The sequence below is a fragment of the Cysteiniphilum sp. QT6929 genome (assembly GCF_030035755.1).
GTDB lineage: Bacteria > Pseudomonadota > Gammaproteobacteria > Francisellales > Francisellaceae > Caedibacter > Caedibacter litoralis.
On the sequence record NZ_CP103983.1, the window covers coordinates 1,095,759 to 1,326,444 of the forward strand.

Annotated in this window: 182 protein-coding genes, 10 tRNA genes, 1 rRNA gene and 3 pseudogenes (2 of these 196 only partly in view); 64 read left to right on the top strand and 132 right to left on the bottom strand. The window is 38.4% G+C overall.

Features of this window, described 5'->3' with window-relative positions; all coding sequences use genetic code 11:
* The 14 genes from NYP54_RS04600 to NYP54_RS04665 form a co-directional block, all read right to left on the bottom strand.
* A protein-coding gene (locus NYP54_RS04600; RefSeq protein ID WP_283155944.1) for a transposase crosses the window boundary here: on the bottom strand, window positions 1–1,030 show its 5' portion. Its footprint begins 254 nt before the window's first position; 1,030 of the gene's 1,284 nt are visible here — the first part of the coding sequence; it begins with the start codon at window positions 1,028–1,030; its stop codon lies off the left edge, out of view.
* Window positions 1,031–1,157: 127 nt separating this feature from the next.
* On the bottom strand, window positions 1,158–2,324 hold the full coding sequence (locus NYP54_RS04605) for an aminotransferase class III-fold pyridoxal phosphate-dependent enzyme (protein WP_283157363.1): 1,167 nt from the start codon (window positions 2,322–2,324) through the stop codon (window positions 1,158–1,160).
* Between the two features lie 9 nt (window positions 2,325–2,333).
* The gene (gene argC, locus NYP54_RS04610) at window positions 2,334–3,305 is read right to left on the bottom strand and encodes an N-acetyl-gamma-glutamyl-phosphate reductase (RefSeq protein WP_283157364.1); all 972 of its coding nucleotides are present in this window, start codon (window positions 3,303–3,305) and stop codon (window positions 2,334–2,336) included.
* A gap of 6 nt (window positions 3,306–3,311) precedes the next feature.
* Window positions 3,312–5,204 (bottom strand): argininosuccinate synthase, encoded by a 1,893-nt coding sequence (argG, locus tag NYP54_RS04615; protein ID WP_283157365.1) that lies wholly within the window; start codon window positions 5,202–5,204, stop codon window positions 3,312–3,314.
* 308 nt (window positions 5,205–5,512) lie between these two features.
* On the bottom strand, window positions 5,513–7,201 hold the full coding sequence (locus tag NYP54_RS04620) for an SGNH/GDSL hydrolase family protein (protein ID WP_283157366.1): 1,689 nt from the start codon (window positions 7,199–7,201) through the stop codon (window positions 5,513–5,515).
* 13 nt (window positions 7,202–7,214) lie between these two features.
* The gene (locus tag NYP54_RS04625; RefSeq protein ID WP_283157367.1) at window positions 7,215–8,552 is read right to left on the bottom strand and encodes an OmpP1/FadL family transporter; all 1,338 of its coding nucleotides are present in this window, start codon (window positions 8,550–8,552) and stop codon (window positions 7,215–7,217) included.
* Between the two features lie 213 nt (window positions 8,553–8,765).
* Window positions 8,766–10,694, bottom strand: coding sequence for an ATP-binding cassette domain-containing protein (locus tag NYP54_RS04630; RefSeq protein WP_283157368.1), 1,929 nt, complete (start codon window positions 10,692–10,694; stop codon window positions 8,766–8,768).
* Window positions 10,691–13,909 (bottom strand): carbamoyl-phosphate synthase (glutamine-hydrolyzing) large subunit, encoded by a 3,219-nt coding sequence (gene carB / locus NYP54_RS04635; protein ID WP_283157369.1) that lies wholly within the window; start codon window positions 13,907–13,909, stop codon window positions 10,691–10,693. Before carB ends, NYP54_RS04630 begins: the two co-directional genes overlap by 4 nt.
* A gap of 212 nt (window positions 13,910–14,121) precedes the next feature.
* On the bottom strand, window positions 14,122–14,568 hold the full coding sequence (gene rplI, locus NYP54_RS04640) for a 50S ribosomal protein L9 (RefSeq protein WP_117002185.1): 447 nt from the start codon (window positions 14,566–14,568) through the stop codon (window positions 14,122–14,124).
* Window positions 14,569–14,593: 25 nt separating this feature from the next.
* Window positions 14,594–14,821 carry a 30S ribosomal protein S18 gene (rpsR, locus tag NYP54_RS04645; protein ID WP_117002186.1) on the bottom strand — a complete coding sequence of 76 codons (228 nt, stop codon included), beginning with the start codon at window positions 14,819–14,821 and terminating at the stop codon, window positions 14,594–14,596.
* Window positions 14,822–14,832: 11 nt separating this feature from the next.
* Window positions 14,833–15,192 carry a 30S ribosomal protein S6 gene (rpsF, locus tag NYP54_RS04650; protein ID WP_117002187.1) on the bottom strand — a complete coding sequence of 120 codons (360 nt, stop codon included), beginning with the start codon at window positions 15,190–15,192 and terminating at the stop codon, window positions 14,833–14,835.
* A 171-nt stretch (window positions 15,193–15,363) separates the two neighbouring features.
* Window positions 15,364–15,439 (bottom strand) — tRNA-Val (locus NYP54_RS04655).
* 79 nt (window positions 15,440–15,518) lie between these two features.
* Complete coding sequence (gene rpoZ, locus NYP54_RS04660; RefSeq protein WP_117002188.1) at window positions 15,519–15,731, bottom strand: DNA-directed RNA polymerase subunit omega; 213 nt, start codon at window positions 15,729–15,731, stop codon at window positions 15,519–15,521.
* Between the two features lie 114 nt (window positions 15,732–15,845).
* Window positions 15,846–16,433, bottom strand: coding sequence for a Fe-Mn family superoxide dismutase (locus NYP54_RS04665; RefSeq protein WP_283157370.1), 588 nt, complete (start codon window positions 16,431–16,433; stop codon window positions 15,846–15,848).
* A gap of 110 nt (window positions 16,434–16,543) precedes the next feature.
* Between NYP54_RS04665 and grxD the strand changes: the two genes are divergently transcribed.
* From grxD to mnmA, 3 genes are all read left to right on the top strand, one after another.
* On the top strand, window positions 16,544–16,882 hold the full coding sequence (grxD, locus tag NYP54_RS04670) for a Grx4 family monothiol glutaredoxin (RefSeq protein WP_117002190.1): 339 nt from the start codon (window positions 16,544–16,546) through the stop codon (window positions 16,880–16,882).
* Between the two features lie 344 nt (window positions 16,883–17,226).
* Complete coding sequence (gene metK, locus NYP54_RS04675) at window positions 17,227–18,384, top strand: methionine adenosyltransferase (RefSeq protein ID WP_283157371.1); 1,158 nt, start codon at window positions 17,227–17,229, stop codon at window positions 18,382–18,384.
* A gap of 287 nt (window positions 18,385–18,671) precedes the next feature.
* Entirely contained in the window at window positions 18,672–19,745 is a 1,074-nt protein-coding gene (gene mnmA / locus NYP54_RS04680; RefSeq protein WP_283157372.1) for a tRNA 2-thiouridine(34) synthase MnmA, read from the top strand.
* Between the two features lie 32 nt (window positions 19,746–19,777).
* Here the strand turns inward: mnmA and ybgF are convergent, their stop codons facing one another.
* The 7 genes from ybgF to NYP54_RS04715 form a co-directional block, all read right to left on the bottom strand.
* Window positions 19,778–20,497, bottom strand: a complete 720-nt coding sequence (gene ybgF / locus NYP54_RS04685) for a tol-pal system protein YbgF (protein WP_283157373.1) — start codon at window positions 20,495–20,497, stop codon at window positions 19,778–19,780.
* A 5-nt stretch (window positions 20,498–20,502) separates the two neighbouring features.
* A complete protein-coding gene (locus NYP54_RS04690) occupies window positions 20,503–21,159 on the bottom strand; it encodes an OmpA family protein (protein ID WP_283157374.1) in 657 nt (218 codons plus the stop codon).
* A 60-nt stretch (window positions 21,160–21,219) separates the two neighbouring features.
* A complete protein-coding gene (gene tolB / locus NYP54_RS04695) occupies window positions 21,220–22,542 on the bottom strand; it encodes a Tol-Pal system beta propeller repeat protein TolB (RefSeq protein WP_283157375.1) in 1,323 nt (440 codons plus the stop codon).
* 5 nt (window positions 22,543–22,547) lie between these two features.
* On the bottom strand, window positions 22,548–23,546 hold the full coding sequence (tolA, locus tag NYP54_RS04700) for a cell envelope integrity protein TolA (RefSeq protein WP_283157376.1): 999 nt from the start codon (window positions 23,544–23,546) through the stop codon (window positions 22,548–22,550).
* A 77-nt stretch (window positions 23,547–23,623) separates the two neighbouring features.
* On the bottom strand, window positions 23,624–24,055 hold the full coding sequence (tolR, locus tag NYP54_RS04705; RefSeq protein WP_170137195.1) for a protein TolR: 432 nt from the start codon (window positions 24,053–24,055) through the stop codon (window positions 23,624–23,626).
* The gene (gene tolQ / locus NYP54_RS04710; protein ID WP_283157377.1) at window positions 24,055–24,750 is read right to left on the bottom strand and encodes a protein TolQ; all 696 of its coding nucleotides are present in this window, start codon (window positions 24,748–24,750) and stop codon (window positions 24,055–24,057) included. The genes tolR and tolQ overlap by 1 nt, the downstream gene beginning before the upstream one ends.
* A 95-nt stretch (window positions 24,751–24,845) precedes the next feature.
* On the bottom strand, window positions 24,846–26,510 hold the full coding sequence (locus tag NYP54_RS04715) for an RHS repeat-associated core domain-containing protein (RefSeq protein ID WP_283157378.1): 1,665 nt from the start codon (window positions 26,508–26,510) through the stop codon (window positions 24,846–24,848).
* A gap of 293 nt (window positions 26,511–26,803) precedes the next feature.
* Between NYP54_RS04715 and NYP54_RS04720 the strand changes: the two genes are divergently transcribed.
* On the top strand, window positions 26,804–29,353 hold the full coding sequence (locus NYP54_RS04720) for a hypothetical protein (RefSeq protein WP_283157379.1): 2,550 nt from the start codon (window positions 26,804–26,806) through the stop codon (window positions 29,351–29,353).
* Between the two features lie 104 nt (window positions 29,354–29,457).
* Window positions 29,458–30,768, top strand: coding sequence for a linear amide C-N hydrolase (locus tag NYP54_RS04725; RefSeq protein WP_283157380.1), 1,311 nt, complete (start codon window positions 29,458–29,460; stop codon window positions 30,766–30,768).
* A gap of 31 nt (window positions 30,769–30,799) precedes the next feature.
* Here the strand turns inward: NYP54_RS04725 and NYP54_RS04730 are convergent, their stop codons facing one another.
* From NYP54_RS04730 to NYP54_RS04745, 4 genes are all read right to left on the bottom strand, one after another.
* On the bottom strand, window positions 30,800–32,503 hold the full coding sequence (locus NYP54_RS04730; protein ID WP_283157381.1) for an RHS repeat-associated core domain-containing protein: 1,704 nt from the start codon (window positions 32,501–32,503) through the stop codon (window positions 30,800–30,802).
* 89 nt (window positions 32,504–32,592) lie between these two features.
* Window positions 32,593–34,284, bottom strand: coding sequence for an RHS repeat-associated core domain-containing protein (locus NYP54_RS04735; protein WP_283157382.1), 1,692 nt, complete (start codon window positions 34,282–34,284; stop codon window positions 32,593–32,595).
* 27 nt (window positions 34,285–34,311) lie between these two features.
* Window positions 34,312–36,837, bottom strand: a complete 2,526-nt coding sequence (locus NYP54_RS04740) for a hypothetical protein (RefSeq protein WP_283157383.1) — start codon at window positions 36,835–36,837, stop codon at window positions 34,312–34,314.
* Between the two features lie 92 nt (window positions 36,838–36,929).
* Window positions 36,930–40,901, bottom strand: a complete 3,972-nt coding sequence (locus NYP54_RS04745; protein WP_283157384.1) for an RHS repeat domain-containing protein — start codon at window positions 40,899–40,901, stop codon at window positions 36,930–36,932.
* 141 nt (window positions 40,902–41,042) lie between these two features.
* Here NYP54_RS04745 and NYP54_RS04750 point away from each other — a divergent pair, with 141 nt between their 5' ends.
* Window positions 41,043–42,023, top strand: a complete 981-nt coding sequence (locus NYP54_RS04750) for a LysR family transcriptional regulator (RefSeq protein WP_283157385.1) — start codon at window positions 41,043–41,045, stop codon at window positions 42,021–42,023.
* Between the two features lie 34 nt (window positions 42,024–42,057).
* On the opposite strand, the gene mazG is transcribed toward NYP54_RS04750, so the two are convergent.
* The 10 genes from mazG to NYP54_RS04800 all read right to left on the bottom strand — a co-directional run bounded on the left by mazG (window position 42,058) and on the right by NYP54_RS04800 (window position 52,577).
* The gene (mazG, locus tag NYP54_RS04755; RefSeq protein ID WP_283157386.1) at window positions 42,058–42,855 is read right to left on the bottom strand and encodes a nucleoside triphosphate pyrophosphohydrolase; all 798 of its coding nucleotides are present in this window, start codon (window positions 42,853–42,855) and stop codon (window positions 42,058–42,060) included.
* Window positions 42,845–43,621, bottom strand: coding sequence for a hydroxyacylglutathione hydrolase (gene gloB / locus NYP54_RS04760; RefSeq protein WP_283157387.1), 777 nt, complete (start codon window positions 43,619–43,621; stop codon window positions 42,845–42,847). Before gloB ends, mazG begins: the two co-directional genes overlap by 11 nt.
* Window positions 43,618–44,790, bottom strand: a complete 1,173-nt coding sequence (locus NYP54_RS04765; RefSeq protein WP_283157388.1) for a hypothetical protein — start codon at window positions 44,788–44,790, stop codon at window positions 43,618–43,620. The genes gloB and NYP54_RS04765 overlap by 4 nt, the downstream gene beginning before the upstream one ends.
* Window positions 44,787–46,046 (bottom strand): hypothetical protein, encoded by a 1,260-nt coding sequence (locus tag NYP54_RS04770; RefSeq protein ID WP_283157389.1) that lies wholly within the window; start codon window positions 46,044–46,046, stop codon window positions 44,787–44,789. Before NYP54_RS04770 ends, NYP54_RS04765 begins: the two co-directional genes overlap by 4 nt.
* Window positions 46,047–46,060: 14 nt before the next feature.
* Window positions 46,061–46,801 carry a uroporphyrinogen-III synthase gene (locus tag NYP54_RS04775; RefSeq protein WP_283157390.1) on the bottom strand — a complete coding sequence of 247 codons (741 nt, stop codon included), beginning with the start codon at window positions 46,799–46,801 and terminating at the stop codon, window positions 46,061–46,063.
* Window positions 46,782–47,207 (bottom strand): SufE family protein, encoded by a 426-nt coding sequence (locus NYP54_RS04780; RefSeq protein WP_283157391.1) that lies wholly within the window; start codon window positions 47,205–47,207, stop codon window positions 46,782–46,784. Before NYP54_RS04780 ends, NYP54_RS04775 begins: the two co-directional genes overlap by 20 nt.
* A gap of 56 nt (window positions 47,208–47,263) precedes the next feature.
* Entirely contained in the window at window positions 47,264–47,797 is a 534-nt protein-coding gene (locus NYP54_RS04785) for a TIGR00645 family protein (protein ID WP_117002203.1), read from the bottom strand.
* Between the two features lie 23 nt (window positions 47,798–47,820).
* Window positions 47,821–49,242, bottom strand: a complete 1,422-nt coding sequence (locus NYP54_RS04790; protein ID WP_283157392.1) for a TolC family outer membrane protein — start codon at window positions 49,240–49,242, stop codon at window positions 47,821–47,823.
* Between the two features lie 29 nt (window positions 49,243–49,271).
* Window positions 49,272–49,940, bottom strand: a complete 669-nt coding sequence (locus NYP54_RS04795; RefSeq protein WP_151193088.1) for a methyltransferase domain-containing protein — start codon at window positions 49,938–49,940, stop codon at window positions 49,272–49,274.
* A 336-nt stretch (window positions 49,941–50,276) separates the two neighbouring features.
* A complete protein-coding gene (locus NYP54_RS04800; RefSeq protein WP_283157393.1) occupies window positions 50,277–52,577 on the bottom strand; it encodes an AarF/UbiB family protein in 2,301 nt (766 codons plus the stop codon).
* A 269-nt stretch (window positions 52,578–52,846) separates the two neighbouring features.
* On the opposite strand from NYP54_RS04800, the gene trpR reads away from it, so the two are divergent.
* Window positions 52,847–53,122 (top strand): trp operon repressor, encoded by a 276-nt coding sequence (gene trpR, locus NYP54_RS04805; protein WP_151193089.1) that lies wholly within the window; start codon window positions 52,847–52,849, stop codon window positions 53,120–53,122.
* A gap of 25 nt (window positions 53,123–53,147) precedes the next feature.
* The gene (locus NYP54_RS04810) at window positions 53,148–53,648 is read left to right on the top strand and encodes a GNAT family N-acetyltransferase (protein ID WP_283157394.1); all 501 of its coding nucleotides are present in this window, start codon (window positions 53,148–53,150) and stop codon (window positions 53,646–53,648) included.
* A 158-nt stretch (window positions 53,649–53,806) separates the two neighbouring features.
* Here NYP54_RS04810 and murG read toward each other — a convergent pair whose 3' ends face one another.
* Entirely contained in the window at window positions 53,807–54,910 is a 1,104-nt protein-coding gene (gene murG, locus NYP54_RS04815) for an undecaprenyldiphospho-muramoylpentapeptide beta-N-acetylglucosaminyltransferase (protein WP_283157395.1), read from the bottom strand.
* A 183-nt stretch (window positions 54,911–55,093) separates the two neighbouring features.
* Between murG and purD the strand changes: the two genes are divergently transcribed.
* Complete coding sequence (gene purD, locus NYP54_RS04820) at window positions 55,094–56,383, top strand: phosphoribosylamine--glycine ligase (RefSeq protein WP_283157396.1); 1,290 nt, start codon at window positions 55,094–55,096, stop codon at window positions 56,381–56,383.
* Here purD and NYP54_RS04825 read toward each other — a convergent pair.
* Together NYP54_RS04825 and NYP54_RS04830 are read right to left on the bottom strand one after the other, a co-directional pair.
* The gene (locus NYP54_RS04825) at window positions 56,380–56,862 is read right to left on the bottom strand and encodes a WbuC family cupin fold metalloprotein (RefSeq protein WP_283157397.1); all 483 of its coding nucleotides are present in this window, start codon (window positions 56,860–56,862) and stop codon (window positions 56,380–56,382) included. The genes purD and NYP54_RS04825 overlap by 4 nt on opposite strands.
* 30 nt (window positions 56,863–56,892) lie before the next feature.
* On the bottom strand, window positions 56,893–57,360 hold the full coding sequence (locus NYP54_RS04830; protein WP_283157398.1) for a peroxiredoxin: 468 nt from the start codon (window positions 57,358–57,360) through the stop codon (window positions 56,893–56,895).
* Between the two features lie 71 nt (window positions 57,361–57,431).
* Between NYP54_RS04830 and NYP54_RS04835 the strand changes: the two genes are divergently transcribed.
* From NYP54_RS04835 to NYP54_RS04860, 6 genes are all read left to right on the top strand, one after another.
* Window positions 57,432–57,965: a YceD family protein gene (locus NYP54_RS04835; RefSeq protein ID WP_283157399.1), complete on the top strand. Its 534-nt coding sequence runs from the start codon at window positions 57,432–57,434 to the stop codon at window positions 57,963–57,965.
* 30 nt (window positions 57,966–57,995) lie between these two features.
* Window positions 57,996–58,181: a 50S ribosomal protein L32 gene (rpmF, locus tag NYP54_RS04840; RefSeq protein ID WP_117002212.1), complete on the top strand. Its 186-nt coding sequence runs from the start codon at window positions 57,996–57,998 to the stop codon at window positions 58,179–58,181.
* Window positions 58,182–58,229: 48 nt separating this feature from the next.
* Window positions 58,230–59,264, top strand: coding sequence for a phosphate acyltransferase PlsX (gene plsX, locus NYP54_RS04845; RefSeq protein WP_283157518.1), 1,035 nt, complete (start codon window positions 58,230–58,232; stop codon window positions 59,262–59,264).
* A gap of 10 nt (window positions 59,265–59,274) precedes the next feature.
* Window positions 59,275–60,240, top strand: a complete 966-nt coding sequence (locus tag NYP54_RS04850) for a beta-ketoacyl-ACP synthase III (protein ID WP_283157400.1) — start codon at window positions 59,275–59,277, stop codon at window positions 60,238–60,240.
* 103 nt (window positions 60,241–60,343) lie between these two features.
* Window positions 60,344–61,567 (top strand): signal recognition particle-docking protein FtsY, encoded by a 1,224-nt coding sequence (gene ftsY, locus NYP54_RS04855; protein ID WP_283157401.1) that lies wholly within the window; start codon window positions 60,344–60,346, stop codon window positions 61,565–61,567.
* A gap of 56 nt (window positions 61,568–61,623) precedes the next feature.
* Complete coding sequence (locus NYP54_RS04860; RefSeq protein WP_283157402.1) at window positions 61,624–62,367, top strand: tRNA threonylcarbamoyladenosine dehydratase; 744 nt, start codon at window positions 61,624–61,626, stop codon at window positions 62,365–62,367.
* A 5-nt stretch (window positions 62,368–62,372) separates the two neighbouring features.
* Here the strand turns inward: NYP54_RS04860 and pssA are convergent, their stop codons facing one another.
* From pssA to fkpB, 3 genes are read right to left on the bottom strand one after another with little or no spacing between them, the layout of a single operon-like run.
* Entirely contained in the window at window positions 62,373–63,137 is a 765-nt protein-coding gene (gene pssA / locus NYP54_RS04865; RefSeq protein WP_283157403.1) for a CDP-diacylglycerol--serine O-phosphatidyltransferase, read from the bottom strand.
* A gap of 10 nt (window positions 63,138–63,147) precedes the next feature.
* The gene (gene ispH, locus NYP54_RS04870; RefSeq protein ID WP_283157404.1) at window positions 63,148–64,122 is read right to left on the bottom strand and encodes a 4-hydroxy-3-methylbut-2-enyl diphosphate reductase; all 975 of its coding nucleotides are present in this window, start codon (window positions 64,120–64,122) and stop codon (window positions 63,148–63,150) included.
* Window positions 64,122–64,565 (bottom strand): FKBP-type peptidyl-prolyl cis-trans isomerase, encoded by a 444-nt coding sequence (fkpB, locus tag NYP54_RS04875; RefSeq protein ID WP_151193101.1) that lies wholly within the window; start codon window positions 64,563–64,565, stop codon window positions 64,122–64,124. Before fkpB ends, ispH begins: the two co-directional genes overlap by 1 nt.
* A gap of 102 nt (window positions 64,566–64,667) precedes the next feature.
* Here fkpB and NYP54_RS04880 point away from each other — a divergent pair, with 102 nt between their 5' ends.
* The 4 genes from NYP54_RS04880 (at window position 64,668) to NYP54_RS04895 (ending at window position 68,845) form a co-directional block, all read left to right on the top strand.
* Window positions 64,668–65,462, top strand: coding sequence for a hypothetical protein (locus NYP54_RS04880; RefSeq protein WP_283157405.1), 795 nt, complete (start codon window positions 64,668–64,670; stop codon window positions 65,460–65,462).
* Complete coding sequence (gene dprA, locus NYP54_RS04885) at window positions 65,443–66,525, top strand: DNA-processing protein DprA (RefSeq protein ID WP_283157406.1); 1,083 nt, start codon at window positions 65,443–65,445, stop codon at window positions 66,523–66,525. The genes NYP54_RS04880 and dprA overlap by 20 nt, the downstream gene beginning before the upstream one ends.
* Window positions 66,526–66,567: 42 nt before the next feature.
* Window positions 66,568–67,017, top strand: a complete 450-nt coding sequence (locus NYP54_RS04890; protein ID WP_283157407.1) for a DUF494 family protein — start codon at window positions 66,568–66,570, stop codon at window positions 67,015–67,017.
* A gap of 115 nt (window positions 67,018–67,132) precedes the next feature.
* Window positions 67,133–68,845: an NAD-dependent malic enzyme gene (locus NYP54_RS04895; protein WP_283157408.1), complete on the top strand. Its 1,713-nt coding sequence runs from the start codon at window positions 67,133–67,135 to the stop codon at window positions 68,843–68,845.
* Between the two features lie 7 nt (window positions 68,846–68,852).
* Here NYP54_RS04895 and NYP54_RS04900 read toward each other — a convergent pair whose 3' ends face one another.
* From NYP54_RS04900 to NYP54_RS04980, 17 genes are all read right to left on the bottom strand, one after another.
* Window positions 68,853–70,766 (bottom strand): hypothetical protein, encoded by a 1,914-nt coding sequence (locus tag NYP54_RS04900; RefSeq protein WP_283157409.1) that lies wholly within the window; start codon window positions 70,764–70,766, stop codon window positions 68,853–68,855.
* 73 nt (window positions 70,767–70,839) lie between these two features.
* Window positions 70,840–71,280 carry a hypothetical protein gene (locus NYP54_RS04905; RefSeq protein ID WP_283157410.1) on the bottom strand — a complete coding sequence of 147 codons (441 nt, stop codon included), beginning with the start codon at window positions 71,278–71,280 and terminating at the stop codon, window positions 70,840–70,842.
* Between the two features lie 9 nt (window positions 71,281–71,289).
* Complete coding sequence (locus NYP54_RS04910; RefSeq protein ID WP_283157411.1) at window positions 71,290–74,253, bottom strand: PAAR-like protein; 2,964 nt, start codon at window positions 74,251–74,253, stop codon at window positions 71,290–71,292.
* A gap of 11 nt (window positions 74,254–74,264) precedes the next feature.
* Window positions 74,265–75,344 (bottom strand): type VI secretion system protein IglI family protein, encoded by a 1,080-nt coding sequence (locus tag NYP54_RS04915; RefSeq protein WP_283157412.1) that lies wholly within the window; start codon window positions 75,342–75,344, stop codon window positions 74,265–74,267.
* The gene (tssK, locus tag NYP54_RS04920) at window positions 75,341–76,603 is read right to left on the bottom strand and encodes a type VI secretion system baseplate subunit TssK (RefSeq protein WP_283157413.1); all 1,263 of its coding nucleotides are present in this window, start codon (window positions 76,601–76,603) and stop codon (window positions 75,341–75,343) included. Before tssK (NYP54_RS04920) ends, NYP54_RS04915 begins: the two co-directional genes overlap by 4 nt.
* Window positions 76,604–77,206 carry a hypothetical protein gene (locus NYP54_RS04925; protein ID WP_117002228.1) on the bottom strand — a complete coding sequence of 201 codons (603 nt, stop codon included), beginning with the start codon at window positions 77,204–77,206 and terminating at the stop codon, window positions 76,604–76,606.
* A gap of 47 nt (window positions 77,207–77,253) precedes the next feature.
* Window positions 77,254–78,753 carry a type VI secretion system contractile sheath large subunit gene (tssC, locus tag NYP54_RS04930; protein ID WP_117002229.1) on the bottom strand — a complete coding sequence of 500 codons (1,500 nt, stop codon included), beginning with the start codon at window positions 78,751–78,753 and terminating at the stop codon, window positions 77,254–77,256.
* A 3-nt stretch (window positions 78,754–78,756) separates the two neighbouring features.
* Entirely contained in the window at window positions 78,757–79,317 is a 561-nt protein-coding gene (tssB, locus tag NYP54_RS04935; protein ID WP_283157414.1) for a type VI secretion system contractile sheath small subunit, read from the bottom strand.
* A 247-nt stretch (window positions 79,318–79,564) separates the two neighbouring features.
* Window positions 79,565–80,740, bottom strand: coding sequence for a hypothetical protein (locus tag NYP54_RS04940; RefSeq protein ID WP_283157415.1), 1,176 nt, complete (start codon window positions 80,738–80,740; stop codon window positions 79,565–79,567).
* Window positions 80,741–81,241: 501 nt separating this feature from the next.
* Window positions 81,242–82,501 carry a hypothetical protein gene (locus NYP54_RS04945; RefSeq protein ID WP_283157416.1) on the bottom strand — a complete coding sequence of 420 codons (1,260 nt, stop codon included), beginning with the start codon at window positions 82,499–82,501 and terminating at the stop codon, window positions 81,242–81,244.
* 153 nt (window positions 82,502–82,654) lie between these two features.
* Window positions 82,655–84,049 carry a type VI secretion system baseplate subunit TssF/IglH gene (iglH, locus tag NYP54_RS04950; protein WP_283157417.1) on the bottom strand — a complete coding sequence of 465 codons (1,395 nt, stop codon included), beginning with the start codon at window positions 84,047–84,049 and terminating at the stop codon, window positions 82,655–82,657.
* Between the two features lie 14 nt (window positions 84,050–84,063).
* A complete protein-coding gene (locus NYP54_RS04955) occupies window positions 84,064–84,723 on the bottom strand; it encodes a DotU family type IV/VI secretion system protein (RefSeq protein WP_283157418.1) in 660 nt (219 codons plus the stop codon).
* Between the two features lie 12 nt (window positions 84,724–84,735).
* Window positions 84,736–85,173, bottom strand: coding sequence for a hypothetical protein (locus tag NYP54_RS04960; protein ID WP_117002236.1), 438 nt, complete (start codon window positions 85,171–85,173; stop codon window positions 84,736–84,738).
* Between the two features lie 18 nt (window positions 85,174–85,191).
* On the bottom strand, window positions 85,192–85,998 hold the full coding sequence (locus NYP54_RS04965; RefSeq protein WP_283157419.1) for a hypothetical protein: 807 nt from the start codon (window positions 85,996–85,998) through the stop codon (window positions 85,192–85,194).
* 13 nt (window positions 85,999–86,011) lie between these two features.
* Window positions 86,012–89,413: a hypothetical protein gene (locus tag NYP54_RS04970; protein WP_283157420.1), complete on the bottom strand. Its 3,402-nt coding sequence runs from the start codon at window positions 89,411–89,413 to the stop codon at window positions 86,012–86,014.
* Window positions 89,414–89,435: 22 nt separating this feature from the next.
* Window positions 89,436–90,224 carry a LuxR C-terminal-related transcriptional regulator gene (locus NYP54_RS04975; RefSeq protein WP_117002239.1) on the bottom strand — a complete coding sequence of 263 codons (789 nt, stop codon included), beginning with the start codon at window positions 90,222–90,224 and terminating at the stop codon, window positions 89,436–89,438.
* Window positions 90,225–90,550: 326 nt separating this feature from the next.
* A complete protein-coding gene (locus NYP54_RS04980; RefSeq protein WP_283157421.1) occupies window positions 90,551–91,141 on the bottom strand; it encodes an isochorismatase family protein in 591 nt (196 codons plus the stop codon).
* A gap of 197 nt (window positions 91,142–91,338) precedes the next feature.
* Between NYP54_RS04980 and NYP54_RS04985 the strand changes: the two genes are divergently transcribed.
* From NYP54_RS04985 to NYP54_RS04995, 3 genes are all read left to right on the top strand, one after another.
* A tRNA-Asn gene (locus tag NYP54_RS04985) sits at window positions 91,339–91,414 on the top strand.
* A gap of 486 nt (window positions 91,415–91,900) precedes the next feature.
* Window positions 91,901–92,245: a hypothetical protein gene (locus NYP54_RS04990; protein ID WP_283157422.1), complete on the top strand. Its 345-nt coding sequence runs from the start codon at window positions 91,901–91,903 to the stop codon at window positions 92,243–92,245.
* Between the two features lie 145 nt (window positions 92,246–92,390).
* Entirely contained in the window at window positions 92,391–92,723 is a 333-nt protein-coding gene (locus NYP54_RS04995) for a transposase (protein WP_283157423.1), read from the top strand.
* Between the two features lie 20 nt (window positions 92,724–92,743).
* Here NYP54_RS04995 and NYP54_RS05000 read toward each other — a convergent pair.
* From NYP54_RS05000 to NYP54_RS05020, 5 genes are all read right to left on the bottom strand, one after another.
* Window positions 92,744–92,826 (bottom strand) — tRNA-Leu (locus NYP54_RS05000).
* Window positions 92,827–92,832: 6 nt separating this feature from the next.
* Window positions 92,833–92,908, bottom strand: a tRNA-His gene (locus NYP54_RS05005).
* 15 nt (window positions 92,909–92,923) lie between these two features.
* Window positions 92,924–93,000: transfer RNA gene (locus tag NYP54_RS05010), tRNA-Arg, on the bottom strand.
* A gap of 30 nt (window positions 93,001–93,030) precedes the next feature.
* Window positions 93,031–93,107, bottom strand: a tRNA-Pro gene (locus NYP54_RS05015).
* Window positions 93,108–93,119: 12 nt separating this feature from the next.
* Window positions 93,120–93,195: transfer RNA gene (locus tag NYP54_RS05020), tRNA-Phe, on the bottom strand.
* 200 nt (window positions 93,196–93,395) lie between these two features.
* Here NYP54_RS05020 and NYP54_RS05025 point away from each other — a divergent pair.
* Window positions 93,396–93,884: a dihydrofolate reductase gene (locus tag NYP54_RS05025; RefSeq protein ID WP_283157424.1), complete on the top strand. Its 489-nt coding sequence runs from the start codon at window positions 93,396–93,398 to the stop codon at window positions 93,882–93,884.
* Window positions 93,885–93,909: 25 nt separating this feature from the next.
* Here the strand turns inward: NYP54_RS05025 and lolD are convergent, their stop codons facing one another.
* Window positions 93,910–94,587 carry a lipoprotein-releasing ABC transporter ATP-binding protein LolD gene (gene lolD, locus NYP54_RS05030; RefSeq protein ID WP_283157519.1) on the bottom strand — a complete coding sequence of 226 codons (678 nt, stop codon included), beginning with the start codon at window positions 94,585–94,587 and terminating at the stop codon, window positions 93,910–93,912.
* 7 nt (window positions 94,588–94,594) lie between these two features.
* The gene (locus NYP54_RS05035; RefSeq protein ID WP_283157425.1) at window positions 94,595–95,845 is read right to left on the bottom strand and encodes a lipoprotein-releasing ABC transporter permease subunit; all 1,251 of its coding nucleotides are present in this window, start codon (window positions 95,843–95,845) and stop codon (window positions 94,595–94,597) included.
* Between the two features lie 137 nt (window positions 95,846–95,982).
* Here NYP54_RS05035 and aphA point away from each other — a divergent pair, with 137 nt between their 5' ends.
* The 6 genes from aphA (at window position 95,983) to dsbD (ending at window position 101,386) form a co-directional block, all read left to right on the top strand.
* Window positions 95,983–96,684, top strand: a complete 702-nt coding sequence (gene aphA, locus NYP54_RS05040) for an acid phosphatase AphA (RefSeq protein WP_283157426.1) — start codon at window positions 95,983–95,985, stop codon at window positions 96,682–96,684.
* A 90-nt stretch (window positions 96,685–96,774) separates the two neighbouring features.
* Window positions 96,775–97,392 carry a transcriptional repressor LexA gene (lexA, locus tag NYP54_RS05045; protein ID WP_117003577.1) on the top strand — a complete coding sequence of 206 codons (618 nt, stop codon included), beginning with the start codon at window positions 96,775–96,777 and terminating at the stop codon, window positions 97,390–97,392.
* Between the two features lie 349 nt (window positions 97,393–97,741).
* On the top strand, window positions 97,742–97,888 hold the full coding sequence (locus NYP54_RS05050) for a hypothetical protein (RefSeq protein WP_283157427.1): 147 nt from the start codon (window positions 97,742–97,744) through the stop codon (window positions 97,886–97,888).
* A 13-nt stretch (window positions 97,889–97,901) separates the two neighbouring features.
* Window positions 97,902–99,380: an exodeoxyribonuclease VII large subunit gene (gene xseA / locus NYP54_RS05055; RefSeq protein ID WP_283157428.1), complete on the top strand. Its 1,479-nt coding sequence runs from the start codon at window positions 97,902–97,904 to the stop codon at window positions 99,378–99,380.
* Window positions 99,370–99,579: an exodeoxyribonuclease VII small subunit gene (gene xseB, locus NYP54_RS05060; protein WP_117003579.1), complete on the top strand. Its 210-nt coding sequence runs from the start codon at window positions 99,370–99,372 to the stop codon at window positions 99,577–99,579. Before xseA ends, xseB begins: the two co-directional genes overlap by 11 nt.
* Window positions 99,580–99,664: 85 nt before the next feature.
* Window positions 99,665–101,386: a protein-disulfide reductase DsbD gene (gene dsbD, locus NYP54_RS05065; RefSeq protein WP_283157429.1), complete on the top strand. Its 1,722-nt coding sequence runs from the start codon at window positions 99,665–99,667 to the stop codon at window positions 101,384–101,386.
* On the opposite strand, the gene NYP54_RS05070 is transcribed toward dsbD, so the two are convergent.
* The 10 genes from NYP54_RS05070 to NYP54_RS05115 all read right to left on the bottom strand — a co-directional run bounded on the left by NYP54_RS05070 (window position 101,376) and on the right by NYP54_RS05115 (window position 123,343).
* Window positions 101,376–101,636 (bottom strand): hypothetical protein, encoded by a 261-nt coding sequence (locus NYP54_RS05070; protein WP_117003581.1) that lies wholly within the window; start codon window positions 101,634–101,636, stop codon window positions 101,376–101,378. The two genes, dsbD and NYP54_RS05070, sit on opposite strands and share 11 nt — an antisense overlap.
* Window positions 101,633–101,917, bottom strand: coding sequence for a hypothetical protein (locus NYP54_RS05075; RefSeq protein ID WP_283157430.1), 285 nt, complete (start codon window positions 101,915–101,917; stop codon window positions 101,633–101,635). Before NYP54_RS05075 ends, NYP54_RS05070 begins: the two co-directional genes overlap by 4 nt.
* 75 nt (window positions 101,918–101,992) lie before the next feature.
* On the bottom strand, window positions 101,993–103,465 hold the full coding sequence (gene iglH, locus NYP54_RS05080; RefSeq protein ID WP_283157431.1) for a type VI secretion system baseplate subunit TssF/IglH: 1,473 nt from the start codon (window positions 103,463–103,465) through the stop codon (window positions 101,993–101,995).
* Between the two features lie 5 nt (window positions 103,466–103,470).
* Complete coding sequence (locus NYP54_RS05085) at window positions 103,471–106,659, bottom strand: DUF4280 domain-containing protein (protein ID WP_283157432.1); 3,189 nt, start codon at window positions 106,657–106,659, stop codon at window positions 103,471–103,473.
* A 9-nt stretch (window positions 106,660–106,668) separates the two neighbouring features.
* On the bottom strand, window positions 106,669–107,160 hold the full coding sequence (gene tssI / locus NYP54_RS05090; protein WP_283157433.1) for a type VI secretion system tip protein TssI/VgrG: 492 nt from the start codon (window positions 107,158–107,160) through the stop codon (window positions 106,669–106,671).
* Entirely contained in the window at window positions 107,160–107,579 is a 420-nt protein-coding gene (gene iglE / locus NYP54_RS05095; RefSeq protein WP_283157434.1) for a type VI secretion system lipoprotein IglE, read from the bottom strand. Before iglE ends, tssI begins: the two co-directional genes overlap by 1 nt.
* Before the next feature lie 181 nt (window positions 107,580–107,760).
* Window positions 107,761–111,141 (bottom strand): hypothetical protein, encoded by a 3,381-nt coding sequence (locus NYP54_RS05100; RefSeq protein ID WP_283157435.1) that lies wholly within the window; start codon window positions 111,139–111,141, stop codon window positions 107,761–107,763.
* A complete protein-coding gene (locus NYP54_RS05105) occupies window positions 111,138–113,777 on the bottom strand; it encodes a hypothetical protein (protein WP_283157436.1) in 2,640 nt (879 codons plus the stop codon). The genes NYP54_RS05100 and NYP54_RS05105 overlap by 4 nt, the downstream gene beginning before the upstream one ends.
* Window positions 113,778–113,792: 15 nt before the next feature.
* Entirely contained in the window at window positions 113,793–118,337 is a 4,545-nt protein-coding gene (locus tag NYP54_RS05110; RefSeq protein ID WP_283157437.1) for a hypothetical protein, read from the bottom strand.
* Window positions 118,338–118,375: 38 nt separating this feature from the next.
* A complete protein-coding gene (locus NYP54_RS05115; protein WP_283157438.1) occupies window positions 118,376–123,343 on the bottom strand; it encodes a hypothetical protein in 4,968 nt (1,655 codons plus the stop codon).
* A 626-nt stretch (window positions 123,344–123,969) separates the two neighbouring features.
* On the opposite strand from NYP54_RS05115, the gene tssB (NYP54_RS05120) reads away from it, so the two are divergent.
* The 5 genes from tssB (NYP54_RS05120) to iglJ all read left to right on the top strand — a co-directional run bounded on the left by tssB (NYP54_RS05120) (window position 123,970) and on the right by iglJ (window position 128,844).
* Window positions 123,970–124,539: a type VI secretion system contractile sheath small subunit gene (gene tssB, locus NYP54_RS05120; protein WP_283157439.1), complete on the top strand. Its 570-nt coding sequence runs from the start codon at window positions 123,970–123,972 to the stop codon at window positions 124,537–124,539.
* Window positions 124,540–124,551: 12 nt separating this feature from the next.
* Window positions 124,552–126,102 carry a type VI secretion system contractile sheath large subunit gene (tssC, locus tag NYP54_RS05125; protein WP_283157440.1) on the top strand — a complete coding sequence of 517 codons (1,551 nt, stop codon included), beginning with the start codon at window positions 124,552–124,554 and terminating at the stop codon, window positions 126,100–126,102.
* A gap of 66 nt (window positions 126,103–126,168) precedes the next feature.
* Entirely contained in the window at window positions 126,169–126,837 is a 669-nt protein-coding gene (gene iglC / locus NYP54_RS05130; RefSeq protein ID WP_283157441.1) for a type VI secretion system tube protein IglC, read from the top strand.
* Window positions 126,838–126,870: 33 nt separating this feature from the next.
* The gene (gene tssK, locus NYP54_RS05135) at window positions 126,871–128,046 is read left to right on the top strand and encodes a type VI secretion system baseplate subunit TssK (protein ID WP_283157442.1); all 1,176 of its coding nucleotides are present in this window, start codon (window positions 126,871–126,873) and stop codon (window positions 128,044–128,046) included.
* 9 nt (window positions 128,047–128,055) lie between these two features.
* Entirely contained in the window at window positions 128,056–128,844 is a 789-nt protein-coding gene (iglJ, locus tag NYP54_RS05140) for a type VI secretion system baseplate protein IglJ (RefSeq protein WP_283157443.1), read from the top strand.
* A gap of 45 nt (window positions 128,845–128,889) precedes the next feature.
* Here the strand turns inward: iglJ and NYP54_RS05145 are convergent.
* Window positions 128,890–128,965: transfer RNA gene (locus NYP54_RS05145), tRNA-Glu, on the bottom strand.
* Window positions 128,966–129,137: 172 nt separating this feature from the next.
* Between NYP54_RS05145 and vapB the strand changes: the two genes are divergently transcribed.
* The 8 genes from vapB (at window position 129,138) to NYP54_RS05185 (ending at window position 137,205) form a co-directional block, all read left to right on the top strand.
* On the top strand, window positions 129,138–129,365 hold the full coding sequence (gene vapB / locus NYP54_RS05150) for a type II toxin-antitoxin system VapB family antitoxin (RefSeq protein WP_283157444.1): 228 nt from the start codon (window positions 129,138–129,140) through the stop codon (window positions 129,363–129,365).
* Window positions 129,362–129,772 carry a type II toxin-antitoxin system VapC family toxin gene (locus tag NYP54_RS05155; protein WP_117003881.1) on the top strand — a complete coding sequence of 137 codons (411 nt, stop codon included), beginning with the start codon at window positions 129,362–129,364 and terminating at the stop codon, window positions 129,770–129,772. Before vapB ends, NYP54_RS05155 begins: the two co-directional genes overlap by 4 nt.
* A 186-nt stretch (window positions 129,773–129,958) precedes the next feature.
* Window positions 129,959–130,792 (top strand): signal peptidase I, encoded by an 834-nt coding sequence (lepB, locus tag NYP54_RS05160; RefSeq protein WP_283157445.1) that lies wholly within the window; start codon window positions 129,959–129,961, stop codon window positions 130,790–130,792.
* Between the two features lie 3 nt (window positions 130,793–130,795).
* A complete protein-coding gene (gene rnc, locus NYP54_RS05165) occupies window positions 130,796–131,479 on the top strand; it encodes a ribonuclease III (protein WP_283157446.1) in 684 nt (227 codons plus the stop codon).
* Window positions 131,480–131,481: 2 nt separating this feature from the next.
* Entirely contained in the window at window positions 131,482–132,399 is a 918-nt protein-coding gene (gene truB, locus NYP54_RS05170; RefSeq protein WP_283157447.1) for a tRNA pseudouridine(55) synthase TruB, read from the top strand.
* Window positions 132,392–134,818: a ribonuclease R gene (gene rnr / locus NYP54_RS05175; RefSeq protein WP_283157448.1), complete on the top strand. Its 2,427-nt coding sequence runs from the start codon at window positions 132,392–132,394 to the stop codon at window positions 134,816–134,818. Before truB ends, rnr begins: the two co-directional genes overlap by 8 nt.
* 116 nt (window positions 134,819–134,934) lie before the next feature.
* On the top strand, window positions 134,935–135,951 hold the full coding sequence (locus tag NYP54_RS05180) for an RING finger protein (RefSeq protein WP_283157449.1): 1,017 nt from the start codon (window positions 134,935–134,937) through the stop codon (window positions 135,949–135,951).
* Window positions 135,952–136,086: 135 nt separating this feature from the next.
* Entirely contained in the window at window positions 136,087–137,205 is a 1,119-nt protein-coding gene (locus NYP54_RS05185; RefSeq protein WP_283157450.1) for a hypothetical protein, read from the top strand.
* Window positions 137,206–137,265: 60 nt separating this feature from the next.
* Here the strand turns inward: NYP54_RS05185 and NYP54_RS05190 are convergent.
* A pseudogene (locus tag NYP54_RS05190) lies at window positions 137,266–137,688 on the bottom strand (integrase core domain-containing protein); the annotation flags it as partial.
* Window positions 137,689–137,701: 13 nt separating this feature from the next.
* On the opposite strand from NYP54_RS05190, the pseudogene NYP54_RS05195 reads away from it, so the two are divergent.
* Window positions 137,702–137,815, top strand: a pseudogene (locus tag NYP54_RS05195) (IS481 family transposase); the annotation flags it as partial.
* A gap of 390 nt (window positions 137,816–138,205) precedes the next feature.
* Window positions 138,206–138,412, top strand: a complete 207-nt coding sequence (locus NYP54_RS05200) for a hypothetical protein (RefSeq protein ID WP_283157451.1) — start codon at window positions 138,206–138,208, stop codon at window positions 138,410–138,412.
* Window positions 138,413–138,521: 109 nt separating this feature from the next.
* On the opposite strand, the gene NYP54_RS05205 is transcribed toward NYP54_RS05200, so the two are convergent.
* Complete coding sequence (locus NYP54_RS05205; RefSeq protein ID WP_349293369.1) at window positions 138,522–140,642, bottom strand: TcdA/TcdB pore-forming domain-containing protein; 2,121 nt, start codon at window positions 140,640–140,642, stop codon at window positions 138,522–138,524.
* A gap of 65 nt (window positions 140,643–140,707) precedes the next feature.
* Entirely contained in the window at window positions 140,708–141,886 is a 1,179-nt protein-coding gene (locus NYP54_RS05210; protein WP_283157452.1) for an IS3 family transposase, read from the bottom strand.
* 43 nt (window positions 141,887–141,929) lie between these two features.
* Here NYP54_RS05210 and NYP54_RS05215 point away from each other — a divergent pair, with 43 nt between their 5' ends.
* Window positions 141,930–142,733: a hypothetical protein gene (locus NYP54_RS05215; RefSeq protein ID WP_283157453.1), complete on the top strand. Its 804-nt coding sequence runs from the start codon at window positions 141,930–141,932 to the stop codon at window positions 142,731–142,733.
* A gap of 176 nt (window positions 142,734–142,909) precedes the next feature.
* Here NYP54_RS05215 and NYP54_RS05220 read toward each other — a convergent pair whose 3' ends face one another.
* The 7 genes from NYP54_RS05220 to acnA all read right to left on the bottom strand — a co-directional run bounded on the left by NYP54_RS05220 (window position 142,910) and on the right by acnA (window position 156,571).
* Window positions 142,910–144,274: a transposase gene (locus tag NYP54_RS05220; RefSeq protein ID WP_283156153.1), complete on the bottom strand. Its 1,365-nt coding sequence runs from the start codon at window positions 144,272–144,274 to the stop codon at window positions 142,910–142,912.
* Window positions 144,235–149,070 carry a Ulp1 family isopeptidase gene (locus tag NYP54_RS05225; RefSeq protein ID WP_283157454.1) on the bottom strand — a complete coding sequence of 1,612 codons (4,836 nt, stop codon included), beginning with the start codon at window positions 149,068–149,070 and terminating at the stop codon, window positions 144,235–144,237. Before NYP54_RS05225 ends, NYP54_RS05220 begins: the two co-directional genes overlap by 40 nt.
* Before the next feature lie 228 nt (window positions 149,071–149,298).
* Complete coding sequence (gene secF / locus NYP54_RS05230; protein ID WP_283157455.1) at window positions 149,299–150,252, bottom strand: protein translocase subunit SecF; 954 nt, start codon at window positions 150,250–150,252, stop codon at window positions 149,299–149,301.
* Between the two features lie 9 nt (window positions 150,253–150,261).
* Window positions 150,262–152,208: a protein translocase subunit SecD gene (gene secD, locus NYP54_RS05235; RefSeq protein ID WP_283157456.1), complete on the bottom strand. Its 1,947-nt coding sequence runs from the start codon at window positions 152,206–152,208 to the stop codon at window positions 150,262–150,264.
* Between the two features lie 48 nt (window positions 152,209–152,256).
* Entirely contained in the window at window positions 152,257–152,613 is a 357-nt protein-coding gene (yajC, locus tag NYP54_RS05240; RefSeq protein WP_283157457.1) for a preprotein translocase subunit YajC, read from the bottom strand.
* A gap of 317 nt (window positions 152,614–152,930) precedes the next feature.
* Window positions 152,931–153,473: a transposase gene (locus NYP54_RS05245; RefSeq protein ID WP_283157458.1), complete on the bottom strand. Its 543-nt coding sequence runs from the start codon at window positions 153,471–153,473 to the stop codon at window positions 152,931–152,933.
* 407 nt (window positions 153,474–153,880) lie between these two features.
* Window positions 153,881–156,571, bottom strand: a complete 2,691-nt coding sequence (gene acnA, locus NYP54_RS05250; RefSeq protein WP_283157459.1) for an aconitate hydratase AcnA — start codon at window positions 156,569–156,571, stop codon at window positions 153,881–153,883.
* A gap of 237 nt (window positions 156,572–156,808) precedes the next feature.
* On the opposite strand from acnA, the gene NYP54_RS05255 reads away from it, so the two are divergent.
* The 3 genes from NYP54_RS05255 to NYP54_RS05265 are packed head-to-tail and all read left to right on the top strand — an operon-like array spanning window position 156,809 to window position 159,494.
* Window positions 156,809–157,801 (top strand): HAMP domain-containing sensor histidine kinase, encoded by a 993-nt coding sequence (locus tag NYP54_RS05255; RefSeq protein WP_283157460.1) that lies wholly within the window; start codon window positions 156,809–156,811, stop codon window positions 157,799–157,801.
* Window positions 157,802–157,859: 58 nt separating this feature from the next.
* Window positions 157,860–158,540, top strand: a complete 681-nt coding sequence (locus NYP54_RS05260; protein ID WP_283157461.1) for a response regulator transcription factor — start codon at window positions 157,860–157,862, stop codon at window positions 158,538–158,540.
* Window positions 158,541–158,549: 9 nt separating this feature from the next.
* Window positions 158,550–159,494: a hypothetical protein gene (locus NYP54_RS05265; protein WP_283157462.1), complete on the top strand. Its 945-nt coding sequence runs from the start codon at window positions 158,550–158,552 to the stop codon at window positions 159,492–159,494.
* On the opposite strand, the gene NYP54_RS05270 is transcribed toward NYP54_RS05265, so the two are convergent.
* The 5 genes from NYP54_RS05270 to NYP54_RS05290 form a co-directional block, all read right to left on the bottom strand.
* Window positions 159,495–159,971, bottom strand: coding sequence for a hypothetical protein (locus NYP54_RS05270; protein ID WP_283157463.1), 477 nt, complete (start codon window positions 159,969–159,971; stop codon window positions 159,495–159,497). It abuts the gene before it with no gap.
* Between the two features lie 27 nt (window positions 159,972–159,998).
* Window positions 159,999–160,511: a hypothetical protein gene (locus NYP54_RS05275; protein ID WP_283157464.1), complete on the bottom strand. Its 513-nt coding sequence runs from the start codon at window positions 160,509–160,511 to the stop codon at window positions 159,999–160,001.
* 199 nt (window positions 160,512–160,710) lie between these two features.
* A complete protein-coding gene (locus NYP54_RS05280) occupies window positions 160,711–161,346 on the bottom strand; it encodes a hypothetical protein (RefSeq protein WP_283157465.1) in 636 nt (211 codons plus the stop codon).
* A gap of 18 nt (window positions 161,347–161,364) precedes the next feature.
* Window positions 161,365–163,644 carry a glycosyl hydrolase family 18 protein gene (locus tag NYP54_RS05285; RefSeq protein ID WP_283157466.1) on the bottom strand — a complete coding sequence of 760 codons (2,280 nt, stop codon included), beginning with the start codon at window positions 163,642–163,644 and terminating at the stop codon, window positions 161,365–161,367.
* 316 nt (window positions 163,645–163,960) lie between these two features.
* Window positions 163,961–164,989 (bottom strand): hypothetical protein, encoded by a 1,029-nt coding sequence (locus tag NYP54_RS05290; protein ID WP_283157467.1) that lies wholly within the window; start codon window positions 164,987–164,989, stop codon window positions 163,961–163,963.
* Window positions 164,990–165,085: 96 nt separating this feature from the next.
* Here NYP54_RS05290 and NYP54_RS05295 point away from each other — a divergent pair, with 96 nt between their 5' ends.
* From NYP54_RS05295 to NYP54_RS05315, 5 genes are all read left to right on the top strand, one after another.
* Window positions 165,086–166,450: a transposase gene (locus NYP54_RS05295; RefSeq protein ID WP_283156153.1), complete on the top strand. Its 1,365-nt coding sequence runs from the start codon at window positions 165,086–165,088 to the stop codon at window positions 166,448–166,450.
* 146 nt (window positions 166,451–166,596) lie between these two features.
* Entirely contained in the window at window positions 166,597–167,751 is a 1,155-nt protein-coding gene (locus NYP54_RS05300; RefSeq protein ID WP_283157468.1) for a lactonase family protein, read from the top strand.
* Window positions 167,752–167,961: 210 nt separating this feature from the next.
* Window positions 167,962–170,097, top strand: a complete 2,136-nt coding sequence (locus tag NYP54_RS05305; protein ID WP_283157469.1) for a hypothetical protein — start codon at window positions 167,962–167,964, stop codon at window positions 170,095–170,097.
* A 30-nt stretch (window positions 170,098–170,127) separates the two neighbouring features.
* The gene (locus tag NYP54_RS05310) at window positions 170,128–171,015 is read left to right on the top strand and encodes a hypothetical protein (protein WP_283157470.1); all 888 of its coding nucleotides are present in this window, start codon (window positions 170,128–170,130) and stop codon (window positions 171,013–171,015) included.
* Window positions 171,016–171,101: 86 nt separating this feature from the next.
* Window positions 171,102–176,588: an RHS repeat-associated core domain-containing protein gene (locus tag NYP54_RS05315; RefSeq protein ID WP_283157471.1), complete on the top strand. Its 5,487-nt coding sequence runs from the start codon at window positions 171,102–171,104 to the stop codon at window positions 176,586–176,588.
* Between the two features lie 55 nt (window positions 176,589–176,643).
* Here NYP54_RS05315 and NYP54_RS05320 read toward each other — a convergent pair whose 3' ends face one another.
* Window positions 176,644–177,138 carry a hypothetical protein gene (locus NYP54_RS05320; protein ID WP_283157472.1) on the bottom strand — a complete coding sequence of 165 codons (495 nt, stop codon included), beginning with the start codon at window positions 177,136–177,138 and terminating at the stop codon, window positions 176,644–176,646.
* Between the two features lie 223 nt (window positions 177,139–177,361).
* On the opposite strand from NYP54_RS05320, the gene NYP54_RS05325 reads away from it, so the two are divergent.
* The 3 genes from NYP54_RS05325 to NYP54_RS05335 all read left to right on the top strand — a co-directional run bounded on the left by NYP54_RS05325 (window position 177,362) and on the right by NYP54_RS05335 (window position 187,364).
* On the top strand, window positions 177,362–181,765 hold the full coding sequence (locus NYP54_RS05325; protein ID WP_283157473.1) for a hypothetical protein: 4,404 nt from the start codon (window positions 177,362–177,364) through the stop codon (window positions 181,763–181,765).
* Window positions 181,766–182,198: 433 nt separating this feature from the next.
* Window positions 182,199–186,221 carry a glycoside hydrolase family 18 protein gene (locus NYP54_RS05330; protein WP_283157474.1) on the top strand — a complete coding sequence of 1,341 codons (4,023 nt, stop codon included), beginning with the start codon at window positions 182,199–182,201 and terminating at the stop codon, window positions 186,219–186,221.
* A 168-nt stretch (window positions 186,222–186,389) separates the two neighbouring features.
* A complete protein-coding gene (locus NYP54_RS05335; protein ID WP_283157475.1) occupies window positions 186,390–187,364 on the top strand; it encodes a LysR family transcriptional regulator in 975 nt (324 codons plus the stop codon).
* Between the two features lie 182 nt (window positions 187,365–187,546).
* Here NYP54_RS05335 and NYP54_RS05340 read toward each other — a convergent pair whose 3' ends face one another.
* The 4 genes from NYP54_RS05340 to NYP54_RS05355 all read right to left on the bottom strand — a co-directional run bounded on the left by NYP54_RS05340 (window position 187,547) and on the right by NYP54_RS05355 (window position 190,119).
* On the bottom strand, window positions 187,547–188,221 hold the full coding sequence (locus NYP54_RS05340; RefSeq protein ID WP_283157476.1) for a pyrimidine 5'-nucleotidase: 675 nt from the start codon (window positions 188,219–188,221) through the stop codon (window positions 187,547–187,549).
* 144 nt (window positions 188,222–188,365) lie between these two features.
* Window positions 188,366–188,869: a GNAT family N-acetyltransferase gene (locus tag NYP54_RS05345; RefSeq protein WP_283157477.1), complete on the bottom strand. Its 504-nt coding sequence runs from the start codon at window positions 188,867–188,869 to the stop codon at window positions 188,366–188,368.
* 11 nt (window positions 188,870–188,880) lie between these two features.
* Window positions 188,881–189,147 carry a DUF1778 domain-containing protein gene (locus NYP54_RS05350; protein ID WP_283157478.1) on the bottom strand — a complete coding sequence of 89 codons (267 nt, stop codon included), beginning with the start codon at window positions 189,145–189,147 and terminating at the stop codon, window positions 188,881–188,883.
* 51 nt (window positions 189,148–189,198) lie between these two features.
* Window positions 189,199–190,119, bottom strand: coding sequence for a 2-dehydropantoate 2-reductase (locus NYP54_RS05355; protein ID WP_283157479.1), 921 nt, complete (start codon window positions 190,117–190,119; stop codon window positions 189,199–189,201).
* Window positions 190,120–190,236: 117 nt separating this feature from the next.
* On the opposite strand from NYP54_RS05355, the gene NYP54_RS05360 reads away from it, so the two are divergent.
* The 4 genes from NYP54_RS05360 (at window position 190,237) to NYP54_RS05375 (ending at window position 192,379) form a co-directional block, all read left to right on the top strand.
* Complete coding sequence (locus NYP54_RS05360) at window positions 190,237–190,800, top strand: gamma carbonic anhydrase family protein (RefSeq protein WP_283157480.1); 564 nt, start codon at window positions 190,237–190,239, stop codon at window positions 190,798–190,800.
* 5 nt (window positions 190,801–190,805) lie between these two features.
* Entirely contained in the window at window positions 190,806–191,450 is a 645-nt protein-coding gene (gene lolB, locus NYP54_RS05365; RefSeq protein WP_283157481.1) for a lipoprotein insertase outer membrane protein LolB, read from the top strand.
* Window positions 191,432–192,268 (top strand): 4-(cytidine 5'-diphospho)-2-C-methyl-D-erythritol kinase, encoded by an 837-nt coding sequence (gene ispE / locus NYP54_RS05370; RefSeq protein WP_283157482.1) that lies wholly within the window; start codon window positions 191,432–191,434, stop codon window positions 192,266–192,268. The genes lolB and ispE overlap by 19 nt, the downstream gene beginning before the upstream one ends.
* Before the next feature lie 36 nt (window positions 192,269–192,304).
* Window positions 192,305–192,379, top strand: a tRNA-Gln gene (locus tag NYP54_RS05375).
* A gap of 81 nt (window positions 192,380–192,460) precedes the next feature.
* On the opposite strand, the gene NYP54_RS05380 is transcribed toward NYP54_RS05375, so the two are convergent.
* From NYP54_RS05380 to NYP54_RS05420, 9 genes are all read right to left on the bottom strand, one after another.
* On the bottom strand, window positions 192,461–194,032 hold the full coding sequence (locus NYP54_RS05380) for an ATP-binding protein (RefSeq protein WP_283157483.1): 1,572 nt from the start codon (window positions 194,030–194,032) through the stop codon (window positions 192,461–192,463).
* Window positions 194,033–194,099: 67 nt separating this feature from the next.
* Entirely contained in the window at window positions 194,100–194,936 is an 837-nt protein-coding gene (gene murB, locus NYP54_RS05385; RefSeq protein WP_283157484.1) for a UDP-N-acetylmuramate dehydrogenase, read from the bottom strand.
* 2 nt (window positions 194,937–194,938) lie between these two features.
* Window positions 194,939–196,222 (bottom strand): UDP-N-acetylglucosamine 1-carboxyvinyltransferase, encoded by a 1,284-nt coding sequence (locus NYP54_RS05390; protein WP_283157485.1) that lies wholly within the window; start codon window positions 196,220–196,222, stop codon window positions 194,939–194,941.
* Between the two features lie 7 nt (window positions 196,223–196,229).
* The gene (gene der, locus NYP54_RS05395) at window positions 196,230–197,669 is read right to left on the bottom strand and encodes a ribosome biogenesis GTPase Der (protein WP_283157486.1); all 1,440 of its coding nucleotides are present in this window, start codon (window positions 197,667–197,669) and stop codon (window positions 196,230–196,232) included.
* Between the two features lie 82 nt (window positions 197,670–197,751).
* A complete protein-coding gene (rbfA, locus tag NYP54_RS05400) occupies window positions 197,752–198,189 on the bottom strand; it encodes a 30S ribosome-binding factor RbfA (RefSeq protein ID WP_117002788.1) in 438 nt (145 codons plus the stop codon).
* A 2-nt stretch (window positions 198,190–198,191) separates the two neighbouring features.
* Window positions 198,192–200,948 (bottom strand): translation initiation factor IF-2, encoded by a 2,757-nt coding sequence (gene infB / locus NYP54_RS05405; RefSeq protein WP_283157487.1) that lies wholly within the window; start codon window positions 200,946–200,948, stop codon window positions 198,192–198,194.
* A gap of 10 nt (window positions 200,949–200,958) precedes the next feature.
* Window positions 200,959–202,440: a transcription termination factor NusA gene (gene nusA / locus NYP54_RS05410; protein WP_283157488.1), complete on the bottom strand. Its 1,482-nt coding sequence runs from the start codon at window positions 202,438–202,440 to the stop codon at window positions 200,959–200,961.
* A gap of 30 nt (window positions 202,441–202,470) precedes the next feature.
* Window positions 202,471–202,935, bottom strand: coding sequence for a ribosome maturation factor RimP (rimP, locus tag NYP54_RS05415; RefSeq protein ID WP_283157489.1), 465 nt, complete (start codon window positions 202,933–202,935; stop codon window positions 202,471–202,473).
* 106 nt (window positions 202,936–203,041) lie between these two features.
* A tRNA-Met gene (locus NYP54_RS05420) sits at window positions 203,042–203,118 on the bottom strand.
* Window positions 203,119–203,451: 333 nt separating this feature from the next.
* On the opposite strand from NYP54_RS05420, the gene NYP54_RS05425 reads away from it, so the two are divergent.
* A complete protein-coding gene (locus NYP54_RS05425) occupies window positions 203,452–204,852 on the top strand; it encodes a peptide MFS transporter (protein ID WP_283157490.1) in 1,401 nt (466 codons plus the stop codon).
* Window positions 204,853–205,203: 351 nt separating this feature from the next.
* Here NYP54_RS05425 and rrf read toward each other — a convergent pair.
* The 23 genes and pseudogenes from rrf to cmk form a co-directional block, all read right to left on the bottom strand.
* Window positions 205,204–205,318 (bottom strand): 5S ribosomal RNA (gene rrf / locus NYP54_RS05430).
* 49 nt (window positions 205,319–205,367) lie between these two features.
* Entirely contained in the window at window positions 205,368–207,053 is a 1,686-nt protein-coding gene (gene yidC / locus NYP54_RS05435) for a membrane protein insertase YidC (RefSeq protein ID WP_283157491.1), read from the bottom strand.
* Window positions 207,054–207,067: 14 nt separating this feature from the next.
* On the bottom strand, window positions 207,068–207,343 hold the full coding sequence (gene yidD / locus NYP54_RS05440; RefSeq protein ID WP_283157492.1) for a membrane protein insertion efficiency factor YidD: 276 nt from the start codon (window positions 207,341–207,343) through the stop codon (window positions 207,068–207,070).
* Window positions 207,304–207,645, bottom strand: coding sequence for a ribonuclease P protein component (gene rnpA, locus NYP54_RS05445; RefSeq protein WP_151192564.1), 342 nt, complete (start codon window positions 207,643–207,645; stop codon window positions 207,304–207,306). Before rnpA ends, yidD begins: the two co-directional genes overlap by 40 nt.
* Window positions 207,635–207,769, bottom strand: a complete 135-nt coding sequence (gene rpmH, locus NYP54_RS05450) for a 50S ribosomal protein L34 (RefSeq protein ID WP_100550565.1) — start codon at window positions 207,767–207,769, stop codon at window positions 207,635–207,637. Before rpmH ends, rnpA begins: the two co-directional genes overlap by 11 nt.
* 176 nt (window positions 207,770–207,945) lie before the next feature.
* Window positions 207,946–208,512 carry a dCTP deaminase gene (gene dcd / locus NYP54_RS05455; RefSeq protein ID WP_117002762.1) on the bottom strand — a complete coding sequence of 189 codons (567 nt, stop codon included), beginning with the start codon at window positions 208,510–208,512 and terminating at the stop codon, window positions 207,946–207,948.
* A 10-nt stretch (window positions 208,513–208,522) separates the two neighbouring features.
* On the bottom strand, window positions 208,523–209,617 hold the full coding sequence (gene apbC / locus NYP54_RS05460) for an iron-sulfur cluster carrier protein ApbC (RefSeq protein WP_283157493.1): 1,095 nt from the start codon (window positions 209,615–209,617) through the stop codon (window positions 208,523–208,525).
* A gap of 222 nt (window positions 209,618–209,839) precedes the next feature.
* The gene (gene argS, locus NYP54_RS05465; protein WP_283157494.1) at window positions 209,840–211,612 is read right to left on the bottom strand and encodes an arginine--tRNA ligase; all 1,773 of its coding nucleotides are present in this window, start codon (window positions 211,610–211,612) and stop codon (window positions 209,840–209,842) included.
* A gap of 104 nt (window positions 211,613–211,716) precedes the next feature.
* Window positions 211,717–212,157 (bottom strand): hypothetical protein, encoded by a 441-nt coding sequence (locus tag NYP54_RS05470; protein ID WP_283155686.1) that lies wholly within the window; start codon window positions 212,155–212,157, stop codon window positions 211,717–211,719.
* Window positions 212,154–213,011, bottom strand: a complete 858-nt coding sequence (locus NYP54_RS05475; RefSeq protein ID WP_283155687.1) for a hypothetical protein — start codon at window positions 213,009–213,011, stop codon at window positions 212,154–212,156. The genes NYP54_RS05470 and NYP54_RS05475 overlap by 4 nt, the downstream gene beginning before the upstream one ends.
* Window positions 213,004–215,433 (bottom strand): ATP-binding protein, encoded by a 2,430-nt coding sequence (locus NYP54_RS05480; protein ID WP_283155688.1) that lies wholly within the window; start codon window positions 215,431–215,433, stop codon window positions 213,004–213,006. The genes NYP54_RS05475 and NYP54_RS05480 overlap by 8 nt, the downstream gene beginning before the upstream one ends.
* Window positions 215,434–215,437: 4 nt before the next feature.
* Window positions 215,438–216,643 (bottom strand): DNA cytosine methyltransferase, encoded by a 1,206-nt coding sequence (locus NYP54_RS05485; RefSeq protein WP_283155689.1) that lies wholly within the window; start codon window positions 216,641–216,643, stop codon window positions 215,438–215,440.
* Window positions 216,644–216,810: 167 nt separating this feature from the next.
* Window positions 216,811–217,317 (bottom strand): GNAT family N-acetyltransferase, encoded by a 507-nt coding sequence (locus NYP54_RS05490; protein WP_283155690.1) that lies wholly within the window; start codon window positions 217,315–217,317, stop codon window positions 216,811–216,813.
* Complete coding sequence (locus tag NYP54_RS05495) at window positions 217,314–217,559, bottom strand: DUF1778 domain-containing protein (RefSeq protein WP_117002752.1); 246 nt, start codon at window positions 217,557–217,559, stop codon at window positions 217,314–217,316. Before NYP54_RS05495 ends, NYP54_RS05490 begins: the two co-directional genes overlap by 4 nt.
* 94 nt (window positions 217,560–217,653) lie before the next feature.
* A complete protein-coding gene (locus NYP54_RS05500; protein ID WP_283155691.1) occupies window positions 217,654–218,769 on the bottom strand; it encodes a succinylglutamate desuccinylase/aspartoacylase family protein in 1,116 nt (371 codons plus the stop codon).
* Window positions 218,766–219,551, bottom strand: coding sequence for a diaminopimelate epimerase (gene dapF, locus NYP54_RS05505; protein WP_283155692.1), 786 nt, complete (start codon window positions 219,549–219,551; stop codon window positions 218,766–218,768). The genes NYP54_RS05500 and dapF overlap by 4 nt, the downstream gene beginning before the upstream one ends.
* Window positions 219,544–220,782, bottom strand: a complete 1,239-nt coding sequence (locus NYP54_RS05510; protein ID WP_283155693.1) for a beta-ketoacyl-ACP synthase — start codon at window positions 220,780–220,782, stop codon at window positions 219,544–219,546. The genes dapF and NYP54_RS05510 overlap by 8 nt, the downstream gene beginning before the upstream one ends.
* A complete protein-coding gene (gene fabG, locus NYP54_RS05515; protein ID WP_283155694.1) occupies window positions 220,779–221,507 on the bottom strand; it encodes a 3-oxoacyl-ACP reductase FabG in 729 nt (242 codons plus the stop codon). Before fabG ends, NYP54_RS05510 begins: the two co-directional genes overlap by 4 nt.
* A complete protein-coding gene (locus tag NYP54_RS05520) occupies window positions 221,504–221,962 on the bottom strand; it encodes a hypothetical protein (RefSeq protein WP_283155695.1) in 459 nt (152 codons plus the stop codon). Before NYP54_RS05520 ends, fabG begins: the two co-directional genes overlap by 4 nt.
* A 4-nt stretch (window positions 221,963–221,966) precedes the next feature.
* Window positions 221,967–223,160, bottom strand: a complete 1,194-nt coding sequence (locus NYP54_RS05525; RefSeq protein WP_283155696.1) for a beta-ketoacyl-[acyl-carrier-protein] synthase family protein — start codon at window positions 223,158–223,160, stop codon at window positions 221,967–221,969.
* A gap of 1 nt (window position 223,161) precedes the next feature.
* Window positions 223,162–223,734 carry a YqiA/YcfP family alpha/beta fold hydrolase gene (locus NYP54_RS05530; protein WP_283155697.1) on the bottom strand — a complete coding sequence of 191 codons (573 nt, stop codon included), beginning with the start codon at window positions 223,732–223,734 and terminating at the stop codon, window positions 223,162–223,164.
* A 15-nt stretch (window positions 223,735–223,749) separates the two neighbouring features.
* On the bottom strand, window positions 223,750–224,760 hold the full coding sequence (locus tag NYP54_RS11820) for an AGE family epimerase/isomerase (RefSeq protein WP_349293370.1): 1,011 nt from the start codon (window positions 224,758–224,760) through the stop codon (window positions 223,750–223,752).
* Window positions 224,761–224,784: 24 nt separating this feature from the next.
* A pseudogene (gene cmk / locus NYP54_RS11825) lies at window positions 224,785–225,447 on the bottom strand ((d)CMP kinase); the annotation flags it as partial.
* A 117-nt stretch (window positions 225,448–225,564) separates the two neighbouring features.
* On the opposite strand from cmk, the gene NYP54_RS05540 reads away from it, so the two are divergent.
* Together NYP54_RS05540 and NYP54_RS05545 are read left to right on the top strand one after the other, a co-directional pair.
* Window positions 225,565–225,981: a nucleotidyltransferase substrate binding protein gene (locus tag NYP54_RS05540; RefSeq protein ID WP_283155699.1), complete on the top strand. Its 417-nt coding sequence runs from the start codon at window positions 225,565–225,567 to the stop codon at window positions 225,979–225,981.
* A 4-nt stretch (window positions 225,982–225,985) separates the two neighbouring features.
* Window positions 225,986–226,288, top strand: a complete 303-nt coding sequence (locus NYP54_RS05545) for a nucleotidyltransferase domain-containing protein (RefSeq protein WP_283155700.1) — start codon at window positions 225,986–225,988, stop codon at window positions 226,286–226,288.
* On the opposite strand, the gene serC is transcribed toward NYP54_RS05545, so the two are convergent.
* The gene (gene serC, locus NYP54_RS05550; protein WP_283155701.1) at window positions 226,274–227,326 is read right to left on the bottom strand and encodes a 3-phosphoserine/phosphohydroxythreonine transaminase; all 1,053 of its coding nucleotides are present in this window, start codon (window positions 227,324–227,326) and stop codon (window positions 226,274–226,276) included. The two genes, NYP54_RS05545 and serC, sit on opposite strands and share 15 nt — an antisense overlap.
* 147 nt (window positions 227,327–227,473) lie before the next feature.
* Here serC and NYP54_RS05555 point away from each other — a divergent pair, with 147 nt between their 5' ends.
* On the top strand, window positions 227,474–228,112 hold the full coding sequence (locus NYP54_RS05555; RefSeq protein WP_283155702.1) for an outer membrane beta-barrel protein: 639 nt from the start codon (window positions 227,474–227,476) through the stop codon (window positions 228,110–228,112).
* Window positions 228,113–228,195: 83 nt separating this feature from the next.
* Here NYP54_RS05555 and rpsJ read toward each other — a convergent pair whose 3' ends face one another.
* The 3 genes in view from rpsJ to rpsG are tightly spaced (at most 30 nt apart) and all read right to left on the bottom strand, a layout consistent with a single transcriptional unit that may run on beyond the window.
* Complete coding sequence (gene rpsJ, locus NYP54_RS05560) at window positions 228,196–228,507, bottom strand: 30S ribosomal protein S10 (RefSeq protein ID WP_117002805.1); 312 nt, start codon at window positions 228,505–228,507, stop codon at window positions 228,196–228,198.
* 30 nt (window positions 228,508–228,537) lie between these two features.
* The gene (fusA, locus tag NYP54_RS05565) at window positions 228,538–230,634 is read right to left on the bottom strand and encodes an elongation factor G (RefSeq protein ID WP_117002727.1); all 2,097 of its coding nucleotides are present in this window, start codon (window positions 230,632–230,634) and stop codon (window positions 228,538–228,540) included.
* A 15-nt stretch (window positions 230,635–230,649) separates the two neighbouring features.
* Window positions 230,650–230,686 carry the final stretch of a 30S ribosomal protein S7 gene (gene rpsG, locus NYP54_RS05570; RefSeq protein WP_117002725.1) on the bottom strand. Its footprint extends 437 nt past the window's final position, so 37 of the gene's 474 nt are visible here — the last part of the coding sequence; its start codon lies beyond the right edge, outside the window; its stop codon occupies window positions 230,650–230,652.

A 230,686-nucleotide genomic window follows, 5' to 3' on the forward strand; every position in this document is an offset into this window, starting at 1 on the left:
CTTTAATCCCTTCAAAGTCTTTTATCCTAAACTCTTCCCAGCCTAACTCACCTTTGATAAATTTAAACACACCCTCAATACGAGAGCGCTTTAAATAGCAATCATAAACGTTGTAAACGTCATATTGATTCATAAGCTCCTTATTTGTGATTAAAAGCATCGGTTCGTCAAAAGCTTCTTTGCCCTTGCGATCAAGCAGCGTCATTAAAACAACATGATACTGCCCAATCTTCTGCCATTTAGCCTTGATCACGCAATCCTGAAAACAGCGTCCACTGATGTATAGCTTTTGAATACAGAAAGTATATGAATGTTCAAAGGCGTGATCTATCAATTTCCCTTTTTGCTCCTTATCACCGCTTAAGCCTGAAACTGTCCTGTTTTTCTTCAATCGTATGACAAACTCATCTTTCAGTTCCTGTATAAAATCAAAGTACTCACTATCATCAAACTCACGATCTAATACATGCGTAATATTTAATGCTGAATTCTTTTCTTTCAAGGCGTTAGAGCAGGATTTAATATGCTTTAATGCTATGCGCTTTGAGGTCAAATAACTATCGTCATCATAGGCTTCTTTAGACGCCTGTGAAATCACGATATCCTCACCGGCACTTAACTGTTCAATCGTTTCTTTTGATAAAAACTCTGGCTGCTTGTTGCTGTATAGCTCATGACCCAATAAATCAATCTGTTTATTATCTAAATTAACGGCAATTGTATTGAAGCTACTATAGCCATTGATGGTTTTCTTACTCAGATCTTTTACTTTTCCTATATGCTCTGCTTGCTTGGTATATTTTTTGCGTATCTCGCTGGGATCATGAATCAAAATAACATTATCCGAAGACTCGTATTTCTTGGCTGTTTCAGCGCATAGTACTTCACTAATTTGCTCGGGATCAAAGTCATTTAGCTTATTGTCACCTGTAATTGTCCGTCTCAATTTTTCGTACTCCTTTTGGCTGCTACTGATTGAGTAAAGGTTTAAACTGCCATGCTCTAAAACCTTTTCCAGTATCGTCTTCACATTTTTTAAAAGACACCTTTGATGTCATTTTGTTTAATAATTTGCTCATGTGGTCACCAAAAGTAGTGTGCGCCATCCTTGTGATTCCTCTTCTCATATCATTGCTTCGGGCGTATTGTACACGCTTTTAAATTTTTGGGGAGTTTTCAGTACTTATGGATGAGTGTTCAACTGCAATCACCTCTTTCAATGCCAAAATAAATACATCAATATGTGATTGCTGAATGGTTAGTGCAGGCAGTAACCGCAACACTTGTCCGGCTTGAGCAACACCTGTAAATATATGCTTTTGCTTTAAAAGCGCATCACGAATGGCTTTGCAATCTAAGCTAAATTCAACACCTAGCATAAGCCCACGCCCTCGTACAACGGTTACTTCAGGGATTTGTAGTAATTGTTCTTTTAAATATGCCCCTTGGTGCTTGGCATTATTAACAAGTGCTTCATCGTCAATGACTTCAAGCACAGCCAACATCGCAGCACAGGCAAGATAACTACCACCAAAGGTTGTACCTAACATGTTTTTCAATACCGGAATATCATCTTTGATCAACACACCACCAACAGGAAAGCCATTACCCGCTCCCTTAGCAAAGGTAATTAAATCCGGTTCAATACCTGATTGCTGGAAACTAAAAAACGCTCCTGTGCGTCCAAAGCCAGATTGAATCTCATCAACAATTAACTTTGCACCGTGCGCTTGACATAACTCACTTGCCGTCTGTAGAAAATGTATATCTGGTTCATAGATACCGGCAATGCCTTGAACCCCTTCGACAATCACCGCAGCCACATCATTATCCATCGCTTCTTTCAACGCATCTATATCATTTAACGGCACACTAATTGTTTGAAAACCATTTGAAAATGGTGATTGGATGGCAGGATTATCAGTAACTACTAAGGCAAGATTTGTGCGCCCATGAAAGCTATTATTAATGCTAATTATCTTGTTGCGCTTGGTGACAACTCCGGCAAGTTTAAGCGCATTTTCTACCGCTTCCGCCCCTGAGTTGACTAAAAACAACTGGTAATTATGACAACCACTTAATTGTGCCAGTTTATCTGCCAGATGTTGCTGCATCGGCATTTCAACACTATTGGAATAAAAGCCGATCTGTTGCAACTGATAAGTGATTCTTTCAATATAATGCGGATGACTATGCCCAATCGAGATCACCGCATGGCCACCATATAGATCAAGATATTGTTGATCATTGCTATCCCAAACACATACATCTTGAGCTTTATTTAATGCAATGGGATAACGCTCGTATACTTCATATAAATTCATAAAACCACCTTAAAAAACACTGGCTTTGAGTGACAAACCTAACTCACAAGGCAAGCCAAACATCAGATTCATATTTTGTAGAGCTTGCCCTGAAGCCCCTTTAATCAAATTATCAATGACACTAACAACATGCAGATACTCACCGTGTTTTTTCACGGATAATAAACAAGCATTGGTGTTAACGACCATTTTTAAACCTGGCTCATGATCAAGCACTTTGACAAAGGCACTTTGCTCGTAAAATGCTTGCAAGATTTGTTGCGCTCTTACTTCAGTGAGATCTGATTTAAAATAAATCGAGGCAAAAATACCACGACTAAAATTCCCTCGCATTGGCACAAATAATATTTGATTGTTTGAAGATAATTTCAACGCTTGTTTAATTTCAGCTAGATGCTGATGCGAGAATGCTTTATAGACAGACATATTATTAGTACGCCAACTAAAATGTGAAGTCTCACAAGGCATTACACCGGCACCTGTTGAGCCGGTAATGGCATTGATATGAACATCTCCATTAACATAAGTGCCAAAAGGCATTAGCGCCAGAATAATAGCAGTTGCAAAGCAACCCGGATTAGCAATATTAGATGCAACTGCAATCTCACTTTGCTTAATATCCGCCAAACCATAGAGAAACGCTGGATTTATCTGAGTATCTCGATGATCCTGACTTAAATCAATTATCTTGGTATCTGCTTTGAATTGATGCTGTTTAAGTGCCTCCTTAGCTTGCCCATGTCCTACACATAAAAACACGACATCAACATTATAATTTATCTCTTTATCGAATACGCGTTTATTATCGATCAAATAGAAATCATGATGTGTTTTGGCGATTAACTCACCGCCTTGTGAGGCACTATGTATGGATTGAATATCCACCTGCGGGTGATGAGTCAGTAGTCGTAATAACTCACCAGCGGTATAACCCGCACCGCCTAAAATACCGACCTTTATTTTGTTATTATACTCAACCATAAAACCTCACCCTGTCACCGCTGCTTTGATTGAGCTTAATGGCGTTGTCTTGACTGATTTATCTTTATTTTGCAATTGATAATAAGCAGCCAGTTGTGTGCTCATCACCTTAGTAAACCCTTTAACATCATCACCAGTGAAACTTGCATTCTCCTCGCCATATTTGGCATGTTGCGCCTGCATTAAATCATGCTCAGACTGTATACCCAACAGTACGAAATGAAGTGGATAAAGCTTCACAAATACCTCCCCTGTGACCTTTGCCTGAGTCGATAATAGCAAAGCTTCAATATCACGCGCTGCCGGATCAAGAAATTGTCCTTCATGCACCATCTCCGCATAGGTGTCACTTAGGCTTGTTTTAATCTTAAGTTGTGCTTTAGTCAGCACATGCTTTTCTAATAAGTGATGTGCCTTGATCAGTATTAAAGGCGCAGGTGCTTCAAAGCCAACACGCCCTTTGATGTTGATAATGGTGTCACCAACATGAATGTCGCGCCCAATACCATATTGACTGGCAATATCGTTAAGCTTTTGAATCACTTGAATTGAATTTGATAACTCGTCATTTAAGGCAATTGGCTCACCATTGATAAAGGTAATCTTTAGCGTTTCTTCTGGATTGTGCGCTTTAGCTATCTTAGTTGGCCATGCCTCATCTTTTAAATATAAATGTGAACTTAAGGTCTCAACACCACCAACAGAGGTGCCCCATAAGCCTTTATTGATCGAATAATTTTTGCTACTTTCGCTGCAACTTGCACCATGCTTGATCAGATACTCCTGAGTAGCAGCACGCGATAATTTCAAATCGCGAATGGGCGTGATAATTTGAGCTTCTGGAGATAATATATGAAACATCAGATCAAAGCGCACTTGATCATTGCCCGCTCCCGTGCAGCCATGTGCAATCTTAGTGATACCCATGCTATTTGCTACCTTAGCAATCGTCATTGCCTGAAAAGCACGCTCAGCACTGACAGATAAAGGATAACAATTGTTTTTTAGTGCATTAGCAAAGATCAAAAACTTAACACACTCCTGATAAAAATCTTTTGTGACCTCAATACTCTGATGCGATTTCGCACCCAATTGATAAGCCCTGCGTTCAATCTGTGCTAGCTCAATCGGGGTAAAACCACCCGTATTAACCGTCACGGTATGCACTTCTAGATCATGCTCCTGCTGCAAATATTTAACACAAAAACTCGTATCTAAACCTCCACTAAATGCGACAATAACCTTCATTGATTGCTCCCTTTCATTATTTTTATTATTTTTATTACCTTTATTATTTTGTAATACACCTTGCTCTTGCTGCTCTGTTTGCTCTTTCTGCACTTTTTGCTTTTGTTTTCTTTGCGGATCGTACAGCATTCCTGTGCATAAACAATTTTGATATTCTTTGGCTTGTAAAATAGCGAAGTTCACGCAACTCATACATCCTTGCCAAAACGTTTTATCCGTTGTTAAGCCAGTAAAAGCAGCCGGCTCATAACCCAACTCATAATTAATACGCATCACCTGCGGGTTGGTTGTTAACCCAAAGATCTTAGCATTAGGATAATATTCACGCGCTAACATAAACGCTTTTGATTTTAGGGCTTTGGACAAACCTAAGTTGCGATATTCTGGGAAAACAATTAAGCCTGAATTAGACACATAAGCTTTATCTTGCCATGACTCGATATAGCAAAAGCCTACGATTTGATTCAGCAGGCGATCAATCGCAATAACTGCATGTTTTGAGCGTATTTTTTCCTGCAAATAGTTCACACTACGCTTGGCAATACCGGTCTTTCTTTGCTTAGCACTTTCCTCAATCTGTACGGCAATGGCACTGGCAAAATGGCAATGCGTACTATTAGCAATAACAATGTCGACATGACTTAGCTTCATCTAGGTGATTTTTTGTTAATCCAAACGAAGCTCAACGATAGCAAAGCCTTAATGATAGATAAAATTCATTTTTTATATTTTTTGATGAATTTAATTCATCAAAAAATGGTTTTCCATTAGTGAATTAGGCTATGACCATATTACTGCCCACTTTGATTTTGTAAGCGTTGGCTGAGCGTAAGTCGAAGCCTCTATTAAGTGTGATTTTCCCAAGCTTATACACTTCGACTAATGCTCAGTGCATCGCCTCGACTTACGCTTAGGGTACGGTGAGCACTTATGGGTTAATATTTAGTCTTAGCCGTGAATTAATTAAACGCTTCCATTGCTTTAGCGATTTTTGCAGCAATCACTTGATGCGTTTCTGCCGTTGGGTGTACTGTGTCTTCAAATAGATGTTTTTTATTATCAGCTTGCGGTGTACACAATAGTGCAGAATTAGTCAAAGCTGCTAATGGGTTACCTGTTTCTGACGCCTGTATACAAGCAGGTGTTGTCACATCATCAAACTGATAGGTTTTACCCAATGCAGACATCTCATAATTTGCCACCATATCATTCATTAAATTGAAAACATCTACCGGCACAATTTTAATGCTTGAATCCTGCTTTTGTAATGCCCCTAACATATTACTCAATGCGGTGTTATAAGCAACAGATGCTTTTTCAAGTGCGGATTGCTGGTTAGCCGCAATCGCCAATGGTGTTAAACCAATATTTGGTAAAAATAGCACAACAAACTTCTTAGCGCCATGCGCTGCAAGATACTGAACATCATAGGCAATATCGCCTGCAGCTTGCGTCATGACCTGAGCAACCTCTGCCGCGGATGGTGTTGGCTGTTTTGCAACCTCAAGGAATAAATTATTAGCACCACCCCATAAAATATAAATTTTATCTGGATCTGCTTGATATTGTCCAGTTGGACCATTAAATGGCATCGTTTGCAGATAACTGTCTATCTGATTATAATTTTCAAGCTGATCATAGACTGGCTGCAAATCAGCATCAGACGCTTTAGGACAACTATAAGCTGGTTGTCCATTCACTTGTGGAATAGGTCCAATCGGTGAAGGGATATATAATGGTACATTTCCAGGCGGATAATATGGGGTTTCCTTCAACGAGCTAAAAGTTGACTGAGGCAATACCAAACCAATCCCTGCACACGTTGTCGTTGCGCCACCTTGGGCATAATTATTCCCTGTCAATTTTTTACTTTCTGTATCTAGCGAGATCTTAAAAAACTGCAACAGCGGGTTAACTTGGTCATACCATTTGGCATATGCCACTTTTATCGGTTGCATATAGTGATTATTGTTAGGTAAAGCCACCGAGTCTGATGCCCCAACCAACTTAGCCAAATCAGTAACCCAGACATTACCTCCTGGCGTGGTGTAGGTTGCTGACTTCTCATTTGATGTACCAGACACTGTTGGCCATGCAGGGAATGCGCCCTGAGATAAAGTACTGAGCCCATTAACCAAAGCAGCTAGCTGATCCTGCACACCTGCATCCGACAAACTATCGCCAAATACAATAAAGTCTTGCCCTTGATCACCTTTAACCGTAATCGTTTGTATTGTGCCACCAACACTGATGGTTAAAGTGTCCTGTTGATTATATTGCGCATCTGAAGTTGGCGCATAGCTCAAACTAAACTGACAACTTTGACCATTACTAATAGTTTGCGCACACGTCCCTAAATCAACAGTGAATCCGGCATTTGGATTGGATTGTGTGACGCTCACCTGATATGCATTTGATTGACCGACGGCACCAATGCTTTGATCACCAACGCTTACAGTGAACTCTTTTTGATTATTTTGATTAATATCCGCATGGATTACATTATCCGTCGGTGAGCTGACATTAACAGCGACACCAGCGCTGTCACCCCCACCTCCGCCATCACAGGCAGATAAAAGCATTGCAGCTGTCAATAGACTGATTTTTTTCCATTCTTTTTTATATTGTGAAAAATTCATCTTCATCATCTTTACCCCATAATTAGAATTTATATCTCAATGCCAAACCAAATATATCGGCAAATCCGCGATAATCAGCAGATACTTTATTTTGCTCAATATTTGGAATATTTGCATTTGAACCGGTATACTCCGTGACATTGATACTTTGATTGAGCATGAAAATATGCTCATAAACCGCATCAATTGAAAAATGATCATTAACATGGTACGTGCCACCCAATGTTACCCAAATGCGGTTAGTATCCGGCATTCTTGCATCTCTTGTTTCTGAGACAGTTGGTGTTTGGTCATATGCCACACCGGTTCTTACCGACCAATGTGGAGTAATTTTATAATCCGTACCTAATGAGAATAACCAGCTGTTTTTCCAACCTAACTGCATCGTTGAAGAAGTTGAATAACCTCCTGGGGTATCAATGGTAAGCTTATCTAATGTGCTCCACATTGTATACTGCACGGTGCCTCTGACTTGCCATTTTGAGGTGACGTCCTGAGTAATACCAAAGTTAATCACACCAGGGGTTCTAAATGAAGTCGATGCATCAGAAATATAGCTATTATACGGTGCTCCTGGTGTTATTGGTGTACTACCTGTTGGCAATAACCATTGATTGCCTGTGCCTTCAATGTTCATCTTAACTGGTGTGCGATAACTCAAACCAAAATAAGTCGCTTTCACTGGGTGAAACATCACCCCAAAAATTCCACCAATACCCCAGCCATTACCATTAATATTAGTCGCTTGATTTGTAGGCGTTGCCAACTCACCATCATAGTTTGAAAACTCGGCACTGGCATATTGGATTTGTAAACCTGCGGCAATTGAGATCTCTGGAATAATATTAAAGGCAATCTCAGGCGTTAGATTAATCACTTCAATCGATGTTTTCTGTGCGGCATAGCGCACAACTGAATTATCATCATAATTTGTTGTCATTCCCCAAGGTGCGGTTAACGCCACACCCGCAGCCAATCGGTCATTAATACGCCACGCACCATATAAGTTAGGTACTAGCGCGCCCTCAACCACACTATTTTGTGATGATGCGCCCGATACTGGATCATCGGCAAAAGGAATCGTACTGTAATGCACACCATGACTGGCTTGTGCATTGGTCATTTTCACACTAGGTAAGATATAGCTGCCGCCAAGGTAAACGCTGCTATCTTTAATAAAGCCCAAGTTAGCCGGGTTGTTAAAGATACTACTAACATCATCTGGACTTGCAGCACTTCCTGCCATTGCCATCCCTTGTAAATAAACACTATTTTCATTGACTTGAAAGCCCGCTGCTTCGGCATGACAAGTCACGGCAAAAGCCACTGCCACAAATGACAACTTATGTAATTTTTTCATGTTTTCCCCTCTTTCAACAAAATACGCTCACACATGTATTTAATCTACACGTAAAACAGAGCGATTGTACTGAATCTAGCTGATCAGTCAAATTGACACAGGCATAATCAGAATGAAAAGGTCTCAGGAATACAATGCGCCCTCATTGTTGGGTAACTTATCTACACAATAGATTAGGGATAATACAACACATGCTGCACATGCACATACACATCAACCTTCACCTTCAAACTGCGCATTTAACTCAAGCCAAGTTAATTCTTTTTCTTCAAGCTCCATTTGTACTTGCTGATGTGCTTTGAGCAATTCATTGAGTTTCGCCTTATCCTGATAAATCGCTTCATCCTGAAGCTGAATATCCAACGCTTCTTTTTGCGCTTGCAGCTTAGCCATTTCCTTTTCAACTTTTTTAATTTTACCCATAAGTGGCTTTAATTTTGCTTGTAATTGCGCGCGCAGTTGGCGTGATTCTTTCTTATTTTTTGGTGTTTCTTGCGTCTCTAATATCTCTGTTTTTTCTAAATCTTTATTATCGACAGCATTAGAAGCCACTTTTTGCTTATCTTTCTTCTTTTGCTCAAGCACATATTGATAATAATCGGTTAAATCACCATCAAAAGTAGACACCTGACCTTGATCAACTAACCAATACTCGTCAACCGTGCTTTCTAGTAAGTAACGATCATGCGATATCAATACCAAAGCACCATCAAAAGATTGCAAAGCAAATGCCAAGGCTTCGCGCACTTCAATATCTAAATGGTTGGTCGGCTCATCTAGAAGTAAAAATTTAGGCTTTTGATAAACGATTAATGCCAATGCTAAGCGCGCCTTCTCACCACCTGAGAAACCTCCAACTGCCGATAGCGCCATGTCATTGCTAAAGTTGAATCGACCTAAAAACTTGCGTGCCTGCTCATCGGTAATTTTTGTATCCAAGCGCTTCATGTGTGTCAGAGCAGAGGCATTAAAATCAAGTGCGTCCAATGAATGCTGGGCAAAATAGCCAATCTTGAGATCAGGGTGTTTTTTAGCTTCGCCTTGTGACAACGGCAAATCGCCAACTAAGCCCTTAACAAAGGTTGATTTTCCAGCTCCATTTTTACCCAAAAGACCAATACGCATCTCTGGCAAAATCATGGTATTAAGATCACTTAAAATAACCTTATCGCCATAGCCCAACACACCGTTTTCAAGTGTCAACAAACTACCTGTTGGCATTTTGACATTCTCAGCAAAACTAAAGCTAAAAATTTGTTTATCATGTACCGCTTCAATGCGCTGCATTTTTTCGAGCATTTTAACGCGCGATTGCGCTTGTTTCGCTTTGGATGCCTTAGCTTTAAAGCGATTAACAAAACTCTCTAAATGGGTGATTTTTTGCTGTTGTTTGACATGCGCTTTTTGTTGTAACAAGCGTTTTTCATGATATTGCTTTTCAAAAGATGAATAATTACCGGTGTAACTATCAATGCCTTTATTTTCAATATATAGCACACGCTCAACGACATTATCGAGAAAAATTCGATCGTGTGAAATAAGGACAATCGCACCTTGGTAATTCTGTAAATAACGCTCAAGCCACATCACCGCATCTAAATCCAAATGGTTTGTTGGCTCATCCAGTAGCAGAATTTCGGCTTGTTGTAATAAAGCTTGCGCTAGATTCAAGCGAATACGCCAACCGCCTGATAAGGATTTAACAGGTTCATGTAACTGCTTTGGTTCAAAGCCTAAACCATCTAACAATTGCGCGGCTTGCGACTCCAGTTGATAGCCACCTAATGCTTCAAAATCAGCATGAAGTTGCGCATGCTCTTCATAAGCCTCCTCAGCGAGCGCTTTCTCCATTGCCACCGTTAATCGATGTAATTCGGCATTGCCTTGCATAACATAGTGTACAACTGAAGCCTCTAAATCATCGACTTCTTGTTTAACCGTCACAATACGCGTGCCCTTGGCAATCTCAAGTTCACCTTGATCAGCCTGTAAGCCTTGAGCTAAGAGCATAAATAACGAGGTCTTGCCAGCACCATTCGCACCAACAAGACCGATTTTTTGCTTATCATAAATTGCGAAGCTCACATCATCAAATAATGTCTTTAAGCCGCGCTGTAATGAGATATTTTGTAATGTAATCAAGCACGAGTCTCCATAAACTCTCGCCACGATTTCACGTGAATGGGCGCATCATGCAGCTCAGCCAATGACCGCAACGTTAACTCAGCAATCTGCAAATTAGTAATCAGTGGAATATGGTGATCAACCGCAAGACGACGAATCTTAAAGCCATCAGATACATTATCATCACTAACATGTTGCTGGCGGCGTGGAATATTGATAATCAAATCAACACAATGATCCGCAATTACTGTTTCAACATTTGGCGCTTCTGACTCACTGATTTTATGCGTCAATTTCGTTTCAATACCTAAATCACTTAAATATTGATGTGTACCGGTTGTGGTATAAATCTCCCAGCCTTGCTCATGCAATCGTTTGATCTCAGGCATGAGTTTAACTTTCTTATCACCACCAATGGATAAGAGAATCTTCTTGCGTTTAACAAACATCTCGGTCGCCTGCCATGACTTATAAAATGCATCTAATAAATCATAACCAATGCATCCCACTTCACCAGTGGATGACATCTCGACGTGAGCAACAGGGTTCGCACCCTTTAAGCGGTTATACGAAAACTGTGATGTTTTAACACCGACATAGTCAAGATCGAGCGTGTTATAACGCTTTTTCTTATATTTACCGATAATCACTTCCGTCGCGATTTCAATAAAATTGTGTCCTGTAACTTTTGAGACAAACGGGAAAGATCTTGAAGCGCGTAGATTACACTCAATCACCTTAAGGTTATTATCTTTAGCGATAAATTGAATATTAAAAGGTCCTGAGATATTTAATGCTTTGACAATTTTCTTGGTAATACGCTTAGCACGACGAATCGTCTCTAAATAGAGATTTTGCGGAGGCAATACAATCGTGGCATCACCTGAGTGAACACCTGCGTTCTCAACATGCTCAGAAATCGCATAAATGACAATTTCACCATTCTCAGCCACGCCATCCATTTCAAGCTCTTTAGCATTATTGATAAAATCTGAAATAACCACAGGGTGCTCAGGTGACACAGAGGTTGCTTCTGCCAAGTATTGCTCAAGCGCATCTTCTGAGTAGATTACATTCATCGCCGCCCCTGATAATACATATGATGGACGCACCAAAATTGGATAACCAACCTTATCTGAGAACTCTTTGGCTTTTTCCAGCGTTGTCACCGATTGCCATTCTGGTTGGTCAATGCCTAAATCATTTAACATCGTTGAGAAAATCGCACGATTCTCTGCTTTGTTAATATTCTGCGGTGAAGTGCCCAAAATTGGATAACCTGCTCTTGCCAATGGGACAACCAAGTTATTGGCAATTTGCCCACCTACAGAAACAACGATGCCCTTTAGGTTTTCAAAATCAGCAATATCCTGCACACGTTCAAAGGTTAGTTGCTCAAAGTACAAACGATCAGACTCATCATAATCGGTTGATACCGTTTCAGGGTTTGAGTTAATAATAATTGGCGACTCACCGAGTCTCTTTAAAGTGTGAGCAGTCGTCACGCCACACCAGTCAAACTCAACTGATGAACCGATACTATAAGGACCTGAGCCAATAATTAAGCTTGCCTCAATCTCAGACGGTTTCACATCATGCTCAATCCCGTGATATGTCATGTATAAGTAATTGGTTTCTGCTTCAAACTCACCTGCTAAGGTGTCGATTTGTTTAACATAAGGCACAATACCTTGTGAGATACGCCAAGCGCGTAAAGCCTGTACATCCATCTCACGAAAACGCGCAATCGATTTATCAGAAAAGCCAAGCTTTTTAGCTTCTTTTAACAACTCTTTCGTCAGTGGATTTTTTAAATTCTTTAAGCGGTTTTCCATCTCAGCAATGGTATGCATATGATTTAAGAACCACTTATCAATCTTTGATAACTGATAGGCTTTCTCAATATCGCCACCTTGCACAAAAAAGCGATGTAACGCAAAGATCCTGCGATCAGTCGCGCGCTCAATTTCAAGCTCAAGATCAGGAATATCAAAAGGATAGTCCGATAAATCTGCCGCACCAATATTGAGCATACCAACGGCTTTTTGTAAGCCTTCAGGGAATGATCGACCAATCGCCATCACTTCCCCTACCGATTTCATCTCAGTACCGATAAAGCGCTCTGCTTTTTTGAGTTTATGCGTATCCCAACGTGGAATCTTAACAACGATATAATCAAGGGCTGGCTCAAAATAAGCGCACGTTTTCTTGGTTACCGCATTTTGTAATTCATGCAGGTTATAGCCTAAAATCAATTTCGCTGCGATAAAAGCTAGTGGATAGCCTGTCGCTTTTGATGCCAAAGCCGATGAACGTGACAGACGTGGATTGATTTCAATCACACGATAATCTGAAGTCTCAAGATTAAACGCATATTGAATATTACACTCACCGATAATCTCAAAGTGATTAGCCACATCAATCGCGATCTTACGTAAGCGATGATACTCTTCATTGTTAAGGGACTGCGATGGTGAAACAACGATACTTTCACCAGTATGGATCCCCATCGGATCAAAGTTCTCCATATTGCACACGGTGAGCACATTGCCTGCCATATCACGCACAATTTCATATTCAAACTCATTCCATCCTAGCAAACACTCTTCAATCAATACTTGTGAGGTAGCATTTAATACTTCAGTAACTCGATGCTTAAGCTCGCTTTCCGTTCTAACAATCCCTGAGCCCAAGCCACCTAATGAGAAACCTGAGCGCATCATCAATGGAAAACCTATTTCCTTAGCCGCAATAATGGCGTCTTTTAATGTTGTCGCGACAAAGCTTTTAGCAGTTTTAACATTAATCTCATCTAACTTGTCTTTGAAAAGTCCGCGATCTTCAGCTTCTTTGATCGTTTGCACTGAACTGCCTAGCACTTTGACATTATGCAGTGCTAAAATACCCTTTTCTTCGAGTTTAAGACCCAAGTTTAACGCCGTTTGCCCACCAAAGCTTAGCATGATCGCATCGGGCTTTTCTTTCTCAATAATTTTCGTCACGTGCGCCAAATCTAATGGTTCAAAATAAACCTCATCCGCCATCCCAGGATCAGTTTGAATGGTCGCAATATTGGGGTTAACCAAAATGACTTTGATGCCTTCTTCTTTTAATGCCTTGATGGCTTGCGATCCGGAATAATCAAACTCACCTGCTTGTGAGATGCGGATTCCGCCAGAACCTAATAGTAAAACTTTTTGAATATGCTTGAATTGCTCGCGATGATTAATCATTGAAATTTCACGTTGTCCGAGGTTACCTTATTCTAAAGAAATTTTTGTGAAAGGCAATTGGCGATTTTTATTTTATAATTTTCTTCACCGCTGTTTCACAGCTTTTGCTATGGCAATCTATCCGTGACATTTTAGTTACTTAAAAAACAAAAAAGCCGCAAAATATGCGGCTTAAGTGTAATAGCAGTTGTAGTTAGTGAATAATTACGTAATTATTCAGCAATAACAACCAATTTGATATCGGCATCAACATCTGAGTGCAAGTGAACTGATAGCTCGTACTCACCCAATGAACGGATGATACCTTCTGGCATGCGTACGTGACGTTTTTCAACTTCAACACCAGCAGCAGCAATAACATCAGCAACTTCTTTAGTCCCAACAGAACCAAATAGTTTACCACCATCACCAGCAGCTGCTTTGATTGTGAATACTTGACCTGAGATTTTCTCAGCTTTCGCTTTAGCCGTTGTTAAACGCTCAGCTTCTAATTTTTGTAATTCTGCTTTTTGCTTTTCAAAAGCAGCAATGTTTGCTTCAGTTGCTTGAACTGCTTTGCCATAAGGCACTAAGTAGTTACGCGCATAACCTGGCTTCACATTTACAACACTACCTAGCGTGCCTAGGTTTTCTACTTTTTCTTTTAAAATAACTTGCATTGTCAAAGACCTCTAAACTTAAAGATTAGTTAAAGTGACGATCACAGTAAGGGATCAACGCTAAAAATCTTGCTCTTTTGATGGCATTAGCAAGTTGACGTTGATACTTAGTCGATGTACCTGTGATTCGACTTGGAACGATTTTGCCAGTTTCAGTGACATAGCCTTTCAATGTATTTAAATCTTTGTAGTCGATCTCTTTAACGCCTTCAACGGTAAAACGACATACTTTACGACGACGATTTGGACGCATCTTTTATCTCCTTACTCAGCAGCTTCGCTTGTTTCTTTAACTTCTTTTTTCTCATCTTTTGCCATCATGATTGACGGCTCAGTGATCGCTTCGTTTTGGTTAAGCACTAAACGACGTAGAATCGCATCATTGTATCTGAATGATTCATTTAACTCGTTCAACGCTTCGGTATCACACTCGATATTCATCAAAATGTAATGCGCCTTATGAAGCTTAGCGATTGGATAAGCAAGTTGACGACGTCCCCAGTCTTCTAAACGGTGAATTTTACCGCCTCTAGACTCAACGATTTCACGGTATTTTTGCAACATGTTTGGTAACTGATCGCTTTGATCAGGGTGAACCATGAACACGATTTCATAATGTTTCATAATTTTACTCCTTTCGGTTTATCGTATCTACTCTCGATAAGCTATTGCGCACCTTGAATATAAGGGCAACAGCAAAGAGCCGCGCTATTGTCACAGATAGCAGCTTAAAACTCAAGCACTATTATGTGACACAAACAAAAAAGGCTCCCAACTGGAAGCCTTTTAAATCTCTGGTGGGTGCTGAGGGGTTCGAACCCCCGACCCTCGCCTTGTAAGGGCGATGCTCTCCCAGCTGAGCTAAGCACCCGAGAACGAGATGAGATTATAGGGTTAAAAAAATCAAAGTCAACGCCTAAAATCAATATTTTTTATTTTTATTAATCTTTTTAATATTCCTGTTCAGCTCGGATTTCTACTTTGTTTATTTTGCCATCAGCAATCTCACGCAAAGCAACAACCGTTGTCTTATCATTGTCCCAGTCGACACGTGGCTCTTGACCACTTAGACTTAGGAAGCGTGCTCTTTTTGATGCTAAAACTATTAACTCAAAACGACTATCGATTTTCTCTAAACAATCTTCAACTGTTACACGTGCCATACATATTCTCCAAAGTTCAAAAGCCGATCAATTCTATAGAAGTTTTATGATTTTGCCAAGTATTACAAAATTGAATAACGCTATCGAATTGACTTAGGGTAAAGTTACTGCTGCCTACTTTGTAAACTGCTTAGCAACATAGTCCCAATTAATAATGCTCCAGAACTCTTCAACATATTTTGGACGCGCATTACGATAATCAATATAGTAAGCGTGCTCCCATACATCACAGGTTAAAAGTGGTGTGTGACCTTCGGTTAATGGACACGCTGCATTACTGGTACTTACTAACTCAAGCTCACCTTGTTTCGTTTTTACAAGCCATGCCCAGCCAGAACCAAAAGTAGTGACCGCTGTTTTGCTAAATGCTTCTTTGAAGGCATCAAAGCTGCCAAATTTTTTCTCAATCGCTTGCAATAAAGCGCCCTCTGGTTTTGCTTTAGCATTTGGTGTTAAGCAATTCCAGTAAAACGTGTGATTCCAAATTTGTGCGGCATTATTAAAGACACCACCTTTTGAGGTTAAAATGACGTCTTCTAATGATTTACCGGCAAAAGACTTAAACTCATCTGTTTTTAATAAGTTATTTAGGTTAGTTACATACGCCTGATGATGCTTGCCATAATGATACTCGATTGTCTCCTCAGAGATCACGGGTGCCAATGCATTTTTAGGGTATGGTAACGATGGTAATTCAAACATTTCTTGCTCCTTGTCGGTTGACCAAAATTTAGAAACTGATATATGATGTACGCGCAATATAATACTAATCCTGTATCTTTTCAAGTTTAGACAATAATAAGGAAACAATAATGCATACAAATCACAACTTTGATGAAGAAAAAGTAATCGAAACAATAAAATCACAAATTGCAGAAAACAGCATTCTGCTTTACATGAAAGGCACACCTAAAATGCCACAATGCGGTTTCTCAGCTCACACTGTTGCCGCCCTTCAAGCCTGTGGCAAGCCATTTGCCTTTGTTAACATCCTAGAGAACCCTGAAATTCGGGCAACATTACCAAAATATGCTAACTGGCCAACATTCCCACAGCTTTATGTTAATGGTGAACTCATTGGCGGATGCGATATTGTTCTTGAGTTACATGAAAACGGTGAGCTTCAAGAAATTATTGATCAAGCTAAATAAATTCTTCCAATACCCTTCGACTTGCGCTCAGGGCACAATTGACACCGTTGGCTGAGCGTTAGTCGAAGCCTAAACTAGATATTATTGTAGGCACAGACCCGCTTCGACTTATGCTCAGGGTGCGCTCAGTCGTTTTGAGCAAATACAAAACCACAACCAAAAAAACTCCTAAATATTTTGACAGCACATTTTGTTAGCGTTAGCATAACTAACTGTCATTACACTGTCGCTGATTTAAAAACAACTTGCGGGCGACATAAAACAACACCGCTAAAGCGTTTCTATAGATTTTTCCTCTAGAAGCCTTTTAGCTTGTACAAAACAAACATAAAAGGAAACCTCTCATGGCAAATAATTTTTTATTTACCTCTGAATCCGTATCTGAAGGGCATCCGGATAAAATTGCCGATCAAATCTCTGATGCAGTTTTAGATGCTATTTTAATTCAAGATAAAAACGCACGTGTTGCTTGCGAGACACTGGTTAAAACGGGCATGGCACTTGTTGCTGGTGAGATTACCACCTCAGCATGGGTTGATATCGAAGAAATCGTCAGAAACGTTGTTATTGATATTGGTTATGATAAAGATGATTTGGGTTTTGATGGTAACTGCTGCGCGGTTATTAATGCCATTGGTAAACAATCACCTGAGATTGCGCAAGGCGTTGATCGCTCTAATCCATTAGATCAAGGCGCTGGAGATCAAGGTTTAATGTTTGGCTTTGCCACCAATGAAACCCCAACACTGATGCCCGCTGCCATTTATTACTCACATAAACTCATGCAGCGCCAAGCATTCTTGCGCAAGAATAAAACGCTTTCATGGTTACGCCCTGACGCCAAATCGCAAGTAACATTGCGTTATGTCAATGGCAAGCCTGTTGCCGTTGATACCGTTGTTATCTCAACACAGCATGCTCCTGAGATTCGACAAAATGTAATCAAAGAGGCAGTCATTGAAGAAATTATTTTACCGGTATTGCCTAAAGAATGGATAACAGACAAAACCAAATATTTTGTTAACCCGACAGGTAAATTCGTTATTGGTGGTCCTGTTGGTGATTGCGGTTTAACGGGACGCAAGATTATCGTTGATACCTATGGCGGAGCAGCACATCACGGCGGTGGCGCATTCTCCGGCAAAGATCCATCCAAGGTTGATCGCTCAGCTGCCTATATGGGTCGCTATATTGCTAAAAATATCGTCGCTAGTGGCTTAGCGGACAAATGCGAAATTCAAGTGTCTTACGCCATTGGTGTTGCTAATCCAACATCGATTATGGTTAATACCTTTGGTACAGGCAAATTAGATGATCATATTATTGAGAAGCTTGTTCTTGAGCATTTTGATTTACGCCCTTATGCCATCACGCATCAGCTTGATTTACTACGCCCTATTTATCAAAAAACGGCTGCCTATGGTCATTTTGGTCGCGAAGATGCTGATTTTACTTGGGAGAAAACCGATAAAGCTGCCGTTTTAGCACAAGCATTGAGTTAAGTTCAGAGTACGATTGACGCCGTTGGCTGAGCGTTAGTCGAAGCCATTGTTATCTTATCACTCCCTTCGACTTTGCTCAGGGAACGATAGGTAGAAAGCATTTGGGTATTCTTTTAACTAATACCCTTATTTTGCTTTTTATCATTCACTTCAAACACCTTATGTTTTAATTTCCATCAGGTTTGCGTGGGAGCGCAATGTATGAGTGCAAGAGAAAAGTTATTTTTTGCAAATTTTTATAAATCACGGCACAATAGCCGCATTATTTTTTGATCATTTTAGAGCTTATGTCACAGAAAATTATTGTCGGTGTCTCCGGTGGCGTTGATTCATCCGTTGCCGCCTTATTACTCAAAGAACAAGGCTTTGATGTCGCAGGCGTTTTTATGAAAAACTGGGAGGAGGATGACAATGACGAGTTTTGCTCAGCCGAAGAAGATATCAAAGATGCCCAAAGCATTTGTCAAAGTATTGGTATTGAATTTAACAAAATCAACTTTGCAGCAGAATACTGGGATCACGTCTTTGAATATTTCTTAGAGGAATACAAAGCCGGGCGCACGCCAAACCCTGATATTCTATGCAACAAAGAAATTAAATTTAAAGCCTTCTTAGACTATGCCAAACATCTAGGTGGCACACACATCGCCACAGGACACTACGCCAGAAAAAGAGCCTTGCCAAATGGCGAACATCAATTATTAAAAGGCTTAGACCACAACAAGGATCAATCCTATTTTCTCTATACTTTGGGACAGCAACAATTACACTACGCCTTATTTCCAATTGGTGAGCTTGAAAAACCAAAGGTTCGCGCACTAGCTGAAGCACATAACCTTGTCACACATAATAAAAAAGACAGCACAGGCATTTGCTTTATTGGCGAGCGTAAATTCAAAGCTTTTTTAAATCAATATTTACCTGCACAACCCGGTGAAATTCATGATGAAAACGGTATTGTTATCGGCAGACATGATGGCTTGATGTATTACACCATTGGACAGCGTCAAGGCTTGGGTATTGGCGGGGTTAAAAACCGCCCTGAAATTCCATGGTTTGCCGCACAGAAAGATCTTGAAAACAATGTATTAATTGCCGTTCAAGGTCATCATCACCCACTACTATTAAGACAAAGCTTAACGGCTATTAAGTTGCATTGGGTCAAAGGACAAGCGCCAGCTGATAGCTTTAGGTGTACTGCCAAGGCACGCTATCGTCAAGCGGATCAAGCTTGTCAAGTCACGCTAACAAAAGACAAGGTTGAAGTCATATTTGATCAGCCACAACGTGCGATCACACCAGGGCAATCAGTCGTGTTTTATGATGGTGAAGTTTGCTTAGGTGGCGGCATTATTGAGTAACGACAAACAATCTTTTTTCTGATGTCTTACGCTTATTTCAATTTCGTAAGCTGTGCTTTTGCTTTATCTGCCACATCCGCATGTGGATATTTGTCAACAACGCGTTGTAAATAGGTTTTAGCAGTCTTCATATTACCTTTGCTTAATTCCAATAATGCCAAGGCATAAGTGGCATCAGCGATTTTGATGCTTTTTGGATAACGCGTTACAATCGTTTTGAATTGCGTGTAAGCATCATTAATATCACCATTAATAAGATATATTTGACCAAGTAGATACAATGACTCTGAGTAGTGCTCACCATTATAATAGTCTTTGAGATACTGTTTAAACAAACCTTCTGCATCTTTATAGTTCTTGGCTAATAGCGCCTTGTTTGCCTTATCGAAAGCGGCATTATCTTGTTGCAACTTAAGCTCTTTGGGCGATGGTTTATTCACTTCAGCCTTTAAGCTTTCAAGCTCTTTTTCAAACGCTGCAAGCTTCGTTGATACCACATCATTTAGTTGGCTTACCTTATAACTATTGACTTCAATCTTGCCGCGCAAATCATCTAACGTCTGACTGAAGTTTTGATTCGTTGCATTGGCTTGTTGATTAATCAAATATTGCACTTGATTATTCAATTTAGTTGTTTGCAATTGCAGTGCTTGCACGTCTGACTCAACACTCGCAAAATTGACACTAGGCAAGAGAATAATTGCCAATATGCTCATACCAATAGTTTTGGTTTTCTTAAACGAAAGAGACATATGCATTAACCACACGTTTGTCCAAAGTCAAGCTCCGCACGTCGATCCAAATAATAGGCATGCTGCTGTGCTTTGGCTTTTGTCATCTCACCATAGAACTGTGAAGGCGCTGCCACAGGTTGCGATTTGCCATAGCTTACCGTACATAGCTGATTGCTATTAACTCCTTGTTGCAATAAATATTGACGCACGCTATCAGCACGACGCTGACCAAGGTTTAGGTTATATTTCTCGCTCCCTCTTGGGTCAGTATGTCCTGCCAAACGCAGTGGTTGATTATATTTCAACAAATAACTCGCTACTTGATTTAGACATGTTTTAGCATCATTGGTCAAGGTCGTGCTATCAAAGGCAAAGTAAACTGTTTTGCATGAGCTCATACTATTTAACGCAGCAATCATTGCTTGTTGTTGTGCTGGCGTATATTGTCCGATATTGGCAATTTGGCTTTGTAAATCAGCAATACTCTGGCTATCTAAACTACCTGATTGCCCTAAAGCATTCGTTTCCACACCACTACCATGCGCTGACATGCCCGCATTTCCCTCAGGACCAATACCTTCAATCGGTGCTTGACGCTGTGAAGCACATCCGGCGATCAATAATACTGACAAAATGCCTGCTGCTGCCAGAGAAGTGGACTTTTTAATTTTTAATTTCATTGTATTTCCTTAAGCTTTTCGTTATTTCTTTATTTGATTGGTCTTGTATAAATCACACCTTTAAATAGCCGGTGACCATGCAGGTGACTGAATGGCGCCTTGTGTGTTAGATGGTAAGCTAATTTGAACCTTGCCGTCAATCGACACCATCGCCAGATTCGCACCTCCTGAAGGCTGACCTTGTGCATAGATAACCATATTGCCATCTGGTGATACACTCGGAGATGAATCCATTGAACCATGCGTTAACACCGTAATCTTCTTGTCTCTTAAATCGACTTTAGCAATCTGTGTACCTGAGCCACTGTCTTTTTGATACATAAACACAATACTTTGGCCATTTGGCGTATATTGCGGATCAAATGCCTGTTTTGTACCATATGTTAAGCGCTCTGACGATGGATATTTGCTATCAATAGCCGTTGTATAAATCTGTGGATTACCGCCACGATTTGAGACAAAAGCAACCTCTTTGCCTGTTGGCGAGAAAGTTGGCGCGGTATTAATACCGTTTAACGTCAATTTCTTATATAACTTATCATTATTTAAGTTCATCAAGTAAATATTGGTATTCTCAGAATAACCTTGAGATAGCGCCATTGCCAAAGTTGTGCCATTTGGTGAGAATGCGGGCGAGCTATTGATCCCTTCATAATTAGCAACCTTCTTACGCTCACCGCTATACACACCAATCGTATAAATTGCCATGCCCCCCTTGTGATAGCTCACATAGGCAAGATATTTACCATCTTTCGACCATGTCGGTGACATAATCGGTTCTTTGGTTTGACGCAACAACACATGTGGATTAAAGCCATCATAATCAGACACTACGAGCTGATAAACTGCCTTTTTCACATTATAAGGATTCTCAACGTCAACATAAGCTAATTTTGAGGTAAAGTACCCTTTGCTGCCGGTAATCGCCTCATAAATATAATTACTGATGGTATGAGCTAATAGTCGCAATTGACTTTCTTGAAGGTTAGTAAATTTACGTGCACTTAATACCTTGCCACTAAGCTTACTGGCTAACTCATAGGTGATATTATAATGCCCATTGTTTTTATCAATCTGCCCTATAAGCACATAATCTGCCGACCATTTCGACCAGTTGATCTGCTGTACATTATCAATCTGTTGTGGGAAGCCCGATGTTTGTGATTCAATACGCCCAGAATTGCGAAGATCATCAGCAATAACCGCTGCAATGCCATCTGGCAGCTGACTATTTTTAATTATTTGACCATTAAATGGCATCACTGCCACAGGAATTTGCGAAGACACTCCCTGAGTAATATTAATGGTCAAACGCGCTTGCGCTGAGCAGGTTACTATCAATGTTAAAAAAAGCAGCCAATATATTCGTATTATGTTGCGCATATTTATCACCCTTGTTGTCCAAATTTAAAATCAATACCTTGTGCAATAAGCTCTCTTGCACGCGCATCTTGCGGCAAGCTTGGCGCTTGTGCATTCTTAAATGCCAGTAGTAATGAGCGATCACACTGCGCACTACCGCTAGAAACTGAAATCGTGGGGTTACTCCCTGGAGTAACCATCACCGTTGGCAAATGATCTGCACTTATTTTGCGACAATCATCCATTATCCACACCGCTTCAATTCTCGCCTTATAGGCGCTAGCATAGGCTTGCAATGCTTTCTCTGTTGCACTTTGCGCGTGAGCCTCCGCACTTTGCGCATTTAAATCATTTAAAGCAGATTGCCTTAAGGCATCTAACGCGGCTTTACGCGCTGCAGCTGCCTTTGCTTCTCTTGCTGCTTTTGCTTCTTTTGCCTCTTTCGCCTCTTTTTCTGCTTGAGCTTTCTTGGCTTCGGCTAATTTTTGAGCCTCTTGTTGCGCTTTTAACGCCTTTTCCTGTTTTTCTTTTTCCGCTTTCTCTGCTTTTGCTACTTTTTCTTTTTCTGCTTGTGCTAAAGCTTTTTGCTTTTGCATTTCTTTAGCACGCGCTTCTGCCTCTGCTTTTAACTTAGCTTCTGCTAATGCTTTTTGTTTGGCAATTTCCGCCGCTTTCAATTCCTCTTGACGCTTTACCTCCGCAGCATGCGCTGTTGCAATCTTCTCTTCAATCGCTTCGATCTTTTGCTGACGCAGTTGTTCTTTAGCAAGCTTTTCTTGTTTTAGTTGCTGTTGCTTTTGATCAAATTGAGCCACTTGCTGATCGACACTTTCACTAGAAATTGCCGTTGCCTGAACAATCTCTTTGCTATTTAAGGTGACAACAGTACGCCCTCCTGCAAGATTAAGCGTGTTCTTTTTTGTCTGCAAAACACTGGCAATAATAATTAAACCAATCACTAATGCCACATGCAGCAAAATAGAATAGCAAAAGCTTAAACGCTCAGGCGTTGCTGTTGCAGCCACATAAAGCCTCTTAATAAATCCTCGCAGTTGACTAAACTTGCTCGATTGCTTCGACTTATTGACCATAAATACGTCGCTTACTCTTTGGGGTCATCAGTAACCAACCCAACACTTGCTACACCTGCTTTTTGTAGCAATACCATCGCTTCAACCACTTGACCATAGCTTGCATTTTTATCACCACGCACATAGATCTGTTTATCTTTATCTTGCGCTAAAGTCGTAGCAACTAGCTCACTTAACTGACTTGCCGTTAATGCATTTTGCTCATCATTGCGATTTATAAAATATTGCCCCTGTTGATTGACTGTTACAATCAATGGTTTTTGATCAGAAGGCGGGATTTTCTTGGCTTGTGCTTGTGGTAAATCAACTTTAACACCTTGAGTTAACATCGGTGCCGTAATCATAAAGATGATTAACAACACCAACATGACATCGATATACGGAACGACGTTAATCTCAACCATGGCCTTACGTTTAGTGCGACGCGAGTTTCTTCGACGCATTATGCTTCCTCGCTTATCTCAGATTTATACGCTTCGCGATAAAGCAAAGTACATAATTCATCTTGAAAGTTTTCATACTCAAGCAACACACCATCGACCAAGCGTGAATAACGGTTATAACCAACCACTGCAGGAATTGCCACAAATAACCCCAAAGCCGTAGCAATAAGCGCTTCAGCAATGTGCGGTGCAACCATTGATAAAGTCGCTTGTTCAACACCACCTAAGGCGGTAAACGATGCCATAATACCCCATACGGTTCCTAACAAACCTACATAAGGCGCAATCGAACCAATCGTGCCTAACAATGAAATCTGATGCTCAAGCTTCTCACTTTCTTGCATCATTGCCACACGCATCGAGCGCTCAACACCTTCTAAAACAACATCACCATGCAACTCTCCTTGTTTACGTAAACGCATAAATTCACGAAAACCACAGCTAAAAAGATATGATAATCCTTGGTTTTTGTGTTTATTATGTTGTAACTCTTGATAGACTTTATTGATATTGCCACTTGACCAAAAGCGCTTAGCAAAGGCTCTTGCTTCAGTTTTGGCAGACCTCAATACCTGATAACGCTGAATCATAATCGCCCACGACCAGATAGAGCCTACGATTAAAATCAAAATAATTAACTGCACAACGATGTCAGCATTTAACACCAAATGCCAGAAAGACAAATTATTGGACACACAAGATCCTTTCAAACTTAAGTAAAACAGGTACTTTATTGTATTATGATTACATAAATTACCAAAGGAAATTACGGCGGATTTATTTTAAACTACTAATACGGCTTCGGTAAGAACTCTGCAATTTCCTCATATATTTCACGTCTTAATACGCCCTTATTTTTTTGCCACATGATTAGACGAGCTCGGGCAAAAGCACTATTGTAAATACTGTGGATCCGCTCTCTAGGAATAGAAATTTTATTATCTTCCGACACAAACTCATCACCAATGTAGGTATAAGCATCTCTATCTAACAAAGAAATAAGATGGTTATATCTTCGTTCGTCTGGTTCCTCTAATATCGTAAAAAGGTTCCAGACTCTTGACTGTTTAAAAATTTGTTCAGTTCTTGAAACATTCTCAGGCTTATATATTGTATTTACAAACTCGGTGAGTTTTGTTGGGGTCAACTGTCCCCCCAAGAAATCTTTATTATATTGGTTAATGTAATCATAAACATGAGTAAAAAAAGCATCCTTAACCGCTCGATGAATTGAAATTCTTATCTGATTGTTATATCCAAGATCAACATAAGGTAAAAATGAAAGACTCATTGTATTTATTGACTCATCAATTAAGTTTCTAAATTTCTCGATTTGGCTATTAGATATACCCATAGGCTCTATCATCGCTTCCTCAGCATAACTCATCCGATTTAAGTTAAGGCTATGATTTAATCCCTGACGCCCCGCAGCATTAAGAGACCTCACCGTTAAGGTACCTAAGTCAAAAGCAATTGATGCAACCCCTAAACCGAAAGCGACTTTATTTAATGTCTGATTATTACCATGCGTTGCCTCAACAGCAATATCAGATACTCCGCTAGCAAGACCTAAAAATGCACTAAACTCAGCTGCTGCAAAGGCAGAACCAGTTAACGATAGTGATGCACCTCCTGAAAATAATGCACCAGCAATCCCTACACCTGCCAACGTGTAGTTTAACCATGATGGGAAACTAAAATGACCACTGGGATCAAAATTCATTACAGGATTATTTAAGCCATAAGCATAACCATTTAAACCTCCTTGACCAAATGGACTATATCCAACACCATCCATCTGCATAAAACGATGAAGAATAGGGTTATACGCACGTGTGCCTTGCCCTAAGTGTTGATAGCCACTGACACGATCTGTGCGCTCGCCATTAAATCCAATTGCGTTGTCTGTTAATAGTGTTACTTGTTGTGATGATTTATTTACATCATAACTAATACCATACGGACTATAAACATAGTTATGTGACAATACAATTTGTCCATTATTAACTTTTGCTAGCATCAACACATTATGTGATTGATCACTAACATAGCTTAATAAACCTTCATTATCTAAGACTGCTTCTAAACCTTCACCATAATAATAGCTTTTTATACCATCAACGCTTAGCTCATTATATAACTGTCCATTGTTGTAATATAATTGAACTACATCAACTTGCTGATCTTTATAAACTTGCTGCTGATATTGCTGTGCTAAGCCATTATAACGATATTGACTTAGCACACTCTCCCTAGCAGACTCAAAACCAACCATTTGCCCTAATCCGTTGTAACGCAAATGATTACCAGATTCGTCGTTAATTAAATGTCCTAACTGATCGTAGCTAAAAGTCACCTTTTGATTACAGCTCACCAGTCGCACATGCTGATAATTTATCAATCTTGCTGGCTCTGTTACACCATATGTATAAATTATCTCATCGGTTGATGCCATTCCTATCACTGGGAATAAGTTTAAATTTAGCAATATAAGCAATCCCTTTTTAAACATTAATCTAATCCTATTACTACTCGTCATTTCCAAGGAAATAAAAAATATGCCAAATTTAACTCAGCGGGAAGATAAGATTTCTACTTGCGCCATAATTAAATTTCTTAACATACACAATCAGCCCCATTGCTTTAGCATAGCAAAAACATGATAGCGCAATGCAAAAATGTGAGTACCTTTATATCAATAAAAAATGGTTAAATACTGACCTGAACAAACCCGAAAAAGGAAATCTCATGAATAAAAAATTTCTCATTAAAAATATCATACCTGTTTGCTGTGTTGGCATAATATTAGGTTGTGGCTCAACAGAAAACAGTAAAAACAATGACGTTCAGACAATTTCAGTCGAAATGTCTTCGAATACAATACATAATGGAACCATTACAGAAGATCAAATAGCAGACAACGGTATTGCAATTGATATACATGAGCTAATGCCTAGTAGGTCTGGTCTTAGTAATGGTACGCACCTTTATGAGATAACCCTAAAAGAGACCATCATCGAGGATGGTAGCATTTCAAATCCAAGAGGCTCATTATTGGCCAACACAAATTATCAAAATCATGCGTATTATGTAACAGTAACCACCAACGAAAAAGGTGTTGCATTTATTCCATTTAATACCAGTGAGATAGCAAAAAACACTCACCTTTATGGTAATAGGAATATTATAATCGATCATATTAGCAACAATGGAAATCCTGTAAAAATTGTAAATATCAATAAAAATTTTCCTGACAAAATTGCTGTAAAAGTTCCTGTTAACTTTTTCATTGCCGATAGTCGGCAGCAACCTATCCGCAGGGCAATGGAAGTAAAAAGTGGTAGTCAAATATACTTAGCCGCTAACATTCCCTCTCCAATAAATGAATCTGTGATAACTCATTTTAAAGAACTCTATGCACAAATCTTTGATCAGTTGCCATCTGTAGCCATCCCATTTAATACTAACGGTAATGTCAGCTTCTCAACAGAAACTATCACATTAACAAACCCAGTTACACCCAATCAAGATGGTCATATAAAAATCGTGCAATTTGATGCTGATGATAACAACAGTGAATATATTAAGATCATCCACAACCACTACCCAATTATTGTTGACTCTGAACCTTATATTGCGTGGAGTCATCAATATTGGAATAGTCAATACTCACTACCAGAAAAGGGTGAAGTGAAATTTTCACTTTCTCACCCACCAAGCGTAGGCACGATGACAAATAAAGGGCTAGAAATTATCAGTAATAACATACAGATTAGCTCCTGTAGCTTAACACCTCAAATTGCTAACGTAAGTTGTCAATATTCCAGCGACACCAATACACTTGAAATTATTGGAATTCCTGAAAATCGAAGATTTCAAAATTATCAATTATCCATTGATTTTTCTTTTGGAAATATCCATCGTCAGTTTAATGCTTTACCATTAAACGCAGCCCAAACACCACAAAGCAACACAATACGATGGATTGATAAAAAATTCGAGTTTGAGGCATCAGTTAAATCACCAAACGATATTACCGCATCAGGTAGTTTTAACGCCATCGTATATGATGCAGATGACCACCCACTAGGTGAAGCAATCTATGACTGCCAGGTAATTGACAACTCAAATGGCAACATTGCTGACGATAGTTTTTGTCAAGTAGAGTCATCCTCCGGTAAAAAAGAAATTCATGCCTCAGTCCCTCATTATATCTACACAAACACTCATAGAGATTCATACTCTATTTCGCTAATAGCTGAAGATCTTAGCGATAATTTTCCAGCCACTCCTTCATCTGGATTTACATTAGAGATCCCCTTTCCAAAAATTACAGATCAGATATATCACCTAGATTTTAAACTAATGACAAACACTTTAGAAATCATAACTGAAGAGCCTAAGCTACCAAAAATATCAGACAACTATGATGTAAGCTTTTATTTTACACATGTACAAAACAACATCTTAAAACAAAATCCACATGATGATTACATCATCCTCAGCGATATAAATGGCTTTGATTTCAGAACTCATCCTAATTTAAACTTAATACAAACCATCAATAACTACCCTGATTTTTTATGGGTTACATCATTAAAAGTAAATGAGAGCACTCCAAGTTTTAAGTATGACAGTAACAAAATCATTAGTGATATTAATGGCTTTTCGATAGATCGAAGCCTCACATCTGCTAGCTCTAATGGTTTCATAAATTTTGATGACATCACCATAGATAATGCAAATAAGTTAGATTACCCAGATCCTCAAGAATCAAGCTGCAACATAGTTGATCTTAATGGCAACCCACTCTCAGGCGATTGTATTTTAGAGCATCATGCTGCTAACTTATATCAGATTAAAATATTAAATCTAGAGCCTAATGCATTAATAACCCCCCCCGTAATGCACGTGCAAATTATCGTGAATGATCATGATGGATTGGTTCAGTCAACCCCTTTATTTAACAAAGATAAAAACGCACTATTTCTTGCACTTATTACAACAAACATTGCCAACAACTATACCTACTCAATCTATAATTCACTTTATAAAACTTTTGATTTGAACGTTAATACAGACCTTCCTTATAACCTAAAACTTACTTTGATAAGCAATAAATCGCCTTATAGTACCATGGTTACTATGACAGACTTACAAAATCATCAATACTTACTTGAGGGGACATGCAAATCCAAAGGTGAATCTATAGATACTTATGAGCTAAATGTACTTACTAAAGATGACACCTCATTATTCAAGCAAGATATCGATTTTAAATGTCGCTTTATGGTGTAAGTGATAGAGACAAACTCTCGCATATAAGCTACGATATTGAACGATCAAGCACTTATTTTTGCTTGATATATCATAAATAGAGATAATAACTAAGGAAAGTACCTATGATGAAAATTAAAAGTTTATTCTGCTTATCACTATCTGCTTGTTTAAGCGCAAACGCTCTGGCATGCACGAATGTAATATCTACTGGTAATGGCTATACTGCAGTTGCCCGAACCATGGACTTTGCGGTCAATACAGGCAATAAAATTGGTTATGCAAAGACCAGCACTGAAAATGTCAGCAACATTAATTTGTACCAAAGTACTGGAGTTAACCCAGTAAAATGGAAAAACAGCTATGATATTCTAGGACAAACAGGCTTTGGCACTAATATTATAGCTGATGGAATAAATTCAGCAGGCGTTTATGCTGGCTACCTTTACCTGCCTGCCATTACTCAATTTCCAACTTTTGACCCAAAAAACAAAAAGCCTGAATTAGGCGCAATGGATACTCTAAATTATGTTCTAGGGACATCGAAAGATGTCCCTGAAGCATTTGCTAACTTGCAAAAAGTTCAAATTGTTGCTAATGCTGTAGGGCTAACACAAAATGGTAAAACCACACACTTTGTTCTGCCGCTTCACCTCATTATTCGTGATAAGCATGGCAATTCTCTACTGATTGAGTGGATAAAAGGACAGTCAATAGCATATATGCATCTAGCTGGGACTAACTCCACCCAACGCTACATTAATTTTGCGCAAAAGGCTGAAAAAACGTATCCTAATTTTAATATGTCAACAGTTACAAACACTCCATCGTATGATTGGCATATTCACAATGTAAAAAAATATGACAAATTATATAATGGAAACAATAATACTAAAGTCGACGGACTGATCATGAATGGCTCTGGCTTCACTGGCTTACCTGGTGACTATACGCCACCTAGCAGACTTGCCAGAACCTATGAGTTTGCTAAATTCTCGCCAGCCCCAACCTCACCGCAAGTTGCTGTTGACTCTGCATTAGGCCTAATATATACCGATATTACACCTCTTAGTGGCGCTGTGTCCCCAACACTCTGGGTATCATTATCAGACTTAAACAATGCCGTTTACTATTGGAAGCCAATTCTCTCTGTTGAAAATGAAAATGGTGTGTTAACCGCGTCACCATACTCTACTGTCGAAACACAGTTCACGACTTTTAATCTTCATAACATAAAAAACACACAAGGTTTTGCTCGTGCTGCAATATCACAAGAAGCTATGCTTTCACAACAGCAGACCAAAGAGGCGCTTGCTTGGCTTAATAATACGGCAAAACCAGGTGGGGTACATGCTAAAACAGCATTTTCAAACAAGCAAATTATAGCGGATGGCTACAATTTGCAACTACTCAAAACCAGTGAGGTTTATCCTTAAGCTTATACATTTAAAAGCTTGGATCTTGAAGTTACTCATAATTAGCTAATAGAGTATAAAAGTTTGGTCTTGTTTTAAATGGTTCAATCATTTTTTTGCTAATTTCAACCAAATCGTTTGCATGAGTCTGTAGTTGACTAAGTTTTTCTGCTGACAGTCCAGACATTGCTATTTCTGAGTTTACAGCCAGATAGTCATTTAGTGCAAACTGATGTGTTAGCGCTAAATTTTTCAGACGGGTTGCATCAACAGATTTAACATTTTCAATTTCCATTATAGCTTTTGAGCTTGCATTTCTTGCATGGTATACATTTTGCACAATTTGGTCATATAGATTTTCTAGATTAGATTTATGGTTTGCTATTAAAGTATCAACAACTTCAGGTTGAGTTGGTTGGCTCTGTCTAAAGTTACCAATAATTTGACCTTGACGTCGTTTTGTTTGTATATATTCATCCAACTTCACTTCAATATGCTGCATTTGTGTAACTAAAAGATCCGTAGCGCCAAAGGGAGGCAGAGGATTTCCACCTGATCTATTTGCAGCAATATCATTTTGCATTTGCTGTATTGCAATCTGTAGGTTGTGCTCATCATTACTGAGATTAGAAAAAGCCCTTTTATTTCTATTGCTTGCAGATTTTGCTCCCATTTTTAGAAAACGTTTTCCCCCATATAAATCAAAAGCAATTGATGCAACCCCTAAACCGAAAGCGACTTTATTTAGTGTCTGATTATTACCATGTGTTGCCTCAACAGCAATATCAGATACTCCGCTAGCAAGACCTAAAAATGCACTAAACTCAGCTGCTGCAAAGGCAGAACCAGTTAACGATAGTGACGCACCTCCTGAAAATAATGCACCAGCAATCCCTACACCTGCCAACGTGTAGTTTAACCATGATGGGAAACTAAAATGACCACTGGGATCAAAATTCATTACAGGATTATTTAAGCCATAAGCATAACCATTTAAACCTCCTTGACCAAATGGACTATATCCAACACCATCCATCTGCATAAAGCGATGAAGAATAGGGTTGTAAGCACGGGTACCTTGCCCTAAGTGTTGATAGCCACTGACTCGATCTGTACGCTCACCATTAAAGCCTATCGCGTTATCTGTTAATAGTTTTACTTGTTGTGATGATTCATTTAAATCATAACTAATACCATATGAGCTATACACATAATTATGTGACAATACAATTTTTCCATTATTAACCTTTGCTAACATCAATACGTTATGTGATTGATCACTAACATAGCTTAATAAACCTTCATCATCTAAAACTGCTTCCAAGCCCTCACCATAGTAATAGCTTTTGACACCATCAGCGCTTAACTCATTATATAATTGTCCACTGTTATAATATAACTGAACTGTGTCAATTTGCTGATCTTTATAAATCTGCTGCTGATATTGCTGTGTTAAGCCATTATACCGGTAATGACTTAGCACACTCCCCCTAGCAAACTCAAAGCCAACGATTTGTCCTAATCCGTTATAACGCAGCTGATTCCCCAATTCATCATTGGTCAAATTACCCAATGCATCATAGTTGAAATCGATTTTTAAGCTACTTTTTCCTAAAGCATTCTGCTGATAAGCTACTAATTTGGCTGGATTTGACCTGTCATATCTATAGTTAACTTCCGTAGTCATTCCCAAACTCATAATGGGGATAATCATATAGCTCAATGAACATAATAACCGAAAATAATTTGGACTCATTATATCAACCTCTTTTTTTAATATAATCTCTTTTGCCATCTTTACTTTAGACAGGTTATGCACTTAATATAAACATATACCAAGCAACTTTACTCATAATAAGCAATATTATAATTCACATTATATTTCATGTGAGATTCTTCAAGCACCTGAACTTTCACATCCGCTGTCACGAGAATTTTTCTGCGGACCAATTTCTTTTCATATAATAACTGCAAATCATCAGTATGGCGGTAAGTGTGAGAAAGATTCGCAATAAAACCACCTTCCATTAGGGAAAATTTTAATTGTTGTGACTCCGAGCTATTAAGTACATATGAGGGATCATTGAATAATCGATGTGTGTGTTCATAAACTCCCCCTGGAACACCTTGGTGCATATAAAGATAAGGAGATGTAATAGTTTTCTGAGCAAGATTAGTGATGTCGTTTGTTAATTCCTGATTCTGCTTATAAGACTTCCATTGTTCAGTACTCATCATGTTTTGAATTATTGGACAATTCTCGTACCATTCTGGGTTTCTGTTTAAATCTATCAACGTTTGTTCATAACTAGGATTAGCTTCAGTTATTGAAAACGATAACTGACCGTTCTCTCTCCTAGGTTCAGTCTTAGGAATAACAGCCCCTGACTGATCACTCCCTATTCCTTCTACTAGCGATCTATCATTACGGAGTTTAGGTCTTCCTTTATAAACTTTGCCTACAGCAAACCCAATTCCATCCATCGCAAGCCCTAGCCCTACATTCATGCCAAGCGCTGCATAACTAAAGCTTTGACCTCTAGCAAAGGTTTCCGCAGTATAAGCACCACCATTAATTGCTGCTCCACCAATCATATTGGCAAAAAGAGCTGATGATCCTACCATACCTGCTCCTCCAGTCACCGCACCCAAGGCAGCTGATGCAATCATAGCACCTGCAAATACCCCCCAACCGATGCCATCGTGTGGAAATAAGTCTGTTATTGAGAAATGCCCACTGGGGTCAAAATTCATCATAGGATTATTTAGTCCATAAGCATAACCATTTAAACCACCTTGACCAAATGGACTATATCCAACACCATCCATCTGCATAAAACGATGAAGAATAGGGTTATACGCACGTGTGCCTTGCCCTAAGTGTTGATAGCCAGTAACGCGATCTGTGCGCTCACCATTAAAGCCTATCGCATTATCTGCCAATAGTTTTACTTGCTCTGATGGTTTATTTAAATCATAACTAATACCATACGGACTATAGACATAGTTATGTGACAATACAATTTGTCCATTATTAACCTTTGCTAACATCAATACGTTATGTGATTGATCATTAACATAGCTTAATAAACCTTTATCATCTAAGACTGCTTCTAAACCTTCACCATAATAATAGCTTTTGACACCATCAGCGCTTAGCTCATTGTATAGCTGTCCACTGTTGTAATATAGTTGAACTGTGTCAATTTGCTGATCTTTATAAACTTGCTGCTGATATTGCTGTGCTAAGCCATTATATCTATAATGACTTAGCGCATCTCCCTTAACAGAAGTAAAGTCAACCATTTGCCCTAAGCCATTGTAACGCAGCTGATTCCCCAACTCATCATTAGTCAAATTACCCAACGCGTCATACGAGAATACCGTTGTATCATTTACTGCCGCATGTTTTATTATTGTGTGAGACAACAACCTAGTTGGCGCTGTATCATCAAATACATTCCTGAATTCATAACTTTGACCAAATCCAAACAACGGTAAACTTACACAAGATAATAACCACAGTTTCTTTTTCATAAAAATCCCCCAGTCCCAAATATAAAATTAATTAATGCTGTTATTTAAAAGTCCTTGAGAGATTAAATTATTCTCACCAACCTCATTGAATAATGGATAACGTTTCACAGTGCTACTTACTTTGTCCGCGCTAACCGAAAGCTTTATCATAAGACCAGCTAACCTCATATTGCGATCTAACGATGTCAACTCATTTTGAGCCTTCCAATAGCCAAAATTATAGTAATCATTAAACTCAGCGCCATGCCAATATATTAATGGCGAGTTATTAAAATAGTTTGTAAATGCCAAGCCTTTTTTATCAAGAGCTCCTTGTCCTGAGGCAACAATTGCTGACACTGCATAGCTATCATCTTGCAAGCGGATTAATCCATAATTAGAGTTTTTAGCCAAGTAGTTATTAACTATTAAGTTACTATGATTAGATCCTATAGAAATATATGAAGACGAACTATCTGCATATGATGGAGATACCGTCAGCTTCTCTTGGTCAACTACATTAACGGGAATCTCCATCGTGTTCGCACCCATTCTTACAGGCAAACCATTATTATAATATGCATATAGTTTCTCTTGCATAGGCAATTTTCCATAAGCATACAAATAAAACAAAGCATATTCATTTTGAGTATTATCTGCGGATAGATATGCTCTTAATGAAGCATCGCTTGCCGCACGATAAAGTGGTGCTATTGACTCTTTACCATTAGACATCGTAATAGGCTGATTATCTGATGAAATTACAGCAAAATTATCATTTATAATATCAGCTGATAGCAAACCTTTAAGCCTGAGTTCACTCCCCACAAATTCGCTGCCACGATAAAACACTATCTTGCGATATTCCTGCGGATAGTCTTGAGGGGATAAAATACGCTCATCTCCTTCGGCATCACGATACCTTAATTGCACTAACACCCCTGTCGCGTTCACACCGGTTGCATATGCTGTTAGCGAACTGCCATAGAGGCTTATGCCTGTTATTTTAATTGGCATAGCACATTGCAGTTGTCCATCAACTGCTTTTACCTCAGAGCCTGGAGTGCATTTATTGTATTGTAAATAAGAAATTTGTAAGTTCTCACCACCATTATCACAATACAAGGCACTCTTTAATTTACGTGGCAATAAATCTCCTCCAACCCAATATTCACGATAGTGCACTAATGAGTCCCTTGCACACTCAGCCGTATAATATAAATCCACCTCATTATATTTACCATCTGCAATCAACTTTTTATCACCACTACTTGTTGTTATCCAACGAATATTTTGAACGTGGTCTTTATAATCACCGTTAGGTAATGATAAATCTACAGCACAAAGTGCTGACAACATATTATCTGAATCACTCCAATGTATTTTTGTGCATTGATTGACATATTCACCTTCTGGCGCGGACATCCCTAAGGCATAACTTTGCATGAGAGCACTATTTTCAGGCTTCCAAATAACTTGCCAATCTTCAAGTTTATCGACGTCTTTCTTGGCATAAAGCATTTCATCAGACAAATTATAGAAATGAGTGACTATCTTTAACTCTTTGCGAATATCCTTACTGTCAGGCAATGATACCGTCCACGAAAAGTCATTTGGTGTGTACCATACCTTACCCCAACTCCCCGTGCCATAAATATCAAAATTAGGCATAATAATACCTGCTGAATAGTTATCCGTAACCATATTATCAAATTCTGTGACAGATAAACTGTTTAGATCATTTCTTTCTCCTGCATACATATTCCCTGTATCATATTGACTACTCGTATAACCGGTTAATGGGTAAACTGAATACGCTTGACCATTAAGATAATAATTAAAACGTGCGATTGCATAGCCATGTGTATATAAAATATGCGAATGATAATGAATGCGATATAACGTATTAGCTGTCTTCCCATTCTCGACATCTGCACCAAGTTTCTCGATGGTAAAAAGATTATCTCTTATATACTGCCAATGCTGCTGATTTTGTGTTAAATCAACATTTCCCGTCACTGGCATATTTAAATACTGACCTGTAGCCCCAATGCTAGCGCTACTACAAGGCGATCCTGCAACACAATTAGGAAGTGATCTTTCTGATAAATCTTTAACATATATTAAAGGGATTATGCTGGTATATGAGCTAAATCCTTGAGTAGTATAATTACTATAAGTTAATGTTGCCCAAAAATGTGTTGCTGTATTTTCAACCGTATTGATATGAGTCGTATCTGCAATTTTATGATTTGAGCTACTAAAATATCCGTTTAAAAAGTAATCTTTACCGAAAACATAGGCATGAGTATGCTTCCATATATTTAGACTGATCGGATTAAGTAACGTAATTCCTTCAGTTTTAAATTTACTTTTGGAAACTTTTTGACAGCTATAAGCAGGTGCATCATATACGCCACCAACTAGATGTTTATCTGAGTTATTACATATAATTTCACCTATAGTAACCTGTTGAATGGCGCCTTGACTATATAACTCTGACATATACGTAATTGCATTCGCACTGCCACATAGCATAGCAGAAATCGATAATATAATTGTTTTGATTCTCATTGTTTTTCCTTAATGGGTATTTTTATTCGATAGGCTCACATTGTTTGCTAACAGCCCAAAAACATATGAATATGAACTAATAACAGATGCCACTAGTCTTTAGTTTCAGTCTTTTCAGAGAGAATATTGTTGATAAAGTCAAACGTATAACGCTGAGATAAAATCATATGACCTTCTTGATCACGAGGGCATAGCTCTCCTTTGCAAGTGTATGCCTGCAGGTTATTACTTAGATCATAGATATACTGCTCGCTTGCGAAGCCTTCTTTTTGTTGGCGGGTTTTCAACGCCAAATTGCCATCATCGTAGTAGGTATAAGTTAATTTTAATAACTGATTACCATTTAGTAGATAGTCCATGCCATTAAGCGCACCATTTCTTTGTGAGAGTGTTGCATCCGCTGCTTGATCGTTATAATGCATTACTTTAATCAAGCCATCATGCGAGTCTTTTGTAATGATTCGACCTTGAGCATCATAATTAACCGTGATTGATTTTAGTAATATTCCTGCATTATTTTTCATGTCAATCTTATTAACTCGACCTAATGTGTCATAGCTATATTCTGTTTTACTGCCTTGAATATCTGTCACACTTGAGACTTGTCCATATTGATCATAGCTATAGCTAATGCTTTTGTTATCATCAAAATACTTCGCCTTTAGTTGACCGCTATTATAGTACTCAAATAGCAAGTCATCTTTATAATAATCTTCTTTGCCAGCAGATACAAAATTTTCATGATTCACTGCGATTAAATCATTTGTTTTTTCATCAAAAGCCCAACTGGTTTGACTTTCGACCGTACCATCCTTAAGCACTACTTTACTATGAATTAAATTAGCTTTAGCATCATACTCATTAAAAATTACCGTGCCATTTTGCAGATGTTTTTCAACAACATTTCCGGCTTTATCATACTGTCTAATAACGGTTACACCATTTGAACTTTCTGATGTTAGATTACCGTTTCTATCATAAACTCGATTGCCTAACACTACTGTACGACCATCAGCAGTAATGCTCACTTCTGTTAGATGATCCATTTCATCATAGGTATATTCCATCGTTTTGCTTCGATCTGAATTTGTAAGCTCGACATCATCAGCATATTGTGTAATTGTCTTTATCAAGCGCCCCCAGTGTTCATTGCCATCACTATCCTTCGTTCTGACATTGTCATAAAAATACAATGTCTCAACACCTTTATTATCTACCGCTTTGATCACATTTCCCCAACTATCATACTCTGCATATGAGCTTGAGAGGTAAGCATTCTTTTTGATTGCATTATCGACAAAACCAATTGCTGCCTTTTGCGCATCTTGCAATTGGTAACCTGCTGTCGATTTCTCAAGCGGCTTGTTCCAAGTCTTGATTAACTGGCTAAGCTCTGCTTGCAAAGCTTCATCATAAACTGCTTTATAAGTAAGACTACCATCGCCACCCAAACTAACATGTTGAGCATCCGCATCTGCTGCCAAAGAATAGCTATAACCTTTGCTTCCTTTATCATCATTCATACTCACGCTAATACTTTGCAGTTTACTGCCAGCGGGTACATCAGCTCCTGCAATATGCGTTAAAGATGAATATGTTTTAGTGACTCCATCTGAAACAAAATGCATACTTACTTTACGATTGTTTGCCAAATCAATAATACCAATATCAGCACTACCGTCTGGGTTTGATTGCCCAATTTTTTGACCAAATTCATCATAAATTGGATAGACTTTTAGACCTCTTTCATCCTGTGAATAAATAAGCCTACCCATATCATCGTAATAATTTCTTTGAGTAATCTGTGTCATATGATCAAGATATGTGTCATTAAGATAATCATAATTATTACCTGTTGCAATATTGCGTTCAAATTCATCACTGTATTGATAGATAATCATTCCAGAGGTCTCATCTTTAACGATAACAACATTTGCTGGTATTTGCGCATTTGCCTGTGGATCTACAAAAACACCTCCCTCAGAGATCATTTGATATTCATATGTTTTCACATATGGTTGCACAGCAGTTAATACTGGCTTTTTCGTATTTAACGAAGGATTAACAGATAAACGTTCTTCTATCTTTCTACCTAAGGCATCATAAATTACCTCAGATTTATTCTCAACTATATCTGTTTGCTGATCCACAACACCCATAACTTGATCAGAAATACTTGCTCCTATAGCGTGATTATTTCTAAACGTAATAGTTTGTATTTTACCACCACCCAACGACTCATAAGTTGATGCTAATTCATAGCTACCATTTGCATCAAGTGGCTGATACAGTGCACTAATCACACGACCATAATTGTCATATTTGTAGTTAACCTCTCGATTATTATCAATACTTGATTCAATAGATTTATGATCTCCAGTTAACTTGTTGGCTGTTGCGAAGCCTTGTGATGATTGAAGCAAGTTCCTAGCTTGATCTTTATCACTTATAACACTAGAAAGAACTAACCCATACGCATTTTGCTGATCTCCAAGCTCATTGGGGTTATCATAGCTCACCTGCTCTGTTGTCAATAAATGATAATCCTCACTCGCAGTATCATAATAATAGCTATCTGATTGAATTTTCTGACCATAATCATTGTATTTAAATTCTGCTTTGTTATGCTTTTGATATTGACCACTGCACTTGCCCATAATCACATCGCAAGTTATTGACTCATTTGAGTTTGGAAGTTGATAATTCTTTGGAAAATCTTTTGGTTCCAAACTTCCTGCCACATACGGATAATGTGCAGATGACTTATCCAGCAAAATCTTGTCTTTGTTGTTCTTATATACATATAAAGCCTCATCAACCTGTCGATGCATGCTATCGTATCGCATAACTGTACGAGATATAAGTTCACCTCCAACAACACTCTCAATAGCAACTTCATAATAATAATTCATTGCTTTAGCGTGATTTTCAAGCAACGGGTCACCGTTACTGCTCTTAAAATCCGGGTACCCACTGTAATTATGCGACTGATCTGAGCTAATAATATCAGCTACACCATACTTATAGTTCAATTGAGAAACCAATTTTCCTTGGTAATTCTTTGTTTTTTCTGAGGTAATAACAGAACGATACTGTGAAACACCAGGCATCACGGTCGCATCCCCCTCTCTTGAATAGACAAACTCCTTGATAATTCCATTAGGATACTTAACAGATGTTAGATGATTATACGCATCGTACTCAAGCTTAGTTTGAATACTCTTAGCATCATTCACTCTATAGCTTACCGCTTGCAAATTTCCATATTCAAAGCTCAAGGTCGTTTTTTTATCTTTAGCACTAACAATAACAGCATCAGGCTGATAAATAATATCATATTGACTCCCCCAGCTATCGATAACTTTTATCAACTTAGAATGAGTAAAATCCCCATCTGTGTAGATATAAGCATTAGTGTTTCCAAATCTATCCACTGTCGCTACTAATGCACCATTTTCATTAAAATACGATTTATACCCTGACAGGCTATAAACAGTCCACTTATAATCAATCGTTTGGTTATGCGCCTTTAAAGTTCCAAATTTCTTGAGCAGTTTGCTGACTTTCATTTGTTGATAACGCAACCCTGATTCATAAGCTGCGTCATATAAGCTAGAACCACCTGATGTTGTTGTTAATGCTGAATTGCCATAACTATCTGTTTGTATATAATCCATTGCCCATTGCCACCCAGCAGGCAAACCATAGCTCTTAACACTCCCACCAACGTATGACAGCCCAAGCTGCAAAGCGATGTCACTACTAATGCCTTGTGTACCGATTAAAGATAACATCATACTTAATCCACCCGTTCTTGGATTAACATTAATCGCAAGAGGGTCTGTATAATTACGAGCATTCGAGTTGTTTTGTCCACCTTCTGCTGAAAGTTTTTTTTTCACCACTGCATTCTCATCAGCAGCTTTCATATCTACAGACTCTACTTGAATTTTCTGCTCAGGAACCTCACTACGTTTTACTTCATCTGCAGTTTTCGTATTGCCAGCAATTGTAAACAATGCACCAAATAAAATAACAGGCAATCTTTTTTTATTTAATCTCATATCACTATCGTCCTCTTTTGTCGATTCCCCAATGATATTATCAAGTCGTTTTTCACACAGGAAGAGACATTTTTTCACTCCACAACAAAGAAAGTTATCAATCAAATAATGATGCAAATTGGATATTCTATGCAATCTGCTATGATTACCACTAAGAGTTTAGAAATAATGGATGATATACATTTGCAATATTCACTTTACAAGGCTATTCCTTTGGTGATTCATCTTGTTGAGTCTGGAAGTTTAGCGCAGACATCTAAAAAAACAGGTATAGCACCAAGTACCATTTCAAAATCGATTAAGATGGTAGAGCAACATTTAAATTGCACCTTGTTTCATTTCACTGCAAGCGGTGCTACCACAACGGAAACATGTAACTATCTCTACTCAATTCTTAAGCCTACATCTATGCAGATCAGCCAATCATTTGAGTTCATCCGAAATAGAGAACTTGATAGGCTCCATAATAAACAGACCATTAAAATTTATCTCCCAATTGGCATGTCAATCCAAGCTATGCCACAAATATATCAGACATTAAATGAAAATGGCTATGAACACCTAAAAATAGACATGCAAACATATAGCCCTTATAGCTTTATGCAAAACCTACCATTGCTAAAAAGCAGATTAGCTGAATTTGATATTCTTATTCTCCATGAACGATATGACTTAACGGTTAATCAGGATATTTGGATATCAAGCTATACACAGCAAAGTAATCTGCATCTTTATGCCAGTGAACGTTACTTAAAAGGCAATACGATCCTAACTCCTTATGATCTAACTCGTCATAGTTGTATCAGCACCATTTATGCACTTGACCTTGATACATGGAGCTTTGTACATATAAAAACGTCTAAAATTATTAACATTTCTGTTGACTGCAAGTATAAAGCTGATTTTTTAATGGCGCAGCGTATGCTTGTTAGCCAAGGATTAGGTGTTGGGATATTTCCTGATAGCGCATGGCATGGAGGCAAGCCAGATCATATTCAAAAACTGTTACCAGAGTATGTGTGTGGCAGCTCTAAATTCAGCATTCTATATAATTCTCAAACAGAAGATATTCCAAACGTCAAAGTCATAATTGATGCTATTAAAAAGCTATACTCTGAATAGGCATGTACTTGATACCTACAATTGAAAACATTATTCACTCAGCTTGTTTCTGCAACCCCCACAACCTGCTTAGCTCATCAGCATCTGTTTCAAGCATACTACGATCTTGCGATTTTAATGCGGCTTCCACACCGCGAAAACGTCGGGCAAATTTCTGATTTGCTTGACGCATTAAAGCTTCTGGATCTGCTTTTAAATGTCTTGCAAGATTGACACAGCTAAAGAGTAGATCACCCAACTCCTCTTGTGCTTTCTCTTGATCATGCAATAGCACCTCTTTAAGCTCACTCACTTCACTTTCAAGCTTGGTAAAAACGTCTTCTATGTTCTGCCAATCAAAACCAACACCTGAGGCTCTTGTTTGCATTTTTTTGGCAATGGTTAATGCTGGAAGATTCAAGGCAATACCATCAAGCTCACTGTTTAATTTTCCGCGCTCACGCCTTTTTATATCTAGCCATTGTCGCTCTAAGGCTTCAACATCTTTAATATTACCTTTAGCAAAAACATCTGGGTGACGCACAATTAACTTTTGTGTCAAGGCATCAACTATATCTTTAAAATCAAATAATGCTTGCTCTTTAGCAATTTGCGCATAAAAAACCACTTGGTTTAACAGATCTGCTAGCTCATATTTCACTGCATCTACTGCATCTGTTGCGTGATTTTCTATTGCATCCACTAACTCATAGGCTTCTTCAATCGTATGCTCTGTTAAGCTTTGCCAGGTTTGCTCTATACTCCATGCGCACCCCTTATCTTTATCACGCAGTGCTGACATGACACCCAAGAGATCAGACAGTTGATATTTCTCCAAGGTTTTAGAAGACATCTTTACGCGCTCTTAATTCACAAAATGCTGTTTGCGCATCGATGATATTGGCATTAGCTTGGCGCAATATTGCTTGGAGTTCACTTTCATTCGCTCTAAAGAAAATATTCATTTGATTCTCATCAGCAAGCGTTGTAATCGGTTTATCCTCAGGTGCTATGTCTGTCACTTTGTCAAACCATTGACGATAATAATCATCTTGCGGTTGAATGGATTGCGCAAAAGACAAATTATTTTCAAAATAATCATGCGCGGGATATAGCTTTGTTGTTTCAGGCAGTGATCGCAATTTCTCAATGCTGTGATATAAACGCACCACATCTGCCGTACTATCTTTGACATTGCCAACACCTGCTGTAAATATCGTATCACCGCAAAAAAGAAGCTCTTGTTGTGGAAAATAAAAACTAACATGCGAGGCGATATGTCCAGGACATGTAATCACCTGACAACTTGCTGTGCTGAAACTCAATTGCTCACCATCTTTGACATAATGATCAACTTGATGTCCACGATAATGCTCAAAATGCGCATACACTGGGATATTGTACTTTGCTTTTAGTGCAGCCACTGCTGCAATATGATCACCATGATCATGCGTAAGCAAAATCGCTTCTGCCTCGATATTTTGTTCATTTAAAAACTGTTCATAATGCTCCGCCATCGTCGGATCAACAATCAAAGCCTTATGATTAGTGTCATTAACAACAAGATAATTATAATTTCTAAGTGGATTGTTCAAATACCAACGTTTAACATATATCATAAATGCTCCAGTAATAGTTGCTCGCGCAGCGCACGGTACTTTTGCGCCTGATTTGGCATCGATTGCTTATAGGCTAATCGCTCTTTTGCTAATAGATATTTCAACTGTTCAGGTGCCGTTAAAGCACTTTCATGCACCTTGGACAAGTTTGCAGCGACAAACTCATCATCTTGATAAATCAAAGCAAAACTGATGATCAAGATATTCAAGCTTTGATCATCTTGCTTTATCTGTTTAAGCCAGCATGATCGTACAAATTCATAGGCAGCATTATCCTTTGCCAACTCTAAATATAAGCTAATCAATGGTTTATCAAATGACACAAGTAAGCGCTTTTGCATACGCTCTTTAAATTCAGTCTGCGGCACCAAGCTATATAAACGATTAAAATACGCATATTCTGCATCAAGTGTCAGATTATGCGTCCGTGGCACGCTCTGCCAGATTTCATTTAAATCACGTAAGGAAATAGCATGACTAAATAACTGCTGAAATGCATTATCAATCGTTGATGACGATAAAACGCGCTGATGCTTTAATAGTGTGTTTTTCGCGTCAATAATTCTTTTTTCAGCCAACTGGCTATTGATTAACGCCTCAATAATTTCACTGCTATTTGGTGAGTCTTTGATTAATGTCAATAGCAAAGGCATCGCTTCATCAAATGCCTCGACTTTATAAAAAACCATCGCCTGATAATAGCGCCAAACAAATGCCTTTTTGTTGGCTTTACTTGAGGTTTGCAAAATACTTTGCAGCTCCTGATATTTACCTTGCGCTAACAAACCTTGCCAATACAACATCACTAAGCCATCGCCAACTATAGGCATATTAAGCTTCGCTAAGGTGTATTTTTTTTCCAATAGATGATGGTCTCTCAATAAATATGCCCTTTGCATTTCAACCAACTTATACGTCAATCTATCACGCCTACGCACACGCAGACCTTGCCACCACTGTTTGGGACTCAACAATACAAGCCTTAATAGGTGATATAACAGTCCAAGCACACAAAAGAGTGCGACGATCAATACCACAAAAAGCCATAATGGTAATTTGATTAAGGTATCTTTGACAAAAAATGCAACAACACCAGGGTTATCAATTACCCATAAGCTAATTAATACGGCTAGCGCACAAATCAATACCAACCAGATGATTTTTTTCATGGCTGATTACCTTTGGTTTGAGTTGCAAGAATATCTTTGTTTGAAAGGTCATCCTCTTTTAATATTGCATTAGTTAATGCATCAATATCGCTATTAATCGCATCGATATTAACCGCATTGATTGCTGCTAAAGCAGTCATCATTTTCTTGCTTGAATCATCCGCTTTAAAATACTGCTCAAGTGTTTGCTTAAACTGTGCTTTCACTTCAGCAAGCATCTGCGAGTTGTTATTAATCACCGCAAGTTTTAACTGCCAAATCAACTGATAAAGTCCAGCTAAAACTTTCATTTGCGCATGTTGGCTTAATAATAATTGGTCTTGCGGCTTGATTTTCTCAACTTGGATAAGTGACTTCATTTGTTGCCATGAGTGCGATAATGCATCCTGCCAATTATTTTTTTGATTCTGTTGATTCATTTCATTCAAATCATTATTGCCTGAGTAATTATTTTTAGCCAAAGTCAATGGTGATTGAATGTGCAAGCTTGATAGTAATTGTTGTAGATTGTTAATTTTAATCAAGCTTTCATCAATACTTGGTTCATTATTAATTTGCGTCATCAATGCATCTAAAGCCGGCATCCATTTCGCTGCACCATCAACATTCATCAATAGTGTTTTTGCTTGATTTAAGAAAAATAGACTTTGCGCTTTACTGCCTAAAACCTGCCATGCCTGTTTGGCAAATTGCAGATTAATAACAACGGCTTGCTTATGCATTTGCTGAATTTGTTGACTTAATTCTGAACTAGGAAGCAAATAGCTTTGTTTTAGTTGCGCGACATTTTGTGATAGCTGCACTTGATTAAGCTGATTGGCTTTTAGTGCTTCAGACACCACATTTTGCTGACTTGTTTGCTTTGCCTTAAGATCATCAATCATCTTGGCTTGATTATCAAGCTTTACCGTCTGAGCATCTAACTTACTTTGTAGAAGCTTCGCTGCTGTGTCATCGGTCTTAACAGGTGTTATCACCACTGATTCAAGTTTTTGTAAAGTCTGGTTGTAATTTTGCTGCTTATACAGTGCGAACATGCTTGCTGCCAAACCTAAAACCGCAAAAACAAATACCACAACAACAATAGCAATATAGCCTCGCCAGCAACTTATTTTATTTTCCTTGCTGCCTTTTTTTGCAGTTTTGAGCTCTTCTTTAGGATTATTGACGATCACATTCTCATCGTTCTTTTTTGCCGCAACTGTCGTTTTGGCTATATCAGCGTCGTTATCCTCTTGGCTTCTTTTTTCTGACATACTGTCACATCCTCTTATCGTAGCTTAATGATCTGTGCTACAAGCTGATCATGGGTTAAATTCTCTAACAGATATAATTTAACAAAACCTTGGCGTTTAGCCCAGTCCAACATTCGCCTATTTGTCACGGTAACCGTACATTTTTGCTGCCAATCACTAAAAATATCAAAAATAGGCATTGACGCTTTGAGTGCATCAAAGCTTGTATAAAGTAAAACTCTAGGATGTCTATTATACCAATCAATCTGCTGCAGCTTCCTTAGCAAATCCCTTTTATCACAAGGTTTGCGCTCATAGCAATTGATCAGCGACAAACTTGCCGCTTGCTGTTGCAGGACATTAGCTAATAACTCACGACCATCAGCACCTTTAATCAATAGAAAATGGCGATCACTTATCGACTGATCAGTATCTGATAAGATTACTAATAAATGTTCTGAATCGGCTTTATCAGGATAATGCGCTTTAACACCATGCTTATGTAAGGCTAAAGCTGTGGCGCTACCAACTGCCCAGATAGTCGCATGAGCCATTACTGCATGATCAGGATCAGCACTGAAAAATGATTCTACTGCATAGGTGCTGGTAAAAATAATATCCGTATATGTAGCAGTTGGTACTTCAAAAGGAATATATTCAATTGTAAATGGCTCAACTGCCAACGCGTAAATTTCGTGAAAACAAAGTGTATCAACCAGCAAAGAAGCTTTAGGTTCAGGTCTAAAAACAATAATCTCAGGCGCTAACATCGACATATTTCTGTGCCGTACCGTAGATATAATTAATCATTGCGTGCAGTCCATTGTTGCGCGTTGGACTTAGATGTTTTGCTAAGCCAATTTCACTCATAAAATCAGTATCTGAAGATACAATTTCTTTTGGCGTTGATCCACTATAGACTTTAAGCAACAATCCAATTAAGCCTGAAACGATTGCCGCGTCACTAACCGCATAGAACTTGAGTTTGCCATCATCCAATATGGCATCAAACCATACTTGTGATTGACAGCCTTTAACCATATGCGCTTCATCTTTTTTGTCCTCCGGAAATGGCTCAAGACTTTTGCCTAGACCAATGAGATAGGCGTATTTATCACTCCAGTCATCAAAGAAGTCAAAATCATCAACGATTGCCTGTTGGCGTTTTTTAATTGTCATCATCTATCCAGTAATTTTTTAGTGACAAGCCTTGCAATCAAGCGCTTCATCACATATGCCTATTCTTTAATTTTTTTCTCTAGCAAGCCAACAAATACCAAAATAAGTGCCGAAACTAAAAACGTCAAATGCAGTACAACATACCACAGTAACTCACGATTTGATAATTGCGGGATATCTAGGAATTGTTTTAACAATGAAATCGATGAAATTGCTACAATCGAGCCTGCAATTTTAAGTTTCACACCCGTATGGGATAAACGCTTAATCCAAATAGGCTCACCAGATTTATGCTCAACATCAATTTTTGAGACAAAATTCTCATAACCACTGATAATGACAATAACAATCAGGTTTGCAACCAAAACAGTATCACAAAGGGTTAACCCTAGTACGATGAGCTCATGCGGCTTAAGTACATTGATACTGGTAAAAAGATGCAACACCTCATTCGCCATTTGATAAACAAATGCTAAAAGCACCAATATCAAAATAAGATAAATCGGTGCTTGAATCCAACGACTAGCAAAAACAATACGCTCCAGAAAGACTTCTAAGTAACTTAATCTGCCATCTTTTTTGTTATTTGACATTTAGAGTCTGCCTTCTGTTAACACTAAATTTTACTGCTGCTTTTAGTCGAAACTTTATCAGCAGTGAGCCATTTATTAATCGCATCAATATCTTTATAGCCAATTACACCCGCTGTATTCTTAAGCGTTAATAGATCGTTGATATAATCATACTTAGCTTGCGCGTACTGTTGCTGCGCTTGGAAAAGCTGTTGCTGTTGTTGCAATAAATCAACAATCGTATGTGTTCCCACTTCATAGCCAGCTTTCATTGCTTTCACAGAGGCTTCCGCAGCAATGACTGCCTGTTTATAAGCTTCCACCTGCGCAATATCAGATAACACCGTCAAATAAGCTGTCTTTAACTGACTTTCAGTCGCACGCTCAGCTTCTAATAAAGTGTATTTTGACGCTTCTTTAGTATATTGCTGCTGTTTTAATAACGCGTAATCACTACCACCGTTTAATACATTCCAAGACACACCTACACCAACGGATGCGCTGTTACTCCCTGATGTGTAATTAGTGTTTTGATAATTTAATCCTCTTGATGCTTTGGCTGTTAGTGTCGCCGCTGGCAAGAAATTACCCCATAAGCCACTAACACCTGCTTTAGCTGCTTCTAAAAGAAACTGATTTTGGACGATGTTATAGTTTTGCTTCAAGGCAATATCCATCCATTTATCCATGTTGTCTGGATCTGGCTTATCAAATGGAAACTTATCACTTAAATTCTCAACGGCAGTCACTGGTTGACCAATAATTTGACTTAATGCAGCATAAGATGTTGCCAGTGCATTTTTTGACTGAATCGTTGAGGCCACAGCTTGTTCATATTGCGCTTTAATTGCCTGAACATCGGTAATGGCTGATAATCCAACCTTATATTTCTCTTGTGTTTGACTTAAAAGCTCTTTGTTCCATGATTGGTTCGCTTCTGCATACGCTAGATTATCTTGTGCTTGCAATACCGAAAAATAAGCGCTAGCAACATTGGTAATTAAACTTGCTTGCGCCATGACAAAGGTAATTGCATCAGCTTTTGCTTGATAGCTTGCGTAATTATAACCACCCCAAGCACCCCAGTTAAATAGTGCTTGCGTTGCCGTTAAGCTTGGTGATTGTGTAAAGTATTTTGATTTCTGCCCTTCTGATGCGTTCGCAGTCGAGCTGTAATTGCCTTGTGCATTATAGCCTAGTGTGATGTTTGGCAAGAGCTTACCTAATGCGGCAGGCACTGCCTCTTGAGTAGAGTTAAATGTTGCCTCAGCTGCAAGATACTGCGCATTTTGCTTTTGCGCTAACTGATAAATGCCTGACAGGTTTTGTGCTTGTGCTTGCGGAGCATCCGCTGCACTTGATTTTGCTGTAGTTGCTACTTGTGCTGGTACCGCTGCAGTTGAAGGCTCTGCTGATGCATATCCCAAGACAAGCAGTCCACTCATTATTAAGGTGATTTTTTTCATCTATTTACCTAACCTTTTACCATTATTACCTAAAATTGAAATGTCTTATCTTGTAACCTTTGCCCTACTGGCTTATAAACATCAAAAGTTGACATTTGCTGGTAAGATCCATCTGTATTCTTTTGTACCAAAACAGCCTTAGCATAGCTATCTTTTTCTAGAAAGTACAACATTCTACCATTGGCAGCGAGATATTTTAGATAATCGGTAGGCTCTGATTTTTGCATCTCTTTAACAATCACTAAATCAAACACATTATGTTGTTGGAGTAATTGATTTAAAGCATCAATTTTATTTTCTTTATTCACATGATATTTAGCATTGTAAACACCAATCGTTTTTAATGCATTTTTGACGTGATTTAACATATCTTCATGCTGATCGACGACATCAACGAGCTTAGTAAGCTTTGCTAAAAGTGCAGTTAAGTAACCACTGCCACAGCCAATCTCAAGTACTCTTTCATGCTTTTTAGGTTGCAGCAATTGCAGCATTTTAGTCACTGTTTGTGGTGTCAACTCATATTGATGATGATTAAGAGGAATCTCAACCTCTGAATATGCCACCTCTTTGTAATTGCTAGGGACAAAAACCTCACGTGGGGTGTCAATAATCACACTAAGCAAATCACCATAGGGCACACCTAATGTGCGTATCTGCTGTTTGATCATATTCTCTTTTGCAAGCTCTATATTCATGCACAAAACCTTTTTTCTTTTTTGCTTTCTTTATATTTATAAGTCTAAACCAATTTGGTCAGTGGCAACTTAGTCACTTCCACTTTTAAGTGAAGCGCACTATATCATAATTTAGTGCTGGTTATTCTAAATGCATTAGTTAAGATATTCAAATACTGTTAGCGCTTATTATATAACCCTATCAGATATAGACCAAAGAGCCTCCATTTCCATTACTCCAAACAATATTATGTTATCCATTCATAGTTTGGTCTTGATTAAGGACTTTCCTAACTATTATATTGCAGGAATGGGCATTATAATTTTATATTTCTTGCTCCTCAAACAGCGGAATATTTAGTCCATCTCATCTGGATCCACATAGTTTCTAGGGGGGGCATAATTTTTTGGCTTAGCCAGTCGGTAGCAATTACCAAACCCAGCAAGATTAATTAATTTCAGCTTTGACTGCTCAAGCATTTTATTTATACCATCACTAATAGCCATTTCAAAGGAGAAGTCACTATAATCCTTACCAGTTTTTTCCTTTATAAGCGCTATTACCGTCGCCATAGTACTTTGAAGCATTGCCGCTGTCCGCGCAAACTTAATAATAGGCTCAGGAATATTAACATCCAAGGAAATTCCTGTATTGATAATGCTCATGATGGCATCTACTTGGGTAATATGTCCTTTCTTACTTGCATCACAGGCTTTGTAAGCCCTGTTCAAAAGGGGTTGCGGCCAACTCATGCTTTGCACGCCATCCCCCAAAAGTGTTTTTAGGTTCCTCAAAAACTCTTGCCAATCACCCGTTACTGTTGAAACCATCATCCTGAGAATCCCATGCTTTTGTGGCTTATTAAAATGAGTAAAATTGCCAAAATCTATTACCGTTAATGCTTTAGCATTCCCATCATATAGCATGTTCCCTGCATGCAGATCGCAATGACAAGCTCCATCACCAGGAATAGCCTCCCAAAACCAAGCAAAAGCCAAATCATATAACCTCGCCAACAAATGAGATTCTACACTCTTTTTCTCGATACAAGCACTAACTGGTTCCCCTGGCGCCACACTTTGAATTAAATAAGGCGCAGCTTGCTCTGCTGTTTCAACCACATTACATATTTGAATACTTAGACCATTTGTTCTTGAAGCATATTTCCTATACACCGCACCCATTTTCATGTTTTGGACTTCAGCCTCAAACGATAGCTCATCATCAATAGAATCCATAATTGGTGTAAAAGATGGTAACACATTACACTTTGATGCAATTTCTGTAAAAATCGTCCTATCTCTAATACACCTTCCGAGCAAATCAGGACGTATGATTTTAATGACTAGATTCTGATGATTAAATTTTGCCAAAAAAGCAACACCAACCGATGCCTTACCTAATGTCCTAATAAACTTAATACCTTTCAGCCTTGGATTATAGCGCTCAATCCTGTCTTTTACTTCTTTAAGGTATCTATCTGAAAGTGGATTCAAACCATTCAAGGCAGACTCAAATGCTTTAAGACCTTCATTATTTGGCAGACTTTTCCCTGAAAAAGCAATTAGCTGACATATTTTATGGTAATACGGTCCCGCCGTGCGAATAAGGCATATGGGAAAAATACTTTTAAAATCTGCATTTTCTCGATATAAATCAGGTTCTCTAAGAATATTTGAAACAATCCATAATTTTTCATGCTCTTTGAGTTTTAAAAAATATTCAGATATCACTTTATAAAAGAAAAAACCTAGTTTACCTAAACTTCCCGATAATAATGGCTTCAAGGGATTTAACGATTGTTTTAGTCCTTGTAGGTGTTCATTAAGAGCTAATAGTGAGTCGGAATCTCTCCGAGTTATAAATTCACGTATATGTTCATCTGATAACTGGAGCCTATCTCTATAGTGTAATAGTAAGTTAATTCCCTCTACCACTCTTACAGGAACGCCCACGCTTTCCAGCCATTGCCTTTTATTACGATAAATAGTTTCATAAGTTTCACTTTCTATCATTTTTCTAACACGAATTGTCTCTGCTGCTAAGTATTGCTGCTGATTTATATCTCCATAAGGATATGCCGTTTTATACAGCAATTTTCCGATTTTTTTTGCTTCATACTGCTCAATCCTTTCTTTTGTCGTATACTCTCCTTCTTGACTCCAGACCTCACGTGCCCTGCTTTTTATTTCTTGAATCTCAGGATATGCCTCTGTTCCAATACTTAGCCTAAAAGAACTTTCTCTCACTGAAAACTGCCTTCCAACAAACCCATCTTGACTTTGCATCTTTTCAACAGTCATAAACGTTAAGCCTTCCTCTATTTGAGCTTGGCTCACATCTACCTCCTGGCTTATCATATGTTTAAGCTCATTTATAAGCTGAAAGTACCTTCCTCTACCATGAGAATCTATATTTTTTATGCTTTTTGCATAAGGCGATTGCCAATAAGCATGGCTCGATAGTTGGTTTACACATCCTTTTCCTTCAAGCAACCTCTTTTCATTTGACACTATCATTGCAATTTCATTTAAACTCATAGACTCTTGAATCCCTCTCTCCAAGTTCAAAGCTCTTTCTTTATGTTTTAAGAACCATTTTGAACAATACCCACGAATCACTGCTTGCATACTTCCTTTTAAAGTTTCCAATGACATCTTATACCACCTTGTTACTAACCAACCTTCTATTGCACGAAAAATATAAAGATCACATATCAATCAAGTTAATATTGTTCAGATTCAAGGAATAAATCTTACAAAGGTTTAACTTAATTAATAATCTATTATTGATTGTATAATATAGTCATAAATACATTTAATCTATAACCAAGTGGCAAAATTGTTAGTTATTCATAAATATTAGCTAGACAGTAGCAAATTGGAGGTGTATCGTTAGACTAATACAAAAATTTGGTCGCATGATCATGGAATCTAACTGGAAAAGCTTAGTTAAACTGTTACAACAGACAAATGATGAAACTGAAATGACAAAATTATTGGATTTTTTGTTCACACTTGAGGAAAAACATCAGATATCTAATCGCTATGCTTTAGCGGAGCTTATGATATTAGGTGAAAAGCCGCAACGTGAAATTGCTAAGAATCTCGGGGTCAGCATTAGCACTGTAACGCGTTGTTCTAACGCATTGAAAGTGTTACCTGACGAAATAAAACAAAAGTTCATACAACCACAAAGCTAAAAAGCTAACACTTAAGGAGCGCTTTATGACAATTCAAGCACTAACAAAAGCACATCTATCACAAGTTCAACAACTTTTTGCTGATGTAAACTTTTTTAATGCTGAATGGTTTTTTAGCCCAAGACAGCTCTTTTTTGGCTTTTTTACCAAGAGCAACGAACTGACCGGCGTTGCTCACATTGAAATCTACCACAATGCCATGATTGTTAAAGCATTAACAACACACAAAGCACACCGCAATCAAAAAATTGCAGCGAAATTACTAGCCCACATTGAACAGCTTGCTGATAGGCTTAATTGTGATATGTTATATGCATTTACACAATTTGGTGCAAATTATCTTGAGTGCAGTGGTTTTGAGCAAACAATCAAGACCAAACTGTCACTACAAATGCGTGATTATATGTTTAATCACAACTTAAGTGACACAATCATTATGAAAAAGGTTTTATCCAACGCAAAAAAGCATCTAATGCGGCAAGAATCGCTAACAACTCAAGTTCAATTGAGTCATCTTGTCGCATAAATTAATTTCTTGATTTAAATACGTCTATTTAACTACCTATGCAAATATTATCAGGTATTTTTTGAGATCCTCGTATCAAGTCCGAGAATTGTCATATTCGGGCTTGACCCGAATATCCAACATTACCAAGAAACCATTGTTTAGACACTCACTTTCATTCAACCAGCAAGATATTTTTTAATCTCTGCTACAACTTCTTCAACAGCATCTAACTTTGCAACACCCTTTGCATGATTTGACATTTTCTCAAGCTCGGCACGGTTCATATCCATCGCACGCACAAAAGCCATTAACTTTTGCGCATTAAAATTCTGCTCACGAATACAAATCGCCGCCTCTGCCTGAACTAGAAATTGCGCATTGTGATATTGATGATCATCTACCGCTTGCGCAAAAGGTACAAAAAAAGCAGGCACACCGGCGCAAGCAACCTCCGAGACGGTTAGAGCGCCCGCTCGGCAAACAACGATATCCGCCCATTGATAAGCTGCTGCCATATCACTAATAAAAGGTTCAATTGTAAGCTCACATTTATAATCAGGAGATAACGAATTATAGGCTTCTTTGGTCTCTTCATAAGTCTTCTCACCTGTTTGGTGCCATAGATTAACGCAAGCATCCTTTGGCAAGTCGCGCACAAATTCTGGCATCGCGTCATTTAATATCTTAGCCCCTTGACTACCCCCTAACACCAAAACATTTAACACATGCTTATAAAAATCATGCTTTTGCTCATGCAACACCTTGATCTCATCACGAATCGGATTACCAATCACCTCAATACTTGACTTTGTTTTAAAGGCACTTGTTGGAAAAGCGCACAACACTTTACGCGCAAATTTAGCCAATGTTTTATTAGTCATCCCTGGACGCGCGTTTTGCTCATGAATGATTAAAGGCACACGCATAAGGCGCGCTGCTAGACCACCAGGTCCTGCCGCATAACCACCAAAACCAACAACAACTTTGACTTTTTGCTTACGAATAACGCGCATCGCTTGTAAGACTGCATAACTTAAGCTAAAGGGTAAATTCAGTTTTTTGAGCATGCCTTTTTTACGCACGCCACGAACAGATAGATAAAACAGCGGATAACGCTCACCAACTAGTTTAGTCTCGAGACCATACTCAGTACCAAGCCAAGATACCTCGAAATTCTGACGTTTAAGCTCATCTGCTACCGCTAACGCTGGGAATATATGCCCACCAGTTCCTCCTGCCATGATAAGCACGCTATGTTTTGAATTATGATTATGCTTCACGCCATCCCTTATCTATGTCATCTCACAAATTTTGCTAAATTGTACCGCACATCTTACCTGCAGCAAACGATTATGCGCTATTTTACAATCAAAAGGTAAGACAAGAATCATTGTAATATGGTTTATGGCAGGTATACTAACAAGCACTTAAAGTCTGTAAGTGAAATGCCGAAGGAATCCTGCATGAAAATATTAGTTATTGGTAATGGTGGTCGTGAACACGCACTGGCGTGGAAACTTGCTCAATCTGAGCATGCTACACATATCTATGTCGCGCCTGGCAATGCCGGCACTGAGCGCGAGGATAAAGTGAGCAATATTGACATTGCGGTGACTGATATTCCGCACTTAATAAACTTTGCCAAAGATAACGAAATTGAGTTAACTATCGTGGGACCCGAATTACCTCTTAGTCTTGGGGTTGTCGATGAATTTGAAGCGCACGGTTTAAACTGCTTGGGACCGAAAAAGCAATGCGCTCAACTGGAATCCTCTAAAGCCTTTAGCAAGGACTTTATGACTAGGTACAATATTCCAACAGCGCGCTATCAAAACTTCACCGAAGTTGACAAAGCCAAAACATATCTCAAAGAAATGAGCTTACCCGTTGTTATCAAAGCCAGTGGCTTAGCTGCAGGCAAGGGCGTTGTGATCGCCCAAACCATGGATGAAGCACAAAGCACGATCGAAGACATGCTTGAAGGAAATCGCTTTGGTGATGCCGGTTGCGAGATTGTTATCGAAGAGTTCCTTAATGGCGAGGAAGCAAGCTTTATTGTGCTGTGTGATGGTACACATGCGCTAGCAATGGCAAGCTCCCAAGATCACAAAGCACGTGATAATGGTGATAAAGGTCCAAATACTGGTGGCATGGGCGCTTACTCGCCAGCGCCAATTGTTACCAATGAAGTTCATCAACAAGTTATGCAACAGATTATTCAACCTGTTCTTGATGGCATGAAAAATGAAGGGGAAGCTTATAAGGGCTTCTTGTATGCTGGACTTATGATTATGCCAAATGGCGAGATTAAAACATTAGAGTTTAATTGCCGCTTTGGTGACCCTGAAACACAACCTATTATGATGCGCTTAGAGTCTGATTTAGTTGAACTTGCATTTGCCGCATTAAATGAAGAACTTGATGAATATGAAGCTCACTGGAACCCAGGCACAGCCCTAGGCGTGGTCATGGCAGCCGGTGGTTATCCTGATCACTATAATACTGGGGATATTATTATTGGACTTGATCAAACTCATAACACCAATAGCAAAATCTTTCACGCTGGCACCAAGCGCGATGGGGTAAGTATTGTCACCAATGGCGGGCGTGTACTTTGCGCTACTGCTTTAGGCAATGATATTGAAGAAGCCTATGCTAATGCCTATAAATTAGTAAACAGCATTACTTGGCAGAATGAATATCACCGCACAGACATTGGTAAAAAGGCATTTTCCAAAACCTCAACACATTAACAATAAGACTCACCGACTTTGGCAAGCTCCTGCCATCGCATAAAATCAACCACTTCTTTGTCGCCCTCTTTGGGCGCCCACTTGGCAAAATCATCTTCGGCAGTTGGCGTAAAAGGTCCTGGCTTTACTTCAAAAAATAAAGCATCTTCAGTGATCGCATACAATGCATGCCATGTATTGGGTTTCATCTCAAACCCCAAAGTATCCCCATCGGCACCAAGCACAAACTTGTCAACAATAACACCCATATCATCATAAATAAGTACGCCCATTTGACCTTTAAGCGCTATAATCAACTCCCATTTATGCGACTCTGAATGCTTATGTGGGCGAATATAAGTGCCCTTTTTAAGGTGAATTGCTAATCGATTGACTGAATCTGATAACTCAGCGTGGAAATTGTGGTGTGCACGTAAACGTGGTGACTCCTTGGCATTTTGTGCCATATCAGTCATTAATGCATGATCGATTTTTTTCATACTAAATACAAATCCTATTTCAAAAGTGTCTTACTTTAAATTTCTGATAAATGCTAACACTTCTTCAACATGCCCTGGCACTTTGACTTTACGCCATTCTTTGATAAGTTTGCCTTCCATATCAATCACAAACGTGCTGCGCTCAATGCCCATGTATTTTTTACCAAACATGCTTTTTTCTTTCAGCACAGCAAATGCCTCACAAAGCGCTTTTTCAGTATCAGCAATCAACTCAAACGGCATATGATATTTTGCCTTGAACTTCTCATGTGAATTTAAGGTGTCTTTTGACACGCCGAAGATTATGGCATTAACTTTAGCAAAATCATTATAATGATCGGTAAATCCAATACTTTCCGTGGTGCATCCTGGCGTACTATCCTTTGGATAAAAGTAAATCACCAAATAATTGCCACGGTAATCATCAAGTGTAAATATTTTGTTTGAGGTCATTGCCACCTGCGGCAAGCTTATTTTTTCACCTGGCTGCAAAGTCATCTTGCATACTCCTAAACTTTCATTATCATAAACACCTGTGTACTTTAACAAAGATAATCTTGAGATAAAGCATGTTACAACAAAAACCTTTTATTTTAGATCCCATCAAAGCTGCTAAAGAAGGCATGGTGCTTAATCAAACCTTTAGTTTTTCACACTTATCCTCACTACACGAATGCGTTGTTGATGGCACTTATGATTTTCAACTTAACCTTAAATTTCACTTTGAAAACAATAAACCATTACTTGATGGACAGCTTGCTGGCAAGGTAACACTTATTTGCCAAAGATCGCTTGAACCTTTTGAGTTTTGCTTTGATGATCCGGTTAAACTTGGCTTTGTGACAGATGATCGTTTTTTTAAAAACTTCCCAGCCACTTATGATCCATATATTTATAAAGATAACCAAATCAATCTCGTTGAACTATTAGAAGAGGAAATCCTGCTCTCAATTCCAATGATCCCAAAAAAATCACTTAATGATTGTCAAGCTGAACAAAATACGTCATACTATGGCGTTTTTGAAACTAGCGACACCGAAAAGCAGGACAAACCGAACCCGTTTTCTGCTTTAAAAGAGCTAAAATTTACAAAGAAAGATTAATATTAAAGTAGTGAAATAGGAGAATTAATAATGGCTGTACAGCAAAATAAAAAGAGTCGTTCAAGAAGAGATATGCGTCGTTCACATGATGCGTTAACTGCTTCAGCACTTTCAACTGACAAAACAACTGGCGAAATGCACTTACGTCATCACGTGTCTGCAAACGGTTACTACAAAGGTAAGAAAGTAGTTGCTGTTGCTTCTGATGATGAATAGAATAGCTGCACGATAAGGCAATTATTCTGTATTACTGTGACCAGTTCAATATCTTATAAAATATCTATTGATGCCATGGGTGGTGACCATGGATTAAAAACCACCGTTCCAGCCTGCTTATCTGCGCTGAAAAAATTTCCTGATTTACATATTTGTCTCGTTGGCATTGCCAAAGATATCGAGCAATTTTTAACCGCACATAAAACGCCATATGATACGACACGTCTATCAGTTGTTAACGCCCATGAAATTGTCGAGATGGACGAATCTCCTGCATTAGCACTTCGCAATAAAAAAGACTCATCAATGCGCGTTGCCATTAATCTTGTTAAAAGCGGCGATGTTGATGCTTGCGTGAGCGCAGGCAACACAGGTGCTTTAATGGCAACTTCAAAATTTGTGCTAAAAACACTTAATGAAATTGATCGCCCAGCAATCGTTTATGCAATTCCCTCGCTAGATCGCAAAACCAAGAAAATGAATCCTGTCTACATGCTTGATCTGGGCGCTAATGTCAACTGTTCATCGGAGCAGCTTTTCCAGTTTGGCATTATGGGCTCTGTATTAGCAGCAAATCTTAAGGGCACTGAACGCCCACGAGTTGCCTTACTTAATATCGGCGAAGAAGAAATGAAAGGTCTAGACAGCATCAAGCAAGCTGCCAAGATGCTACAAAACTGTGACCATATCAACTACATCGGTTATGTCGAAGGCAATGATATTTTTTCAGCCAAAGCTGACGTGATCGTTTGTGATGGCTTTGCCGGAAATATCGCCCTTAAAACAATGGAAGGCACGGCTAAACTTATTGCTGATATGTTAAAAGATAGCTTTAACAACAGCATTTTCTCTAAGATTGCGATGTTGATCAGCGCGCCAGTACTGACAGGACTTAAACGAAAACTTGATACCAACCAATATAATGGGGCCTCCTTGCTTGGTTTAAGAGGTATTGTAATTAAAAGCCATGGTGGCGCTTCAGCTGAAGCTTTTGAAACTGCCATTTACGAAGCAATCAAAGAAATCAAATACAATATCCCGCAAAAAACACAGGCGCAAATTGAGCGCATTATGCAATCTTAAGGCCAGAATAATGTTTGCAAAGATCACGGGAACAGGCAGTTACTTACCCGCCAAAGTATTACATAACACCGATATTGCCAAAATGGTTGATACCTCTGATGAATGGATCACGCAACGCGTTGGTATCAAACAGCGCCATATTGCCAATGAATCAGAAACTACAGCACATATGGCAATTGAAGCTGCCAAAAACGCCATGAGTATGGCAAAACTCCAAGCTCAAGATATTGACCTTATCATTGTTGCCACAGGGACAGCAGATTACATCATGCCATCGACTGCAAGTATTGTCCAAACACAAATAGGTGCACCTTATTGCCCTGCCTTTGATATTAGTGCCGCATGCAGTGGCTTTGTTTATGCTGTTGATATTGCCAAGCAATATATTGAAAATGGCAGCGCTAAACATGCCTTAATCATTGCTTCTGAGCGCATGTCACGCACATTGGATTGGCAAGATCGCTCAACCTGTGTTCTGTTTGGTGATGGTGCTGGTGCGATTATCCTAAGCCAAAGTAATGAAGCGGGTATTATTGCCTCAACGCTTTATTGTGATGGTGAAGGCAAAGATATGCTAAATATCCCAGGACTTTTAAGTAAAGCACCATTTACCCAAGCTCATTATCATGCGATGTTACACATGGAAGGCAATAAAGTCTTTAAAAAGGCTGTTTCTAAGCTTAGTGATCTAGTATCTGATTTATTAACTAAAGCCAACATGCAAGATTCAGATATTGACTGGCTAGTACCCCATCAAGCCAACTACCGCATTCTTGAAGCCACTGCCAAGAAGCTTAATATGCCGATGTCACAGGTGATCCTTACCCTTGAAAACCATGGCAATACCTCAGCGGCTTCCATTCCTTTGGCACTTGATCATGCTGTACGCAACAACCAAATAAAGTCAGGGCAAACCATCCTTACCGAAGCCTTTGGTGCTGGTCTTGTTTGGGGTGGATTTATCGCCAAGTTTTAACCTGATTTCTTTGGTATTGATCGCAAATAACAATAAAGCATACTTGAAAAGACCTAAGGCATCATGCAGAATGCATCTAGTTTAAATTTATACTTTGATCGACATGGGTTTATTTAACCGCTTTAAACGTAGCAATGAACAAAAAATAAAACGCCCTGATGCGCATACTATTCAAGAAGAGCAAATACAACAAGATGTTGCAACAGAAGCAAAGCCTCAGCAAAAAACTGTAAATGAAGTAGAAACCTCAACTTTTTCAACACCCGTTGAAGTTGAAGCAGAAGCTGAATCTAAAACAAACACTGATATTCAAACACCTGAGTCATTAGCACCCGCTAGCACAGAGACATCAATAAAAGACCATAAAGAAAAAAACATTGCAGTTGAAACACCTAACAATGATAAACGTGGATTATTTGCGCGTTTAAAAGAAGGTTTGAAAAAAACACGCTCAAAACTCGGTGGTGGCATTGGTGATTTACTCTTGGGTAAAAAAGTCATTGATGATGATCTAATCGATGATATTGAAATGCAGTTACTTACCGCAGATATTGGTGTTGAAGCAACACAAGAAATCATGGAGACGGTTCGTAACAAAGTCAGTCGCAATGAGCTACAAACCATTGAAGCACTTACCGATCTTATTAAAGAGAAGCTCAAAGAGATTATCACGCCTTCTGAGAAGCCATTAGTCATTGATAGCGCACATAAGCCATATGTTATTCTAATGATTGGTATTAATGGTGCAGGCAAAACCACAACAATTGGTAAACTTGCTAAGAAATTCCAAACCGAAGGTAAGTCGGTGATTTTAGCAGCAGGTGACACCTTTCGCGCAGCTGCGGTTGAGCAACTTCAAGTGTGGGGTGAAAGAAATCATATCCCTGTTATTGCTCAACACACGGGGGCTGATAGCGCTTCCGTTATCTATGATGCAGTTCAAGCAGCCAAATCAAGAAACATTGATATTGTCATTGCTGATACCGCAGGACGCCTGCATAACAAAGATAATTTAATGGAAGAGCTTAAGAAAGTCGCACGTGTGATGAAAAAGCTTGATGATAAGGCTCCGCATGAAGTCATGCTGGTACTGGATTCAGGTACTGGGCAAAATGCCATTATGCAAGCAGAGGTATTTAATAAAATCCTATCAGTTACCGGCATTACGCTTACTAAAATGGACGGCACAGCCAAAGGTGGTGTTATTTTCGCAATTGCTAAAAAGCTCCAATTACCCATTCGCTTTATTGGTATTGGTGAGAAGATCGATGACCTTCGCCCATTTCATGCCGATGACTTTATTGACGCACTATTTAGCCAAGATTAATGCATCTATAATGTTTATCTGGCATACTACCGCAAAAAATAACTACTTAATTTCCAATGAAACACACGGGACTTTTTGAACGCACAGCCATTCTTGTCAATGATACTGGTATTGAACGACTAAAAACATCACATGTATTACTTGCAGGTGTTGGTGGTGTCGGTTCCTTTGCCGCTGAAGCCTTGGCGCGTGCCGGCATTGGTGAAATCACCTTAATTGATCATGATGTTGTCTCAAAATCTAATCTAAACCGCCAATTAGTCGCATTAAACTCAAATGTGGGAATGAAAAAAGCCCAAATCATGCGCGAGCGCATTTTAGATATTAACCCCAATTGCAAGGTTAATATTATCGATGATTTTATTCGCAAAGATGATATGACACCTATATTTGATAAACACTACGACTTTGTCATTGATGCGATTGATAGCCTTGTGTGCAAGGTTGCCTTTGTCGCTTATGCCCATGAGCATGGCTACAATGTTATCTCAAGCATGGGCGCTGGTGGCAAACTTGACCCAACCCAGATTAAAGTCGCTGACATCTATCAAACAAGCATTTGTAAACTTGCCAAATTCGTGCGCATTCGCTTGCGTCGTCTGAAAGTTAAAAAAGGCATTCTTGCCGTATACTCAACCGAGAGTTCATTACCACCGCTTCCACCTGAGCCTGTTGGAGGTGAAAGTCGCGACCGTGCTGTTAATGGTACGATTAGCTATATGCCGGCATTATTTGGGCTAACAATTGCGGGCATGGTGATAAAGCATCTTGTCGGTGACAATCTACACGCCAAGCAATAATACCCCTATTTAACCTGCGCTGTTTGTTTACCTTTAAAAACTCGCGTAATACTGCCTGATAACGCGTAAATCATAAATATCACAAACAAAGTAACCGATGGATCGATAAAGATAATTGCAATGATAAAGACGACAAATACTGTTTGTGTAAAGACCACCTTGCCCTTTAAGTCATAATCTTTAAAGCTTCTAAACTTAATATTGCTTACCATCATCGCTGATAAATAAAGCGTGATAATCGTTGCGAAAAACGTCACCCATCCTTCAGCGGATGTGTGTCCCAGGGTATTGCAAAACCACACAAATCCCGCAATCGTTGCAGCAGATGCCGGACAAGGCAATCCTGTAAAATAGCGTTTGCTCTCCGGAGTATTATCATCAAGCTGTGTGTTAAAACGCGCCAAGCGTAAACCAACACACGCCAAATAAATAAATGCCAATGCCCAACCAAATTGTCCTAAATGGTTTACTGCCCAGAAATAGATAATCAAAGCAGGCGCCACACCAAATGACACAATATCAGCCAGTGAATCATATTCCGCACCAAATGCGCTTTGTGTATTGGTTAAACGCGCAACACGTCCATCTAATGAGTCCATGATCGCGGCAATATAAATACACACTGACGCCAGCACAAAATGACTGTTAAATGCAGCAATAATCGAATAAAACCCTGCAAACAAACTCGCTGAAGTGAATAAATTTGGCAGAATATAGATACTCTTGCTGCGCTGCGTCACTTGTTTATCTAACGATTGGTCATCTTTCATCGCACTATCCTTACACGTTACTTTTATTGGCTTTCACACCGCCAAGCTTAGTTTGTTTTAATAACTTTGGTAAAGGAAAAGTTACCTCTTCCTTAACACCTTCAAAATCAACAACATAGGCATCGGCAAAGTGCGCTTGCAAGAAACTTACCACTTGCTGCACCAAATATTCAGGTGCCGACGCCCCTGCAGTAACACCCGCATTGTGCTTATTGACAAACCATTCAAGATTAATGTCATCTTTATTGTCAATCAAATAGGCATCAACACCCTCTTTCTCAGCCAGCTCACGCAAGCGATTTGAATTTGAGCTATTTTTAGAGCCTACTACCAAGAGAATATCAACCTCTTTAGCCAATTCTCTTACTGCATTCTGGCGATTCTGGGTGGCATAGCAAATATCTTCTTTTTTTGGTGAACTAACTTCAGGATATTTAGCCTTTAATGCAGCAATAATATCTTTTGTTTCATCAACCGATAAGGTTGTTTGGGTTGCAAAAATAAGCCTTGTTGGATCTTGAACATCTAAGTCTGCCACATCATCAACATTTTCAACCAAATAGATCTGACTGTAGTCATTTTTATATTGTCCAAGTGTCCCCTCAACCTCAGGGTGTCCTTTGTGCCCTATAAGCACACATTCAACACCAATATTACTGGCCTTTTGCACCTCTTTATGCACCTTTGTCACCAATGGGCAGGTCGCATCATAAATTTTAAGTGCTTTACGCTTTGCTTCTTCCTCTACCGCTTGCGAGACACCATGCGCACTAAAAACACATACGGCATGATCCGGCACTTCATTTAATTCTTTAACGAAAATTGCTCCTTTTTCTTTAAGGCTTTCAACCACCGCACGATTATGCACCACTTCATGGCGCACATAGACAGGATGAGGTTCCAATGCAAGCACACGTTCAACAACATCAACAGCGCGTGAAACACCCGCGCAAAATCCCCGTGGGTTGGCTAAAATAATTTTCATTAGGCAAATTCCTTATCTGAAACCTCTAAGATATCAACATCAAACAAAATCACTTGCCCTGATAATGGATGATTGAAATCAACCGTCACATCATGCTCATGAATCTCAACGATCACACCAGGTAATTCTGTCCCATCTTTCTGTGAGAAGGCAACGATTAGACCTTGCTCTAATTCCATATCTTCTGGGAATCTTTTTCTTGGCACTTCATAAATCATCGCCGGATGTTTTTGACCAAAAGCATCTTCAGGCATCAACATCATCTTACGATTAGCACCAATTTCTAAACCAAGTAACTCATTTTCTACTTTTTCTGAAAACGTGCCCTTGCCCATTTGAAAAACATATGGGTGATCATAGTTTTTCGTATCTTCAGCAATGGATCCATCTTTTAAACGGATTTTAAAATGCATCTTTACAAAGCTATCTCTTTGTATTTTCATGGAATTCCTTCGTTTTAGTTGTGCTTTTTTTGCTTTTCCCCAACATCTAGGCTAGAGTTTTAGCAGATTACTAACGCGCACATTCTACGAGATTTATAAAAAATGCACAAATATTCCTTTGCACGACAAGCATCACTTAGCAGTATTTCACACAAACTGCTACTGTCTATCGTTTTTTTCTCATTAATCTCACTGTTAAGCAAACCCGTAAATGCTCAATCTTTATATGAAAGATATCATACCTTTTTTAGTAATTTTTATTTATCTGACAATCCTTTGAGGGATGCAGCCAAAATCATTGCCTCATCAAAAGGACAAGCACTTGTAAGCTCCGGTGATACTGTTTATGTTTCTAAAACCAATGAAACACCCTTTTACTACATTTTTTCACATGTCAATAGCATTCCTTACTCCAAGGACAAGTATGATTATATTTTCAAACGCCTTGGTAAAGCTGAGTTTATTAGCAATTACCAAGGCACACTGGTCATGCGCATTATGAATATCACCCAAGAGATTAATATCGGTGATCATGTATTGCCTTCTGATTTAGTGCAAACAAAACTACCTAATGATGAAATTGCCGCTGATAGCAATATCAGCGGTGAGGTCACACAACTAGAGGGTGAAGCTGATTTTGCCGGAACCTATCAGTCTGTTTTAATCAATACAGGACAAAGTGCCGGACTTAAAATGGGTATGCGCGTTTATTTTGAATCACCTGCTAAAAAAGTTGATGGTTATGCCATCCCTGGGCAGTTTTTAGGGCAAGGATTTGTCTATCGACTTGCTAGCCATCATGCTATAGCGCTCGTAACTAACGCCCAACAAGAAGTCATGATTGGCAGCACAGTGTTAACTCAACTACCTAAACACCATGCAAAACATGAGCTTTAGTGTTTTACACACTATTCCGGGATTCTCTTTTAAACACTACCAAAAACTTGTGAGCTTTCAAGTTAGCATTGATGACTTTCTTGCCAAACCACATAACTATCAACATGCATTAAGTTTAAATCATGAAACGATTACTTTTATTCAAGAGCAGAAATTCACTCCCTATCTTAAGAAACTTGAAATCTGGCTTCAATCTTCTGATAAGCATCATTTAATTCATTTCATTGATACAGCATTCCCGCCACAATTAAAACAAATCAGCGATCCACCATTAAGCCTCTATGCCATTGGCGATATTGCCCTTTTAAACACACTACAACTTGCTATTGTTGGCACACGCCAAGCCAGTCTTTACGGCAGTGAATGTATCAAAGCACTTATCCCTAATCTATTACAAGCCAAGCTTACTATCAATAGTGGCATGGCGCTTGGCATTGATACGCTGGCACATCAAGAAACACTAAATCAAAATGGCAAGACCATTGCCGTACTTGGTACTGGCGTCAATACCTGTTATCCGGCACAAAACCGTCACCTTTACGCTCAAATTCAAAACCACGGCTTGGTGATTTCTGAGTTTTTATTAGGACAAGCACCTAAGCGCTTTCACTTTCCTAAAAGAAACCGATTAATTAGCGGCTTAAGCCTTGGTGTCGTTGTCATAGAAGCGGCGCACAAAAGTGGCTCATTGATCACGGCAATGCATGCTCTTGAGCAAAACCGCGATGTTTTCGCTATTCCAGGCAATATATTTCACAGCCAAAGTCATGGCTGCCATAAGCTCATTCAAATGGGTGCAAAACTTGTTTGTTCAGCAGAAGATATCATTGATGAGCTAAATCTCACACAAACGCTCAATACTTCGCAAACACCCTTTCAACAATCGCTATTACTCACCAACGAGCAACAGCTTGTTTTTGACAGTATTGGCTCAAGTTGTACTACGATTGACAAAATTATCGACACGACCAACTTAACATACGCAAAAATAACTGGCATACTGTTTGAGCTTGAGATGGAAGCGCTTGTTAGCGCAGTTCCTGGCGGATATAAACGAATCTAATAAGGTAACATGAACAACAAAGCCCCTATACTACAAGTTCTCATGTCGCTGTTTAGCGATTTGCCCTATTTCGATGGTGATATGGTCAAATTGACAAACTCACAAGAGATATTGCATGAATTGCAAAAAGCAGGTCTTGCACCACAGGCGATTGAACAGGCGATTGCTTGGCTTGAGCGCTTTAGCAAATTCAATGACGAGCCAAGAGCGGACTATCACCCTGAAACCGTGCGTGTCTTTACACCACAAGAAAAGGCAATCATTCCAACAGAAAGCCTACGATTCTTGCTTGAAGCCTACTTAGCAGGTGATATTCAGTCGCATGAGCTTGAGTTTATTATTGAACAAATCATGTCCCTTGGCACGCACACCATTACTGAAGAACAATTCTTATGGGTGTTTGAAATGACCATTGCCAACCAAGAAGATGAGCTTTTTGGTGGGTTTATCCCTATCGAAGAAGTATTAACAAGATCTTTTCGTATTCACTAATCATTACCTTGTTTTCCTTAACATTTTTTATTGCTTTATTTTAGCTGTCTAACGTTGCGCTTAGCATTTATAAATCTATACTCATAACTGTTACACCAAACAGCAAGGAGCTTATATGTTTAAAGTTATTACCAATAAAGACGGGCAAACACAAGAAATTCAAACTTCCCTTTCTGCCCATGAGCTGATGGACAATCCACTGTTAAACAAAGGCACCGCCTTTAGCAAAGAAGAGCGTGATACATTTGATTTACACGGTAAACTGCCAATTCAAGTTGAAAGCCTATCTTCACAACTGATGCGCGTCTACCGTCAATTTCAAGAGAAAAATGACAATATCCAGAAAAATATTTTTCTAAACACCCTGCATGATAGCAATACAACACTCTTTTATAAATTTTGCTCACAACATATCGATGAGGTATTACCAATTGTTTATACACCAACGGTTGGTGATGCCGTTGAGCAATACTCTAGCGAATTTAGGCGCCCTGCTGGCATTTATCTTGCCTATGATGAGCAAAAACAAATGGATAAGATCCTCGGCAATATCGCCAAAAAGCAACAGATTGATTTTATTATTGTTACCGACGGCGAGGCTGTCCTTGGTATTGGCGACTGGGGCATTGGCGGCATGGATATTAGCATTGGCAAATTAATGGTTTATATTATTTGTGCGGGCATCAATCCTGCGAATGTGTTACCAGTACAACTTGATGTTGGTACTAATAACCAAAAACTGCTGGATGACCCGATGTATCTTGGTGCGCGCCATCCACGTATCATCGGCAAAAAATATGATCAATTTATCGAAAAATTTGTTACGAGTGTAAAAAAGCACTTCCCCAATGTCTATTTACACTGGGAGGATTTTGGTCGAGATCATGCGCGTGCAATTTTAGAGACCTATCGCGACCAGCTTTGTACATTCAATGATGATATGCAAGGCACAGGGATTGTCGCTACAGCTAATGTGATTTCAGCCATCAGAGCCACCCAAACTAAATTTACGGATCATAAAGTTGTAATGTTTGGTGCCGGCACCGCAGGCTGCGGCATTATGGATCAGATTCTTGATGCCTTTATTGCCAGTGGCATGACAAAAAAGCAAGCTTTGGATCGCTTTTATATTATTGATCGATTTGGTCTTGTCGTTGATGATATGCCTGATTTACCAGACTTTCAAAAGCCCTATGCTAAATCAAGAAAGCAACTTAAGAATTGGAATATCAATAATCAGGAAAATATTTCTCTGCTTGAAGTCGTGCAAAATGCTAAAGCCACAATCTTAATCGGTTGTTCAACGGTTAAAGGTGCTTTTAACAAACCGATTGTCACTACCATGGCGCAAAATATTGAGCGCCCGATTATCATGCCATTATCAAATCCAAATTCACACTGTGAAGCAACACCTGAAGATCTCATCAACTGGACCAATGCCAAAGCCATTATTGCCGCAGGCAGTCCATTTGAGCCTGTTGTTTATCAAGGAAAAACCTACCAGATATCTCAAGGCAACAATGCCTTTATCTTCCCAGGGCTTGGACTAGGAGCTATTGCCGTTAAAGCCACTAAGATGTCTGATGGCATGATTCGCGTTGCCAGCGAAACACTAGCGAGCTTCTCACCACTGCATCAATCCGTTAACAATCCAGTATTACCACCAATTCATGATGCCACCATTGTCAGCAAAGCGGTCGCTATCGCTGTTGCTAAACAAGCGATTAAAGAAGGCTTATCAAGTATCAAAGCCAAAGAAGCTGATGTCGAGAAACTCGTTAACAACGCACAATGGATACCTGATTACTATCCACTAAAGAAACAGTAAAAACGTCTTAACTCCCTGATTCACCTGCACTTGTTGCACTAATCTTAGTGGTATTAGCTTGTGCATCAAACTCAATGCTATAGTTTGATTTTTCATTATTCTCACCTAAATCTATCCCCATATTGAGTTTTTGTTTTTTGCCTGTCTTATCAGTACTTGCTTGGAGTGACATCTCCTGATCTGCGCCCCAAAACAAAGATTCCAGCTGAGTCGACGCTTCAATGGGCTTTATAATTTTCGTTGCAATAATACCATCAAGCATTACATATTCAGGGTTACATTTCAGCATTACCCTTGTGCCTACTTTCAATGGCAAATGATATTGAGCATGTGTGATATAACCACTAACAGGAACCTGTATCAGTAGATTGTTAAACTCAGGCAATTTAACCCAATAACATAGCTCATCTTTTGTCAATTGATCTAAACTCATACCGTCAATTGCTGGGCTTTTATTTTTATCTACCACATATAAATATTGTGCTGATTTATTACTTTGCTGTTGATTTGCATCTGAGCTACCGACAACAACACCCTCGGTCGTTATTAATGGCATATCCCTCACTTTGGGCGTAAATGCAAGATCTTGCTCTTTGAGATCAACAAATACATACTCTGAAACAAGCGTATGCCTTGCTGAATAATATCTTTTAAGGTCTGCGGCTTTCACCTTTCCAAGGCAAACGCCCTCATTGTTTGCTTGATGAAGACTCATCATCAATTTAAATGAATGTATTTGAGCAGATTTATCACCGAATAAATTTAAGCTCTCACCATCAGCTAATGGTAAATTCAAATCCATTTGCTCAAGTGGAAATATTCGACCTATAAAGCTTGGTAATACATCAAACTGCATTATTAATCGTTGCAATGGCAATTTCTGAGTTGTCTCAAATTTTAATCGCTGATTTGCTTGTTTTTTAGCATCATCTTCAACGGCAGATGATATACGTCTATTTGTAATGCATATTGGCTTATCCTCAACACTCTCAGGATAGCTTTTTACTAATTCAGGAAAGGTATTAATCACCTGATCTGCTGTTTGTGATTTTGTGATATTTTCAAGGCTGATATTAATCAACTGCTGCCAATCGCTAAAAACCAAATTTGTATTGGATTTGGAGTCCCTATCTGTCGCAAGCGCTTTTATTTGATATTTTGGCGTCTTTATCGCAGGCCAGCTTATCACGCTACCATCAGATTCCTTTGACAGCACCACACTTGGCTTTTCCTCCTGCATCGCCTGATAATCAAGGGCTAGCACACCACCATAGTGCGCAACAATAAACGCTAGATATTCATAATGACTTATATCCTTTCCATGCACACAAGGGATAATAACCCGTCTTTTCGTTTGGTAATCCGCGAGCTTTTCATCTACGGTCAAGGTACATAGTGCTGTAAATGGTAACATGATATCGGCGATGACATCACCATAACTTTTATCCTTAAATCCCATGCGTTTACTTGATTGCTTTAACCAATATTGCAATGGGTCAGTAAATTTCAATCTTAAGCGCTGACGCATAGATGTAATCACAGGTTTTTTAGTTTTGGCGTCTATTTGACTATTAAAATCTAAGTACTCCATGCTCAACGGTTGATACTCAGTTAAGTAACCACTTAAAATAAGCTGCTTTACTTGACTGTTTTGACTATCAACATTTAATTTTTGTTGAATCAATATATTAATTTTAACCGCACCTTTCATCATCAAATCTCTGACTGAATTAATCAATAATTTATCGTAGTCCAAGGGAATCAGTGTTAAGTCTCCAGTAAAACCACTTACTTGCATATCCAATGTAAATTGATGAATAAAAGAGCCATTAATCTCAAGCAATTTATCCTGTTGTGCTTTATTGCTTTTATCTAATGGAATTAATTGAATTTGCAGTAGCTGAGTGTCGAAAGATGCCATTTATTTCAACCTATTTATTAATCCTATACCCAACATATCCTTTTTGAGAAAAAAGAACATAGCCAAAGTGGCTTTATGGACCTAGATTAACCTGTGGCGCTTTACCACTAATTGAGTCACCTTTCATGCTAATACTTTGCCCATCTTGCTCAATATTTTCTGCCTTGATTGTGATCGAACTGTCTGAAATCGTTAATTTAGAGCTTCCCACACAGATTGAAATCTCACCATCTTTAATATCGAATTTCGCACTACCGATTTCAATAAATGCTTCATCACTACCTAGCTTTAAAGTTGTGTTTTTTACTTGAGCTGTAAGCGTTTCATCGGCAGTTAGCGTGATTTGTTTGCTTTTTTTCTGAATCGTGCCTTCTGGTACTGATTCATTAGACAGTTTAGCTTTTGCATCAAGGCAGTATTGATATTGATCCTCACTATTCTTAAGCTGAGTTGTCAATGTAATGCTCGGTGTATTTGCAGCAAGGGTAATATCAGCCGTATTTAATGTTGCCATTTTTTTACCTTAAGCCACTTCGATGGCATCTTGCCCTGGGTTAACCACGGTAACCATGCCACTCATTGCAGTAAAGGCACAGTGCAATTGACTATTTTGACGTACTAAAGGCATGCTTAATCCTTGCGTCATCGTTGCCAAAGGAAACCATGGTACCGTCAATGGCATACAAGTTGATGGCGCCCCCAAAGAGGCAATCACCAATGGATTTGCTGGATTTGTGCATGGTGAAAACGGTTTTACATTCAAAAAGGGAATCATATTGATCGGTAAAGTTGCCGGCTTCCCAGGAGATAGGTTCACACCAAAGGGAAGCACGGTTAATGGCAAGGGAGCCGCCCCCATCATACAACGAATTTCAGCACCGGATGAGACTGCGACCATTTTCTCACCACTACCACTAGGTGTTGCAAATGCACTCATCACACAACCTAATGCCGCAGTTAGCTGATTAAGCATATCCGTTACCTGTGGAATAACGACATTATTTGGTAATAAACTATTTAGATCTGGCAAGGGTGGCAATTGCATTGAGGCTAATAGGCTTCCTTCATTTGGCATTGCAGGAAAATTTGCCATTGCCTGTGTATTTAAACTTACCGATTGACCAAGTGTAACACTTGTATTCATAGCAGTCTGACCATTAACTAGTAAATTATTGCCATTTGCTTGCATATTCAGTGCATTATCACGTAGCTGAAGTAGGTTTTGTGGTAATGCGACTTGATCTTGTGATGGGTTTAAAGCCTGTTGAAAGTTTGAATGTAATTGATTAACTTGTTGATAGGCATCATTTATTTGATCTGTTGCATGTGGGCAACTTGGAAAATTCATGCGTGCTTGCATGAGGCTTTGTTTGATATTATCTGCCTTGAACTGCATCACATCAACACCTGTTGATAATAGAGGGCATAGCTTAGGTTTCGTTGCTGCAATCTGCTTATTAACTTGCTGCTGCATATCGTTAAGTACCGCAGCTACTTGTGCCTGTGATTGATTAATCACTGCCAGATTTTGTGTCAACTGTGCCGAACTACTTTGGCTTGTGAGCCCACTCATACTCTGCTGTGCTTTTATTAACTCTGTGTTGAGCTGATTGAGTTTCTTTAACGTGCTTGGTTGTAACGTTGCTATTTCATTAATAGACGCTGATTGACTTAATGAAATCATTGGGTTGACATTACAGAAAGTTTGCGACACTTGATTAGATAGATTTTGTGTCATCGCATTCGCTGCATTTAGCTTACTATTTAACATACTTTGCATTTTCTGTGCTGCTGCTTGAATCTCAGCAAGTTTTTCTAAATATGCCGCCTTAAGTTTGGCATAGTCGGCTTGCGCCTTTGCATATGCAGCCATTGCTTTATCTTGTAATGCTTGTATTTGTGCTAATCTTTTCTCACCGTTTTGCGGCGAGTCATTAAGAGCGGTTATTGCTTGTGACTTCATTTGACTTTGCAATTGATTAAAGTGACCTAATGACTGCGCATAATGATCTTGTGCTTGCGACATTGATTTATTGTCATTAATGCAACCACTCAATGCGGCAAGCTGCTGCGCATGCGCATTTTGCAAACCATTCATTTGCTCATTTGCCTGAGTCAACTGATCATTTAATGTTTGCTGATAGCTATTACTTATGGTAGCAGCATGTGTATTTAATTGTGTTAAAGAAGTATTTAAGTGACCTAAAGCTTGCGCATATTTTCCTGATCGATTGGCAAAGTCTTTGCAACCTTTGGCACTATTAATAACATCAGCTGCATTTTGCGCATTGTTTAATGCTTTCATCATCTGTTGATTGATACTATCTTCTGATAATTGATGTTGTTGTAATTGGTTATTTAGCGTTGCTAGCGGTTGATATTGTGTTGAAGCATCTGCTGACTGCGCCGCCCAATATTGACGACTTATGTGTTGCGTTTGCGTCGATATATAGCTTATTCGCTGCTGCAAATCATTACCATTTGCTATAGCGTTTGTATTGGATGAGTCTTGCTTGATCTGCGAAAGCTGATAATTCACTTGAGTGGCTTCAATATGCGCACGATAGATACCTGCTTCCGTTTGCAATGACTGTTGGTATAAATCATTGTTTTGACAGGTCGCATTGATTTGATTAAAGCTTGCTTGTGTATTTGCTATGCTCGTTTGCACCTTTGTCATTTGAGCATTTATATCGGCTTGATTTGACTGAGCACTACTATGCATCGCATACAGCTGCATCAATTCGCTAGAGGTATCATTCATACGTTGTTGAAAATCACCAATATTTGCATTTAACGCAGAGTGACTACGCGCAAAGGGCATCAAGCTACTGACTGCTGAGGTATAGCTTTGTTGCAACAACATAAATTGATTTGCCTGTGGGAAACGAGATGCTTGCGCATGCCCTGTAATACTTTGTTGTAATGCATCATCATATTGCTGAGTAAGTGCCTGTTGGTTTAAACCCATATTGCTTTGTGCATTTAATTGCTCAGAGAGCATATCATCTGGACAATTCTCAATGGCACCTTTGTAATTCTTAAGAGCATCTAGATGACTATTTGCTATCATCATCTGTATTTGAGCAGGTGATCCTGCACTACTTAACTCAGGTCTCTCAGGCTGAGTGAAAGTAGCATTTGCCTTTAACGCATATAACTGCGATTGCTGATCACTTACACCTTGCTTTATAGCATCCATATTAGCAACTTGATCAATGCTTGATTGATATGTGCCACTTTGATCAGATAGCGACTGTTTGAGCATATTGTCATAATCGTTAGCATTTTTCTCAAATGATTCATTTGAATCAAACGAAGGAGTATCTTGAGTAGGGGGCTGATAATCAGTCATCGCATACGCCCCCATCAAAGCATATTTCCAACTATTTGATAATGTCTCAACCTGTTGGTTATGACAGCTTCCTCGGCAATTTTGCGCATTCGGGCATATTGATTTTTCAGACGATGCTAACTCATTTTCCACCATAATCACCTTTAATCTTGACGTATAAACTCGTTGTTGTAATGACTCTCACGTTCTTGGAACGGTTGTTGTGGTGAGTGATCCCTCTCATAGTCATAGCGCTCATGCACAGGACTTTGTAAGCTTGGCATTGGCGTATTGGCAATAAGTCCATTAAAGATCTCCTTATCAACAGCACTGCCATTATTATCAAACGGTTGATCTAACAATAACCTATGATCCGAATGAATAATATTCTCAAGAATACTCCACTGCAACGAATTAAGATTATCATTCATATGATTAACCAATGTTTGAAACTTAGGGTCAAAACTTTGCTGATAAAACCCAATGAAAATACTTGGGAAATACTGTAACGGATTAAACTGTGATAGCTCTTTATATATGTGATGATATAAGGCAGCGGCAGCAGTCATCTGACCTTTGGCCTTTAATAAATCAAATGTCTCAAGCTTCGCTAGCAAATCAAACCATTTTTGTGATGCTTCTTTTAATGAGCCTGATGCAACTTGAGCCTTTTTCTCATTGAGTTCTAAGTCCATCTCTGTTGCGACCTCATAGTCATCACTACCCTTCAACGGAGACTCTACAACAGCTCTAGCTAATCGTTGTTGCAGAAAATGTTGTAACTTCTTGTAGCTGCCTTGCAAACTGGGGGCTAATTGCATGATACAAACCACAAGCAAGTCAAAAGCATTGACAACATCTTCTGCAATACTTAAACGCGATTTCTGGCTTTCTTGATAAGTTAAATTATCCATCACCCCACTAACAAACCACCCTAAGGCACTTTCAATTTGGCGAGGTTTAAACTTATATGGTTGCAGTATTTCATAACGATCTTGCAAGATAAAATGCAAACTATCAAAAGCGTATATCGCATGTTCATTGAAGTTTTGATGGCAAAGTCCAAAAAGGTAATAACATACCAAACGAATATCAAAGTAACCTTCGGCTAACTTTGACATCGACATCTCCATACATTTTATATAATCGCCCTTTTGGCTCCAGTCAACAATCTCAGATAAATCAACTTGTGATAATACATCCTCACTGGCTAATAGCTCAGCAAAATCAATACATTCACTCATAGCGCGCTCCTTTCGACCTTATAGTCCGGTGAGTATAAAAAGATCTTGGCATTTTCAAGCTGAGGGGTTGTTGTCATGGCCATATTGCCATAATGAATCACATTGTCCCATTCTCGACCTGCCTCCACTTTATAGATTTGGGTATTCGCATCAAAAATATGCGAAAATAATGTCTCTTTTTCATGGGTTAATTGCAAACCAGGCAATGCTTTTTGATGCACTACAGGTAAGCGTTCACTACTGGCAACCTTGATATCATCAATATTAAAATCTTTGGTTAACCCTTGAATGAGTAAGTAAACTCGATTTGAACCTAAAATAATCTCTGGGATTTCTTTGAGCTCTATATAGCGCATACCTTTATTAAAGGCTAACAATGAAGCTTCTTTCACTTCATATTTGGCGATAAAACCTAAGTGTTCAACCAAATCATTCAAACACTTACAGCATGTGTTATGCTGATAAGTCAACTCAGTAATAGGTTCATCATCGATATAATTGCAAAAACAAAGATAAAAATCATATAACTGCTGAAATAAATAATCAGGTGATGATCGACCGCCTTGCTCCATGGTCATCATGCAATTATCAATGCGATAGCTATGCATCAAAACTGTCTGTGCCATCACATATTTACTGGCTGAAATATGATTTAGTAAGTCATTTTTAATTCGCGCCTCAATGGACAAAACAATGCTTTTAATCTGATCTTTGTAGCTTTCCCAAAATAGACTGTTATAAAAACTTAAAATAGGCGTTTTTGCTAAGGCATTAAGCTCACATTTACCAGATGGCAGCATTGAAATCTTACAAAAAGGAAAGCTACTAACACTTCCATCCATAGTGGGAGCGCTAGACAAAACTGCCTTGTAGCTTTTGATCTCAATTTGATGATCGACGACCGATATCTCTTTAGGTTTTGCCGAGAAAACATGTAAATAAACCTCTTTATTTGACGTCTTTAATAGCTCATCTAGCAAGCATTCTTCAATACTGAGATTATTATGCAATTCATAATATTGACCGCAAACATCAATTGCTTTAAGCACTTTAAAGCGGATAACACCCATTGCGCACAAGTCACGATCAATCACTAAATCAGCAAAACCATAAAAAGCTTCACCTTGTAATTTCGAGCGTTGAACAATAAGTGCAACATAATGATCACCCATCATATTAAAATGCTGAGGCAAAAGTAATTGACCATTTTTCCAATTGACTTGATGCATACTAAACTCCCAGTATTGAAATTCATTCATTTATGCTGCATTTGAAGCAATACCCCAAGCACGTGCTGTTTTTTGCCCTTGTCCTAAATCAATCGTAATATTAGGATTAGTTGCCTTTAATGATGGTGGCAAAAAGGTCAATGTCCATATCCCAAATTTCTCATGTGCATCTAAAGAGTCTTTATTATATTCAGCAGCAGGCTTACCACCAAAACTATCCAGACGGGTTGTAATTGCATCTTCATTTTTCGCATAGACAACCCACTGTCCTTCACCGGTTCCATCTTTACCTGCAAATTTATGAATTTCAAACTTCAGCTCAATTAATTGATTATCCGCTTTAAAGCTTTGCATCGTTGTCACAAGTGCTGTGTGATGGGCTGCAGGATACATAAATCTGATCGATAACGGGCTTGACGAACGCTCACCTAAGTTAAATGTATCGATAATAGCAACGGCTTCTGCATCACTCACACCATCATCAGTTGGCTGCTTATATTTCACACCTTTTGGCAGTTCAGTCCCATTGATTTTTAGCTCAGTAATAACTGCATACTCTTCATGTTGCAAGGCATTGCCCTGATCTAATAAAACATATGGGTCAAACGTTTTATTAATCGCTGTACTATTCATTTAAAACACTCCTTTTGTCGTTGCGTTTATGTTTTACACATTAATTTTTAAGCTAATCGAGAGTCTAGCTTTAACTCAGCATCCATACCCTCAAATTGAAGATGAGGTAGCACACTAATTTTGCAGTTATACCAACCGATTTTTCCATCCACAGAGTTCACCTCAATCTTGGCTGTTTTAAAAGGGAATCGCTGTAATGTTACATCATCTGGATCCGTTACTGCGGTTACATAATCGTTGAGCCACTTTGATAATTGGTTCTGGATATAAGCGCCATCTGCTGTTGAACCAATATTGTCACGCATCACAGATTTAACATAATGCGCAATTCGTGTAATTGAATAAGTGTATGACAGATTTGAAATCATCTGCGCGTTTTCAGAGTCTTTGGGATCTTCAAAGGTCTCAACATATTTCGCTGATTGCGCACTAAAAAAACACGCCTCTGTTGTTCCCTTGTTGTATACCAAAGGAATGAAACCACACTTAGCAAACTCAAACTCACGATAATCAGGAATCACAAACTCCACCGGTGGCTTTGCCTCCTCCTTCCCACGAATATCAAAAGTATGCGTGGCAAGATTCTCAACCATGCCCCCTGCCTTTGGACCACGAATATGCTGGCACCAACCAGAGCGCTCAAACGATTTGGTTAAATTCTTAGCAAACAATATGGCACTTGAGCCCCATAAGTAATCATTATCATTTAATGGATTAATATCTTCTTTAAAGCCTTTAAGACCTTTGTTTGCTGGATTGATCTCTGGGTCATAAGGCAGTCTTAAGACATAACGTGGGAGTGTCAAACCAACATAAGTTGCCTGCTCTGTTTTTCTAAATTTATTCCAATTACCAAATTTAGGGTGATTCATTAACCCCTCAAGGTCTTTGATCTGCGACAACTCTTCAACAGAGTCGCAGCCAAAAAACTGCGGCTTAACTGCTGACACAAATGGTGCATGTGAGGCAACTGATATTTTGCCCATAGTTGACAACCAATCCAGATCCTCATTTGAACGATCAAATTCATACAGCCCAACAATTGAACCATATGGCTCACCGCCATATTGATCATACTCTGCGATATAAACTTTTTTGAATAATGACGACCCTGCAATATCAACACTATTGCACTCAAAGTCCTCAGCAAGTTCATCTTTAGACGCATCTAAAAAATCAATTCTAATATTGGCCTGAAAGTTGGTATCTTTCACTAAGTCTGCTAATGAGGTAAATTGAGATTCAATATGTTTGAACTCTGGCTGATGCATGATTTCATTAACTTGATCATTAATGGCATTATCGATGCGATCAATAATCCGCTGTGCAATTGATTTATTAAAGCCCGCACTAAAGTCCTCTACCTCGGCATTTGCCATGAGTGCTGCCAGACTTGCAAGCAGGCGATTTTCCTCACTGCAGTTTTCCTCCACATTTGAAAACGCATTAGCAACCATTGGGGTTTGTGCAACGGCTGTTGCATTTAAACTTGCGGAACTGAGTAAAGCTTCAATTGCACTTAAAGTTTGTGTATTTTCTGCTGTCATTATTTACTCCTTAGCAGTGCTATCAATTTCACCTTCGATCACATTCGCAGCCTCTGCTTTTGGTAAGGTGTAATTTTCAAGTGCATTTAGATTTGACTTAAGTTCGTTAGCACTTTCATGTGCCTTTAAAATATCGTTAAGTTTACGACGAAACGCCTTGTTATTATCTGACATTGCTTGCAATTCAATCAGTAATGTTTTCATTAAATTCAGCGCTTTAATCTTTGGTACTGATTGAGCAACACTCGTAGGGTTGAATGACTTTATATTTTCGATGGGGATATTGACATCAATAGAACCTTCATTGGAAGGATCTACTTTGTTTTCGACATTAAGATTTAATGTGATCCCCATATCTTTAATTGTTTTGTCTAAATTTTTGCCATCAAGTTGACGCACCTCTCTGGCATCAAAATCTATTTGGCGATCTTTTGATTTCCCCAACGAAAAGTCCCCCATAACTAACATCCTAAACGGCAATTCTTTTTTTACCTTTTTGCCATTGATTTCTACAGGGTATTTAAGGGTGATACGTGATTTAGGAATTTCATCAACTACTGCCATTTGTTTCTCCAATTTATTTAACACTTACTATAAAATCACCAACTAGTGATCTTCATGTGATTAATATTAACTCACCAATCTCAACGGAAACATAGCCATATTGGCCTAATGTTATAATCGATAAAACTCGAGTTGTCCCTACACGTATAGCTTTTGCCTCTACGGCAGATTAAATTATAATAAATACAATGGATCATGCCTTAATATCCCTTAAGAGTTTTAGGGAAATCAGCTTTTTATTGAATAGTTACTTATCAATTTTTAATGATAAATTAATTACGTCATGATCAAAAGCACTATTGATTTCATAATCTCTTACCACATGTCCATTAAATTTATGATTAATTAAACGATAATAATTAGCATGTCTCTGAGGATTAAAGCCGATGAGTTGTGAAATTTTCTTATACATATATAAAATCATCCTCCCATTATAGCCATCAAATGGATCTATCTCATTATACCGTCTACTATGCGTTTCTAAAGTGAATGCCGCTATCTTAGTTCTCATATAATCTCCAAATGTTCTACCAAAATAATGGTGCTGTTCTGATGAATGTCTTTTGGCAAGACTCATTAACTGCATTTCTTCACGATATTGCCTTTCAGTAATATCATTTCTTTCAAATGCATACTGCACCATTTCCCTATACTCAGCAAAGCGCTCCCTATTGCTTTGGTAATGCGAATATTTCTGATACCCAGCATAACCAAGATAGCAGAGACCAAAAGCAGCACCAACTACCATAAGTGCACCAACGGTTGCAGCAGATCCTGCCGCAAAAGCGATTGTAGAGATGACACCAAGGCAAGCCTGAACACTATTATTCGCTAATGAGACCTTGCGGCGATCGCAAGCATTTTCATACTTAACCAACAACCAAGAAAGCATGCCTTTTAATGAGGCGATAGATATCAACTGACCTTCATCAACCGCTCCTCTTACTCCATAGCGTAAAAACCTTTCAAAGTACTTATTAACCATATAAAGCGCTATATAAGTATCATCGATCTTTTCACAGTAACTTATGATTTTTGAAACATCATCAGCAGCAGACACCACACCGCCAACAGCACCAACTACTCCACCAGCTAATGTTGTTGCATGAGAAGCTGCAGAAGTAGTAGAGCGTGCGATAATTGTTAGGGTATTTTCTGCAGCTCCTAAAGCCGCCTGTGATGCTGCTACACAGCGACTTTTTGTTGAAGCCTCATCATCTACTATTGTAGCCACAGCATTACCCATAGTACGCACTAACCCAACACTTCCTAAAGCAAAAGTTCCAGCATTTAACTCCCCCCAACCTTTGGAATGGCTAGGAACTTGGTCACCTTGATACCTTGCATTATATCCACCACGAACAGCATTCCCTGTGGTCTGTACCATTTTAGCAGCAGTAGCCAGATTTTCGGTTGCACGCATACCGCTTTTAATTTTATCCGCGGCTGAATCTTCACGAAAGCACCTTGAACTGGGCGTTTGTGCACGCCTATGGACTACTCTATGGTGTTGCTCATAAGAGTGCGCACTTCTAGCAGAATAACCACCACTATGATAGCGACTAGCTGCAGGTGAGCAAGAGCGCTGCTGCATTAGATTCTGATGAAATAAAGATTGTGGTCTTTGTGGATCAGGAATACAAAATTCTCGCCCACCACTCACCCTTGAGCTACTACTTTCTTCAGGTACTCGCCATAGATGCTTACCGCAAACTGAGCATGTATATTTTGTTTCCGATATATATCCACAACTATAACATTCCATAAAACGACTCCCATATTTTTTTAACAAACCCAAATTCGAATCATAAGTACATAACTTGCGAAATAATAATTAGTTTCTGTGAACCTTTTTTTACCGCAACCACATACCAAACTTCCTACAATCTGTAAAAAACACTCAATCAAATGCCTCTATAAAGCATTAAACCATCTGGCTTTTGACGCTTAAGTAGTGTCTTCGACAAATATCATAAATTCTGTGCTGCCCTAATAATTTTGATGATGCCGAAATATTCTCTAAAACACTGATTAATACATCTTTAAAATCAGTGTCGTACTCATGATATTTAGATATCCTTTGATGGTATTTTTTATCTTTTAAAAGCAACCTTGACATCAACATATAAATTAACAAATTAGATTCTTTTAATACTTCCAGATTTAATGATATTTGTTTTTTACTTATTCCTTGCTCAATTAAATGACTTGCATAAGCAAGCTTTCTGCTAGCTGAAGCTTCATTTAGCATATGTGACGGTCTTTGCTCGAATAAAAGCTCAAACGCTTTAACTATTTCAATAAACACATCATAAATATATTTCACCTCATCTTTTGTATCCTCAGTTAATTCAAGATCATATACTGATGTATACACTGATTTAAGTATGCTAAAAACGGTGTTAATCTCTCTCCAGTGAGTCAAGCCATTCTGCTGTACACCAAAACTTTTATAGCTATGATTGTCCCTTTCCATATAAGTGTGGTTGCATTGAGCGCCTTGAATTGAAGTCGTTTGTAAGATGGGGCAGCAAAGTGTATATTGTGTAACTGTCACTCCATCATCATCACTTAATGAAACCACCGCACCATGGTTGGCCTGATCATCTAAAGTATATACAAACAAGCTAGATCTAACCGAGCCATAAAAATCTTTTTTAGATTGCAACATCTTACAAACTTTCTCATGAATCGAGTCTGACTGCCCCGATGCTGCCGAGCATGAAACCACCTCAATCACTGTTTCTTGAACAGCTTTATTTCTAAATGTTTTATAGCAATGGTAAATACAATTAGCAACTAGTTGGCAATCGATTGCTCCACCAACATCCGAATGCATTTTGCTTTTATCTGGTGCGCCATGCCCTAGCACAAGTATTCTAATACGTGTATATGGATCCAGTTTTTTGCGATAGTAATAATAGTTCAACCACCCCCTAAAATATTGCTCCTCATAAAACTCAAAGTTTTTAGGATGAAGATCTAAGGTAATAAAGTTTTTTAACCCTTTATAGTTTTTGCTCAAACTATTTGAAAGCGTTTGATCTCTTTGATCTTCATCACAAGGTTTAAAATAACTACTTGCATAAGAACAGGCAGCATTTAAATAATACCGACCTGCATTAACAGCCTGTTGATAAAAAGTAGGACGTATTCTTATTAAAATTGTTAGCTCATTACACATATTATTTCCTGCTTTAGCATTGAGTTCTCATCATGAGTGATCATAAATTTAATCATATGTCTGCGATTTCAAAGTGACTTTATTTTATTTACTAGTAGATCATATTTTAATAAAAATATATCTGACTGAGTATAGCCAAAATAGCCTCTTTCTTTACAGCTGATTTTTAAACTGAACTAATATCTTAAACATCGTATTTAAATAGCGATTGAGCGCAGTATCCTTACAAAAACTAATCTCTTTAGCATTATTCATATGCACAATTTGATCTTCAACATCTCGTAAATATGCTATCAAGTGTGTCAATTTTTCTTGTTGATATTGCAGTGGTAAAATTTCAGTGACTAAGTCGAGTAAATCTTTATGCAAAATATTTCTCTTGTAACTTAATTTTTGAATCAGTTGCATTGCATAAAAGTCTAAGACAACAGAAGCAGAGGCCTCCAAGTTCATGATTGGAGCCAGCTTTAATGACTCAATCGGTTTAGAAGGAATACTAAAGCTTTCTAGTCTGCCCAGCTGGCGATAACCACTGTGCCATGCAGCCTTTATTTGAGCCTGCATCCCAGGCTCAAATGGGATATTATGAAACTGTATGTGCGTATATCTTTGATGTATTGATTTCTCAGCAGGCACTAAAGTATAGCTTGGCTCACCATAACCACAGCTACTTTGAGGATATAAACGTGTAGTTTTGGTCTCTTGAATCAAACTAACTTCAAGCTCTCGCAACAACAAATCATTTTTTTCATGGTTTAAAATAATCGGATAACTATCTTTGGAGCCATCGACCCGAATGGGTAATGCATAATCAATATGATAGTTGATCAATGGCAGGTGATTAACCTTAATCAGTGATATACCTTCTTCGACATCAATCATTTTCCCTTTAAAATCGATAACAAGCTCTATTGATTTAATTTCCTCTTCATAAAAGTCGTTATTAAACTGCAATCGTAATCCTTGATAAAACCGTCTATCTCTTAATTGATCTTTTAAATATTCATGTGGATGCATATAGGCATAATGAAGCTTATCAACAACTGCTCTTTTTGTTCTTTTCTCACCTTGCAGTGTAAATTCTAGCGAGAATTCAGCTTCTTTAAGTACATCAAAGTAATTACTAGCAAGGATTTCATTCTCATCAAAACACCAAATATCAATATGGTTTTGATCAAGATAAAAAAAGCCAGACAAGTTATTTAGACTCAAATATATCTTATCACCATCACTTCTGCGATTTGTGATTTCACAAGGCAAGATTTGTGTATTAAACATCGGATGCAATGTGCATTTTTGACCATCTTTGGTTAATGCTTCAATGCGATCACTCAATAATAAATCCACAGCATTTACCTGTGACGGCTTGAGCTTAATCTCAGTAAACAGCTTATATGGAATAGCACTTTGTAAATAGGGAATTCTTGTATTAAACGACCTAAGACGTGCATTATAGATATACTGCAAAACATCTCTTTTAAGATCTTTGACATCGCTTTCCAATACAGACTGAAGCTGGATAAATTTCTGTGCTAATACATCTTGCATAGAGACTCCTTAGATTAGAAATAGACTAAAACACCGCATAACAAATATGTTAAAGCAACACATCCGCCTAAGATCAAGCCTAAGTGCTGTCTAAAGCATTGCTTGACTTTATTAGCCACACGTAAATATCTGCTTTTTGTTACCAAAGGTATTGATAAATCATTACTTTCTAACAATGGCTTCTCATGCTCAAACTGCAACATTTCCTTAAGCTTATTAATATAATTAGCAATTGCATAACGCTCTGATTCCGCAGGATATTTGCCTTTAAACCCACCTGTTAGCATGCAGTAATACAGCTCATAGATAAACTTAGGGTAAAATGGGTTTGCTAATACATCATCGACATATTCGTAAAACTTCACCCCACCTTCAGTCGTCTCAAAAAGCTCCTTTTGCAAGCTAGGCCAAGGGTGTGCTGCATACTCATAGATCCCAGCGAGTATCTCATCTAGCCACACAGCTATGCCAAAACTTGTATATTTAGCAATCTTTGCATTGTGTAGACGCTCTACTTTTTGCGCTATTTGATGTAATGCATTGCGAAAAAAAGCTCTTGTCTCAATCGTTTCTTCAATATCAACATTCGCCAGATTATCAATCTCCTTGCCATATGACTCTGATTTCAAAATCAGCTGACTAATATCTTTCCAAATCAAAAAATCCTGTTGCATCTTCTTTGCCTCCTAAGCGCTAAAATTCGATAGACTATCTTTACCTATTGTCACTTCATACTTCTTGCCATAGGCTTCAGGAATATATTGTTTCCACTGCGTATTGCTCGCCACATTGGTATAGAACACAAAAATACCCATGCCTTGATGTTCATTTGCTGGCACCTTATACACATAATCACCATCAGCAAAGTTATCCGGTGTGAGCGTTACGGTATGTGAGCTTGATTTGCCCACCAAGCTTAACGCTTTCTCATAATCTGTATTGATAAAGCTTTGCTCGGACATCGGTGCTGCTAACACGGTCAAAATTTGACTATTATTACTATTGTTATCTAGATGCATTTTAAGTGTTAGCGTCGGTGAAGTGCTAAACATTGCACAACCACCTAATGACAACACAGCAAATGCAACAATCAATAATTTACTTTTATGTAGTATCTTTCTCATTTGTTATTATCTCCGGATTTATAGTTCTTGCTCAAAGAGCAACTGCTGTCTTGCATTTAGTTTTGTCGTAGTCGTCAACCTACTTGATAAATAGGTGCTCTCTTGATTTGTCAATAATCTCATATGTAATTGCAAAAGATAGCCATGCCAAAAACTACCATAGTGCGCGCACCATTTTGCCTGCAAAAGCTGGGTAATACGCACGATCTCATACTCACTTAAACCTTCTTCAATATTTAAAGTGATTTGAATTCTGTTTTTTGCTTCAAAAATCACATGACCTATCTGCCCATGTTGGTCAGACAATATGGCTTGTCCTAAAATCATCTGTTTTGGTCTTACTAAAGAATTCGCATGATTAACCTTAAGATCAAAATAATACTCAGGGAAAAGGCTTGCTACTTGGTAATGAAGCTCAGCATAGGAGTTTAATGCCAAAGTATTATTTTCAGTAATGGCGTTAAACGCATCCTTTGACTCCACCATTAAGTCCAAATGCAATAACATCAATATATGTTTCAACCATTGGTTAGCATATTGCGCAAATGTTTTACTTTGCAAAAAGTCCTCTGAAAAACCAATATCTTTGAGCTTGGACTGCGCTGCAAGCCATCCTAAGTTCACACCAATGATTATTTTATCATCAACATAATATAAGTAAGCAATCGTGTGTGTATGAAAAGCGCTACTTTCAACACTTTCAAATTCAATATTTTGAATATCAAAACCGAGCATAAACAGCTGCTGCAGCAAATAACTTAAACTAAATTTCTTTGCATGCTGCTGCAGATTATGTAAGGTTTTATTTGATAACACACGCGCCATAATCTGTCTTACCTTATGATAATGGGAAAATCATATTTTGCGCGCTAAATGCTACTGGCACTTTATGTCCATTCACTGGTATATACCAGGTCATCAGGCCATTATTCCCCGTAACCGATTGATTCACCAATTGGTACAATGCCCAGTTACCATTATTGCTGATCGTTTGATTCGTCGAGTCGTTCAATACCACACCAATACTTACCTCCGCAGGTTTCCACCAATCATATTCAATGGCTTGTTGTAGCGGTTTTGCATCTATGCCAACAACAGAATTATTATTTAATGAAAGATACGTCATCTTGATATAGTTGGTCGCTAATTTCTTTTGGTAAAATGGCTCTGCTTGAAGCATAATTTGTAGCGGCTTTGGCTTGCCGTCACTACTCCAAAGTGCATTGCTGATATATTGCATCTGCTGCACATCTTGAAGAATACTCGCCAAATTCAAGGCGCCTGCATAAGGCACTTTTCTCATCTGCCAGATGCCATTTTTATTCACAAACACTTGTGCGAATTTTTGCTTAAACAAATCCCAAAATTGCCCATCTTTTGGTGACAATAGACTAGTTAACACTTTAGGTGACATCGTTTGTGACGCCGTTAAACGCATTGGAAAGCTGTTTTCAATCGTATTAACCATATTCGCCAATTTCTCATTCCAAACTGTCTCAAAATAATTAGCTACTTGCTGCATTCCTAACATATATACCACTGAAAATATCTGAACAAATGGCTTACGCTGTGCTATAGGCATGTGGATTTTATCAAGCTCATTGTTTGTCAAACGCATATAAGAGCTTGATGAATCTAAATAAATCGCCAATGCTTGATTTGCCAAGGCAGACATGCCGTCACTATTGGCTAAATAACTATCTGGGTCTTGATATAACAGTTGATTACGCAGTGTTGAAATAATATTGATATATCCACTTAATCCTGCGTTACTATTTTGGTTGCTGGTGCTTATCCCCAATAATAAGCTATCGAAATTTTGCAGCTGATGGTAACTTGCAAAGCTTTGACTAATTTGCTTTATAAAGTCATATTTCAGCATGTTTTTATCAAAGTTTGTATTACTATTGATTTGTGTAATTAATGCCAATAATGGCGAGCTTGGTTGCTTCATGTTATATAAAGCAACTTTTAATGCAGCAACACTCGTTATATTGTAGTCAAAGTGAGTGATCAATTGGTTATAGGCTTGAATATAGCGCTGCGTATACTGATCAATCGATTGATTAAAGACTTTCTGCAACTGTGTGGTATCAATATGCTCTTGGCTTAATTTAGCCACTAGATGCTTGTAGGCTTCAATATCTGGAATAACCACATTTTGTATATAATTACCCGTGAAACTTGAAGCGACCTGATTATTTGCTGACAATAATGTTGATCCTTGGTTAGGATCTGTATGTTGAGACAAAAACAAATTACCTGAGTGATGTGTATACTCGTCAATAAGCGTATTAATTTTTGCACGCACAATCATTTGCTGCCAATTGCCATAAGTAAATTGATCACTACCATATGCCTTAGGCAAGTTGCTACTTTGCCCTTCTACAATAGTTGTGCTTATCGCATTTAACAAATCTGAAAAATCTCGCGCCTTAGCCACTGCAAAATCAGGCTCATTGGCTAATAGTTTAATCAAGTTTAGGTAAGTCGCATTTTGTGCTTGCTCTTGCTCCTGTGAACCCAATCTATCAATAAATTGCTGCAAAAATTTTAGTTCATTGTGTGACAAATGTGACTGCATCGCAGGTAGAAATTGATACAGCGCTGATTTAAGTATAATTTTAGATGCAAAACGATCATAAATCGTCCGATAAAAATGTTTGATATCCGATATTTTAATCGCACTATCCTGCAACATAATATTGATTGCCACCATAACAGATTGATAGCTGTCACTATCATCCAACGGAATCGCATCGATTGATTGTCCTGTAAATTCATCTGTAGGAACTCTATCATTATATTTAATATACAAGCGAATCGTTTTTTCTGGTAGCTGGCTTAAACTTGCGAAAACATTGGCATAATGCAGAATAAAATCACGCTCATTCTGCTTGGTTGCATGTGTAATCAATAGCAATGCAGCTAATTGAACATCGCTTGTTGATTGCTCAATCAATGGTTTTATATTGCTTTGATATATGCTATTAGCAATTTTCTGCTTGATTCCATGCATTAAAATAAATTGCGGATAAATATCAGCAATAGGTGTACTGGCAATATCTTGTTGATAATCCAGTGTGATTTTTTGCATCTTGTCAGCAAAATCATTTAATGAAATTTGCTTATTTTGCACTAAATTCGCAACCGTATTTGCCGTATGATCAAAAGCCACTTGTCTGCTTTGTAATTTGGAAGCGTAAAATATCATAAAGCCAATGAGCCCAGCACTTAATGTACTTGCTGATAATCGAAATAGTGAAATAGGCTGTCGTATCTTCTTATACGTTAACGTCAAGATATTTGGTGTGCTCTGCGCTGCTTGCGCCAGAAATAATGCCTGAATTTTTGGTGTTAATGTCACTTGGTTCTCATAGTGCAATGTATCAACAATAACATGCATTGCCTCCAAAGATTGCCTAATCCCATCCAGTATCAATAGCTGATTCATAAAAATATGACTATCTTCAACATTAATCAATCGACTTTTTAATGCCATCAGTTTATCGGCAAACACTTCTAGTAGCTGCCCACCTTCATTTGGCTGATACATACATATATTTTGAAGCTCCATCGATAGAGCACTAGATTCTTCAGTCATCTTGGTGTGTGATAACTGTATACAAACTGGTAGACGACGTTTTTTAATCTTTTGCATGACATCAATTTTTGCACGGATAAGTTGCGCTAGATTCTGCAAATCATCACTGCTTTGCTGCAAAAGCTTATCAACATCAAGACTAATAATAATCGTAGGAATCTGCCCACGAAAGATCTTCTTCCATAGGCGCTTTAATAAAAGGACTTCTAATTTATCATCTTCATCAAGACGCGCTTGCCCGATTTCATAGATAAATGACTTATTGTCAATAAAATAATTATCCAAACCATCTGGTTTATATTTCAAATAAAATTGACGACGAAAATGCTCAAACTGTGTGTGCTTTACCACACTGCCTTTCTCTGCCAAATTAATATGCAAATAATACTGGCAAAGCTTCATTTTTCTTCTTAATGCAAATGGCAAATCCTGCTTAAATAGTTTAAAACTTTTAATGCCACTATTTGAGGTAAATACACTTTTTAGGCTAAGCCAGAGTTTCTTTAACTTAACCGAATTTTGAATAAATTTTTTGTAAATTTTTTGAATTGCCTGCACAAGCAACCAAAAACCACCTAAGCCTAAAATCAAAAGGCAAATAGGGTTGTGCAATATACTTTTTATCGCTTCACTCATATCTTAATAAACCTTGCTTTGATTAAACATAAATGAGTTTATTGCTTGATGAATAAATACCTGAGATAAGTTTAAATAGATATACCAGCTGTAATGGCGTGCTGATATTAAACTTACTCTTGATCATCTTCAGATGATTACTCACCGTGTGTTTGGAAATAAACAATCGATCTGCTATTTCCTGATAACTCGCGCCATGCATATAAAGTGTCAAACATTCCGCTTCTTTTGGTGACATGCGTACACCTTCGCTAGATATATATTCCTTGGGAAACAGCTTTACTTGCTCTTGTGAGAAATAGCTTTCCACATATGCTGCAAGATCACTATTGGACTCGATCTTCTCAAGATAACTACACGCAGTTGTTGTTAATTCTTTTTTCACACAATCAATGAAAGTATTGATTTCATCAATGCCACTCATGAGTTGGCTATTGCTCATATCCGTACTAAAGAAAATCGAAATCAAAATGCCGTTGTTATAGGGTTCGACATAAGAAAAAGCATTGTTTACATTAGAGATATATTGCTGCTTCAAGCTCAATAAATGCGCTAATGTTGATGACTCATTACTAAACTCAATTTTTGAGAGCTTAAATAAGTCAGGTAAAAGAGCCGATTTAGCACTTACCATATCTTTAATAAACTGTTCTTGCATTCCTAGCATTAACAATTTGCCATCACTATCAGCAAAAAACATCAAACAACTTTCTATATTCAGGGCGTTTAGTGCCGTAATACGCGTTTGTAGAATTTTCTTATAGCGATATGAAAATTGTATGATTTTTTGTAGTGTACTTTCCTGCAACATATAACGATTACCTCATCCTGTATTAAACAATCATTGCTTATGTTCATCAACGCTCAGTAGCGCTTGACCTGATGATTATGGTATGAAAAACTGATGAGGATTTAAACAATATAAAGATGACTAAAGATTACTGATACATTTTATTCATTAAAAGGATTGATGCTAAGCGCGTCATCATATTGCGCACCTAACTCTCCAAACTTTTTATGTGAATGTGAATAGAATTTCACAAACCTTATTCCTGAAAAACTAAATACAGCTGGCGATTTATAGCCTTGAGAATCAATTAAACAACGATAATGCTGTTGATACTGTAGCGCCTGATGTCAAGAGGAAATTAAGCATTTAGTGTCGATTACCTGCGCGAATCCAAATGCAATATTTTTAATTGCTGCTAAGTGCAAGTCAGCATTGACTGTTGCCGTCGCATCGCTGACAAAAAAGGCATTATAACCGCGCATAAAGGCATCTCTAGTTGTTGTCTCACAACAACAGTTTGTCATCACACCACAAATAATCACATCTTTAATTTGATGATCTTGTAAGATCTTATCAAGATTTGTTTGATAAAAGGCACTATATTGACTCTTATCAACAATTTCAGCCCCCGTTAGATCAAACTCATCAATAATTTGCCATGCTTGACTGTCTTTAACAATTTGATCGCCACCCCACCACTGAATCATATTTTCTGAAGTTTGCGAGCTATCATTATGGCGCACAAATATCTTTTTAATGTGATTCTGGTCTGCAAATGCAATTAACTGTTTAACATGATTTATTTGTTTATCCGAAATAATCTCGCCGTGGAAAACATTTTGCATCTCAATAATAACCAATGCGGCATGTTGCTTATTCAAAGCTTTACGCTGTGTATTGATATCAGCAATTTGATCTAATGAAACGTCATAATGCATAGTAAACTCACTTTTATTAACTCACTAACTTTGCCACATCATAACGCCTTTTAAAGGATACTCAAATCATTTCACTCAAGCACGCAAACCTTTAAAATGACCATGTTTTCATCAACTTGATAAATATTCTCTTTTTTTAAATAAAAGCTATTGACTAGCAAACGTATCGCCTATAGAATCCCCTCTCGTTAAGGCATTCCCCGATAGCTCAGTCGGTAGAGCAAGTGACTGTTAATCACTGGGTCGGCGGTTCAAGTCCGTCTCGGGGAGCCATCGCAAAGCCATATCTGGCAAGGTTTTCAAGAATTTCAAAATCAAAACAGATTAACCATTCTGCTTTCAATATCCATAAAAAGCATAAGACCCCCATCTTTTATAAGGATATTCTATGCATAGTGATAGGGGAAGTCTGTGTAAGCTCAAGGTATTTGCAAAAAAATATTGATATATACTGAGTATTTACTAAAATAACTACAGATACGAAATAACGGCAGCGTTAAATATTTGAATGGGATGAAAAGGAAAATAAGCAGCTTCAACAAGAAAGACATATTTCATTTGAGCAAATTGTTACGGCAATTGGAAATGGTGATTTATTAGCAATTGACGATAACGTTAATCACCCCAACCAAAGCATTCTGCACGTTCGTATTGGTGACTATGTTTACTCTGTTGCCACAGAACAGCATAACAATAACCTAAGGTTGATTACCGCTTATGCAGACCGTAAGCAAACTAAACGATTTGGAGGCGATACAAATGCGTAATACATCCCAAAAAAATAACATAAAAGCACTTGATGCTATTGAAGAAACTATTATGCAAGCTGATAAACGCAGGGAATACAAGCCCATTGCAGAGGATGAATTTAAAACACGCAAAGCACAGCTTGAGCAAATGGCTAAAGCAACCATGCAAAAAGTCAGAAAGCCAATTTCTTTTAAGCCAGACCCAACAACGCTTGCTGCTTTTAAAGAAAAGGCTGAACATGAGGGCTTACCTTACCAAACGTTACTCAACTTCTTGATGAAGCAATATGTTGATGGGAATTTCAAGCTTGCCATTGTTAACAACCAAGGTACTTCTCATCGTTTGCAAAAATAAACCCTATCAAGTAAAGCAAGTGCTATTAGCCATCAAAAAACTGGAGGGCATGCAAAAATACAATACCTCAAGAAATTTAAACAGTATCTTTTGAAATTAATTTCCCGTTATATTGTCGAAAGTGAAATGACCAGAGGGCGTATTTATGAGCACAAAAAGGACAAGTTACTCATCCGAGTTTAAAGTCAAAGTTGTATTGGAATTATTGGCAAATGAGCTTACGTTAGCAGAGCTTGCTAGCAAGCATAATATAACGACAAAAAACATCCAAAACTGGAAGAAAATCTTCTTGGATAATGCAGTTATTGCTATGGAGCCAGCCAAGGCAGTTAAAGAGTATAAGTCTGAAAATGATAAGCTTCAACACGAGGTAGATAAGTATGCTAAGAAAGTTGGTCAGCTTACTATTGAGAGGGATTGGCTTGAGGGAAAGCTAAGAAGCTTGGACTTATCAACTAAAAAATATCTAAAAACTTGAGGCGTTATAATATGATTATGTGGTGCGGACGGGGAGACTCGAACTCCCACGGTTTCCCGCTGGAACCTAAATCCAGTGCGTCTACCAATTTCGCCACGTCCGCAAAGACTGGGGTGAACGATGGGACTTGAACCCACGACAACCGGAATCACAATCCGGGGCTCTACCAACTGAGCTACGCCCACCATAAACTCTTTTAATGGTACGCCCGGCAGGATTCGAACCTGCTACCCTCGGCTTAGAAGGCCGATGCTCTATCCAGATGAGCTACGGGCGCATTTTCTCTTCCGCCATTGACGGTAAAAAATGGTCGGAGCAGAGGGATTCGAACCCCCGACCCTCTGGTCCCAAACCAGATGCGCTACCAAACTGCGCTATGCTCCGAATATTCTATAATGGTGGCCAGAGGCAGAATCGAACTGCCGACACGAGGATTTTCAGTCCTCTGCTCTACCGACTGAGCTATCTGGCCAATGCCGCATATTAAAGCGGATTTACCCAACTCGGTCAAGCACTTTTTTGAATAATTTATTGCATCCGCCAAAAAGGCTACAAACTAGACAAATAAAGGCTTTAGTTGTTTGCATTAAATACAATTTCATGCCCAATCTTGCTGTTTTTTGCGCTACAATGCCTCCACTCATTTTTAATGACTAAGGAGAAAAACCCACTATGTTATCAATTATCGTTGCATATGATCAAAAACAAGGCATTGGCATTAAAAACAGCTTACCTTGGAAACTATCTGATGATTTGAAAAATTTTAAAAAACTAACTGAAAACAATTATATCGTCATGGGTCGCAAAACCTTTGACTCGATTGGACGCGCACTGCCTAATCGTAAGAATATCATCCTTACGCGCCAAAAAGATTACACACAAGACAAATGCGCCATCGTTCATGATGTTGAGCATATCCTTAATCTAGCCAAAGACAAGCCTCATTATGAGATCTTTATCATCGGTGGCGCGGAGATCTATAACGCTTTTTTACCCTTTGTCGATCGTTTATACATTACCAAAGTAAATGCATTAAAAGAAGCTGATGCTTTTTTCCCACAGTGGCAAGAAAAAGAATTTAAGCGCATTGGACAACGCAGTTATCATAAAGATCAAAACAATGAATGTGATTTTGATTTTGAGGTATGGGAAAGACTTTGAAGTTAAGTGTTAATATTCAAGTCCACTACGCTATACGCCCATCCGTAAGCCGATAGACCTTATCCATTTCGCTAGCAAAGCGCTCATCGTGTGTTACAACAACAAATGCAGTTTTAAATTCACTACTTAATTGATGCATTAATTGCAATACTTTCTCAGAATTCTCCGCATCAAGATTACCAGTTGGCTCATCAGCCAAGATACAACCAGGCTTAGTCACTAAAGCACGCGCGATAGCAACACGTTGGCGCTCACCACCTGATAATGTACTAGGCTTGTGTTTAATGCGATGGGCGAGTCCCACCGCTTCAAGCATGTGCACCGCATCTCTGTGCGCTTTTGCTTTAGAGATATCCTTACGCATCATCAATGGCAGCATGACATTATCTAGCGCACTAAACTCAGGCAGTAAATGATGAAACTGATAAATAAAACCTAAATGCCTGTTTCTTAATAAAGCACGTTTATTGGCTGACAATGCATCCATGCGTTTTCCCGCAAGGTGAACTTGGCCTTTGGTTGGCGAATCAAGACCCGCGAGCATATTCAAAAGCGTGGTTTTGCCAGAGCCAGATTGCCCTAAAATTGCGACCTTTTGCCCATATTCAACATGCAAGTCAATGTCATGCAAAACACCGGTTTCAAGCTTGCCTTCTTTATAAACTTTATCAACACCCTCACAAAAGATAGCATATTGATTCAATTGAATATCACTCATAACGCAATGCCTCCGCTGGTTGAACTCTTGAGGCACTCCACGCTGGATAAAGAGTTGCCAAGAAACTTAAAATAAGTGACGCAATGGCTACATGCACTAAGTCGCTCATAACGAGCTTTGATGGAATAAAATCAATTTGATACACACTTGGACTTAAGAATTGCACATGAAATACCACCTGAATCCAATTAACAATTTCCGTTGCATTAACCGATAATACGACACCTAAGAGAATACCAATAATCGTACCAATCACGCCAATTGCTAATCCTTGAATAATAAAGGTCATAATAATTTGCCGTGATGACATGCCCAAGGTACGCATAATCGCAATATCTGAACGTTTATCGGTAACAACCATCACCAGCGACGATAATAAATTAAAAATTGCCACAGCAATAATCAGCATCAAAATAAAAAACATCATCGTTTTTTCCATTTGCAATGCTTGAAAGAAGCTCTTGTTCTCATCCGTCCAATCGCGCGCCATATAGAAATCTGGCAATATTTGCGTGTTTAACGTCTCCTTTAAAAACGGTGCTTGATAAATGTCTTTGACACCAAGCTGCAAAGCGCTAACTGAGTTGCCCATTTGAAACAATTTAGCAGCATCATTGATATTAACCAATGCATAATAACTATCATATTGATAACTGACACTAAAAATGCCCGAGACTTTAAACTGCTTTAAGCGCGGAATCATGCCGGCTGGTGTTAGATTTGCTTGTGGCACAATAAGGGTAATTTTATCCCCAACTTTGACGCCTAGAGAGTCTGCTAAATACTTACCCAGAATGATATTAAACTTACCCGATTGCAATGATGACAAACTCCCTTGTTGCATATGCTCAGCAATTGGTACTACTGATCCTTCATACTTTGGATCAATTCCTTGAATCGCAGCAAAAGCATTGGTGGCATTAGCAGATAACATGCCTTGACCTTCGATAATTGGAGCGGCACCTGAAATACGCTTATCTTTTTGCTCAAGTGTTTGCGCTAGATTCTCCCAGTTATATAGCTTACCACCGGCTTGATAGACCTTAACTGGTGGCACCATCATCAAAATACGATCTTTGATTTGCTCATCAAAACCATTCATCACTGACATTACTGTGATCAATACAGCAACACCAAGAGCAATTCCAATAAATGAAATCGCTGAAATAATCGAAATAAATTGATTTTTCTTTTTTGCGCGCAAATAACGCAAACCAATAAACAAGGGTAACGGTCGATACATCTAGTTATCCGTCAAATTAAACGCATCGGCATCATAACATAGTTGTGCTTGATGACATAACCTACATGACAATTTCATTTTTTTTGTGTATTTTGCGGCAATGATATTTCCATACATTGCAATGAGGGAGCTTAAACATGCTTAAAAAAATCACATTAATTACATCTTGCATTGTCTTTGCATCATTCGCGCAAACAACATTTGCCAACATGCATAGCCCATTGAATCCGGGCGTTACAATGGGTGAGCTCAGTCAACGCATGCCAGTGCACTGGGTATCTATTGAGCAAATAAAGCAAAGTTTAGTCAATACCAAACCCATTAATGTCGGTTTTGATGTTGATGATACTCTGCTATTCTCAAGTCCTGGTTTCTTTCGTGGCAAGCAGGAGTTTTCACCCAAGAACAATGAGTTTCTCAAGAATCCCCAATTCTGGCAGAAAATGAATAATGACTGGGATTATTTCTCCACTCCCAAGCAATCAGGATATGCACTTATTCAAATGCATCTTAAACGAGGAGATCATATTTACTTTATTACGGGGAGACCGAAAACAAAAACCGAAAAATTAACTAGCATTTTGCAGCATGATTTTGATATTCCTAAAGATAAAATGAATCCAGTTATCTTTAGTGGTCCTAAGCATGGCGCGAAAACACCTTATATTAAAGAGCATAAAATCACACTCTATTATGGCGACTCTGATGGTGACATTACCGATGCACGTGCCGCAGGTGCTAAAGCAATCCGTGTCCTGCGTCCTTTAAACTCAACGAATAAGCCTATGCCACATAATGGTAGCCTTGGTGAAGAAGTGCTCGTCAACTCTCAATATTAAACTTAATTTGAACTTATTTGCATTTAACACTTGATTTTAAACTTTTTTAGAACATAATAAGCAGTAGATCAACGGCAATGAGATGGGTTCATGTTAAATAACAAAGAGCAGCAAGTTTTAAACATTATCCAGAGTTTTCAAGCTAAAAATGGCTACTCACCTACCTTTAGTGATATTGCAGATGCTTTAAATCTCAAATCAAAAGCCACAGTTTCTTACTATATTAAAGCGCTCAAAGAAAAGGGTTATATTCACATCCCCAAAGGTAAGCGCAAGCATATTGAAATCATTGATCAAGCAGATAATGAACAGCACAATCTTCTTCATTTACCATTGGTTGGTACGATTGCCGCAGGTTTACCGTTAGAAGCTTATGAGGTGATAGAAACCATTGATTTATCTGAGCTTTTGAATATGCCTGATCGCTATTTATTAAAAATATCGGGCAACTCAATGCAAGATAGTGGAATTCTAGATGGTGATCTGGTGCTCATTCAAAAACAGCATATTGCCCGCAACGGTCAAATTGTCGTGGCATTAATCGATGAAAAAGAGGCAACATTAAAAGAATTTAAAATGCAGGATAATAAAACTGTAACACTTATCCCCCACAATGAAGACCTCCCCCCGATGATCTATCCTGCGCATCGCGTGAGCATTCAAGGTGTTTACTTGGGAATGCGCCTGGATAGGTCATTTTTGCTATAGAAAAAGAGAAGGAGAAAATCATGCTGAAATTTAACGGTCAAATCAGTTATACTTTACAGCTAAGTAAATATGAACAAAAACATTATGAACAACGCCGCCAAGCGCTAAAACAGCGTCTTTATCAAAGCGTATAATGTTAATTCATTAAATTAATTTAAATAACTGAAGTTGTGTGTTTTATAAACACCCTGTCAGCCTGCGGCTGCCACCCCTCTTGCAAAGAGGGGAATTAGGCAATGGTAATTTTATATTTCCCTCTTTGCAAGAGGGGTGCCGAGTTTGCGAGGCGGGGTGTTGAAACAGAAAAAGTGCATGATCTTAGTAAATAGAAACCAAACCAGGAGGGTTTATGAAACATTCATCTTCATTTGAAAATAATTTGCGCCATACCGAGCTTAAACTTGAGGCGGAAGAAATGCTAAGTGCTGGTGTGCCTTTATCGGTGATTGCCAAAACATTAAAACTAAAAATCAGCGACATTTTAGACTTGCAATAAATCCAGATTACATATGAGCTTAACTGCACTGACGACGATAAAAGAGCCTCTGAGCCTAAGTGACTTTTTAACACAAGTTAAACAAACTATCGATGAGCGCTTTAATGGCAATCATGGTTATTGGGTGCGTGGTGAGATCTCGCAATGGCAAAAAAATGCAGGACATTTTTATGGTGAGCTCGTTGAGTTTGACGATAATACCCAACAAATAATTGCCAAAGTACGCATCAATATGTGGGCAAGCATGGCGATTAAGATTAATGCTAAATTCCAACGCAGCACAGGGGAGTCGTTAAAGTCAGGACTAAAAGTATTGCTTTTAATCGAGCCGAGCTTTCATCAAACTTTTGGCCTAAGTCTGAATATTCTTGATATTGATCCAAGCTTCACCTTAGGTGATCGTCAGGCGCGTAAGCAAGCTATTTTGACGCGATTGGAGCAAGAGGGCTTGCTCCATAAAAATCTTAATCTTAAGACACCTAATGATTTCACATACGTTGCCGTAGTATCAAGTAAACATGCCGCAGGGCTTCAGGATTTTTTCACTGAAGCGGAACTCTTACAAAAACATCATTTATGCCAATTTGATGTCTATCATGCCAGCATGCAAGGCAAAACCTGTGCAACTGAGATTACCACACAATTGCGTGCGATTTACAAAGCCATTAAAGCGCAGCAAAAAAACTATGATTGCATTGTTATTATACGTGGCGGAGGTGCTGAATCTGATCTTGATGGCTTTAATTACTTTGAACCAGCCAATGCAATTTGCCATATGCCGATTGCTGTTTTTACCGGCATTGGGCATAAGCGCGATCAAACGATACTGGATCAGCTTGCCAATAAAAGTTTTGATACCCCATCCAAGGTTATTCAATTCATTAAAGAAAATATCATTACCAAAGCACAAAATGCACAAAAGCATTTTGACTTTACCATGAGCCAAGCACGTCATTTAGTGCAACACCATCATAAAGATGTTGACTCTAAACACACGTCAGCACAACAGCTTATAAAAACAACGCTCAATCATCACAAAACGATTTATACGCACTATTTCCAATTAATTATAAGCTTCTCAAAAGAAGCCTTAAGTTATCAAAAACAATTGCATGAGCGCCACTACCATGAACTAATGCAATTAACACATCGCTATACACGTATTGCGCAAAGCAATATCGAATATATTGCAACACATGTACACACTGTAGCAAAGGCGCTGCTACAACAGCACACATTTCAAATTACCCACTGGCATGCAAGCACATTGACGCAAGCCAAATCCATCCTAGAATACGCCAACAACACGATTCAAGGGCAATATAAGTTAATCTTAAGCGCTTCAATCGAACCAACGCTTAAGCGTGGCTTTAGCCTAACAAGTTATGACGGGAAATATATTACCTCTGCCCAAAGCGCCAAAAGCTGTGATAAACTCACCATTCATTACCATGATGGTCAAATAGCTGCAGAGATTACAAATGACAAATAAAACCAAAACTTATGCCGAAAACTACGCCATTTTAGAAGAGATAAACTATCAACTTCAGCAAGGTCAAAATAACCCCAACATGATCGATGAACTCGCCCCCATGTTGGAAAAGGCATCCAAAAGCTACCTTGTTTGCAAAGAGCGTATTGCCGCTGCCGAGAAGTTTATCGCTGAATTTGAGAATAAAAATAATCTCTAAAGCGCCACTTCAGCACTTCATTTCCAGCAGCATCGTGCTACCATGCCTTTACTAGAGCATATATCTTTAAATGAGTCTTTCTGTGTTGCAACGACAGCTAAACTGTTTGTTATTCTTGTTAGTGTTTAGCCTATTTGGATTTGCTAATGCTAATAATTTCTTAGCGAATAATAGTTTTAGCAATATTGATCTCTTTAGCTCACCCGAACAGTCTTTTAACAAGCTCAGCGTGATAGAGACTCAAAACAAAGGTGAAATCACCTTATGTTGGCGCATTCCCAAGGGGCAATATCTTTATAAAAACAAGATTAGCATACAGCTACAACATGCTGATCAAGCAAAGCTTGGTGAGATTTACTTTCCTCCCGCAAGCACACATCCTGTGTTTAAAAATGAGCCTGTGTATACCAATCAAGTATTACTGCGTATCCCGCTATCAGGTGAAATAACACCTAATAGTAAGCTTGAGGTTAAATACCAAAGTTGTGACAATAATTTATGTCATTTACCCCAAATCAAAGAAATTGCAATTGATCAAAATGTATTACCTTATGAGCAAAATGACTTTAACTGGTTGGGTATTTTAGCACTTCTTGGCGTTGGCTTATTACTTGCCTTCACACCTTGCGTTTTACCTATGTTGCCAATTATCAGTGCCATTGTTGTTGGTAAAAATCATAGTAAGTTTTACAGCTTTCTATTAGCACTTTCTTATGTGCTTGGAATGTCCGTGATGTATGCCATTTTGGGCATCATTATTAGCAGCATTGGGCTATCTTTCCAGATTTTCTTTCAGCAAAGCTGGGTCATTGTTTTACTTGCCGGATTATTTTCTGTATTAGCCCTATCCATGTTTGGTGCTTTTCAAATTCAACTGCCTCAAGCGCTTAGTGCGCGCCTTGGACAATCACAACACAATATTAAAACTGGCGGCATATTCGCAAGCTTTCTCATGGGGGCAATTGCAAGCTTGGTATTATCACCGTGCACATCAGCACCATTAATTGGGGTATTAACGACCATTGTGCAAACCGGCGATATTCTTTACGGAGGTGTCGCACTTTTTGCATTGGGCTTTGGCATGGGTGTGCCACTGATGCTCATCGCACTTGGGCTTAAGCGCTTTGTACCGAAATCAGGCGCATGGATGCAGGAAATCAAAGTCATTTTCGGCTTTGCCATGTTGACAATGGCAATTTTTCTCTTAGGGCGCATTACGCTATTAGAAACTATTATTTTTAGCCTATATGCTCTATTGATTAGCGCTTATTTACTCTATCTTGTTTATGCATCTGTTATATCGGCATCTATTCAACAAAAAACCAAACATTTTATTGCGACCATTATCTTGTTTTTAGCGTTGTTAACTATAGTTGCTAATCACACTCTACACACTACAAACAAACCAACTACAGCCTCTACACAAAATGACTTTACTACGGTCTTTAATAGCCAAGAGCTCAAGCAACAAGTCACTTTAGCATTAAAAACGCATCAATATGTTTTAATTGATTACTTCGCACATTGGTGTGAAAACTGCTTAAAGCTTAAAGCCATTTTGCTATCGCCTACCATGCAAGACTACTTTAAGAAAAATAACATCAAGGTTATTAAGGTGGATGTTTCAGACTATAACGCCAATAGCACAGCGCTACTTAAAACAGCGAACGTATTAGGTTTACCAACACTTATTTTACGCAATCAGCAAAATAATGAGATCAAGCGCATTGCAGGCGTAGTTGATGTTAACACATTGAAGCAGCAATTTAATACAGTGCTCTCAAAAGAGCATCTGGCTATAAATTAATTCGCCCATTAGCATATTGATGTATTAGCGCTTTAAAAACACTTTGATATTTTAGTCCTTGAGCTTTAGCACGAGCTTTTGCTTTTTCCAATTCACTTTCTTTAATAGCCAAACTGATCTGCCGAGTTTTACTTCCTTGCTCAACCTCGTATTTAAAAGCAACTAGTTCATCATCAGCGATGTTTTTAAACTTTCCCTCTTCAATGTCACTAAGCATTTGTTGCTCGAGTTTTTGGATATCATGTTTCATGGCTCACCTACACTATATTTTTTATTCAACTTTCGATCTTTAAATGCCGTCACCATATAGATCACTTTTGGTTCCTCTTGCAAAATAATACAAGGCACTTTATGAATATAGCTATTCATATTAACAACGAGTACAATCTGATGCGCATATTCACGTTGATTCTCATGCTTTTGAATGTTGATTAGCTGACCGGATCTAATCGCCTCTTCAATATCATCAAAACCAAAGCCACGCTCTCGGATCAGCTTCTCGTTTTTGTCATTATCCCAAGTAAATAACATCTACCAGATTTACATATTTATTTAATATGAATTTAGTCTAGTCTAATACGTTTTGCAAAGCAAAGAATCTCTATTTTATTTTACAAACACTTTAACTTCGACTACTTGAGGGGAGTTGATATAGAAAAATCGCGTCACAACATTAGCCACATATCGCACATAAGCATAATAATGTGGATAAGTTGCCTCAATCACAAGTACATTGCTTACATGATCATAATTAACTGCTTTAATCACCGACTTAAAAAACTGATATCTCTCTGCATTTTCCTCACCATAGAGGAATTTTAATGCCAATAAAAACCCATCATTATTACGAATATCCAGATCGGAAAAAGCTCTAAAAACCTGCACCACACGATCAATATGACGAAAGCTATTTAGTCTTAGCTCGGACTTTAAAGCAATCAATTCAAAGTGCGCGCTTTGAGTGGTAAAGCTATTGGTGCTTACCTTGATCAAACTGCCGTGTTCGGCTTTTTGGGTCCATTCTACTTTGGCAAAAATCCTTTTCTCAATATCTAGCGCCTCATTGATATCTTTAGGAGAATAGCTAAGTTTACCGACATGCTTATGAAAGACATATTCACTGACCGTATGATTGTAGTAATCTTTATACGGCTGGTTATTAACCCATACTTGATGAACATAGCAAGCGCGAGCCTCGGGATCCTCTGGGTGGAGCAAAGGGATTTTATCATAACGCTCATCAATTTTTTGTGATGTTGAATAAGCTTCAAATAGATTAAATAGCGGAACAATATTGGTAATAAACAATCGATCCTTCTGGCTAATGAGCTCAAAAAAGTCTGCTCTATCATATATCCCAACGGGAAACATCAACATCATTTCTTTGACTTTGGCAGTCGTCTCAGTCACTGGAATCTGCGACAGTTCAATGCTTAATTTCAAAGAAAACTCAGGTGACAATAAATCTAGTCGCGTTTTATCATTTAAACCCAAGGTATATGCATCACTATTGTAAACCGTCGCTAAAACCTCCTTTTGCGCACCGTCATCATAGATGACACGCACTTTAATTTTATTCTCTTTAAGCAACATTTCTTTTAATTGACACAGTTTAAACTCGGCTTGTTTCCACAACAAAGGATTGATCCACAAATCAAAGACATTGTGATTAAGCTCTGTTGGGGCATCAGTCTGTAATGAAACCTGCGTCGAGGTCGTTGTTAAATCGACATGATCAACCTTAAAACACGTCAAATTAACTTCGCTTAAATTGCTATAATGAAACTGCTTTTTTGCTTGAATATCATAAACATCAAAACGCTCTTTTGGCTCAAGGCTTAAACAAGCTTTTTTAATCTTTGACTTAACCGCAATGAGCATATGCTTAGGCAGCTGCATTAAGAGATTTTGATTATAGCGCGATAAACGATAATCTCGCTCATTTCTAAGTTGTGCCACCAAGTTGCTTTGAATATCCTTACCCAATGCCTCAAACAAATGGGTCAAAACCTGATAATGATCATCGGATAAATCATAGTTTTTGCTAACAAAAGCCGTTTTTTCATCGAAAAAATTCATATCCTTCACCCTGTCATTGTTGTCATTTGTGATGGATTAATAAAGCTAATTACTCCGCCAACTGCCGTCGTACACATCGCTTTATTATTCATCGTATTAATGGGGGAGCCTTGTACCATCGTCATAATATTCGTTGGAATAAACTGTCCTGCTGGAATGCACGGCGAAATCGGTTTTAATGGATTCCATGCCGGATTCGTCACTGCTGTGCAACTTGGCATCGGCAAGATATTTACCATAGGTGCCGCATCGGTGATATTAGCTGCCGGCTTGTTATTAATCAGCACGGTTGCACGTAACGTACTATACATCCCAGGACCCAAACCAAAAGTGCATAACATTTGCGAGCTTGTACAAGTGACCATTGTTGCCTGTGGTGAGCCGCTACTGGCACTTAATGCACTTGCTGCTTGACCACTTAATACGGCTGTATTACTCATCGAGTTATTTAAATTTGCTAAAGCAACCTCAAGTTCAGCTTGCTCAGCAACCTGTTTTGCTGTTTGTGCGCTTTGAATATTACGCTGCTGAACTGCGATCACATTTTGCATCTGTATCGTCTTTGCCTGCATTTCATCTAACGCTTTGGCTGCATTTTTTGACTTTTGCGCATGTGAACCAATCTCGCCTGCAGCTAATGCCAAGGCACTATTAATTTCATTAATTTCATCTTCAATATGCGCTAAATTCTCACAACTTTGTAGCTGATTCAACAGCTTAGGTGTTTCAGGAATTAGGTCGTTGACACTAGGAATACCAGATGTTGACATACTCGGTGACGCACCACTTAACAAGGCTTGCATGTTAGGTAGCGATTGGCTCCCCATGGCATTGATAAAGTTTTGTTGATCCAATGCCATAAATTGATGCTGATAATTAAGCACTGGTGCCAACACATCATTAAGATTAGCCACACTCGCCATAGAGACACCGCTAGGTAATGGTACCTCCTTATTTAGCAACATTGACAAGCAATTTTGTAAGTCTTGTAAAGGAGATAATAGATCAACCGACAACGGAGGTAAGTTTGGCACTCCCATCAAGGGCGGCATCGAAAAGCTCATCGCATTTGCTAAACTTTGACATAATGCATCAAGTTCCATTTGAATTTGCTTAAGCAAACTTAATACATTAGGCAATGACATTGTATTAAGATCAATCCCTTGCAAAAAGCTTGCCAGATCAGACAATGATGCCAAGCTTGGCGTATTGGCGCTAGGCAAACTGATCTTGGCAATAAGCGATTTTAACTGGCTAAAAGCATCCAACACTTCATCACACAAACAGCTTGCCATTTGCATATTCGCCGTCGGCGTTTTAGGTAGATTTTGTGATAGATTTTGAAGCTTCATAATTTCTGCATTGATACTTGCCTGCAATGCCAATGATTCATTACCTTGTTCAGCCAATATTGCATTCAAGCTTGCCGTATAAGGCCCAACAATAGCGCTACTATCAAAGCTTCCACCTTGAGGTGATTGAGGTAATTTAGGCAAATGATCTAATGCGCTTTGTAGCTCAGTCATTTTTGGCAACATTTCTTGTGCATTGAAACTCATGTCAGGCACACATGGACAAAGTGAGTCATGTAATGCATTAGCATTTGCGGCAAGTTGTGATTGAAATGCCAAAGCTGTTGGTATTTGTTGCTTAAACTGATCTAACGCCGCTGTTGTGCTTTGTAAATGTGCTTGATAATTTGCTAAGAGCTCATCGCTACTGGGATTCCCCTGCCATGCCAACGCACTTGCTTTTAATCCCGAGAACTCTGTCATAACCGCAGCGTTAGCATTGGTTAATTCTAATAATGGTGATGCGCTTGCCTGTGATTGAGCAATGAGTAAACTTGGCGTCACTTTAGCAACACTTGTCAAATAATCACTTTGCAAGCGTGTCACTTGCTGCGATGGCATACTCGCAAATGCTTGCTCGAAACGCGCCTGCTTAGCAATTTGTAGATCACTGCCAATAAGATGTGCTGTACCATGATCATTTAACACCATGACGACACCCTCACCGGCAACGACCTCCATCTTGCGATTTTCTGTTGACCCACTTTGCTTAACTGCTGTTGATTGCGCATCGCCTAACATCCGCGCCTTTTTACTGACATTTTCAGCCACTAGTGGTAAACCAGCAGGCACCACAAACATCGACCAACTTTGCACTTGCCCATTAAGCTTACTCAATGCTTGTTGCTTTTGTGGATCTTGCGTACTACTTGCTAGCTCTTGTACATGTGCTGATGCCGTATTTGGATCTCCTAGCTGCACATTTTGTGCTTTGGTAACTTCTTCATGGTAACTGACAATTGATTTAACCATTTCAGCATCATGCTCAGGCAGTTTTATTTGCCCTGTTTTCTGCAAAAAATCTATGTTTTTCATCATTAATTGATCACTCATGGGTAAAACAGCTGTATTTGCAGTCTTAGCATCGAAAGCAGCATTGGGATACCCCATAAAATCAGCTAGGGTTTGCTTTTTTGCAATCTCACTCACTGCATCTTTGCCTGTATTGCCTTTATTCCCATTACTCAAATCACTTAACTCTTTTGATAGATTCTCTTGATACTGGGCATACGCCTGTGTCTGACTGTTGATATCTTCAACACTACTTTCTGAATTTAAGCCAAGAATATTTTTATGGATCTGTAGCAAACTTGTCTTTTGATTGCTATCGTTTGCTACATTAGTAGCACCTATTGCGGGGGCTTGTGTTTGGCTTTTCTTTAGCTGATCACCCAGGGTATTGATATATTCACTACTAGGTGTCATAGTTTGCGGATCAACATTAACTCGCTGTGATTGCCTCATTAATAGAGCTTTCTTTTCACTTTGCTGAAAATTACTTACTTGCGGGCTTAAATTCTCAGATATTTTAGCAACTTTTGACATATCACCAGTGGTTCTTGCATCGGTTAATGCATCATTTGCCGCTTTTAAACTTTGTATATTTGGTGCATCTGGTGCTTGAGTTGATCTCGAGGTCAAATCCGCAATTAATTTCTGTGTTTGATCGAGATTAACACTCTCAAGACCACTGACTTTATACTCAGGACTCGCATACTGCTTCAATACACTTAAGTTACGCTGCAAAACACTACTTTTTTGTGTTAAACCTTGTGTTTCACTTTCATTGTAGAGCGATAAATTTTCGATAAACTTTTGGAAATATGCCAATTCATTTGCCATAGCCAATCCTTAACCCACCGAGGTGGTTAAACCTTTTACCGTTGTACTTGTCGTGCCTTTAATATCCACTGTCATACCTTGTACAGAAGCCGCTTGAGTGGCCTTAACAGCAACACTACCACCTTGTAAACTCGCACTACTTGTTGATTTTAAACTAAGTGAACTGGAGCCCGTAATACTGACTTTATCCGCATTAAGCGTAATTTCACCGTCTTTGACCTCAATCACACTGCTACCCACTGCAAGCTTAATATCCTTGTCTTTCAGTGAAATGCTCGTACTACTTTTTTGAATCAACACCTCATCTGTGGTCACTTTGACCGTGATATCTCCAACGACAAATGCAATTGTTTTTTCTGCTTTTAAGCTATATTCATTGCCAATTTGCAATACCGCGTCACCCACACTTTTATATTGGATATTGCAGACTTCTTTTTCTTCTTTCCCCTTCACAGCAACCGAAATCCCGTCGCTGTTCATTGCGATTGCGTGCTTTGCCATTATGAGTCCTTTTTAACGCTAAATTGATTAATGGTGAAGCTCACACTTTCACCCTGCGGTTTCTCAATATAATACTTCCAACCAGATACCGGTTGATGCTTTAAGATAAAATAAATAGCAACAGGCGTATCACTCACATCTAAAGAGATCTTTTGCGCCCCTTGATCTGGCATAAATACATAGCGGGTAACGCCTTGATCAAGCGCACTTTGACTAATGGTTGCATAATCTGCAGTAACAAAGTTCTTTTGGTCTGCCGGTTGGCTAATCAACATTGTGATTGGCTGCTTATCATTGGCATCTTTTGACATGTCAACCTTCACCGTCATTGTTGTCGAATGATACCAAGGGATTAACGAGCAGCCACTTAACATTAAAAACACTGCTGCTATTGTTATATATTTCATCATTTTTGCCATTGTTTTGCTCCTGCCCTAACTCTTTTTTATTTCCAACCAAACCTCATTCCAAAAAACACCCCGTCAGCCTGCGGCTGCCACCCCTCTTAAAAAGAGGGGAATAATAAGGGGGCATTGCAGTATTCCCCTCTTTTTAAGAGGGGTGCCGAGCTTGCGAGGCGGGGTGTTTATAAATCATAATCTACGCTTGAAAATTATCCGCATTATTGTCTTGTTGATACTTAACCAGTTTTAAAATATCTGACTTTAACTGAAAGCTCACGACAAATGGCGCTACTTTGCTATTGTCACTACTGATTTTCCAGCTGCACAACCAATCACTATCGCAATGAGCATCCGCCAACATCTTAAAGACCGCCCACTCACCTTGATAGGTTTTTTGATAAGTTACATTGCTGTTACTTAACCAACCAATGGATACGGTTGGTTGCAACTGCCAATCATAAACAACCGGATGATTGCTTTGGTCATAGGTATCTAATCCCAATACACGATCCTTGCTACCAATTTGCATAAATGACAGCACCATTTTGCTAATGCCATCTAGGGAAACCTGTTTAAAAGGTGTTGCTGCGACAAACATATCCACCGCTCGCGGCTTGCCATCTGTTGTCCATAAATCACTTTGCAAACGATAGAAGTAATTAAATGAATCGATATAGCTCACAAGCGTCTTTTGTTGCTCTTGAGTTAAATTATTATCAACTTGCCAAATGCCACTAATCGCATCTAAATGAATAAAGCCTTTAAGTAATGAATACATCTCATTGTAAACAACACCTTTAGGTCCAAACATGTCATTTAACGCATCTGAGCTAATAATACTACTGGAGTTCAAATCCAATGGAAACTTGCTTTTCACCAGTGCAATTTTAGGTACGATATCAAGATCCCATTGCTGTTTCAAATCAGTAATAAGATACTGCGCAACACTCAAGCGAATGATACTCTCTGGTACTTTAAGCAATTGATAGGCCTCATTATTTGGCACACCTAGGGCATCGATCAAACCATTGAGCTTAGCTAATAATGAATCTTCTTTGGTTGAATTGATCTCTTCATATAAACGTGTGTAATTTTCACGATTACGTTGATAGAGATTATTACTCACAGATGATAAAACTTGTTTATAGTCTTGGTATTTTGGAGATGCGACAAACTCATTTAATCGCGCGAAATTATTCGGAATAATTTGCAGCTCCGCGGGCAGAGTTTCCCCTTTACCAAAGCTTGTATTGGTCTTGATATAATCAAGCATATTGCTAAATGGCGTATTATCTGAAGTGATATCAATCAAAAACATCTGCAAGTTATCAATCGACACCTTGGTTGGCAAAGAGTTTTCCAATACTTGATTCAACATCTGCACATATTGACTGGCATAATGTGTTAACGCTCCCTTTTCCAAACGATCAAATGCGCCATAGTTGATATTGTATTGTTGCAGTAATTTCACCAAACTCTCATAGCGATTTAATAGCGGTAATACCGAGTTCATCAACGTGTTTTTTGAATAGACTAATGACACGGCGGTTACATTACGCGAGAAGACTGTTTTGAAAGTGTATTGATAGTAATCACTATCATCGAGCAAATTAATCGTATTTTGATTGCGATTGAGCACGCTAACCAAAATAGAGTTAAGCTCAGCACTCAATAAAATACGCTTCCACACCTGCTCTTTTGATTGATCGACTGAACGCTTACTAAAGAAAGCATTGACTTTATCGTTATAGTGAAACATTTGCTCAACAATGTCTGAGAAGCTTGTGATATTGTTCTGTGTAGCTGGAATAAGGTTTTGCAAATCGATCAATGCCGTGCTACCGCTACAATAAGACTGATCCTGCGGTAAAGCACTACCCAATTTTGCCAAGAACTTGCTAACACCTGAATTATTAAGTAAATCGTTAGTTAACATATCTGGCACAACTTGCTGTAATAAACATACTTCTTGATGGGTAATCACATTGCGACTGATATACTCTTTTAGCTGATCATTCGTCGCATGAAAGTAATCACCATCAAAAAAGGTGCTCAACATCTTACCTGAAGCAATCGAACTTGCTGAATTTATGATTTTAGAGTCATCAGATTCTGCGTTGTATAGATTACTCGGAATGTGTGAGACCAGCTTGCTGTTGTTACTACCATAACGATACACGATACCTAATTGCTCAGAAGACAAGCCAGTAATTAAAGAGATCAATGAAATATTATCCTTAAGCACATCAGCAACCTTGCTTGAGTTAGTACTGGCAATAAGCGATAAATAAATCGCCTTGTGTAGATAGTCTTCTGTTTGATATATTTTTGGTAATAGCACGTTTTCATACAAATAATTAGCATATAAGCGGTTTAGTGTTTTATTACCATGCGCATTATATAAAAAAGGCAATAATAATTGACTACGATAATAGCTTACCCATTGCTCATAAGTCTTAGCGGCTGCCTCTGTTTCCATCGTATCTAATGGTGCAAAAGGACGCTTCAATTGAATAAATTCACTAAACTCATATTGTTGATAGGCATTATAGGCAAACACCGTACTAAAGAATGCCGAAACAAATACTACCGCAGGCACTAATACATGCCTTGGCTTTAACGCATTTTTATATGCTTTGGAGCCAAAATCAAAGAACGTACTGTGATAGTTTTTAGCATGTATACCAAAATCAAGATGAATCGCTTTGGCAGGCACTTGACTATAAGCGCCTTGCGTTAACTCAGAAACTAATTGTATCGCTGGCAAAGTCGCACGCTCAATTTGATAAGCTGCCGTTAACGCACGCTGCACTTCAGTCGTATGATTGCTCAAATCACTTAATTTCACTGAGATTCGATGACGGATAACAGCAAACTCATCATCCAAGGTTGTTTTAATCTCCTCAGCAGAGCTTGGCGCTTCAAAGCTTATCTTAGTATCATGTTTCAACAAATCAAAAAGCGCTTCTATTTCCTCATCCATCGCAAAATCAGCAACCGATAAATGTATCTGATAATTTCCATGTGAGAATAAGGGCATTTGTGCCATAAACTTCTGAAACATTGCAAACTGACTCGATATAAAATCATTACTTGTCGCCTTTAGTAATACGACAGGCAGCTGAATCGCACCACGGTGATAAAGCTTATTCAAAAAACCATTAAACAACGGGACATTTAACTGCTTGGTACTTTCTAAGGTAACCACGACAATCATCTTTCCATGTCCAACAATAATCGATTGATTCGCATCAATAATAGTAATCTCAAAGGCATCTAAATCAATCAAACCACCAAGATAAGTCAAGGCATGATCCATATTGCCTTCATAAACACATAAAAAGGATGGCCAAAATGAATGCTTTGCCTGCTTTTGAATATTTAGCTGAGCATCTGCATATGGGTTTTTATTTTTCTTGGCTTTCGGTGCTGCTTTTTTCAAGCGACCAAACATTGACGTTGCCTTGCTTTTTTCAGTCTTTAAGGTTTTGATCAACCAAACAATAAAGACCAAAAAAGCAGCCACGCCCATCGCGCCAAAAAGCATCACGGCATATTTACTGGTTAATAGACTCATTTTGACTCCTTTTCATCACTAAAGCTTAATATAATTCCCTGTTTATCACTAAACGCCAAGGCGTTAATCCCCTCGCCATTTTTTGTTGATTGTTTTAAGTTAAATTGTTGATCATTCGCATCTTGGGTATAACTAAGTGCACATTCTTGTTGTGCACCATAGAGTGTTTGCTGTGCTATTTTTTGTGAGGCTTTATCTTCAATTGTTGCTGTATTTAGTTTAACGGATTTAATTTCGACGGTTTCTGCCGAGCTAAACTGCAACAACACAACATCACCATTTCGTAATAAATTAAATGTATTTGCTGTGACGCCAAAGCCTGCTACTGGCACATACAGTGGTGCAGGTTTGGTAGGATCTTTATAGAGAGCTTTTGGCAAATTACATGCATAGCTTAATAAGTTCTCACTTTGCTTGGCATAGACATAATCGGTGAGTTTAGTGCCTTGATCGTCAGCAAATGAGCTTTCAGTTTCAGACTGGCCTTTATAAAGCTTATAAGCATATTTGACACTATCATCAACATCTTTACCAATCGTTACCATTGCTTGTGTCTGAAATGTCACAAACGATTGATATTGAGGTAAGTCATTTGCCTTAGCACTTTGATCTAGCCATTGACTTTGAAGCTGCACAAAATGAGTAATACCAGCAGGCACACCAATCATCGTGATCTTCTCATAGCGATCCTTGTCCGTTTCTGACTCATAGTTTTGCTCGGTTAATTTACGCTTCACAAACTCGATCGTTGCCTTATTCTGCATAAGCTGAAAACGTTGAGCACTTAAGATTACCGCTGTGCTTTGCCCGACAAAGGTATTTTGCCATTGTGTTTTATCCAAGGCGATCAAGTCATAACTTGGTGTTATCGGGAAAAAAGGCATCAGCTCACGCAAACTCACCTGAAATTTCGCCACACAAGCTAAAGCGCTTTGCAAATCGCTTGTAATCTTTTGCTCGGTATTGGTGTAGATCTTGGGGTCTTCAACGAACTGAACGCGATCAAGTGCAAAACCTTTGATTAATGGCTGTTTTTCATTATAAATTTTTGCCAAGGGTTTTCTATCCGTACTCATATCTGCTAGATTCATCATATTCTGTGTTTTTGACCATAGTGGCTGTACTTGGCAGTGTGCATGATCGATTTGAAATAAATCTTTTGAGGTTAATGTACCCTTGCCTTCAGGTTTTTTTTGCCAATCACTGCTTAGCGCATCATATAAAACATAGCTGCTTTTGCCCTTTGTGAGCTTACTGTAGTCATACACCAAATAAACACTGTAATGATCCAAAGCTTCAATGAAATAATCATAGAAACTACGTACGTAAGCGGATACCATTATTTGTTTTTGCTTGGTTGCAAGCTTTTTGCATTTGGCTGCATCAATCTGCACCCAACTTTGGAAGAAATTATTGTCATTAAACACATCGATATATGATTTATCAAAATCAACATAAATAGGTTGATGTTGTGACCAGAATGCCTTTAGTGGATCGCTAAATTTCAAGGTGAAAGATGGCAACATCGAGGCAATTTTACTTGTTTGCTTATGAATATTTTGTTCAACCAAAGGATCGGCGAATTGTAAATGATCATCGTTTGCCATGGAAGCAATTGCTTGTAATTGCAACTTAGTCTGATACTTGGTGTTTTTCTTATCAGGATCATCAAAAACATAGGTATTCTCTAATGTAATCGCCATTGATAACGGAACATTCTGATACAAAAATGCATAATCTGGATGCACGCCATCATCATATGAGATTTGAAACTTAAGCATGCCATCAAAACCATAGCGCTTAAGCTCAAGATCAAGCTCAGTAATATGGTAATTAGCCAACATCAAACCTTTAAACTGTGACTTTTCTGTTTGGTTTTGATACTTGTTACTGACTAATGTTAATGGCTTTGTTGCTAGATTTTCATCTAATGGATTAAGCTCAATCGTGATAACTTGTTCAACGATAAACGGATCATATCCAATCACTGGACGAATCTTGGTTTGTAGAAGTGCGAACAATTTGCGTGACTCGTTTTTACTGACAATGCTAAGTGCGAAAAAGCGTGATAACTTATTCACCACCTGCTTAAATTTAAAAATATCCACGCCATCAAGTTGCAATAGCACTTCTTCAACCAATAAAGTCTCAAGCTCATCCAACATTAAGCGTGCATTCTCAAGCATGTTCGATGTATTTTGAAAATTTGTCTCTAGGATCTCATCCAATAGATTAATAAAAGTCAATTTTTCAAAATACACCTTAAAGGGGCGTATCACATAACGTGATAGCACACCGGCAGATAATAAATCAAGCACACGAGCATAAGCAATACTTTGGCGAAATCCAGGTTTTTGTTTGGCTTTGATTAAGCCTAGAATCTTTTGATGCAATAGCTTTAATTTATCAATACTCTGATCATTTAACTCATCAATTACGGCAATGGTTAATATATCTAGTAATGCATGTGAGATATAGGCAAAACGTTCTGAGCTTAAGCTCAAATTCGGCAAAACTTCGGCTAAGATATCTGCTAATTGCACATTAATGTCTTTCATTTCAGATGTCTTTTGCTCTTGTTCTACGACACTTGTGCTCTCATCATCAAGCGTCTTGCTTTCATCTATTATTGCCATACCTATACTTCTTCCTTACATTACCACTGGCTGTTTGAATTGACGTTTGGGATAAAACTCATGGCTATTCGGATCTTTCTTATTAGCATCAGTAACGGAAGTCACTGCAGAGCCATCTAACAACACCAAATCAAATTGACCGCTTGTCTGATACGCATCAATTAAACTTTGTAACTTAGCAGGTTCATCAAGAATCAAATATGCTTGCGCGAGCAATGCCTGTTTTTTTCCACCATCAAAAACACCTCTGACTGCCAACCATGTGCTTTTCTTATCGCTATATGCTTCTTTATTACTTTCAGCTTCTGACGTCGATAAGTAATCCATTACATCTTGATCAAACCCACCAAAGCTTTGAAAGGCAATTTCTCGCTGAGATTTAGGATCAAGCATCACGCCTTTAAGCAATCTATATTTTTCAATTTCGATAATACTATCTTGAGTAAAAGTCTGCTTATCAATCACATGATAACTCGATTTAAAAGTATATTTTGATAATGAGCGCAAGCTTGTATTAGACTCCATATTGGTAAGAATATTCATATAAATCGGCGTTTTACGCTGACCACTGCGTGTAGTTTTTCTCGTAATCAATGCCTGACAGTTTAGAGATCTATCAGCATTACATGCTGAACCTGTCAAATTTACAATCTGCTGTAGATAACTTGCCTGAGCTTTGCGCAACTCCTCTTGCACAGCTAATTGTATTGTTGTGCGCTGTGTGCTTAGACTGCCAACTGCTTCTTTTTGGCGCTCACTGGTATTTGATAGCATTGCTTTTAATAATAAGCTTACTTTTAAATCATCCACTTTATACACTGGCGAGAACCCTTGATAACGTACATCACCACTCTCGTCAAAACGCTTGATCTGTAATTTAGTCATCACATCAACCGCCCAGAGTCTTAATTGGTTTTGCTCACTGCCACTGAAGTTTCTGCTGCGTGTTGCATATTCAATATTGATCGCAACTTTGACATAAGCCTGTAACAAAGCATGCATAATTTCAGCCGCAACCGTGTAGAAGCTAACACTATCATCATTTAATAACCTTTCTTTCTCTTGGTTTTTAAATTCACTCACGGAGATTAGGTCTAAATACTTAGCGATAAATTCACTCAAAGAAACATTTGATTCGGTATTACACAATTGTGCATAACGGCTTTGTGCCGTCCCTTCCCCTAAAGTAGCCATCATTCGCTCTGATAATACTTTATCTTTGCTATCACCTTGATAAATCGGCTCATCACCAATACCGTGGGCATACATCTTAAGCATTAGTTCATTAAGTTGACTAAATAAACCATAGAGATTCACCATGTCTTCGGTATTAATGACAAAAGATACTAGCTGACGTATATTCATGTTATTTTTCAAGGTCGAACTACTGCTGGATAACACCAATTGCATATAAATATACGCTTTACTCTCAGAGTTAAATCCACTCATGATCTGACTTGGAATATCTTGAGCGGCACCAATAGCTTGCACCATGGCAGTGAAGTTATAAGGTTTGCTGCCTAGCTTCTCTCCTAGCGCAATTTCTGTTAATTGATCCTCAACAACCATACTGACAAGCTTTGGCTGTTGATTATCAAAGCGCAAATCCTTTAAGATTTTGGCACCTTGTTCTAAATAGGCATGCATTGAGTCTTGGAAGTCTTTGTAGCGCTTATCTTTCAAAGTGCTGGCAGCTTTAATAACATTCGCATCATAAAATGTATCTAAATTTTCTTCTAATTGTGGCGCATAGATTTGAGCCTTACTATCATCAACAAAGGCTTGGCAAAAACCAGTATAGCCTTGGGCTTTTTCCCATTCCTGCGCACCTTCAATAGCTTTCACCTGTTCATTGGTTTTGGTCACCAACTCTTTATAAACATCTAAGCGCTCTCTTAATTTGCTAATTTTACGTACTGCTTGGTAGCTATTACCATGCACCTTGACACGTGTCGCATCTTTTTGCAAAGACTCTTTCCACGCATCGATACTTTTGGTTAACGCTCGCGAACTATCCTCAAACTTCTTATAAACTTCAGACAATACTTTAGTGAAGTTGGCAATAATATCTTGGAAACTCTTCGTTCTAATGAACTCCTCACCATATAACCCAACAAGCTGTCTTAATGCTTGCTGTACTAAATAAAGCTGAACCAAATGATCATATTCAACCATTAAAGCTGCAACACATAGCGAAATCAAAAAGCGAAAATCGGTATCACTGACTCTCAAACTGGCAATTTGTTCGATAAGTGATAATTTTTGATCTAAAAACAAATCAGACTCATCAACATTAGGTGTCTTACCTTGAAAATAATCAAATAATTTTGCTTGAAGCTCTTTTTGATCGATTTTGCCGCGTTCAATCGCCCCTTTACCATATAATTCTTGGGTTGAGAAATACAACATACTGTGCGCTAATTGCCAATGCACCACCATGTCATAACTACTAAACTTAGCAAATTCATTAAGTAAGCCCATACGCGTTCTAAACATGTGTTGTAAAAATGGCATCTGTTCCGGATAAGAAGCTGAAAACATCTGCATCGTTAATTCAGAAACTTGCTTGATATGCGACTGGTTAATACCAAATACAAACTCATTAATAAATGCAGTCATCTGTCCATAGCATGCCTCACGATAGTTCTGGCTCGCATCAACACTAATGACTTTTTCTTTTGTTAAAAATGCCGCTTCAATTTCTTTTAAAAAGCCTTTTAATCCTTCCAAAGCCTCATGCCGTGCTTGCACAAATTGTGCAAATGGATCTTTACTTTCTTTAGCAAAGCATCCCAACAATTCATTAAGTGTTTTCTTGCCTTTAATTTTCTCTTTTTGCTCTAACTGGTAATTTATCACAAGCTCTTTAACCTGGGGAATTTTAGCAGTTTGATTATGAGTTAATGTCAGAGTATCTTTTTGTGCTACATATTCAATTGTTACTAATTTTAACGCATCAGTTACTTGATCTAATTTATCCACATCCGCGGTTGTTAACTTATCCTCTTCAACCATTAAAAACTCAAAGCTTGATGAGGTCATTTGTTGAAAGTATTTTTCTTTGCACGTGGTAATAAAAATGCCATTATCAATCACAGGATAGCTTGGAAAAATAATCGTTGATAATTGAAATGGCAGATTTTTGACAACATATTCAAGCGATTTATCAGCTAGCATTAATGACACTTGATCACCTGGCAAGCTCTTTTGTGCAAAGCTCTCAACCGCAACAATATAGTCTTGGAAAACACGTAAATGTCCTTGAAAATCATGCAGCTTAAAATAGCTTGATATCACCGTCTGACGCTTATTCTTTAAAATACCAAATAAATTACCCAGTGACGCACTATCGACAAATACATCACACTGTTGCGCTGACTTCTGCAAATCGTGAATCGCTTTGACCGATTCAACATGTGCCTTTTGTGCCTCAACCAAATCTTTAGATACTTCATCAAACTTTGTTTGAAAGTCAACCACGGCTTCACTTTCTTTAAAGCTACCTAAAACCCCACTTTTTGAGGCTTGCTGAGACTCTTTTAAGCTGTCACTAATAAGCTGTAGTGCTTTAATATTTAGTAAGTTTGCCACCTCGGTATCAGTAATTGCTGAGGGCTGATTACCGCTAGCATAATCCGCCATTTTTTTGACCAATGTGCCTTTGGATGTTGTCTTTGAAAGCTTTTCAACAACCGCCTTGGCATCACTTGCAAGCTTTTGACGTTTGTCTTTAATCTCCTGATCATGCTCAGGACGTCGATACTCTTTTTGTAAAAATTCATTTAAGAAATGCATATGATAAAGCGCAATAGGCACGATACTGGCAATACCGAAGCTACCTGAAACAAGTGTTTTGTCGTTATGGCACTGTACATTTGGACAAGTTAAGATCTTGACCAAGTGTGTCACAATTACCGCTGTTTTCCATAAGTTCTCATCATGGATGATCCATAGCTTTTTCTGTTCGGAGTAGTAGCATCCCGCATACAATTTTTCATCATCTTCTTGTGTGACCTTTTTAGCATCCTCGCTCATTGCTAACCATTCATAATAAGAAACATATTCGTGATAGAGGGACTCTAGCACTTTAGCAATCAGCTTTAAGTTATCACTTTCTAGGTTTTCATAATTAAATGTCAGCACATTTTTTAACATCCGCGGATTTAAGCAATCGGTAATATAAGCATTTTTGCCTTGGAACCAATCCGCAAAACGGATCTTTGTCTTTTGCCAAAAGGAGGTTTTTTCCTGTACTTTGTCAAACTGCTCTTTACTAACTTGCACGCCCATTTTAACAGCGACATCGAAAGCGCGCTCGTTATAGCCAGAGCTGACCATATTCTTAAGTGCTAGTTTTTTATCATTGAAGAAATCGCGATAAGCTTGCGCTTGCGCCGGTTTTGCAACAATCACCACCGTATCATAATCTGCAACAGCCAATTGAGTTTCAATATCCTCACTGGCACTTAAACGCTTTTGCACCTCATTGTAGCCATCGATCACCTTGCCTGCATTTGAGGCTAATGTCGCTAATTGTACTGCACCGCTAATTAAGCCCATGCTCAAACTCCTTTTTATCTATTTTTTCTGCTGTTGGTCTACTGCTTTAATGCTTTTTCAAAATCTGCGACATACGTTTGTAGTTTCTTAATGCGTAGTTTTGAATCTGCTTCTAACATCCACGCGGAGTCATCATATAAACGGATTAATGCTTGTTCGTTGTATAGATCAACTAACTCCCATTCTTTTTTCCAATTAGAGCTTTTCCCCATCCCAGTCACTGGACTATCATAACAATTTCCATATTTTCCATTTTCAGAAAATACGTCTTCTCCTTTATTTTTAAGTGTGGTGAAACACCCATCATCCATCAGTCGCTGCATAGCTCGTAGATGCGCTTCTTTATCTTTTGTCATCGTATCTGAGTCTTGAAACTTCACCAATGTATCATCTTCATGAGTGCATTCAATAAAACGTGAATAAAACTCCTCATACTCAGTGTAAAGAATACAGAAGTCCTGGGGTAGAAAACCTTTTAATGTTAAGATTTTCTGACTTAATGTATCAGCATCTACTTCAGTAATTGTATCAAAAACATAAGAGCTCTTAGCAACATAGGACATCATAACAATAGTAACCGCCAAGGTAATAGCACTTGTATGAACAGGCAGAGTCTTGACTGTTGGTTGCTGCGGGTCTATTAACTCTAAAAGCTTATTTACCTCTCGCTTGATCAACGCATATACCGCAGGATATGACAACATACTAAATGCAATATCATAGCGATCACTTATGACACTTCTGCTATCTTGAGGGTTCACAAAGTTGCACCTCATAATATCACTTACTTTTATTCGTGATCTTGGAACATAGTCCTCCTTTACAAAACGTTCTGTTGACCAGTTGAAATTTCCAGCCGTTACAAATTGAGGGGCTGTTAATTTAGATATGCTATCTTTCTTAACAAACTCAAAAAAACTAGCATGCCGCTTTGTCCCCATCTCCCCTGATTTAGATTTATCCGTGGTTGCACCCTGTGCTTTTAGTATACAAAACACACGTCTTGATTGAAGGTATAACGAGCTATCATACAAATGATCTTTTAATCGCTTAACACTCCCTTGAGCCACTTTTTTAATGTTTTCAGCCAATGACTGTTTAAGTTTTTCATTTTCAAAAAGCGTTTTAAAATCATGGAAAGCCTGATGAATAATCTTCTGAATAGAAGCAATGCTAAGTTCAATTTGCTGACTAATAAAAACTAACGTTGAAAAATCACAATCTTTTGATACATACACCAATGAAGCTTGTTCATCCTCCGTTAACCACGTTTTATTGGCTTGAATTAATTTTGCAAAACCTGATTTGAAGCTAGAACCTTCAACCTCAAAACTAATCAACGAATACAATGTGCATACAATGAAATACATTGTTGCAGGCATGCTTGCTTGATCATATTCAAAGGCGCCCATAACCTTGTCAAAGATAAGATTATACTGCGCATCCGAATCCGTATCTAACTGCACACCGGCTAATGGCTGAATGTTTTTATAAAGCTCATCATTCTGCAAAATCGCATAAAGAAGCGCTGCCGTAATTATTTTTTTCTGAGTCTTATCATAATGTTTAAAGCTTAAAAACAACTGTTGAATAATCTCAATTTGCTTTAAAAGCGACACTCGCAGCGGATTCTTGTCCTCTGGTAAAAACTGCAGCCAAATGATTGATTTTTCAAAATCACTGACTTCAGTTCGCCCCCTTCGTCCATGGTGAACTGCTTCCAGTAAACACCAGTCCATCACATTATTGAGCTGATAACCTTTAATAATTTGGTTATTCAAATCCGCAAACATTTCTCGTGGTACGTCATATGTGATTTTTGACTCTGAAAGTATTTTCTGATACTTATCATCCAAAAAGGAATACATTAAAAGCTCACTATCAACACTCGACAACAAAAATTCATCCGATGGAATGGGGTGCGTGCTAAACAAGCTCCAGCCACCACCTCTTAACATACTGTAAAAGAACATTTTTGTTTCTAATGGGTATTGCTTAAGCTCAGAGTAATCCGATACTTTTTTCAACAATGCTAGTTTTTGTTCTTTAACACTCGCTTGAATTTGATCATTTTTTATAATCGCTGATTGTACAAAGGTATCATATTCAAATGTTTCTCCTTTGGCGTTATAGGGCACTGTTTGCACTTGCTGCTTTAAGAACTCATGGATATTGCTAAGCAGGGTTAAATAGGCTTTTTGCTTAATATCAACTTTTTGCCCATCTTTGAGGTAGACACTGGCTTTATCCAAGTAGTCAACTGCCATCTGCCCATGTTTATACAGTGAATCTGATAAAGTCATCATTTGCGGGCGCACACTGTTATAGACTTTCTTTAGCCCACTTAACCAATAATGACTATTCACCGTATCAGCATATTGCTCAAGCTCAGGTAACAGCTGATAAGTAATAGCTTCTAACACTTGCGCGATACTTCGCTCGTCTTCATAAAGCTTTTTTAAACTGCCTCTAAACGCTTCGTTATGAAAAATCATGCTGCCATATTGCTTGATCATACTACTTGCTGAGCGTTTACCGATATCAAGTAAAACCAAACGTTCAAACAACGACATCATTGTTGCGAGTATCAATGCCATGGTTGGCAGTAACGCATCTTTTGCTGAAGCGGCAATGGCCTTTATGACCTGATTAACAGGATCACCTTTTAATATTTCATCAAGTTCTTTTTGTGAAAAGCATTTTTGATAACGCTTTAAGTACTCTTGAATTAATTTTTCTAAGCGCTGTTCAATTTTTTTATCTTCTGCCTTTACCTCATCCTTTACATAAAGATGCTTTTTAATCGCCTGGTTGGCCTTATCCATTGACTCGCGCGCGTAGTGTACAACAAAGGAATGCACAATCATGCTATAGCTATAATCAAGCAATAAATAAAAAGGCGTCACACCACTGATTGCTAGTGATGATTGACTGACTGCACTGCGCTTTCTAAATAAAAATTGCAACATCGGCATTTCAAGTGGAAAGCAACTGGCAATGACTTTTTCTAAATCATCGGCATTTTCAGCAAAATGTTTATATACTTCATCACGCTTTTCTTTCTTTAAAATAGCAGCTACATCATCACCAAAGCCTTTGGCATCAGCGTCTTCAGGAACCTCAATTGCTGCCTGCGTTAAAGGCGCACCCTGTTTGGCAGCAATTGCTTTAATCATCAGTACCTTATCAACCCACGCTTGAACAATTGGGATTTGTTCCGGATCTTTCATTTTGCTAAATAGGACATCTAGCTTTATTGCTAAGTCTATTTCTGCACATTCAAGATATGCCATTTCAGGCATTGCTTGCTGCTTGCTACCAAATAATAATTGAGCAATCTCTTTTTCTGTTGTCAGATGTATATCTGAATAGCTAATGGCAACAATCTTATGTTTTACTGGATCTGATTCTGCTGCTTTTTCCAATGTAATACTCACTGCAGTATTAACATAGTCTTTACCCATTAAATCATTGAGTTTTTCATCAACAGCGGTTTTGTCCTTAACCTCGGTAAAAAATGCATCATAATAGGTAAACATCTTAAGGTATAAGCTACCAATAAAGGTGTTTAACATACTGCTATTAAGTGAAATATCATTATAGCTAAACATCAGGCGTAAAATTGGACGCACTAAATCAAAATAATAATTCATCAACGGCATTGATTCGTGAATATGTTTAAGCATTGCCGTTGGTGCTGAAGTTTCTACTTTGTATAAGACGCTTTGGAAATATGACTGTGACAAGCGTGCTACTTCAAAGGGTGGAATGGCTTTTTTAAACTTGCCACCTAAGTCAGCACCACCTAACATCGTATGACCAAAGTTACCACCAAAAACTTTCAAGGTTTTGTCATTAGGCTTCTCTTTGATCATTTGCTTGGATGCTTCAATGGCTGCTTTATTTTGCGCAATCACTTTTTGCATCTGGTCATAATGCCCTTTTTGCTCAGCCACATCGGTCACAAATGCTTTAACATTACCCATGCTTGAAGCAATATTGCTGTAAGATTTTTTTGCCAAGAAACTAGCAATCCCTGCGGTAGGGGCGGCATTCATATAGGAAACTTCATCAACCTGCTTATCACCTATGCGACTTAACATGGTCGACATTTTTTGCATATGGATATTCTGACTTTCCTTAAGCACACTCACCAAATGTGAAGTAGCATTACGAAAAGACTCAGAGCGCTCTTGTAAATTTTGCTCTTGTTTTTGCTCTAAAAGTGGAATAGCAATGGATGTGATATATTCGTTTAAATGATCGATATGCGCATATAAGGTTGGATAAACCAAATTACCATTTTGATAAAGGTAATGCGTCATATTGAGGATATTATAAAGATGGTTGGTAATGATAAATAACAAGACAATATCCAAAGATACAAAGGTATAAACCGTGCCACTTTTATTGACCATCGTCGAGATATCTGCATCGGTTTGTGCATCAGAGAGTTTCTTTGGATCTAATGAGCTTGCCGTGTGCACTTGCAAAAAAGTCACTAAGTCGGCAAAAACCATAATAAGATCACGTTTTACATCATCCAGTTCAAAAAAGTTTGAGCCGTTATCAATGCGCCCACTTTTAGATGCAACTGCTAGTTTATATGGAGCAATACCATCGGTTAAAAACACACGTTTGCCCGATAGATAGCCCCATATTTTTTTGGATGTTTCACGTAAACCCCAGCTTTCAGCTAAGAATTTATGCGCCTCTTTTGAGTTTTCACTGCCAAACTGCATGCGGCATTGCAGATCATGACTTTCGATCTTATTGACGCTTCCCTTTAGTCCCTCACGAATCTCACCAATCTTATCATCAAAGAAATTAACATATTGCTGCACAATCTGCGGATCGACGACAATAAGTGAAACATCTTCGACCTTGGTGTTATCATTAACATCTTCGATTGACGCATAGCTTTTATACGCTTCTTGCAAGACTTGATAACCCAGTTTGGCAACCGGTGAAAAACTTGCAACTGAAAAAGGCATTCCAAACATCATCCATTATCCCTGTAGGTTAGTTACTCCAATACTCAAGCCAATATAGCTATCGCAAAATAATTTACGAGCGGTGTAGCTCAAGTAACGACAGTTATACCCACCACAAACCAATTTACAGTACTTCTGTTATCAAATTTCTCACACTTTTGGATAATTGGCTCTTGCCAATAGTCCTAGCTATTACCTGCAATCCAATCATCCAAAAGTATCAAAAACTTCTTCAACATTAAACACCGCAAAATGATTTACGATGGGTATATTATTTGCCATTTCCTAATAAATAATCTATCGATAAACAAACAATCAGGTCAAGTCAATTTAAAGCATTTTTTGAAAATAAAAAAAACAAAATTTGTCTGATTCATTAAAATCATCATACATCCATGCATAGAATTCATATAAATCAAGAGATGAATGTTATTTTTTCAAAAAAGCCTATTAAATCACTCGAAAAATAAATTTGTATTTTTTGCTTCTAGCTATTGACTAACCATAAATCAACAGGTTACATTGATCCAGCCAAATAACTAACCAGAAAATTGAATTTCTAGTAAAAATCCGAGTGCTGATAGGAAATATTCTCAGCATATAATCAACCATAAGAGCATTAAAAAGGAACGGATAACATGGCTGTAAATAAGAAGCTTCCAAAATCAAGATTGATGATTCAATACGACACTCGCGTTAAAGGCGAGGCAAAGAAAAAAGAACTTCCATATCGCGTTCTCGTGATGGGCGATTTATCCAAAGGCAAATCAAAAGATGCCAAGCTGCCATTTGAAGATCGAGATGTCCGTGTGATTAAAAACGGGCTTGACGCCACACTTAAAGATATGGAAATCACTGCAAATATGCGTGTTCCTAATAGCATCAATCCTGCGAAATCACCAATGATTGATATCAATTACAAATTCACATCAATGGCAGATTTTCAGCCTGATCGCATTGCCAAAAAAGTACCTGAATTGAATGCACTTCTCCAATTAAAAGAAATGTTATCTTCCTTTGAAAAAGACATTGATAACAATCGCACATTGAAAAAAACCATTGACGGTATTTTTTCAGATAAGCAAACGCTTGAATCCTTGAAAAAAGAGATTCCCAATTTAGATCATTATAATCTTGCCAAAACTGATGATGGCGCGATTGAGGGTGAAGTTGTCTCTGGCGAAGAAAATCCACAGCAAAACAGTTAAGGAGAACATAAAATGTCTGAAACAAGCACTGTAGAGCAAAATGCCTTGGCAAGTATTTTTTCAATGTTTGGAGGCTCACAAGAAGAGCAAAGTACCAGTATTGAAAAAATAAATGCCAATATTAAAGAAGACATCAATGCCGTTGCCAATATTGCTGATGATTACTACTCGAGAAATATTGCGGCTCTTGCACTGGTCTTGGCAAATAACGATGACATCGTCAATTACAATAAAATCTATGTTCAGCGTGCGATTGAGCGCATCAACCAGATCATCGAAGAGCAAGTCAATAGCATCTTATTGCACCCTGAGTTTCGCTATATAGAGAATCAATGGTTACAACTTAAAGAAGTCATGCAGCATGATTATGATAACATCGATGTTGCAATACTTGATGTTACTAAGGAAGAGCTACAATACGACTTTGAACGCAATCTGTATGATATCTCAAGCAGTGAACTATTTAAGAAAGTCTATGTTTCTGAGTATGACCAATACGGTGGTGAGCCATATGGTTTATTGATGGGGCTATATGATTTCAAAAACAGCATGGATGATATCACTTGGTTAACAGGGATAGGGATGGTTGCTGAGAGTGCACACGCGCCGTTTATCTCTGCGATTAACCCGCAATTTTTTGGGGTTGATGATATCGCTGAACTCAAACAAATCAAAAGCTTTGAAACCTTGCTTGAGCACCCACGCTATCGCGACTGGAATGCCTTTCGCAAAACTGATCAGGCAGCTTACGTTGGCTTATGCTTGGGTGACTTTATATTACGTCAACCATATCATCCGGTAAACAATCCCGTTGCCGATAGCCGCATGAATAACTTTGTTGAGCAGGTTAATAATTACGAATCAAATGACACCTATCTCTGGGGTAGCTCATCATTATTGTTCACCAAAAATGTCATGCGCTCTTTTGCTGAAAGTGGCTGGTTCCAGTACATTCGTGGTCCTGAAAACGGTGGCTACATCAAAGAGCTTATTGCACCAGTTTATAACATTCGCGGCTTTGATGAACAACGTTCGGCTTTAAACATTTCACTGCCTGATTATATGGAGTTGTCATTAGCAAACATTGGTGTTATCCCTATTATTGAGGAGAAAGGCACAGCAAATGCCTGCTTCTTTAGTGTTAATTCAATCAAACGTGTTGAAGAATTTGTTGATGACTTTGACTCAATGAACTCGCAATTGGTCGCTAACCTCTCCTATACTTTATGTATTTCACGCATTGCACATTATATTAAATGTGTTATTCGCGACAAAATCGGTAGTGTCACCAGTACTGAGATCATCCAAGAGCAATTATCAAAATGGCTTGGTCGCTATGTCACCACAGTTTTCCAACCAACTGCACTTGAAATGGCAAAATATCCATTTAGAGCCGCTGATATTCAGGTAACCCAAATTCCAGGCAAGGCAGGCTGGTATAAGTGTAACATCACAGTATTACCGCATATTCAATTTGAAGGCATGGATACAACCTTGAAAATTGATACACGTCTTGATCCAGGTCTTTTTGCCACAGCAGAAGCTGAAGGCGAAGGTGAATAATTACATTATTAAACATCGTTTACTACATACCCATTTCCCAACCACTAATAAACAAGGAGTTTTAAAATGGCAAGTATCGAACCTAAAGTAGCAAGATCCGTTGTCTTAGATGCCAAACCACTGAGTTTTAAGCTTGGCGAAGCTGACTTTGCAGGAAGTCACTCTAAAGCGCGTATCTGGTTTGACTCATTAACGATCTTAGGACAAGATATGGGCAAATTTTTATTTGCCATCGATGGCGGTCAAAACTTAAATGATGTCACAAGCCCAACGGCTGCTTGTAACCTGATTGAGTTTCATTTATCAGGCCCACAAATGAAAGCAAGTCTTGAAGTGACTATTGGCTTACCAATCAGTCCAAAAATGAAAACTACACTAGATGGACTTATTTCTTCTGTTAAGAAATCTGAAGCAAAAGATACTTCAATCAAGTTTGGTAAAACCAATGCTTCTCAAGAGTACAAAAATGATGAGAAATGGGACATAATTACTGATCTTTCTGAGCTTGTATTAGTTCCTGTTGAAAATTCGGCATTTAATATCGATTTCCAACAATACGGCTTCCTCGGTGGCTCAACTGCAGCAGCTGACTACTATATCCTAACGATTAGCGGGGTTATGGTTGATAAGAAAAACTTCTCAAAGCCGGCATTAGATGTTGTTCACGGTGAAAGTACTGAAAAAGGTCAATACGGCTTATTAAGCATTGATGAAGGTGCCTCTACGGCGGGTTAATACACCGCCTACAAACAATTAAAAAGGTAAAATATGGCAGCAAAAGTTCTTTGGCAAGATGGTGCATTATTAAGTGCTAAATATTTCATCACGCAAGATATGCTGGGGCATCAATATGTCGCGCAAGCGCTACAACTACCCTATCAAATGCAGTATGGCATACTTAGCTTAAAACTTGATACCAAGCTTCTTAGTGTGGGCGAGCTCAAGATTGATGAGCTCGCCCTATATACGCAAACCCGTTTATTCTTTGAACTTTCGTCACAACATAATGCCTTACACCTTTCACTAACGGATCATGATGATACTAAAGCATCTATTTTTGTGAATGTTACACATCAAACGCATATCGCTGATATCCCAACTTTGCGCCCTTGTTTTCACTTGTCATTTGCCAGTGACCCAAGTGCCGTGCATAGTATCAAAATTTGCGAGCTGCACCTTAGCAGTGACGGTTGGCAACTCTCAGAGTTCACACCGCCACTTTTAAGTTGCAATAGCACAACTTTCTTGCCAACTTTACATCGGTTAGAGAAGATTCTTATTTCACTTAAACACCTTATCCAACATTATCAGCACAAGTCGCATTTATATCCATTATTAAGCTTAATGCTGTTTAAACTTGAGGATAAACTACAATCAATTACGCAACGCGCGATCCATTACCACCCCTTGGAGTTATATACACTCTTAAAAGAGCTGTGTTTTTTACTACCTGACGAGCACCAAGTCTTCCAGAAAAACACCCTGTACATGCCTTTTGAGTTTTATGCTCCACATAAATGCTTTCAAAGTTTATTTAACACACTTGAGTCATTCTTAAACAAACCGATTAAGCAGCAATTTATTGAGCTAAAACTTGAGGGGGAATACTTCACTGCCTCGCACTTAGCGAGTGACTTCCTTGCCGCAAAACAATTCTTCTTGGTCGTTAAGAAGCCTAGTATTGAGAGCATTGATCTTAATCCAAAATTCATTAAGCTCTCAGCAATTTCACGCAATAAACATATCAATCAAATGTCACTATCAGGTGTACAACTAGAATACATGCCAGATAGCGGAATACATCAGTTAAATAACCCATTGCTGTATAAAACCTATCGCCTATCACCAGGGCAAGAGTGGGATTATATCCTAAGCGAAAAAAACCTCATTTTTCAAGCCAATACTAAAAATGAGACCTATCAATTTTTTATCTACTACCGTTAATAATCGATTATGATTAAGGCATTTATTGATCGCTATCACAGGCTCAAACGCTCTGTTAATATTGCCGAGCTACTCGAGTTAATCCATTACTATAACATTAGCGCGCAACATGTCTGTTTTGTGGCAAACTTCTCGATCACACCGAGCAATCACCTAATTGAAGATGTTTATGCCAGTGATCATGATATCTTTGTGATGATTAACCTCTCTAAACTCACTATTTTTGCGGGTCTTCAACATTACTACAGTCTTGCGGATAAAAATGATCAAATGCAAATTATCAACACCCTTAACCAAGGGACGTCTTTGCTCCTTCATCATTATTTTTATGGGCTATATCCTGAGTTTAATCAAATTTATGACAGTAGCTACCAAAATGGTCAGGTGCTTTATTACGAGCATGATACCAATAGCTTGTCAGTCGCTACACTTGTCACCAGTTTACAATATGAATTATCAGAGTATTGTGTAAGCTTCAGCGTACAATCCAATCAATGTCTACAGGCGTTAAAACCCTACTATATCAATCAATCCAGTTACTTGAACGCCTGTTATCTACAAGGACTTAAAAACACAACCAAAGCATTCCTTAAGATAGTCATTAGCGTCCCACGATTTAATCAGCATATTATCGAAAGCATTCAAAAAATAATTAGCAACAATCCATATTTCCAAAAAATGCAACATCTCGTCACGATTGATTTAACAATTAAACTCAATGAAATTGATCATAAGTCCTTTTTACCTATTGCTTGTGGTCAAGATACGCTTAACTCAATTTTCCGCACACAACTCTAAAATCCACACAAACAAAAAAGACCGCTTACGCGACCTTTTAAATTATGGCGTCCCCAAGGGGATTCGAACCCCTGTTACCGCCGTGAAAGGGCGGTGTCCTAGGCCTCTAGACGATGGGGACACTAGGAAACTTTCACTGATTTTCAACATACTGCCGAAAACTTCAGCGCATTCTAGTGAGCTTTGTGTTTACTGTCAAGCACTATAGAAAAATATTTTTATTAATTTTCAAACACATTCATCCACAGTAGTATATACTACAAAATATATATCATACCAACGGAGTAATACAAATGATCTCGACAGTCTTTAAAAACGGTAATAGCCAAGCCATTAGAATACCTAAGTCGCTAAAATTGGAATCCAATAAAGTAGATATTAATAAAATTGGTAACTCCCTGATTGTTCGAGAAATTCCGCAATCATGGGAACAAGCTTTTAAGTGTTTAGATGAGTTTGATCATTTTATGGTTGAAAAACGCATCGATTTGCCATTACAAAAAAGAGAGGATATGAAATGATTAAGCTTATGTTAGATACTAACATTTGTATTTTTATCATTAATGAAAAGCCACCTATGGTACTTGACCGGTTTAAGCAATATAAATTTAATGAAATAGCTATCTCATCTATCGTTTATTCTGAGCTGGTATACGGCGCCTATAAAAGCAAAAGAGTCGATCAGAACATATCAGCACTAGCAGGTTTTATTGCCCCACTTTCTATCGTTGAATTTGATCAAGATGCTGCTAATGAGTATGGACTTATTAGATCATCACTTGAAGCAACAGGTAATCTGATTGGCGCCAATGATTTACTCATCGCTGCCCATGCAAAATCTCTAAATATCCCACTAATAACAAATAATACTAAAGAATTTAAGAAAGTAGACGGTCTTACTGTCATTGATTGGGTTGCAAAGCAATAGTTATCTCATAACGCATTGAATCAATTTCTCAGGCACAGGATCCGGTCTAGCGCCATCTCCTGCGACAAAAGCACATTCTAAAGCTTCCAATCAGCGATAGAAACGACTTTAGCAATAAAAGCATAGCGATTTTTGGGCTAATCCGTATAATAATGCCGGTATATTGCACAAAGGATATAAAAACCTATGAATATTGATTTTAGCTTTTGGCTACTGGTATTGACAATTGCCTCAGGTATTATTGCCGCCATTGACAAATTTAAGTTTGAACCAAAACGTTTGGCACCGGTTATGGATGAACTCCACGGCATGAAGAAAAAAGAACGTCGCAAGTTCATTCAAAAAAACAAAGCACTAAAAGCACCTTTATTGGCTGATTATGCGCGCTCACTGTTTAGTGTGTTCTTGATCGTTTTTATCTTACGCGGTTTTTTAATCGGTAACTTTTTAATCCCATCTGCTTCAATGACACCAACGTTACCCGTTGGTAACTTCATATTGGTCAATAAAACCGCTTATGGCATCAGAAATCCAATCACCAACAATGTCTGGATTGAAACAGGCAAGCCTGAGCGTGGTGATATTGCTGTCTTTCATTTCCCTGTGAACCCCGGTGTTGATTTTATTAAGCGCGTTATTGGCGTGCCTGGTGATGTTATTTCTTACAAAGATAAAAAGCTTACGGTCAATGGCAAAGCGATTGAGTATACCAACTGCCTAGATAACCAAGTTAATAGCTATAACGGCAATGGTCCAAACACAATTTGCACCGAGCATTTGGGTAAAGTTGCGCATCAAATTGATGATATGGCAAACGCCCCATCAGCCAACTTCACCAACCTTGTTGTCCCTCAAGGCATGTATTTCGTGATGGGGGATAATCGTGACAACAGCGAAGATAGCCGCTACTGGGGTTTTGTAACCGATCAAGAACTTGTTGGCAAAGCAAGCTTTGTTTGGTTTAGTTGGAATAGTTTAAACAGCTCCGTACGTTGGAGCGAAATAGGACGAGTATTATAAATAATGACCATTGATTACACTCCTTTATATCGTAGCATTGGCTACCACTTCAACAATGAAGCGCTTATCACTCAAGCCCTCACTCATCGCAGTAAACAAAAGCAACATAACGAACGTTTAGAGTTCTTGGGCGATTCCATTCTTGGGTTTGTAATCGCCGAAGCGCTTTATCAGAAATTCCCACATGAAGATGAAGGCAGTTTGTCACTGCTGCGCATGTATCTTGTGCGTGGTAAAACACTGACCGATATGGCAAAGCATTTTGACTTAGGTGAATATATGTCCTTTGGTGTTGGCGAGCTTAAATCCGGAGGACATAAGCGTGCCCGCTTGTTAGAAGATGCTTTTGAGGCAATGATTGGTGCAATTTATCTTGACAGTGACATGCTTGTTGTTAAAGAGCGTATTTTGCATTGGTTTAAAGATGTCTTAGCAACACTTAATGTTGAAGAACATACCAAAGATCCCAAATCACGCTTACAAGAGTATTTACAAGCCGAGATTCAAACACATCCAATTTACTCAATCATTGCCACTGAGGGTTTGGATCACGATCAAACCTTTACAGTCGAAGTTTCGCTAGGATCGCTTGAGCACAGCTATCGCGGCAAAGGCAAATCGCGTAAACAAGCAGAACATAACGCTGCCAAAGAAGCATTAAAAGCAATTAAAGTACAAGATAAATAACTATGGCACGTAAACGCAAAGGAATTGCCTTAAATGGCATTATCGTGATTGATAAACCACAAGGCTTATCCTCCAATCACGCACTACAACGTGTTAAGCGCCTTTTTAATGCACAAAAAGCCGGACATACAGGCAGCCTTGATCCAATGGCAACGGGCGTGTTACCCATTTGCTTTGGTCAAGCAACACGTATATCACAATATCTATTAGATGCTGACAAGGCTTATCAAGCAACGATTCAGTTAGGAATCAGTACTGATAGTGGTGACGCTGAAGGTAATGTTATTGAGCAGCACCAAGTCCCTGCATTCACCCTTCAAAACATCCATAACGCATTGGATAAATTCCGTGGTGAGATAAGTCAGATCCCACCGATGTATTCAGCGCTCAAGCATCAAGGAAAACCCTTGTATGAGTTAGCACGTCAAGGCATTGAGATCGAGCGCAAAGCGCGTAATATCAACATTTACGCACTTGAGTTGATTGACTATAATCCTGAAAAGCACACGATTGACATTGATGTGCGCTGCTCCAAGGGAACCTATATTCGCACGCTGGGCATGGATATTGCCAAAGCGCTAAACTGCGCTGGACATTTAATTAAATTAACACGAACCGCATGCGGACTATTGACGATGAATGATGCATCATCGCTTGAGACACTGCAGACACTCACACTGGATTCATGCCATGAAAAGCTACTTAATCCAGAATATGCATTTACAGATACACCTATTTTTACTATACCTAATGACAAAGTGGACTTATTTTATCTGAAAGGAAAGATGCAACTAACTAACAATTTCACCGGCAGCGCCCGTATTTATGATCAAGATCGATTTGTCGCACTTGGTCACTTTAATGATGGCGAGCTTGTGAAAAAACAACTTTTTTTACAAGGCATCATCGAGAATGAGTAAGAAATACACGATTGATAACGATCCTAATAAGGATTTAGAAGCACAAAAATATGATGACCCTATTCCAAGTAGAGAGGTCATTTTAACCTACTTAAAAGACCTCAAACAGCCGACTGTTTTTGAGAAAATTGCTGATAATTTGGGGCTAAAACGCAGCAGACAACTCGATGCCCTTGCGAATCGCTTGGGTGCGATGGTACGCGATGAACAGATTGAACAGGATGGTCAATATTTTAGACCGTTAAAACAAAAACGTCGCATCATTACCGGCTATGTGCGCATTGAAAATGATGGCAATGCGATTATTACCACCGAAGATAGAATGCACAGCGCATTTTTGCCGCAACATCAGGCACGTTTAGTCTTTAATGGTGACAAAGTCTGCGCGATGATCTTGGGACTTAATCGCAAAGACAAATTAGAAGCGCGCATTGATAGCATTATTGAACGCAATACCATTGAGATTACTGGGCGCTATAGCCAACAGTTGGATAGCCATTTTATCCAACCAATTAGCAAAACCATGCCGAAATATATTGCACTTTTACCCCCGTCAGAAGAGCTTGAGCCTGACACGCTGATCAAAGCAAAACTCGTTATCTTCCCCTCAACGGTTTGCTCAGCAGTCGCACAATTTGTTGAAATCATTGAAGAGCAATCACCAATACTTACCGCAATTTCAGTTGCCAGCAAAAAGCATAATCTGATTGAGGACTGGAGCAATAAAACCGCGCGTCTAGTGCGCAAACTTCCGTCTCAAGTGCTCGATACTGAAATATCTCCACGCATAGATCTACGTGATTTACCATTTGTCACGATTGATGGTGAGGATGCCAAAGATTTTGATGATGCTGTTTACGCACGTAAAAGCTCAACGGGTGGTTGGAAACTTTATGTTGCGATTGCTGATGTTTCGTATTATGTTCGCCCAGACTCAAGTCTTGATAAGGAAGCACAAGCTCGATCAACGTCTGTGTATTTCCCAGGTTATGTAATCCCGATGCTGCCTGAGCAGCTCTCCAATGAATTATGTTCATTAAAGCCAAAAGTAGATCGCTTAGCATTAATCTGCGAGATGAATATTAGCGCTAATGCCAAGCTGTCACGCTATAAGTTTTACTCAGGCGTTATTAACTCCAAAGCACGCTTAACCTATACCGAAGTGTCCAAGCTTTTAAACAACAAAGACAATAACATCTATTACGAACAACCCGAGCTTATTCCGCATTTATTTGATTTATATGATCTTTATAAAGTCTTAGCCGAGGCACGTAAACAACGTGGAGCGATTGATTTTGATACGGTTGAATCACAGATTATTTTAAATGAACACCAGCATATCTCAGCGATTACTCCACGTCAGCGTAATGATGCACATAAGCTCATTGAAGAATGTATGCTGTTGGCAAATGTCGCTACAGCGCGCTTTATTGAGAAAAACAAATCACACGCCCCTTTTCGTGTTCATGGCGCACCACCTAGTGGCAAAGTCGATGATTTGAAAGCTTATTTGCACTCCCTTGGCATTGCCTTTAAACCGAGTAAATCAGGTGCAACACCTGCTGATTACAGCCAGATGCTAAGCTCTGTCAAAGATCGCGATGACTTTGCCAATATTCAACTGATGACACTAAAAAGCATGAATCAGGCATTTTACACCCCAGATAATGATGGGCACTTTGGCTTAGCCTATCCGGCCTATAGTCACTTTACTTCACCGATTCGTCGCTATCCTGATCTATTAACGCATCGCGCAATCAAATCGATTCTTGGTGAGAAAACACTTGGTGCTTATCACTACACCCACAGTCAATTAGATGAGCTTTGCGCCCATGCTTCAAGTCAAGAGCGTAATGCCGACTCAGCCTCTAGTGATGTTGAGAAATGGTTAAAATGCCATTTCTTACACAATCGTATTGGTGAGCTATTTGATGCTAAAATTGTCCATGTTACTGGCTTTGGGATGTATGTTGAGCTCATTGAAAATTATATTGAAGGGTTAGTACATATCTCGTCAATGCATGGTGATTACTATGTGTTTGATGAAGTGCAGCATCGTTTAATCGGTCAGCATACGAAGAAAACCTTTGGCATTGGACAAAAAGTTCAAGTACAACTTGTACGTGTTAATTTAGATGAGATGCAGATTGATTTTGAATTAACAGTGAATGGCAAAGGTCGCAGTCATCAAGAGCTTACAGCAGGTAGCACACCAAAGCGCCGTCGCGCGCGTATTAAATCCTCAAGCTTAAAGCCCACTACAACGCAAAAGCGTACACGCAAAAAGCCTATGCATAATAGCACCGTTGAACCCACAAAATTGGTTGATAGCAAACCGCCAAAAAGCAAAAAGAAAAAATCCACTAGCGCTAAGCGTGCGCGTAAAAAATCGAATGCTAAGTCAAATCAGTCTGAATGATTGACTCTATGCCACTACTTATTGCCTCAGCCTATCAATAATTATTTACACTTTTTACATACTTTTCAGCTAAATATATCTCATATACTACAACTTTTAGAAGTTATAGAAAATATATGATGAAAAATATAATCAAAAATAATCAAATGTGTTGTATTTGTTATGATAAATACACTGAAGAACCTACTTATGCTTTCTGCAAAAATCGTCATAATGATGGCATTCATCCCAGCTGCGCTTATAAATATTTAACTTCAAAGAATGTAAAAGATTTAAATTGTCCAATTTGTAGATATTCTAGCATTACATTTAGAAATACTCTTTGGTTAATAGTTCATTCTGGGTATATTCATCACCTAAATTATACAGCTCAAAATCAGCGCATTATTCCAATAAGTAGTATTTCAAAAGATAATCTCCTTGAGATTATTTTTGACCAAAGAGATCGTTTCCTTTTTCAAAAACTTAAAAAAAGTGTTAAAGAGGCAACCGATAAGTATCTCAAGTGGAGTAAATCCTCTAAAAATAATTACTTTATAAACATCCTCCATTATAGGCATCATGGATCAGCAGGATGCAGCGTTGCAGAAAATTTTAATGATACAATCCAAAAGATACGCACTTATGACGAGTTTTCTCATGAATTATCACAGCTGCTCTCAATGAAAGATGCACGATATAACACAAACTCTTATCGTACTTATTTAAAGGAATTTTTACGACAAGATATATCATTAGCTATAAATCATAATATTAAAGAGGATGAGATACTAAAAAAAATAAAAGAGAAGCTTACGTATATAAGAATTGCATTTATGAAAGTTAATGACAATGATCAAATAGCACAGCCTATCCAGTATTTTTTGCTCAAGGAGAATACCAATATCATATTTGATAACTCAATCAATGACGAATTCTGCTCTAACTATCTTACGTCAAATCAGGATATTAAAACCCGATTCGATATCAATTTTCTAACTTATGATCAATCCGACCTTGACAATAGAAATCATGTGATTGTGCCTACCTACCGGTATTCACATTATGATGACCCTGCTATCGGCTCTTATGCAAAAAATGTGCTTAAACAATTAACCATCCCCACAGTTCGTATAATGCTACCAGAACAATAGCGAATATAGAAAATACTATTTAAAGTCATTAATTAATCACCACTCAAGTGAATGATGTTTTTTACAATTTCTTTACATATTTTCTCTTTGCCATATGAGATCATTTAGCTTCTTACATATTAATTTAGGAACCATATGGAATACGGTGAAATTACAACCAAGCTTATTAAGAATAATGTCAACTGCATCGTCTGCCTTCAGCCATTCTCTACGCAAAGTATTGATAAATGGGGTTATGATTTCTGTACAAACAATCACAATGCAGGAATACACTATGACTGTCTTGATCAATCCATAGAACAAAAGCATCATAATTGCCTCGTATGCAGATCAAAAAACGAACTACTTAACTGCCACAAGCAAAATAGCCTCTCACATACTTGCAAAAAATATGCTCATACCTTTCTTAAAAACAAAATTTATGATAATTATTTCTATTTAGCCAATTCCAACAACGACATTCTTAGCAGTCAATATAGACTCATACAAACTATTACTCAGCTAGCCCAATATGGCTTTGTTAGCCAAATTAAACAAAGTATTTCTAACATAACAGAAAAGTATATAGCATCGATCAATACTCCAAAAAGCTGTCACCTTATAGACTATTTTTTCCCTCAACGCAATGACCTAATAGGACGAGAGTTTGCAACAAATTTAAATCAAGAAATCCAAGACACAATATCTTTTAAGGACATTGCCAAAGCGTTATCAGCAGCTTTACTCTCTAACAAAGACTCCAGCTCTACTAACATAAGCCCTTATCGCATAAGTTTAAGCAAAATCTTAGCAGAAGCACTTGGATATCCTTCGCTACAGCTATCTGACATGGAAAGTCAAGATAAAATGACAGATCTGATAGATAAAAGATTACATAATATTAAAGTGGGTTATGTTCCAATTAATTATGAGAAAAAACAGGTTGAATATCTTCAATACTATTTGGGAAGCGATTCAAAAATCGCGCTTAATATCACTCGCACAGGATTCTCAATTAGCGCCCATGGTACAACAATTTACTTCAATGAAGCTCGCCTTTATGAATATAATCATAACTATGATTTAATCATGCCGATGAGTATAGTAAGATCAAATTATAGAGACTCTATATTCAAATGCATAGCAGATGAACTTACAAAATTAAATGCTCCCGTACTTCCCGTCCTAGTACCTACTCGAGAGTCGAAACAGACCTACTACAAAACTTGGTGGAAATGTATAATTAGTAAAGATGATCTACTGTATAAGATATGAGGAAATATTCTACCCCAAAGTGTCAATACAGTTTTTTAAAAATTCTTATTCCTATACATGTCATGCAACCTGCAATGTTTTTTGCGCCTGACTTTTAAAGTCAATAACACCTTCTTTGTACACGTTCATTGGTTTTTTGTATCCCAAACTTTCATGAAATCTACAGTTATTATAAAAATCAATATAATCAGCAAGATCAGTCCTAAGCTCAGGCAAAGAACTATATTCATTAAGATAAATTCGCTCGCATTTTGCACTGCGCCAAAAACGCTCAATACAAATGTTATCAGTAGCTCGCCCCTTGCCATCCATTGAAATAGTAATACCTCTACTGGACAATGCTTCAGTATGTATATGTGAGGTATATTGGCTGCCTTGGTCAGTGTTAAAAATCTCAGGATTGCCAAAGCGATCAAGTGCTTCATGCAAAACACTCATTACCAGGCTGCTATCCATCGTATTGGATATACGCCAACTTAATACCTTGGGGTATTATACTCCTAGTGGTGTTCGCTCAATTTGGCTTAGAAATGCCTTGGCAAACTTTAAGCAGCGCTTATTGGCATTAGAAGCCAAATCTGCCCAAGAAGGCTTTGTATTAACAGAATCCTCGCAAAGATAGATGACTTAAGGGATAGAGACCTATTTTAAAATCACCATGACCGGTTTACTGACGTATTCCGACTAGACCCGCTATCGCATTGATGGCCAGTTTTTTCCAATATAAGACATTTCAACCTCGCGCGATCTCAACAGGTTCGATATAGCATATTCACTACCATCATCAAAAATGAGGTTTATGACTCCTTCACTCGAGCTGTAAGCTGATATCAAACTCTTATTTCTTGGATATATAGAAGAAGATAAAAGGTTTCCTGTATAACGTAGCCTTGGGTCATACTCTTTCTCATATCTATCACCGATTGAATAATATATATCACTTCCTATATCTCTTCTCATAAAGAAAAAAGTAGGTGCCAAATACGTATCATTATCTTCTATGAATCTAGCATATGGGTTTACCATCAATGAAATGCTTTTTGTTAGATTCTCTGGGTATGTAAATATTTTATTAAAAAATCCATTATTTAGCTCAAAAACAAAATTATTTGAAAACAGCAGTCTGGGCTTGCCCTTTGTCGATAAAAATGCGGTTTTTAAATTACTTGATGAAACACTTTTCATGTCTTCATCTGATATAAACTGAAAACTCCCCAAAAATTTAAAAGCGTGTACAATACGCCCGAAGCAATGATATGAGAAGAGGAATCACAAGGATGGCGCACACTACTTTTGGTGACCACATGAGCAAATTATTAAACAAAATGTATTTGGCTAGTAGGTAAACTTAGGCGCTTCAAATTTTTATTTGCATAAAAGACAAACTCAGTATTTTGATTAAATAAATCAGACATTAAGTCTTTTGACAATATCTTAAGCTCTGAGGGATCATTTTTAAGATGTATGTTAACTAAATTAGAGTTTTTATCATAATCGTAACTTAGTATACTATTATTTTCAGACCAACCTGCAGTTTTTAATTCCAGCCTATCATCTTCATTAAAGCTTAACATGAAATTTAAAAATGCATTATCTTTATCACCTTCATAAGCCACTGTGTAGGTAAACTCCTTGGGGAAATCAATTTGATGATGATTATGATTTTTTAACAAGTATTCTCTAAAATCTTCCATAGAGCTGCCTTTCATATCTTGAATCTTTAGATGGGCTTCATCTAAATTATTAGATTTATAAACGGCTGCATAAGGCTGAGCATTAATCTTACCTCTATTAATTATTAATTTTAATAATAAACTAAAGCTATTATCACTAAACTTATAAAAGGGATTTCCATTATTATCAACGGTGAGTATATTATCAACACCTACAGGTCCAATGTCATAAGCTACTGGCAAACCAGTTCCATAACCTTCAAAAAAGCCTATTCTATTATTTAGGGGGTAAGGTGGTAAATATAAAAAGTAATCTTTATGGACCACAGCAGTAGTTTTTCCAGACCTTAATTTGAGCTCAACCGGAATTGCTGTATTTAAGTTGAGTTTTTTAACCATTCTCATAAGACCGTCCTTCATAGATGGGAGAAACTCATTCGTACTCTCAAAAACTAATGTTAATTGTTTTGTTTTCTTTATGCAGTCTATACTGGCTATTAAAATCAACTTATCTGTCATCGCCTCGGCATTATTCGACCAATCCGAGATGTTTATCTCAGAATAAAGCGTTATATCATTTGGAATACCATCTTTGAAAGAAATTACTTGATCACCTAAATACAATGAAGAGTTTTTCATTGTAATCTTTTCATTTAGGTCTGAATGAATATCTTTTATTGAGCTAATATCTAATGTCCATTTTTCACTTTCTAATCGACTTGGGGTTATTTCGACTTTCACAGTATCTTTTGGCAGTTTTAATAAATATTCACCTCCACTTCCATAGAGTTTATATGTCAACTTATTACGTAAGTTCTTATCATCTAATGAAGGGAAAAATAAATTACGTGATTTGTTATCTAACTTAATTTGAATGTCTGTGCGATAATAGCTATGCTTCAAGTCATATATTATCCAGTCTCCAGGCAGCGCATACCATACCCAGACAAATTGCTGACCATAATAAGAACGTAAAGTATCTAATCCAATGGACTTTTTATATCTAGCTCCTGGTAGATCACTATATCTAAAACTGTAGTAAGTATTGGCTGCATATGGAAGATAAAAATTTAAAGCATAACTAAGATCTACTTCCTTATTTCTTTCACTTAACCCAAAGGCATTATAGACATCTAGGGTAGTATCCTTGTCAGGAAGTGGACCACTTAAATAATGATCTAACCCTCCAGCAAAGGTATGCCATGCTCCGCCACGTGTCCCCATTGTCGTTACATTTCCATAATGAACAGTATTATTTATAAAATCAACTTTACTGACAACAGCCCCATTTCCTAAAGACCATAAAACTTTACTATCTTTAGAAGGATTGATACTGAAATCACTTGCATCATATAGCATTGAAGGGATTGATACAGAATGATAAACTCGGTTAAATTCATCTATTAGCGCATTAGCTGACTGAGCTACATTTTCATATCCTTCCACAAGAGCAGGTATCCCAATAGATAGGCCAACCAATGGAATTCCAACCATACCTAAAATGCTACTAGCAGTCGCTGCACCGGCAAGTCCAGCAGCAATAGCCCCTACATTAACACCTGCAGTTATACCTGCCATGGTTAAATTTGTTGCTGCTAAAGCTGTTTCTTCTTGACTCGTTGAGTTTGCTAATTCTCCGATAATACCAGTAATGTTAGCAGCATCAAAAATAACACCTATGGCCCCAGGCAAAATACTACCTGCTGCATTTAATGTAGGAAAAGCAGTTTTTATAGCTGACAGTGCTTGCTCTAATGGTTTTATTTCAAACTTCTATTCTACCCCAAAGTGTCAATACAGTTTTTTAAAAATTCTTATTCCTATACATGTCATGCAACCTGCAATGTTTTTTGCACCTGACTTTTAAAGTCAATAGCACCTTCTTTGTACACATTCATTGGTTTTTTGTATCCCAAGCTCTCATGAAATCTACGGTGATTATAAAAATCAATATAATCAGCAAGATCAGACCTAAGCTCAGGCAAAGAACCATATTCATTAAGATAAATTCGCTCGCATTTTGCACTGCGCCAAAAACGCTCAATACAAATGTTATCAGTAGCTCGCCCTTTACCATCCATTGAGATAGTAATACCTCTACTGGATAATGCCTCAGTATGTATATGCGAGGTATATTGACTGCCTTGGTCAGTGTTAAAAATCTCAGGGTTGCCAAAGCGATCAAGGGCTTCATGCAAAACACTCATTACCAGGCTACTATCCATCGTATTCGATATACGCCAACTTAATACGGCTTTTGAATACCAATCAATTATCGCAGCAAGATAAACCATACCACCCTTAAGCTTCACATACGTGATATCAGTAGACCACACTTGGTTAACGCGACAAATATTAATACCACGCAGTTTATAAGTGTATTTAACATGTTGTTTACAAGGCTCGGACAAATTAGGAAACCTGACAGCCAACACCGCTTTTAAGCCCATTTCCTGACGGTATTTCTGCACCGTATTCACGCTGACACTAAATCCATCCTCAAGCAATTGCTGATGAACCTTCAGCGCACCATAAATAGGGATTTCTTCATGGATTTTCTGGATATGCGCTTTAATTTTAAGTGCTTCCTTATTGATTTTAGGCGTGTAATAGCAGGTGCCTCGATTAATACCCAGTAATTGGCATTGCTTAACTATGGAAATAGTTTCTAGCTTGGACTCTACCATAGATTTTCTAGTTGATAAGTCCAAGCTTGCGAGCTTTCCCTCAAGCCAATCCCTCTCAATAGTAAGCTGACCAACTTTCTTAGCATACTTATCCACCTCGTGTTGAAGCTTATCATTTTCAGACTTGTACTCTTTAACTGCCTTGGCTGGCTCCATAGCAATAACTGCATTATCTAAGAAGATTTTTTTCCAGTTTTGGATGTTTTTTGTCGTTATATTATGCTTGCTAGCAAGCTCTGCTAACGTAAGCTCATTTGCCAATAATTCCAATACAACTTTGACCTTAAACTCGGATGAGTAACTTGTCCTTTTTGTGCTCATAAATACGCCCTCTGTTCATTTCACTTTCAACAATATATCGGAAATGAATTTCAAAAGATACTGTTTAAATTTCTTGGGGTATTATAGCCAAGTTAAACAAAGTATTTCTAACATAACAGCAAAGTATATAGCATCGATCAATGCTCCAAAAAGCTGTTACCTTATAGACTATTTTTTCCCTCAACACAACGACCTAATAGGACGAGAGTTTGCAACAAATTTAAATCAAAAAATCCAAGACACAATATCTTTTAAGGACATTGCCAAAGTTTTACCAGCAGCTTTACTCTCTAATCAAGACATCAGCTCTAACATAATCTCTTATCTCATGAGTTTAAGAAAAATCTTAGCAGAAACACTTGAATATCCTTTGCTACAGCTATCTGACATGGAAAGTCAAGATAAAATGACAGAGATTATAGATAATAAATTATGTAATATTAGCGTTGGTTATATTCCTATTAATTGCCTGGGAGAACAGGTTGAATATCTTCGACTCTATTTGAGCACCGATCTAAGTTTAGCACCTAAGACTACCCGCAAAGGGTTCTCAATTAGCGCCAATGATACAACAATTTACTTCAATCAAGCTCGACCTTATGAATATAATCATAGCTATGATTTAATCATGCCTATGAGTCAAATAAACTCAAATCATAGAGACTCTATATTCAATTACACAGCAGATAAAGATAAACTTACAAAATCAAACACTCCCGTACTTCCCGCGCTAACAGATTCTAAAAAGTTGGAATCTCGCTACTTTAGTTGGGCAAAAACTATAGTTAGAAAAGATGATATACGGGAGCACATCCGCAATTTGCGGGCAGATCATCTGTATATTTAATGCACCATAAAATATGACCTTAACAAGGGAGATCTAATATTCGCGCGTTTAAAAGTTGTAACACTAGATATTAAATACCCAGCTATCTGCTGAATATGGTTCACCAGCAAAGTGGCAAAAATACTGTCTTAAGAAGCTACTATCATACTCATCTTTCTGAACTTTCCCAAGTTTTGTTAAGCGGCAAGCCCAATAATCATTTGAATCCATGAATTTCTATGATTTTTTAGCTCAGATTCACCATTTTGACAAACCCTGAGTTTATTCTGACGCTTTATCAACAACTTTCGTGCCGCAGAAAAGGTGTATTGCGGCTTAGTGCCATTATGTGTTAGCTCATTGACTGCATCACTTGGAAGATGCATGACAGCGATCCAAATAATCGTAATGGCAAGCATGCACATATTCAAGTGGTTTATCACCGAATGCTCCAATCTTACTTGGGCTTTTTGGCTGCCGATGTCATGTTTGAGCTCTTTGAAACCAGACTCGATCTTCCACCGTGCGCTATAGTACTCCAATATCTGCGTTACGCTTAAGCTTAAGTCTGTTGTTGCTAAAGCAACGAAGTGATTTTTGTAATAGGCAAAGACAACTTTTATCGGGCATTTAAAAGCTTTAGACATGAAGTTTTTCTCGTAGACAAGCATGTCACGCTTTTTACCATAAACAAAGCTTGTGACTTTTTGGGCTTTAGCTTTATATTCATTTGCCAAATCCCTAACAGAACCTGCTTTGGCACCATATTTTGCAGGACGCCCACATGTTTTACCTTCGATAACCTCAGGAAAACCGTATAAAACACTGTTTTTGCGTAACATGGTGAGGATATGGACTCGATTACCTAGTTGATCTTTTAACGGGTTGTACAATTTACCATTACCAAACCATGAATCAGTCACAATAAGAATGGGGGATTTTGTCCAGGTGCTAAGCTTAAGAATCATTTGGCAGGCCAGTGTAATTTTACTGTTAAAACACTCAGCCGCTGCTTTGTTGCTAGAGTGATAAAATCGCGTCAACAATGGCAAAAATGCCCAACGGGTATGAATGAACTTTAAGAGCCCCAGTTGAACAAAGCACTGTGACCAAGGGTATTTACTTTGATTGTGCTTGGCTGCATGATCAAAGAAATGCTCACAACCAAATATTTCCTTACCGCTTTTAGGCGTGGTAGAGTCATCTAAGGCTATGATAAGGCGTCCATCAGTCAATGGTAATGGAATCAGTTTGAATATAGCTTTCCAAATCACATCCCAGTTAAAGCATTTACTTGCCATAAAGCGATAAAAGCGTGTTCTGCTAAGTGAGTAACCTATTATCTGAACGAGTTTACGATAAATTTGACTACTGATACCAGAACCGATAGGTATAATCATTGCTAAAATCACTGCACTAAAAAGCCGTCCTTTTTGAGTGCTTCTTTTAAAAAGTGCTTGCAAGTGATTAAGTAAAGGTTGTAAGGTATCCATCGATGAGTTGCTCCTGTTTTTTAGCAACCCTAAGATATAGGGATAAACTTTGGTCTGCAGCTCATCCATAGCAAATTCTTACAAAATTCGGGAAAGTTCAGCTCATCTTTTACAGACTGATATAAACTCTGTATATTAATATCCCTGCGATTTCGTAAATAAAGCTGATCTATTAAACTAAGTACCAAAAAGCCGCAATCATTATTGCGTTGAAAATTAACCGTTAGATTCTCCAGCTGAAATGCTCTAATCGATGGTATTTTTTCTTTAATGTTTGATCTTAGCCACGCTACTCGACCATCTCCATATGAATCGAAAAAGTAAAGTCTCTTATTGGTTGTATCAATAATGAGTAATACAAAATGCCAGTTGCCAAAATTAATTGGCACCATAATCAAGCTATACGGAGAGGCTATAATTAGCTGATCAATATCATGTAATATATCTCCTTGCTCTATCTCATTACTTAAAACGGTTCGACAAGGCTTCATAACAAATCGCTCAACCAGATTCAAATTCACTGGATTATTTTGATGAAGCTTGCCAATACAAATATCAACAAACCCGTTAGAGATCAACGATGATCTACCAAGATTATGACTAGTAATATCTTGCACGATATCAAGTGCCATACCAGATCTAAGTACTGGATCTAATAAATACAATGGTTGAAGATTTTGACTAATTAACACCACTCGCGGGTCATTTTCATCAATATCTGCTAGAACCTCAACATCTCCTACTACGTCTGATTTCTTTTTAGAGACGTTTGGTCTTTGCTTTTTTAAATAAGACATGTATTCTTCAAAGCTTTTTTCACTATTTTGTGACATTGGTTCAAATCTAAATTTCACCTTATGCTGATCATTATACTTTTGTTTATTTACCACATAAGCAGATAACTCCCTACTTAAAAACTCATATAAGCGTCGAACATCGTCCTTGCGTTCACTGTCTTTCTGCAAGCGTTTCCGCGCAATCGCCATAATTTGTTCAATCTGAAGGTTTGCATCTATTTTATCGTTTGCGATAACACTTTGGATTTCTTTAATCCCTTTTGCTAGATGAGTTGTCGTATATACATAGTCAACAGCCGCCCCAATACCTAACGAGGCAAGATGCCACCATTTATACTTATAAATCCCCTGATAACCTTCACTACTTTCAAGTAAATCCTGATAGATAATTGTAATAATTTGATGATACTCATAGCACAATAACCCACACGCTAAAACCACATTTTCATTGTACTCAGGAAAGATAACGTGATCTGTCAGATACCTCTGATAACTATCTACTGCATGCTTTAAAATCTCTAATTTAAAGCATTTTGTTCTTTTATCATCAAAAATACCCTTTAAAGTTAAAAGCTGTTTATCTGCAGGTTGAGCTAAACGTGTTTTAAGTTCTTTATCATCCTTGATATTATAAATTTCAAATAAATCTGATTTGGACAAGATAATAAAATCTTCATTATCTTTCATAAAACCATAAAGCGACTCAAGTTCAGCATATACACCGGTAAAGCGCTCAATTAAGCTAAACTCTCGATATGAGCTATCAAAAAATTTTACCTTATCAAAAGATCTAACGGTCAAATAACTCACACTTTCATCAATAAATCCTTGTAGCAAATAAAGATCAAGTCCGTTATCTTTCTTGAAATGTTCTGAGTCTGCTTTTAGCGTAAATACAACATACAAATTTATTAGTGATTGATTTAAATTGAAACTTGATACTAAAGGATCTAGCTTGGTTTTTTTAAAGTCAGTATTAATCGCTATTTGGAAGTCTTCTAACAACTTATCTAGGAACTGATCATAACGCTCATAATCCCCACGGTCATACTTAACACCAAATATCTGCATAATAGCGTCCATATAATACTCACACATCTTGGTAAGCATTTTTAGAAAAACATAAAATTTATTGCTGGTATCGCGTGGGACAACTTCTCGCCCTGTTTCGCTATCATGAATAATGCCTAAAATCTCACAATCTTGCTCATAACTGGCCTGGAATACCAATCTATTTTCATCAGTTTTTTTTAACACAAGTTGTCTGGTTTTATCTTCTGAGACATCAACACCTTGCAACATAGGCAGATCCATATGTCTAGTGACAATAACTTCATCATTCCGCGCAAATGTTTTTGTTAGATAATATGCCATCATATCAATAAAGCTTCTATTTGCTTTGAAAGGCTTAAGTCCCGCGATTGCATGTTGTGAAAAACAGCATATATCAACATATATTAGTTTTTGATGTAATTGACTAAACACTTTCTGCGCTCTCTCAAGATTTTTCTTGCAAGCTGAGCTTCCTATTGCCTGAATAATAACTTTTGTTACTAACATTCGCCTAATAGCAATGATAATACGATTAAACTGCCCAAGATCTATCCTTACTTTCTTTTTAAAACAGTCAATCAAGTTTTCACATTGTCTTTTTAGAAAGTCATTAGCTTGTCGCTTTTCTGATTGAGATGTTTCATATTTATTAAGCTCTAGCAAAAGACACTCTAAAGCCATAAGATCACTATCCAAGTCAACTAGCCTTAATATAACACCGTGATGCTTTACCCCAGCAGTACGCCAAGCACTAAATATGTCCGTCGTATAAAAACCTTTAATATTTGCTATTGTTAAATTTTTCTCCTCTATCATTTTTAAATAAGTCTCAACTAAAAATTGATCATTATAACCTTTTATAAACGCAATCATTGCCACACTAGCCAGTGCTGTAACGCCACCTAGTTCATATAACTGATTAACTTCATCTTCAGACTCTGCAAGCTCTTTTGCCGTAATTAACATATTAAATCGTAGTTGCCCATTTACTTGATAGCTGATTGTATAAGTTGCCTGTTCTTTATTAAGCCCTGAGATTGTAAACCCATTTCTAGCTGTTCTATGTTGCTTTGCAAATTCATGAAAATGAGGACTTAAAACCAAATTCTCTTTTTCTATATAATTATTGATCACTTCCAGAAAAGACATCTTTTCAAATGCAGGGTGTCTAAATATGCAGCTCTCAATAATGGCAAATTTTTTAAATGCTAAATAATAACTCTGATGATTAGGTGCAATCGCAAAAATTGACATATATTTTAATAGCATTGCCTGGGCTGATTGCTCAAGTTCATTATAAATAGCGCCAAATAAATAGCTTAAATAGACCAAATCCTGATACAAAAACTCAAAAGCAAGTCCATTTACTTCTTCAAACCCCACAAAATAGCTACTAACGCTATTTCCAAATCTTTCAAAAAACAAAATAAATGATCTTAGCTTATACCATTCACCATATATCGTAACCAGTGGGTATAGAGGATGACGATGAGTCTCTTTCATTGCCAATTGATATTGTTTTTTTGCACTTTGTGGCACTGAGTAACAAAACTCCTCCAAACAGTTTTCCATAATAGGGATCATCTGACTATGGGATTCAGTAAACAGCTTGGTTACCACTGCCTGATCTTTTTCTTGTAAATGATTCTCACAACATACATCCCCTAATAGCTTCATGGGGTTCATCTGTATACTTGCAATCATTTTTGCTTTTTGCTCAACTACACCACGAATTGCTTTATCATCATAAATAGTGTCAGTGTATATCTCATCATAAACTTTAGATAATGCATCATACTTTGCAAGAATCGCCGACATCAGTTTGTGGTATACCAAACAGGCAAAGCTATCCTGCTTGTTGGTTAATTGAGCCATAAGCTCATCTAAAGATTCTTGCCAATGGAGGAATCTCGGCAATTTACGCGTATTAACAACTGTCTCCTTGGGTAAAGTTAATTGCTCTTTCACCTCAATATCCAACGAAGACAAACGCACACCCAACTCATGCAACATAGCAACAGCTAAATTCAATTTCATCAATAAAATGCTTTGTTTTAGACCTACATCTAGCCTCTTACTTTTATACTCCTTTAATGATTCCGCCTGCAATTTAATGGCTTCTAACTCTTTAAAATATTTATTAGCCTTAGTTTGCGTGCTTTGTGCATTAACCAACACCGCACGCAATCTTTCATCAATAAGTCCTTGTATTGATTTAGGGAAATCTCTATATAAATCTTTACTAATAATATAATAGCTTTCAGATTCACGTGTTGATGCTGCTAATTGATTATAAGCCTCGCGATAATTTTCAAACTTAGAAAAATAATCAAACACGTAATACAACATTTCGTAATAATAATCTGCTTCAAGTTTCTTTTGCCTAAGCTTTTTATTTATTTTTTTATGTCTACCTGACTGCCTATATTGCTTATCGAGTTTTTCTAAGAAAGCTCTCTCATTACTGTTATTATCACTGACAATAATACTAGGCATTAGCAAACCATATAAATAGTATGGTGCATTTGGTGCATTTTTCATTTGTTCAAGCGCATAGGTATAACCATCTTCACGTTTAGTTAACTCATGAACGGCAGTTAGAAGCTTAGCTATAGGCACCGCACCATAAATAGACTGAATCAAGATATAGCTATATAAAATCACGGGAACTGCATGAATTGTGCTATCTTTCTTTTTTATTGAAGCCTGCAAATTGATGCTAGTAACAAGCTCATGATGATGTTTTTGCAACAAAAGCAATGCACGAGCTTTCGTAGATTGCCTCTCAATCTGTGTAATTAAATCAATTAAGCTAATTTTTGATAATCCTTCACCCACTGTAATAGGATCAAGCTTCTTTAATGCTGCTAAAAGCTTGTCTAGTTTATCTTTTGCTGCGGTATATATCGACACTCCTTCTTCACCTAAAATCTGTGTCAATGATAGCATTGCCAATAAATCATCCTGCATATACACAATACTCAGCGCCTTATCAATACATTCAAAATCATTCACTTGATACTCCTTTTTCCTTATCGCAAATGGGGTAGCCATATCATCATGCACAAACCCATACTATCCATACAGTAAATATTTTTATACTTAAAGCGATATCAATATACATATAAAAAGAACGTATTAAAACCAAATCTCTAGCAAAATACTATCAATTATACGTGACACTAAAATAAAGATTAGAATTAAAACAGAGAAAATAGTTAACGGAAAATATTATGAAAAAAACTAAGGACGATCATCATCCAAGCGTTGTGGTGGCAATAGCGATTCGCGCTTTAAGCCAAACAATACCGCTAATACACCAGCGACATAAATCGATGAATACGTACCAACGATCACGCCTAAGATAAGAGCCAATGAGAACTCATGCAATGACGGACCACCGAAGAAATAAAGCACAACAACAACTAAAAGCGTTAACCCTGAGGTCATAATCGTACGCGATAAAGTATCATTGACTGAGCGGTTAACCACTTCAATCACTGACGCTTTACGCATCTTACGGAAGTTTTCACGCACACGGTCATAAATAACCACCGTATCATTTAATGAATAACCAATCACCGCGAGCACTGCTGCTAATGTTGTTAAAGTAAACTCTAACTGGAATGCCGCAAAAACACCTAGAATAATAATCGGGTCATGAATAAGCGCAATACCTGCACTTATCGCAAACTTCATCTCAAAACGAAAAGCAATATAGCCAACGATACAAATCATCGCGACTAATAATGCCAATAAACCATTGGTTGCAAGCTCTTTACCGACTTGTGGACCAATATAGTTTAAGCTGGTGACCTGTGCTTGAGAGCCTAAGCTTTTCTCAATTTTCACTTTAAGTAATTGCTGAGCAGATTGCCCATCTTGATTAATCACTGCCTGATTGTTTTCATTTTTTTGAATCGGTAGCTTAATCATCAAGCTATCACTTGAACCAAAAGTCGTTACTTGCGCGGTTGGAAAGCCATCGCGAGCTAAAATTTTTGCCACCTCTTGGGTTGATGGTGCTTTATTATAATTAACTTGAATCTGATAACCACCGGTGAAATCCAAGCCCATATTTAAGCCACGAACAGCTAAAAATATAACAGATAAACCAATTAACACAATCGAAACAATCGCGGTCCATTTACGGATTCCCATAAAGTCGATATTGGTTTTACGTTTAAAAAACTCCATGCGACACCCCTATATTCCGATTGATAATTTTTTAAGATTGCGACGTGAGCCATATATAAGATTCGTCATCGCCCGTGAGACAGTTACCGCCGTAAACATTGATGTCAGAATACCGATAATCAATGTCACTGCAAAGCCTTTAACAGCACCCGTACCAATCGCAAAAAGGATAATTGCCACAATCAAGGTTGTAACGTTTGAGTCAACAATTGTACCAAAGGCGCGCTCATAGCCTGCGGAGATCGCACTTTGCACCGGCATGCCATTTCTAAGCTCTTCACGTATCCGTTCAAACACCAAGACATTACCATCAATTGACATCCCCAAGTTCAAGACAATACCGGCAATACCTGGCAATGTCAGTGTAGCACCTGGAATAATTGACATAATTGCAACAATTAATACTAAGTTTAGAACCAATGCGACATTGGCGATCATACCAAACAGGTGATAGTAAATTGCCATGAACAATACAACAAGGATCAATGCCACAACAATAGATAACATCCCTTGCTCAATATTTTGTTTACCAAGCGTTGGACCAATTTGTTGCTCTTGTGCGATATGTACAGGCACTTGCAATGCACCAGAGCGAATCATCAATGCTAAGTTATTAGCTTCACGCTGATCAAGACCTGTAATTTGGAAGTTAGCACCTAATACGGTTTGAATCGTTGCGGCATTAACAAGCTTTTCAGTCTTTTCAATCTTATTGACTTCTTTACCGTCAACCATTTCTTTTTTATAGGTTGTGTTAACAAGCATCACACCCATCAGATCACCGACATGTTTGCCGGTGACTTCTCTAAAGTGACCTGCTGCATCTGAGCTTAATTGCACGGCAACGATTGGCTGACCACTTTGATGATCCACACCAGGAGAGGCATTCACAATCGCACTACCACTGACAACTGAATTACCATTTAATTGATAGTAATATGTCTGACCATTTGAAGCTAATGGATACACCTTAATGCCTTGCTCTTCAACTTTCAAACGATCGGTGACAGGGGTTACGATATAAAAGCTTGCCGTTGATGTGCCGCCTAAGATTTGCTTAGCGCGTGCTGCATCTTGCAAACCAGGCAGTTCAATAATCACACGTGAGTCACCAGAAGCAGCAACAGAAGCTTCGGCAACACCTAGTGCGTTAATACGATTACGCATTACCGTCACCACTTGCGAGATAGCTTCTTGCTTGATTTGTGTTAATAATTGCGCATTGAAAGTAACCAACAATGTTTTGTCTTTCAACGCACTATAAACTAACTGATTGTTTTGCGTCTTAGAGTAATCTGTTTTAATAAAAGCAATTGCTTTATCCAGATCCGCTTTATTGGCGAAAGTTAATGCCACATAGCCAATACTGCTATAAGTTGCAGGCACTGGCAATGCTTTCGTGATTTCAGGTTTTTGCGATGCTTTTAGCTGTGACTCAGGTGTCACACCCAATTTTTTAACGCCTTGCGCTAAACTTTCTAAGGTATTATCTAAACGTGCATTAATCGCTGATTGCGTATCAGCCTCAAGCACTAAATACATCCCACCGCGCAAATCAAGTCCCAAATTCATCGGCTCAGCACCTAATGCCAACAACCAATTTGGTGTATTTGCGGCCATATTAAGCGCGACAATATAATCACTACCAATGGTTTTCTGCAAAGCCGTACGTGCTGCAATTTGATCCTGCGCATCGGCAAATCTCACTTGAACCACTGTATTTGATTCTTGATGCAATGATTTATACGCGATCTTTTGCTCATTTAATGTGTCTTTAATTTGCGTCACAAGGGCTGAGTTCACCGTACCATCTTTGGGAGAGATTTGTAATGACGGCGTTTCACCAAATAAATTGGGCAACGCATAGATAATCGACAAAATCGCAATTACCAGAATAGTAATATATTTCCACAAAGGATACTTATTAACCGCAGCTTTTTGTCTGGGATGAAGCATAATCCTAATACCTTAGTTTGAGTTGACTGTATAGCAATGTAGTCAAAATTAATTGGTTTTAACAGCACCTTTTGGTAAAACACCAGAAACTGCGCTTTTTTGTACTTTAATAATAACGTTTTCAGCAATCTCAATCTCAGTATAGTTCTCACCAATCTTAGCGATCTTGCCGATAATGCCACCATTTGTCATGACTTCATCACCTTTAGTCAGCTCTGAGATCATCTTGCGTTGTTCTTTATTACGCTTCATTTGTGGACGAATAAGTAAGAAATAAAAAATGGCAAAAAATGCCACCAACATTAAAATTGAGCTCATTGCTGAGCCCCCAGCTGCTGCACCTTCAGCAAAAGCGTTTGAGCTTAACAACAATAGCGATGATAGTGCTACTAATAACTTATTCATTACTTATCTCCTGTTGAGGTATATTATCACACCGCACGTAAAATAATTATCAAACGGTATACTATTTAAAAATCTGGGATAATGTACATGACAGGTGGTATTTTGACAACTGTTGTCTGCTGCAAATCCCTATATGAAAGATATTCATATGGAAGCAATTTGTATGGAGGACAATTCATGTTGGGTAATTTGTGTCAGGCGATTCATGAATCGCCCCTACGGGTTTTATATCAAATGTTTGTGATAACAAATATACGAACAATTCGCACATGGACATGTAGGGGCAATTCACGAATTGCCCAAAACGAATCGCCCTCTCACGAACCGCCCCAAAGGTTTCGAGGATGCAAAGAATCCAACTCCCACCGTAATGGATTATTGTTTATGTATTCATATATTCGCAGATAATCACCCTCATCACGAACAATATGCTCATAATAATTACGTTGCCACAATTTTTGCCCTGATATACCTCGAATAAGATTTATTTGCTTTGATGTCTGCATTTTGAATCGTCCGATAATTTTAGGCAATAGCATATTACATCGTTGCTTTACGGTCATCTGTGGGGGTAATTCATGAATTACCCCTACGGTTTTGGTGATAATCACAATCCCATGGAAATGGTTTGGCATAATAACAAATGCCCCACACTTCACATTTGACCATATGGTCTCAATTCTTAACCATTCGTCTTGGACAATGTTACCCATTTCATTCAACACCATCTCACCATTGATAACATGCCCAAATAAACATGCTTTATCCTGCGTGCAAATCGTTACAAAATACATCCCAGTCTGAGAATAATCATACTCACTTAAACGAATTGAATGGCGATTTTGCTTTCTGCTGCTCATAGCTGTTTCCAACTTAGATATTTAAATGAGATGTAACATTAAGATAATTGTAGCTCACATCCCAAATAATTCATGCAAATGATAATTAGAGGTTCGATGATTTGTGTAGAAGCAATTCATGCGAGGATAATTCATATCAGGGTAATTCGTGAAGGGTAATTCATGAATTACCCCTACGGTCATTGTATTGTGGGATTACAACAACACATACAGGCGACTCACATATGTGACAGGAGAATTCGTATCGGCAATTCGTGTTGGGCGATTCATGAATCGCCCAACACGAATTTTATATCAAATGTTTGCGACAACACACACAATCGACTTTCATATCGATATGTAGGGGCAATTCACGAATTGCCCTCTTATGAATTCCCCTCTAACGAATCGCTCTTTTTCCAAACAGTTTATGACATCATATTTTTCAAAACGGTCTGCAAAATGCCACCATTTTTCAAATAATCCACATCAACATCAGCATCTAGACGCGCCAACGCTTCAAAGATTGTTTTGTGACCATTAGTATGCACAGCTTCAACGATAACGTTCGCACGCGGTTTGACATTATCCAAGCCTTTGATATTAAAGGTTTCTGTACCATCTAAACCAAGCGTTTTAGCCGTTTGACCATTAACATACTGCAAAGGTAACACACCCATACCAACCAAGTTTGAACGGTGAATACGCTCATAACTCTCAGCGATCACAGCTTTAACACCTAATAGGAAAGTTCCTTTAGCTGCCCAGTCACGTGATGAACCTGTACCATATTCTTTACCTGCCAATACAACCAATGGGGTATTTGATGCTTTATATTTCATCGCTGCATCAAACACATATTCAATTGAACCATCTGGATGATATTTAGTAACCCCACCTTCTGTGCCAGGCGCTAATAAATTGCGAATACGAATATTAGCAAACGTACCACGCATCATCACTTCATGGTTACCACGACGTGAACCATACGAGTTAAAGTCTTTTTTCTCAACGCCATGCGCTTTCAAATATTGTCCTGCCGGATATTCCTCTGGAATAGAGCCCGCTGGAGAGATATGATCTGTTGTTACTGAGTCACCTAGCATCAACAATGTGCGCGCACCGACAATATCCAGCGAACCCTTACCTGAATCAGCAAAGTTCTCAAAGAAATTAGGGCATTGAATATACGTTGATTTCTCATCAAACTTATACAACTCACCCGTAGGCGCTGATAGTTTCTGCCAGTCTTTTGTGCCATCTAAAACCGTTGCGTAAGACTTCTCGAACATCTCATTGTTAATCACACGCGATTGCAATTCTGCGATATCGTGTGTGCTTGGCCATATATCTTTCAAGTAAACATCATGCCCATGCTGATCTTTACCAATTGGGTCATGTTCTGGATCAAAATCAACCGTTCCGGCAATCGCATACGCCACCACATGGATAGGAGATGCTAAGTAATTTGCTTTAACATCAGGGTTAATACGCCCTTCAAAGTTGCGGTTTCCTGAGCCAACCGATGCAACGACTAAATCACCTTTGTTGATCGCATCAACAATCGGTTGATCTAAAGGACCTGAGTTACCAATACAGGTGGTACAACCATAACCCACAACATCAAATTTCAATTGCTCTAAATACTTTAATAAGCCTGATTTTTCAAGGTATTGGGTAACAACTTGTGAACCAGGCGCTAGGGATGTTTTAACATAAGGCTTAACCGTTAAACCTTTTTCAACAGCCTTTTTCGCTAATAAACCTGCACCTAATAAAACAGATGGGTTAGATGTATTTGTACATGACGTAATCGCAGCAATTGCCACATCACCATGCTTTAATTCACAGTCCATGCCTTCAATTTTAACCGCCGTTTTGGTTTGCTCTTCTGTCAAACCAAAGCCATGCAAACCGGTTTCATGTGTTAAACATTTTTTGAAGTCAGCTTTCAAATCACGCATTGAAACGCGATCTTGTGGACGTTTAGGACCTGCTAATGTCGAATCTACCGTTGACATATCAAGCTCAATTACTGCCGTATATTGTGGCTCTTCTGCTGAATTGTGGCGGAATAAATATTGCTCTTCGTAGACTTTCTTTGCTAATTCAGCATATTCACCACGGTTACTGTTTTTAAAGAAGGCTAAAGTTACATCATCCACTGGGAAAAAGCCTATTGTCGCACCATACTCTGGCGCCATGTTGGCAATAGTTGCACGATCTGGAAGGGACAAATGTTTTAAACCGCCACCAAAGTATTCAACAAACTTACCAACCACACCATGCTTACGAAGAAGCTCAGTGATTGTTAATACCAAATCGGTTGCCGTGACACCTTCGCGTAATTTACCTGTTAACTTCACACCGATAACATCAGGCAATACCATGTAATAGGGTTGACCAAGCATAACCGCTTCAGCTTCAATACCGCCAACACCCCAGCCCATCACACCAACGCCATTAATCATAGTTGTGTGTGAATCAGTACCGACAAGAGTATCAGGATAGGCAACTTTCTCGCCATTTTGATCTTTAACCAAAATGCCTTTTGCTAAATACTCCAAGTTCACTTGGTGGATAATCCCCATGCCCGGTGGCACAACAACGAAATCATCAAATGCTTTTTGTCCCCATTTCAATAGTGAATAACGCTCACCATTGCGCTCAAACTCTTTGGCAACGTTTTTCTCAAGTGCATCTTTTGTGCCGTAATAATCTACTTGTACCGAGTGATCAATAACCATTGCTGTATCAACCAATGGATTAATTTTTTGTGGATTGCCTCCGGCATCTTTAATCGCTTGGCGCATAGCAGCCAAATCAACAACCGCAGGAACACCAGTAAAATCTTGCATTACCACACGTGCTGGCATGTGTGGAATCTCAGGGCGCACCTGAGCTTTAGCATCCCAATTAAGTACATTTTCAACATCAGACACTTTAACTTTGTAGTCATCAATATTGCGCAATTGGTTCTCAACCAATACACGAATAGAATACGGCAAACGCGTAATATCTTTGCCGGTTTCAGCTGCTAATTTCTGCAAGCTATAGGCGGTATATTGTTGACCTTTGGCGTCAATCAAAACCTTTGTTGAACGTTTTAAATCCGTCATGAGGATAGCTCCTTCTTTACTGTTTTTTCTGTCTATTGAGGCTTATTTCGGCGCTCATATTAGCCCAATTAGCTGCTTTTGTACAGCGTGATGCAAGCTTCATACAACAACCACTCAAGCTGGATAAATGAGATTAATTTTGCCCCATCATTGTAGCCTTGACCCACAAATACATAAATTCAGCTATATTTAAATCTAAATCAAATGTCATAACGATTGATTTAGGTGATAAATATCATGCAAACAACCAATAAACAGCACCATAAACTACTTAAGAAAATACTAAAGCCTGAGTACCTCGTATCATGTATTACAATTATCATGTTGTTTCGCCTTAGTCAGCACCTAGCAGAGCAAAAAGACAAAACAGCTGCACTTGATCTTGCCGAGTACTATTACATCTACGCAAGTATCACCTTAGCGATTTTAAGCTTATTTCTTATCTTTGTGATTGCCTACTATATTTACTTCAAAATTACGCGATTTATCCGTGAAACACGTAAAGTGATTTTAGGTTATAGCGATTATGAAACAACGCTCAAACAGGGTTATTTTTTCAAACAACATCTTAAGTTAAACCAATTGGTTAAAGATGTATTAAGGCGTCAAAAAAGCGATATGCTAACGATGCTGCATGACTTACGAACACCTTACACACGGCTATCATTTAAACTTGAGCTTGATTACAACGCTGCTTATAACGCTGTCAAAGAAGATATCAACGAGATAAAAGTGATCACAGGGCACTCATTGGCAAAGCTTAAAGAAAACCAACTACTCACTGAGCAAAAAGAACCGATTGAAATAAGAGGCTTTATCGAACAATTGTTTATCGATTATAAGCGCATGCTTATGCAAGATAACAAAGAGCTTACTCTACACTTAGCGCTTAAGATAGATCAAAAAATCTATGTCATGATCAAGCCTTTTAAACTAAAGCGCGTGCTCTATAACCTGCTAAACAATGCCATTGAGTATGCTAATACTAATATCCACTTATCGCTTGAGATCACTGAGCAACAAGTTCGCATCACCATAGCAGATGATGGCGTCATACAGCAAAATCTGGATTTGAATGCAATGAAGCAGCTTTTTTGGCATCACTCAAAAAATGGTCACGGTATCGGACTCTATTCAGTAGCGAAAATACTGGCTGAGCACCAAAGTGAACTGCAGTTCACACAAACTCATCATGGTAAAAGCTTTTATTTTGAGCTTAAACCCATTTGAAATATCTCTCAAATTCCACTATAACTTAGGACATCGCAATAATATGGATTAATCACAGATGGAACGTATTTTAATTGTTGAAGACGACGATTCGCTCGCGCAAATGATTGCGCGCTATCTTGAGCGGATGAATTATGAACTCCTGATCAAATCAACTGCCATTGACGCATTAGCTGCCGTTGAGGAAACATCCTTTGACTGCCTGTTACTTGATATTAATTTGGGGAGTGACAATGGCATTCAACTTTGCCAAAAAATACGTCAAGTTTATGATATGCCAATTATTATGATTTCAGCGATTAGCGACACCACGCAAAAGTCTTATTCATTAAACATTGGTGCAGATGATTATGTCACAAAGCCTTTTTCACTAGAGGAACTTGAAGCGCGCATTAGTGCAAATATTCGTCGCTACAATCAGATGCGTAAGGTAGATCAAGCACCCGAAGCATCAAGCGCATATAATTTTGAAGACTGGTGTTTTTATCCTGAGCAATATTTACTCGAACATAAAAACGGCGAAAAGGTTTATATTAAAAAGGTCAAAACGCAAATACTATTAATGCTTTTGCAACACAATGGCGTTGTTGAGAAGAAACTTATTCATAAAAAATGTTATGACGAACCTTTTGATAGTTTTGATCGACGTATCGACGTGCATATTTCACAACTAAGGAAAATTCTTGGTAAAGAGATGATTGAAACCGTTCATTCCATCGGTTTTGTACTAAATCACTAGGATACTAAGATGAACGATAAACAAATGTTTCACCGTTATTTCTTAATCTATCTACTATTAATTGCCGTTTATTTTATCAACTTGAGCCTTATCGATGATAAATATGCGATCACCTTACAACTGGATGATTTTTTTAATCGTACTGAAGGCATTTTATTTGCACTACCTTGGATCATTCTTCTGCCTAGCACTTATGGTTTTATGCGCCAAAACACCCAAATGATGCAAAACATTATGCTTGTTGCAGGTCTTATTTCAATGCTATTTTACGCTGTTGTTTATGATTACTTCCCACATCATAGTGTTCTATATCTTGCCATGCTTTTTAATGGCGGATTGGTTTTTGCGTTGCCACTTGCCATGATTAATACACTTCAGCGCGCAGCTTATGCATTATTTTTTGTTATTTATTTCGTTATATGTGATCTTTTATTTTTATACATCGATATGCATATTTTTATCTTATATATAGCCGCTCCTGCCTTAGCGATTGTCCTAACTGCCAATTTACTCTCTAGCAAATGGCAACATAAGAAGCCTCGACCAATCACTGTGATGGCTTATTTGCTTTTAGCCGATCGTAAGGCATCAGTTACTTTTCTAAGCTATACAGCAATCTTAATCATTATTACATTGCTATCAGTATGTGTCACAACCCTCTCACCACTAGAATGGGTACAAGCCATAAGTTATCTAATTGGCTGCATAATCATGTATTTTGTGATTTATCGCAAACTTTTGATTAAGCCCCATTTGGCACTGCTTATAACACTACTGATCAACGCTTACTATGAATACTTCTTTATCGCATCCGTTGTGACTTACTTGATGCTGACGATTGATCTATCTAAACATATTGGCAAGCGTGATATCCTTATCTTTGCGAGCTTTATTTTCTATCTTGTTGTTATCTATAACACACTACTTGCTAATGTGCTTTTGGCACTTTTCTGATTAAACACACTCTGCATGCCAATAACCTTCGTTGCTATAAGGACGATACTGCTTGAAGGAGACATCACATTTTATCTTTTGGTTCTTAGATAATAAAAACGCATTATCTGGCTTTAACTGATAACGATCATAACTCATCGTTGGGATATATTCTGCTGGCGCACCACTATTCACCAATATTCTAAAACGGGCTTGATTACCTTGCGTCAGTAGATATTGATTAATAGTTGCATTTTGAATATTGTTCTGCGTATCCCCCGTGACTTCACCTTTTTCACTGGCATGCCATAACACATTAGGTTGAACAAATATTTTTTGACTATCATTTTCTGTAGCAATTGCAATTTCAGGTCTTGCCCATGTCCCGCTATTAATATTAACTTCTACCAATGTTTTACTTGGCAGAGCAATGGCTTGGTTAAATAAAGATAAGGTCACACTGATGATAGTCGTACTTAGAAATAGTGTAAATTTCATGTCATCCCCTTAAACTCATTAGATTGGCTATACAGGAGTACAGCTTGACGTCCAGTATGATGTATGCCCTGCGGAAACATAACTGACCGTGCACTTTCTTGTCTTACCATAACTTAGATCAAAAGCAGGGGCGACGACTTGCTGATAACCATTCATTGCAACAGTTGGCACCATACCTTCACCACTACCATCATCCGCAAGCAATCTAAAAGATACTGTATTGCCATTGCTCTTTAAGAAAGTATCAATGCTAGCATTTTTAATATTGTTCATCGTTTTGCCATCAATGATATTTTGCTCAGATGCCGGCCAATAAACATTAGGCACCTGATGTGTAAAGGGTGTATCATCTCGCGTTGCAATTGCAACAGCAGGTGCCGCTTGTGTCCCGCTATTGACGGTTATTTCAACTTTTGTATTATGTCCAAAATCAACTGTTTGCACATTACGAGAGGTATTTTCACCCGCTGCAGCTATTGCACCGCTTGCCATTACTGTTAACGCCAACACTGTTAAAGTTGTTTTTTTAATCATTTTCATATCGATTATCCTCTTTTTGTTTCAATTGATTTTCTAAATATGAAAGTTATTTTTTATGCTGTGAACTCACAATATCAGCGTTTGCTTTAATATGACTGCCTGTGCTGTCATGAGATGTATTGTAAAAAAGTCTTTGTAAAGCTGCTGTTTTCAAAACGTAAGAAAAATGTAAATTGGGCAATGAATCATCACACTTTACTCACATGCTCGACACCTGAACTAACCAATCATCATGATTTGCGGTTGTTTTAAGCATCAACATACATCCTTGCTGCTGAAAGCCTTGGCGATCACATAAATACTTCTGCTGATAACTATTTTTTTGCCAGAAAGAGTGCTGAGTATAAGTTGAATCCGGCATAAAGTAGCTGAAATCCAAATCATCTAACGACTTAAAATCGTCATAAAAATTCTCTTGTGGGAACCCTATTTGATTAATAATCATCGCCAAATCATTTCCTGAGACTTGATAATGACAAGATAAGCCGCTACCTGACTGGCGCTTTGGATAATGTTTATTGTACATGCGCGCACCCATCCAACCAGAGCTAAGCTCAGCATAGTCAAAGCGCACTAAACCCGTCAGACTCTGCTGCTGTTGATACATGCGACTGCATTGGCATTCATATTGTTTAACCCAAAGTATCTCAATATTTTTGAACCTATCTTTTGCAATAACTCGGGCATGACTTGCCAGTGGCGCTCTATCATCCTGAAGATAGCTTGCAACTTGCGCCTCTGTAGGACATTGAAAAACAGCAAGGCTTTGGGCTTGCAAAAGTAATGGTACTAAAGCAATAAAAACAGTAACTGATCTTTTTAAATTTAACATCATAACGCTTAATATTAGTGACTATTGTTTGAATACATCTTGTGCATGCTTAGCAAGCTTATTAACATTAGCACCTGTGACTTCAGATGTTATATCTGCGGTTTGATTAATTGCCCAAAACATCACACCACCATAACCTTGTTGCTGGATCGATTCTATTATACCTTTATCAGTATCTTCACCTTCCCAAATACCACCTGCTGCCTGCCCTCCTGGCTCAAACCCCATCACAATCTTGCTTTTTGTTATGTATTTTGCAAATGCATTAAGTACATTTTCATATGCTTCAGGTGAAAAACCTGTAGCTGGCGAGTCAAGGTCAGTTGGTGGCACATCATACATCATAATATTAACCCAATTAACAGTTTTATCTAATGAACTTCCTTTGGAGTTTAGTACTTTTTGGATTGCTAATCCTTCGCCATCACTATTAAATGCTGTGTATTTTTGAGGACGAGAATCATTATCCCAGAATGCATTAAAGCGAGTGGTATAACCAATTTCTTTATCTTGCATACCAGCAGCATCTAGCTTTTGGCGTAAGGTAAGCAGTGTATTAGCTAATACTTCTATTTGTTGATCACGCAAGCTAGAATCATCACTTAAATGCTCCCAGTCAAAATCAACACCATCTCCTTTTGTTTTTAATAAGGTGACAATTTTATCTGTTAGCAAATCTACTTGTTCTGGAGATATCGTTTGCGTTAAGTCTGACCAACCACCAATTGCCCATATAAACTTAGCATGATTTTGCTCAACCGAATCAATAATGGCATTGATAACATCGCCACGCCAACTTAAGTCTTTTGAGGTGATAACTTTGACAATGTCATCTGGCACATACGCCTCATAAATGGCATTTCCATCCCAACCTTGAGCATGTGGAGCATCTGGATTCGGTATTGGGTCTAGTGTCAAAAATGAATAATACACATGTGTCATCGGTGCAATATCATTATCATAATAAGTACTATTTTTTGCATCGCCCTGACCAGGATTGATAGCAGGTTTCCAGTTCTCCCAATACCCAGAGATAAACTTTGGATCACTTACCTTGTGATATTTAATCGCTAATGCTTGTTGATCCTGATCAGCTTTAAAGTTACTTGGTGTGATTTTTGCCGAATAATGTGCGTTGCCCACATAATAAGAAGATGCATCAGCATACCAATTAAGGTTATTGCGCGGAATATTTTGCACAGGGTAGCTGCCATTGTGATCCAATGTAATTGGTGCAATTGACGCACCTTTTTCATCCTTCAAGTTAAGCTCAGCTTTAGCATCCTTTGGCAATCCCGACACTGTAATACTAACTTTCTCTGGTAAGATTTTCTCCAACTGATAAGTGATCTTAGCAGGCGTTATTTTATCTGTTTGGATCGTAATATCGCGAGTTAGTTGCTCTTTGCCTTGTGGCTTATATTCGTAATCACCCTCAATAAATGAAGTAAGATTAAGTTTATAATGCACACCTTCTGCAGATGATCTAAGCCCATCAATGAAGTTTGCCTTCCACTTTAAATCCCCTTCCTTAACAACGACATTATCCATGGTTGTAATGACATAATGTGGGTGTGTTTCAGGCGTTGATCCTTGTACAGTTGATGTGACTTTTAATGTTCCAGTTTCCACGGGCAACTGTTTATACTTTATCTGAACTGATTGTGTTTGCCCGTTGCCAACTACAAAGCTTGCTGGATCCGCTGATCCTGTCGCTTCATCTAAAGATGGTACGCTAATAGTTATTTTCGCTGTATCTTGATCGCTATTTAATGGCACTTTGACATCAAGCTTAGTATTCCATGGCTGATTATTAATCTCAGTGAGTTTATTGCCATCTTTATAAATAATAACATCAGCTAGGTGTCCTTCTTGGATAAATCCTGGTTTTTCTGGCAACTCAACTGAAATATGTGCCTGAGATACTGGCGTCACAGGACCAACATGGAAGTTGCTTATATTAAACTCATTACTTGATGGCGAAAATTGCATTGTCACCGACTGGTTTGCAGGTAATGTATATGGCTCATCTGGCCACCATTTTTTCACACTCACAGACACAGTATTGTCATCTTGCGTCAATTGAGTTTTACCATCGATTCCCCAAATAGAGCTGACCTTAACAGCATGATCAACATCAAAGCTGATTGGGTTATTGTATAAGTCTGTTGGTTCATCACAGTGAAATGTGACACTCCCTGTCCAACCAGAACTGGAAGAGTCCAGCACACAGTTAGCCATAGTGATCGTTGACAATGAAGTTAAAATCGCCGATGCGATGAGTTTTTTACTAAGTTTCATTATTACTCCTTTTGGATTGTTATAGGGATAGAAATTGCTACGGGATATTCTAAGAATTGATATGAATAAAAAGCGGTCTTCAAATGTAAAAAATAAGTAAATAGTTGCAAAACATACCGATCAATTGACTTAATTTACTGGGGTTACGCACTTTTGCTATTTCAACACCCCGCCTCGCAAGCTCGGCACCCCTCTTGCGAAGAGGGGAATTAAAATTACCGTTGCCCAATTCCCCTCTTTGCAAGAGGGGTGGCAGTCGTAGACTGACGGGGTGTTTATAAAATCATAGCTTTTCTAAATACGCAACTTCAGTTATTTACTGATTGACAACCGTTTTGGTTAAGCTTGCTAAGACATAAAGAATCTCGTGATAGCTTTGCGTTGCTGATTGTCCTGTTTTCTCAGAAAGCGCTTCAGATGCTAACACTGTAAGCTTTGCAACTTCATTGCCCTGTTCGGCACTATCGACCACTATTTGATAGTTTGTTACATCCCCTGACACCATAAAATCAATCACTTGCACACGATCAGATGCCGATTGTACTGTTTGATCAACTTGCGCCATTACCTCACGCATTTTGTCATTAAAAATATGCTTATTAAATAATTTAGCATTTTGGATTTGCTCATTGATCTGTGATACTTGCTTGGCAATATCACGAGATTTTGCACTCACTAATGCTAATTGCTGAAATTTTGGATTCGCCTGTAAAGAACCAATAACACTATTTAACTGATCATCCGTTATATTGACAATACTTTTTGTCCCATCAATTATTTTATTAATCATCATAAATAATTGCTGTGGATAGTCATAAGCTAACTGGTTTAACATTGCCCAGCTTTTAATGGCTTCGTCTTTATCTTGCTGTTTGTTGATCGCTGCAATCCCTTCAACAATAAAGTAGTTACTCATATCATTGATGTAGTTGCCATTTTGCCACATGTTGCTACGCTCATTCCAAATCGTATTAAAATCACTCTCGATGGCTTGGGTTAATACAGGTACTTCAACAAAGTTTTGAGTTTGTAAAGCTGCAGTTAGCCCTTGAATACTGTTATTGATATGCCCAATGCTAAATTTCACCTTGTTATAGCTTGCTTTATAAGGTAAGAATCCAGTTTGAGCGCTTTGTACAATCGAATTAAGCTCATCAAGTGCTGAAATCATTCTTAAGTGCTTAATATCTTCACTTAAATGCTTAAGATCCGTCACTGCAGGTGATTTCATCGTAATGCTTGAGTAATCACTGACTTGTTGATAAACCTCTCCACCATTGTGAACACTTGCTAAAGCAGCACTTGCTGCCGCTGTCATCATGATTGTAGAAAGTAGTTTTTTCATTGTTTATTTCCTCTTAGTTTTTATATTAAATTTACTACCTTTTCGGTGGTTCAAATTTAACCAACTGAACTTTCCCGAATTTTGTAAGAATTTGCTATGGATGAGCTGCAGACCAAAGTTTATCCCTATATCTTAGGGTTGCTAAAAAACAGGAGCAACTCATCGATGGATACCTTACAACCTTTACTTAATCACTTGCAAGCACTTTTTAAAAGAAGCACTCAAAAAGGACGGCTTTTTAGTGCAGTGATTTTAGCAATGATTATACCTATCGGTTCTGGTATCAGTAGTCAAATTTATCGTAAACTCGTTCAGATAATAGGTTACTCACTTAGCAGAACACGCTTTTATCGCTTTATGGCAAGTAAATGCTTTAACTGGGATGTGATTTGGAAAGCTATATTCAAACTGATTCCATTACCATTGACTGATGGACGCCTTATCATAGCCTTAGATGACTCTACCACGCCTAAAAGCGGTAAGGAAATATTTGGTTGTGAGCATTTCTTTGATCATGCAGCCAAGCACAATCAAAGTAAATACCCTTGGTCACAGTGCTTTGTTCAACTGGGGCTCTTAAAGTTCATTCATACCCGTTGGGCATTTTTGCCATTGTTGACGCGATTTTATCACTCTAGCAACAAAGCAGCGGCTGAGTGTTTTAACAGTAAAATTACACTGGCCTGCCAAATGATTCTTAAGCTTAGCACCTGGACAAAATCCCCCATTCTTATTGTGACTGATTCATGGTTTGGTAATGGTAAATTGTACAACCCGTTAAAAGATCAACTAGGTAATCGAGTCCATATCCTCACCATGTTACGCAAAAACAGTGTTTTATACGGTTTTCCTGAGGTTATCGAAGGTAAAACATGTGGGCGTCCTGCAAAATATGGTGCCAAAGCAGGTTCTGTTAGGGATTTGGCAAATGAATATAAAGCTAAAGCCCAAAAAGTCACAAGCTTTGTTTATGGTAAAAAGCGTGACATGCTTGTCTACGAGAAAAACTTCATGTCTAAAGCTTTTAAATGCCCGATAAAAGTTGTCTTTGCCTATTACAAAAATCACTTCGTTGCTTTAGCAACAACAGACTTAAGCTTAAGCGTAACGCAGATATTGGAGTACTATAGCGCACGGTGGAAGATCGAGTCTGGTTTCAAAGAGCTCAAACATGACATCGGCAGCCAAAAAGCCCAAGTAAGATTGGAGCATTCGGTGATAAACCACTTGAATATGTGCATGCTTGCCATTACGATTATTTGGATCGCTGTCATGCATCTTCCAAGTGATGCAGTCAATGAGCTAACACATAATGGCACTAAGCCGCAATACACCTTTTCTGCGGCACGAAAGTTGTTGATAAAGCGTCAGAATAAACTCAGGGTTTGTCAAAATGGTGAATCTGAGCTAAAAAATCATAGAAATTCATGGATTCAAATGATTATTGGGCTTGCCGCTTAACAAAACTTGGGAAAGTTCAGTTTAACCAAATACCAAATGATTTAAAAACAAACAAAAACGCACATAGCTGTGCAAAAACATTGATTTAAAAAGTCTCAAAATATGAGAAAACTTAAATCACCCAAATACAATATTTAAGATACATCATGAGAAAATTATTAACACAACACGTAAAGACAATGTTTGCTTTTACACTATGCTGCCAATTTATCTCATCCAATGAGGTATATGTTGGCACCTATACTGAATGGGGCACACCCCCTGGTCATGGCATTTATCATTTTAATATTTCAGATACTGGACAAACAAGCCCTATAACACTTGCAACACATGGTGATGATAAGTCTTTAAATCCAACATATTTGTTAAAAGATCATGATCTGATATACAGCACCAATGAACTTGAGTCTGGTCAGATCACCACCTACCAAAGCAATATAAATAAGACATTGAGTAAAATAACACTATCTAGCAGTAAGCTTGCCAATCCAGTGCACGCTTTAAAAAGTAAACTGTACCCTGTGATGATTGTTGCCAATTATGGTAACGCAGCAGGCGAAGAATCAGGGATCTCGCTACTCCAGATTAATAATGATGGCACACTTGATGCTAAACCACTTCAAGTTATTCCTTATCATGATCATAGCATTGATCCTGAACGACAATCTGGATCTCATGTTCATGGCATTGAAAGCACTGTTATTCATGGGGTCGAGTATGTTTTTATTTGTGATTTAGGAGGTGATACGATAACGGTTTATCGCCTTGATGGATCAACGCATGAGCTAGTACTATTAAGTGTGATCAAGACGATTTCTGGCGCAGGTCCAAGGCATGCGCTTATGAGTCCAAACAAAAAATACCTATATGTTGTGAACGAGTTAAACTCGAGTATTAGTGTTTTTAAGTTTGACATTAACACCGGAAAATTAACCTATATTTCTTCTCAGTCAACAACCTTAAGCTCGCCACAAAATTCATCAGAAAGAAACTATCCCGCTGAACTTGTACTTTCAAAAAACAGCACAAAACATGATTACTATTTATATGTTTCCAATAGAGGGATCAATAGCATTGCTAAATTTAAGCTCAAACAAAACGAAGAAATGCTAAAGCTGCAAAATGAATATGACGCTTTTGGTAATTACCCTAGAGATCTAGCGATTGATAACACTGGAGAATATCTTGTTGCAGCTAATCAGCTGTCAAACAACATTAGTATTTTTAAGATTGACCATAGCGGAGCGCTTGACTTTCTCCAGCATGTAGATGTTAATTCGCCTGTGACAGTTACCTTTTAAGTCTATACTTGTCAGCAAACCCATTTCATGACATGCACTGTTAAAGACAGTGTTTTGAGCCATTATTTTCAATTTCTCTGAAGTTCTGTATGGGAGCTCTTTAGTATCGTAATACTGTGTTTTACAGATAATTTACAGAACATGCACAACAATATAACTGATTTCAAATTAATCTACGCCTGTTCCAACCAAACATAGGCATCAAAAAGTATGAAAAAATTAACACTTGCTTCTTTAATAACAACCTCAATACTAGCATATGCAAATAATGCTTTAGCAAATCAATCTTTTAATTACACAAACACTTATGTTCCTGTTATTGAAAATATGCATGCTCAGAATAGTAATAGCAGTCAGCAACCTCATGAGCATATTGTATTATTTTCGATTCCTGAGGTTTCACCAAGACCATACATGCCAAATCAAATTTATTTTGAAGCGACTATTGAATACCTAGGAGTTGATGGTAAAAAGCACACTGATGAAGTTCATATTACACCTACAACATCTGGCACTATAGTTAATAGTAATAATGACATTAGTATTGCTCCTAATAATTTTGCATTTGATTATTATTTCAAAGTAATGCCTAAGAATGTTGATAGTATTTCGATTTTCATCTCTGAAAAGTTTGCTCTTAATTCTACGAACTCAATACCTGGACATTATAGTGATGCACGCCCCGATCATTACAATGAAAGTGAAATTCAAAACTGTATTGCCACCCTAGATCAAGAGCGTCCAATAAATGTTGTGTTAGACAACTCACAACAAAGCGCCTATAACAGCGGTACTAATGCAACGCCTTTTTATGTGCAACTCTTTCTTAAAGATGGTTCTGTCTTGAATCCAGATGACTCTAAATGTGGCTTTTTATATCAATCCATTAGCTTTAGCGATAATCAAACTCAAATCTCAGGCACGATGAATGTTAATGATCCATATGCTATCGTATCTGAAACTGATATCCAAAATAACTACACACCAACTTTTGGTACTAAGCTTAGTCATCAAAAAAAAGGTCAAGGTTATTACCTTTTTACCCAAATTGCAGATGGTCGCAATATTACTTTAACTGCAAATCTTCCTACAGGACAAAACGCTGCTGCAGAAAATTTAAACGTCCAAACACATAATGTTGATCTGAGCAGCTATTTTGGGACTGGAAATGATTATAACTATATTGCAGACAAATATGGCGATACCAGTGGCTCTTATGGACAGCGTTATATTGTTTTAAAAGATGGTGAAAACACTTATAAACCCTTTACACTAAAAAATGCTGAGGGGGGAATATTAGCGCCAACACTTATCAACACGGACAACCCAGATTTATCAGGCGAATATTTTACACAGCCTTATGAGCTTGACTTGTTTGCTTGCGATGCTAACGACCTTATTTATAGCAACAAAAAAGTAATTGGATGTAAAGTAAATCATATTGGTTACTTCTCACAGGCGACAGGAGCTTATCAATCAACAACAGCTATTTTGCTAAGAGACAGTGCTAGCATTCAAGACAGAGTCGATAATGGTGAGCCAAATACCGTTTTGCCTTACTATGGTATTGCATTTGATGGGAATGGCTTTTATGGTAATTTTAATGCATCACAAGATGATGCAAGCTTAAAGCGATTTTCTATTGATCATACCAATTATGCAATTAATCGAGTATACGAGTTAAGTAATTATAATGATGATCAATTAACTTTTAATGGTTTAGATTACTATTTAGATAAAAAAGCACTCAGTACATCAGGTGCTATCGCCATGGATTTTAATACCAGTGACTCGATGCCAAAAGACTTTACTAATAACGGGTTTGTAAGTAATTTTTATATTCAAGGTCCTGCTACTACGGTTGCACCAATCAGCGTCCGTGTACCAGTTTCATTTTTAGACAATAATCGCGCGGGGATTCTTGCTTACATCCCTTCTGTTAAATACACCTCAGACACCTATGGCGCTGGGACTTTCTACTTTAGCTACACAATGCCTAATGGAATAATGAATATGCATGACAAAATACCTGTATTAAGTGCATATGGAAAAGATGGCGGAAGTAATCTTATGGCTTTTCTTAACCCTGAGATGCTTAACAAGGTAGATATGTGCGGTGACACAAATCATGTAACTTCCTCTTTACCAATACCTGAAAAAGCGGGAATAAATGATCTGATATATGTTGCAGAAACTGGCTTGGCGCTACAGGTATCGATGTTTAGAAACGCATTCCCTGGCTACAATTTTAACTATAGATCATATGATCAGGCAAAGGGCAGTGGTTTAATGCTCTCGCGTGGCGGCACTGGTGGCATATTAACACCAGATGTAATTTCGCTTTAAGTATTCATTTAAAAGAAATAGGTAAATGTTATGAAAACAGTACAAAAAATAATATTGTCAACGTTAATCTCGATTGCGGCGCTAAGCGTTATAAACAACGCGCAAGCCTCTGGCGATAGTGCAAACTATGGATGTCAAATTAGTAGTGATTTAATGACGGCCAGCTACCCTATGGTGAATTATGTTAACCCATTAAGCATTCCTTTAGCATACTGGGTACATAAGGCAATTGGCACAGATAAATGGGCTGATGTAAGAATGTATACAGGGACTACTGACACCCGCTTTGCATCTATTCACTCCACCGATGTCTTGATTAACTTGCCACCGAAAGCAACCGGCTATGTTTTGCAAGATACTGAGGGCAATGATAATAACTATTTTACATTATCTGCACTAAATGTTAGCCCCTCTGAATCAGCTTACGGTCAAAGCTATGTTCAAATTGACTATCAGTCAGGTACAGGCGGGACAAGTTGGATGCAAAAATATGATAGAAATGATGGCTCTAATAATGGATGGTATAATTTTGGTATTGCATCTTTTTCTATTGGCAGTGATTCATCATGGAGTAATTGGTCTCAGGCATGGGGAAATAAGATGGCGATTGCGCGCGCTACAGGTGCTTATCAGCGCAATAATTCATACTATATTATGTGGCCAGGTTATGTCAGTAGTGATGCACCGGATGGTTATACATATAACACGATTGACACATTACTTCAAAAAGGTGGCTACTATACAGGCAGTGGCTCCAATATTACGTATCAGTGCACCCCACCTCTTGAAACTGTATCCAACTATGACACTGATAACGCTATGGATAAAAATGTCAACCCACTAGTGCGCATTATGAGTGTTAATAATGCCGGTATTGCAATTAATATGGCTCAAGGGCAGCCACTTTTACTAATGTAAAATAAATGTAAAACATAATTTATCGGTTTATTTATGTGCTATATTTCGTTCGTTTTTAAATCTCTCATAAAAGGTGAACTACGCAAATGACTAAGTTAAAGCTATCATTACTCACTACACTATTATTGACAAGCTACGGCATGTCCTCACCAGTTTTCACAGCGACCAGTCCCAGTGGCATTACGAATTCTCAATCCGATAATAACGCCAGTGCTCTGGGTATTAATGTGAATCCTGAAACAGGTCAGCTAAGTGCGATGATTGATTTTTCACAATCCGCTATGCTGTCATTAAACTATCAAGGTCTAAGTGCCGGATTTGCGAGTTATCACCTGCCTAAAGGCTGGCGCTTTAGCACAATGAGTTCAATTGAAATAAGCAATGATCAAAATCCAGTTAAAACGCTTTATCTACCAGATGGTACACACTACATCATTGATGACACTTATAGTAGTGGCTTACGCTATTACACAGCCAAAGACAAATCCTATCAGCACTTTTCTACAGGTATTGCGCTAAAGAGTGATCCTCTGTCTAGAAAGTATTTTTCTGAGCTGGTTACAGGGATTAGCCTAACAACACCTAGTGGAACACAACACTACTTTTACGATGGTAATGGTCAATTAATTGGTGTATCAGATAACAACAATCAAATGAGTTACTATAGTTTTGGAAAAGCACTTATTGATGGCACAAGCAATGCGAATGAGTCAGTGGTGTTAGATGTGATCGATGCCAGAGGATTAGAGCATCGCTTAAGCTATTACCCGGATGCTAGCTATTATAAAGTTACAAGTCCTGATGGTTCAACATCAATCCTTTCTGTGAACAATGACGGCAATTTAAGCAATTACCAAGATGCTGAAGGTAAACGTACAAACATAGGCTATAACAGTCTTGGGTATCTTAATAGTATGACCTTACCAACAGGTGGACAAATAGAAATTGATTACAGTCAAAATCAAGATGGAATACCTGCATGTAATACCTCAAGCTGTACTTTGTCTACAGCAACTTATTTGCCAGTGGTGATTGCAGTAAAGCGTTACCTAAATGCCGGGAGTGTTCCTCAGGTTATAAACTATGATTACAGCACAAGTAAACAAACCAATTTCTCAGGTTTCCCGAACTATGGCTTAAATAACGCCAACCATAAGGACTTAACACTTGAAGATGGTGATAATACGTACACCTACAAATCAATCCAGCAAAGCGGTGCCAATGGAATTTATCAGCAGGATGTTACCACATACAACCACTTACACTTACCGATTGAAGTAAAGCATTATTATAAAGATCCAGCTACAAATAACTGGGTTTTGCAAAGCGCCGATAAAAGTTATTATGAGGGACTTAACGCATCCGCAAAGAGTACCTCTGATTCTTTTAACGATCAAGCAAATGCCTATGATTTCCCGAGTTATCAACAGCTTCAAAGCTCAGGTAATTATGCAAAAGTGCGTAATCACTTTAGCTATTTTATTGATAATGGAAATACGCGCACTAGCTTTTTACATTCTGAATATAATGACTATGGTCTTCCAACACTACAAGTACGTTATGATCAATCCAAGGGTAGTTATCAACTCAAAGATAAAACTGCTTATTACTATAGCTATGATAAAGATGCCTCCAAGGGAGAAATCTTAATTATTCACTATGACCCATTACTATCTAATGCTCAACAATACCAATATCATCTAACACAGTCGGATCAGTATGGCAATAAAGTATATGAAGAGACGGGTTACAGTAATGATATTTCCGGTAGTCAGTTAACTGCTGAGCGTATTACACGCGAGTCATTTTATAATGTCGGGGAAAGTAAAGAGCTCAACATCAATGATAACTTCCCTACTTTAGTTAAATCAGAAATATCACAATGGGCAACCAAAGATCATTCTGGTATACAGTCGACTGAAGTAGATTATAGCTATAGCTACAATCAAGAGGATAAGACCTTAACAACCACGACAACGAGTCAAGCTGATGATCGTCGTATTTCATCCATTCAAACAACGGATTATAGAAATGGCTCAATCCTAAGCCAAAGCGAACCTTTTGATGCAGATGAAAAGCCAACAACAAGCTCTCTTAACCAATATGATATTTTGGGCAGATTGACCAAGTCGATTGATAATTCAGGTAATGAAGTAGATCATTTTTACGGATTTGGCAATGTCGATGAAGATAACTATGTTGAGTCTTGTACAAATCCATTGCATCTTAGTACTCAAGGTGATATTGAGGCTTCAGGAGTCTGTCAAAAGCAAGTTTTTGACGGCTTAGGAAATCCATGGAAATCCTATACAAACATAGGGGGTTACACAGATGGCGTCCATTGGCAGCTGCTCAATGAGATTATCTATGATGCCGCCTTAAGAAAGATTTCAGAAATTAATTATTCACAGCATTTTGATGGTCAAGCCGCAGCAGCAGATCAAGATGCTATAACAACGACATATGAATATAACCCCAAAGGGGAAATGGTCACTACACGCCAATATTTTGGTATAAAGCGTAGTAATATGTACGATGACACATCAAGTCAACTTGTGAATAAAAACACCCAAGAGAGTGATCAAATTAATCAAGTAATAGCAAGCGCATATAACAATCAGCTCATGCGTAAGTCTTATTTTACAGATAATGGAGATATAACTCGCAGTGATGCTTATACGTCAAACTATAACAAATCACTAACTTCAAATAACATAACTCTTAGCGCATTAGGTCAAACCCTTGCACAACAAAGCACCCTAAACGTTAATGACCAGACTCAATTACTATTCAGTGCTACGAATCAATATGATTTGCTCAATAAACTCACAGATCATATGGTGAATTTTTATCAAGAAGGTCAATTAAAAGTCAATGTCACATCGCATCAAGAATATGACTTATTAGGTAACCTTTTATCTAAACAAGTAATGGTTGGCAAGTACCAAGCAACTTCAGAGCTATCAAGTTTCAATAGCTTTGGGCAATTAACAACTCTAAAGAATAATAATAATCAAATCAAAACCTATACTTACGATCCCAAGGGACAGGTCGCTCAAACAACAGATTATGCAGGGGTTATGACTGAATATCATTATAACGTGCAAGATAGTCTAACTGATAAAACGATTCACGGGAAACACACCATAAATTATCACTATGATTATTATGCGCCTGATTCTGCTGAAGGCTACCAAGTATCCGATGTAATAAAAGCAGTAGATGGCGAAGTATCAAGTCATATTCACTATGAATATTCGAATGTGCAACAGGGAAATCAATTAACTGCAATTACTTATTGTGATAGCGAAAACTGTCATTTGGGTGATGCTGGATCTCACTCGATTCGTTATACTTATGATCAATACAATCGCTTAAAAACACAAACGGATGTCGCAGGGAATACTGAAACCTATTATTATAGCGATACACCACTGGCAACAGCTGATAACTTTCCGATTACCTCAATTGTCTATCAAGGTGCTAATGGTCAAAAACATCAGCTAAGCTTTAACTACGTAGGGGATAACAGTATTAATCCACTTAAAGCACAAGATCCAACGCAAGTGGGGAAAATCGCCAAAATCACTTTAGATGGGGATTTGACTGAAACTTATGTCTATTACCAAACTACTGATAACCCACATTTATCAGGAAAGTTGAAAACGCTCAGTATTTCAGATCATAATGGTTTACAGCAAGCTATTGAGTATAAATATGACCTTGAAACCGGTTTTGTGATTGAAAAAGATTATTACTACCGTGATAGCGACAACAATATTGTACAAAACTATACATTAGATGCGTTAGGGAAGATTCTTGAGTCACGCACAACTGATGCCAAAGGGATTCTCACAGAAGATACTTTGTATACTTACGATGATGCAAATATCAATATTCTAACAAAAGAAGATGGTTTAACAAAAGCAACCATTTACTACGGCTATGACAAAGACAATCGTTTAATTTGTGAGCGTGACTCACAAGGGGAGTTAAGCAGCTGCTTGTTATCACCTCAATCCTCTCAGGATTATCAATATGACATCAATGGTGAGTTGATTTCAGATACTATTCATCATCAAACATTTGCCTATGACGATGAAAAGCAACTGGTTAGTTTTGCAGATAACTCTAAAAAAATAACTGCTACGTATGCCTATAATGCCAATGGTATGCGTAGTCAAAAAATCATTAATCAGCAAACGATTCATTATTACTATGATAACAGTCAGATTCCACAACTTATTAACGAGGTATTGGTTACAAATACAGAAAAACCACAAACAGCTAGTTACCTTATCAATGGTGATCAACGCTATATTCGTATGTATGAAGATGATAATGCTCAGTCACACGATCAGATCTTATTAGGCGATCACAAAGATATTAATGCAACACTAGAAAATGATAAATTATCTGTTAATTATTATGATAGCTATGGTATTCAATTATCTGATTTATCCGTCTTGCCTGTACTTACATCAAATCAAGATAATATATTAACCCTTTCTTATAATCCTTGGGGCTATGCTTCTGCTTATACTGATCAAGAAAGTATGCTTCAATATAATCGTGTGCGTTTTTATAACCCTGCTATTCAACGCTTTATTCAGCGAGATGAGGCATTAGCGCCGATGAACAAATATGCTTATGCTTTGGGTAATGGTGTCGCCTATGTTGATCCTACAGGCAATAACGCTGGTCTGGCTTTCTTGTCCGGTTTTTTAAACCCAATCATTGGAATTGCAGGAGGGAGTCTTGACACGAATATGAATTGGCATTGGGTTGATGGTGCCAGTGAATATTTCAAAGGCGTTGCGCATTCATCTATTGGTTTTGTTGGTAATCTTGCTTGGGGGCTAGGCGCTGGCAATAACGTCGGTTCTTTTGAATATGCCGTCGATAGAACAATGCTTGTTGGAAGTATTAAAAACTCAATACAATCAGGAATTAATGGTAACACTGACAATATGGCACAGTCCCTAGGTAGTCTAACAACCGAAACAGCTATGATACTTGCAGGATCATATCCTGGTGCTGAATTTGGCGAGCTTTCAACTGCTTCGTTTAAAGTTAAAATACGGAGTCTAGCTTATGCTAAATCTATAGCTAACAATACAGTATGGACTGTATTGGTAGGTCCTCTTGTTTTCCCATTAAAAGAAATTGCTAAAGGTTATATTCATTCAAAAGCCACGGGCATTGACTTTAAGTATAACAATGCTTATCAGGATAAAAGTATATGGGTAAAGCTTGATAGATGGTTATTTAAAAGAACAAATAAATATAATATCGGTACAAGTTCATTTAAAGGGACAGCGCTAAGACGGCTAGGAAATTTTGGATTATCTAAAGCTACGTTAGCGGATATCAACGAAGCGATTGGAGACTACCAACCTCAACCAAGCTCCAGTTCAGCTTCATTAACAGAAAGTTCAGAATCTAAAGTTGAATCAATTAAAGAAATATCTGAAACACAAGGGATGATGGATAATGACTCTAATTATTCTTTCCTAGATCAGTCATACAAAGGTGGCAATCTTAGTTTTTCAGATATTGATAATATTGAATAAACAATTTTCTTGAGAATTAATGATTGGTTGATAGTTTAGACAAAGCACTATGCCTTTAGCCAAATGTCCCCTCAACTAATAAGCGCTCATTTTCAGTTGGTTTAGTACCAAGTAAGTTAGAGATGCGCTTACCTTTCCCTTTAGTACAACTAACTTTCGCATCAGGCACACCCACCATCACATCAACAAATCCAGGAATCTCTTTATAAAATGCAGATGGGTCATGGTATGCTTCAAAATATATATTATTTAGAACTTTAGATGTTGTCAGTAATCTGCCTCGATCTATGCTCTTTAGATCATTGGCTTCATTATTTCCAAAACCTTTGATCATTTGTCCGTAATTCATCATCACAATACGATCTGAATAACTTGGATTGTAATTTTTCTCAGGAAATTGAACGGTGCAATGAAAAGTCGTTGGATTTTGGGGTGTCGAGTTAATATCAAGCATCAAGCGAGTTGCTTGTGGCATATCGTTGGCAAAAGCACTAGCACCAATCAAAAAGATACTTAAGCCGGCGAGTTTTATTATTTTGCTCTTGATCATATTTAGGTCTCCTTGTCTGTTTAATCCTTAAAAGCTTATCTGAGGTTAGCGATAAAATATAAAAATGCAAGTCATATACCGTTCGTTAATCATTTTACAGAATTTCTATCTGAAATATTAATGCACAGCGTTGTGCATCAACATTTGTACACAAAAAGAACGTATTTATTAAATAATAACGGTTAAAACATAACCATGCTGTATAACCATTTTTGAGGCAATTATGAAAAAGAAAACCTTACCCAAAATCATTTTGTTATTATCATTAACACTTGCCGGTTGCGGGGGAGGTGGAGGCGGTGGTTCCTCAGACACCCCTTCACCTTCACCAACGCCAACACCGATACCTATTACCAATCTAACCTATAGTGCTAGCGAAACGAATCCAAAAGAGAGTATATTGGGACTTAGTGCAAGTTATATCTATGAGATCAAAAATATTGGCAATGAAGATCAGGTCATTAGCTCCTTTGATTTCTCTGACAACAATTATGTCTTGGATACGACAGAAATCAATAGCTGTCGCAGTGGTTTAGTACTGGCAGCGCGAACTGGAAGTTGCTATGTATACTTACATGAGTTGCCATCTGTGAACGTAGCACAAAAAGCTTCTTTGCAATCTCTACAAAATAGTACTCCGGGGCTTAATATTCATTTTGCCTCAGGTGAAAAGCTCAGTATTGCGATTGATAGACAAAAAGTCGATAAACCGACGACAAATATGAGTACAATAGCACTTACTCAAGCAGTAAGTGCCATTATGCCAGAGGACATTCAGCTTGATATAAAAAATACTGGTAAGAACTATATAAACACCCCTCAGATCATTATCGATACCACTAAAACAATCGGTCAACTAGATGGTGCTGCTATCACCTTAGCGGATCTTATTGATATCAATAACTCAAGGCTGATTGATTACACCACCTTGGCACCAGATGAGACACTATCAACACCGCTATGGTTAAAACCAAAAGCGAATTTATCCAGTAAACAAATTGACCTGTTGATATCCGCACTTAACAACAATCAATCATTAAATGCACTGCAAATTATGGGTAGCAACTCTCACAGTATTACGCCAAATATTGAGGTTAAACTTCCGCTTAATATTACTCGACAAGACTCGATTACACACTTGCCTTCCGCCGGTGATTATAAGCCTAGTATTAATTTGGGCACAATTAGCAATATCTCCGCTAATGCGTTTAATGTTGACTTTAGCGCATTTTTAGATAAACCTGAGCTTGCATTTAATACTGTGTCAGAAAATAGCTGTTTTTATCATTTAACTGATAACATTAAAGCGCTAGCTGCGAATACAGCCTGCCAACTACTTTTTGATTCATCTATTAAGGTTAGTACTACTATTCCTTGGTATATCACCTATCATCAGCAAGGATTTTCGTATCAGCCAAACGATTACATCACACCCATCAATATTCTTGGTGGTAACCGTTTAATCACAGACAATAACATTCCCCATAACATCTTTGCAGGAAATAAGACACAGTTCGACATTCAAAACATTGGTATTGCTAAACTGCCCAATGGCAACTTTGTTGGCAATGCTTTGGCAAATATACATTTTCAAATTGTGGATGACCTAAAGCCCTATATTGACTCTGAAACGCCAAGCTTTTCACTTGATTTAGGTGGCACAAAAACACTTACCTTAACTTTTAAAGATGATAATGCGCTAACGGTATTTGCGGATGCGCTAAATAACAACTTACAAACTCAACTGATCCAAGTGGTCGCCAATGACACAAACACAGGTGATAGTATTAGTATTACCCCAGTGTTTCGCTATAGTAGCAGTCTTGAGATTGCCGGAGACACCACCCTTTTACCAAGCAAAAGCTATCAATACACGCTAACCAATAATGACCCCGATGACAGTTATAAAATCATCTCCATCAGTGAAGATCAACTGCCTCAAGGTGTAAAAATCACCAACAATAACTGTGATGTGCTAGCACCTCATCAGTCTTGCCAAATCAATATCGAAACTGATTCATTGCTTTCAGGTAATGGGCAATTTACGCTTAACTTTCGTAACAATAATAGCAGTACCGAAGTATCACACACCCTCACACTTGCACTTAAAACCAATGTCCAGCTTATCGATGCACCTTATGCTGATATTTCAACAGCTGCTGTTTTAAGTGATCAATCAGCACCAAAAAGTATTACCATTCCGGTTACGCATAAAGGAAGTCAAGGCGATGTCAAAGATATTGATCAACTGACACTTATCGTTGCTGATACAGTTTTGCCATTAGTAGATATTGATAAATCAACCCTGAGCATCAATAAATTATTACCTGAGCAAACACAAACATTTGTAATTTCATTTAAAGCAGGTGCTTTGTTTACTGCTGATGATATTCGTCACTTAGAAAACACTGACACGCCTGCTATTTTAATTACGGCAGAGAATATTATTCCACAACCTGTTTATATCAATGTGAATGAAGGGACGAGTTTCATCATTGATAAACCAATTGATAAACCAGATGATTACACCTACACATTGACCAATAATGACGCTCAAGCAGTGACAATTGAGCAGGTTGATACAACGCAACTACCTGATGGCGTTAACCTCAAGAGTGAGACCTGCCATTTATCGACCCTTTTGCATGATGAAAGCTGTCATGTAACCTTAGAAGTGAGCGCATCAGCCAAAGCATCAAGAATTACTACAAACACCCTATCTTTATCCTATTACTTTGGGAATAAAGAAGATGGCAATATGTTTACACTCAACCATGAGGTAACAATCCCAAATGCCTCATTATCCCTTGTCTTAAAAGATCTTGGTACAAATACACCAACGGATTACTTCCGTGAGAACACGCTACAAGATATCGATGTCCTTGTGACAAATACGAGTCCCTTTGATGCTGATATTACAAAAGCGCAGTATGGCTTTAGTGATACGACTGACCAAGCAGTCAGTGGTTTTTCTACTAAAAACGTCATTGACACGATTATTCCTGCTCACGGTGATAAAACATTTACCATCAATAAATCTCAAGCAGTACAATCTGGTGAGTATAAAATTAATATCACACCGGATATCACATCTAATATTGATAATGTGACCTCAAAAAGCTTTTATGTGGTCCCTCCATCAAGTATTACGATAAGTGAAGATACGCAATATAACGAAAATCATCCAAACACCATTAAGCTTAATGTGCATAATGATGATTCAAGCAACGTTAGCTTAACGAACTCATTTACTGGTAATAATTATATCAAGGCGCGTGCGATGGCAGATAGCTGCGCAGATACCCTTTTATCAGGTCAATCCTGCTCATATTATTACTACACGCCTAAAAGCTTTGATGCCTCTCAACCCAAAACAACAAGTATTACAATTACGGCAACTGCCGATCAGAAACTGCCTATCACAGCTAATTATACGCTCATGGCAAAAACCTTTTTATATACCCCGCACTATTGGGATATTTTCCAGTATGGATTTTTTGATAACACACAAGCCTCAATCAAAAATATTTCAGATAGATTATCTTCTGAGCCATTAAGCGTCTTATTCTCAACACCAGAGTTTAGGCAAGAAGGAAGAATTTTAAATATGCGCAGCTTTGGTGATGGTCAAATTGCACTACTGAGATATGACAATAGCAACCCTAGCCAACTGCTTTATACTTTTTACCCTCAAGATAACTATACAGGCGTTGATAGTAATGGCTTTAAATATTTATACAAAGTTCAGAATATGAACAATTTAACTTCAAATGAAGTAAGTAGTATTTCTGGAGCTCCCGGTAGCGGACTTGTTTTAAATTCACGCGCAGTACAGCAAAGCATCGACTTGGGTAAAACTTGGTTTAAATTAAAAGATAGTCTTAATACCAATTGGTTTAATAGTATTACCAAATCAGCAACAATTCCTAATAGCAATGATTATTTCATCTATCCACGTTGGAACGATAATGTCTATGGGGTCAATGCCAACAATGCGCAAGGCGTTATATTGGTGTGCAATACGAACCAAACCTGCAAAAAGCTAAACTTTAATTACCCATCTGGCTTTTGGATTAAAGATAACCCTTCGTACCTAACCTTAGTATCCGAGATGTTTAAAGTCACGCCAAATGGACAGTATTTAGTACTTCATGCAGACTCGTGGGAGTATGGTGTTACAAGCACATACCGTCGCGCATTTTTAACCTTTGATGTTAATACATTGTTAAGCGCTAATAATAACCAGACAGTATCCCCAAGCTACACAAGAACACTTTCTGGAAAAGTCTACTCGATTGATTTAACAGATAACTATATTTACGCACGAGTTGATAACACAATGTGGCGCTATAACCTATTGAACTCGAGTGCGACTACTATAAGTTTGCCCCCTTCTACACAAACCATTTCACATGATGATGAGAATAACTTATATGCGCTGGGTGCTGATCCTATTATTGGCGGTTCTTGCTTATACATACAAAAAAATGGTACTAATAGCTGGCAAAAATTAAGCAACTCTGGTTATACCGCAGAGTATAATCATGGCGGATTTGCTAATGCTTACACCTATGGAGATACACTGTTACTTGCAAGTCCATTGCTTTCAATTACACCATCTTCTTGAGCTTAAAGTTGCATTTAACATAAATCATTTTTCGCACAGCAATGTGCAGTTATAACGGTACATATAAAGCATCGTTTAATCAACAATAAGCTTATCTTTAACGCTGTAATCAAACGTAGTTATGATGAAATTACTTCGCATATTATACTTATTATCAACCATGATAAATACAAATCATTCAACCTCTATTGCATGTGATTTAAGCACTACAGCAAATGCACAACAGTCTCCTTTGTGCAATAAGAGTCAGTGCGCAGTAAAAGAGCAAATTCAGTTTAATCAGCATGGCGACCCTGCCCTTCTTTATGAAGTTGAGGATATTTATGACTAGCGATATTTACATATATTTTACATTCACTTCACAGCTTATTTAACGATCACAAAACATACTACCCACGTGTTCAACCACATCATTAATCATATCGGAGAAACAATGAAAAATATAAATACAGACAAATCCATGGGCAAGTTTAAAAAAGGACTATTACCCTCTTTACTCTTAGGTTCGTTATTAACCCTTAGCGCTTGTGGCGGCGGGGGTGGAGGTGGTGACACGCCTGCGCCAACGCCGGGACCAACACCGGCAACAAAGCTTGGTGTGCAAATCAGCATTCCTAATGCAACAAGTGGCAGCATTGAAGAAGGTAAAATCTCAGGCACAGGCATCGATGTTGTTATCAACAAGCAAGCTCTAAAACGCGTTGCCGGCATTGGTGCTGCTAATGGTGGATTTGCCTTAGTGCTCAAAGAAGACTTAAACCCGCGTGATGGCGAAACAGCCTCACAAATGGGTACTAGCAATATTTTAGCAGGTGCGATTGATCAAGGTAATAAAACGTATTTGATCAATGTTATGACAGACACTAATGGTTATGTACATATTCCTTTTGATGCGAGTAAGATTAAATCTAGCGGCAATATTTCAGGTATCCACCATTTTGAGGTGGTTAGCATCGATGGCAAACAGGATTTTGAAGTCACTGAAGATAATATTCCACATGGTCTTAATATCAAAGTGCCCGTGAAGTTCTTTTTACGCGACATGAATAACAATACAATTGATACAAATCAAGAGATTGCCAGTGGATCACAACTGCAACTTTGTGCTGAAATCACCAGAGACTACAATGAGGGCGTCACTGTTTTTTATGCACAAAATGATATGAATCAGAACTTGCGTCAGGGTTTAAAACTTAATGATGATCCATTTAGTGTAACTATTGCCGCAGGTGACGACGATCAAACAGCTTGTAAAACTTATACCGTTGACAACAAAGTAGATAAAGGACAAGAGTCATTAGCTCAAGCTAAGAGCTACCAATATTTAGCAGACGATACTAAGAACACCTCAATCCAAGCGCAATATGATACTGCTCAACCAATTATTACCGTAGATACGGATGACTATATCAATTGGCTAAACGCAAACAGTTGGCCAAGTGATGCACAATTTGACGACAAAGGGCAATTTCAACTTGCCGATATCAACGTCCATTTCGGTCATATGAAATCAGGAAATGAATTTGTCAATGCACAAGATGATGATGTCAAAGCAAGCTGTGAGGCGTTTGTTGATGGACAGTTGGATCCTAATGTGAGTTGTAGCTTAAATAATGGCGTATTAGCATTTACAGCAACGGGTGATAGTATATTTAAAACACACACCATTAACCTGACGTTCACCCAACAAGGGACAAATGTTACCCGTAGTTATAATAATTTAACCATTATCGGGGCAAATGAACCCGGGCAGAATATCATCCAATGGTCAGAGCAATCAGCTGGATTTGGCAATGCCAAAGGTAAAGATCAAGAAAAAGATAACTACCCTGTTGCGGGTGTATTCTCGCCAACAGCCGTAGTTGTTCATGAAGATGGCAGCACATCGGATCAAGTCGATTACAGTTGTGAGGTTTATGACGATCAAACTAATACTGTTGTCACAGGAAGTGATTGTCGTCTTGAAGTAAACACCAGAGACATATTTGCTTCGGTGCCTGAGTACAAATACACCAATAAAGATGGCAAGATCAGTATGCCAAGCTTCAGTGTCAAGATTACCGCGCATGATGCCTCAACAACTGATCCTAAACTTCAGGCACATGATCTCACCACTAAAAATCAGCATCTTCCTTTCCCTGTGATTGATGAGCATGATGTCTCTCTTGATTTTATCGTAACAGATAACGATAACGATCCACATATAGCTAAATCGATTAAGCAGGTAAAATTCCCACAAGTTTTTAATCGCGCTTCGGGTTTAAAAGCTGAAAGCTTTGCTGAAAACAATGGCAAACAAATCCAGTTAACCCAATTAAAAGATTCATCTACATGGCAAATACAAGATGATAATGCCCCCCTTAATGATCAAGTTTACACAGTGACTAAACTAGGTGAAGCATTCCCTGATTTTAACTGGTACGAACATGTGACAGTTTATCCAACTAGTTACGCTTACATTGATGTCAGTGATTATGAAGGATTTAGAAATGAAGTGTTTTTTGATTTTTGGGATGAAACTAAATTAAATGGCCAGACATGGGGTTTTAATGGACCATTAGATCTTAGCAAAGTCCCTGCCGTGAATGTGCCGCAAGAAGATCAAGCAATATTAAAAACTGGTATCACTTGTGCAGTTGTTGACAACAATGGCAACAAACTAGATGGGGAGTGCGGCTGGTTTGATGGCATGGGTCAGTATGAGCTCTATGTGACAAATCTTAACCCATCGCAAACAGGACGTAAGATTCAAGTATATCTCCAGGATCACGATAAATTAATAGCACCTACAGCGGTTTTCCCTAATGGTAAAGGAATTGAAATCCCCGATACCACACCACCTAAATCAAAGCCAAAACTAATTGGTTATGTCACAAACTATGGTGTTTATGGTAATAACTCCTGTGTTGGCGGAGTGGGGGGGCCAGGGCATGCCATTCCTTACACCTCATACCCTATTCCACGTAAAGATGCTTTCCCTGCCACTGGAGCGCCTATTTATCAAGCAACAAGTGATACAACTTGTAGCCAAGTTGACGATGGTAGCAAACAAACTGTCGCGCTTCAAAACACGGATATGGCAGATAAGGTAAAACAGTTAACAGGGGTTGCTTATGCATTCTTATTTGTTTATGACGGAAGTGTCGGTTTGCCTGAAGATGCCCCATTAGGTGCTATTCATTTCAGTGACCCTTGGAGTGATTTAAAACGTGACAAACTGGAAGAAGGTGGTAATAACGATTGGTGTAACGCTTCAAATATGAACTTTAGAATTTGCACAGCTGATCCATCAGCCATTTGGAGTAAAGACAAGAAGTTTGATTTAGAGTGGTATATGAACTTTGGTAACTTCGATGCCTTTGCTAATCTTGATCAATACAATAAAGACCTTGATAAAATTGTTTCTATTGGTGGTTGGGATGCCATCAATTGGGGTGTCTATTATACTCTTGGTAGTAATAAACATATTGATAACCTGGTAGATTCTGTTCAAGCCTTAGCCGATCGCTTTAATATTACCGAAGTCGATTTGGATGTCGAAAACGATGGCAAAACAAGAGACTTCTTTGGTTTTCTTCGGAATAAATTGGCAGCCGTGATTAAAGCATTACATACTGGTGTTAAAATTAAATCTGGTGCAGCATTAAAAGTCTCACTAACGATTCAAGCAGACCCTGCAATTATTAATGCTTTAAAAGACTCTGTCTTAAGTAAAGAAAATATTGAGAATTTAGAATCACTTAACTTAATGACTTATGATTTTACTGTTGCACAATCATCTGGTGGTAAAACAGGTTTCAATCAAGCATTGTTCCAACCTGAAGGAGACGCACCTAATGAATTTACAATTGATTTAGCCGTGCAAGCAGCTAAAGCGGCAATGCCTGGTAATGAGCAAAAGATCAATATGGGACTTGCTGCTTACTCGCGTGCAATCAATGGTCCAAGCACCTTAGCAAACAATCATGGCTTTGGTAACACCTACACCGCTGACGACTCTTTTGTCTTAGCAGGAGATCTAGACAGTGCAAGCTGTAGTACAAGCTTAAAAGACGGCAATCGATGTGCATCAAGCTTCAACAATCGCTACCTACTACAGTTTGCAAAACCAGAGGAAACTTATGACTTCACGGTTGAGAAAGATGGTAAGACCTATCATGTTGGTTCAACAGCGGTTATCAATGGCTTGAAAGCACCGCAACCAACGGGGCTTTTTGATATCACTCCGGCAACGATTTCAAGCTACTGGCAAGATATTTACGCAAACAAACTTGCCAAAAACACCAGTGTATTCTTCTATACATCCGGTGCTGATGCTAAAGATTACGGTCGCTATGCACAAGAGCAAGGTATTGGCGGTGCGATCATGTGGACAATTGATGGTGACGTTCCTGTGACTGATACCAAAAACTCATTGATTACTAACTTCATCAATGGCTTCACCGGCAACAACTAAACCTTCTGGGCGTACGCCGTACGCCCCTACTTTAACTAAAAAAGCCTTGAGCAATACTCTGCTTAAGGCTTTTTCTTTTACATTTTTATTACACTATTGCGCCTTATTAGTTACATGCATTTTTTTACAATGCCCAGCAACTCAAGGTTTAAGCAAAAGGTAAAAACGATGACACGTTGTTTTAATGATTTATACACTTTCAATGTCGTAGTACAGAAAACATCATTCTTAGAGGCTGCCAAGGCACTCTCAACAACACACACAACGATTTTGCGTCAGGTGACCAAGCTTGAAGACAGCTTAAAAACCAAGCTTTTTCATCGCAGCAATAAAGGACTTGAGCTAACTTATGCCGGACAAGAGCTTTATCAACGCACCAAGAAGCTCTATAGCGATCTTTCGCATGTTGTTGATGATATTGCGCTATCTAACACATTAAATGACAGCAAGAATCATACCGTAAAGGCATTGCTATCTGTTGGGATGAGTATGTTTTTTATTAATTATGTTTATCCTGAGCTATGTCAGAAGTTTCCAAACTATACGCTTGAAATTGATAGCTATACCTTACCAACATTGGATAGTAACGCACACACCATTAAGATGATGTCCCATCAATACGATATTATCCTCATGGAATCTTCGTATTATCATTTGATCCAAGAAGATGCATGGCAACTGGTGCAATCCTGTCATGACCATTTGGCATTATTTGCATCAGAAGAGTATATTGCCGAGCACGGCATGCCTCAGACATTAGAAGAGCTAGCTAATCACAACTGTCTATATCCCAACATGTGGGATAAGAATATTTGGACATTTTATGATAAATACAAAAATGAATATAAAGTGTCGGTAAAGGGCAAGCTTACTGTCGATATCTTGTCATTAATCCCACAAATGATTATTGCAGGTCACGGTATTGGCTTGTGTCCTAAACGCTCCTTTAATATGCCACACTTACAAAATGCCAATATTGTACAAGTCCTACCACAATATCATTCTGTGCAATATGAATATAATATTCTGCAAAATATCCAAAGCAGTCATAGTGCAATTGCTCGCGTCATTGCTTCAAAAATCAAAGAAGTTGCAACACGTTTGACAATTGATTCAACACATCAAGTTTATAGTCAGCACTGAAACCCACAACGTCTTGCTGCAACGTATCGATATCTATGCTCATTTTCCGGATAGCATATTGACTCCAAATAAGCACTAAAACTCAACTTAATCACATGTTCCCAATCTTTATCATGATCCAAAGCCAAAGCCTGTTTGAAAATTTCTTGCCAATCAGGTACATCATTAAACTCCACAACCTCCTAAACCCGTTTTTCTAAAAAGTCCCCTTTTAGGAAAGACGGTACATCTTGCACAAAATAATCAATCTCAGGGTGCGCAATAAATCGCGCATGCGCCATGTCATCAGCATTAACAAGCACCGTTGCCATCCCCATTTGCTTGGCTGGGATTAAGTTATGTGATGAGTCTTCAAAAAACACTGCCTTTTTAGGGTCTATATTCAAACGCTCAAAGCAAAATTGATAGGCTTTAGGATCTGGCTTTGGCACAAGTCCCGTGCACTCTAATGTGACAACATCTTCAATCACTTGATTAAGGGATAGTTTCGACATCACCCGATCCGCATGATAAAGCGAACCATTCGTGAAAATAGATAAGTGTTTACCTTTTGCTTTCAAGTCATTTAACATGCCTAAAAGTTCACCATCCAAGCGCAAACGCTCCAATGGCACATTATCAATCACTGCCAAGAACTCATATGGATCAATCGCATGGTGATGCATTAAACCGTGCATTGTGGTGCCAAAGCTGTGATAGTATTCTTCACGCAAAAAATCGGCTTCTTTGCGGGTTACTTTTAATTTTTCAATAATAAAGTCCGACATATTGCGTAATTGCAAATCAAAAAATGCCGAACTTGCCGAATAAAGCGTGTTGTCTAAGTCAAAAACAAAGTGTTTAAAATCTAAATGCATAAGATGTTGTAGCTATTTCCTATGGTGTCAGCTTATACCACTTGTAAAGCATTTTACAGTGTTTCTTTTTAAGAACTTACAACTACTGATGACCAAGTCAAACGAGAGGAATCATTTACATTCAACACATTTTGACACGAAAAACTATCCAAATATTCCTTTAATCGTATCCATTGTGATAAACAGTTGATTATCCCTCAACGCTAAAAACCCGTAGCGTTTATAAAAACGCTCTGCTATTTGATCTTTTGCATCAACTATTACGGCAATGGATCCTATAACTGCGCTATTGTCATAAGCACGAGTCAGAGCATCAATCAAAAGTAGCTCACCATACCCTTTGCCTTTTGCCTCATTTTGAACTGCTAATCGACCTAATAGTGTTGCCGGCAAGTATGGATATTTTGGCAGCTTCTTTGCCATTTCATCATTTATACTGGATAACTGATCTAGATGAATGATGGTTGATGAAAGCGTATAAAACCCCACTAAAGAAGAATCATCTTGCAAGATATACGTTGCACAAACATGTCTTTTCATATCTTGTTTAGCTTGCTTAAGTATGTAGTTATTTAATGCCACATAACCACAATCAAATGTAATGCCTGACATTTTTTGTTTCGTTAACAACTCAATCTTTACTGCCATTAATCACCCTGCTAAGACACGGTTTTCTTATATGTTTGATATGCTTTTTTCAATGCATCATTCGCTTTGGGTGGATTTTCTAATGCCGCAAAAAAAATTTCTTGTTGTGATAAACTTAATTTAATTAAGTTTTGCTCAGTCGTAACCTTCTTAGCAAAGCTCATCATCGCTCGCACACCAAATTCAGTTAACGACACACCCATTAATTGAGCTGCTCTCTCAAAAATAGCCTTGCTATCATCTGTCACTTTAAACTCTATTCGTGCTGATTTACTCACAACATCACCTCATCCGTAAATTATACGGATATTCTAGTTTCACAAACCTAATTAGTCAATATTGTGATCAACACTTAGCTTTTCCATTTCTAAACACATTAACTGTCCATATAAGCGCTCAAGTGTTGGCATTTGTAGATTTTTTAAGCGCGCCATTTCAAGCACATTCCCATAAATACTACCAAGCTCCATCGGTTTATTTTCATTGTAGTCATACCACATACTAAAATAAGCACCACTGTACTCAGGCTTAGCTAAGGCAATAAGTAGATTATCAATCGCTTCAACATTAAGCTCAACGCTATAAGCATGAGCTACGCTAATTACCTCAAGCGCAATTTCACGAATCATCTGCGCAATCTGAGGACTATTTGCCAAGACATTCATGTCTGCTTGAAACACAACCGATGCACCATTGCATGGCGCACTCACAAGTAGCTTATGAAAGCGTAAGTCCAATACACTCTCTTTTTTATTCGCTTCAATAAAAGCCTTACTCAATAGATGATCAACACTTACATTATCTCTTGGCTGCATATAGGCATAATCGATATTACATAACTGATTATGCCATGTGATTTCGCTACCTTTTTTACTCACTTTAATATGACTTATTGCACCAACGATTGTATTACTATCATCCAAACATTGTCTGAGCTTACCCTCTTCATTAATTCCATTTTGCAGCAATACAATCCACTTATTGCGCACATTTTTCAACGATTCAAATAACACACTATTTGCAGTTGACTTGGTGCAAATAAAAATAAGATCGCCATCAATATCCTCAACGCAATCAACGATATCCTTAAAACTTGCAGCAAGCGTCATGCCTCCGGTGATCTTAAGATCAACTGCTTGTTGATTTTTTGGCTTTTGCTTTACAACCAACTGCACTGCAACACCTGCATTTTGTAAGCGTACGGCAATAAATCCACCAATGGCACCAACACCAATAATACTTACCTTCATAATTATCCTTTTTATCCTAGCTTAGTTTTTAACTCCTGCCACAAGCCATTTGGTGCCTAGTTGCGAAGCAAGAAACTCTGGAAAATGGTTTGTGTTGGGTATATATTGCCTTTTATCATGCAAAAACAAAAGACTATTACCATGCCCGTTCGTTCATTTAATGGCAAAACACCAAGTATTGCTAAAGAGGCATTTATTGACCCAATGGCAACCGTCACAGGCGATGTCTCTATCGACAAGATGAGCTCTGTGTGGCCTCACGTCAGTATTCGTGGCGACCTTCTCAATATCACTATTGGCTATAAAACAAATATCCAAGATAACTCGATTTTGCATACCACACAATTTCTTGATAACCCCGGCACGGGTTACGATACACGCATAGGTGACGAGGTCACCATTGGGCACAGCGCGGTTATCCATGGCTGCCATATCGGCAATCGCGTCTTAATCGGCATGGGCGCGATTATTTTGGATGGTGCGATTATTGAAGATGATGTCATTGTTGGCGCGGGCTCTCTGGTGCCACCTGGTAAAGCGCTTGAATCAGGTTTTTTATATATTGGTTCACCTGCGACTCAATCTCGCCCATTAAAAGACAGTGAAAAAGCTTATATTAAAGCCAATGCCCAAAACTACGCTGAAGTCATGCAAATACATAAAAAAGAGCTTGGGGTCTAAAGCCCATGTTTAAAAAACATATTCCTCCTACTATCGCTTTATATTCTTTGATTACCTTCTTTCTTTTATTAATAACAGGTTGCACCACAATAAGCACACCTAAAACACCTCTTATGCCAACGACCTCGCCACAAACACAATGGCAAAGTTATCAGCAAAATCTACAGAAACTAACCCAATGGCAAGCATCTGGTGTGATTGGCATTATCATCAATCACAAAGGTGAATCTGCTAATTTCATCTGGAAGCAAAACAAGCAAGATTTCTGGATTCAGATTTATGGACCATTAGGCATAGGTGCTATGACTTTCTCAGGTGACAATCATCAAGTAGAGCTTAAGCGTAGTAATGGTGAAGTAATTAAATCACAAAGTCTTGAAGCGCTTATGCAATCACAACTTGGCTGGAGTTTACCGATTGAAGGCTTATATTATTGGGCGCGTGGTTTATATATACCACAAGTGCCTTATCGCAAAACACTTAACAACTTTGGTCTAATGCAAGATCTTAAACAGCAAGGTTGGCAAATCCAATATAAAGACTATATGCTGTATGACACGCAATATCCGCTTGCTGAGAAAATCATATTTCGTTATGGTGATGATTTAAAAATTACCCTAGTGATTAAATCATGGCTTTTAAACCCGTAACTTATCCCTCTTATGCCAAGATCAACCTTTTTCTGCATATCACCAGCAAGCGCAATAATGGCTATCATAATCTACAAACTTGGTTTCAGTTTATTGATCTTAAAGATTTTCTATATTTTTCATTTACAGAAGATCATCAAATCAATCTATCTAGCAACATTAGCATTAGCAAAAAGGAAGATAACCTAATCTACAAAGCAGCACTCGCTTTAAAGCCTTTTGCTAAAGCGCATACTGGCATCGATATTCATATTGATAAGAATATTCCAATGGGAGCTGGTCTAGGTGGTGGCAGTAGCAATGCAGCAACCACGCTAATTGCCCTTAACAGATTATGGCAGTGCCATCTTGCTAATGAACAGCTACATAAGATTGGTCGAACTCTTGGTGCCGATGTGCCGATATTTTTACTGCAACAAGCAGCTTGGGCAGAGGGGATTGGTGAGATACTAACGCCTAAAGCTTATATCGAACAATATGCTCTCATTATCAAGCCTGACTTTCATGCCAGCACTCAGGAATTATTTAACCATCCCTTATTAAATAAGAATAAATCGCTATTAAATCATCGAGAAATCACTAACCCACTAGCGCATGATAATGTCTTTCTTGAAGTCATTCAAAAGCTTTACCCAAAGGTATGGCAAAATTTACAAAAACTACCCAATGCACAAGCGCTAAGATTAACTGGATCAGGTGCGTGCTTTTACCTGCTTAGCACGGATTACAATCAGCTTTTACAAAATCAGAAAAAGTTAGAAAAAGATGTTGACAGTTGGATAGTGAAAACATTAAACTTTGCACCTGTCGAGCGATGACAACCCGCTTAACTAAGCGGTTTTCACGATCAATATTGGGCTGTCGCCAAGCGGTAAGGCAACGGGTTTTGATCCCGTCATACCCAGGTTCGAATCCTGGCAGCCCAGCCATAAAACATCATCGTTTTTCTTCAAAATTCAACAAGAAACATCAAGAATTACCCGTTTTGCTTTATTGAAGCATGATTATCATCATGCCTTTGATCTATTAAGCTCAAATCCGTTAATGCTACGCGTGTCTTGATCAAAGGAAATACCGATTTCATAGATAGGCAAATTGAGGCTTAAAAATTTCTGCTTATAATCTCTATCGATGATTTGCTGCAGCGCTGCTTTTGCTACATTACTGCCATGACTTACTTTAAACTCAAATAAAATAACCTTATTGTCAGGCACAATAATTGACATGTCTATTTTCCCTATAGAAGTTGCATTCTCTGCCGCTGTTTGCATGCCTAATGCCGTGAAATAACTATAGATCACAGCACAATAATGCCCTTCATAGTTTTGAATTGGATTATTCCTATACCAATCATGCGGAATAGCAGAAAAAAGCGACTTAATGCATGCCTCAAAAAACGCCCAATCATCCTTTAGCAATGCCTGATAAAGATTATTCTTATTGCGATTATTATGGTAACTCTCAACACCAATTCTCGATATTTCTGCATTTAACGCAGCTTTAACCTCCATATTAGGGTACGTTAATACAAAAGCTAACTGTGTGCCAATATGTGCTTTTTCTTTAATGGTAAGATAGCCTGTTTGAAACAATACCGTTTCTAATGGCAAATCATTAATATCAATATTATTCAACATATCCTTACTCACCAAACAATGCTCAAAGCTTGGTACATTATACTGCCCTTGCTTTAACAGTTTAATTAAGAAGCTTGGCGTACCTGTTCTAAACCAATAGTTATCAAACTCTTTATTATGACGAAAGAACAATAAAATATCATAGGGATTATATACACTGTGATCCGGATTCCCTGAGAAGTTAAAACCGTTATACCACTGCTTCAATTTAACCTTATCAACCCCTTGCAAGTAGTCCTTAAAATAAACTTCAAGCTCAGCTTGCGTGTAACCACAAACCTCTGCATATTGTGGCATAAAACCAATATCATCAAGGTTATTAAGCCCTGAAAACAAACTGGCTTTTGAAAATTTTGTCACGCCTGTGACAAATACAAACTGCAAATAGGCATCATTATCTTTGATGACACTATATAAACCTTTTAAAATCTCTCTATTAACTATCGCCTCGTCAGCTTGATTAATCACATCTAAAATTGGTTTATCATACTCATCGACCAGCACCACAACATGTTGATTATACTTCAACTTCAACGCTCGAATTAATGCATGAAACTGCACCCCAAACTCACGTTGCGGCAAGGTAATATCATGCGATTTAGCATGTTCTTCCAGTGTGTTTTCAATAATATCAAGCAGTGCTTTTTGACTTTCAAAACCTTTTGATCCACCAAAACTAAAGTGAACGACTGGAAATTGCGTTCCCCAATCCCAATGCTTTTCTGCATAGGTTCCTTTAAAGAGTTTTTGATTGCCTAAAAAAAGCTGTTTTAATGTATCAACCGTTAAGGTTTTACCAAAGCGTCTTGGTCGAGAAAGAAAATAATATTTGCCCTCATTCACAAGTTTCATTAACAAATGCGTTTTGTCTACGTAAGCTGCATTGTGCTTTATGATTTCCTGTAAACTGGAGTAGCCCAGTGGCAGATGCTGGAGATTATCCATAGCTAATTTTCTCATCAATGCAAATTTAGTTTAAGTATAACGAAAGTATGGATTGTTGCACAGCACGTTAAACCAAGATCTGCTCTAACTCCAGCTGCACTTGATAATGCATTAACACTTCCTGTTTAATATGCTCGACCAATTGCAGTATCTGTTGTCCTGTGGCATTACCGGTATTGATAATCACACCACCGTGCTTTGGTGATATCTGCGCGCCACCAATTTGGAAACCTTTTAGCCCAATTTTCTCAACCATCTCGCCGACAGTAATATGATAATTAGGACGCTTAAACACGCTTCCCGCACTTGGCTCACAAGGTAATTTTGCTTGGCGCTGTGACAGGATATTATCCATCTTATCTTTAATTTCTATCTGCGGTTTTAGCGATAAATCAAAACATGCCCCAAGAATAATCACGGATCTTGTTTTAAACATCGAATAGCGATAGCCGTAATCGATATTCGCTTTATCAATCCGCTGTTGTCTAAAGCTCTCACTATCCAAAACATCAACATAGCGCACATGATCATAAATTTCATCACCATAAGCACCAGTATTCATAATCATCGCCCCACCAATACTTGCCGGCACATCAAAAAATGTCTCAACACCACTTAAACTATGATCATAAGCATACAAGGATAACTCTTTTAACAATACACCAGCTTCAGCATAAACACCGTTGCTCACGTGAGTGATCTTTTTGAACTGCTCCTTAATCACGATAAATGCAACATCGTCATACATGCTCTTAGTCAAAATGATATTACTGCCATTACCCAAGATAATCACCTTTGTGTGGCGCTTGTATATTTCAATGATTTCATCTATCGATTGCGGAAAATACACATGCTTGGCAAAGCTCTCGATATGGTAAGTATTATAAGATTTCAACGAAAACATAATCATTCTTCTTTATCAATGCTGATATGCATAAAGTGGGTGAGGTTCTCAAGTAGATTTTCATAGCCACGGAAAATCTGCTCAGCTGAAGTAATCGTACACACCTGATCAGATAACGATGCGCCCATCACGACTGCCATCCCAGCTCTTAAATCATAGCTTTTCATACTTGTGGCATGCAAAGGCTCAACCATACTGCCGAGCACTTTGATCTTATTGTCTTGGTAATCTATTGGAAAGTTCAGCTTTTTAAGCTCATCAACATACTTGGTGCGCTCAGGATAAACGGTATCAGTAATTTCAGATACACCATCAGCTTTAGCACACATCACCGCAAAAATTGGCTGTAAATCCGTTGGGAATTCCGGATAAGGCATTGCTATAATGTTCACCGGCATTAATACGCTTTTCTTACCATAAAAACAAATACGGCTATGCTCTGCATCAAACTGCCATTTCGCCCCCATTTGTTTTAAAACATCCAAAGGTTTTGCAATATACTCTTTGGTATCAACCCCTTCAACGCAGATATTTAAACCATGCAAATAGGCTAAAGCCGCATAAGTCATCGTTTGGATACGATCGTACATTACACGGAAAGTCACACCAGAGAGCTTCTCGACACCATCAATCTGCATCATGCGTGCACTGTGATCGATTTTGATCTTAGCACCGGCATAATTGAGAAAACTTGCAACTTCAATCACCTCCGGCTCTAAAGCAATGTTATTAAGCTTCACTTGAGCAGTTCCTGTTGCTGCGTATAGCATCAAGTTGATACTTGCGCCCACCGATGGATAACGCAATGTATGCTCAACCGATTTATCCGCTTGATGTTCAATCACAATATGATATTCATCATGTGTGACCTTAGCACCCAAGGCTTCAAAACCTAATAGGTGAATATCAAAAGGTCTTTGTTCGCTAAACGAGCATCCGCCAGGGTAGCCTATTTTTAACACACTGACCTTTTTAGCTAAAGCACCAAGCAGCATCAGTGAAGTCCGTGTGCGTCGCGTGTAATTACTGGAAAGCTCTATTTTGTTGACTTTTTGCGGTGCAGAAATAGTCACCATACCATCTTGGCTATCAACTTTACCACCAATTGCCTGCAAGATATCACACACAGCATGGTAATCACGCAAACTAGATGGCACATTATTAAACGTCGTTGCTTCTTCAGTCAATAAACTAGCAAACAGCAAGTGCAACAAAGCATTCTTAGCGCCTGATAATTTAATATTAACATCCTGAAGATGGTGACGTTTACTGACTTTTAACTGCATAAAATGACTAATCTTTAGATTGCTTTAACGCACGTTTTTTCTGCATTTTCTCCTTCTGAGTCTGCTTATCCCTATAACGTTGCAATGGTGTTAATTTTTTCTGCTTCGTTGGTTCATAAGGGTTTTCAGATTGTTTAAATTCAAAACTAATCGGCGTACCCACGAGATTAAAAGCTTCACGGAAAAACTTCTCTAGATAACGTTTATACGATCCAGGCAGGCTATTTACTTGATTACCATGAATCACGATCACTGGTGGATTGTGCCCACCCATATGTGCATATTTTAGTTTGATTCTTGATTTACCGCACATCGGCGGCACATGATCTTGTGTCGCCATTTTTAAGACTTGTGTCAGCTCTGGTGTTGGTATTCTTTTGGTAGCACTTCTATAGGCATTCTTCAATGATGCAAATAAGTGCCCAACATTGGTGCCATGCAATGCTGAGATAAAATGAATATCAACATAATCTTTTAAAAACACTAAGCGGCGATTAATCTCCTCTTTGAGGTTATCTCTGTCTGATGCACTCATGCCATCCCATTTATTGACCGCAATAACCATTGCTCGTCCCGCGTTTAACGCAAACCCCATCAAATGCATATCTTGATCGGTCAGCCCTTCTTTGGCATCGATTAACACAATCACCACATTAGCATCTTTAATCGCTTGAAGCGTTTTAACCACCGAGAATTTCTCTAATGTTTCTCTGACCTTGCCCTTACGGCGAATACCAGCAGTATCAATAATGGTGTAATCTTCATCATTGCGTGAAAAAGGAATATAAACACTATCAATCGTGGTGCCTGGCATATCATAGACAACCACTCGATCTTCACCCAACATGCGATTAGTTAGTGTTGATTTACCAACATTTGGACGACCTATCAAAGCAAAGCGAATTCCACGCTTGTTGGCTTCTCCTTCAGCATGCTCAGAGTCATTCAGCTCTCTATCACATAAAGGCAACAACGTATTTGATAATAGATTACCCACACCACGGCGGTGACTTGCGGCGATGGGAAATAATGCTTCAAAACCCAGTGAGTAAAAATCAGCTGCGGCAACCTCTTCCTGCATACCATCGGTTTTATTAATCACTAATACCGAAGGCTTACCACGTGTGCGCAGAAGCTCAGCAATATACAGATCTCCCGCTGTCAAGCCAGCTTGCGCATCAACAACGAAATAAACAAGATCCGCCTCCTCAATGGCAAGGATTGATTGATCAGCCATTGAACCATCAACACCGGCATCATTATCAGACAAGCCACCGGTATCAATGACGATAAAAGGTTGCTCTTCAAATTCCGCTTGACCATACTGGCGATCACGCGTCACCCCCGGCATATCGTAAACCAACGCATCACGCGTGCGTGTTAAGGCATTAAAAAGTGTCGATTTACCGACATTCGGACGACCGACTATAGCAATGACAGGAACCATAATTCTAGAACTTAAGTACTCTTGATATTTCTGCTTGGCACTATAGCTTATTTAGGTCTAAAGAACAAATGCTGATACGCGATCAACGCAACCTTTCGCGCAGTTCATCATGATCACCATCCTTGTGATCATTACTTTCATTTTGATTTTCTTCCTGTTGAATAAATTTCTCGTCTTCCTGACGAGCTTTCTCAATTAACGAATTCATTTTATTACCATAGGCTAATGATTCATCATAGAAAAAGCGCAAAGCCGGTGCGACACGCAAACGCAGCTCTTTGGCAAGCGCTGTACGGAAAAAGCCCTTGGCTGATTCTAGTGCTTTCAGCACCTGTGATGGATGCGTTTCCGTGCTTAATGATGAGAAAAACACCTTGGCATAAGATAAATCTTTAGAGACCTCAACGCCAGTAATGGAAACCCATTGCAAGCGCGGGTCACGCACCTTAGTTGCTAGCAATGCGACGATGATCTTTTGAATCTCATCACCAACACGCTCAACGCGTGAATTACTTGCCATAATTATATCTCTCTCTTGATTTCAACCGTTTCAAAGACTTCAATCTGGTCACCAACTTTAACGTCATTGTAGTTCTTAACGCCAATACCGCACTCTATGCCTTTCTTAACTTCAACAGCATCATCTTTGAAGCGTTTTAACGACTCTAAAGATCCTTCATAAATCACCACTTGATCACGCAATACACGAATCGGGTTGTGACGTTTAATCACACCATCAATAACCATACAACCAGCAATCGAACCAAACTTTGATGATCTAAAGACATCACGCACTTCAGCAACACCAATGATTTGCTCTCTTAACTCAGGTGATAACATCCCTGACATCGCTTGTTTCACATCATCGATTAAATCATAAATGATGCTGTAATAACGCAGTTCAATACCATCAGTCTCAGCTTGTTTTCTCGCCGTTGCATCCGCACGCACGTTAAAACCAAAAAGCACCGCTTGAGAAGCGACGGCAAGAGACACATCAGAGATGGTAATTCCACCAATACCTGATGCAATCACATCAACCTTGATCTCATCATTACTAAGCTTAACTAATGATTCACGAATTGCTTCAACTGAGCCTTGAACATCTGCTTTAACAATGACATTCAAAGTTTGACGCTCACCCGTTGACTCACCCATGCGATCAAATAAGCTTGATAACTTACTGGCTTGCTGCTGCTTTAAGCGCTCATCTTTTTTCTTTTGCGATCTATATTCAGCAACTTCACGCGCTGTTTTCTCATCTTTAACCGCAACCATCTCATCACCAGCATTCGGCACACCCGAAAGACCTAAGATTTCAACCGGTGTTGATGGACCTGCCGTGTCAATTTTTTGCCCAAGGTCATTCATCATCATCCGAATACGTCCGTATTCCGTACCGCATAATACGATATCACCCTGATTTAACTCGCCACTTTGCACCAACACAGAAGCAACGGCACCACGTCCTTTATCTAAACGTGATTCAATAACGACACCTTTTGCTAAACCTTTATCAACCGCTTTAAGCTCTAATACTTCAGCTTGTAATAACACGGCATCTAGCAGCGTATCAATTCCAAGCCCTGATTTCGCTGAAACGTGAGCAAACATCACATCTCCGCCCCATTCCTCAGAAATAACATCAAGCTGTGAAAGTTCCGTTTTAACGCGATCTGGATCAGCATCTGGCTTATCCATCTTATTCACTGCAACGACAATCGGTACACCGGCAGCGCGCGCGTGTTGAATCGCTTCTTTTGTCTGCGGCATCACACCATCATCGGCCGCTACCACAAGAATAACAATATCCGTACTTCCCGCTCCACGAGCACGCATGGCAGTAAATGCTTCATGCCCTGGAGTATCCAAGAATGTAATTTGACCTTTTTGTGTTGTTACCGAATAAGCACCAATATGCTGTGTAATCCCACCGGCTTCACCCACAGCAACACGTGTTTTACGAATATAATCCAAAAGGGAGGTTTTACCATGGTCAACATGCCCCATAATTGTCACCACAGGTGCGCGTGATATTGCTTCTTGATTTGATGAGTCTACGACAACCGTTTCCTCTAATGTGTCATCACGATGCAATGTATATTCATGCCCCAACTCTTCAACGATCAAAATCGCAGTTTCTTGATCCAATGGTTGGTTAATCGTCGCCATTACACCCATTTTAAATAGCACTTTGATAAGCTCAGCTGCTTTTACTGCCATCTTTTGTGCCAGTTCATTAACTGTGATACCTTCAAAAAGCACTACTTGTTTCATCACTTTTTCAACTGGCTTAGTAAATTGCTGCGTTTTGACTTTGTTTAGTTGCAATTTCTTTGGCTTAGATGATTTACGTGAAAATCCTGAACCATAATCATCCTCATCATCATACATGCCGCGTGAACCTTTCTTCGCTGCTGCTGATTTTGATTTTTTAGCACCTTTGCGTGAATCATTATCTTCATCTTCATCCGCTCTACGCTTTGTTTTATCAAGCACTTTTTTATGCGTAGCTTTTGCCTCATTAACTGAGTTGTTATCAGCGATTTCTTTATCTTCAACAACCGAAGGTCTTGAAGTGATTTTAAAACCATTATTTTTTGGCTTTTCAGCCGGTTTTTCAGTAATCATAAAGCCACTATTTGTTGCTTCATCTATAGCTTCATCAACCACCGTTGGCTTCTCAATCTTTGTTGGTTTTTCTAGCTTTTTAGGTTTAGGAATAGATTTACCCGCCTGCGCTTTCACTTCTTTCACTTCTTTTGTTTCTGAAGACACATCATCAACAGTCACTGCTTCTGCTGCTTGATCTGCTTGAGGCTGCTCAGACACCACTACTTCTTCTGTCACATCATCATTTGCTGTAATAGCGTCTTGTGTCGCCTCTAATTCAATCGCTGATTCATGATGAGTATCATCACTCACATGCTCACTATCAACTGACTCATGTTGTTTGCCAAGAAGTACTTCATCCTCGAGTTGCTCATCAGCAACATCAAGTACTGGCGCAACAAGCGTTTTCTTTTTACGCACTTCAATATTTACCTTGCGATTTCCGGCGACTTTCAACTGCTTAGTCGTCTTTCTTTGCAAAGTTACTGATGATTTTTTCTCTGTCGAACCACCTTGGATAAAACTAAGAAGCTGGTTTTTTTCGGCATCAGTTACTAAATCATTGATACTTTTTTTATGTACACCTGATTGTTCAAACTTCTCAAGTAGTACACTTTCATTAATTTTAATTAGTTTGGCTAGTTGCGCCACTGTCATCTCTGCCATCACATTTCTCCTACTTCTCGTTATCCTCTTCAAACCAAGGCGCGCGCGCAGTCATAATCAAAGCTGCTGCCTCATCTTCAGAGATCGAAATAATTTCGCGTAAATCATCAACCGCCAATTCAGCCAAATCTTCCATTGTAATCACATCTTTTTGCGCTAGCGCATCTGCCCATTCAGCAGTCATTCCTTCCATATTTAAAAGGTCATCAGCAGGTTTATTGGCAGCTAATGCCTGTGAAATAAGGGCTGTTTTGGCACGCTCTTGTAGCTCTTCACAGATTTCATTATCAAAACCTTCAATCTCAAGCATTTCTTCACGTGCCACATATGCGACTTCTTCAAGACTGGTGAAACCTTCCTCAATCAAAACTTCGGCAATATCTTGATCGATATCTAATGCTTCCATAAAGAGCTGCATGGTTTTTTCTTCTTCTTCCTGCTGCGCTTTTTCAGCCACGGTACTTGAGATGACATTGATATGCCAACCCGTTAAAGCAGTTGCTAAACGCACATTTTGCCCGCTTTTACCAATTGCTTGTGATAACTGATCCTCTTTGACTGCAACCTGCATCGCTTGCTTATCTTCATCTTGCACGATAGACGTTACCTCAGCGGGTGCTAACGCATTCATTACAAATTGCGCTGGATTATCATCCCATAATACGATATCGACACGCTCACCTTGTAATTCATTTGTGATCGCTTGAATACGTGAGCCACGCATCCCAACACATGCGCCCACAGGATCAATACGCTTGTCATTTGATTTCACCGCCACCTTAGCACGCGAACCTGGGTCACGCGCAATACTAACGATATCCATCAACTCTTCAGCAACTTCAGGCACTTCAAGAATCAATAAAGCATGCAACATTTTCTTGTTAGCACGTGACAAAATAATTTGTGGTCCTTTACCATCATCATCGATGCGTAAGATACAAGCGCGTAATTTATCATTTAAACGATAATTCTCTTTAGGTAATAGCTCTTTTCTAGGCAACACACCCTCAGCGTCTTCACCTAAATCAATAATTAAAAAATCACGCGTAGTGCGCTTAACTTCACCGTAAACAATCTTGCCAACTTTATCGCGAAACTTTGCCACCATTAAACGACGCTCTTCATCACGCACTTTTTGCATGATGATTTGCTTAGCAGTCATCGCGGCAATGCGTCCAAACTCAACTGATTCAACGGGTTCCATCAGCACATCACCAACGACGACGTTATGCCCTTTCTCTTGAGCGACATCAACATACAGCTCGGCTGCATAATTCTCAATCTCATGATCTTCATCAACGATTTGCCATTGACGATATGTTTCATAATCACCTGTTTTGCGATCAATCTTAACGACAATTTCGGCATCTTCTTCAAAACGCTTTTTAGTTGCCATCGCCAAGGCTTCTTCCATGGCTGAAAAAAGTAAATCTCTTGAGACTTCCTTCTCATTAGCAACGGTTTCAATAACCAGTAGTAACTCTTTACTCATAACTTTCACCTATATCCACATTATTAAAGATTAAAACTTTGGCACAACGCGCATTTTGTCAACATTGTGAAAATCAAAGCGAATTTCTTCGTCTTCTTCTGTTTTAACAAACACATCATCATTGTCTACTGAGATAATCACCCCTTTAAAGCGACGACGATTATTCTCTGTTGCTTGATGCAATTGCACTTTAACCTCAAAACCCTCCAAGGCTTTTGCCTGTACCGCATTAAACACGCGACGATTCACCCCTGGAGAAGATACTTCCAACGAATAAGCGCCACTGATTGGGTCTTCAACATCTAAAATTGCACCAACTGCACGACTGACTTCTTGACAGTCATCAATTGAAATGCCTTCTTCATGATCGATAAAAATACGCAAGGTCATGCTGCCGGTATCTGCAGAATACGCATCCATTTCAATCCCCCATAAAATAAATCCAAGGCTCTCTACTTCTGGCGCAATAAGCGCTTTTAACTGATCAACCAACATTCCAACACACTCCTTGGGATATAAAAAAAGGACTACTATGAGTCCTTTTTATCTACAAAACAAAAAGGCCCATAAGGGCCCGCAATTTCTCAAATTCTTTTTAGGTTGGTAGCGGGGGCTGGATTCGAACCAACGACCTTCGGGTTATGAGCCCGACGAGCTACCAGGCTGCTCCACCCCGCGTCAACTGTGGGACATATTAGCAAATCTTTTTTAAATTGCAAGACTTAAGTTTAAAATTTTCTGGCTAATACTAAATATTCACCCACAAGCGCTCGCCGCACCCTGGGCGTAAGTCGAAGGGTAAGCTTAGGAAAACAACATTTCATAGAGGCTTCGACTTACGCTCAGCCAACGCTTACACAATAAAAGTGGTCAGGAACATAGTCATAGCCAATTTTCTTAATCACTTGTCAAACATTTTGACTAGACTCAAATGCATACAAAATAAAAAACATGCTTTTACAGTAAAATTTACTTACACTCTGAAATGAATTCAAAAGAGGAGAGATACATTTGAAAGCACTAACAGCAAATCAACCACATGGTTTATGGTATTTATTTGGCGTTGAGGTATGGGAGCGCTTTAGCTACTATGGGATGCGCGCACTATTGATTCTATATCTAACCAGCGAATACTGGGGCATGAGTGATACCGATGCTTATTTAACTTATGGTGCGTATGTCGCCTTCGTCTATATGGCACCTGTGATTGGCGGCTATATTTCAGATGCTTACCTTGGGCATACAACAAGTGTTAAATATGGCTGTGTGCTAATCGTGATCGGTCACTTGCTCTTGACGGTTGAGGCAAGTTTCTTCGTTGGTCTTGCCTTTGTTGTGGCTGGAACGGGCTTTTTCAAATCATCAATGGCAGCAAGCATCGGCAGATTATATGACAAAGGTGATAAGCGTCGCGACGCGGGTTACACTCTGTTTTATATGGCAGTAAACTTCGGTTCATTCTTTGCTGTGCTCTTAGTACCAATGCTCGCAAAATACTTTGGTTGGCATGTTGGCTTTGGTGCCGCCGCTGTCGGAATGGCATTAGGGTTAGTTGTTTTTCTATTAGGTCAAAAGAAAGGCGTGCTACCCAAAGATCAATTTAGCGCTTCTAAATTAACGCGCATTTTAGCAATCGTTGGCGCACTGTTGTCCGTGATCGTCTTTACTTACTTTATTGCTCACCCAACAGATACTTCAAAGCTACTGTATATCGTAGCAGGCTTCGTTGGCTTATATTTACTCTACAAAGCGATCAAAGGTGGTAAGGAATATATTCTGGCGATTTTAGCAGTTGTCAAAATGTCGTTTATCATTATGATTTTCTTTGCCCTTTTTGAGCAAAAGGCCACGAGTGTTCTACTCTTTACCGAACGTCTAGTTGATCTTAACTTATTTGGTTTTGAAATTTCATCGGCAAGCACGATGTCTTTAAATCCATTTTTCATTATTGTGCTTGCTCCTTTCTTTGCTGCACTTTGGTCAAAGTGGAACCCAACCGTATTTGCCAAAATGGGTAGCGGGATCTTATTAACAAGTGCGGCAATGGGCGTCTTAACACTTGGCGCTTATGAAGCAATGCAAGGCTCACCTATTTCATTGCTATGGATCGTTGGCAGCTATCTGCTGATTACCATGGGTGAGCTAGCTTGCAGCCCAACAGGACTGGCTGCAATCAGCAAAGTCTCACCAGTTGATGTCGTTGCGGTATTATTTGGTGTATGGGGCATTAAATCATCTTTTAGTAACTACTTTGCCAGCTATATTGCAACATTTACCGATGTTGGCGGTAATGGCACCGAACAAGCTGCTGCTTATTTCAATGTATTTTACCACTTAGCACTTGTTGCTTTAGCTGTTGGCATTATCGTCCTGATCTTATCACCATTACTAAAACGTATTTATAAGATATAAGACATAGGATCTTCATCTTTGTTTTTTATTTACTGTAGTTACGTACTTTTGCTATTTCAACACCCCACCTCGCAAGCTCGGCACCCCTCTTGCAAAGAGGGGAATCATCAAGCTTTGCCTAACTCCCCTCTTTGCAAGAGGGGTGGCAGCCGTAGGCTGACGGGGTGTTTATAAAACCACAGCTTTTCTAAAGTGCGTAACGCCATTTATTTATGAGAAAACAATCAATAGCTGCAAACATTAATCGATAAAATTCGCACCGCTTATAATAAGCATCAATCAAATGGTTTAATCTATATGAAAATATTAATGGAATAATACACTGTATAAAAACTTGGGAATTTTTGAGATGCCTGACGATGTCTTACTTTCACATGGCGAATGCCACACTATCATCAGCGCTAAGCTGTTTCACTTCTGAGTTCGGAATGGAATCAGGTGGTGCCAACTTGCTATTATCGTCAGACGAAGGGCATTTTATATATTTTGAGATAAATGTCTAGAAGTTTTTTTGATTAAGCGCGTTTTGCTTTGTAAATCGCTGTATATTTCTTAGTGATATACCACTGTTGCGCAATACTGATCACGTTGTTTGTCAACCAGTACAATACCAAGCCTGATGGGAATGATGCAAAGAACACCGTAAAAATCACCGGCATTAACATCATGATTTTTGCTTGTGTTGGATCGGCTGAAGTTGGGCTAATTTTCTGCTGCACAAACATCGAGATACCCATCAAAATCGGCAGGATAAAATACGGATCTTTAGATGCTAAGTCATGAATCCAGAAGATAAATGGCGCTTGACGCAGCTGCACACTTTCCAATAACACCCAGTAAAGCGCGATAAAAACAGGAATCTGAATCAAGATCGGTAAACAGCCACTTGCAGGGTTCACCTTCTCTTCTTTGTACATCTCCATCATCTTGCGTCCAAGCTTCTGGCGATCACCCTTGTATAGCTCTTGCAGTTTTTTCATGCGCGGTTGCAACATACGCATTTTTGCCATTGACTTATAGCTTTTGGCAGACAATGGGTAAAACAACAATTTAATTAAAACCGTGACCAATATAATTGATAATCCCCAGTTGGCGACAACGCCATGAATAATCGTCATCAACCAAAAGATAATCACGGAGATAAATGACAACATGCCATAATCTACGAGCTTATCTAAACCATCTGGCTTATTAGCACCGAAGTCTTTAACAATCGCTTCAAGATTCTTGGTAATTGTAGGGCCTGTATAAAGGATATTGGTATTCTCAACGCTTTGATCAGCATTTAATACAACAGGTTGCGTCTTAACCCCTGATTGATAAGTGTTATCGGCAAGTTTATTGGCATAAACGCTAAAGCTTGTACCTGGATTATTTGGCACCCAAAGACTGACAAAATAATGCTGAATCATCGCCGCCCAACCTTTATTGGTTGAAACATCGACTTTTTCATTGGATTTAGCCAAATCTGCAAATGATTCTTTTTGGAAAGTGCGTTGCGATGAGGACAAACCAACACCTTGGAAAGAATAAGAGTGCGCATCTAAAATACTAAAGCTATGACTCTCAGGCTTCACTTGACGCGTAATTTCATTGTCAAAACTAACGCTTAATGGCGCTTTGGTGGTGTTTTTAACACTTTGCTTAAGCGTGATTTCATAGGTGGTATCGTTAATAATATACTGACGTGTAACATCTAAGCCTTGAACAGTTGCCTTCAAAGTCACCATCGTTTGATCATCTTTTTTAGCTGTATGTTCTTGACCAAAAACAATACTTTGTGGCTGACCGTTAATGTAAATAACACTTTGCGCAATGTATTTGCTACCCGCTGTATTATTTAACATCGGCATCGGGTTTTTATCCGTTAAACTCACGTTATAATCTTTCAATGCAGCATTAATAATCGCACCATTTAATGGGCTAATTTGCAGATCACTAAACACCGTTGTATTTAATGTAATAGGTTTTAGGTCTGTCTTATTAAAGTTTTGCTTAGTGACATCCGTCGTTACACTTTGATCAGCTGTATTATTTGCATCAACATCTTTGTTATCTTTTTGCACTGCTGTTGTTTGTGCTGAGGTATCAACTTTCGCAGGCTGCTTAGGCGCATACATCTCCTCCCAGCGCGCCATCAACGACATAAAAATCACGACAATAAGCGCGATCAAGAATATTCTCACGTAGTTTGACTTCATTATACTTAACCTTTTTACCCTTTTTTAACCTTTTCTTTAGTTGGCACTGGATCGTAACCGCCTTTGCAAGCTGGGTGGCATTTTAGCAGTCTTTTTGTCATTAGCCAAAGCCCAAACACTAAACCATGCAATTTAATTGCTTCTAGCGCATATTGTGAACAAGTTGGATAGAAACGACAGCGAGGTCCAAGGTATGGGCTAATCGCTACTTGATAGAAACGAATGAGAACAATAAAAGGAAACGCAATAATTAAGCGTATTTTGCGAGAAATTCGTTGATAGAGTGCCACAATTCCTCCTTTGTCGCGCGTGCGGCATTGTGATTTGTAACAACGATCAACATCGTCTTCTCAAACAACGCCTTATGCTGGCGAAACATCTCTTTATTTAAGCGGCGACACAAATTGCGCTGCACAGCTCTTTTAACTTTTTTTTTGCCTGTGATAACACCGACACCTGAGTGTAGATCCTCACCTTTAGCAATCAAATAAGAAAAGTGTTTGGTATGAACTTTTTGACAGATACGCGAAAAGCCAAGTGAAAAACCCTTAGCATCTAAGATAAATTCTTTGGCTAAGCTATTAAGCGGCAAGCTTATGTCTGCCCTTAGCGCGTCTGTTGCGAATCACTTTCTGACCGCTTAGCGTCTTCATGCGTGCGCGGAAACCGTGAGTTCTTTTTCTTTTTAAGTTACTTGGTTGAAACGTTCTTTTCATCGTATTATCCTCAGTTTGTATTTGTATTTATAAAATTTACTGCAAATCTGCCACATTCATGCAAGGCGCAGATTCTACGCCAAAAATAAATTTCGGTCAATTAAAATGCCCTAGCAATTTCAACCGCGCATTCTAGCGCAAAATATAGGCGCTGTCGATAACTATCCTTTGGTTATTTACGTGCGCGGTAGCGTCACACCCGTCTGACCTTGGTATTTACCACCACGATCTTTATAAGATGTCTCACATACTTCATCAGATTGATAAAATAGCATCTGCGCGACCCCTTCGTTGGCATAAATCTTAGCAGGCAATGGCGTGGTGTTTGAAAACTCAAGCGTCACATGCCCTTCCCATTCTGGCTCTAAAGGGGTGACATTGACAATAATGCCGCAACGCGCGTACGTTGATTTACCTAAACACACAACCAATGTATCACGCGGAATTTTAAAGTATTCAACCGTGCGCGCTAATGCAAAGGAATTCGGTGGGATAATGCAAACATCGCCGACAAAATCGATAAAATTGTTATGATCAAAGTCTTTCGGGTCAACAATCGTTGAGTTGATATTGGTAAAGATTTTAAATTCATTAGCGCATCTAACATCATAGCCATAGCTTGATGTGCCAAATGATACGATTTTACCCTGCTCATTGTGACGTACTTGCCCAGCTTCAAATGGGGCAATCATCTCTTGCTCCATCGCCATTTTTTTAATCCACTTATCTGATTTGATGGACACTTTTTACTCCTTACTTATTTTCACTATTTTTACTATTTTCACTAAACTCAACTTTAACACTCGGCATATTGATCATCATCGCTTTTGGCAAGCTCGCCATATTAGCCGCAAGCTTTAACGCAATTCGCTCATAAACTTTGGCAATTTTATTGTCTTTATTTGCTGTTGGCTGCCCCTTATCGGCATCTTCTCTAATAGATATATCCAATGGCAAGGCACCTAAAAATGGTAAATCAAACTGTGACGCCAATGACTCAGCGCCATGCGCGCCAAAGATCGCTGACTCGGTACCACAATTTTGGCAAATATGCACACTCATATTCTCAATAATACCTGCGACATGAATATCAAGCTTATTAAACATCGCAATCGCGCGCTTGGCGTCGATTAAAGATAAATCTTGCGGTGTTGTTACTGTGACTGCTGCCGTTAATGGAATCTTCTTCGTCATCGTTAATTGAATATCCCCTGTCCCTGGTGGTAAATCAATTAACAAATAATCAAGCTCGCCCCAGTTAGTATCATTTAACAGCTGCATTAAAGCACCTGATACCATCGGACCTCGCCAAATAATTGCTGAATCCTGATAGATTAAATTACCCACTGAGATCATCTTAACGCCATGGCGCAATAGTGGCTCGATTTTCTTTTTATCATTGGTTTTAGGATTATCAAAGCTACCCATAATGAGCGGTTGACTTGGTCCATAAATATCCGCGTCTAAAATACCAACCTTGGCACCCATTTTTTGTAGTGAGATCGCAAGATTTGCCGTTGTTGTTGATTTACCCACACCACCTTTACCTGAAGCAATTGCAATAATATTTTTGATACCTTTAATCGGCTTTAAACCGGGCTGTACTTTATGAGTGGTCACATCACATAGCACACTAAACTCAAAAGCTTGCGTGATATTCTGAGCATATAAATAATCACTTAACTGCGCAATCACACGATCTATTTGGCTAGCACTGAGAAAAAAACCAAGCCGCAGCGAAATAGTAGCAACGCCATCTTGTTCAATGATTTGCAAGTTGCGTAGAAAATTCTCAGCTGGCAGGTCTAAAATGGTTTGACGATAAGCTTGTAGGCTTTGTTTTAACATAAAAAGTAATTGATGATTTCAAAGATGGATGTAGTCTATACTCATCGTAAACCAATTTACAGAATTTTTTGCTTTGCATTTCGCGTGCTTTTAATTAGTTGAATTTTGACAATAGTCCTAGCTATTGCCTGCAATCCAACTAATTAAAATTAACACAAACTACTTCACAACTAACACCACAAAATGATTCACGATGGGTATAGCGTTACGACGATTTATAGTCTACATTCTTTCAGGCACTTCTATCCCAAGTAGCCCTAGAACAAAAACCAACTGTTTTAAAGTTAACTGACATAAAGCGATTCTTGCCTCTTTTAATGCATGGTTTTCTTCATTGGCAATCGGTGATTCAGCATAGAATTTATTAAACTGCACAGCAACTTGATAAGCGTATTCACACAAATGATGTGGCTCACATTTATCATAGGTTTTTTGTAAAACTTGCGGCAATTCAGTTAATTTCAATTGTAAATTACGCTCAGCATCATTACTTGCCTTAGCAATATCAGTACTGACATTTTCCAAATTGCGACCAAGCTTACGCAAAATCGATTTAATGCGCACGGCTGAATACAACAAGTAAGGACCTGTTTTGCCTTCATATTGCGAGAATTTGTCTAGATCAAAAATATAATCCGAGGTATAAACATTCGCCAAATCAGCAAACTTAACCGTAGCCAATGCCACTTTTTCAATAATATCTGCCTTTTCAGCTTCAGTTAAGCCCTCTTGCTCACGCAGACTGGCGCGTGATTTCGCCTCATCAATTAAAGTACTTAAACGCATTACTCCACCTGAGCGCGTTTTAAATGGTTTGCCATCTTTGCCATTTAGCGTACCAAAGCCAATATGCACAAGCTCAGTCTCTGGTGCAATGCTTGATTTCTTAGCTGCTGCGAATACTTGTTTAAAGTGCAGACTTTGACGTTTATCAACCACATAAATAATTTTTTGCGCCTGATAGTCTTCAACACGCTCTAAAATCGTTGCCAAATCGGTTGTACCATACATTACCGCACCATCAGACTTCACCAAAATCAATGGTGGCGTTTTGTCATCTTCATTTTCAGTCACAGGAATAATAATCGCACCTTGACTATTTTCAGCAACTTTTTGCTTTAAGCAATCCTCAACCATTTGATCAATGATTGGTTGAACATCGCTCTCTCCTTTCCATAGATCAAAATAGATCCCAAGATCGCCATAATCTTTTTTAAGCTCAGCAATTGATACATCAACGAAGTGTTGCCAAAGCGCACGATAACCGCGACGCCCTTTTTGCAGCTCAGCCGTTGCTAAACGTGCTTTTTCCATCTCATTAGCATCTTCTTTGCAACGCCCTGAAGCTCGTGGATAAATCTCAGATAACTCATCCACCGTCACCGGCGACTCTTTAGGATATTCTCCAGTGTAATGTTCATCAAAATACGGCAAATTAGGATGCACTTTGCGAATTTCTTCGATCAACATTCCCATTTGTGTACCCCAATCCCCTAAATGGACATCACTTAACACCTCATCACCATAAAAGCGATAAACGCGCTGTAAGCAATCACCAATTAAGGGAGAGCGAATATGTCCAACATGCAGTGGTTTAGCGACATTAGGACCACCAAAATCCATCATCACTTTTAGTGGATTAGTGGTTTTAGGACAACCTAAACGTGAATCTTTAAGCATACGATTTGACCAGCCCGCCAAAAAATCATCACTTAAGGTGATATTAATAAATCCTGGCATCACTGCATTTACGTCACTGAAAACCTTATCACTTTGCACTTGTGTCACAATATCATTAGCAATTTGAATTGGTGCTTTTTTAAGAGTTTTAGCCAAAGGCATCGCACCATTACATTGAAATTGTCCAAGCTCAGGACGTGCTGATAATTGCACTTTAGCAAAACGACTATCAAAACCTAAAACATCAAAGGCTTGTACAAATAAATCGGTTAAGTAATTCTCTAAAATAGCAGTGTGATTCGCCGTAGCTGTCATTATCTAAAACTCATTATGATAATTTTGAAAGCCTGATTATATACTCACAGCCAGTTATTTTACAGATTTTCTTGTATGTCATTTACCCTTCACATGAAATCAAATTAAAAATCACCAATATCACACTGCAGACACATAATTCCGTTTTCACGCCACATATCGACTACTTGCTGGCGATCATCCACAGCAAATAAAATATCTTTACCCTCTTGACGTAGTAAGTCTAAGATTTCTTTTTTAATAATTGCATCTTTACGATTATCTTTTATCTGGCGCATTACTAAGCGCTTAAAAGGAATTTCATGCCATATCAACCAGTGCTCAGTAATTTTGCGATATTGCTCAGAGCGACCTGAAACAATAATAATTTCATATTGTTGAGACTGCCACAGTGTTTTATAGAGTGACACAATTGGCAAATTTGGCTTATCATCACCAATATGCGCATTAAACTGTGCCCAGTTCTTTTTTTCAGACATTACATAATGCCTGCGATGAGTAATATCAGCTAAGGTGCCATCAAGGTCAAAGAGGATTGTTTTCATGCTTGCTGATTTTCTTTGATATAGTCATAGAGCTTGTTTAAGTTATCTTTGTGCTTTCTAATATTTTGACGAATGGTATTTTTCCATTCGTTGTCAAAGTTAATTACTAACTTCCCTCCAGATTTTGTATATCCAGTAATAATTACTCCCTTTCTTTCATCATCTAGGCTTTGATGACCATGGGCAAGAATATTACGTTGGGTCACAATTTCATCTTGAAAATTCTTTAATGAATGCTTTATCCTTTTTACAAAATCATCACCATCATATCTAGCTTTCTTCAAATAACTTATCACTAGCTCGTATTTCTGCGAGAAACTCACCTTACTCTTTATGAAAAAATTTTTCTCAAAAAACTCTGCTTCATCATTAAATACTTGTAAAATTATTTTCCCCAATTGATTTTCGACGTCAATTGCTTCTGCAAGAATTAATCCCCGCATAATATTATGATCTGAAAGCCTATAACCAAAGGATTCAATTGTTTTTTTCAATTCCTCTGCAACCTCGTCTCTAGTGCAAGAAATCACACCATCCCAGCTAGAAACATCACAACCACTAATATCTTGACTTGAGTAAAAAATAATATTTGTAAGACAGCCTTTTTCATCTCGAAAACATCTAATATGGTCATCCCCTTTATGATCATTATTTAAGTTATAATCCACTAAAATTAAATCATAAGTATGTATATTACTCGAGCTTCTTGGATCAAAGTCTGTATCTTGTCTCCAGTCAATTGTGATATGTTTAGGCTCAATAACTCGGCTTATAACTGATTCAAACCAACTTTCATTATCATCAATACATAAAATTTTATATTCTAATTTTATTCCCAAGTTGTCCTTACTCATCACCAAACCTTATTATAAATTCTGCTTTATCATCATCTGTGTTCTTTAGGTATATATCATTATCACTTTTTTGAAGCAATTCTTTTACTTGGCTTAATCCTAAGCCAGATCCCTCTGTGGTCGTATAACCAAGATCAAAAATAGATGGTTTATTTGCTTTTGGAATGCCTACTCCATTATCCGAGTAACCCATTAGTAATTTTTTATCTGAAATATCGATTACCTCAAGTGCAATCTTAGTTGCCTCTGCTTTTCTAGAATTATTAATTAAATTATCTAAAATAATCGATAGTTCTAATGGCTTAAATTTGGTAATAAAAACTTTGTTGCCTGAATTAATAAAATTGAATTTAATTGCTTTATTTGACTGTCTATATACTTTTATCAAACCTGAGCACACATTTAATAAGTACTCTTCGATATAAGCGCATAAATCTTCATTGATAATGGAGCCTGTCAGATTAAAATTTGCCTTAGTAGCAAAATTAGTCGTTGTCGTTATTTTTTTGACTTGCTGATTTATTTTGCCTAATACACCTAAAAGCTTTTCATTACTAATTACTTGACCTGCTTGTATCTTACCAACTAAGCTTGAGATATAATTATCAATTGTACTAGCTGCTATACCAATATGATGGTGAAGACTGACAATATTCGTTAAATCATCACTAACCATTGAGCGTAAAAATAAATTTTGCTTAACTTTTTCTTCAACTTTTTGTTCAGCCTGTACTTTTTTATCCTCAGCTAAAGCTCTTTTTTCAGCTTCATATTCCCATTCTTGCTCCGCTAGCTCTTTTTGCTCTTGCTGCTCTTGGATTGTTTTTTTAATAGCTCCTTTATCAACAGAGCTCCAATCCAACGGGTCTTTTTTTTCCACAACTTCAAGCGTTTTAAGTATTTGTGACTGTACATCTCCTAGTTTTTCATTTGACAGTTTCTGCACTAAATTTGTATTTATATCAAATTCTTGAACATCCCAATCAGATGTCAATATACGCTCGCATGCTTCTCTTAGTTTTTCCGTGCTAAGTGGCTCTAACTCATATCTTTCAGGGTCATCAATCACATTTCCTGTAATAACTTTCTCATTATCAGGATAAAGTCTATCAACAATTTTCCCCCAGTTAAGTCCTTTTATAACAAAGTTTTCTAATTGACGTACTATGACTGGCACGAAACCATAACTTTCTTTTCCATTAATTAAACTAACTTGATTTTCTTTATCATAAGCAATCAATTCCCAAAACGCATTATTTTTAATCAAACCTTCTCTATTTGTCATAATAGCAAACTGCTCTTCGTTATCATCTATAGTGATTTTCCCAATAACGTCTCTAGTACCCAATCGTCTGCCATGTCCTTGAGATTTCCAATAATCTAATCCTAACCAGTCGTTTTTATAGTTTCCATAAGGTGAAACTCGAAAACCGTTATGAAATAAAAAAACGGACCCATAATCTCCTGCGATCAATCCATATCTTCTTTTAAAAAAACCTTTACTAATCGTATCTAAAAAATGAATCTCCACTTCGATATTTTTTAAATGCTTATAAGGGTTTTTAAGAGTGTACCAATAAATTTTTTCTTGTTGGTAATAAAGTGTTGTTACAATGCTTTCGCCTTTATCATCAATTTTAGAATGGATATAAGTTGTCTTAAATGAAAGCGTATTAAGAATATTATTATTGATTTTACCATTTAAATTTTTCCACCAGTCAGACTTGTCATTTTTCTTTTCACTATCCGTTATTTTATAATCCGTATTAGTATAAAGATAAACATCAAAATCATCATTTAATGAAGGGGAGAATTTTTCTAGCTCAGCAATGAGTGTTTTTAATTTTCTCTTCTCCCATTGGCTACGCAAATGCGTAATTTTCAGAATCGTTCCTTGGGCAAAAGGCGCTTCATAAAGTGGTTTTATCTCTTTTTTAAATTGTGTTTCTGATAATACTTCACATTGCAGATCAATTGATGATATCTCATCATCTTTATCTTTACCCTCAAACCATGTCCAGTCGATAAATAACTTAAGGTAATTGCCCTTTAATGACTTTGTGTAAAGTGTTAACTGACTGCCTAATCGGTCACAGCTAAAACGCCCCACACCTTTATTACCAGCATATGCTGTTTTAGCATCTAGCCGCTTGCCTTTTTTTTCTGAATAAGCAATGTTTAACCATTTATCCTTAATGTCATCAATTGTCATTCCTTTGCCATCATCAGCAATCATGATAGATGACTCTGGCGTTTGCTCTGTCTCATTAACAAAACGGATCGTTGATTGAGAACTTTTGGCATCTTTGGAGTTTTTAACTAACTCAATAATCGCGACATTATCATCATAGATTAACCCGCGCCCGACAATATCTTTTATACCAGCATTTGCTTTAAAATTAAGCTTACTGCTTTTTGTCATCTACTCACCCTACTTCTTTAATTAGCTTACCCAAGGCCTCTGCCATTAATGGAGGAACCGCATTACCTACTTGTGTATAGCGAGGACATTCCTCCTTCCTTCTTGCACCACCTGTTGTGTATTTCCCTTGAAACTCAAACCAATCAGGGAAGGATTGAATACGTGCATTCTCCCTAACAGTTAGAATTCGTGGCTCACTATAGTGTAACAAATCATCTGGTAAAGTGGTTATTGTTCTTGAAGGCATATTGGGGTGCAAAGGTGTAAAGCATTGCTTTTTTGTGCCAAGTTCAGCCAGTTGTTTACTTGTTAAGCTTTTGCCTTTTGGGTAATAATTTAGAATTTGATTAAACCGCGTAATCGTTGCTTGATTATGCCGCGCTAGTCTTAAGCTATTTGGTGAGTAGTCTGGACTACAATTCTCACGCATAATTTTCTGATAATTACTCAGTTTTTTGCGCTCATATTTTATCTGCTTAAAACCTTTACTATCAACACTATCCATGACATTGACTCCATGTTGAGTTTCCAGATCAGATATTGCTTGCTTGACCGTAACTTCTTTGCCACCTAATCCTTTATTGTCTTTATATTGAGTTAAGAAATCAGGCAATAAATCAAAAGGAGACTGGGCTATTTTTATGTCCTTTCTAAATGCAATTAAGATAAAACGAGCTCTTGGTTGGGGGACGCCAAAATCAGAGGCATTCACCATTTGATGAAAAACCTGATAACCAAGTGATTCAAGTTTTTTCTTAACGATCATGGCATATGGCTCTTTTGTATTTTGCTTTTTAAAAGCAGTGCTAAAACCTTTAACATTTTCTAATAAAAGATATTTGGGCTGTACGATCGATACAATTTCAATATATTCATCCGTAAGTTTGTTTCTAGGATCATTAGAATCACGTTTCCCAGCAAATGAAAACCCTTGACAGGGAGGTCCTCCAGCAATCAAGTCAACCTTTCCTTGCAATTGTTTTAACTGCAAACCATAGTTTTCAAGAAGAGCCTTTGTTGTCATCTCTTTGCAAGGCAACCAACTTGGCCATTTGAAAGGTAAAACTGTTTCGTTATCAATGAGATTATATTTGAGTGTTTTAAATGCATCTACCGTTTTTTCAATGGCAAATATACCTTGAAAGCCCGCTTTTTGGAGCCCCAAAGATAAACCGCCACATCCGGCAAACAAGTCAATATAGCTTAACACTTCCACACTCTCTTAATATTAAAATAGATTCGCTCTTAAGTTTACTACAAATAAGCGATTATTGAGATGGATTTCTAAAATAGCAGTGTGATTCGCCGTAGCTGTCATTATCTAAAACTCATTATGATAATTTTGAAAGCCTGATTATATACTCACAGCCAGTTATTTTACAGATTTTCTTGTACTGCTTTTTCAACTGTTGCCACAGGCAATATCAACTGCAACGACTGTCCTGTTAATTCAATAAAACCATAATTTTTATAAAACGCCTTTGCTTCATCGCTCTTGGCATCGACGATAACAGAAAATACGCCCATAATTTGTGCTGCTGCCACAATTTTAAGCAGAGCGTCTTTTAGCAAATAAGCACCAATACCCGCGCCCTTATGCTGATTATTCACCGCTAAGCGGCATATTCTTGCGGCACTAACAGGATACCTTGGGTGATTGATATGCTCAGGCAGTGCCTTTTGAATGATCTCTGCCGCGGTAATTGTATAGTAGCCCATAATCTCATCACTATCCGTAGCATGTGCAACATATGTTTTGCTGTACATCTTCTTTTGATTTTGCAGTGCGAATTTCTGTATAAATATATCAAGCTCAGAAACGCCACAATTAAAAAGGCTACGATTAAATGCTTTGCTCAGCGGACTAACCTTAAGCCCCATCATGATTTGAGCAAATCTTTTAATTTCTGATTTGGTTTAGGTGGGTTATCCAATAATGACAAGAACGCTTGTGCTGTTTTGCTATCCAAGCTAATTCTCTTTTCATTTTCAACGATTTTTCGCGCTCTAGGCAAACAATTACTAATAATGAATGCCGATACTGCCATACCAGAAAGTGCGGCAGCCTTCTCTATCGTTTGTTTGATATCATCCTTAGTATTTAATTCAATTCTTGCATGCGCCATAACTTATACCTCAAATTCACCTACTTACAGAGACTTAAATATAACCCGTTATTTTAACGGCAAGTATAGTGGATTTCGCATAAGTTTCAAACCTTTAAATATTAAAACAATTCGCCATTACTTTTAATACCTCATCGCCTTCATGCACGGTTGCCGACGAAGTGCGCGTTAACAATAAAGTCTCATGCGGTACACTTAAAACCTGCGGCTTACCAACACCTAGAACACTATTTTTATCATAAATCGTTGCCAGTGATGTATTTGGCTTTTGTAGTGAACCCAATAAATTATCTTGATAATCAACCATACCACCAACGGGTGCTCTAACGCGTGAAAAATCATGCTCGTAACAAGCATATTTATTACTGGTATTTTTCGCATCGTCTGGGTTATTAATATACTCAAGAATACCTTCCAATAAGTGCTTAGCATTCTTAAGATCAAAACTTTCCTTATTACCCATTTCATAGGTAAACGCATGTTTTGGTGGTGTTTTACTATCTCCTGTGATGCAATTCCAACAGTCAGTTAATTGCCACCACGGATAAAAAATGGCTTGGTTAAAGCAGCCACTGGGTTCATTTGGCGTCAAAATAAATGCATTACTATTAAAGTGTTTTAGACGCGCTGAGTGCAAATAACTTGGCGCATAAATATACGGTGCTGAGATTGAATCACAATGTAAATCAAAACTAAAATCAGCAGCTAATGCCAAATCATGCAGAATGTTGGCAAGCTTTTCATGAGGCGCTGTATTATTTTGCAAGCTCACTGCTAAGCGCACGCTCAGAAGCTCTGAAAACTCATGACATAGCGTATCAAAGCCTTGATTTTGATACTTCTCAACAAACGCATCAAGATCGATCTTCTCTAAACCGGCATGTGCCGTAAGCAAGTTTTTAAATCCACGATTCCAGTTTTCACCAGTTTTAGCATCAAAACGTCCATAGGTATACTCACCAATTTTAATATCCATGGCAAAAGGATTGGCAAACGGCACCAATGTCACATTGTATGGAAAATCATGTGCCTCCAAATACTCACGCAATAAATAAATCAGTGCAATGCCATTGCTCTCAGCAGCATGCAATGCCGCCTGCATATAGATATTCGCTTTGGCTTCTGGATGCTTGTATTCAATCACACTAATGCTATGCGTTAAGCCTGAAATCGTTGCTCTAAAAGGGATTTCTCTTATATTTATCATCATGCTACTTCTATTTGACCATTAAAAATCAATCTCACCACACCACTTAATCGTACTTCTTCTGGTGTGCATTCAACAGTTAAGTTACTGATGGCATTTTCCACTACAACTTTAGGCTTCAAAAGCCCCAATGAAACACCAGCATACACACTGGCAATACTGCCACTACCACAAGAAGGCGTTATTCCCGTGCCGCGCTCCCAATGATCTAAGTAAATACGATCTTTGGATAACTGCTTTAATGCATGTACATTAATACCGCCAGCGTATTGTGTTTGCAACACTCTACCCAGATCATCGAAATCTTTTAATTCAGTATGTTGCGAGCGAAACAATACCAAATGTGGATTACCCACATCAACCTCTAACGCATGATCAAAGCCCGAATCACCCATCAGTTTTTTTTGACTCTCATTGACTACAGGCAACGGAAAAGCCACCTCAATCCAATCATGCGCGACCAAGCGACAACGATGAACATAACCTCCAACCTCAATATTGACTTCTAAACTTCCTTTTTCCGTGAGCAGTAAACTTGCCACTGCACGCAAGCCATTACCACATTGCTTGGCTTTAGAACCATCTTGATTATAGATATGCATACTGGCATCAGCTTTGCCAGATTTCCTAATCAACAATAGCTGATCGGCGCCGACACCAAAACGCCGATGGCAAATTTGCTGCACTTGACGCGCTTGCCAATTACGTGGTTTTTTGCGTTCATCAATAACAACAAAGTCATTGCCTAACGCACACATTTTGTTAAACAGCAATGGTTTACTCATTGTAATAATCCTTAAAAATCAACGAGGTATTAATACCACCAAAAGCAAAATTATTACTCATAACGATGTTTGTTTTAAGTTTTTTTGGATTCCCAATAATGTAGTTAAGATCGGCGCAAGACGCATCGACCTTTTGCAAATTTGCCGTTGGCATAAATTCACCTTCCTTCATCATCATAATCGATAACCATGACTCAAGTGCGCCACAAGCACCTAATGTATGACCAAAATTACCCTTTAATGAACTGATAGGCGTTTTATCGCCAAACAAGGTAAAAGTCGCCTCACTTTCAGCGATATCACCGCGATCAGTTGCCGTACCATGAGCGCAAATATAACCGATATCATCGGCATTAACCTTAGCATCTGCCATCGCAAGCTTCAAAGCTTCAACCATTTTTTGTGCCGTGGGTTGTGTGATATGCCTGGCATCACAATTGGTACCAAAACCAATCACTTCGGCATAAATCTTAGCACCTCGCGCCTTGGCGTGCTCATACTCCTCTAAGATTAACGTACATGCGCCTTCACCAATCACTAAGCCATCACGTGCTTGATCAAAAGGTCTGGGTGTCATCTGCGGTTTATCATTTTGCTGACTTGTGGCAAATAAAGTATCAAAAATCGTCACTTGACTGGGGCATAACTCCTCCGCTCCACCTGCCAACATGACTTTTTGATAACCATGCTTAATCGCCTCATAGGCATAACCTATCGCTTGCGAGCTTGAAGTGCATGCACTTGATGCTGGGATCACGCGTCCCGTTAAGCCAAAGATCAGTGCAATATTAACCGCACAGGTATGGCTCATTGATTTTACATAAGTCGTCGCACTGACATTTTGCACGGTTTTTTCAGTCTCAATTTTAATCAGATCACACAAAGCTTGTGTGCTACCCGAGCACGAGCCAAAGGCAATACCAACATCGCCACTTTCAAGTAGTGCTTTATGCTCAAAAATTGCCGCATCTTTCAAGGCATTCTCACTGGCAACAGTTGCTAGCTGAGCAACACGCCCCATTGAGCGGGTTTGTTTGCGGGTATAGTGTGCCGGCATCTCAAAATCAGTAATCGGTGCGCCTAAGTTGGTATGTAAGCCTTTGATTTCTTGCCATGCGTTAATTTTTTTTGTAGCCGTTTTGCCTTGAAGCAATGCCGATTTAATCGTATGCCAGTCATTGCCTAATGCAGTAATACCAGCCATTCCAGTAATGACAACGCGCTTATTCATATCAAGCCACCATTAACTGATATTACTTGACGCGTGATATAACTTGCTGCATCAGAACATAAAAAATTAATCACTGACGCAACTTCTTCAACCTTACCTGCCCGACGCATTGGAATATGCTTTTCAATCTCGTCTTTATACTCTAAATCTTTAATCATATCTGTTTCAATTAAGCCAGGGGCTACGCAATTAACGGTAATTTTACGTTTAGCAAGCTCAAGCGCCAAGGCTTTTGTCGCGCCAATAATACCTGATTTTGCCGCACTGTAATTGACTTGCCCTTTATTGCCTGCAACTCCTGAAACAGAGGCTAATGTGACAATGCGCCCACCTTTTCTTAGCTGAATCATCGGCATCACACAAGGCTTTAATACATTATAAAAGCCATCCAAATTGGTTTGAATCACGCGATCCCACATCTCATCTTCCATTGCTGGAAATGGCGCATCCTGACAAATTCCAGCATTATTCACAACTGCATAAAATGCGCCATTTTGCGCAATTTCAGTGTTTAACTTTACATGACACGTCGCTCTATCTTGTAGATCAAATTGAATCAGTGACGCCTTGCCACCATTTGCCTCAATCACATGCTTGGTTTGATGAGCACCTTCAACATCGCTGTGATAATGAACTACAACCTCAAAGCCAGATTGCGCGAGCATGATTGCAGCCCCTTGCCCAATCCCTTTGCTTGCCCCTGTCACTAATGCTCTTTTACTCAAAATACTTTCCCCTGAATAATTTCTGTAAACTCTTTATCACTTGGCTGATAGGCGCTAAATTTTGCTTGTGCAACACATTGATCCTGATGATGAATCTCACACATAAACACCCCCAGTGGATCACTTATAAACTCTTTATGCGCCACAACCGTTAATACATCGCCTTCATCAAAGCTTGCACGCGTCGCTTTAAAATTACGCACGCTAATCATAAACCCACGCCTTGGTGCGTGATCACTTTCATCGCCCTGGAAATAAGCTAACACAGCTGAAGCTTGTGCCATCATTTCAATACCCACACAAGCATATACACCTTTAATCTCAGCATCATAAAAAATATGCTTAGGCGTAATTCTGGCAAGACAAACCGCCTTTTCTTGATTAACTTCTTGCAATGAATCAATCAGCTGCATCGGTGGTGATTGTGGAATAATTTCATTTAAGTCATACATCACAAACTTAGCTTCCTTTATTAGCTCTAGCAATAATCAAGCTGACATTATTACCACCAAATGCGAATGAGTTACTTAAAAAGCAAGGCTTTTGCCAAACACTCTCTTCATTGGTTAATTGAATGTCTGGTAACTCACAATCCAACTTAGCCGTGCTGATTTGCGCAGGCAATCTATGATTTGGGTTGTATTCTTTAGATAACAACAATGCACAAAGTGCTAACTCGGTCGCACTTGCCGCACCTAATGTATGCCCAGTTAGCGGTTTTGTCGAACTACATAAGACCCTTTCACCAAACACCTCAAAAATAGCTTTACTCTCCATCTGATCATTTTTTGGTGTTGCCGTACCATGCGCATTGACATAGGCAATATCATCTGGATTAAGATTGGCATCTTTTAGTGCGTTTAATATTGCTTGCTTGGCGCCTTCCCCTTCAGGATCGGGTGAAGTAATATGATAAGCATCTGAGGTTTCTCCACCGCCTAAAAGTGCTAAATCTGCTGGGGTTTTGCTTAACACAAATAACGCGGCACCCTCACCGATATTAATCCCATCACGATCTTGCCCAAAGGGCTGGCAAATGCTTTTTGTCACTGAATCTAACGCATCAAAGCCATTAAGCGGCAATTCAGATAAACTATCTGCCCCGCCAACAATACAGATATCACAAATGCCTGAATTGATTAAACGCTTTGCTGAGAGAAAGGCTTTGCCACTTGACGAGCATGCTGTTGAGATCACATAGCAAGGACCTTTGGCCTCAGCAAGCTTTGCAATAAACTCTGCCATTGTGCCAAATTCTTGCTGATGATAATGAAAATTGGCAAGCATTTCTCCTGTTTGCATATAATGCGTAAATGACTTCTCACCCTCTAAAATGCCCGAGGTACTTGTGCCTAAAATAACGCCTATTTTATGTCGATCCGTTTTCTTTGCTAACGCATCATACACAGGCTTAATTTCTTGAAATGCCTTAAACAACATCCGATTATTATGGCAATCAATTGCCTGATACTGACTAGGCAATGCGTTTAACTGACAATTTACCTTGCCAACATAAGTTTGCCGCCCACTAAAAAGCTTACCATATGGCGTCAATGGCGAAACATTCGCCAACAGTGCTTTAGCAACTTCTTGTTTATTATTACCAAGCGCATTTAACACGGCAAAATCATTGATATAAATAGGATCCCGCATTTTATGAATCACACACCGTTGAATGAACTGTAAGAAACTGACGGATTGCATCAAAGCTTACCTCTATATCACTATAGGCGTGCCCTTGACCAGATTTAAGATCGATCTGTGCACCGTTAAAGACTGCTAGCGCCAAATTTATCGGTGTTGTTTGATCATCTTCTTGTAACAATAACAGATAGTCTGATAATGAGGTCAACGTTTTTGGCATTGCATTAAATAATGCCATCGCTTCATCATGCATATGGTTATACGCAGGCATTTGCGCGATTAAATCTAAGCGTGCCGCTGGGTTAATCAAAATCACCTTAATAACATCATCACGCGTTTGCTTCAATAAGTGCGCCATATAACCACCCAATGAACTACCAATAATTACTTTATTATCAGCCTTTGCGTCATCGAGCAGCTTATGAGTAAGATCAAGTGCAGCTTTTGTTTGCATCGGTAACTCAGGTGCATCGATCGATGCTTCTGGAAATTGATCATTTAGCCAAGCTTTAAGCTTTTGTGCTTTGGGCGAGTTAGGTGAGCCTTGAAAGCCATGTAAGTAGAGAAAATAATTATTTGTCATCCATCCACCCTCTTTTTATCGCAACATATACTGCCAACAGTTAATCAAATGATAGCCTGTTGTTGATTTAACATCATCAAAGCCTACAGCACCTTCACTATCAACATATTCAATCGGTAAATTATGCTTAAGAAATACCGTTGAAAAAATATTCAAGGCATTATCTAAGCGCTCATAATTTGCTGTCATTGCCAAATAACGCATATACTCCAACATTGGCCAAATGCGATATTGTGTATCTTTAGACGCATCATTTAAATTGGGCCTAATAAACCCACAATCATTTATGCCAACTTTAGCCGCCGCTTGATATAAGCCAACATGATCACTCATTATATCAACATCAACGCCCAACGCTTGTGCCTCAACAATCAAACTACTCCACTCAAAGCTATGCCCTGGCTCAAATAGTGCGCTTTTATCTTCTCTAGAATATTCGCGCATCAAGCTTCTTTCATGGTCAAAAAATAGTGCAATAATCTTCTGATATAACGCTTCAGCTTGGGTTTTAAAAATTGGATTTTGAGTGTGGCGGTAGGCGCCTAAATACGCTTCAAAGAGATGCATTAATGCATTTTGTCCAATGACATCATGTTGATCTTTGAGCGCTTTAAAATCATCCGCAATAAACTTTTGCGTGATTAGCTTATTAACATGCTCAATATACTCGCCAATCACTTGCTCTTTAAACGTGCTATATAGCACTGACAAAGAAAATAAGACAAAAGCATACTCATACAGATCATTGTCATCTTTTGAGCTTTGTGCTTTAAACCATACCTTGCTGCATTCATCGAAATACTGCGATTTCATCACTTGATATAGTTTATAGGCATACGCGTTAGCAGCTTGCGTATTTGTTAACTCACCATAGGTCAATAGAAAGAATAAACTACGTGTTTGACATAATAAGCGTGTGTTAGCTTGATCTATTTTTTGTGGGGCATTTAAAAACTCAGGCGCATACCCCAACTGATCAATCGCTTTTATCAACAACTGATAATAGGCATCAATAGCAGCTGTCATCTGTTCGTTATTATTTTTAACCTTAACTGCCGCATAAACCTTAGCAAAAACTCCATCAACGCCTAACGAGCTCGTATCAATAATCAATGCATCTTCAGCAGGTCTCAATGGCGCCACTTCACGATTGCGATCCTGATGATCACGTGCTTCAAGCTGCGTTAATATCTCTGTAAAGTCGGCTTTTTGACCTTTAGCGATAAGCTCATCATAGCGCCTTTGGGCGCGAATTTGACTGCCCGCTTCTAAGAAGAATTTGTGTCTTGCGTTGGGAAAAACCACCGTCCCCATATCGCGTCCATCGGCAACTAGACCTCTAACACCTTGAGCAAAAGCCTGCTGACAAGCCAGTAATGCATCGCGCACTATTGAGATCTTGGCAATCTTTGATGCCATCATCCCCGTTTGTTCTTGACGAATACGCATAGTGACATCCACACCATCTAAAAAAGCTTTTGTTTGATTGTCCTCAACGGCAAAGTGAATATTTAATTGCCTCAGTTCATCATACAGCAACTGCTCATGACTTATATCAATCCCATGATCAAGCACATAAAGTGCTGCCAAGCGGTAAATCGCACCACTATCCAACAGTGCATAATCAAGCTTTTGCGCTAACAGGCGTGATAACGTCCCCTTGCCAACGCCACTTGGACCATCAATGGTAATAATTTCAACTTTATTTGACATCTAAAATAAATCCTAAGCGCGATACGCGAGTCTTTGCCCAATTCTACTATCTATTGTTTCAGAAACCAATCTATAATACCCCTTATGCGCACTTTCAACTTAACTAGGAATATAATAATGACAGATATTCGCTGGCTGCAACGCTTTGACAACTATCAAAAAGCACTCTCGCAATTACAAAGTGCCGTCACGCTAGCACATCAAAGACCTTTGTCATTACTTGAAAAGCAAGGTCTTATTCAAGCCTTTGAATACACCCATGAACTTGCGTGGAAAACATTAAAAGACTTTCTTAAACATCGCGGCAGTACCGAAGATATTTTCGGATCAAAAGATGCGACAAGACAAGCATTTGCCAATGGCTTAATTGACAAGGGTGATGTTTGGATGCAAATGATTAAAAGTCGCAATTTAACCTCTCACACTTATGATGAAAGCACGGTCGAAGAAATTGCCACATTGATCTTAAACGAATACATCAGCTGCTTTACTGAGCTTGCCGAAACATTAAAAAACCTAGCAGCAAAAGAGTAGCAACATGCCCTACGGATTAACAGAACAAACGCTTGCTGCAATTACCCACGCGATAAGTCAGCAGCCAAAGATTACAAAAGCTATTTTGTATGGTTCACGTGCCAAGGGAAACTATCATACTGGTTCTGATATTGATTTGACACTTATCGGCGATGATCTAACAGTGAAGGATTTATTCCAACTTGAAGAAGCTATTGATGCTCTTTTCCTGCCTTATTTGTTTGATCTGTCAATTTATACACAATTAACCAACCCTGAACTTAAGTCACATATTGATCGCCATGGTATTACGCTATTTGCTCGTTAAGCATTCAAAGTCTCTCATGACTGACACCAATTGTTGTACATCTTTAAGCTCAATTGCATTATATAAGCTGACACGTACACCACCGACACTGCGATGCCCTGCAATGCCATAAACACCTTGGCTATCGGCAAAGCTTAGAAATTTAGTTGTTAATTCATCACTTGGCAATTGAAATACAACATTCATCGGTGAGCGATTATGCAACGGAACATTATTGCTAAATAGTTTTGACTGATCAATTGCTTCATAAAGTAGGGCAGCTTTACGCGCATTCTTCTCAGTAACAACATCTAACCCGCCTTGTTTGATCAAATCAGCAAGTACCAGCTCCATTGCTGCCCACGCAAACATATCCGGCGTATTATACAAAGAATCCGCCTGCTGCATTGCCTGATAGCTTAACACAGCCGGAATCGCCTTTTGCTTGATATTTTCAATCAATGCTTTTTTAATTAAAACAACCGTCACCCCTGGCAAGCCAATGTTTTTCTGGGCTCCAGCATAAATTAGATCAAACTTGGTCACATCGATTGGTTTTGATAAAAAGCTTGACGACATATCACAAACCAACGGCAGATTAGTCACAAGTGTTTTTTGCCATATCACACCATCAATCGTTTCATTTTCTGTGTAATGGATATAATCATAGCCATCCACAATATGATCAATCGCATTATCCACGCCCTCAATCGTATCGACTTCAATAAACTTTTTAGCCTCTTTAATTGCTGCCTTTGCCCAGTAACCACTATTGATATATAGCGCCCTGCCATTTTGCTTAAGGTTTATTGGAACAGCGGCAAACTGTGCACTAGCTCCTGCTGGCATGAGTAGTATTTCATAACTCTCAGGCAACGCTAACAGAGTACGCAAATGCTGCTTAATCTTGTTATTGATTTCAGCAAACAATTGATCACGATGTGACAAGGACAACAGTGACAAACCGGTATTGTGATAATTTAAAACCATTTGGCTCAACGCTTGATAAATAGACTCTGGTAGACTCGCGGGGCCTGCGCAAAAATTAAGTTGATACATTTTATGTGACTTGGTGCATTAAAATTGTTGAAAATTATATACTAGCCACAACCCATTTTGCAGTGTTTATTGAAGCATCTTTCTATTCCATTTACCAACTGTTAAAGGTTATACTCACCTTTAGTAATTCACCAAAGGAAAGTATCTATGAAAAAAATATTAAGCATTACAGCATTATGCCTATTATCAACATCCGTTTTTGCCCAAAGCGCCCAAACAGGACTTGTGATTGGTGCCGCAGCAGGTGCTGCGTCGACTGCCAGCTATGATTCAAGTGGCATTACCAGCAATACCACCAAAACAGAAGGCGGACCAATCAGCAGCGTCATGATCGGCTATGACCTTGCTTTAAATCAACATATTAGCGTAGGTTTGGAGTCTGGCTTTGGTTATGGCTATGATCTAGCGTCACTCAAAGCCGACGGTTCAGACAAATCAATGCTCAATCAATGGTATATTCCGCTTCTTGTCGCTGGTAAATATATATTCACTAATGGCGTTAATGTTTTTGTTAAAGGTGGCGCAACGTACGTCCACCAAGACATCACCAACATGGGCGCCTATTTCACACCTAATGTTGATAGGAGTAACTCCGATTTTCTACCAACCATTGTTGCAGGTGCTGGTTATAAATTCCAAAATGGGATTAATATTGGTGGACAGTTTAGTTACTTATTTGGCTCAACCGCAAAAATTCGCGCTAGTGATTCCATTGATGGCAGCGATGTTAAAGTAATGGCAAGCGCGAGCTTAAGCGCCTATATCAGCTATACATTACCAATGTAATTGCTCAGCCCCAGATATAAAAAAAGCGACACTAGGTCGCTTTTAAGAATTGCCACTCTTTTAAAGCGGCTTAGATAATGGTCTTAGCTTAAGCTAATTTGCACATCAACACCAGCAGCAAGATCCAGCTTCATTAAGGCATCAACTGTTTTTTCAGTTGGCTCAACGATATCGATCAAACGCTTATGTGTTCTGATTTCATATTGATCACGCGCATCTTTGTTAACGTGTGGAGAAATCAATACAGTGAAACGCTCTTTGCGTACTGGTAAAGGAATAGGACCTTTTACTTGTGCGCCAGTTCTTTTCGCTGTCTCAACGATCTCTTTTGTTGAAAGATCTATTAATTTATGGTCAAACGCTTTCAAGCGGATGCGAATGCGTTGGTTACTAATATTTGTTGCCATTTTATTCAAACCTTCTAATTATGAGTTACGCTTTTTAATGATGTCTTCTGCAATGTTGTTTGGTACTTCTGCATACTTCTCAAACTCCATAGAGAATGATGCACGTCCTTGAGAAATTGAACGTACGTTAGTTGCATAACCAAACATTTCTGCCAATGGCACCAATGCATTCACTACTTTACCACTTGGGTTTTCATCCATACCAGAGATCATGCCACGACGACGGTTTAAGTCACCGATAACATCACCCATGTACTCTTCAGGCGTAACTACTTCAACCTTCATCAAAGGCTCAAGGATCACAGGAGATGCTTTTTGCGCACCTGACTTAACTGCCATAGAACCTGCGATTTTAAACGCCATCTCAGATGAATCCACATCATGATAAGAACCATCATAAAGTGTCGCTTTAACGTCGATCATTGGGTAGCCAGCGATTACACCATTTTGCAATTGCTCTTCAATACCCTTACCAACCGCGTTGATATATTCTCTAGGAACAACACCACCGACAACTTCATCAACGAACTCAAAGCCTTTGCCCATTTCTTGTGGCTCAAGCTTAACCCACACATGACCGTATTGACCACGACCACCTGATTGACGTACGAATTTACCTTCCGCATCAACCGTTTGTTTGATCGTCTCACGATAAGCTACTTGTGGATTACCGACGTTAGCTTCGACTTTAAACTCACGCTTCATACGATCAACAATAATCTCCAAGTGAAGCTCACCCATACCAGAGATGATCGTTTGACCTGATTCTTCATCCGTTTGTACGCGGAATGATGGATCTTCTGCCGCTAAACGACCCAATGCCAATGACATCTTTTCTTGGTCTGCTTTAGATTTTGGCTCAACCGCAACTGAGATAACTGGCTCTGGGAAATCCATACGCTCAAGTGTGATAATTTGCTTTTCATCACATAAAGTGTCACCGGTTGTGACTTGCTTTAAGCCGATACATGCAGCGATATCGCCTGCACGAACTTCTTTTAGCTCTTCACGCTTGTTAGCATGCATCTGCACGATACGACCGATACGCTCTTTTTTCTCTTTAACTGGGTTATAAACTGCATCACCTGATTTTAATACACCAGAGTAAACACGGATAAACGTCAAGTTACCAATAAATGGATCTGCTGCCAATTTAAATGCTAACGCTGAGAAAGGCTCGTCATCAGACGATTTACGTGATGCTTCTGTGCCATCTTCTAATTCACCACGAATCGCTGGGACTTCATCAGGCGCTGGCAAATAACGCACAACACCATCAAGAACCGCTTGCACCCCTTTGTTCTTAAACGCAGAACCACAGAATGCCAATACGATTTCGTTGTTAATCACACGCTGACGTAATGCCGCATGAATCTCATCATCGGTTAACTCTTCACCTTCAAGATACTTGTTCATCAACTCTTCATTCGCTTCAGCCGCTGCTTCAACCATTTCTTGACGAAGCTCTTCAGCGTGGTCACGAAGCTCAGCTGGAATTTCTTCTAAGCTGTAAGTCAAACCTTTATCTTCTTCATTCCACATGATTGCTTTCATGCGCACAAGGTCAATTACACCTTTGAATTCTTCTTCAGCGCCGATATTAAGCTGCATAGGAACAACGGTTGCTTTTAAACGTGTTTTAATCTGCCCTAATACACGCTCAAAATTAGCACCCGCTCTATCCATTTTGTTAACAAAAACGATACGCGGTACGTGATATTTATTTGCTTGACGCCATACAGTTTCTGATTGTGGCTCAACACCTGATGAACCGCAGAAAACAACCACAGCACCATCAAGTACACGCAAAGAACGCTCTACTTCGATTGTGAAGTCAACGTGTCCTGGGGTATCGATGATGTTAATGCGATGCTTATCAAACTGTTGATCCATACCTTGCCAAAAAACGGTGGTCGCAGCAGAGGTGATCGTGATGCCACGCTCTTGCTCTTGCTCCATCCAGTCCATTGTTGCGGCACCATCATGTACCTCACCAATTTTGTGAGAAACACCTGTATAGAACAACACACGCTCAGTTGTTGTTGTCTTGCCCGCATCTACGTGGGCACAAATTCCAATATTTCTATATTTTCTAAGTTCAGTCGCACGTGACATGAGTTTTCTCCAATCTTACCAACGGAAATGAGCAAAGGCTTTGTTTGCTTCT

Coding starts and splice junctions, on each gene's coding strand:
- NYP54_RS05210 (WP_283157452.1), bottom strand. CDS start 141,886: ATGAGCACAAAAAGGACAAGTTACTCATCCGAGTTTAAGGTCAAAGTT.
- NYP54_RS05305 (WP_283157469.1), top strand. CDS start 167,962: ATGAAAAAATTAACACTTGCTTCTTTAATAACAACCTCAATACTAGCA.
- purD (WP_283157396.1), top strand. CDS start 55,094: ATGAAAATATTAGTTATTGGTAATGGTGGTCGTGAACACGCACTGGCG.
- NYP54_RS04720 (WP_283157379.1), top strand. CDS start 26,804: ATGAATAAAAAATTTCTCATTAAAAATATCATACCTGTTTGCTGTGTT.
- NYP54_RS05115 (WP_283157438.1), bottom strand. CDS start 123,343: ATGATGTTTGGAATGCCTTTTTCAGTTGCAAGTTTTTCACCGGTTGCC.
- NYP54_RS04960 (WP_117002236.1), bottom strand. CDS start 85,173: ATGAGAAAGATACTACATAAAAGTAAATTATTGATTGTTGCATTTGCT.
- NYP54_RS04735 (WP_283157382.1), bottom strand. CDS start 34,284: ATGAAAAAGAAACTGTGGTTATTATCTTGTGTAAGTTTACCGTTGTTT.
- NYP54_RS05490 (WP_283155690.1), bottom strand. CDS start 217,317: ATGATGGGGCTTAAGGTTAGTCCGCTGAGCAAAGCATTTAATCGTAGC.
- NYP54_RS05470 (WP_283155686.1), bottom strand. CDS start 212,157: ATGAAAACAATCCTCTTTGACCTTGATGGCACCTTAGCTGATATTACT.
- NYP54_RS05100 (WP_283157435.1), bottom strand. CDS start 111,141: ATGAGTCTATTAACCAGTAAATATGCCGTGATGCTTTTTGGCGCGATG.
- NYP54_RS05390 (WP_283157485.1), bottom strand. CDS start 196,222: ATGCAGTTAAAAGTCAGTAAACGTCACCATCTTCAGGATGTTAATATT.
- NYP54_RS05325 (WP_283157473.1), top strand. CDS start 177,362: ATGAAAAAGAAAACCTTACCCAAAATCATTTTGTTATTATCATTAACA.
- NYP54_RS05480 (WP_283155688.1), bottom strand. CDS start 215,433: ATGACAAAAAGCAGTAAGCTTAATTTTAAAGCAAATGCTGGTATAAAA.
- NYP54_RS04835 (WP_283157399.1), top strand. CDS start 57,432: ATGTTACAACAAAAACCTTTTATTTTAGATCCCATCAAAGCTGCTAAA.
- rimP (WP_283157489.1), bottom strand. CDS start 202,935: ATGTTGGTTGATCAGTTAAAAGCGCTTATTGCGCCAGAAGTAGAGAGC.
- gloB (WP_283157387.1), bottom strand. CDS start 43,621: ATGATATATGTTAAACGTTGGTATTTGAACAATCCACTTAGAAATTAT.
- NYP54_RS05245 (WP_283157458.1), bottom strand. CDS start 153,473: ATGAGCAGCAGAAAGCAAAATCGCCATTCAATTCGTTTAAGTGAGTAT.
- tssK (WP_283157442.1), top strand. CDS start 126,871: ATGGCAGCAAAAGTTCTTTGGCAAGATGGTGCATTATTAAGTGCTAAA.
- NYP54_RS05500 (WP_283155691.1), bottom strand. CDS start 218,769: ATGATGATAAATATAAGAGAAATCCCTTTTAGAGCAACGATTTCAGGC.
- NYP54_RS05070 (WP_117003581.1), bottom strand. CDS start 101,636: ATGAAACATGATATCCAAAAACTCGAGCAACAAATGCTTAGTGACATT.
- yajC (WP_283157457.1), bottom strand. CDS start 152,613: ATGAATAAGTTATTAGTAGCACTATCATCGCTATTGTTGTTAAGCTCA.
- NYP54_RS05310 (WP_283157470.1), top strand. CDS start 170,128: ATGAAAACAGTACAAAAAATAATATTGTCAACGTTAATCTCGATTGCG.
- NYP54_RS04970 (WP_283157420.1), bottom strand. CDS start 89,413: ATGAGTGAAGCGATAAAAAGTATATTGCACAACCCTATTTGCCTTTTG.
- NYP54_RS04880 (WP_283157405.1), top strand. CDS start 64,668: ATGCACAAATATTCCTTTGCACGACAAGCATCACTTAGCAGTATTTCA.
- NYP54_RS05380 (WP_283157483.1), bottom strand. CDS start 194,032: ATGGATAATCTCCAGCATCTGCCACTGGGCTACTCCAGTTTACAGGAA.
- NYP54_RS04965 (WP_283157419.1), bottom strand. CDS start 85,998: ATGGCGCGTGTGTTATCAAATAAAACCTTACATAATCTGCAGCAGCAT.
- NYP54_RS05050 (WP_283157427.1), top strand. CDS start 97,742: ATGAAACATTCATCTTCATTTGAAAATAATTTGCGCCATACCGAGCTT.
- NYP54_RS04860 (WP_283157402.1), top strand. CDS start 61,624: ATGAAACACACGGGACTTTTTGAACGCACAGCCATTCTTGTCAATGAT.
- iglH (WP_283157431.1), bottom strand. CDS start 103,465: ATGAATTTTTTCGATGAAAAAACGGCTTTTGTTAGCAAAAACTATGAT.
- secF (WP_283157455.1), bottom strand. CDS start 150,252: ATGGAGTTTTTTAAACGTAAAACCAATATCGACTTTATGGGAATCCGT.
- NYP54_RS05105 (WP_283157436.1), bottom strand. CDS start 113,777: ATGGCAATAATAGATGAAAGCAAGACGCTTGATGATGAGAGCACAAGT.
- NYP54_RS05025 (WP_283157424.1), top strand. CDS start 93,396: ATGTTATCAATTATCGTTGCATATGATCAAAAACAAGGCATTGGCATT.
- NYP54_RS04850 (WP_283157400.1), top strand. CDS start 59,275: ATGTTTGCAAAGATCACGGGAACAGGCAGTTACTTACCCGCCAAAGTA.
- NYP54_RS05155 (WP_117003881.1), top strand. CDS start 129,362: ATGATTAAGCTTATGTTAGATACTAACATTTGTATTTTTATCATTAAT.
- tolR (WP_170137195.1), bottom strand. CDS start 24,055: ATGCGTCGAAGAAACTCGCGTCGCACTAAACGTAAGGCCATGGTTGAG.
- rpsR (WP_117002186.1), bottom strand. CDS start 14,821: ATGCGTCCAAATCGTCGTCGTAAAGTATGTCGTTTTACCGTTGAAGGC.
- rpmF (WP_117002212.1), top strand. CDS start 57,996: ATGGCTGTACAGCAAAATAAAAAGAGTCGTTCAAGAAGAGATATGCGT.
- NYP54_RS04945 (WP_283157416.1), bottom strand. CDS start 82,501: ATGTGTAATGAGCTAACAATTTTAATAAGAATACGTCCTACTTTTTAT.
- apbC (WP_283157493.1), bottom strand. CDS start 209,617: ATGTTAAAACAAAGCCTACAAGCTTATCGTCAAACCATTTTAGACCTG.
- serC (WP_283155701.1), bottom strand. CDS start 227,326: ATGTATCAACTTAATTTTTGCGCAGGCCCCGCGAGTCTACCAGAGTCT.
- NYP54_RS04765 (WP_283157388.1), bottom strand. CDS start 44,790: ATGAAAAAAATCATCTGGTTGGTATTGATTTGTGCGCTAGCCGTATTA.
- lexA (WP_117003577.1), top strand. CDS start 96,775: ATGTTAAATAACAAAGAGCAGCAAGTTTTAAACATTATCCAGAGTTTT.
- NYP54_RS05345 (WP_283157477.1), bottom strand. CDS start 188,869: ATGGCAGTAAAGATTGAGTTGTTAACGAAACAAAAAATGTCAGGCATT.
- NYP54_RS04790 (WP_283157392.1), bottom strand. CDS start 49,242: ATGAAAAAAATCACCTTAATAATGAGTGGACTGCTTGTCTTGGGATAT.
- NYP54_RS04905 (WP_283157410.1), bottom strand. CDS start 71,280: ATGGCAACATTAAATACGGCTGATATTACCCTTGCTGCAAATACACCG.
- acnA (WP_283157459.1), bottom strand. CDS start 156,571: ATGACGGATTTAAAACGTTCAACAAAGGTTTTGATTGACGCCAAAGGT.
- tssB (WP_283157439.1), top strand. CDS start 123,970: ATGGCTGTAAATAAGAAGCTTCCAAAATCAAGATTGATGATTCAATAC.
- aphA (WP_283157426.1), top strand. CDS start 95,983: ATGCTTAAAAAAATCACATTAATTACATCTTGCATTGTCTTTGCATCA.
- argG (WP_283157365.1), bottom strand. CDS start 5,204: ATGAAGCTAAGTCATGTCGACATTGTTATTGCTAATAGTACGCATTGC.
- NYP54_RS05180 (WP_283157449.1), top strand. CDS start 134,935: ATGATGAAAAATATAATCAAAAATAATCAAATGTGTTGTATTTGTTAT.
- tssI (WP_283157433.1), bottom strand. CDS start 107,160: ATGGCAAAGCACGCAATCGCAATGAACAGCGACGGGATTTCGGTTGCT.
- NYP54_RS05110 (WP_283157437.1), bottom strand. CDS start 118,337: ATGGGCTTAATTAGCGGTGCAGTACAATTAGCGACATTAGCCTCAAAT.
- NYP54_RS05495 (WP_117002752.1), bottom strand. CDS start 217,559: ATGGCGCATGCAAGAATTGAATTAAATACTAAGGATGATATCAAACAA.
- NYP54_RS04740 (WP_283157383.1), bottom strand. CDS start 36,837: ATGAGAATCAAAACAATTATATTATCGATTTCTGCTATGCTATGTGGC.
- NYP54_RS04975 (WP_117002239.1), bottom strand. CDS start 90,224: ATGTTGCAGGAAAGTACACTACAAAAAATCATACAATTTTCATATCGC.
- tssC (WP_117002229.1), bottom strand. CDS start 78,753: ATGACAGCAGAAAATACACAAACTTTAAGTGCAATTGAAGCTTTACTC.
- lolB (WP_283157481.1), top strand. CDS start 190,806: ATGTTTAAAAAACATATTCCTCCTACTATCGCTTTATATTCTTTGATT.
- NYP54_RS05255 (WP_283157460.1), top strand. CDS start 156,809: ATGCAAACAACCAATAAACAGCACCATAAACTACTTAAGAAAATACTA.
- rnc (WP_283157446.1), top strand. CDS start 130,796: ATGACCATTGATTACACTCCTTTATATCGTAGCATTGGCTACCACTTC.
- NYP54_RS04990 (WP_283157422.1), top strand. CDS start 91,901: ATGCGTAATACATCCCAAAAAAATAACATAAAAGCACTTGATGCTATT.
- iglE (WP_283157434.1), bottom strand. CDS start 107,579: ATGGCAAAAATGATGAAATATATAACAATAGCAGCAGTGTTTTTAATG.
- NYP54_RS04900 (WP_283157409.1), bottom strand. CDS start 70,766: ATGGCATCTTTCGACACTCAGCTACTGCAAATTCAATTAATTCCATTA.
- NYP54_RS05200 (WP_283157451.1), top strand. CDS start 138,206: ATGAATCTAGCATATGGGTTTACCATCAATGAAATGCTTTTTGTTAGA.
- argC (WP_283157364.1), bottom strand. CDS start 3,305: ATGGTTGAGTATAATAACAAAATAAAGGTCGGTATTTTAGGCGGTGCG.
- NYP54_RS04830 (WP_283157398.1), bottom strand. CDS start 57,360: ATGACTTTGCAGCCAGGTGAAAAAATAAGCTTGCCGCAGGTGGCAATG.
- mazG (WP_283157386.1), bottom strand. CDS start 42,855: ATGTCTTCTAAAACCTTGGAGAAATATCAACTGTCTGATCTCTTGGGT.
- NYP54_RS05360 (WP_283157480.1), top strand. CDS start 190,237: ATGCAAAAACAAAAGACTATTACCATGCCCGTTCGTTCATTTAATGGC.
- NYP54_RS04715 (WP_283157378.1), bottom strand. CDS start 26,510: ATGGCATCAACCGATGAGATAATTTATACATATGGTGTAACAGAGCCA.
- NYP54_RS05275 (WP_283157464.1), bottom strand. CDS start 160,511: ATGAAAATGATTAAAAAAACAACTTTAACAGTGTTGGCGTTAACAGTA.
- NYP54_RS04665 (WP_283157370.1), bottom strand. CDS start 16,433: ATGTTTGAATTACCATCGTTACCATACCCTAAAAATGCATTGGCACCC.
- NYP54_RS05300 (WP_283157468.1), top strand. CDS start 166,597: ATGAGAAAATTATTAACACAACACGTAAAGACAATGTTTGCTTTTACA.
- NYP54_RS05265 (WP_283157462.1), top strand. CDS start 158,550: ATGAACGATAAACAAATGTTTCACCGTTATTTCTTAATCTATCTACTA.
- NYP54_RS05260 (WP_283157461.1), top strand. CDS start 157,860: ATGGAACGTATTTTAATTGTTGAAGACGACGATTCGCTCGCGCAAATG.
- NYP54_RS04940 (WP_283157415.1), bottom strand. CDS start 80,740: ATGCGTGCAACCGAAAATCTGGCTACTGCTGCTAAAATGGTACAGACC.
- NYP54_RS04980 (WP_283157421.1), bottom strand. CDS start 91,141: ATGCATTATGACGTTTCATTAGATCAAATTGCTGATATCAATACACAG.
- NYP54_RS04780 (WP_283157391.1), bottom strand. CDS start 47,207: ATGATGACAATTAAAAAACGCCAACAGGCAATCGTTGATGATTTTGAC.
- xseB (WP_117003579.1), top strand. CDS start 99,370: ATGACAAATAAAACCAAAACTTATGCCGAAAACTACGCCATTTTAGAA.
- NYP54_RS05075 (WP_283157430.1), bottom strand. CDS start 101,917: ATGTTATTTACTTGGGATAATGACAAAAACGAGAAGCTGATCCGAGAG.
- ispH (WP_283157404.1), bottom strand. CDS start 64,122: ATGAAAATTATTTTAGCCAACCCACGGGGATTTTGCGCGGGTGTTTCA.
- NYP54_RS05185 (WP_283157450.1), top strand. CDS start 136,087: ATGGAATACGGTGAAATTACAACCAAGCTTATTAAGAATAATGTCAAC.
- NYP54_RS04730 (WP_283157381.1), bottom strand. CDS start 32,503: ATGAGTCCAAATTATTTTCGGTTATTATGTTCATTGAGCTATATGATT.
- fusA (WP_117002727.1), bottom strand. CDS start 230,634: ATGTCACGTGCGACTGAACTTAGAAAATATAGAAATATTGGAATTTGT.
- NYP54_RS04750 (WP_283157385.1), top strand. CDS start 41,043: ATGATTACCACTAAGAGTTTAGAAATAATGGATGATATACATTTGCAA.
- NYP54_RS05270 (WP_283157463.1), bottom strand. CDS start 159,971: ATGAAATTTACACTATTTCTAAGTACGACTATCATCAGTGTGACCTTA.
- NYP54_RS04775 (WP_283157390.1), bottom strand. CDS start 46,801: ATGTCGATGTTAGCGCCTGAGATTATTGTTTTTAGACCTGAACCTAAA.
- NYP54_RS04825 (WP_283157397.1), bottom strand. CDS start 56,862: ATGAAAAAAATCGATCATGCATTAATGACTGATATGGCACAAAATGCC.
- truB (WP_283157447.1), top strand. CDS start 131,482: ATGGCACGTAAACGCAAAGGAATTGCCTTAAATGGCATTATCGTGATT.
- NYP54_RS04690 (WP_283157374.1), bottom strand. CDS start 21,159: ATGAAATTAAAAATTAAAAAGTCCACTTCTCTGGCAGCAGCAGGCATT.
- lepB (WP_283157445.1), top strand. CDS start 129,959: ATGAATATTGATTTTAGCTTTTGGCTACTGGTATTGACAATTGCCTCA.
- NYP54_RS05085 (WP_283157432.1), bottom strand. CDS start 106,659: ATGGCAAATGAATTGGCATATTTCCAAAAGTTTATCGAAAATTTATCG.
- NYP54_RS05330 (WP_283157474.1), top strand. CDS start 182,199: ATGAAAAATATAAATACAGACAAATCCATGGGCAAGTTTAAAAAAGGA.
- NYP54_RS05335 (WP_283157475.1), top strand. CDS start 186,390: ATGACACGTTGTTTTAATGATTTATACACTTTCAATGTCGTAGTACAG.
- dprA (WP_283157406.1), top strand. CDS start 65,443: ATGCAAAACATGAGCTTTAGTGTTTTACACACTATTCCGGGATTCTCT.
- tolB (WP_283157375.1), bottom strand. CDS start 22,542: ATGCGCAACATAATACGAATATATTGGCTGCTTTTTTTAACATTGATA.
- tssK (WP_283157413.1), bottom strand. CDS start 76,603: ATGAATGAATTTCAATACTGGGAGTTTAGTATGCATCAAGTCAATTGG.
- NYP54_RS05525 (WP_283155696.1), bottom strand. CDS start 223,160: ATGCGGGATCCTATTTATATCAATGATTTTGCCGTGTTAAATGCGCTT.
- murB (WP_283157484.1), bottom strand. CDS start 194,936: ATGTTTTCGTTGAAATCTTATAATACTTACCATATCGAGAGCTTTGCC.
- NYP54_RS04625 (WP_283157367.1), bottom strand. CDS start 8,552: ATGAAAAAATTACATAAGTTGTCATTTGTGGCAGTGGCTTTTGCCGTG.
- pssA (WP_283157403.1), bottom strand. CDS start 63,137: ATGAAAGATGACCAATCGTTAGATAAACAAGTGACGCAGCGCAGCAAG.
- iglC (WP_283157441.1), top strand. CDS start 126,169: ATGGCAAGTATCGAACCTAAAGTAGCAAGATCCGTTGTCTTAGATGCC.
- iglJ (WP_283157443.1), top strand. CDS start 128,056: ATGATTAAGGCATTTATTGATCGCTATCACAGGCTCAAACGCTCTGTT.
- NYP54_RS04745 (WP_283157384.1), bottom strand. CDS start 40,901: ATGAGATTAAATAAAAAAAGATTGCCTGTTATTTTATTTGGTGCATTG.
- ftsY (WP_283157401.1), top strand. CDS start 60,344: ATGGGTTTATTTAACCGCTTTAAACGTAGCAATGAACAAAAAATAAAA.
- NYP54_RS04915 (WP_283157412.1), bottom strand. CDS start 75,344: ATGAGTGAATGTATTGATTTTGCTGAGCTATTAGCCAGTGAGGATGTA.
- yidC (WP_283157491.1), bottom strand. CDS start 207,053: ATGAAGTCAAACTACGTGAGAATATTCTTGATCGCGCTTATTGTCGTG.
- NYP54_RS04785 (WP_117002203.1), bottom strand. CDS start 47,797: ATGTCAAATAACAAAAAAGATGGCAGATTAAGTTACTTAGAAGTCTTT.
- NYP54_RS04605 (WP_283157363.1), bottom strand. CDS start 2,324: ATGAATTTATATGAAGTATACGAGCGTTATCCCATTGCATTAAATAAA.
- metK (WP_283157371.1), top strand. CDS start 17,227: ATGGCAAATAATTTTTTATTTACCTCTGAATCCGTATCTGAAGGGCAT.
- rpoZ (WP_117002188.1), bottom strand. CDS start 15,731: ATGGCACGTGTAACAGTTGAAGATTGTTTAGAGAAAATCGATAGTCGT.
- NYP54_RS05315 (WP_283157471.1), top strand. CDS start 171,102: ATGACTAAGTTAAAGCTATCATTACTCACTACACTATTATTGACAAGC.
- tssC (WP_283157440.1), top strand. CDS start 124,552: ATGTCTGAAACAAGCACTGTAGAGCAAAATGCCTTGGCAAGTATTTTT.
- iglH (WP_283157417.1), bottom strand. CDS start 84,049: ATGCAAGATGTATTAGCACAGAAATTTATCCAGCTTCAGTCTGTATTG.
- rbfA (WP_117002788.1), bottom strand. CDS start 198,189: ATGGCAAGTAATTCACGCGTTGAGCGTGTTGGTGATGAGATTCAAAAG.
- NYP54_RS05285 (WP_283157466.1), bottom strand. CDS start 163,644: ATGAAACTTAGTAAAAAACTCATCGCATCGGCGATTTTAACTTCATTG.
- NYP54_RS05475 (WP_283155687.1), bottom strand. CDS start 213,011: ATGAGTAAGGACAACTTGGGAATAAAATTAGAATATAAAATTTTATGT.
- rpsF (WP_117002187.1), bottom strand. CDS start 15,192: ATGAAACATTATGAAATCGTGTTCATGGTTCACCCTGATCAAAGCGAT.
- secD (WP_283157456.1), bottom strand. CDS start 152,208: ATGCTTCATCCCAGACAAAAAGCTGCGGTTAATAAGTATCCTTTGTGG.
- NYP54_RS05215 (WP_283157453.1), top strand. CDS start 141,930: ATGAATTTCAAAAGATACTGTTTAAATTTCTTGGGGTATTATAGCCAA.
- NYP54_RS04925 (WP_117002228.1), bottom strand. CDS start 77,206: ATGAATAGTACAGCGATTAATAAAACGTTTGACCCATATGTTTTATTA.
- NYP54_RS05540 (WP_283155699.1), top strand. CDS start 225,565: ATGACAGATATTCGCTGGCTGCAACGCTTTGACAACTATCAAAAAGCA.
- NYP54_RS05295 (WP_283156153.1), top strand. CDS start 165,086: ATGGATGAGCTGCAGACCAAAGTTTATCCCTATATCTTAGGGTTGCTA.
- NYP54_RS04810 (WP_283157394.1), top strand. CDS start 53,148: ATGACAATTCAAGCACTAACAAAAGCACATCTATCACAAGTTCAACAA.
- NYP54_RS04620 (WP_283157366.1), bottom strand. CDS start 7,201: ATGATGAAGATGAATTTTTCACAATATAAAAAAGAATGGAAAAAAATC.
- NYP54_RS05320 (WP_283157472.1), bottom strand. CDS start 177,138: ATGATCAAGAGCAAAATAATAAAACTCGCCGGCTTAAGTATCTTTTTG.
- infB (WP_283157487.1), bottom strand. CDS start 200,948: ATGGCAGAGATGACAGTGGCGCAACTAGCCAAACTAATTAAAATTAAT.
- NYP54_RS05280 (WP_283157465.1), bottom strand. CDS start 161,346: ATGATGTTAAATTTAAAAAGATCAGTTACTGTTTTTATTGCTTTAGTA.
- NYP54_RS05555 (WP_283155702.1), top strand. CDS start 227,474: ATGAAAAAAATATTAAGCATTACAGCATTATGCCTATTATCAACATCC.
- NYP54_RS04725 (WP_283157380.1), top strand. CDS start 29,458: ATGATGAAAATTAAAAGTTTATTCTGCTTATCACTATCTGCTTGTTTA.
- NYP54_RS04955 (WP_283157418.1), bottom strand. CDS start 84,723: ATGCAACAGGATTTTTTGATTTGGAAAGATATTAGTCAGCTGATTTTG.
- NYP54_RS04890 (WP_283157407.1), top strand. CDS start 66,568: ATGTCGCTGTTTAGCGATTTGCCCTATTTCGATGGTGATATGGTCAAA.
- NYP54_RS05510 (WP_283155693.1), bottom strand. CDS start 220,782: ATGAATAAGCGCGTTGTCATTACTGGAATGGCTGGTATTACTGCATTA.
- dapF (WP_283155692.1), bottom strand. CDS start 219,551: ATGAGTAAACCATTGCTGTTTAACAAAATGTGTGCGTTAGGCAATGAC.
- argS (WP_283157494.1), bottom strand. CDS start 211,612: ATGACAGCTACGGCGAATCACACTGCTATTTTAGAGAATTACTTAACC.
- NYP54_RS05340 (WP_283157476.1), bottom strand. CDS start 188,221: ATGCATTTAGATTTTAAACACTTTGTTTTTGACTTAGACAACACGCTT.
- grxD (WP_117002190.1), top strand. CDS start 16,544: ATGCATACAAATCACAACTTTGATGAAGAAAAAGTAATCGAAACAATA.
- trpR (WP_151193089.1), top strand. CDS start 52,847: ATGGAATCTAACTGGAAAAGCTTAGTTAAACTGTTACAACAGACAAAT.
- carB (WP_283157369.1), bottom strand. CDS start 13,909: ATGATTAATCATCGCGAGCAATTCAAGCATATTCAAAAAGTTTTACTA.
- ybgF (WP_283157373.1), bottom strand. CDS start 20,497: ATGTCTCTTTCGTTTAAGAAAACCAAAACTATTGGTATGAGCATATTG.
- NYP54_RS04800 (WP_283157393.1), bottom strand. CDS start 52,577: ATGTCATTGGAAACTTTAAAAGGAAGTATGCAAGCAGTGATTCGTGGG.
- xseA (WP_283157428.1), top strand. CDS start 97,902: ATGAGCTTAACTGCACTGACGACGATAAAAGAGCCTCTGAGCCTAAGT.
- rnr (WP_283157448.1), top strand. CDS start 132,392: ATGAGTAAGAAATACACGATTGATAACGATCCTAATAAGGATTTAGAA.
- NYP54_RS04795 (WP_151193088.1), bottom strand. CDS start 49,940: ATGAATATAGAGCTTGCAAAAGAGAATATGATCAAACAGCAGATACGC.
- NYP54_RS05530 (WP_283155697.1), bottom strand. CDS start 223,734: ATGACAAATAATTATTTTCTCTACTTACATGGCTTTCAAGGCTCACCT.
- NYP54_RS05035 (WP_283157425.1), bottom strand. CDS start 95,845: ATGTATCGACCGTTACCCTTGTTTATTGGTTTGCGTTATTTGCGCGCA.
- NYP54_RS04995 (WP_283157423.1), top strand. CDS start 92,391: ATGAGCACAAAAAGGACAAGTTACTCATCCGAGTTTAAAGTCAAAGTT.
- vapB (WP_283157444.1), top strand. CDS start 129,138: ATGATCTCGACAGTCTTTAAAAACGGTAATAGCCAAGCCATTAGAATA.
- mnmA (WP_283157372.1), top strand. CDS start 18,672: ATGTCACAGAAAATTATTGTCGGTGTCTCCGGTGGCGTTGATTCATCC.
- NYP54_RS04770 (WP_283157389.1), bottom strand. CDS start 46,046: ATGTCAGAAAAAAGAAGCCAAGAGGATAACGACGCTGATATAGCCAAA.
- der (WP_283157486.1), bottom strand. CDS start 197,669: ATGGTTCCTGTCATTGCTATAGTCGGTCGTCCGAATGTCGGTAAATCG.
- NYP54_RS05290 (WP_283157467.1), bottom strand. CDS start 164,989: ATGAAAAAACTACTTTCTACAATCATGATGACAGCGGCAGCAAGTGCT.
- NYP54_RS04895 (WP_283157408.1), top strand. CDS start 67,133: ATGTTTAAAGTTATTACCAATAAAGACGGGCAAACACAAGAAATTCAA.
- ispE (WP_283157482.1), top strand. CDS start 191,432: ATGGCTTTTAAACCCGTAACTTATCCCTCTTATGCCAAGATCAACCTT.
- rpmH (WP_100550565.1), bottom strand. CDS start 207,769: ATGAAAAGAACGTTTCAACCAAGTAACTTAAAAAGAAAAAGAACTCAC.
- NYP54_RS05355 (WP_283157479.1), bottom strand. CDS start 190,119: ATGAAGGTAAGTATTATTGGTGTTGGTGCCATTGGTGGATTTATTGCC.
- NYP54_RS11820 (WP_349293370.1), bottom strand. CDS start 224,760: ATGACAGCTGCTATTGATGCCTATTATCAGTTGTTGATAAAAGCGATT.
- NYP54_RS05545 (WP_283155700.1), top strand. CDS start 225,986: ATGCCCTACGGATTAACAGAACAAACGCTTGCTGCAATTACCCACGCG.
- nusA (WP_283157488.1), bottom strand. CDS start 202,440: ATGAGTAAAGAGTTACTACTGGTTATTGAAACCGTTGCTAATGAGAAG.
- rplI (WP_117002185.1), bottom strand. CDS start 14,568: ATGCAAGTTATTTTAAAAGAAAAAGTAGAAAACCTAGGCACGCTAGGT.
- NYP54_RS05220 (WP_283156153.1), bottom strand. CDS start 144,274: ATGGATGAGCTGCAGACCAAAGTTTATCCCTATATCTTAGGGTTGCTA.
- fkpB (WP_151193101.1), bottom strand. CDS start 64,565: ATGAAAATACAAAGAGATAGCTTTGTAAAGATGCATTTTAAAATCCGT.
- tssB (WP_283157414.1), bottom strand. CDS start 79,317: ATGGCAGTAGTTGATGAAATTCCTAAATCACGTATCACCCTTAAATAC.